A 230686-nucleotide genomic window follows, 5' to 3' on the forward strand; every position below is an offset into this window, starting at 1 on the left:
CTGGGACGGTCCTGCCGCTGTCTGTTTTACCAATGGTCGACAGATCGGTGCCAAACTTGATCGTAACGGTCTCCGACCTTTGCGGTATTTCAGAACAAAGGATGGACGAGTGATTCTCTCCTCCGAAGCGGGAGCTGTTCGTGAGGACGAAGATCAAATTTCTTATAAAGGTCGAGTCGCCCCTGGACAGATTCTTATTGTGGACACCGACAAACAAAAGATATTCAATGATCGAGAGATTAGAACAGAACTCGCTCAGATGGCTCCCTATGGCGACTGGCTCAAACGGAGCGCTGTGCGATTGAAAGAAATCACGACGTTCGATCATAAGCCAGGCAAGGCCACCAACAGACCTGCGAAACACGACACTGAGGACGAGAGCCAATTTGAAGTCGATGAATTCACCAGACTCCAAGCTGCCTTTGGCTACACCAGAGAGGAAATCGAATCCGTTATTTTGCCTATGACTCGAGATGGAAAGGAAGTTGTCTCCTCAATGGGAAATGACACTCCCCTTGCCATCCTCTCTGAGCAACCTCAATTGCTCTTTAATTATTTTCGCCAATCATTTGCGCAAGTCACAAATCCACCGATTGACCCTATTCGTGAAAATCAGGTGATGTCTCTCTTGTCATGGATAGGACCACTGCCTTCTCTTTTATCAGAAGGCGTTGCTACAAGAATCAGAGTCAAGTGTCCCAGTCCTCTCCTGAGTCAGGACGAACTCGAGAGCCTTCTGCGCTGGGAACATTCAGATTGGAAGGTCCATCGCCTTTCCCTACTTTATAAAGCACAAGATAAAGAAAGTTTAACTCATGCTCTCGATGACTTGATCCAAAAAGTGGATAAAATGGTTGCTGACGGCGTCACTTGTCTTGTTCTCAGTGACCGGGGACTTGATGCTCAGCATTTGCCAATTCCAAGTCTACTCGCAGTAAGTGCCGTCCACCAGCACCTGATTCGTCAAAAGGCGCGCTCGCAAATTGATCTTTTAATAGAGAGTGCAGAACCTCGAACCGTTCATCACGTAGCTTGCCTGCTAGGTTACGGGGCCAGTGGCATAGTTCCCTATTTAGTTTATGAAACTCTTCGCCGAGAGCTCCAGCTAGATTCAGATTCAAGAGATTGGCATCAAGCCTTGGGTCGATATCGCCATGCAATTGATACTGGACTCCTCAAGATATTTTCAAGAATGGGCATCTCGACAGCTCAGTCCTATAAAGGTGCTCAGATTTTTGAGATCCTCGGGATCAGTCGCCGTGTTGTAGACATCCATTTTTCAGGATCTCTTTCTCGGCTGGATGGATTAGGCTTGCGTGAAATTCAGGAAGAAAGCAAGCGTCGGCACGATCTTGCCTATGGCGCCCGTTTCAATTCTATTCCCGCTGGAAACGACATTCATTATAGACCCAAGGGAGAACAACACAGTTGGCGACCTGAAGTAATAGAAAATTTGCAAGTTGCTGTTCGCACTGATAGCAAAACAGCATTTAGGAAGTATTCAGAACTTCTGAATGAAGAATCTAAGCAACCTACCAATCTGAGAAATCTCCTCCGCCTGCGTTTTGTTCCAACACCTTTGTCCCTCAGTAAAGTCGAATCGGCTTCGAGCATCGTCAAGTGTTTCACTACGGGCGCGATGTCGCTTGGAGCGCTCAGTGAAGAAGTTCATCAAACGCTAGCCAAAACAATGAATCGGCTTGGAGCCAAGAGCAATTCTGGCGAAGGAGGCGAAGATCCCCTTCGCTATCAGTCTTCAGGTCAAACTGAGAATTTAAATTCGGCCATCAAGCAAGTTGCTTCTGGAAGATTTGGAGTCACGGCAGCTTATTTGCGGAGTGCCCAAGAGATACAAATCAAAATGGCCCAAGGAGCAAAACCGGGAGAAGGAGGCCAGCTTCCTGGCGACAAGGTCGATCGGACGATCGCTCGGCTGCGGCACGCCACGCCAGGAGTGCCTTTGATCTCTCCACCTCCCCACCACGATATTTATTCGATTGAAGATCTCAAGCAGCTCATCTTTGATTTGCGAAATTTGAATCCCAAAGCTGCAATATCAGTAAAACTCGTCTCTCAAGCTGGAGTCGGAACAGTCGCAGCCGGAGTTGCAAAAGCCTACGCCGATAAGATTCTCATTAGTGGTGATACCGGAGGAACGGGCGCAGCTCCACTCTCATCGATAAAGCATGTTGGAGCTCCCTGGGAGATGGGTTTGGCCGAGACCCACCAAACGCTGGTTCTCAACGGAATGAGGGACAAAGTTCGACTTGAATCAGATGGCCAAATGAGAACAGGCCGCGATATCGCGATCGCCTGCATCTTGGGTGCTGACGAGTTCGGCTTTTCAACAGCACCCCTCATTACTCAGGGTTGCTTGATGATGAGAAAATGTCATCTCAATACTTGCCCCGTCGGAATTGCCACTCAAGATCCGATTTTGCGCGAACGATTTAAGGGCTCCTCAGAGTATTTGATCCGATATTTCTTTTTTGTGGCCGAGGAAGTTCGGCAAATCATGGCTAAGATGGGATTTCGAAGTCTCAAAGAAATGCGCGGACGAGTCGATCGCCTCGATTGGGACCAAAATCATCAGAATTGGAAGATAAAAACTTTGGACCTCTCGGCTCTCTTGCATCGAAGTCAAACCGTCCATTCTTTTCCTAAACGGACCAATTCGCGTGTGGCGCATCCCGATAAGGTGTTGGATCGCGAACTCATTTCGCTGACTGAAAAATCTCTTGAACAAAATGAACCCATCTCCATTCGCATGAATATTAAAAATACCAATCTTTGTATAGGAACGCTACTTTCTGGCCATTTGGTTGAAAAGTACGGAGCTTCAGGCCTGAGCGCAGATAGCATTTGCCTTTTGCTGAAGGGCTCCGCCGGACAGAGTTTGGGGGCCTTCCTCATTCCAGGAGTTTCCATACAAATCGAAGGTGAAGCCAACGATTACGCGGGAAAGGGACTTTGTGGTGGAAAAATTGCCATCTTCCCACCAGCGAACAGCCCTCTCTTGCCGTCTGAATCCATCATAGTTGGCAATACATCACTCTACGGAGCCACATCTGGTGAGTTTTATGCTTATGGTCTTGCGGGAGAGCGTTTTGCCGTACGAAACAGTGGCGCCACCGCTGTCATTGAGGGAGTGGGAGATCATGGCTGTGAATACATGACGGGCGGAACTGTCGTCATTTTAGGTCCTGTGGGACGAAACTTTGCCGCAGGAGTGTCGGGTGGACAGATTTTTGTCTGGGATCAAAGTAAAACACTCTTGGACAATATAAATCCAGAAATGGTTACAGCTTTGCCGCTTCACAATGACAAACAAGAGCAGATTCTAAGGCAGATGATAGAAAAGCACTATTCCTTTACGAACAGCCGCCGAGCTCTTGAAATCTTAGAAAACTGGGAAATCAATCTGCCTCTCTTTTTTGCGGTCACTTGGCGCGGGGAAACTATGCCTCAAAAAAAATATTCGAGCACAACTCCAAAACTTGACATAAGCAAACAGCCGCCTGAGGTTCAACATGGGTGATATTCGCGGTTTTCTCAAGTATCCGAGAAGGGGCCATACCTATCGACCGGTGGAGGAGCGAAAAAAAGATTGGAAAGAGGTGGAAGTCAAACCTCCATCTGATGGCGTTCAAAAACAGGCAGGCCGATGCATGGACTGCGGTGTTCCGTTTTGCATGAGCCACCACGGTTGTCCTCTCGAAAACTTGATTCCTGAATGGAATAATAAATTTCACGCGGGAGACACATTTTCTGCGTGGCAGGCTCTGGAGGAGACAAATAATTTTCCGGAGATAACGGGACGCCTCTGCCCCGCTCCCTGCGAAACATCATGCGTTGCAGGGAAAGACGGTGAGCCTGTCGCGATTCGGGCCATCGAACAAACTCTTGCCGATTTGGCACTGGCAAAAAACTGGATCAAACCTCTACCACCCAAAAAGCGCCTTGCTCAAAGCATTGCCCTGATCGGATCAGGCCCTGCGGGCTTGACTGCCGGCCAACAACTCAACCGCCTCGGATATAAGGTCAGCATTTTTGAGAAATCCCCCAAACCAGGCGGACTTCTTCGCTATGGTATTCCCAATTTCAAATATGAAAAATCAGGACTGGACTTGAGAATCCATCAGTTGGAATCCGAGGGAATCAATTTTCGATGTGGAATTGAAATTGATAAGGATATTTCAATTGATCAACTCGCCTCTGAATTTGATGTCATTGGTCTGACTATGGGAGCAGAACAGCCACGAGATCTGGACTTACCAGGTCGGGCTCTCGGTGGAATTCATTTCGCAATGGAATTCTTAGTTCAGCAAAATATCCTCAACTCCGGAGATAAACTGTCCCCCGATAGAATGATTTCTGCATTGAATAAAAACGTGATCGTCATTGGCGGGGGAGATACCGGGTCAGATTGCGTTGGGACTGCAATACGTCAGGGAGCAAAGAGCGTTCTTCAACTAGAAGTGCAACCTCGCCCCCCACTTTTGCGGAGCAATGGAACCCCTTGGCCTCAGTGGCCGATGAAAATGAGAGTTTCACACGCTCACGAGGAAGGCGGAGAAAGACAGTGGTCAATTCTCACTCAGGAGTTTCTCGGCAATGACAAGGCTCAAGTCTCTGGACTGCGAATCATGGACGCGAAAACAGATGGAAGTGGCACGGAAATAAACGCTTTGAGTTCAGAACTCAAAGCTGACTTGGTTTTAATTGCGATCGGATTTAGCGGTCCTCGGCGACAAGGAATCCTAGATAAAATAGGCATTCAACTTGATGCCCAAAACCGCCCCATCACAAACAAAAACTATCAAACATCGATCCCCCACATTTTTGCGGCCGGTGATGTTCGCCGTGGACAATCGCTGATCGTTTGGGCTATCGCTGAAGGCAGGAAAATGGCTGAAGCCATTGATACCTACCTCCAAACGGACGCATCAAATCGCCTGACCTTGACCCGCTAAGGGCAATTTTGCCCTGAGCCTCTTTTTTCTTTGGTCCGAACAGGCCAATCCGGAGCTCCCAAGTAGGGCGGTTCGACGATTTGTTGCCGTTCACGATGGAAAAGGCGGTGAAATGCATTCCGTAAGAGAGAATGATCCTCTTCTCTATAAGCCTGTTGGCGATCGCGTGGGTAATTAGAGCTATCAGTTCTATAAATCCAATCCCCATGTTCCTTACCGGAATGAGCAGCTGAGGCCTGTTTGGTTTGAAAAAATACAAAAATACTGGCGCAGAATAAAAGAACAAAAATCCCGTTTCTCATTTTAAATCTCCTGATTAAATCTCCTGAATCTACATTTTTTTGATACCCCGCCGAGACTGTACCCGCTCTCATTGAATAATGAAAGAGTGCTGCTCTGATTTGTTCAGCCCCTGAAAGTCGCGCACAGAAAGGCCTACATTCGCGTTCCCGCTCGATCTTCCGACTCCAGAAGGCGATAACTAAAACCCAAGGCAAAGGTCAGATTGAGAGGATCCTTAAATAGGGGACTGCGATCATTCATGGAAAAGCCATAATAGTCCAATTTTGCACCAACAAAAAACCTTGCGTCCTCTGCCATTTCACGTGAAGCACCGAGAGTCAATGACGTCCCTAAATAGCCCCCTTGTGCTTGAAAAGAGGGACGTTCAGGATGTGAGTACTCGGCCGGAACCTCATAAAAGTAGTCCATCAACTGATCGCTTGCAAAAATCATTGAAAGGAGAATTGTTCCCTCCAAATCTTCATCAAAGATATTGCTATTGCGATATTCAAGCTCCGGTTGAAATAAATAACCTCGATCGTCAGCTCGCCTGAAGTCAGTTGAGAATACGTAGCGAACAGGAAGATTGAAATTGAGGCGATGCTTTCCTTGGTCTAGAATGTGTACTCTCAATCGGGGTCCTATCTCCCCAACCCAGTCAATGTCAGGCATTCCCCTTCTGGCTCGATTGTCTCCACTGTCCGCAGGAAATCCGGCCGATGCGCTCAGATCAAATTCAACTTTTTCGCGGTCCACGAGGCGCCCACGAATTCCACCCTCATCGTCTGCCCTTAAAACCTTGCCCCTATAAAAGCCATAGGGAACCACCAGGGCCCGCAATTTTCCCTGCTCCGCTGCTGGATAATCTGACATAAAAAAAGTGGCCCCGGCCAATCCAATTTCGTAGAGAGGCAGCTGGCTGTCGTGATCACGAATATCTGCACTGCTTCTGAAACAACAGACAAATACCCAAACCGTGACACAGATTCGTCTTGAAAAGATGCGAATCAAATCCAAAAAGATTTTACTCCCCGCTCTCGGGCAATGGCCGCCGCATCACCGTAGCCTGCATCTATATGACGAAATAGACCCATGGCCGGATCTGCGTTCAAAACTCGCTCCAAGCGCCGTGCAGCTGCAGCCGTCCCATCGGCGACAATCACCTGTCCCGCGTGAAGACTGTAGCCCATACCAACTCCACCACCCTGATGAAAACTCACCCAAGTTGCACCACAAGCCGTATTCACGAGCGCATTTAAGATCGGCCAATCACCAACCATGTCAGAACCGTCCTTCATGCCTTCAGTTTCACGATTGGGGCTCGCCACAGAACCGCAGTCCAGATGATCGCGCCCAATCACAATCGGAGCTCTCACTTTTCCCGTCGCGACAAGTTCGTTAAACCTAAGACCTGCCTGAGATCTTTCTCCGTATTCAAGCCAGCAAATGCGAGCCGGCAGCCCTTGGAAGGCAATCCGCTTTTCTGCCATATCAAGCCAGCGCAAGAGATTTTTCTTGTGAGGAAACAACTCTCGAAGCGCATCATCCGTGACTTGAATATCTTTGGGATCGCCGCTCAGAGCCACCCAACGAAAAGGTCCACTGCCACGACAAAACAAGGGGCGAATATACTCAGGAACAAAACCGGGAATATCGAACGCGTTTCTCACTCCCCCTTCAAGGGCCACCGCTCTGATATTGTTCCCATAGTCAAAGGTAATAGCTCCGCGCTTTTGCATCAAAAGCATACCTTCCACATGAGCGACAATAGAGGCTTTTGCTTTTTCCAAATACAGTTGAGGATGAGATTTTCGCAATTGAGCCGCTTCGGAAAGCGAGTGTCCCTCCGGAATGTATCCATTCAAAGGATCATGAGCAGACGTCTGATCGGTCAGGAGATCGGGCAAAAAGCCTCGCTCATTTAATTCCCTGATCACCGTCGCCATATTGCCCAATAGAGCCACACTTCTCGCAACTCCCTCTTTGCGATAGCGAGCAATACGCTCAAGTGCATCATCAAGCCCTTCGGCGACTTCATCGATGTACCGTGTATCCAGTCGCTTTTGAATGCGAGAGGGATCCACCTCAACTGCGAGCACATTGGCCCCCGCAAAAACTCCGGCCAGCGGCTGAGCGCCGCCCATTCCTCCAAGTCCTGCCGTCAGAATGGTTCGTCCTTTTAAATCACCAGAGAAATGCCTTCGACCTGCTTCAATAAATGTTTCGAAAGTTCCCTGCACGATCCCCTGAGACCCAATATAAATCCATGATCCGGCCGTCATCTGCCCATACATCATGAGACCTTTTCTTTCGAGCTCATCAAAAACTTCCCAATTTGCCCACTTAGGTACGAGATTGGAGTTTGCCAAAAGCACCCTTGGAGCATCCTCATGGGTCTTAATCGTGCCGATCGGCTTTCCAGATTGGATGATGAGAGTCTCATCAGATTCTAAGTCTTTCAAGGCCAACAAAATGCGATCGTAGGACGGCCAATCCCGGGCCGCCTTGCCCCGCCCTCCGTAGACAATCAATTCATCAGGAAACTCTGCCACCTCCGAATCAAGATTATTTTGAATCATTCGATAGGCAGCTTCTTGCAACCAACCCTTACAGTGCAACTGAGATCCATGAGGCGATCTGATGATACGTTTTACCATTCCAAGGCTCCCACGCTTGACTGAATACAATTGAGCAAACTCTCAGAGCGAATAAGTTTTTTAATTGCCTCGATGTCTCGATAAAAAGCCCGATCCATTTCGGCAAAGGGGACCTCCGATCGGATAAGATCGAGAGCTCCCAAAACGCATCCGGCTGGTTTTAAAGGCGCCAACAATTCCAAGCCCTGAGCTGCGCACAAAAATTCCATCGCCACAATATTTTCAGCATTGCGAATAATAGCCCCAAGTTTTCTAGCTGCGATTGTTCCCATACTCACATGGTCTTCTTTGTCGGCAGAGGTCGGAATGCTATCCACGCTCGCCGGGTGCGAAAGAATTTTATTTTCGCTCACTAAAGAGGCCGCCGACACCTGGACAATCATCAGCCCGCTATTCAAGCCTCCCTTTGGAGCCAAAAATGCGGGCAGCCCGCTCAATGCCGGATTCATCAGCTTTTCAATTCGACACTCTGAAATGCTGCACATCGCACTCATGGCAATTCCCAAAAAATCAAGAGCAAAGGCAACGGGTTCGCCATGAAAGTTCCCACAGGACAAAACCTTGTCTTCGTCAGCAAAAACCAAGGGATTATCCGTGCTCGAATTTGCCTCTATCTCAAGAGTGCGACAGGTGCTTCGCAAAACATCTTTTGCCGCTCCATGAACGGCCGGTATGCAACGAAGGGAATAAGCATCCTGAACTCGACTGCAATCGGCATGAGCCTCCGCAATCGAAGAGGTTGGACCTAAAATTTTAGTCAAATTGCGGGCCGTTTTTGCCTCTCCAGGATGAAGACGGGTCGCCGCAATCAGAGGATCAAAGGCCTTTCGAGAACCCTGAAGAGCCTCAAGTGACATGGCTCCTCCAAGATCAACCATCCAAGCCAAACGGCGTCCCTCATAGCAATTCAAGAGCCCCACTGCCGTCATCACCTGACATCCATTGATGAGAGACAATCCCTCTTTGGCTTCTAACTCGAGAGGTGCAACTCCCCTTTTCGAAAGGTATTCCTGCGCCGCAACCTTTTTTCTGCCATCCCAGACTTCGCCCTCACCCATGAGAGCTAAGGCCAAGTGAGAAAGTGGAGCTAAATCCCCACTCGCTCCAACTGATCCCTGCTGTGGAATCACTGGAATAACGTCGTGATTTAAAAATTCCAGAACCTTTTCAACAACCTCAACGCGAACGCCACTGTGACCTCGCGCCAAGGCATTCGCTCTGAGTAACATGATCGCACGCGACTCGGCCTTAGTGAAAGGTTCTCCCACCCCAACGCAGTGAGAGCGAATCAAATTTTTCTGCAACTGAATCGTATCTGACGTGGAAATCTGAACGCTGCTAAAGGCCCCAAATCCGGTGTTCACTCCATACATAACATCGCCCTGTGCGATGCGCTTATTGATATACCGACGTGAATTCAACATCCCGTGACGAGCCTTTTCTGCGAGAGTCACTTTTTCTATGGGCAGACTGTAGGCTATCTGCCAGACCTGATCGACAGTGATCTCCTCCCCATTAATTTCCATCAGTTTTTGCCCCCTTCAAAGAAGCGATCGCCTTTTTATAGTCATTTTTAAAGATATAGGAACCTGCCACCAAAACGTCAGCGTCCCGGCATGCGCGAGCTGTTTCGGCGTTGACTCCCCCATCAATCTCAATGAGCGCCTCCGAGCCTATTTTCTTCAGTTCTTTGCGAACTCTGTGTATTTTAGAAGTCTGATCATGCATAAAACTCTGACCGCCAAAGCCAGGGTTGACCGTCATAATCAAAATCAAATCCACTTTTGGCAACAGAGGTAAAATCTGATCAATCGAAGTCGCGGGACGCAAAGAAATTCCAGACTTACAATTTCGATCTCGAATCATATCCAAAACTTTTGCGGGATTTTGAGTGGCCTCAACATGAATCGTCAGGTAGTCAGCTCCCGCCGAAATAAATTCATCCACAAAGAGTTCCGGCCGCTCAATCATCAAATGAACATCAAAAGGAATTTTCGTCACGGGCCTCAAAGACTTCACGACGGGGGCTCCAATTGTGATATTCGGAACAAAGTGACCATCCATCACATCAATGTGGATCCAATCGGCTCCGCATTTTTCTACCTTCTGTATTTCATCTTTCAATATTGAAAAATCAGCAGAAAGCAAACTCGGCGCCACCAAAAATTCGTTCTTATAAGGATTCACCTAATTTTTCTCCAAGGGAAAAAGGATAGCCACGCAAATAATCCTTTGCAGTCATTTCAGCACGAGACTCTGGCTGTACCATCAAAATTTGCAAGGCCCCATCTCCGGAGGAGACGACAAATGAGTCAGCCTCAATTTCAATGACCTTTCCCGGAAGATCATTTTTTGATTTTGGGATCGCCCGGGATTTTATGAGTTTCAATTTCTTTCCTGAGCGAACAGTATGAGCGCCGGGACCAAGAGCCAATCCACGAATCTTATTGTGGATTTCAACGGCCGGAAGCCGCCAATCGATCTGAGTTTCGGATTTTTCAATCTTTTTTGCGTAGGTGACCAAAGATTCTTCTTGTTTTAAGGGAACCAAGTTGCCTCGCAAGTAATCCATCAGCTCGACATGAAGCAAATCAGCCGCAAGTGGCTTCATCTTCTCATGCAGATCAAAGGCATTCCAATCATCATCGATATCGATGACCCTTCGACCGACAACGTCACCTGCATCCAGCTTTTTCACCATAACCTGCAGACAAACTCCTGTCTTTTGATCTCCGGCCATCACTGCACGCTGAATAGGTGCGGCCCCCCGCCATCGTGGCAACAGACTCGTGTGAACATTCACGACGGAGCGCGGATAAAGATCCAAAAAAACTTGAGGCAAGATCTGTCCAAAGGCGACAACAACGGCCACTTCAGCTTTCCAGGACGAGATCGTTTCAAGGAACTCGTCTTCATTCACCCTTTCGGGCGTTAACACCGGTAGTTGATGGGAAAGAGCTAACTCCTTCACCGGAGAGGATTGAAGCTTCAGTTTGCGCCCAGATTGACGATCAGGTTGAGTCACCACACCCACGACCTTAAAGTGCTCATCTTTGATCATCGATCCTAAACAATAGGCTGCAATATCAGGGGTTCCTAAAAAAACGGTTCGAATGAGGCTCATCGGGAAACTACTTCTTCATCCTGCTCTTCGACTTTTTCCTGACGAGCTGGATAACCTGTCTTTTTTATCCGTGATTTGATACGAGCGGACTTGATCGGACTGAGGCGGTCGATAAACAGTTTTCCATCAAGGTGGTCAATCTCATGTTGAATACAGATAGCGAGGAGCCCATCCACTTCAATCTGAAATTTTTTGCCTTCCAAATTAAGCCCCTGAACGATAATCAGTTCCGCTCTCTGCACAGATTCGTAGTAAGTGGGAACACTCAAACAGCCCTCATCGTAAGTTGTTTTCCCCACCTTCTTTATAATTTCAGGATTAAAAATAACAAATGGCTGAGAAACGGCCTGCTCCAGAGGAGACATATCCTCTAGCTTGTAGCGCCCATTTTCTCTCGGCCGAGTATCAGCAACAAAAAGTCTCACAAGATGATTCACCTGGGGGGCAGCTAAGCCAATTCCTGAGGACGCATACATAGTTTCAAACATGTCCTCGACAAGCTGTTTGAGGCTGTGTGTCACGGTCTTTACCGCCACCGACTTTTTACGAAGCCTCGGATCAGGAAATCTCAATACTTCCAGTTTTGCCATATGTTATCCTCTAACTCATTGGCTCTGTTTTTCAAACCGAGGGGCAAATAACCCCCGACCATTCTACAGCAAGAGGTTCGCAAAGGAAAGACTACCTTTTCCTGCAATGGGCTTTTCGCTCAATTCAGAGCTGACAGACTCAATCCAACCGTTTGGGCAATGTTGCTGAAATCAGGAGCCTGATCGTAGGCTGCACTTAAAGTGATAAATCCCAATCGAACCTCAACCCCCATTGTATAATGAAGACGATTTTTAGAGAAATTTAGACGCGGTGGTTCTTGATACCCTCCTCCCCTCCAAACAAAGGCAATATCTTTGTTATTAATGACCTGATATTCGAAGCCTCCGTGAATCACGACTTTTTGATCACTTTCGACTTGATCTAAGGGATCGGTACTTGATCCTCCCACATAAAAAGCCTTTTTGACGGGATAATATATATCCACATCTCCCACCCACATCAGTCGGCCTGTCAGCTTAACAGATCCACCCAAGACCAATTTTGCTGGAATAACGACGTCATGAAACCATTCGGTAGAGGGCGCAATTTGGGCGTCAAGACTCTCATCAAGGTTGTAACGACGTTCCGGTGAATAGGTCACACCCAACCCAAGCTTCCTGTCTTTGTTGTAGCGAAAACCAAAAGTGAAGTAGAAAGACTTTGCCTGTGATTCCAAATCCAATGGCATGGCCTCATCTTTATAACCTAAAACCACTTTTTCCTGATGTCCTGTCATTCCAAAAGAAATGGACTGCCAAAACCGCCACGAAATTGCCAAATCCCGGCTTTCTATCTTGAGAAGCTTCGTCACTCCGTTCGCCACAAAATCCGAAGAAAAGTCCAAATTGTAAGGCTGAGAATATCCCCCCCCAATTCCAAAGGGACCCAATCGCAAGCCAAGAGAGGAAAATACAAAGTCATAAGGCAATCCATCAAGCTGAGTGTCCCCATCAAAATCCACCTCACGATTGACCACGCGATTGGTGGTTCCAGCAAGATCAAAAATCCATCAAGACATTGATAACCCAGCTGGATTGTTAAGCACGGCCCCCGCATCGTCACTCAATCCAACCGCAGCTCCTCCCATGGCCAAAACTCTTGTTGTCCCACCGGGAAATAAACCATAGGCCCCATAGGCAGCGTCCTCGGCGAGGGCCGTCTGGGAGCTTAACTGAATGGCTAGGTGTAGCAATAAAACAAGGAGTCCGATATAGAAGCAAAGCCTTGCCCACAATCCTGCCTGCGAGAAAACAAAAAAATGACCGGTTCTAATGGACATCACCCCCCGTAGTCTCAATAATTAAAGCTATGATGGTTCGACATTGGACTCTAGTGTTTTTTGTTATTTTCCTGATAGATTCTGAGGAGAGTGCGGCAAGCGTCGCGGTTGAACCCTATCTTGGATACAGTCGCTTTGAGTGGTCCTCCGGCGGGTACTCCGATTCAAAGATGGGCACTGTATTGGGCGGAAAGGGCGGCCTTCAGCTAAACAGCGGCACTTTCCTGGCTCTCGATTTTCACCTTGGTGGGCCCTATCTGCTCGATAGTTCAAACAGCGATAACGAATTCATGAATCGCATGTGGGGGGTAGGGGTGAGATTTGGAAAAAGCAAAACTCACCTCTGGCTTGGATATTACTCTCTCAATGAGCTCACCGACATCAATGCAAATCTCAAATACTTGGGCCGAGCAATAAAAGCCACTATCGGGATAGAGTTCCAATCAAAACTCAGCCTCAATTTTGAATATGTAAAACAGGAATTCAACCAAATTGAGGGTGGACAGATCTCTGCAGAAAATTTTAATCTGGACGTCACTCTCTTGATTCTTTCGATTAGCGCTCCTCTCGAACTGAAATAGAACACACAAAATGTCGCTCGACTTTTGTTGGGAGGAGTCACGAATTAGCTTCAACCTTAAATTAAACCTGGTTAGATTATCAGGATGGCCGCCTTTTGCAAAGCTCCACTTTTTTCGAAAAATCTTGAATACTTCAATCTTGCTATTCCATTTTTGTTCTATCCAGTGGTTATCCTCGATGTATTTTTTTTTCCCGGAGCGCTTGGTTTACCAACTGAGGCATACCAAATTACTCTTTGGGATTTTGTGCGCAACATTATTTTTCTGAACGGCATTCATGCTTTGTTTCCCTTCATCCTTCTCTTTCGAAGTAAAGAGATTAAAAACTGGATTCCTCTCCAGAAAGGGGGGAAGTTTGGCTTTTGGAGCAGATTAATTGGTGTTCAGTCTTTTTTCTTTTTTTTCTTTTTCAATATTCAAACTGTATCTCATTGGGCAACGAATAATTTAGCAATAGAAATCATCGTTTCCATTCTGACAATCGGATTATTTACTCATCATCCTCTTGCACAAATCAGGGGGATTTCCAGGCTCTATGACATCAGAAATGCACCAAAAGATCCTATAGGGATGATGAATCTTAAGAATTGCCAAAAAAGAGAGAAGTACTTATTTATCGTATCTACCTGGGCATTCGCAATACTTGCGATTTTGTTATTCTCAAATTTGCTTGGCCCAAACCGTCTTGTCTGGTTTAATTATGCCTTTCTATTTTTATTCCCTTTTTTCTTAGGATTAATCCTCAATTTTTTTAGTTTTCCGAGGCCGTGGAATTACTTTAAACTAATCTATCTTTTGAGATCCTTCGCTTTTCCGCTCACTTTCTTATCTCCGGCGGCCAGAATAGTGATCGGTACATCCCACGGAATTGAATCCTTTTGTGTGTATCGCCATATGAAAGATAGGTCTATAAACGGAAAACAATGGATGAATCTTCTATCTATTGGTCTTTTTTTCCTAGCGTCTTTGGCAATTCTTTTCAACTATCGCAACCTCTCATTCTTGAACTGGCTGCGCCTTGAATCTCATTTTGCATCACGAGCCATCACTGCGCTTGGCCTAAGTTTTATTTTCACCCACTATTACATTGAAGCGATCCTGTATCGCTTCAGAAAACCGGATTGCAGGGAGCACACCTTGCCGCTTTTTGCGAAACTGCCTTTAAAACCGGATGAGGGCGACCTTGACCAACGGGCTGGTTGGTTCATCAGATTCAACCGAAGTCCGCTCAAAATCTATCTGGCTTCGGCCGAACAGAAATAAGTGAGAGTTTTGACATTCCATCGCAAAATAAATCAGCATCTGAGGATCGGAGTCCCTCGCCCTTCCCTTTTTCTTCTGCTCATTTGCGGCTTTTTTAGCGATGTTGGCGGAATTTTTGGTCGAGCCCAAGCTGCTGGACCGCTGGAAGCCCTGTCGAAGGCTGCGTATAAAATATCGGGAGGAGAATCCTGCTCTCTTTTGATCGAGTCCAAAGCCCAGTTGGCCCTCTCCAAACTTGAACAGGAGTGCGAAACTCGCACTCCACCCATCGCAAGACTAAAATCAAGTCTCGCTGAGATCACCAACCACTCCGTTCAATCCTCAGAAGACCGATTTTTTGCAACACTTTCAAATCAACACTCTCTTGAGCTTTCTTGTGCGGCCGATTTCGCCAAACAAGTTGCAAACGGCGAAGAGATTTCGAATAAGAATATTCTCTCCTTTTTACAAGAACTGAGAAAGCACAAGCAGGCATTGACTCAGAGCACTTCTGAACTCGCCAGCAGTCCTTCTATAACCAACAAAACCTGTCCCCTCCAGCTCAAAGAGCTTGCCGATAATCATGACTCTTCACAAAAAATGATTTTTAATTCCAATACTGAAATTTGTCGGGATATCATTCGACATCGGTCTGCCTTCCAGGCAATTTCAAGCTCTGTACCATTATCAGGAACTCCCGCCATCCAAAGTCTCATCAATAAATACATCAGTCTTCCCCAGGGAGCCGATTTTGAAGCCTTGGAAAAATCCCTGGGTCAAGAAATTCAAAAGGCCTATCGCTCGACTGAGACCCTCCTTCGCAGTGAATCCACAAATCTATCAAATGCCGCGAAAAGCGGAGGCCAATCCATTGATCGCTCTTCACGCAAAGCTCTTCTCAGCGATCCGGCAGTGACAGAAAAAGTGATTAATAGCAGCTCTGACAGAGAAACAATGAAGGCCCTCGCTTGTCACGCCGATGCGAGCTATGGGAGCGGAGCTGAAGCACTTGATACCAGTGTGATGATCGGATCATTTGTGATGAGTGGCGTCGCAGCAGTGGCTGTTCGTGGAGCATCTATCGCCTCACGTATTGGGTCCGTCGCCCAATCTGCGAGAGCAGGTGGTTTGATGTCAATCAATTCGGCAAGAGCCCTTCAAGTAGCAGCATTGGCAATGGACTCCGAATTGGCCCTCACTCAAATAGATAGCGAGTGTTTGAGCAAGAACAGTCCTAAAATCACGGGCCTCCATTCAACGAATGAAAAAGGCCAATGCGTGAGTGCCCCAACAGTCGGACAATTGAAGGCAGACCATTGTATTTTAACCGCAACGCTTGCGGCCCTTTCTTTTGGATTGGCCGTTCTTCCAGATCTTGGAAAAATTGGGTCCAAAACCTTGGGTCATGCCCAGTCCTCCTCTCCTGTCGCGCGCTCAGAAATCTCTGAGCTGCTCAAGCGTGAGATCACCGAAAATGAAATGAAGGCGATAGAGAGAGCACATTTGGTAGGAGCTGGTGAGATTGGACAAAATGGAGGACCAGCTGGGGTCGGGAACTACACTTTTGGACAAAAGCGAAGCAAAGCCAAGATCCTGAAGGAAGCAGGCTTGAACGACGCCGAAATTCGCATCCTCATGGAGAAGGGGCGGGTTGGATTGAGTCCATCTGATGCTCGTCAGCTCTTTGCTCAAAGGTATCTGAATCCAGAAAGTACCACTCTACCGAGACAAAAAGAATTTCGAGAGGTCTGGGCAGATATCAATAAATTGGACATGGCCATTTATGAAAAAAGAGTTCTTTCGATTCCCATTGATGACAACATGGTCGCAGCTCGTTTGATCTCAGACAATCCAAACGGAACTCTGATCGTTGAGCTCGTCGATGGTCAACGTCGAACAGTCGGAAGTCGCGATATGCCAAAGGTTCGCTTTGCCAGCGACGAATCTGCCGCTCAATACAACAAAATACGGCTGGAGAGCATAAACAACCCGAAGGCGATTGCTGAGGAAAGAAATCTTCAATTGAGACGTGTGATGAGTCCGCGTACTGATCTGAGCAATGAGAGACTTCAGTTGCGAAGAGATTGGGTTTCAGGTGATCTCGGCAGGCCAGAAAACTCACTGAGGATTATTGACTTTGTTCCGGACGGAAAAAATCAAAAGGCCCCGGGAGTTTTAAGCAAGGTTTTTGATGACGGCCGAATTCAAGTGGTAACGCCAGATGGAAAATCACGAATCCTCAGCGAGTCGGAAATGGCATCACTCGAATATTCAAAGAGCAGACAGAGCCCCCTCTTCTCCCAGCCAAGACCTCAGCCAGGAAGCTCCGCACAAGATTCCGTACGCGGCCTGTTCCGGAACCAGCCCGGCGTTGCCATTAAGGCAGAAAATGGGACGTTGATTTCCTACAAAACTGCGATGGATTCCGCTGGAAGACAGATCAAATTTAATATTGTTCCCACGCCAGGCCTTCGCCAATCCGCTGCCGATTCGGGTCTGATCAAAGAATTTACTGAACCCGTTTCTGCCTCACAGCTGAAGCCAGGAAACTACACCTATCTTTATACTCGCGATGGGAAATTTGTTATGGGAGAAGTTGATGATAGTTTTGAAATAGGGGTCAAGCACATCGACCTGGCGAACGGCCGAGAGGGAGTCGTTGCTGGAGAACTTAGGGTCTTAGAAGATGGAAGCTATCGCTTCAACATCGAAAGCGGCACTTATACCCGCGAATTGATCAAAAAGCACAAAGTGCCCGAGGCGGACTTGAAACGAAGAGCACAAGAGACACTTGAATTTCACATGGGGCGACCGGGAGAGTACAGCCAGGGAACTTTTTTGTCAGGGCGTACTCCTGATATCAAGAGGATAACCGAGCTGTGTCGCAAAAGGGATTTTTTTGCATTCAATGAGGATGGCTGCTGTCGTGTCGCTAAAATTGGGTGTCATTAATGACTGAGCTCGATATCAAAACTCTACAAGTCTGCCATACAAATCAGGACGTCGATCTCGAAAAAAGCCAAAGGAGGCCCGATTTCTCGCTATCTCCTCGAGATCAAATGTGGCAAAGATCGACCCCGATTCCTTTGCCCCCAATTCAGACACCTTGCTGCCTCTCTGATCACAGATAAATGAATGACCGTAAAATTCCTGGCGAGGCTCAGCGCCAATTCGATTGGCCGCTACAACCGGAATCACATTGCTCACTGCATGCCCAATCATGGCTCGTTGCCAAGGATCCTTCGTATCAAGTGTAGATTCCTCTGGCTCCGTACCAATCGCCGTCGGGTAGAGCAAAACTTCTGCACCCATGAGAGTCATCGCTCGTGCGCATTCAGGAAACCACTGATCCCAGCAAATTCCCACTCCCACTCGTGCGTACTTTGTTGACCAAACCTTAAATCCCGTATTACCCGGTCGAAAATAAAATTTTTCTTCGTAGCCAGGGCCATCCGGTATATGGGACTTGCGATAGACTCCCAACAAACAGCCATCCGCATCGATCATCGCAAGACTATTGTAATAGCACTGATCTTCTCTTTCAAAAAATGAGACGGGAAGCACAACTCCCAACTCCCGAGCCACCTCTTGAAAATGTTTTATCGTGGGATGATCCTTTACGGGCCGAGCCATTTCAAAAAATTTATCCTTTTCAAAGGTACAAAAATAGATATTCTCGAACAACTCAGGCATCAAGATAATTTGGGCTCCCTGTTTTGCAGACTCCCTTACCATCCCATCCATGACTTCGATATTTCGTTTTAAGTCACTCGTAAATCCGCTTTGTAAGGCAGCGACACTTAGATTTCTTTTACTCACCTTCATCTCCTGGGTAACTTGATTGAGTCAATGACCGACCACTGACCGCCCGCCCCGCTGACACCAAGCCATTTAAATTGGTACCTGCTGGCTGATACAATGAAAGGCTCCTCCACCATTTAAGATCGCATTCGCCCCTAATCCAATCGTTTGTCGATCCGGAAAACAGGAACCGATCACTTTCACAGCTTCATCATCTTGGGGACTACCATAAATAGGCACTATCACCCGCGTATTCGAAATATAAAAATTCAGGTAACTTGCCGGCATGAGACCACCATCCTTATTGTAAACTGCTCCTGGAGAAGGAACTTCAACAATCTCAAAACGCCGTCCCTTCGCATCTCTCATCACTTGAAGATCTTGTTTGATCCGGCGGTAAACAGAGCTGTTCGGATCTTCCTTCGATGTCTCTTTTGTGTACAGCACAACTCCAGGTGCTGCAAAGCGAGCAAAGGTATCTATATGTCCGTCTGTGTGGTCATTCAGAAGACCCTCGTTCAACCATAGCACTTTTTCAACTCCCAAAGCCGATTTCAGTCCTAATTCAACGACTGCTTCGGTAAACCCCCGGTTCCGATTCGGATTGAGTAAACACTGCCGACTTGTCAAACAAGTGCCCTCACCATCTACTTCGACAGAACCCCCTTCTAAAATCCAAGGGAAATGAAATTTTCGAATTTTGGTCCCTAACTGTTCCGCCAAACGCCCCGCAACCTCAGCGTCATGAGGAAGAATATATTTTCCTCCCCAGCCATTGAAGGCAAATCTCACCGAAGCTCTCTCTCCTGATTTATTCATCAAAAAAATGGGAGCCGTATCCCGCAACCATATGTCACCAAATGGTATCCGAAAAAAGCGAGCTGGCAAGTCACCCAATGCTCTCTTTGCTTCAGCTTCCAAATGTTCGTCTGGAACCAAAATCCAGAGATTCTCGCCGTGAGCCACCCCAGTGACAGGATTATAGTCCACAATGGCCCGGCAAAAAGCGACAAATTCCTCTTGCGCCAGCAATAAATTCTCTTCCCAAAGCTCCCTGTGACTGGGCCATGCCAACCACACCGCTTCATGGGAATTCCACTCACCTGGCTGATAAAAACCTTCAATCTGAGGATTGGATTCAAGTTGAGAGGTGATAGACATGCATTTCTCCATTTTTTTGGATCTGGTTCGTCCAACTCAAGGCGCCCATATAGCCTTAAATCAAGATTTTACTCAATGATCCACAAAAAAATGAAGCTTCTCAAACTTAACGTTTTGACTTAAACATCAAAACTCCTGCCACCGCTATCATAAGAAGATTGGGGGCCCAAGCTGCAATTAAAGGTGGAACGGCACCATGTTGCCCAAGGGTCACAGAAGAACTGTAAAGCGCCCAATAAAAAAATGTGAGTCCGATACACAAAGAAACACTCATAAATCCCCCGCCTGAGCGCTGACGGCTCACACTGAAGGGGATGCCCATTAACGACATAACCAAAGCGGCAAATGGAAAGCTGGCCTTTGAATGAAAATCAACTTCATAGCGAAGTGTGTCCAATCCCGCCTCTTTGTTCTTTTTTATAAACTGGTGGAGAGAATTTAAACTCATGGTATCTGAGGAATGTTCGGAGGTCTGAAGATCCGCAACCTCCTCATTCATTTCAATGACCTTGCGATCGAAGGCTTTTGTTAGAGGAAAAGATGATTCCTCCGCGAATAGGGTGACCGTGCCATCTCGAAGTTCCCAGGTGGAGCCGGACATATGAAGCGACTTGGCCGCTATCAATTGAACGAGATTCCAATCCCCATCAAAATAATAAAGGCTCAAGCCCTGGGCCGATGCGGTCTCAGCGTTGAGAGTTTTTATATTAAATAGAACATTTTCAGAGCGATACCATATTTTATTTGTCTTAACGGTCGAATAAAGACCCGGCTTTTTTCTGATTTCAACGTAAAATACGTAATTTTTTTTCTGATTGAACTTTGGAAGTAATCTATCTCCAACCCAAAAATTGAAACCTCCAATAATAATGACCATCGCTAGAATGGGAAGGCTGATTCTCCACAGGCCCAGTCCCATAGAAAAAAAGGCGACCAATTCCTGCGTCCGATTTAATGAGGACAGGGTAAATACCGTGGCCAACAAACACGCAACCGGGGTCATTTGATAAATGATCGACGGAAGATAGTAGCTGTAATAGTGAACCAAAACAGAAGTTGGTACCTCGAATCTCACGAGTGAAGACAGAGAGTCAAAGGCCAAAAATAGGGTCGTAAAAACAATAATTCCCCCTGCAAAAAAAAAGAGGAATTTTTTCGCAATATACCTATCTGCCAGACTGAGCATTTCACTCCTCGTTCAAGAATTCCTCGCCTAATTTGCTACTCCGTGATTGAGACGAAGACACTAATTGTTGGTTGGCGATTTAGCATCGAGGTCCTTTGGGACGGATAACGCAACTCAGCTTACCATGCACCCCCTGGAGTTGACACAAAAACTTGACTCCTTTCAACATGAAGATATTAAAAATGAAATGTGAGACCTCTTGACTCAAATGACTAAAAAGACTTAACTCATTGCATGGCTTTGCGCGTCTTACTTGCTGATGAGAGCAGTACAATAAAAAAGGTTTTTCAACTTGCACTCCAGGATTATGCAGTTGAGGTTAAGTCAGTCAATCTGGGCATGGATGTCTTGGCCGTGGCCCAAAAATATAAGCCGGACGTCATTTTTGCAGACGTTCTTTTGCAAAAGCAGAGTGGCTATGATGTGTGCGAAGAAATTAAGCGCGATGCGCACCTCACTCAGACACCCGTGGTGCTCATGTGGAGCGGCTTTATGGAACTTGACCAGGACAAGTTCGAGGCCTCTGGGGCCAATGGTCGACTGGAAAAGCCCTTTGATGTAAAGACGCTTCGCCAGTTGGTGCAAACTTTGGTGCCAAAAACAAAGTCACAAGACATATCCCAGTATTTGCAGTTTCCGAAGCTTCCAGCCATGCTTGAAAATAGCATACCTCAATCGCCTCCCGCCCCTAAGACAACGTTGCCGCCAAAAGGGGCTCGTCCGACCCCCCACCTTTTTATTCCGCCATCGCCTCCCGATAGTCATTCTGAATCAAACTGGTCAATGGATGATTTTGCAACCGTACAAGAAGTAACGAAGTCGACTCTCGAACTCATTGACCCAGTTCATGAGCCAAGCCTCGTTGAAAATCCAAGCGAGGGTTTTGAACGTGTCAATCTGAGCGGCCCCTCACGCATGGCTTCAAAATCTGACGATAGTTCTGACGGAGATTTGCTGATAGATTCGCCAGAAGACCAAGAGTCTTCATGGGCCCAGGAAAACTTAAAGCGATTTAGGGTGTCTGTACCAGAGGATGAGGAATCTTCTGAAATGCCTCAAATTGAATTCACTCAATCCGATGATCAGTTTAATCCGACAGGTTCTGTCCCCAAATTATCGGTCTCTCAAGGGACCAAGGGATCGACAGAAGAGCACATAGAATTCGAGCTGGAACTAGAGCCTGTCGATTCTCCTAGCGACGAGGAGACCAGTCATTTCTCGCCGCCGGGAGGCGATCCAGATACTCGCCAAATCGAGCAAATCATCAAGTCTCAAATCGAAGAATTTATGCGCGAAAAGGCAAGCAAATTTTTAGAAGAAGTTGCCTGGAAAGTTGTACCTGAAGTCGCTGAAAGAGTGATTGAAAGAGAACTCAAAAAACTTTTGGAAGAGTTTGAACCTCAACAATATCGCTAAAGTGAAAATATTGTGACCGCAATCGAACTTATTCGTGCCTCTCTCAAAGAAGACATTCCCGCCGGGGACATCACGACGGATTCACTTGGAATCAAGGAAAAGCTGGGTCGAGCCCGTCTTGTTGCGAAGGAAGATCTCGTTTTGTCCGGTCGAGATTTTTTTGCGGCAACAATGAAGGAAATGAATTCCGAGCTGATGATTCATTGGCAATATGACGAAGGTGCTTTTGTTCTCTCCGGGCAAACTCTCGCAAGTATCACTGGAAACCTGTTACCTGTGCTCCAGGCTGAGCGCGTTGCTCTCAATTTCTTGGGACATTTCTCGGGAATTGCGACGTACACTCGATGCTTTGTAAAGGAAGTGGAGGGGACTCACTGCCAAATTCTGGACACCAGAAAAACTCTCCCTCTCTATCGAGCCTGGGAAAAGCAAGCAGTCCTACACGGCAGGGGCCACAATCACCGCATGAGTCTCAGCGAAGCCGTACTGATCAAAGAGAACCACATCAGAGTCGCCGGGGGTCTTCGCGAAGCTATTACAAGAACGAGGGAAAAGACATCGAAGCCCATTGAAATTGAATGCTGCACCCTAGATGAAGTGCTTGTAGCGGCCAGCATGGGCGTTCAAAGAATCCTGCTTGATAACATGAGCAATGATCTCATGAGGGTAGCCCTGGAGAAAATTCCCAAATCAATAGAAGTTGAGGCCAGTGGGAATATGAGCCTGGAAAGAGTCAAATCGGTAGCCGAGCTTGGGGTCGATTTTATTAGTGTTGGCGCAATCACGCATTCTGCCCCTTGCGCTGATTTTAGCTTGCAATTTGATTGGAAGAATTCCTGAGGAGAGCCCTTGGCAACGAGCAAGCCATTTGACATTTTTGAAACGAGCAAAGCATGGGCTGAAGGCCAAAAGCAGTTTTATTGCTGTTTTTTTGAACAACTTGAAAGCACAAATACCTTTGCGAAAGATCGGCTCCTGCCGCCAACCCAAGACCATGGCTTGTTCCTAGCCCGCCACCAGACAAAAGGTCGAGGAAGATCCCAGAATTCTTGGAAGGACACAGGAACAGGAAATTCCCTTCTTTCAAGCTGGGTATTTCGGCTCCCGCAGTCTCCCCAACACATCACCGGTCCCCTGTTTGGATTGGCCTTGTTTCGTTCTGCTCTCAAGATTTGGCCGAACTTAGAATTCAGTTTGAAGGCTCCAAATGATCTCTACCTCCGCGACAAAAAGATTGCGGGTTTACTATTGGAAACGCTCAACCACGAAAATGAGTTTTTTTTGATAGCTGGCCTTGGTTTTAACGTCTTTGATTGTCCATCCGAATGTCCCGAAGCGACTTACCTCGCTCACTCTTTTGACGGTGCCGATCGTCCGGATCCGAACAAATGGTTCGATTTTCTTGATTGCCTGCGGGCAAATTTTAACCTGGCCGCCCATAGCTCATTCAGGTCCCACCTTGTGCCAGACGAACAGAGTGACTTACAAATGGCTCTCAATCTTAATCCCAAATTAAAAAATCCAATTTCTGAAGTTCGTCGTGATGGAAATATGTTGAGTGGCGAAAACCTAATTAAGTGGACGGATTTATAGAAGATCTTTACAAACGGAGGACAAATGGCTTTAACCTACACTCCAGCTCCCCAACTCGGGCAGAGATGTCCTCGCTTTTCACTTAAGAGCCTTGATGGACGTTCCTTCAATAAGGATAGCTTCTCAGAAGCACAGGTTCTTGTGGTGATCTTTATATGTGGCCATTGTCCCTACGTTCAGGCGATCGAGCGACGACTCATTGACCTAGCCCGAGAGCTATTGCCTAAGGGAGTTCAATTCGTTGGCATTTGTTCAAATGATTGGCTGGATCACCCCGAAGATAATCCCGAAAACCTTCTTCAGCGCTGGAAGAATAAAAACTACTCTTTCCCTTATCTTATTGATCCTGATCAAAGAGCGGCAAAGGACTTTGGGGCCGTTTGTACTCCCGATATATTTGTTTATGACTCCGGTCGTAATCTGAGCTACAGGGGGCGATTTGATGATTCCTGGAAAGACCCAAACAAAGTCAAGAGACAAGAACTCAAGATAGCCATTGAAGATACACTTGCGAAGAGAAGCCTGTCCGGCGAACAAATTCCCTCTATGGGATGTTCGATAAAGTGGAAAACGTGAAAAGCGATAAAATATTAGGTGTCATTACAGGCATTCTTTTTCTGAGTGGGATATTAACAATCACATGGACGGTCTATGCAACTTGGTTGATTAAAAGACAATCTGTTTATCCTCCCAACTTGAAATGTATCTATACGACCAAGAACGATACAATGGGGACTTCCGAGCTCGGTCACATACTGACGAAAGGTCAAACATACAAAGTATTAATGGGATATTACAGATGCAATGAAGTCTCTCGGGGAGATCTCGTGCTTTATCAATTTTCAGATGAGATTCTTCCGGTGATAAGAATCGTGCGCGGAATTCCAAACGACCAAATCGAAACAAGAGAAGTTTCAACAGGCCTCTGGGAGATTCGAGTCAATTCAAACCCCATTCCCGGACCAGACGGCGGGGATTTTCAGCTCACGGAGCTCGCCTCACCTCCACTCTTAAATACATTGATGAAATCCCGCAATGGAATCCTCAAAAACGATGAGTATCTATTGATGACGCTCTTGCCTCCAGGCTCAGACGATAGCCTCCGGCTTGGTCCCGCGCCCAAGTCTCGCCTCCGAGGTAAAGTACTGGCAAGGCAGAGGATGATGTCCCAAAATAAATGAATATATTTCATAAGAACCCCCAACTGTAGGTAAGGCTTTCCGCGCCCATTGTTATCCTTGCTCACCTGTTTTATAAGGATTCGAATGAAGAAAGCTCACTGGCATTTTCACTTGGTACCTATTGTGTTTGTGGCTGCGCTCCTCGCCCCGGTCAGCACTTTTGCGTCTCCAAAGAAATTGCCATGGCAGTGCTATATTCATGGCAGTGTCGCAGGAGATAGCTCCGAGTTTTACCGCTATGCCCAAGACACATGGACTGGGATCGGGGTCATCGTCTGCGATACGAGCAAAGGCGATAGAAAAAGCTTCTTTAGCACCCGTTTGACCTTGCGGTCCCTCGTCACTGGAGATGGTCCTGATGCCTCCGACCGAATGACTTTGAAATCAGAGAAAATTCAGACTGAAGATATCAATTATTTTTCTGACGAATTTACGGTCAAGAATGCAGCAGATGGAACAAAAAGAAATGCAGGTGACCGAGATCTCGATAGTTGGCAGATGGCAGTGGGAAATTCAAAACTGGATTTTCTCATGTCAGTTGAAGAATCTACCGGACCCTCCGAATCACGAGCCTCAATGGAAAGCGGAATCATGACCTTCGATAAATTGCTCGAGATAAAGTAATGGTCGTTAATTCCAAAATTGTTTTGATTGAAATTTTTTCTTGAGCAGGAGAGAGCATGCTGAAATGGGTTTTCTTTTCTACGTTTGCAGCAATTCTTGGGATAGCAATCTATTTGTTTTTCTACCTCGGTGGATACAAAACAGTCACTATCAGCGAAATCAATTATCCTGAGTTGCGCGCTATTTACCGAATCCATCGAGGCGCCTACCATAAAGTTGGGCCGGTGATCGAAGAAGTCGAAAAGTGGGCCCAACGCAACAATGTCTTCTGTCACAAAACTTTCGGAGAATATCTCGATAACCCAAGTAAAGTGGAAGAAAGTCGATTGCGCTCAAACGTGGGATGTATCGTTGACCGAAAGATAGAACCTCTTCCGAAGGACTATTTCTACCGGGTCTTCAGTTCCCAGTTGGTAGTGAAAGCGGAATTCCAAGGAGCCCCTTCTATTGGCCCCTTCAAGGTTTACCCAGCCGTTTCAAACTATCTTTTGGATAAGAGGCTCAAATCATCTGCCCCCCCTATAGAAATCTACCAAAGCTTGCCTGACGGAAGTTTTCTGACCGAGTTCATTTTTGCCTTAGATACGCTACCCAACGAAAAGTAGGAGAATTTGATGTTTCGCTTTGCTTGCCCATGTTCGCACGCGGCTATCGGCCTTTTGATCTTTTCTATCATTGGGTGTTCAACTCACAAAACCAAAGAGGCCAGCGAGACTCCCAAGACCACTCAAGCAGACTTGGCCGAACCCAATCTCAGCCTCCAGGCAGCCATAAATCGCGCGCAGCGTGTAAGTCAGGTCAGCTACAAACTTGAATTCTCCCTGCCCGAGCGAGAAACCGAGTTTAGCGGGAACAGTCAAATTCAATTCCATTTTTTACCTGGAGCCGCCGAACCGCTGAGAATAGATTTTTACGATGGTAAAATCAAACAGCTGAGGGTCAACGACAGGCAAGTCAATCCTGATTACAACGGTCGAGAACTCTACATACCCTTGTCAACTTTGCGCGAAGGGGCGAATACCATAAGCATATCATTCACAAGATCTTACTCTCGGGATGGTCGTGGGTTGGCGAGATTCGAAGATCCTGAAGACAGAAGAGTCTACACCTATTCAAATCTCGAACCCTATGATGCCAATCGGGTTTTTCCATGTTTTGACCAACCCGATCTCAAGGCGACTTATGCCATGAGGGTCATTGCACCAAAGACATGGCAAGTTATCAGTTCAGTTCGTGAATCAAGCGTAAAGGAGGACTCACCCCATTCGAAACTCTGGATATTCCCCGAAAGTGCGCGTTTTTCAACCTATGTTTGGTCTTTGCATGCCGGCCCCTACAAAGTCTGGACATCTTCAGCTGGAAATATTCCCTTGCGTCTCTTTGCCAGACAAAGTTTGGCTAAATATGTGAAGACAGAGGAATGGTTCCCGATCACTCAAAGGGGACTTTCTTTTTTTAGCAAATATTTTAACTATCCCTATCCTTACGGCAAATATGACCAGTTGATCGTCCCCGAATTCAATGCAGGGGCCATGGAAAACGTCGGCGCCGTGACCTTCAACGAGAATTTTGTTCGGCGGGGACCTAAATCAGAGCGAGACAAGCTCGGATTGGCCGACACCATCCTCCATGAAATGGCACATATGTGGTTCGGCAACCTGGTGACCATGAAATGGTGGAATGATCTGTGGCTAAATGAAAGCTTTGCGACCTATATGTCTTTTCTCGCTCTTTCTAAGGCCACAGAATTTGAACATCTCGCCTGGCGCACATTTCACGGAACAAAGAGTTGGGCCTATTGGGAAGACCAGCTGGTAACCACTCATCCGATTGAAGCGCAAGTCCCGGACACTCGTCAGGCCTTTGCAAACTTTGACGGCATTACCTACGGTAAGGGTGCGAGTGTTATCAAACAGATCTCATTTTTTATCGGTCCAGAGAAATTTCAGATGGGCGTCCAGAAATATTTTAGAAGACATGCAAATGGAAATACCGAGTTAAAAGATTTTATGAATTCGCTGCGTGAAGCCTACGGGACAGACCTGAGTGCGTGGCAAAGGGAATGGCTACAAACGGCATCGCTCAATACCGTTAAATCCACTCTCGTGTGCGACAAGAACAAAGTGAAAATGCTGCACATTGAGCAGTCAGCTCCAAGCGAATATCCCTATCTCAGAAGTCACCGTTTCAAATTGGCCTTCTTTAACCCCAGATTGAATCCTAAATTGAACTCCGCCAAATCAGGTATTCAGGTTGATCAGAGTTTTTCAGTTTTACTGAAAGACAAGCAAATTGGGGTCCCCGAAGCAGTTGGTAAACCCTGTCCTCTCCTCGTCTATCCAAATCATGAAGATTATGGATACATGAAAATCAAACTGGACGAGCGCAGCCTTGCTGAGCTTCCAAAACATATTCATGAAATCACAAATCCCTTTGATCGTCAGCTTTTTTGGAGCGCCCTCTGGGACATGGTTCGCGACGCCCATCTTAATTTGTACAAGTTTGCTGACCTTGCCATTGGAAATCTAGACAAAGAAAAGGATCCCGATACCCTGAGAGACATCGTGAGATATCTTCTCGGACGAGGTTCAAATCAATCCTCGGTTCTCTATTATCTGCCAAATGCAAGCCTCAGCGAGAAAAAGCTGTACGATGCCTTTGCTCAAAAGATCGAAAGAGCGATTTTGCGCCAACTTTTGATCGCTCATCCTTCTTCTGAGATTCAGAAAGTTTGGTTGGATAGCTTTATTCGATCTGTTCAAACGGAATTTGGCCTCTCAAAGTTAAAGGCACTTCTTGCAGGAGATTTGAAGCTCACCGGGCTCCCTATTGACCAAGACAAGCGATGGGACATCATCGAAGTGATCGCCTCACACAATTACTCTGAGACACTTGATTTAATTGAAAAAGAATCCATCCGAGACCCTTCGTCTTCAGGAAAACAAAATAGGATGAATGCTCAGGCCGCAATTGCAAGCTGGGAGGCAAAACAGCCATGGCTCAATGAACTCACGAATAAAAGGAGTGAATACAGCTTTGATCAATTGCGAAACATCATTTCAAGTCTCTTCCCCCGCCACCAAGTCGCCCTCAGAGAGCTGTATGCAAAAGATTTTTATCAGAATCTGATTGTGATTTCAAAAGAACGGGATGGCTCCTTCGCAGAAGAATACGCTGCGCTAGCCCCAAGCGAATGCACGTCTCAGGAAACATCCAGAATCTCAGATTTTCTGAAAGCGCATGGTGCAGACCTTCATCCTTCCGTCGAGAAAACCTTGAAGATTGCGCGGCAGGAAGACGATCGCTGCCGCAAGATACGCTCTCTCTTAAAGGATGAAAAACCAAGTTTGAATTCGGACTCTTTGACCCATTCCCCTGTTAAGCCTGCATCAAATTGAGTGCAGATCCGGCCTTAAACCATTTGATCTGCTCTGAATTAAAGGAGTGCTTGAGTTCAATCGAGTCTTTTTTTCCGTCCTGGTGAACCACTTCAAGCTGAAGATTTTTCCCAGGGGCAAAACTGGTAAGCCCAGTGATCGCAAACCGGTCCTGCTCCTGTATTTTATCGTAATCAGCTGGATTTGAGAAAGTGAGAGCCAACATCCCTTGCTTTTTTAAATTCGTTTCGTGAATTCGTGCAAAGCTCTTTACAATGACCGCGAGCCCTCCCAAATGCCGAGGAGACATGGCTGCATGCTCACGGCTTGAACCCTCCCCGTAGTTCTCATCTCCAATGATAATCCAGTGACTTCCCTTTTCCTTATATGCTCGGGCTATTTTCGCGAACTCAAGATTTTCCTCTCCCGTAAAAACATTTTTCCCTTTTCCAATCGCACCACCAAAAGAATTGGTTGCTCCTAGCAGAAGATTGTCTGAAATATTATCGAGGTGACCTCGATATTTCAGCCAAGGCCCCGCTGGGCTGATATGATCAGTCGTGCATTTCCCCTTCGCTTTTGCAAGCAGGAGCAATCCTTCCAAATTCTTGCCACTCCAAGGGGCAAAAGGCTGCAGGAGTTGTAGCCTATCTGATTTTGGAGAGACCTTTACTTCAATTCCTTTGCCGCGCGGCTTTTGGTAACCCTCCGTATCGGCAACAAAGCCCTTGGACGGAAGTTCTGGTGCCTCAGGCGGGCTCAGTTTAATCTTCTTTCCCGAAGGAGTCTCCAATTCATCTGTTGCAGGATTAAAATCCAAACGACCCGCAAGTCCCATTGCCATAACGATCTCAGGACTTCCAATAAAGGATAGAGTCTCAGGATTTGAGTCATTACGAGCGCGAAAATTACGATTAAAGCTTGAAACGATCGTGTTGGGTGTACCCATTTTAACATCTTCTCGCTTCCACTGCCCGATACAAGGACCACAGGCATTGGCCAAGACAGTGGCTCCGGCGGATTCCAGAACTTCCATCTGTCCGTCTCGCTCAATCGTATTTTTTATCAAGGTTGAACCCGGAGTCACGAGGAAGGGCTGCTTCATTTTTACACCTGCGGCCAAGGCCTGGCGAGCAACAAAAGTAGCCCGTCCAATGTCCTCATACGAAGAGTTGGTACAGGAACCAATGAGTGCGGCCGAAAGACTTGTTGGCCAGCCATTCTTTTTTGCCTGTTCCTTTAACGTGCTCACGGGATGGGCCGCATCGGGTGAATGTGGACCCACAAGGTGAGGCTCCAGCTTCGACAAATCAATTTCAATTATTTCGTCATAATACTTTTCAAGATTCTTTGAAACCTCTGGATCTGCCGTCAAAATATCAGGATTCTGATCAGCGAGATCTGATAGCTCTTTTCGTCCAGTTATTTTTAAGTAGGCAGCCATACGTAAATCATAAGGAAAAACTGAACACGTCGCGCCCAACTCAGCTCCCATGTTAGCTATTGTTCCCTTTCCCGTGCAACTGATTGACTGACAACCCTCGCCAAAATACTCAATCACTTTGTTCGTCCCACCCTTCACGGTCAGAATGCCGAGAAGTTTGAGAATAACATCCTTGGCCGAAGTCCACCCTGAGAGCTTTCCCTTCAAGTGAACTCCAACAATCCCAGGATTTTTCACTTCCCAAGCCAAGCCTGCCATCACATCAGAGGCATCAGCTCCGCCAACTCCAACAGCCACCATGCCCAAGCCACCTGCGTTCGGAGTGTGAGAATCTGTTCCAACCATCATGCCGCCCGGGAAAGCATAGTTTTCGAGAACCACCTGATGGATAATTCCAGCTCCCGGCTTCCAAAATCCCAAGTTGTATCGAGAAGACACTGTCGCCAAGAAATCATAAACCTCTTCGTTCTCACCCATCGCGGTCTTCATATCTCGATCTAACCCGTACTGGGCACGGATGAGATGATCGCAATGAACTGTCGTTGGAACGGCCGCTTCATCTCTTCCTGCTAGCATGAATTGCAAAAGCGCCATCTGGGCTGTCGCATCCTGCATCGCCACTCGATCGGGATTCAGCAATAAAAAACTCTCACCTCTCGCAAGATCCTGCGACTCTGGGTCCTGCAAATGTCCAAAAATAATCTTCTCAGTTAGAGTAAGAGGCCGGCCCAATCGCTTGCGAACTACCGCCAGTTTTTTGCGTGTGGTCTCGTAAACCTTCTTTACCAATTCCGGAGTTGTTTCGATCATCGCCATAGGTGAATGTCTCCATGTTAAGTTTCAATCGAATATCTTCATACGTAAGAACCATTATACGTAAGATCCATTTTGAATCTTCTCAAGAATAATCTTTTCTGGCATCAACGGATCCTTCGGATTAACCGCAAACAGAGCTTGCTACTCACAACATTTCTTTTCCCTTGTCAGCCAGTTCAAGATTTTAACTAGTTTCTTGTTTCTCGGAGCTAAAAAGAAAGGATCATTTTGAAGCACGTCTCTGGCCTTCTTCAAAGATCTCGCTTCGCTCGCATCGTTCTCCTTCACATCATAGCAGTCCAGATCATATTTCTCTACGTCCTCAGGTAGAACTCCAAGAAACCTTACATCTGGAGCCGAAAAGTCAGAGTTTCGAATCAAGCTCGCCGCAGAACCTGCCTTTAATGTACGAAAAATATTTTGCAATGTGTAGGCGTCAAGATCTCCAAAAAAATAGATTGGTATCTTCAATTGATCTTGGATGGCTTTGACCCAGCCACGAACGCCATTGCTGGGAACACCTTGCGCACCCACAACAATACAGTTGTTTCGCTTTGTGAATCCGTTCGAAACCAAAGTATTGGCTGTGCCCTCAGATTCTATCACCAAACAAAAATCAATCTTGCCCTTCCCTTTCAATTTAAAAGTCTGTGGACGATTCTTCGGCTGGAAGGGAGTTGTTCCAAGACTGCCGAGCTCAATCACGGCCTTTCCTCCGTCGGAAAGGGTTTCGGTAACGACCAACTGCTTCGAATAGGTCTGGCCACCACGGTCATTGGCATAGCAGTTCATTTCTTCGCGGTAGACTTCAAGCATATCGCAAATGAAGTCAATAATTGCATCGCTCTCGATCTGATCAGCGAAGTCAAGAGGCTTTAAGAAGGCATCTGACTTCACGCTACCTTTAGCCATATAGTAAAGTTCGCGCTTAGTATTGACCGCTCCACTCTTAATATTGCCAAGGAGGATCTCAAGCAAAAATATCGTTCGCGCCATTTTTTGAACCGAGGACACATTGAGCTCGGTTTTTACTTTTTTGTCTCCCGGTGTGAGAAAGCCAACCTTGGGATTATAAAGCGAGTTATCAAGTGCACACTTGACAGCCTCCAACACTGGCCTCCGTGAATTCTCCAGTTCTTTTAGCATCTGATCACAGAGCACCTTTGCCTCTTTATTAATATCCCTATCAAACTCCCGTATCTGAATTCGAGTCCCAGCCATAATTACTCCGTCCTACTTTTTTTTCGCAGGTTCAGCCTTTATTTTAGTTGTCGCCACTTTTTTAGAGGTCGAAGATCTTGCCTTTGCGGCCTTCTTTGTCGTTCCCCTTTGTTTTGCCTTAAAGTCACCGACGTCTTCAGAAGAAGAATCCACCTCCATTTCTTCCTCAAAAAACTCTTCCCCTGTGTCTCCATCCTCACCAGTTTCGCCAGCCTCTTCGCCTAATCCCAAACGATGAGCCTGCTTCGCTTTGAGCACCGAAAGCTTTCTTTCTGCAACTGCCAATTCGCTCTCTGCCACATCCGCGTCTCGCCCAAGAAGTTTCTGAAGTCCTTCTTGAGCGTTCTTCTTTCGCTGCTGACTCGCTCCACTGATTCGCACCAATCCGTCCACAAGAATAGGTCCGAACTTTTCAATATGCAGAATCTTTCTCTCTAGATCGGCCGCTTTGTCTTCAGCTCGAATGTGGCGGGAAAGCTTTTGCCCCGCCTGCATCAATGTCCTTCGAATTTCCTCAACAAGTTCATCGCTTGCATCAATTGTCTCTTTGGAAGCGTTCTTAAATTTGATAAATGGTGAAGTCACGCTCACGGCAAAAACAAAGGATCCAAGCGGCAGAGAATTCTTTGCCTGCTGAAGGCCGTAGGCTCTCCAATTCACCGATTCGACCGCTTTAGTTATCGCGCAGGCTGCTTTGTCAAACTGCAGAGGCACTCGATTGGCAAATCTCAGGAGTTGAATCATAGAATCGTTGGCATCAGAGGGTTTATTCAGGAAACGGGCGATAGCGACTTCAACTACCGTCGGCTTAAAATCACATATTCTCGGTTTTCGGGTGACAACACTAAAAAAATCAACATCACCCAATCGATGAATACTTTTTGACAATCCCTCTTCTCCAACCGTCAACACGGATTTTGTCGAGGGGCTGACCAATTCAGTGTTCTGGACGACTTGAAAAACCTTTTTGAATTCATCTTCCTTGAAGGAACCAAGTCCGGAACTCAAAAGTCCTTTGGGCAAACCATTTTTTACGAAATCCTTGATCGTCGCGTCAGTCACCCGAGAAAAGCCCTTTCTCAGAAAATTATCCAATGAGATACGTCCGTAAAGATGAGCATGAGTAATGAACTCGCCTAACTTCATGGTGTGCGGATGAGGCAAAGTTGCCGCTGGTATGTGGGGCACTTCATCGGACACTCGAACCACATCAACCAAGTCGTTCTCCAACAACTTGTAGTGAAGAGTCATATGTGGGTTGACCAGTGTTGTCCCATCAAGGTAGGTGATCACTCCACCATCTCCATTGAGCTGAACACGCCCATCAATTCGAAACTCAACTCGAGTCCCATGCGGCCTATCCCAATCAATCGTCTCTTTGTTCTTCACAATCCCTTTGTTACCCTTTATATCAACGTCGATCTGGGCTTTGGTTGCCTTGCGCATCTTTGCCGTTTTGCTGATGACCTGTACTCCTGCCGCATTCGTCAGCTGAGCCCAAGTCGTTGCAGCGGATATTCCAATTCCCTGTTGGCCACGAGAACATTGTCCCCTGCCAAATTTTGAAGAAGCGAGATATTCTCCAAAAACCTTGGCAAGATCTTCAGATTCAATTCCAGGTCCATTGTCTTCGACAATGATTTCAATTAAATCAGATGTCTTTGAAGAGCCCTTATCGAGCCGATGAATAAAAACACTGAGTTCAGGGGGGATCCCCGCCTCTTCACAGGCGTCCAGGGCATTGTCGACAGCCTCTTTCAGGGTGGTTAAAACAGCTTTGGTTGGCGACGAAAAACCCACCTGCTGAAGATTTTTCGCAAAATATTCTGCGGTGCTACTTGTTGTGATCTTTGACACTGGCAATCTTCCTTTGGTTCGTAACAAGGAAAAAGTAACTTCTTCCCAGAACTACTTTAAGGGGAAAAGCCTGGTCATTTGCAAGGATAAAAAAACAATAGCCCCGCATTCATCGCGCAACGCAAAGCCAAAACCCTATTCCCCGGCGGGCTGTAACTCATTTTTTCGCACGAAATGCTCCCCGTGCAAATGATATTTTTTATCTTGATTGCACTGAAAGCAGGCGACGACAACATTTTTCTGGTGGTCATGCCTCCTCGCACAATGGGAACTTTATGATCCATGGTCAGCTGTCGCGGAACAAATGCCTGCTCACAGTAATAACAGCGGCCTCGGCCAATTTGCTGGCGCCACCATTGACTCTGGCGTAAATCGCGAGCCTTGGCACGTTCACGTTTTTGATGGGCCTCATCGGCCGGAGTGAAAAAAAAATCCACAGCCCCCATCTACCACATTAATTGACTCTTACCCAGAACTATTGCGCTACGTATAATGAGAGGGCCAAAAAAGTTAATTCCCCAAGGCTGTCCAGCTCACACCTTCTGCAAAATACTGATCTTTAGGGACAAATTCGGTGAAATTCTCAGGACCGCCTTGTCAAAAAGGATAGAAGAGGGTTAAATGCAGGCTTTCTTGGCACATTGACGCGTTGACGCATTAACAAATCGCGGCCGCAGGAGGACCAAAGCCATGACACTGGAGCAGATCGAGACACGTATTCGCCAGGCTTTCCCTGATGCCGACGTTGCCGTCTTTGACCTGACGGGCGGGGGTGACCACTGGGAGGTTCGCGTGGCTTCCTCTAGCTTTTCCGGCAAAACTCGAATCCGTCAGCACCAATCTATTATGGATCTCTTTGCACAGGAATTAAAATCAAATGAAGTTCACGCCCTTTCTATTAAAACTTTGATTAAAACCTAAACGGAGAACTAGAGATGAATGAACAGACGAAAGAAAGAATTGAAAGCCTGCTCAATCAAAATAAGGTCGTGCTTTTCATGAAAGGCACTCCCAACTTTCCCATGTGTGGCTTTTCAGCAAGAGCCATCAGTATCCTGCAGGATCTGAAGACAGAATTTGCAACCTGCGATATCCTCGAAGATGAGGAAATTCGCGCGGGAATAAAGGAATATGGCAACTGGCCAACCATTCCCCAACTCTATATCAACAAAGAGTTGGTTGGTGGCAGCGACATCATGATGGAAATGTTTCAATCAGGTGAGCTTCTCCAGTTGCTCTCTACTCCGCTATCTGAGCCAACCCCGCAAGTATAGTGTTAACCAAAGTCTCCAGACCCTCTCTTTCCTTGTCGGTGGGCTCGCGCTCACTGGTCAGGGCAGAGAACACGTAGGTCAAAGAACGCTGAGCGTTTAGCACCAAGTCAGATGCGAGACCGAAGAGGCCCTGCGCCTCCAACACGAAGAAACTCTCTGCCCGATCAGGAAAGACCCCCTTAATTTTAAGGGCTTTAACCAGAGCAGAGTCCACTGAAACAGGGGTCAGTTCAAGAGTCGCATCCACTGTTCCGTCGTCCCTGACACTATGAACGAGGCTCAAACTATAAAAGCCTTTGCCATTGATCATTTTTATGATGTCTTCAATGGACTCCGCATATTCAATAAATATGTCTTTTGGATTTGAAGTACGTATTGAAAGGCTCGCCTGACCAGCAACAAAACTTTGTTGAGTTTTTGGATCCTGATAAAGAGTCAGATCAATCAGAGATTCGCCGGGCCCAAGAGGAATCCCATCTACCTCTCCCCAACTCCAATTCAAACTGCCGCCAGTAACTAGCTCTTCTGTCCCATCCGGTGTTGGAACATTTTCCAGCTCTCCCCTTGTAATCCTGACATCGAAATGGCTTCTTCCATATTGATTCAACTCTCTGCGAATATAATTATTTGCCTTATCCAAGGCCGATGGGTCAACGGGCCGGGCCGCCGCAGATAAAAAGATACAAGAAACCGAAAGTAAAATTGCAAAATACGAAACCAACTGAATAAAAAATCGCTGAAACATTCACACCCCCCCCTGATGAGTGAGAATACTATGCTTCATGACAAAAGAAAAAATCAACTCTCGCGAATTGATTGAAGAAAAAAATAAATAGGGCAGAACCCCCAGGAAGCTGAGGCCAAAAAATAAAAACCCAAATAAGACCAAAAAGGCCCACCCAGAAAAGACCAGGTCAATAGCAAAACACCGAGAACGTATCGAAGAACCCGGTCCCAGTAGAGCATATTTCTCCGCAAACCCACCTCCCGGACTATGGGGCTTTCGATGCCCAACGGCCCAACGGCCCAACGGCCTTTCAGCTTTTCAGATCTAACATTGGCAATATTTCACGTCTATCTCATTTTTGTCCCTCATTTGCCTTTATTATTCCTTCATGCGGAGTAAATCTGTTTGAACTGGCCCGCATGATTGTTGTTCCAAACTCCAAGGGTGCCGGCTGAAGAGGATCTTAGGAATTCAGGATCTTCAAACATGCGTCCGGCAGCAGCGCTCCCTTTGTGAGCACTGCACCAAGCCGAACTCGATCCTGAAATCCTAAGATCCTCTTCAGCCAGGCTCCCGTGTCTTTTGGACACAACAGAATCACCGAAGGCTTGCGGGCCAAGCAAGGATTCCAACTTCGCAAAGGCGATCATGACACATGATCCTTAAGGCTTCTGGAGACTTTCATTGCACACCAGGTTTTGCGAATGAGGCGATTGATATTAGCTCTGAGCATGGAGTAGATGTGATTAAAATCCTCGGCGTCCGTCCGATTTTAAGGATCTTGATTTTAATGCAGCGGCTGGGCCACAAGCCTTCGGTGATTCTGTTGCGTCCGAAAACACAGGGAGCTGGCTGAAGCAATCTCAGGGGTTCAGGATCGAGTTCGGCTTGGTGCAGTGCTCACAACGTGAGCGCTGCTGCCGGACGCATGTTTGAAGATCCTGGACTCCTGAGATTGCTTCAGCCAGCTCCCTTGGAGTTTGGAACAACAATCACGTGGGCCAAAGTAAAATCTGTTGGCCGAATGCAAACCTCTCTTTACAATAACTCCTATGTCGCTGCACCTTGCCTTAAAAGACAAAAGATTCGCACCCCTATTTTGGACCCAATTTCTGGGAGCCCTCAACGATAATTTTCTCAAGAATTCTTTGGTCTTAATGATTACATTCAAGAACGTGCAAGTCTTCGGCTTGGGTGCGGGCGAGCTTGTTGCCCTCTCTGGAGGGATTTTTATTCTTCCATTTTTTCTCTTTTCCACTCATTCTGGCCAATTGGCGGATAAAATTGAGAAAACTCTTCTGATACGCGCCACTAAAATAGGGGAAATCATCATCGCAATTCTAGCCGCAATTGGTTTCTACTTTGAATTCTACACAGGCCTTCTCTTTATTCTCTTTCTCATGGGGGTTCATTCCACTTTTTTTGGGCCCGTGAAATACAGTATCATCCCAGATCTAGTTCCTCATACCCAGTTGACCGCAGCCAACGCCTACGTGGAGCTTGGCACTTTTGTCGCCATTCTTGCAGGAACCATTGGAGGTGGATTGGCAATCAACTTCGGTGGCTCATTGTGGCTTATCATCACAGGGCTCATTTTCGTTGCGGTTTTAGGACTATGGACGAGCACTAAGATACCTCCCGTTCAAATTGGACAGCCCGATCTCAAAATAAACCTGAACCCCTTCCCAACTATGCTCGCGTTTGGAAAAATTATTCGAGAACAGAAACTCATTTTCAATTCCATTCTCGGGATATCCTGGTTTTGGTTTTTTGGAGCCGCTGTTTTAAGTCTTCTGCCTGTTTATGGGAAAGATTTTCTCGGAGCCGGTCCCGCCGTCATCACCGCCTTTTTAGCAAGCTTCACGGTGGGAATTGGATTGGGCAGCATTATTTGTGAAAAGCTCTCCTCCCAGCGAGTCGAATTGAAACTCGTGCCAATTGGATCATTGGGTATTTCCGTATTTCTCGCTGATCTATTTTTTGTTTCGCCCTCTTGGATTCCTCGCTCGAGCGCCCCCTTGTCCCTTCTTCTCTTTTTCCAACATTTCGAAGCCTGGAGAATTTTTGGTGATTTTTTTCTCATGTCTGTTTTTAGCGGGCTTTTTATTGTCCCGCTCTATACTCTGATCCAACAACGAAGCCGACCCGAATCCCGGTCTCGAGTCATTGCTGGAAATAACATTCTCAATTCTGTATTTATGGTCACCTCAAGCCTACTGGTTATGTCCCTTCACCTAATTAACCTCAGCCATCCTCAGATATTCCTCGTCCTGGCATTTCTCAATCTCATTTTTTCGATTTACATTTTTTCGAATACTCCTGAATTCATAAAAAGTTGATTTCTTAGGGAGACCCGAAGGCGTCGCGTCGGAGCCTTTCCTTTGTCTGCAAACGACACGCTGCCCTGTCCTCGCGCAACATTTTCACTGAAACTGCCTCTTCCCGTTTAAGAGTTCGTCACTTTGTGAAAATTTTCTCGTTCTCCACAGAGCTGATTTTGCGCCTCTATTAAGGTCGCAGAGACCCCTCTCACTTAAGCCCAGTTTATCCGATGAATAAGAGAAGGAAGGACAAAGGCAAATATCCCGGATGAGGTCCATTTAGAAAAACATTTCACAGGCAAAAGGAGAAAAGCCTTGGGACGAATACTCGTGGTTGATGATGACAGAGACATCCTAAAGTTCACAACGGCCGTCCTCTCTTCTGCAGATCATGTGGTAGCAACGGCAGAAGAGGCCCTTGGTGCCATAGAACTCCTCAACACAGGTTACTTTGATTTACTTCTTGCTGATGCCAATTTACCTTATTGCTCCGGTTTTGATTTGGTGAGAACGCTGCGGAAAAATAAGCGTTTTGAACAACTCTCTATCGCTATGCTTTCCGGTAGAAGAGAAAAAAGGGATATTGAAAAAGGAATTCAGGCAGGGATTGACGACTACATCGTCAAGCCAATTGATGTACTCATTTTTAGTAAAAAGGTGGAAAACCTACTTAATAGCAGAGCGCCCGCCGAAATGCCAGAGCTGCATATTCCGGCAGATAGCGAGTTCAAGCAAACCTCGCTCATGATCGACGCCGACGTTGTCTCCATATCAGAATTGGGAGTCACTGTGTTGTCTTCACAGGAACCAACACTTCACTCGGTCCTTGAAATCAGCAGCTCCATATTTTTAGCGATCGGCATTCCTTCTCCTCGTGGACGCGTGGTCAGAATAGAACGTTTCAAGGATCTTCGCAGATGGCAGATCAAACTCAATTTTATAGGGGCCGACGTTGGAATGTTGCAAAAGATTCGGGCTTGGATTTTCACGAAAGGTTCCTACCGCGACAAAACCGCGGTTTAATGGGAGTAGCATTGATGAAAATTTTGTTGGCTGAAGATGACCCTAATATTTCACTTATTGCCAAGCTGGCCCTTGAACAGTTAGGCGGCCATCAGGTCCACGTCGCAACCGACGGAAAGATGGCACTGGAAATGGCCCTCAGCTATGATTTTGATCTTATACTTCTGGACGAAATGATGCCCAAAATGAACGGATTATCTGTTTGTAGAAAATATCGTGAATCCCAGGTGAACAAAGCCCCCGTCATTTTTCTGAGTGCCAAATCGCAAGAGTCCGATATTACCGAGTTCAGAAACGAAGCATTAGGGTATATTCCAAAACCCTTTGACCCCGCAAGCTTGTGCCAAGACATCATGTCCCTGCTCAATCAAAGTGGAAAGGTTATCCCATGAAATCTATTCGCTTTAGACTGCTATCACTTACTATTATTGCGACTTCGATAATAGTGTATTTTGGAAACCTTTGCCTTACCTCATTTTATGAATACAAAAAAGCGCAGGAAGGTCTTCAGCAGAGCTTCGACTTGCAAGATCGCGTCAAGCTTCTAGACGTATGGAAATATCAACGTTCGGTGGTCGAAGACCTTCAAGCCATTCGCAGTACGATAGAACCAGAACACCGAATGACGAGCCTGAGCAACGTGATACAATCTTATGCTGACAAAAATCCCTCGGCCTTAAATCGTCGAGTCGACCATTTTATTCAAAATGAGACAGAATATCGAAAACATCAATTACCTCTTACCACTTACTTTGAAAGACGGATCGAGTATTTCTTCGTCGTCGTTCTCTCGGTCATGCTCCTCACCTTGTTGATCATCTACGCCTATATTCGGGAAACTGTTTTCAGGGAAATCGACTCCCTCTCCCATAAAATGATCGACTTTCTAAATCAAAAATACACCTACCAGTTCGCTTTGCCCTCATCTAACGAAATGGGTGATTTGCAAGCGACATTCAACTCACTGGCTCAGAAAGTTCTTAGTCAAATGGATGAGTTAAAATCTCTGGATAGAGCCAAATCCGATTTCTTAAGCATTGCAAGCCATGAGCTGAGAACTCCACTGACCTCAATCAAGGGTTCACTCAGCCTTCTAAAAACTGGGGTCGTAGGGTCACTGAACGAAGCCTCCAGCAATTTGGTAAGAATTGCGGAAAGCGAGACTGATCGCCTCATTCGCTTGATCAATGACTTGCTCGATTTGGCAAAAATTGATGCTCACCGGCTGCCTCTGACAAAAAAGTGGTGCTCACTTCACGAAGTCATTAAACCCTCCCTAGACGGCATTCAGGGACTCGCCAAAACAGCGGGAGTTCGCCTCATGCACAACGAACTCCCTCTGGTCGAAGCCCTGATGGATCGCGATCGCATTCAGCAGGTTCTGACAAATTTGATTTCTAATGCAATTAAATACAGCTCAAAAAATAGCTTGGTTCAGATAAACGCCGAAATAGATGATTCCCAGCAGCTGGTCATATCTGTCCTTGATCAAGGAAAAGGTATCGCACCAGAAGATCAGGACCTCATCTTTCAAAAATTCCGACAGGCCACAAACTCAGAAAATCCGCTTGTTAAAGGAACCGGCTTAGGTCTAGCAATCGCAAAGGCCTTGGTCGAGGAACACCAAGGGATTATTGGCGTTCACTCAACTGCTAAAAAAGGAAGCACATTTTATTTTACACTTGGAGAATGGAGATTTATTCTGGATAAGGACGGGTCGACCGAAGAGCCTTTCTCAGATGGAGTGGCGGCATGACCAAATTTGATGATTTGATGAAGAATCTCCGTGTTGAATATCTGGAAAGTCTTCCCTCCAAACTCAATGAATTGGAGACTTCCCTTCGAAGCCGAAATTTAGAGTCTTTGCGAGAAGATTTTCACAAGCTCAAGGGAACAGGAAAGACCTACGGCTTCCCAGAGATCTCGGAGTTGGGCGAAATGATAGAGCGATTGCTTATTGAGCAACCTCAGAATTTTGATCAAATTGTGCCGGAGGCCATAGAAATACTAAAAGATATTCACAAAGAACGCCTGGCTTCACGCAGCTTTGACCTGCGAAGCGATGGGCGTTTTAACGAAATTCGAGCCTTATCCATTTAATTCAGTTTTGGATAGATAGTGATTGTGATATGACCTCCCGTCGGAGGTGAGAATTTATGTCCTTTTCTGATCTCAAGAATTTTTTAAGACCCGATCAAATAAGTCAAAGTCCAGAGGACCTTGAAATTTACGGCAAAGACTGGACAAAGCACCTCCTGACCAGTGCCCTGGGTGTTGTGTTCCCAACAAGCACAGAGCAAGTCCGCGATCTCGTTTTATGGGCGCGTGCAAACAAAACAGCTTTGGTTCCATCGGGCGGCAGAACCGGCATGAGTGGGGCTGCAGTCGCCACAAACAGCGAACTCATTGTCTCATTTGATAAAATGAATAAGATCCTCGAATTTAATGCCATCGATCTGACCGTTCAGTGTCAAGCCGGTGTCATCACAGAGCAGCTGCAAAATTTTGCTAAGGAAAAAGGCTACTATTATCCAGTTGATTTTGCCGCACGGGGCTCCAGTCATGTTGGAGGCAACATCGCAACAAATGCGGGTGGGATCAAAGTTCTTCGCTACGGATTAACTCGCAATTGGGTGGCCGGAATAAAAGTTGTGACAGGACAGGGCCAGATTCTCAATTTGAACAATAGCTTGGTAAAAAATGCGACGGGATATGATTTAAGGCAGCTCTTTATCGGCTCGGAAGGAACCTTGGGCTTTATCACCGAAGCCACATTTACAGTCACCCACTCGCCAAAGGATCTGACCGTTTTTTTGCTCGGAGTTGAAAATCTCAATAATGTCTTAAATATATTTCAAACCTTTCGCCGTGAACTCCCTCTAACGGCCTACGAAATGTTCACAGACAAGGCCCTCGCTTGTGTTCTGAAACAAGGCCATTTGAAAAACCCATTGAGCGCGGATTGTCCTTTTTATGTATTGATTGAATTTGAACACGAATCTGAGACGACAATGGACCAAGCCATGGGACTCTTCGAACTGTGTTTAGAAAAAAATTGGGTTGTGGATGGAGCTGTTTCTCAGACAGCCCAACAGGCAAAAGACTTTTGGAGATTGCGTGAAGATATATCTGAATCGACAGCTCCTCACCAGCCCTATAAGAACGATATTTCTGTTCGCGTTTCGGATGTGACGGCTTTTTTGACTGAACTCAATCAGCTCCTTACAACTGAGTATCCTGATTTCGAAGTCATTTGGTTTGGCCATATCGGAGACGGCAATCTTCATATCAATATTTTGAAGCCACCTTCCCTCACATCGACTGAATTTCTCAACAAATGCCACAAGGTAGATCAACACTTGTTTGAAATGATCGCCCGTTTTAAGGGAAGTATTTCGGCTGAACACGGGGTAGGTTTAACGAAAAAGCCGTACCTGGAGTACACGCGAAGCCCGGATGAAATTCAGATTATGAGGGAAATCAAAAAGGTTTTTGATCCGGACGGAATCATTAACCCTGGAAAAATATTTGATATTTGATATTTGATATTTGATCCCGCTTGAGAAAGACCTGTCTGTCAACGGAGAGATTCCTAAAAAAGAACGCGAGTTTTTATGGCAGTTGAAAGATGGCGAATCTCGTCAGCGACTCTTTCGGCCTCACCTTTTTCCATATCCATAATCAAATATCCAATATTTGGATCTGTCGACAAATATTGAGCAAGGATATTAGCCCCGTGTTCAGAGACAATATTATTAATATCGCGTAAGACTCCCGGAACATTTCGATGAACATTTATCAATCTTCGCACGCCTTTTGAAGGCGGAACTTCCAGATTTGGAAAATTCACTGCACCAAAAGTAGAACCAAGACGCAAAAATTTTATGAGACTATCGGCGACTTCTTCTCCAATGGCCTTTTGAGCCTCTTCAGTGCTTCCGCCCACATGGGGCGTCAGAATCACGTTGTTCATTCCCTGCAATGGGCTCAAAAATGGGGCCTTATTTGAAGAAGGCTCCTCAGGAAAAACATCAATGGCCGCCCCCGCAAGGTGACCGGACTTTAGAGCCTCCACCAAGTCTTCGATTTGAACAACAGTGCCACGACTCGCATTGAGAAGATAACTTCCCTTTTTCATTTTCGCTAACTCTTTGGCCGCTAGCATATTTTGAGTGTAAGAAGTTTCGGGAACATGAAGCGTGACAAAATCAGACTGCTTAAGGAGTGTTTCAAGGTTTTCGACCGACTGGGCGTTTCCAAGAGGAAGCTTCTTGATAATATCAAAAAAAATAACTTTGAGCCCCATGGACTCTGCCATGATACTCACCTGAGAGCCAATGTGTCCGTATCCTACAATTCCAAGAGTTTTTCCGCGAACCTCACGAGAGCCATCGGCCGACTTCAGCCACTGTCCCCGGTGAGAGCCTTGACTGCGATCACAAAGCTGGCGAGAGAGAGCAATCAGTTCACAAATGACGAGTTCTGCCACACTTCGAGTGTTACTGTATGGGGCATTAAATACCGGAAGTCCCTTTTGATTAGCGACATCCACAGCTACTTGGTTGGTTCCAATACAAAAACAACCAATCGCAAACAAAGCTCCATGATTTTCAAGGACCTTTGGATTCAATTCTGTTTTTGAGCGAATACCCAATGCTTGATAAGCACCGATCTTCGCACACAGCTCCTCTTCGCTCCAGGCTCCAGGCATTCGGTCAACTTTAAATCCTGCTTCTTCGAGCTTTTCTTGAGCAACGGGATGGATATTTTCAAGCAACAATACTTTGTATTGACTGATCGAAAGCCGAGGCATCATGACAATGTTCTCCAAACCGAAAAGTTTTGTTGATTCTATCTCTTCGCGCGGGGACATTCAATGTCGATTCCATAAAACCGTGAAAAATAGTGATTCTTAGAAGCAAAATCTGCCAAGAGGAGTTGTCTCAATGAGGACCACGATGTAGCTTAAGGGGCCCCATATTGCCAGCACAGTGTCACAGCACAAAACCAGGGAGATAAGGTGTCAGAACCGCTACGACTGTTGCTCATCGATGACGACCCCTTGGTGGGAGATGCTGTCCGCATTCTCTTGCCTCGCCACTGGGTTGCAACTTTTCATGATCGACCAGAAGAGATTCCCTTTGGTTTTTTTCATGCCGCTATTGTTGACATGCATTTAACTGGGTCCGTCGAGTCCTCTGAAGGTTGCTCTGTATTGGAAAAACTTCGCAACCGAGATCCACATTTGGCCTTGGTCGCAATGTCAGGAAATATCAACCGTCAGATCATGGAAAAATGCCTGCACCTTGGAGCCTCGCGATTTTTAGCGAAACCTCTTAATGCAAACGAGCTGCTCCATTGTTTGGATAAAATTGAGGCATCCCTTCGACTCAAAGAGAGGGCTCATCACCAGCCAAACTCCGCATTTCGCTGGCTAGGCGGATCAAGGCCATCGAAGCTCGTGTTGGAATCGATCGCCCACCTTAAAGGAGAGAGTGGACCAATACTTATTTCAGGTGCCACAGGGACAGGAAAGGAAGTTGTCGCGCGCCTTCTCCATGAACAGGAGGGGTCCGGTCGCCCATTTGTAACAGTTAACATGGCTTCTTTACCGGAACATCTTTTTGAATCCGAATTTTTTGGACATGTGAAGAATGCTTTCACTGGTGCCGATCATCAAAAAACAGGGCTCGCAGAAGCGGCCGAAGGAGGAGATCTCTTTCTTGATGAACTAGAGGCTCTTCCTCTGAGTCAACAAGCCAAGATGCTTCGATTTCTGGAAACGGGAGAAGTTCGGAAGGTTGGGTCTAACCAGGTCACTCGGGTAAACACGAGAGTTCTTTTGGCCACGAATGAATCCCTTGAAAAATTAGTCAAAGAAAAGAGATTTCGTGATGACCTGATGTGGAGAGTGAAGGGCAAATGCATTCAGCTTCCGACTTTATCTGAGCGGACCGGTGACATTCGGCCTCTCGCAGAACATTTCCTTGTGACTACGGGAAATAGAAAAAAGATCCTTAGCTCGGATGCCTTAGATGCCTTGATTCTCTACGAATGGCCCGGAAATGTACGTGAACTCAAACGTGTCTGCGAGCAACTGCTCCTTGTCTGCCCTCTCCCGATCATTCGCGGTGAGGATGTAAAAAATATTCTACCAAAGACAACGGCTTCTTTAAGTGCAGACCTTGGTTTGCCGATCGAATTGGGCGAACTCTCGCAAATGCTAAATCAATTCGAGAAAGCGGTTTTAGAAAAAGCCTTAACTGAATATTCTGATTTGGATGACCTCTGTAGAAAACTGGGCCTCTCGCGTTCTACGGTTTACAGAAAACTTAAGGATCATCAAGTGCAATGGAGAAATTTGTGAGCCACACAAGCCTTTTTGATCATAGACTTTATTTTGAAACTGGTCTTCTCATCATTGGACTTATTTCAATATTGGGAATCGTCTTGTTTTTTCTCAGAAAAAAATCAACTCATTTTCGAGCCGGCTGGGCGAGCGTTAAAAGTTGGTTCTTTTTGGCCCCTCTGATTCTCCTCGTTCTGGCCTTACCCTCTCCTTGGCCGTTGTTAGCTCTGACTCTCGTCTCTATTTCTAGCATCAAAGTTTTTTTTCAGATGTCGGGAATGTATCACCGGAGCTGGTTCGTTTGGATATCGTATATTTTCACTCTTTTATTGGGCCTCACAATCTATCTCGGAGCCGATGAGATTTTTAATATTCTCCCCATGATTTTTTTGGGAACGATTTGCTGGATACCTTTGTTGCGCAACAGTTACCAGCGTATGATTCAATACATTGCTTTGAGCCTCATGGCCTTCATTTTTTTTGGATGGTCCTTGATGCATTTGGGTCGACTGCTCATGCTCGGCTCAGGTCCATATATTGTTCTTTATCTTTACTTACTCACTGAAATTAGTGAAAACGTTTCACTCTCCTCAGGTCGATTTTTTGGAAAAATAAAGCCCTTTGCGACAATATCTCCTCGGTTGACACTAGAGGGAGTGCTTATTTCTTTGATGGTCACTCTGCTCGTCGCTTGGGGTATGCGTCATCTTCTTCCCGACCGAAGTGAACGATTCTGGATTGCAGCGGGACTCGCTGCGGCGGTTCTCGGTCGCTTTGGTGATCTTTTTCTCTCGGTGATTCGCCGCGACTTGGGCATTAGAGATACGGGTGTTTTCATTATTGGACGTGGAGATATACTCGCGAGGGTAGATAAACTGATTTTCGTCGGGCCAATTTACTATTACCTCTATATCTTTCTTCAAAGATTCCCTCATCCATGACCAAACGAAACTGGAATTGGAACTACGAAAATGAACAATGGACGCAACTGCCCAGTCACCTCAAGCATTTGCCTCTTTTCACCCGCCATTTTGACTTTACCAGTCTGATATTTAGGGCACTTTGGGGTTTTTTTCTAAAGGCTCTGGCCTTTCGTTTTTGGATCCGTCTCGAGGTAAAGGGAGATTTCCACAAGATTTACCAAGAACACCGGCGCCTCTTGGTGATTTCCAATCACGCGAGCCACCTTGATGCAGTATCGATCGCTGCGGCAGTACCATTCAAATACTGGCTTGATCTCTATATCTCGGCGGCCAAGGACTATTGGTTTGCAAATCCTGTTTTTACTTTTTTCTCCAAGCACTGCCTGGGAGCAATTCCGATCGATCGAAAGGATCGCAAAGGCGAGGCCCTCAAACTTTGCACAAATCTGTTGAACCGACTCGATCGAATTTGGCTGCTGCTCTTTCCCGAAGGCACGCGATCTCCTGATGGCTATATCCAAGATTTCAAACGTGGAGTCTCCGTCTTCTCTGAAAGAACAAAAACTCCCATTCTATTTCTCTACCTCGAAGGAAATGCCACCTTGATGCCAAAGGGAGCCGCCCTCCCTCGCCCCGGAAAACTCGTGGTCCACATTGGCCCCGTGCACCCTCCTGCGCCGATTCAGGAGATTGATGAAGACTACCGAAAGTGGGTGCTCGAAATCAACCCCAACGCTTACGGTCCAAACTCGAGTGCAGAGGAACCTCATTTTACAACCGAGGGCATTGCTAGCGGCACTCCTGATTCCGAAAAATGAGAACTCGAGAATTGAAACTCGTCAGAACTTGATCCCAGGCTCCGTTTGCGTATACTGTAAGACCTTGCACTTGTGGACGAGCCTCTCTTGCGAGGAGAAGTTATCTCTTACAACCTCTTAAACGAAAGATGATTTCAAATGGGCAGAAAGACAAACGACTTTGTTCTTCACATCGCCACGTCTAATGGAAGTGGAAGTCAGAGCTCCAACAATACTTTGGTGAGAACACTCTTTCGTATGGGCATTCCCGTAACAGGAAAAAACCTCTTCCCTTCGAACATTTCTGGACTTCCCACGTGGTTTACGATCCGCGCAAACCCGGAGGGTTTCACCGCCCGACGTGAAGAGAGTGACATCGTCATCGCTATGAATCCAAGCACAGCATTGGAGGACCAAAAAAGTGTCATGTCAGGTGGCCATTTTTTTCTCAATGATGAGATTCAGTTTCCTGAATCTCTGCGACGACAAGACATTAATTTTATCAGTATCCCTTTTAAAAAAATTGTTGAGCCAATCACTGATTCAGGAAAGCTCAAAAAACTTCTTGTCAACATGATCTATGTTGGTGTTCTCGCCGAGCTTCTTGAGCTTGATCCCCAGGTTCTACACAATGTCGTGAACACTCTTTTCTCGGACAAAGCTGAAGTTATCGAGCTCAATACCAAATCAATTTCTGCCGGAATAAATTGGGCCAAAGAAAATTTGCAAATAAATGAATTCCCGATCAAAGCCAGAATTGTTCCTGGAGGCAACGAGAATAAAATTTTAATAGATGGAAATTCTGCCTCAGCACTGGGATGGTTATTCGGAGGCTGCACAGTGGCAGCATGGTATCCCATCACGCCGTCCTCCTCCCTGGTTGAAACCTTTCAAAAATATGCGCACAAATACCGGACAAGTGAAAATGGAAATAGACGAGCCGCCATCATTCAAGCCGAAGATGAATTGGCCTCGATATCTATGGTTCTTGGTGCTGGATGGGCAGGCGCTCGTGCCGTCACTGCGACCTCAGGTCCTGGGCTTTCGTTGATGTCTGAAGCCGCAGGTCTTGCCTACTTTGCAGAAATTCCATCAGTTATTTGGAACGTACAGCGAGGGGGACCTTCTACAGGATTGCCAACACGCACCCAACAGGCCGACCTCTCGTCGGCTCAAAACCTTTCTCATGGAGACACCCAACACATCGTCCTTTTACCCGCTAATCCAAGTGAGTGTTTTGAATTTGGACAAACTGTGTTCGATCTGGCTGAGCGCTTGCAAACTCTTGTTATTGTCTTGAGTGATTTGGATTTGGGAATGAATCTCTGGGTGAGCGATGAATTCAACTATCCACAAAAACCTTATGATCGCGGCAAGGTTTTAAGCCAAGCGGATCTCGATCGCTTGGGGACCTTTGCTCGCTACAGAGATATTGACGGGGATGGAATCCCTCAACGCACCCTCCCTGGCACCCATCATCCGCTTGCTGCCTATTTTACCAGGGGAACTGGGCATGACGAAAAGTCAAACTATAGTGAAAATCCTCAGGTCTACGCGGCCATGCTTGACCGCCTGAAAGCAAAATTTGAGACGGCAAAGTCCCTTGTTCCAAATCCCGTCATAGACAAAGATCCCATAGCACAAGTGAGTCTTATTGCTTTTGGTTCGACTGATTTTGCCGTACCTGAAGTCAGACGTTTGCTCAAAGAAAGACAAACTCCAACGAATTATCTGAGGTTGCGTGCTCTCCCAATGAGTGAAGATGTCGAAAAGTTTTTGGCTGAAAGCAAACGAGTCTATATCATTGAACAAAATCGCGATGGTCAGTTGGCTCGCTTAATTCGGGAGCAGTGGCCTCAGCATCATCATAAGTTAAATTCCGTCCTTCAGTACGATGGAATGCCAATAACCCCTTTGAAGGTTTTCAATCAAATTGCTCAGTCGGAGAATCAATTATGAATTCGGTCAACTCCATTGGACTTTCAAGAACGGATTACTCTGGAAGCAAATCAACGCTCTGTACAGGCTGCGGGCATGACAGCGTCACCGGCCACATCATATCGGCCTTTTACAAGTCAGGAGTTGTTCCCTATCAAGTGGCGAAACTCTCTGGCATCGGCTGCTCGAGCAAAACACCTGCCTATTTTATGAATAAAGCTCATGGGTTTAATGCGATTCACGGCCGGATGGCTCCTGTCGCAACGGGAGTCAAGGTCGCAAATTCCAGCTTGGTCTGCATTGGGGTCTCAGGAGATGGAGACACCGCAAGCATCGGTGTTGGCGGTTTCGTTCATTTGCTGAGACGAAATCTCCCTCTCATTTACATTGTCGAAAACAACGGTGTTTTTGGCTTAACAAAAGGTCAGTTTTCGGCCACCGCCGACAAAGGAAGTCGGCATAAATCTGGAGAAAAAAATCCATTTTCGACGATCGACCTCTGTTCCATCGCAATCGATCTTGGTTGTTCCTTTGTGGCACGGTCGTTTTCTGGAGATGCAAAACAATTGGTCCCACTCATTGAAGCAGCCATCCATCATCGCGGAACGGCCCTCATTGATATCATTTCGCCTTGTATCACCTTTGCTAACCATGAAGGCTCTACAAAAAGTTATGGCTCCGTTCGAGAACACAATCACGTGTTGCAGGAGCTTGGTTTTATTCAAGCCTTCGAGCAAATCAATGTTGATTACAATGAAGGTGAAGTACAGATTGTGCAAATGCCTGATGGATCAAAACTCAGTTTGAAAAAGTTGAATTCCTCCGAGCACGATGTCAAGAATGCAGGTCAAGCAATTCAATTGCTCACTGAATCCCGAAATCGAGGAGAAATTCTCACCGGGATGTTTTATCTTGATGAAACTCATGAAAATTTGATTGAAACACTTCAGCTGGATGCCACAAAACCCCTGGCTTATATGAGCGAGGGGGAACTGAGGCCTCCGCCTGAGGCCCTCAAAGAAATCATGACCGAATATCGCTAGCAGATTGTTGAGATAAGACAGATCGACTGCTGCTTTTGAAATAATCTAAATAACTGCCAAGCAGAATCCTCAATGCCCTGCAAGTTTAGGTACACCAGAAAAATGTCGGGAAACCTGAGCCAAGAAATCACTACTGTAAAACTCACACTACTGGGTTGCGAGCCAGTTATCTACGAGATGGTTTGGCAACCAATCAGCTCGGTAGATTGCTGTTGGCCAATCGGCGCGGTAGTCTCGTTTTGAATTCTTTGAATTTGCCGAATTTGGGTCTTTGTTGATTGGTTTTGGATACTGCCATTTCCACAGTATTTTGCCCTTTGAATCGATTTCAATAATAGAACTATCTTTACATGCGTGTGAGATAACGGTATTGCCATTATCTCTCCTTTGTGCTGACCCAAGCCCTCTGCAACACATTTCTCCAGCAGGTGGTTCGGTGTAACTCCAAACTACTTTTCGAGAAATTGGGTCGATTTCCTCGACATAAGATGCGACGCCGGGTACATGTTTATCTTCGGTGCTATGACAAAGGCTAATCAGCTTTTCATCTGAAATATCCGGACTTGTTGCACTTCGATTTGAAAACATTAAAATGCGATTATTGGATATCCAACGGGCATTGTGCATCCCACATTTTGATCGAGATTGAAAAACCCATACAACCTTTTTGCTCTCCGTGTCGACAATCATTGCAAGTCCATTGTAATTCTCTGATATAAGAATGTTACCCGCCCGAAATTCTGGATGTTGCTTCATCAAATCATTCGGGGGAATAACCTGCACGGAATTCATGTGAAAAAGACCAAATGAGCCCTTCTCAATTGTTTCAACCTGATAATAGTTGGCCTCTTTCAGTGGACCATTTAGAAATGAAGCGATTTCTTCCAAATGATCATCGGGCCGCCAACGCAAGACTTCTTCTCCAGACGGAGATAGATTTACAAAAGCATCAATTTTAATGCGTCGTTTTCCCTTGTTTACGAACTCAAGGTTAATGTACCAAATCGATTGATCTATTGGAGAAACGGAGACGTCGTGAGACACGTAATTCGGCACTTGCCATATTCTACGGTTATTTCTAATCTTAGTAACGAAGCTGCTAGATTGACTGTCAAACATGCTCGTGATCAATTCTCCGTTTGAAAGAATATTGCAGTAAATTCCAGGAACCTTTCGCACAAAAGATCCGTTCCTTTTAATGAGGGAACAGCCGATTCCAAAGGATTGAACCAATATGTAACCATCATCTTCGTGAATTTGTTCTTGGTCCCATATCAAAACTCCGTTGTCTCGTGCGTTCTGTAGGATCCTTTGACTATTGAATCGACCATAAAAAAATTGAACACTGGCCAAGGCAGCAAGAAGAACAGGAATAAATACAAGCCTCTTCAGGAATCGTCGCTTATCCTTGCTAATCATTTTCAATCCAATCAATCGCCGATGTATGGCAAAACCAATGCTGATGGCTGGATTTTGATTTTAAGAACACAACTAAGTGTCCCATTTCTATTTCATTGAAAGTGCGAAGGGGGGGGGAATTCACAAAGTTCAAGAAATCCAACCCAAACGCGCTAATAGTAGGGCCTGGAAGGAAAGCCCTCCAGTAAAACCACGATAAGAGCAGGATTTGACATTATGCCACTTACCATTGGGGCTCATCCGATTGAAACTCCTATAGACTGTTTAGGACTTGTGGATTACAGGAGACTGAAGAAAAGCCTAACTTCTTCCACTCGAGTCATCAACGAAAACTTCAATGAATCTGCCCGAGAATTTCAAAAAAATCGTTGCACCCCACCTCAGAGAAATGCATTTTATTGCGGAGAGTTAGAAAATCTGATTATCAACCTGCTAGCTCTTTTTCTGTTTGATTTCAATGGATGGTGCTGAAGTATTACGAACGATTTCGTCAAAGTTCCATAACTCCTCATAGCTAAAGCTAAGACGAGTGCTCTTTGGAGGCTGACGATTGTGAAATCTATCAGCAATTTTTTCTCGCAAGAGCACGCGCATCTCATCGATTGATTTTGCCTCAACGCGAATCGATTCACCAATCGCCTCCGCAACGCAATTTCCTGTTTCTGTGCATCTCACTCGAACAAGTAAGTTCTTTACCAGAGGATGAGAGGCCCACCGATAAATGAAAAACCAATGCAAAGTCGCTCCGATAACGACAAACACGTGAAATATCTCATGCGGTCCCACTACGCCAGAAACAAGAATTGGCCATTTGATAAACTCAAGAATCGCTCCAACCGAATAAGCGACCCCACCCCAAATCAAATAGTGATAATTTTCCTTTCCAAAGCTCTGAACAAACCGCCAACCCGTCATCACTCCTATCCAACCAAGTCCCAAATAAAAAGTGAGACTCAACCAATCTGGGATTTCCTTAAAAAAAATAGTTTTAAGTACCAGTCCCGTAATGGCGATAGACCAGATGACAAGCAAAATTCCCCATCTCCAAAATCCTCGAAACAAAATAACATGAATCGGAGTGAAAGTTCCCGCAACCAAAACCCAAATGGCCGCATGATCAAGACGCTGCAAAACCATCCGCGGGTATCCTCCAGGATCGAGGAGGTGGTAGACTCCGCTCATCGAAAAAAGAAAAACCAAAGAGCAAGAATAAACCAGAAGGCTTGATTGCCTCCAGAAATTTCCTCTTCCACGTTTTAATAGGAAAAATGTACCGACCAGCGAAACGACGGCAGCTAACAAATGTGACCAGCAGCTAAAAGGTTCGCTGAATCCCGGAATAGGAATGATCGCCATATCCATACCCTCCTCCTTCTCCTTATCTTTACCCTTATCCTCAAAAAAACTATGTCCCTCTCAAAGAATTTTTAATATTTGCAGACTGAGATCATGTCATACAGTTATTCGTATCACAGTGACTCAGAAATTCTGACCTGGTTTCACTTTTGCATTTAAAATCACCACGCAAGTCACAAGTCACCGTGACGCTACTCGAATCCTCTACTCCTCGACTCGCCATACAGTGATGCTTAGCTGATATGTGAACGGCCACGTTCTTTGTATCGAGAACATAAGAAAGGCAGTCTGCTATCTGTTTTGTCAAACGCTCCTGAACTTGAGGACGCCGCGAAAAATATCTGGCAATCCGATTAATTTTAGAAAGCCCAATGACCCGGTCCTTCGGTATATATGCAATCGTTGCATACCCATCAATGGTCTGAAAGTGATGTTCGCAGGTTGATTTGATTTCGATTCTTTGACCGACAATCATCTGATCATAGGCCATTTCATTGTCAATAACGGTTATTTTTGGAAAATTTTCACTCCACAGGCCTGAAAAGAGTTCGTCCACATACATTCTAGCAACCCTCTGAGGGGTCTCTTTCAAACTGTCATTGGTCAGGTCCAAACCCAAGATGTCCATAATGTCGGCCATTTTTACTGCAATTTTCTCGATTTTCTCAGCCCGATTCAGGCCAGTAGACACCACGGGCGTGGGGGTGATCTGGGCCAGGATTTCATCAACTGAATAAGTCTTCTCTGGAGCCATAAAATTAAATACCTCACAAGTGAAAGAGAGGAGCGAAATGTAGCAAAGTTGGACAAGGGAAGGAAGGAAGAAGCAGCTTCATGAAATCGAAACGAGCGAAACAACAATCAGTTTAACGCATTATGTTATACCGCTTGAAATAGGAATCTATTGATTAATACTTCTCACAGATAGTAGAGATTCCCCAGGTGGCCTTTGAATATTTGAATTTAAAGAAACAGCTGAAGTAGAATAAGAGAACAACAAACTGCACCGAAAGGTTTTTTGAGGATGTCAGACAAATTGGGACACCGGCGCGCACAGAAGATCGTTTCCACAATCCTCTCTCCGATCGAAAGGTTTCTCCAGTTTGAATCAGCCAGTGGAATAATTCTGATTCTTGTGACGATATTGACCATGATCTGGGCCAATTCTCCTTGGGCAGATGCTTATTTCCATTTGATTGAAACGCCAATCTCGTTCCGAATTGCGAATTGGAGCTTGGAGTTGAGTCTCCATGCCTGGGTGAATGACGCCCTCATGGTCATTTTCTTTTTTGTCGTGGGACTTGAGATAAAAAGGGAATTGGTCATGGGTGAACTGGCTTCGCCACGAAAGGCGGCCCTGCCCTTGTTCGCAGCTCTTGGAGGTATGGTTTTCCCTGCGTTAATTTATAGCGCCTTCAATTTGAATGGGCCCGGTCACTCCGGATGGGGAATACCCATGGCCACGGACATAGCTTTTGCCGTGGGAGTCCTTCTTCTCATGGGAAAAAAGGTACCCTTTCCTCTCAAAGTATTTCTATTGGCACTCGCGATAGCTGACGACCTCGGCGCTGTTTCAGTCATTGGCTTTTTTTACACCTCAGATGTTTCCCAGGTTTTTCTGTTTTTTGTGGCGCTTGGAATACTAACTGTTGCTTTCATTAAATACTTAGGAGTTCGTCAGATTCCTATTTATACGATCTTAGGAGTTCTGATTTGGTTTGCCATTCTCAGAAGCGGAATTCATGCCACTATCGCAGGAGTTGTTCTGGGCCTTATGACTCCTGCAAAACCCTTCCTTCGCAAGAAGGAAGCTCCTGAGAAGATCAAGAAACTCGTTGATGACCTTGATAATTATCTAGAGGGAAAAGACAAGGAGGCAAACAAAAATTCTCCGGTTTTGGTTCCCGCGACAGAGTATCTCGACGAGAAGACCAAGGGCATGTTGGAAAAGCTTCACCACCTTTCAAATGAGGCGCGCTCCCCCCTGGATCGGTTGATTCACGTCCTCCATCCGATTGTGAGCTTTGCAATTATGCCTATTTTTGCCATTGTCAATACAGGGATCAGTTTGACAGGCTTTGATTTCTCTTTACTTATGCAAAATCACATTAGCCTTGGCATTATTTTCGGACTCATGTTGGGAAAACCAATCGGTGTTGTGCTTTTCTCCTGGTTTGCAGTTCGGATGAACTTGGCGCAATTACCTCGCGGTGTGACCTGGTATCACATAGCATGCGTGGGCTGTCTGGCAGGAATCGGATTTACCATGGCTTTGTTCATTAGCCATATTGCTTTAAAGACCCCAGATCTTGAAATTTACTCTAAGCTTGGCGTTCTTATCGGTTCATTCTTATCAGCTGTCTTGGGTATGTCTCTTCTTGGATTGGCCAAAGATAGTCAACCTAAGGATGTCAGTCCTGACTTCGGGAGGGGATAGGTAGTGATTTTTTCAAGTCCAAAGGTTTTGACAGACCGATGTTGTCCGTATATCGATAGGTGGTCGTTTCTAAGGGTCGCGTAGCTCAGTTGGATAGAGCAACTGCCTTCTAAGCAGTAGGTCGCATGTTCGAGTCATGCCGCGATCACCATTCTTGTTAATATTCGAACCAACGACTTCCAACTTAGAAAATGATTAATGAGACAACTCATTTCTAGACGAGATCATATTTCTAATGTTAAAAGTCTTTCAAAACTCCTTTCGTTTTTTCCCTTGGGGGCAAATAGTGAAATCCCCTTTCATTCTAGTCGTATTTATTTTTTTAACTTGTCTCAACTCGTCTGGAGACGAATCTTCCTACAAGAAAATTCGTGACACTCGTGGTTCCGAGTATTTACTCCGCGCCGTTGAACTGTTCCCCGAAATTCCAATGAACTCGATCGGCAATCAAATAGATTTTGTTGGTTTTCTTGAAAAGCGCGCAGATCTCATTCAAAAAACCAACTCCTTGATCACAGCCGAAGATCGATCGCGTAATCTGCAAACCATAAGAATTGAAACTGGTGAAGCTAAATTAAATCAACAAAAAGTGTTTGATCTAGAAGCAATCGGAGCGACCTCAGTTGATGAAATTAATTCTATAGAGACTCTGTTGCTGACCAACTTAAAATCTCTGTTGAATTTAAGCAATGGCGAAACCCTGCGCATCGCGCTGGCCAATCTTCTGAAAAATCATCCTGAAAAAAACTCGCTGCTTAAGTTACCTGACGAACAATTATTGACGGAGCTGGACCAAAAATCTCATTTTTCTGCACCCCTCTTCACAGAGCTATTGGCTCGAAAAAAACTTGAAAATGAAGTGGTCGCTCGACTTATTCAAATCCTTCGAGCAAAAAATCTAAAGTCTATTCCTGAAAAGCAGTTGCGACCGGCAATTCGAGACGTGCTGCAGTCTTTCCCTGAATATAAATATCAACACAGCCTAGCACTTAGAATGTTGACTACCTTGACCACCGAGGCACTGAGGACGGCTGCAGTGACGATTGAAAATACAGCTCTCTCGCGGCGAGAAGGACTGGTTCTTTTCGAGTTGCCTGCTGACCTCGCGTTGATCAAGGGTCTGCTTGCTCGCGACTGTAGCTCCAAGACTTGTATGGGCTACCCGATGAGCGCAAAGGAGAGAGTTTTTCTGGCCGTCGATCTAGCTTCCAAGGCACCACTTGGCATAGTTGTTGGAAGCATGGTCAACCGTCCTGAAAATCCAGACTTCTATCTTCACACCGTCAATGGACTCCGCTTGACCTCGTTTCATACCGACTTGATTTTAAAAGGCTTTTTCAAATCGCGACAGCACCTTGGATTTTCGAAACTCCTTCTTCCACCTCCAGACAAGATCGATGAAAACGTGAATTTTTCGGAGATTGCGAACGTTCTCAGGCACTATTCAACGGGACGGATGGATGAACCCATTGACTTCATTGATGCGACTTTGCGACACGTCATCGAGACGTTCTCAACCCATGCTTACGACTCGATGGCAGAGAACTCGATCGGTCGAAGTATTCAACCGACTGCTAACCCTACTCTTCATATTTCCGTTCAAGACGGCAGTCCGTATGCTGGTGAACCACAAGGCATTCAGCAGCTAGATTCAAAGAATTTTCGAACACTCCTTCTTGCTTTGACGGTGTCAGGTGCAGCGGAGCCAGCTCAAGAGCTTGCAAGGCTCATTGGGTTTGATTACTCCAGCTTGGCGCCAATTATCAGTGCACTCAACAATACTCAGGGAATTTCTGTTAGAGAATATCGCAAACAACGCGAACTCATTCTTGACCGAGAGAATCCAGCGGCCAGAAAGGTCCTACTCGATTTTCAACCCGGTGCTTTGCTCGCTCCAGATGCCTTTACCGTTGAAAATTTTGATTTGATTGCACCGATTTTAGTTGGAAGAGTCCATCAAATCTTTCATCTTGAAAACGACCCTGCGCTGCTTGATTCGCTAGAACGAATGGATACTACCTTCAAATTGAAGCTCGTAAAGTACATTGTGTCCTCCTTGGAAGAATTTGATTCCCCTTCGACCCAAGAGGAATTTCAGATTTTAGCGCAGAGAACGGGCCTTCTTCAGAAAGTGATTCCATTCGCCGAATGGATCGAGTTCATCGACAAACTGATAGCAGACGATATGAGTCTATCAAAGTGGCTGGCCTTCGCCTTTGGTTACGCTGATTCTGTGAGTCAGGATATCTTCAATGCAGTGGCCGATCGAATCAGCGGCAAGTCGGGATTTGCCGAATTGATCAAACTGGGCCAGAAACGCCTTGAAGAGGAAGCGCGTCTCGCGAGCACCTCAAACCAGAAGGAACTCGCCGAGATGGAAATGCAAGATTGGTCGAGCCAAATCCTGAGCCTCGCGCTCAATATGGCGATCGAAAAAAAGCTCACCCCAGGCGAAATGAACGAAATGGCGACGATGCTTCATCTGCCTGCCGCACAAGCTATTATTCCCTATTTTCCGTATTTGGTCCCCCACCTCGATATCCCGTCTCTTGAGTCGCATCTTAACTCTCCGCAAACAATAAGGACCGAAGCATCAAACGAGATTCTTTTGAATCTGGCTTTAATTTCGTTGTCTGCGAATAAGAATCCCACAATTGGATTCAAAGATGTCAAGGGGCGACTGTTCAGACTTTTTATTGCGACTCCTTCACTCTCCGCCCCACTCATGAATAGTGCGAGTGATCTGAGGAGTTCGGCGGATTTTCAAGCATGGATTGAGTTGCATTGGTCCAGAATGCAGTTACTCCCCCATTTTAACGAAAGAGTTGTGATGAATTCCCTTTCGATGGTACCTGACGATAAGTTTGTATCTTGGGTCCGTGAACTCTTAGAAATAAGGCCGCAACTCTTACCTGGTCCGACGGTCCAATCCTTAAGGTTAAATTTGCTTTTACTACAAACAAAGTCTGTTAATTCATTTGTGCGGCTATTGAAAGTCGCACTCAAGACTGGGCAACCAATTGTACGTTTGAGCGCCATCTCACATCTTTCAAGGATCAGTTCCTCTGTGGAAGACGCTCTCCGCGTTTTGGTTCTTCTCAAACCAGATCAAATGTATTTTAATTTGATTGCGAACCACATCCACTCTCTAAATGATTTTGAGACTCTTCTCTCATCGAAGTTTCAGGGGCACCCCTTGGACCAGCTTGCAATTTTCAACGTATTTCACTACTTCCTCGTCGAGCAGGATCCACAAGGTCCTGGGATATTTTCGGCAGAAAATTTTGCGGCACTCTTACGGAAATACGGGATAAGTGAAATGGCACCTTTTCTCTCTCTTCTCAAACACAAAACGGTAAGCACCTGCATGAACGAGCTTCTGTGAACCTCTCACCACTTTTCCCTTGTCGGGAATAAGTGGTAGCATCAAGCGGATGGCGTCTCACGATGCCACCTCAAATCTTGATGATTCCTGCTTCGCCGAGGCCATGGTTGTTGTGCGCCCTTTCGGCCGTACAACAGAGCCTTTCCTCTCCACAGGCTGATGAACGGGGTAGGACCCACCCTCGTTTTGAATATTTATTGCAGCATTGATGTCCCTATCGTGATGAGTCTGACATGACTCACATGTCCATTCCCTATCGGAAAGGGTGAGCTCGCTGTTCACGAACCCGCACTGATGGCACATCTTAGAACTTGGAAACCAAGTCGATATAAAATGCAAATGTTTGTCGTATTGGACAGCATACACCTTCATTATCTCAACAAGTCTTCCCCATGACTGAAACGCAATTGACTTTGCCAGTCTTCGGTTTTTCATCATGCCCTTCACATTGAGTGTCTCCATCGCTACCACTTGGTTCTTGCGGTAGATATTGAGAGCCAATTTGTGAAGATAGTCCTCCCTTTGGAACCTTATTCTTTCGTGCAACTTTGCAAGTCGAAATCTTGTTTTTTCGTAGTTATTGGATCGTTTTTCTGATTTCTGCATATCTCGCTGGCGCTGCATCTTCTTTTGAAGCCTGCGCTTTCTGCTCTCGAGCGTTTCCAATGTCCTTGGAACCTGGATCTTCTCGCCATCACTCAGAACAATATGCTTGATGTTCAGATCAACACCAACGATCCCATCATGGGTTGAAAGAATTTTCTCTTTCGTATTGAATTTTGTGACGATGCTGACGAAGTATCGTCCACTTGCAGTTTTAGAGATGGTGGCGGCACCGAACTTTGCACCGTCTGGAAATTCTCTATGCATTTTCATCGGTATCCAAGTCTTGTATTTTGGAATAAATACGCAATTTTGTCCCGACACTGATTTGATTTTTGGTTGTGGGAGTGAAACACTTTGCGCAGACAACTTCTTTTTGAGTCTTGGCTTTTTACCGCGTCCTGCAAACAGATTCTGATAGGCGACATCGAGATCGTGAGTTGCAACTTGCAAGGATTGACTTGGTACGTCACTCAGCCAGTCAATGGCTTCTTTCCAGATGAGGAGATGTTCTTGCATCTCTGTGCGAGAGAGTTTCTGTATCCCATCCGCGTACAGCTCCTCGTTTATTTTTAGAAATTCGTTGTACACAAAACGAACCGAGCCAAATATCTTCCCTAGATGCCGTTTCTGCACCGGTGAGGGAAAATTTCGAATTTGTAGCGTCTCGTGAGTGGATTCATTTCCTTGTCTGTTCTATTATTAGTGTTATGAAAAGTCAAATCAAAGAAAAAACGAAATTACGTGGACATTTTCACGCCGTTTACAGTCTCAACTATCACTTAGTGTTAGTAACCAAATATCGAAAAAGATGTCTCAGGCCAGAGCAATTAGATTTTCTAAAGCAAGAGTTTGGTAGACTTTTTTGTGAATGGGACTGCAGACTCCTCGAGTTTAGCGGCAAAGAAGACCACGTTCATCTTCTCTTTGAAGCACACCCGGCGATGAATCTTTCAAAGCTCATCAACAACCTAAAAACCGTAACGAGCAGACTTATTAGGAAGAAGTTTCCAGCACACCTGAAGAAATATTATTCGAAACCTGTTTTCTGGACTCGAGCCTATTGTCTCATTTCGACGGGCGGAGCTACACTTGAGGTCATAAAAAAATATGTAGAAAATCGGGGAAATGAAAAATCATCCTGATTTCAAGACCTCCTCCATCCATGGAGGAAAGTCGAGTTTCATTCATCTCCACCTAAATCAAAGATTTTAGATGGAGAATTCTGAAACGGGTTTGTTAAATTGAATACAGCTTGGGAGTCGCTTTACCAAAGTGCCAATACAGCCTGAAAAACTTTGACTTTACAAGGGCTTATCAGGCAATATCGCTTTGAGCCTGGCCCTATGCTCAGCTGGATAGAATAACTTTTTTGTGAACAATAGGTCGCACGTTAGAAAGGTAGACGACATGGGCTTGCTAAAAATGATTCCTAATCCAGCCATGAATCAATGGGCTCAAGAAAAAGCGGTGGAATTTTTAGACTCCATTCCTTCACAGGATTTAATTTTAGAGGCCTACCTTTGCGGGTCTGCGGTCGATGGCGTGTTTACTCCTGACTCGGACTTGGATTTCGTTGTTGTTACCAAAGACCAAGCCTCTATCAAACAACTTCAAAAAGAAGTCTACAGTCCTCGTTTCGCCGATATTGCGATCGATTGGATTTTTAAAACCAAAGAATCTTTCGATGAGAGAAAGAACTTTGGTGGGGTCTGCTTCGTTGCTTTTCATAGTGGGAGAAAACTGCGATGACCAAAAATTTAAAGAAGCAACTCTTCCCGAAGGAATACGCCAGGGAACTTCTGACGATTGCCAAAGGCGATTTGGAGTCTGCAGTTGGGCTTTCTCAAATCAAGACGGGCCGCCCTGAAAACATTGTTTTTATCGTTCAACAATCTATCGAAAAATCCCTCAAAGCCGTCCTGGTTCATCTTCAAATTCCATTTCCGCTTGTTCACGACTTGGGTATTCTTGTTGCTCTTTTACCTGATGAGAAAGCTCCGCCGGAAGGCTTTGCTCTTGCTGAATTAAATCCTTTTGCGTCCGTTCGCCGTTATGAAGAGGGACAACTTCCGCTCACGGCCGAGGAAATTAAGTCCTCTTTGGACGTCGCTCAGAAAGTCATTCAGTGGGCCATCGCTTCCATCAATTCTTAGTTCTTCTGAAGATACAAAACGCGATCGCGACGAAGACGCAAGCGGCAAGCGGCAAGCGGCATAAGTTTTTAATATTCAAACCAGTCTATGTTCAGACACACGGCCATTTCCGATGGTGACGGAGCTGATATTTTCATCACTGACTGAATAAAGTTTGGAAGCAGCTTGCGGATCTCCTCAGCCGCTTCTCTAGACAAAGACATTGGTGAAGTAAAAAAGACGTCCTCGTCGCGTCTAGCTTCCATGTGTTGAATGGCTTGGAAGCGCCAGTTTTGGTGATGCTTGTTCACAAAGGGCGAATCCTTGTCAACGTGGGTACTCGCCGGTCCGTATGTGATTTTACCATCCTGCTCTCGACACAAGCCATTTTCAATAAGAAAGCGAATCACGCGATTCACAACAGGAGGATCAAGACGAAAATATTCCGCGATTGCATCCACATTATCGAAGCCTGGAACAGCCGTAAGATTGCGAATCCCTGTGTAGAGCCAACTCGAATAATAAATAGCTCTCTGTTCATCATTAAGCTCTTTATGACGCGGCACTCTTTTGCCAATGCGCCGCGATTGTTCCTGGAGATGGGCTATTTTGCGCAAAAGTTTTTCGCGATACCGATGATTACCAGCTCGATCCAAGTCCACAAGCAGATGAAGATAGTCAGATTCAATTTCATTCAAACCAAGAAAATCACAGAGCTCAGAAGTCTGGTCTGGAGTCAGTGTCTTTTCGCCTTTAAGAACTTGGCTGATGAGACTCGAACTGACCCCAAGCGATTCTGCAATTCGGCCCTTAGTTCCGTAGGATCGAGAACCAAGGGATTTAATCCAAGCCATTAAGTATTTACGATAACTAGTAAATTCGAAAATCGACAGCATTCAACTATTTTACCATAAGTTAAAAAAATACTTAACTTTTTACTATATACATCTGTAATTCGACGCGTTAGTGACTTACCTTGAGGCCAACAAACTAACTGGTCCCAGGGACCAAAGGAGACGAAAATGAAACACGTATTTACAATCACTGCTCTTATGTTGGCTGCAAATCTCGCGAGTGCCATGACCGTTTGCAGTATCAACACGGGCTCATCCAAAGACTTGGAATTTGATCAAGTTTTGTTTAGTGAAGAGATCTCTTCGCCTAGATTTCTATTGGTGAAGAACGGTGCGCGCGCTGTAGAAGAAATTCAATTGAGCCAATTCGACACCGAGGAAAAGTGGAAGGCAATCGATGGAGCAACTTTTGTAACGTTTAGCATTGAGAAAAACGGAGCATATGGAATTACTGTCGGACGCGTCGACATTTCTAAATCGGAGAACATACTCACACTGGACGCAATCGCAGTTGGGTCGGTGGCCGATCAACAGTTTTTGGGTTTGACCCTCCCCCAAAAGAATCTTTCTCTGGTTTGTGCCTCGAGCAAGTAGAACTTTAAAACCCTAGACCATGATCAGATATCCGCCTTCACTGGGATTGTACGCCCCTTGGTTCTCTCTTTGTACCTCCAGTGAAGACGGAATACCTATTGCAGAAAGAGGTGATTGATATGAACAGCTCTATCCAGTCCATTCTAGTTACAATTATCGCGATGATCAGTGTCAATCTTCTGATCAGCTGTGCCCCTAAACGGGACAAGGGCGACCCCGCTCTTCCTGAAGGTCCTGGTCCTCGTTCACCAGTCGCACACGACGGACAGAATCCATCACCCCCAACTGCGAATGGGACTTCAGACAGCGGCGGCGGAACTGGTATTGACGGCAAGGTGTTCGAATCCTATATCGTCGATCCCACTCACCTGCCAGCTTATCAACAGCATCTTGCGCCTTTGCTGAAGAATATAAAAAGTGAGACAGCCAACGGCTTCCACTACGACCAATTTTTTAAGATGAAAACCTGGTACATCGCTCCGGTAGATCTCGACAAAGTGAACAAGGATGTCCTGGGCATTTCATTCATGAAATCCGACACTCAACAAATAGCTCGACAAACAATGAAAGAAGTCTGGATAGATAAGCGTATCTACGATCAGATGAATGCAAAGGATCAGTCGGACTTGCTACTCCACGAACTGATTATGAATATGTACCTCCTCAAGTTTATGACCGTGGCCGAACTGTGCAATAGCTCCAGAATCCTAAATGGCGACAAAGAAGAGGATGGATGCTGCAAGAAGAACAGAGCCCTTCTCGAAAAGATAATGCCGGACGAGAAAGCGCATCCCCTCACAGACCGAGACAATGAAAACATTCGGTTCGTCACCGGATGGCTCAAGCAGAATGCACAAAAAGAAATCAGTGAAAGAGATTTCTTCCGTGTTCTTATTTACAAGGGATTCGATAAACGATTTTTTACGCCTGAGAGTGAAAATTCAACCTCACTTGGAGACCTTAAAATTTCTAGAAGGGAATTTTATCAGGCAATCAGAGGGGCCAAGTTAACCGGCAATATGCCAGATGTTTGTTTTGCAGGGGTCAACGGCGCAAGCAAGAAATGCAAAGTGGAACTGGAAGAGAAACCAGTTTCTGTTCAAAGTATTCCAATTCCTGGACTTAATTTTCGCCTTAGCGTGGAAAACGAGATTTATGTCAACATAGATCTCGTCTTTAACGATGAGGTCACGCTTTCTGCATATCCTCAGCAAGACACTACTGAGGACAGCATTTTCTACACAATGCCTCTGGTCGATTGGCGAAACAAAATTCAAATTGGTGATCGCATCCACTCCGGATTTCTCATTTTTAAAAAGGAAAACTCAAATTCTCAGCCCGGCTTAATCTTGGAATCGGTGGTCTTACGACCTGGAATAGTTGTATCTATCGATAAAAAGCGTGATCCCATATGCGAGTTACGAGCACCGAAAGTGGTCAAGTTTTTTGATGATGAGATTTCGATTAGAAAAGAAAACTCCGTCCCCAGCTTCATCGAGCAGTTGTTTTTGACGACACCACCCTTTGCCGCATGTGGCGCTAACAATGTTGTGGAGTGATTTTCATTGAGGAATCTCGCTTGGGATGGCGGTTGGCCCAAGACTCTGTAGGTCGAGTTAGATAAGTGGCGATCGAGTACTAACAACCTTTTGGAGTTCTTACTTCTGACCTGAATTTAAATGTTTTACCATCAATTAAAAAAATAAACTCAATTGCATAAGGATTGGTTGGTTCCGAGTTACTTTCGATGCTAACGTATTTGCTTGAATGTTTAAGCATAGGTTTCTTTTGAGAAACTAAAAGCTTTGGATCAAGTTCAGAAATATTAAAATTATAGTAATCCTTAATTTTATGCCCTAACAAAATGGGTTTTGATTTTACGATTGTATCTTGAATAATATAATATCCGTCATCATCTTCAGGTTTGGTTCCATAGTCCCCCCAAGAGATGACTGCTGATAACGAATCAACGACAATGTTTTTCGAGAATTTAAAGCTTAAAGTTGTTAGATTACTGCAGTATTCAAATATTTCAGTTGGACCTTTCTTGACGTTGAATGTGACTGTTACAGGGTCAATGTATTCACAATTAACAGTAATTTCAGCCGGAAGATCTAATTTTTCTGATTGGTAATTCATATCGGCAGTTAAAAACTCATCAGTGCACCAGCCCGTGAAGGAATCAGACTTGATTCTGACCCAACGATACTCTTTGTCAACGACCACAGCTTTCTCTTTAGAGATCTCGACAATCTCAATTTTTTCACCGTTTTTCAAGACCCCCAAAATTTTCCCTTTTTTGAAAGAGGGAGTGTCGCGAATAACAATGTGATCCCCTGTCATTTTGGCTGGTGAACCAGCCTTCACTGCAATAACATCAGTCAGCTCCTTAGAAAAAGAGGGGAGAGACAATAGAGTCAAAACAAGACATGCAAGAAGTGAGATCCTTTTTTTTAACCATCCGAGTAATATACATCTAGAAAAATTTTTAGTCAGAACGAAGGTTTATGTCAAATCTCTAAATGATTTTGAGACTCTTTTGTCATCCCACCCCGCTTTCAGGGGCAGGCTTTGGATCAGCTCCAACTCTTCAACTTGTTTTATTTCTTCCTCACGACCCGAGAACCGCAGGGGCCCGGCTTATTTTCGGCGGAAAGTTTTTCCCCGCTCTTAAGCAAATATGGAATAAGTGAAATGGCAGCTATTTTTCCTACCATTTCAGACAAAAAGATAGAGTCGTGTGTCAATAATCTTCTTTGACCGCCGACTCTGGGAACAACAATTACCTAGGCATGGACCTCACCAAGCTTTATGCTCAGATAACTGTCCAACTATTAAGTTGCTCAAAAAGGGAATTATCTCAATGCCAAAAGATTTGTTGCCAAAAAAAACGTGGGCTTTTATTGGACCTTTCTTGAATGTTACAATGGTGATCGCCTGCCTGTTGATAAGCCGTCACGCCCAGGCTTGGGGCGAAAGGGGCCATCACCTCATTGGACACACGGCCGCACTTCTCATGGAGAGTTTTTCAGACAAAGAAGCCGTGGATCGCGGTCTTCCCGCTTTTTTCAAGGACCGCGCTCACCAATTTGGTCATCTCTCCAATCTTCCCGATATTTCTTGGAGAGAAACCACTCGGCAATCTCAAGGCGCCCTGCTCGCCAACGGCCCCACGCACTTCATTGACCTGGAACTTCTCGTTGGCTTGCCCACAAAGGATAACAAGGCCTCCTACCAAAAGCTCTTGCTCGGTTTGCCCTCTGATTACTCCGAAGTTCGCGAGAAATTCGAGGGAAAACCAAATCCCTTTTCGGCAAATACCGCCTCCCCTCAAGGCTTGCGAGTGTATTTTGACGTGGGCTCGGCGCCCTGGCGTGTTCGTGAGCTCTTTGAAAAAATGGTTGCGGCCTTTGCCTGCGCAAAAGGAAAAGAAACAGGAGTTTCATCCCAATTGATCGACGAGAGACCAAAATGGCATCTGCCAATCATTTCTCAAGAGAAGCCACCAAGCCTCGGTTTTAATTTTTACTCTTGCACCAAAGAACAGACTCGACTTGAGGCAATCTCGGCAGCTTTGGCAATTGGAGGAGTCATGGGGCATTTTGTGGGTGACCTCACACAGCCCTATCACACGACTGTTAACTACGATGGCTGGGCCACCGGAAACGGAAAGGCACACGAGTACTTTGAAAGTGCTGTTGTTAACAGTCTTGAGCTTTCGATTGAAAATGAAGTTTATAAAATGGCGAAATCCCCTTCTCTCAAACGCACCGTTGAAAAAGGTATAGAAGTCGATTGGAAGACCAAGGGGGCCGCCTCTGCCTTTGCCTTGGCCCTCGCGGCAAATTCCTGGAGTCGGCTTGACGAAGCCATTCAAATTGATAAAAAATATGCAATTGTTCCAGCCATCAAGACCAAGGATTCTTCCGCTTCTCAGCAGAGCGGATCTAAAAGTGAATTGCCCCCTTTGCGCCAGTCTGCCTCTTCTAAAAAGGTAATTAAGGCCTTTGCCCCATTGTTGGTTGAGCGCCTCGCAATCGGATCTCGGGCTTTGGCAAAAATTTGGTATCAGGCCTGGATCGAAGGCGGAAAACCCAACTTGGCTGATGTTCGTCCCACTACCATTCCCTATATTTTAGATGTACCCTTCTTGTGGCCGACCTATGATGAGGGGGCCTTGAAAAACCTTAGCACCAAGAAGGATGAGTGATCTATGGCTATGAAAATTATCATTCTATCGGCCCTGTTTTGTCTCTGCCGAGTGACGACCACATTGGCACAAGAGGTCCCCTATGCACTCCCGCAAAAAGCGAAAATTGATTCGAGACCCGATGAAATTTCGCCTGAAAAGGGAAATACTGATCCACTCAATAAGCAAACAAAACTCTTGGATTCAAAAAAAATAAAAATAGCTGACAATCAAGTCAATGAATTCGTTGGAGTGGTTCAGTTTGTCAAAGGCTCAGTGAGCTGGTCAGGGACAGAACGCAAAGATCCCATTCAATTTAAAACTCTCTTCCGCTGGAATGAAAGTGCTTTGGTGGAGCAAAATTCCTACGTAAAATTTATTTCAAGAGGTCGCTGTACGGCTGTCGCCTATGGCAAATCACAGATTCAATCTCCACTTCCTTCTGCCGACAGCTCCTGGAATTTTAACGGTGGGTCGGCCCGCTGGGTCTGCGGACCCGAACAATCTGATCATCTCCGTGTTGATGGGCACGCTTTGAGCCTTAGCGACGCTGAGATCTTCTATCATCGCCTCCAACTTTACGTCTTGAGAGGAAGAGTCTTGTCTGAATCAGGGGAACTCCCCCCTGGAGCAACCTACGTTTGGGAAAAGCAGGGCTGGAAAGTGAAATACTCGAGTGAAGATGCCTTCCGCAGTTGGAAACTCAATCAAGATTTAGAGGCCCCGAAAGAAAGTTACAAATTGACTCAACCCAAACCAAAAGTCAGCAGCCGATGGTCTTTAGGCCCACTAGGGGGAAACATCAAGTTCAACCACGCCAATTATCTCTTGGAGTTGGAGGACAATGAGACTCACGGGGCCCGATTGCAAGCCAATTTCAAGTTGGGCGAGAAGTCCTATTTGGTCGCTCTGAATTTCTATGAGTCGGATAAATCAGATAATGATGAGGGATCGAAATTTCATTCTGGCCCTCCATCGACATTTTATGTTTCCAATCGTCTTGAATCTTTCGTCCTTGATTTGGGATTGCGATCCGAGTTTGAGCGGCAATGGGCTTGGTTTTTTCGTGCTGGAATCGGACGTGACATTTTAGGGCTGGATAGTTACGGCCCCAGCTTTAGTATTCATCGTGATATTTCTTCTCTGAGCGGAAGACTCTCCTTGGGGCTCGATCGAATATTTTTTACGGAAGCGCTTGGCTGGGGCGGTTTGCTTGTTTCAGCTGAGATCTATTTCCATCAAGCCCTTAGGTATGAAGGGACAAAAAGACGTGAACAAGAGTACTTTTCAGGGCCAGAGCCAACAGAATTGGATAGGGCCAACGAGAAATTTGCCCACAACGCCTGGGGTATTTTAATTCACCTCGCACCGCTTCTTCAGTTTTAAAACTCTTCCTTAAGTCCATTGAGGTCAAAGGGGACCTCTTCGTTAGAAGGTTTCCAGTCATCTGGCGCGCCCAGGATTTTAACTGATTCAGGAGAAACAAACTCTTGATCGTTTTTAACCAAAAGAGAAGTTTGTTTGATTTCTGTGACCAAGGCAGGAGCGATAGAAACAACGACGAGGGGTTTCACCTCCAATTCCTTTTTTGTCTCTGAAGCACCCGTCTGGCTCTTTTCACGAACTTGTTCGACGACAACCTGTTGACCCGAATTGACCAGCACACTCTGACCCGTGTCAACCTGCTCAACTTGAACGGCACCATTTATGGTTGCCTGTTCAGTTAACTTTGTGTTGGGCTCAAAACTCAGATAGAAATCGGTTCCTCGGACCCCCGCAACGGCAGTGGAAGTCCTCATCCGAAATCGACTCTGTTTATTTTCTGGTTCACTCTTTTTATTATCGGATTTTGAATTTGCGTCTGAACCTGAACTTGAGCTTGAGCTTGATTCTGTACCTGCTGGGTTAAACAATGTTCTGATTTTACCGTAAGCCAGATGTACCAGAGTCGGGCTGCCTGAATTTTTCGCGTATTCCTCAATCGATATCCTGGTGTGTGGACCCAGTGTCAATAGGACATTGCCACTCAATCGAACTTTCGCACGAGCAGATTGCAAAGTGACGATGATATCTTGGCAGTCCACAACTTCCTTTCCATTGACCACAATCGCCTTGCGGACCCCGTCCGCTTTGCTTGCCTCTCCACCCTTCAGTCTGAGCAGTTCCACTCTGCCCTTCGTCAATTCAATTCGGCCACAGTCGAGAGCCACGGCGCGCAGGGAAACAAAAAAAATTGAACTCATCAAACAAACAGAAAAGAGAAAACAAAAACCACGCAAACCATTTAAAGAAAATAGAATCATTTTGTCCTCCTTCGCTCTCGGTTTACTAAAGAGTCATATATCCTAGCGCTGAAAAAACTCGCTCCGTCTCTCCTACCAAAGTGCCAACGTCCTCACAATGCCCGTCGGCTCCGATCTCGCGCGCAAAGTCAGAGGTCACTGGCGCACCTCCCACCATAACCCGAAAATCCAAGCCCCTGCGACGATTTTCTTCTACAAGTTGTTTCATTTGGACCATCGTTGTCGTCATCAATGCAGAGAGGGCAATAATTTGGGCCTTATTCTTCTCGGCCGCCGAAAAGATTTCATCCATGGCGACATTGCGACCTAGGTCGATCACTTGGTAACCAAAATTCTTCAACATGAGAATACAGATATTTTTTCCAATGTCATGAATGTCGCCCTTCACCGTCGCAAAGACGATCGTACCACGAGCTTCTCCACTCCCCCCGCTGGTTTTAAAAAAGGGCTCGAGAAGAGCCACCCCTAATTTCATTGCCTCAGCCGAAGCAACGAGGTGAGGAATAAATCTCTTTCGCTTGGCAAACAGATCTCCCAAGTACCTAATTCCAGGTGTCATGATCTCCAAAAATAGACTGAAAGATTCAAATGACCTCGTTTTTAGAAACTCCCTAATATCAATTTGTATTTTGTCTTTCTTCCCATCAACAATATCCCAAAAAATTTCCATTTCGAGCCCATCAAGATCCAATTGCTTAACAAAATCGTCTCCTTCTTCAGACTTCGTTTGAAGAGTCTGAACCCCTGTAGAGCCAGAGTCGGCTCCCTCGCTGATGGGCTCCGACCACTTATCTAAATAATTTTCGACTGCGGCCCCTCTGGGACCAAACAGTTCAGCCGCCGCAACTCTGGTGGCTATCTGATTTTCAAGTACGTTCATAATGGCACTGTTCAGCCCACGTTGCACCGCCATCATCAAATAGGATTGGTGAACAAATCTTCGGTTTGGCAATCCAAATGAGGAGTTGCTCAAGCCAAAAGTTGTCGCACAACCCAGTTCCTTCTGAATCAGCTCAATCGTTCTCAAACTTTCTCGAGCTCCTTCTCTCATTGCCGAAACTGTTAAGGCCAAAACATCAAAGACGACATCGTGCCGACTAAATCCAGCTTCTATCAGTCGATCCAAAATTTTTCGCGCATAGATCAGACGATCTTCTGCTTTTTCAGGAACCATCGTCTCAGTGATCAAGGCGAGCATCGCCCCGCCCGTGCGCTTTGCAATTGGAATCACTTCTTCAAGTTTCTCATCTTCAGCATTGATTGAATTGAGAAGAGGTCTTCCGTAGTAAACTTCTCCCCCCATTTTGAGAGCCAATGAAAAGCTTGAATCAATCACTAAGGGCACTTCGACCGAATTCTGCAATGTCGTGATGACCTCTCTCATCATTTGTGGCTCGTCAATCAAAGGGACTCCTACATTGACATCCAGGCACTGAGCTCCATTTTGAATTTGCAAATGGGCGTCGGCCAGTAGCGCTTCGATGTTTCCTTGCCGGATCATGTCGGCCACTTTTTTTCGTCCTGTGGGGTTGATTTTTTCGCCGATCATCACAAAGGGATGCTGAGGTCCGATTCCCACGGCTCGTGTTTTTGAGGCGATCAAAACACGTTGATCGTCAAGTGGTTGGCTCGCTCCAAAAACTCTGTCTCCCTGACTATCAACGTAGTGCCTGATAGCTTTAATATATCCTGGTGTTGTTCCACAACAGCCACCCAGTATTCGCGTCCCACGCTCATAAAACTGTGGAATGTATTCGGCCATTTGAACAGCATCCATCGGAAACACCGTCTCGCCATTTCTCAACTCTGGCATGCCCGCATTTGGTTGGATGGCGATTGGCAGTCGACTCCAGACCTTCATTTTCTCGACCACCTTCAGCATCGCCTGCGGACCTACCGAACAATTGGCACCAACCGCATCGCAATGATACCCCTCCGCTATTGCCACACATGCCTCAGGGCTGATTCCAGTATCCGAAAAAGTATCCGTGTTAAATGTCATCAAACCAATCAGCGGGACTTTTAAACTGAGATCGCGCACGGCTGCCAATGCCGCTTTGAAATCCATCGAATCAAACATCGTCTCAACAACAATCAAATCGACGCCCTCGTCGATCAAAACTCGAGCTTGTTCCCTAAAGATCTCAAAACCTCATCAAAAGATCGCGAGCCCGTCGGAAACACAGTATCCCCACAGGGACCCAAATCACCCGCCACGAAACATCGCTCACCTCCCGCTCGTCGAGCGATCTCCACGGCCCTTGCATTGATATCGACAAGTTTTGAGTGAGCACGATACTCGTCGAGACGCCAGCGCGAAGCCCCAAAGGTATTTGTGATAAGAATGTCTGCTCCAGACTCAGCGTATTCTCTTTGTACCGCTTCAATCACTTTTGGATTTTCTAAATTCCAAAGATCAGGGGCATGTCCGGGAGGGAGTCCTCTTTTCATGAGAAGAGCTCCCATCGACCCATCAAAAATCATCAATCGAGAATTCAAAGCTTTACGAAATTCTTGGTAGCGGCCTTTTTGTATCAAAACTCTCTCCCTTACTTCAGATAAATTCAAACGGATTCAAACACCATCAGTTCGGTCGTTACGGATGCAAATTCATGGATTCAATAAACATCGCTTGGAACTCATCTTTCAAAGCCAAATCGACCGGCATTTTGACCTTATCGATCCAGGCAGCAAACTCCTTTTTTTCCTGGTCAGAGGCAAGACCCCAAGCAATCGTTCCCTTTAAACTGGAATTTCCGATCGCTTCCATTTTCATATTTGGTAGGAGTCCCAGCTCAATGGCACAGTCTGTCGGCAGATGTTCTCCGAATGAGCCCGCCAAAATCAAACGCTCCGCTCTTTGACCGCCCTCTTTCATGATCAGCTCAACACCTGTCCGAATGGCTGATTTCGCTAACTGAAATTCTCGAATATCGTCTTGATTCAAACCCAAGTCTGGATTCAACGAAATTTTTTTTGCATCGAGGATCTCTCCCTCCGTGTTAAGCAAATTACCTTTGAGAGCCTGGGCAACGGCCTGAATCAAAGCCGACCCACAAATGCCGCGCGGGACGTCCCCATCTACCACATCGAAGGTCCAAGCTTTCTCTTTCGGATCATAAAGAGGATTGATGATTGCTCCCGACTCAGCCCTCATTCCAATACTTATATTCGATCCCTCAAAAGCAGGCCCCGCAGGCGTACTTGAGATCAAGAGTTTTTCTCCAGTCCAGAAAATAATTTCAGAGTTGGTCCCCACGTCCAAAAGGATCCAAGAGGGCTTACTCATTTCCCCTTTCTTCCATAACAAAAACAATCCCGCCCACAGATCCCCGCCCACAAAACTATTCAGAAGAGGAAGGCTCGTCCAATCACCTGTATCTGCCAGACTTGTCTTTGTCTCTTCAAACGAATGGGGCTGAAACGGAAAAACAGCCAAACTATCGATCGACCACTGATGCAAAAACGAAATCATGGCTGAATTGCCAGCAACAAGACCCCTATCAGAAAAACGATATGGTCCGGCCTCAGTCTTGATTGTTTCCAAAAGCTTTTTGATTTGGCGAACCAAGCGATAGTGAAGTGGCTCAACGCCCAGTCTCTGGGCGTATTCGAGCCGAGTCATGACGTCGGCTCCCATAATCACCTGGCTGTTCAAGCCCCGCGCCCGACACCATTCTCCATTCTTATCTATCGCGGCCATTTCTAAGCCCGTTGTTCCCGCATCAAAAGCGATCCACCAATCTGAAACAGGAGGCCGCAAAACTTCAAGGTGTTCGCCCACCTGATAAACCTGTGGAAATTCAATTTCCATTTGAGATTTCGGACGAATTTGGCAACTCAAGCGCCAACCATCTTGAAGAGCTGTTGCAGAAAAGGCTTTGCTATCTGCTCCAGACACAGGTGCCGTGCCTTTGACAACTTTCACTCGGCACTGACGACAAACCCCCTTGCCTATGCAACTCGAACGAATGGGCACTTCATGAGCGTACAATATATCGAGCAGTGTCGGTCCCGCGAGAGAGACCTTCATCTCCCAAGTTTGCCCACGAGAGAAGGCCTTAATGGGAAAGGGCATGAATTACCTCCAAGGCAAAACCCACACGATTAAAGGGAGCGCTCACCTGAAAACCCGCCACCAGATTCTTGGCTTCGCTCATTGTCTTCATGGCGATGTCCATGCCTCTCTTCATTGCTTCTCCCTTATCACCCTGAGCTTTTTCCATTTCACGAATCACCCAATCAGGTACAGACACTCCAGGCACCTCATTTTTTAAAAATTCAGCGTTGCGCAGACTCACCAAAGGCCAGATGCCCATAATTACGGGAATACTAGAACCTCCCAGGTGATCCATGAAAGTCAAATAGGATTCAAGATCATAAATGGGCTGAGTGATCGCATAATCAGCTCCAGCCTCAATTTTATATTTGTAACGATTGATTTCTAATTCCCGATGAGAAGCCGTTGGATTGAGCGCCACTCCAACACAGAACCGAGTTGCTGATCCCATACTCGCTCCCCCCAAATCAAGCCCGCTATTCATACGCGAGGCGATGTGGGTCAGTCCTATCGCATCAACATCATAGACTCCGGTCGCTCCCTTCATGTTTCCCAACTTCGGAGGATCCCCCGTTACCAACAGAAGGTTTCGCACTCCGGCCACATGACAGCCCAAGAGATCGCTCTGCAGGCCAATAATATTGCGATCGCGAGTGGTCAAATGAGGGATCGCCTCAATTCCAATTTCGCTTTGAATGTGCGCTGCCAGATGAAGAGAGCTTAAGCGAGCCACCGCACGCGCCCCATCTGGAATATTCACATATTTGACTCCACCTGCTTTGAGTTCGCGACAGTGTTCTAAAAAGGTCCTGGTATCTGCGCCTTTTGGCGGAATGATCTCAATCGAAAATACTTTCCGACCAGCCCTTAAATCTGCCCCTAATTCACTTCTCTCGCCAAGATCCATTGGCTTTGCCGGTTGATCCACCAGTGGAAGCGAAAAATCAAAAGTGGGATTTTCCTTTCGCACATAGTTTGTGGCCATGCGAACCGCGTTCGTCAGAGCCCGAATATGAAGTGAGTGCACCCCGCAGTGCCCCCCAACAATATTAGCTCCCTGCTGAATAAAGCGTTTTCCATATTTCGCCAGATAATCAGGATTACAAAGATAAATCCATTGATCATTCACATACTTCGGCATTCCCGCATTGGGTTTGAGGCTAATCAATCGCTTTGTGAGCGGCCTTGTTCGATCAAGGGCCGTCAACATTCCACTCGGCCCCACCTCTCCACAAAATCCCAAGGCTTCCAGGTCATACTCTTCTGCGAGGCGAACCAAATCTTCTGGAGTGCTTCCATAGGATGAACGCATGTCTTCATTTAAACTCAAATGCGCAAACACAGGCTTATCGGAAATTTTCTTGATTGCGACGATAGCGGCCTCAAGATTTCTCAGGTTATGAAATCCCTCAATTGTAAATCCATCTACCCCTGCCTCATCGAGAGTGCGTGCAACCTCTTCATACAAAGCCACTGCTTCGATATAGGCCGTGGGTCCCAGCGGTTCAATCATGACTGGCAAAGGCCCCATCAGTCCGATCACGTAGGCCTCATCACCGGCCACATCCTGGGCAATTTTCACCGCTGCATCAAGTATTTCCTTCTGCTGTCCTTGCAAGCCATATTCAGTGAGCTTTGGTTTTGTCGCATTAAAGGTATTTGTGGTCAGCAGCTCAGCTCCCGCCTTCTTAAAGTCAATCAAGACTTCCTTGACCGCCTGAGGGTCCGTCAAGCAAAGTTCTTCGAAACTCCGATTGATGTAATAGCCTCTCTCGTAGAGAGACGTCGCCATCGCCCCGTCAAAAACAATTGGCTTTCCTGTCTGAAGATACTCCAATAAAGAAATTCGTTTCAATTTTTTCGCCTCCCCTATTTTCTCATACTCCATTTTGCCTCAAATTCGACAATAATCGTCCTGGTATCTCACAATGTCATCCTCACCAAAGTAACTGCCCGTTTGAACTTCAACAAAAATCATTGGCATTGAGCCCACATTGCCAATACGGTGCTTTGATCCGGCTGGAATATAAATAGATTCTCCCGTTTGGACCCGATGAGTTTTCTCGTCTAGAATGACTTCGGCCTCTCCAGACACAACAATCCAATGTTCATTGCGTTTTGCGTGGGACTGATAAGAAATCTTTGCACCCGGATCAACTGTTATCCGTTTAGCTTTAAATTCTTTTTGGTCAGCCAATACCTCGAAACCGCCCCAAGGCCTAATTTCAAAAGGATGCTCCACTGCTTCCGGCAGGCCCGCCTTCTTGATTTGATCCAACAAATCTTTAACCTTTTGACTTTGCCCCTTCTTACAGACAAGCAAGGCGTCGGGAGTGTCGACGATAATTAAATTCTCGACCCCAATTAAGCCCACAACTTTCTCTTTGATTGAAAACACATAATTATTAACTGAGTCCTCAGTATAGATAGACGCTGATGATTCAGTTTTTGAGGCTCTCACTTCTTCATCCAAACGAGCCAGCTCATCCCAAGAGCCCACATCACTCCAACCCATCGAGCAAGGAATACAAACCTGCTCCCTCAGTTTCTCCATGATTCCGTAATCCAAGCTGATTGACTCAATCATCGCATAATTGTATTTGGCGTTGCTCCAGTCGGGTTTTATTCCTGAGATTTTTTTCCAAACCAGAGGAAGGTGCTCTTCAAAATGAGAAATCATCACCGAAGCTCTAAAAACAAACATCCCCGCATTCCAAAAATGTCGCCCCGATTTAAGAAATTCCTCGGCAGTCGCCTGATTTGGCTTTTCACGAAAACCCAGGACACCTCGGGCCTGCAAATCATTCTTCGTCTTAACGACTCTCTCTTCGATTTCAATGTATCCATATCCTGTTGAAGCCTCAGTAGGATAAATCCCCAGAGTGGCAACTTTTCCCTCTTTCGCGCAGTCAATAGCCAATTCCACGGCTGATTGAAAACCCTTGGTATCGATAATGAGATGATCCGCTGGAAAAACACCGACGATCTCGTCTTCTCTTCCCTGAGTTTTCAACCAATGACAAATCAAAGCCACAGCCGGAGCCGTGTTCTTTCCCATCGGTTCTGAAATAACACACTCGGCTCCCAAGCCCTCCTCGGCCAAAGTTCGAATGGAAAGCGAACGCATGGATTCAAGAGTCAGAATATAGGGGTTTCCAAAGGGTTTTAAGCGTTGAATCGAGTTCCTTAAAAAACTCTGATCATAAAAATCGCAAAACTGTTTTGGATAAGAGGCGCGAGAAACGGGCCATAAACGTGTTCCACTTCCACCAGACAAAATCACAGGAATCATATATTTTCAACCTCACACATGTTTAAATCGTTGTGAATTTAATCCCTCATTGCCATTGGTTTATCCTATGAAAATCAAGACCTTACAAGTGTTCTTCGCAGATGCCGCCAATTGACCGCCCTCTCGACCCAGACAGAGCAAGAGATGTGGCTTGATCTGATCAGAACTTTCCCTCTTGCTTTGATTGTCCTGCTGGGAATATGTTAAGAACCAATTCAATCCTTACCACCCAACGAAGGGATCGCATCATGTCCTTGCCGTTCATTGACCTCAAGGCCCAATACAATTCACTCAAAGATCAGATTGACGCTCGGATTCAGACAGTCCTCAATCATGGGCAGTACATTATGGGACCTGAAGTCGAAGAATGTGAAAAGTCTCTTCAAAACTTTCTTGGCTGCAAATATGCAATCACCTGCGCAAGCGGAACGGACGCAGCCCTGATGTCCATGATGGCCCTCAATATTGGTCCCGGCGATGAAGTGATCACAACGGCATTCTCATTCATTGCGACAATAGAAACCATTGTTCTTGCGGGTGCGACCCCTGTTATGGTCGATATCGATCCCAAGACTTTTAACATCGATGTTCGTCACATCGAATCGGCCATCACACCAAAAACGAAGGCAATTGTCCCCGTTTCACTTTATGGACAGCCTGCCGACATGGATGAAATCAACTCCATCGCAGCAAAACATCGACTTCATGTCATCGAAGATGCCGCCCAAAGTTTTGGGGCTCCTTATAAAAACAAGCGCAGCGGAAACCTCTCCGAAATCGGTATCACGAGTTTTTTTCCAGCCAAACCTCTCGGTTGTTATGGCGACGGCGGAGCCATTTTTACAAACAATAGCGAATGGGCCGAAAAGCTGAAACAGATTCGCAATCACGGCCAGTCACAGCGATATCATCATCCCCTGGTCGGAGTGAACGGACGCCTCGACACCCTGCAGTGCGCTATTCTTTTGCCAAAGATTGAACGCTACCCTTGGGAAATCGAACAGCGTCAACGGATCGCAAAGAATTATTCTGAGGCCTTTTCCCAGATGGAACTCGCCATTCCTTTTGTCCGTGCTGATCGAGAGAGTGTCTGGGCTCAGTACACCTTGCGAGTTCCCGAGCGCGAGCAATTTCAAAAACGCATGAATGAACTGGGAATTCCAACAGCTGTCCACTACCCCAGCACCATGGCGGACCAACCAGCCTATCAAAAGATTTCAAAGGTGCATGATATCAGTGAGGCCCGAAAGGCCTCTCAACAAGTGGTGAGCCTTCCGATCTACCCAGACATGTCACCTCAGATACAGGAAAAAATCATTGAATCTGTTCGTCAGAGCCTTTGAGACTGACTAAAAAATTCTTCAATAGGGCATGAGAAGATAGATAAATAAAATAAAGAAAATTGTGAGACTAGCTAAACTGTATTTCAAAACACTATTAAATATATCATTTTGAGCTCTGCTCTGAAGCTCCCGATCTAGCCGAGCATAAGCAGGATAGGAATTGTTCCAATAATCTATTCCTCGAGAAACCTGGCCGCCTGAGTGCGAGTCCCAAAAATCAACTCCTCCAACGGTGTTCTTCACTTTCTGCGTGAGGGGGGAGTCCGCCAAGTAAAGATAGAGAACTTTTCCACGAGGTCCAAAAGGTCCTTCAATCCAAAAATGAGACATTCTCTTTGCTTCTCGGTAGAGGCGATAGGACCGGCCCCTTTTTCTTCGTATAGCAACCACACTCAGACGAACACCACGACTCAATATGTCCTGAAACGAGTAGTACTTCCCCTTCATAAATGAAAACTGAGGTGAGCTCATACCAATATGAGAAAGCAAACTAAGGGCCATCTCCAACTCAATAAGCACTCGCGCAAACCCGCGACCAAGCCCATGGGGTGTCTAAAACTTCGTCAATTGAAAATCAATTTCTTCCGTATTTTCGGCGAAAGTCCATGAAGTCATCATAAAAGGAATTCGCATCGAGCGCACGATTGTAACGAGGGCGCGGGCCCCTTGGAACATACTCGCCCGCAAATCCAGCCTCATCTCCCTTAGCTCCTAAAACCAAAGCGGCATAATGAGGTTTGCCATTTTTCAAGAGTGCTAGGGCCGAGCCCGAAGCCCCAGGCATGATGTCCGCATTGTTCATTAACACATTGGAGTTGGGCTCAAACTCGCGAGGGGCAGAAACAAGCTCAAAAGGTTCACAGTTTTTGAATGCCCGTCCTCGAACTTTGTCGCCTTGAAAGGCAACAGTCATACCTGTCTTGGGCAGTTTACTGCGATCTAATTTTTCAAACGCCATGGGCTGAATCTGATGTTTCTGATCAATCGCAATTCCATCAACTTCCTGAGACACCGGCTTTTTCAGTTTGATAAATGCAACTTCGTCGAGATCACCTGGGATGTCCAGAAACTCAATCGCCTCAATATCGTAAGCACGTCCCTCATAGGGTTTGTTTGGATCCTTTCTTTGACTGGGAGGAACCCACACTTTAACAAAAAACTTGAATTTATTGACATAATCTTTTGTGAGGCGATTTGTTTTATCATCCCAAAATATATGACCAACCGAAATCACCATGTCTTGATCAAGGACCAAATGACCCGTCCCCATACATCCTTCAACCTCAACATATCGACCGTCTTTTCGAGTCCCGACGTGACAGTCACTTCCCCGATACGAAATCATACCAACACCGTAGAATTGAACATCAACTTCGTTCGGTTCCTCATCAGCCTCCGGATAACTGAGAGGGCAACGACTATCACGACCCATGAGGCTCGTTTGTATGATCTGGCCCAGACTCCAAACATCCTTGGCTAAGCCGGGGGCATTGCCGCAGATGACATTTCCTTGATCGTCTATAACAAAGGGATCAGAATTTGGTCCGCCCAAGGCCATTGGGATGAGAATCAATACAAAGCCCAATACCCAGAGCCGAAGAAAGACGAAAATAAGGGGTCGATTTTTTTTCGTAGGAGACGATTTTAAGCCCATTTTTATTCACCTTTTCATTTTAACCCCGTAATGACGGGGAATGATTGATTGGTGAGCTAAAATCGTGCCAAATTTAGGAGGCCTGACTCACTTATTCGCAACCATAAAAGCGCTTCTGTTTGCACATAATACGATAGCGATTACTTATTTTCTCAAAAATATTTTCGCTGGCTTTTCCAATCGCTGCCGCGCCAGACTCAGAACCAGAAGGTCCGCGCCCGCTTGAATCCCTCTCTCCACCAGGGAGATACCTTTTCAGATCAAATTTTGTAAACGGATTGGCACTTCGTTTGTCCGATTCGCTCGGAGGACCGTTGTACCCCGCTCGAGTTTCAGTGGCCACTGCTCCCTCTCCAGAACTGTAGCCCCCTCCTCCTCCGAGACCCTTCAATACATCAGTGTCGTAGCCGGGCCCCTGCCCCTGGCCCCCTCCTCCGCCTGCGAGGGGAGATCCGCCGCCACCTTGCCCACCCGAAAAACCGCCCCCATTGTTAGGAATTTGATTCGCTCTCGCGGCCTCCCCTGTGCCATCACCGAATTGAGGACCTTGCTGTTGAGCCGATAGGTCCGTCACATTCAGGTCGCTCCCATCCACACTTCTCACCCCAAAGTCTGGCCCCCGAAAACCGCCTGTCGTTCCAGATGAATTCGAGTTGCCCGTATTCAATCCCGCACAAAGCGGGTCAGAAGCTGCTGCCGGCCCTCGACAATTCACACAAATAGGATTTGAGGCGTTGACCGGATCATTGCAGTCTCCGTTAAATACAGGCTGCGGATCAATATTGGGGTATTCTTCCTGGGCCGAGGCAGCGTCTGAACAAAGATTAGCGAAACCACTCGCGGCTGCAGATTGGGCAGCTTGCCCTCCCATCTGAGCAACATTAGCATTAAAAGCTTGGCAAGACCCCATCACCGCACCCCCGAGGGCCATGGCCGAGCGATATTCACTGACGAGACTGGTGTTGCATCTTTGGCCGCTTCCGCCATTGGCCTTCCAGGTCTTTTCGAGTTGATCACAAGCACTTATGACTTTTCGATATTTGTTTGAAAGCTCCTCGCAATTGCTTTCGCAGGTGCTCTTATCCGAATAACATTTGGCTCCCAAAGCCGTGTTGGCTGCGGCTCCGCCAATGGCCAGAATCTTCATTAGCTCGCAACTTTTTTTAATTCCAGCCGTATCAGCTTTTCCGTCTGATCCGGTACTGGCTGTGCCTTGCATCGCGAACATACTCATGGCACCCATCGCTATTGAACCCACCGCAGTGATCGTTCCAGCGCTGGGACCGCTCAGGCCTGTCACACACTGTACGGGATCGTTGCAACAAATGCTCGCCTGCTTCTTTGCGAGACTGCAGTATTCTCTATCGGCCTCAATTTCGGATCGCTGAGGAAACCCCCAGGGGGCACCTGAGGCAGAGTCTCCAGAGGAGCTACTCGTCCCAGTTGAGGTCTGATTGCTTTGTTGCGCCTCTTGGGACTCGCCCCGGTCACCACTCTGGCCACTTGCAGGCGAAGCCTCCTCTGACTCACTCGCGTAGGTGCCCTCCTGACTTTGACCCTTGGGAGGCTTTCCAGTTTGGCTCCGAGTTCCCGAATTTCCACCACCGGTCTCACTCGCCCTCCTCGATGCATCATCACAGTCCATCTCACACGCGCCTCCGTCTTGGGGCACAGTCTTTTCGCGGCTCGTGCTGCCGCTCCCATTGCTACTGCCCGCAAGTAGATTTCGGTCGATAGGTTCTGGAAAAATAGCTCTCTCCCAATTGGGATTTCGTCCCTGAGCAAATTCGGAATAAACAAACTGTTTAGAAAAATTCAAATTTGCTTGAGTGAGTTTAAATACGGGACGAAATTTTCCATTACTTCCGATAAATCCACAGTGGCCGTTGTAAGGGACGAACTCCACGGGACAGGAAAGCGCGGCTCCCGATCTCTGCTGAAAGAGCAGAAGACACGCGAATATCAAAACAGCTTCAATTCCAAGCCGCGCAGTTCTCCTGAGAGGCATCGAAATACAATTTATCAAAAATTTTATCCTCACAACGACTTCTCGGCCTCTCAAGAAAAACGAGAGTGGCCACAAGTACTTATCGTCAAGAGGAGGGTATCACTTTAGGACAAATGACCAGGTTCTGACTCTTTCAAAATAAAACTGAATCTCAGGGCTGATCACTAACCAGATCATATTTCAGCTTACAGCTCACTGGCTTCGTCATTACGGATGTTCCTAGCTTCGAAAGAAAAAATGAGAGAGAACCCTTAAACTCTGCCTCATACGTAGACCCTGCCGTTTTAGAGACTCTCAATGTCTTAGGTTGGGCGTAAAGTTTCACCCATCGGGGGGCTGCCGCTCCGTCACCCTGTTTTGAAACAAAGAGAGTGTAAACGCCGCTTTTGAAATCCCTTATCACGACAAGATGAGCACTCTCTTTCATTGTACCAGCGACCTCATCGTATTCGCCATGCAGACGCTCAGCCATTTGATCCACGGTAATAACCAAATCGAATTCGTACCCAGGGCCTGCGCTGTTTTCCGCCAAATTGGAGACCGGTATAAAGCCCTCGAAGATCAGCCCGTCTTTTGAAGAACATGCCAGGTTGTCAGTTTTTCCACCTGCCAGCGCAATTGCGTAAATTCCAAGAAATAAAAAAAAGAACAAAAATGTGGATCTGATTAATGTCATAATCATAAAATTCATCATGTAAAGGGCATGAAGGAAGTTAAAACTCACTGAATAATCGCTCCCTTCAAATTTGTAAAGGCCTCATTTTTCGAGTTTTCACAACTCGCCAATATTCTCATTCTCAGATTCTGGAGCGCAGCGGAATCACTTGAGAGCTCTTACACAATTCATCCCCCGCAGTATCCGATGACTGCCTAAATCCCACAAATTCTTTATAAAACTCCTTTGCATCAATGGCATAATTAAATTGATATCTTCCATCAAAATTTACTTTGGGAGCATCTGCAAATTCCCCCCCAAGGATCGCCGCCAAATGTGGCTTCCCATTTTCATCAAGAAGGGCGATGGACGAACCCGATGATCGCGCCATAAAGTCACCATTGGTGATCAGAAGGCCGCGCCGCCTTTCAGATGAAAGAAAACTGGGGGAAATATCCGGAGTCTGATCAAAAAGTGAAAAGGGCTTGCAGTTCTTTTGGGCCACCCACTTTTTGTCCCTATGAAACCCGACAGTCATGGCAACATTAGGAAAACTCTCCCTGGCACGCCCGTCGAATGCCAGAGGCTCAATCCAATGTTGAGGGTCCACGGGAATGCCATCGACGACCTCTGAGACTCGCTCAGACAGCTGGAGAAATGCAAAATCATGGTGATGGCCGATAGTGGCAGTTTTCGCACCAAAACAAATCCTTTTGATTCCAAAAGATCGGAATTCATAGGGCCGATCAAGAGATTTTCTCCTTTGCTCGGGAACCCACACTCTTACGTAAAATTTATATTTTTTCCAATTACCATGATCGCTGGTTCCCCTTTTGCGAAAATTATGAGCGGCAGTGACCACCAGGTCTCTGCTGCCAACCAAATGGCCGGTCCCCTTATTATAATGATTATCGGTCGGTGCGGATGTGTTGGAACTCGGAGGATAAAAGGCACCAACCCCATAAAAGGCCTTTTCGACAGCTGTCGCCTGAGACCCATAAGAAAGTCGGCAACGATCATCAGACCCCATAATGGCCGTTTGAATAAATCGACCCTCTGAGTCCGATTCGTCCACTTCTCCCATTTCTCCCATTTCTCCGATTTCGTCCATTTCTCCGCCGAAGGCAGTGGAAAATCCGACTGCTATTAGGCCAAGAACCACAATTAACCAGACAGAATTTCTCGATTTCCGGCACCAATTCCAAATTGAATAGCAATCTTGATTCAATGATCTTCCCCTTCAATGCAATTCAGACAAAGACAAAGCCAAAGACAAAGACAAAGACAAGCTCGAACAAACTCAGACAAACTCAAACCAGAGTTTTGCTGGTTTGCTACATTTATGCCAACCCCTGCTGAAAGAATCTCTCTCCCCGCCTTCAGAACAACGGAAAAATTGTTGACGGAATTGCAATAATAACAAAAAGGTCTCGATCCCTCAGCGCCCATTTTTCTAGCAAAGTGATTGTTCTTTTTACAGATTTGAATTAGCCTGCTCGATCGGAGTCAATTGGATTTTTTTAATGAGTGAGACCAGGAGACGGGGTAGTATCTTGAGAAGTAACCAAAATCATTCGATGAAGTTTCAGAAACCGCCTCATTCAAAGGGACTTCCACCTGAATTGAACGGTCTGACAGTTAAATTGCTCAGTGAAATGTCCAGCAATGAGCTCAAGAAATTGATTGGAGAGGATCAGTTTCTTGCCTCTACCCAAATTATCGAAGGCCTATTTTCGGATTATGATACTCTTTTTGATGATCCTCTCTTCACAAATGACCTGAGAAAGTCCTGTTATTGCCTCGGAAAGCAAACGCCCTCCTCTCCTGACTATTTTTGGACCTTATTTGATCGAGCCAATGCCGAGATATCGAGCTTAGACATCTCAAAAACAGGGATCATTCAGTGTGAGAACATCGATTCGATCACGGCCTTGGTTTTTCTTTATTACGTGATCCTAAATAAGGGTTCCTTTGATGAAAAGTCCGACAGAATTGAAAGAATGAGGAGGGTTCTCAGGCAACTCTTCCTCCCTTCGCCAGATGTGAAGACTGATTTGAATGCAATTCTGAATACGGATTTGAATACGGATTTGAATAAAAAGATAAGCACAGGTGTCCCTGTGCAACTGAGCCGTGTGATTCTCCAGTCAAGTAAATGGCTTTCAGAGAAAAAAAACACGCTGTCTGGCCTTGGCTCATCACCCATCATTGACTCTTTTGACATGGCTTCTTTGGCAGTGACTCACCATGGTCATAATAAGCCGCGAATTGCTGCTTTCAAGAGTCAAAAACTCATGAAAGCCATTCTCTTCGAATTTTCTGATGGCAGTGTTTTCTCTCTGGCAAGCCTTTTTTACAGCCCCTACATTTGGCTCATGGAGAAAGAAGGACCTCTGCGAATTCTTTTGGAAAATCTGCCCGAGGCAGGTAAGTATGATTGGGGAGAGCACCTGGCTTCGTCCGCATGGCACGAACTTCCACATTTGGTTTGCGGATTGATAGGAATCTACTTGCCGATCCTGAAAAATCAATTGGATAACAAGGCACTGAAGGTTTCTCTCTGTCACTTCAATCCCAACTTTTATGACCCCTCTAGGTCCATCGAGATTGAGCAGATTGACTTTCGAGAAATCGATATCAAATGGAAGCTCACCTGTCGTTCTTCAGAATCGCAAAATCAAAATGAGATGATCCTCCTTGGCAGCCTCAATCCGAAGTTTCAAGAATACAGGGAGCTGTCGACAAGAGCAGGACTTGATGTGAACGCGAGGCGATTGTCCTTTTACAATTTAGGCCCGACCCTCAGTGCTGTTGATCTTTCATTGCACGACCACCATGTGTGGCTCCCAACCAAGTCGACTGATGAGTCCCTGAGATCTGGTGAATTGAGTATTCGTTTGGGTCAAGAATTTGACTATTTGGCTTTTAGCGAAAGTTTAAAAAGGCAAGACATCAGGCTTGAATTTGATTTTAGCGAAGTGTTTATCAGTAAGAAAGACAGAATCCAGGCCTATTTTGATGAGGAAGCGCCAAGCGCCGCAAGGGTCTGTTTTGTGTCGAAAGATGATGAGGGCGAGGATTTTCCTTTAACAGGTCGGTTTATGCCACTCGTGCAAATTTTGGCGGGCCTTCGAGACGGAATTTCTGGTTTTTTAGGTACAAGTTCGACGGATTTAGCCAGTCGCAATCGATTTACCCGATCAAGTGAGTTGAAATTATACAAGCATTCGGGATTTTTCCTTTTTCTTATTCTTGAGTATGCTCAATTTTTGGCTCATCGAACAGAAGATCCCGCCCCTGAAAACAAATCTAATGATAAGAAACTCTTTATCAAACAACTCACTGCAAAGCTGGAAGCCGTCGGTTTAAAAATATTGGGCATTGCAAACGCCAGCGAGACCGGAAGACTTCAACTGGCAGATTTGGCCGGTCAAAAGTTTATTCGAAAATTAAAATCAACAGTCTCTGAACTTGTTGACGAGAGCTCTTTTGTCGTCACTCGTGTGAGAAATGGAAAAGTTTTTATTGTCGATTACAGTCAGAGTTTATTTCAGTTTTTGGGTGTTTACGCAGATCAAATTTCCTCTCATTATCAAGGAAAGACTTTTGATCGCAGTAATTTCAAGGCTTTTAAGACCGAAGTCATATGGTGTAAGTCCGATCCCAAAATCCCCACTTCTGACGAAGCGGAGTGGTCCTCTTTTATGCAGGATGGTTCCATCTTAAGCGTCAACATTTTAAAAGAAGATGGACCCGTTGATCGACTTCCTTTCTTCGCAGCGAATCCACAGGCCTGCTTTATTTCAGGCGTTCTGGTTGAAACCTTGTCACCTGAAGATCTCCAGACAAAATTTGAAATGCTTGAAAACAAAAATAACATCGATTGGTTCGAATTGAATCCGCAGGTTTATTTTAAGGGAGAGGAAGTTCCCCGAGACAAAATGGTGAACTTTCTCCGCGATCCTGTGGTGGCCTATAAGGGTCGCTACTATTATATTCCCCGAAAACAAATACCGAGCCTCAAGTGGCTCAATTATTTCTGGAATAAACTCTCTAATCAATCAGAAACCATTGGCTTTTCAAGAGGAGAGGGCGGAAACGTAAAATTTCAGAAATCAGAGATTCTCAATATGTTGGCCTTAAAACGAGCGGGAGTTCCCATTGAGGGAGGACCTCGGTGGCAACAAATCTGCGCTGAGTACGATCGTTTAGGCACTCACTCCGAATCGGACAATTTGGGAACTCAAAATATCCTCAAGAAGAATCTTCTGACAGAGCTCAAGCCCTTCCAAAAAGATGGCGTCCAATGGATGCTCCAACTGTATAAGCTGGGGCTCGGCGGCATTTTGGCTGACGACATGGGACTCGGAAAAACAGTTCAGACTATCGCTTTCTTTTCACTTTTGCGCGAACAGGGTCAGCTTGGCCAAGCTCTGATCGTGGTGCCCACTTCTCTCGTGCACAATTGGCACGAAGAATTTGAGAGATTCTCTCCTAAAACCCGAGTCGAAATATTTGATTCGCGAAAAATCGACCAGTATCACAAAGAGTGGTCAGGTTCTGGTTCTGGATCGCGAACAGCGAAAAAGAAGTCAGTGCAAGAGCGAGTTGTTATCTGTACTTATGGTTTGTTGACCGATCAAATCGATTTTTTTAATAAGTTTAAATGGTCGATTGGAATTTTCGATGAGGCACAAAATCTAAAAAACATCAATGCAAAGAGAACAGCGGCTTCTCGGCAATTGATCGCCGAACACAAATTTTGCCTGACGGGAACGCCGATGGAAAATCACCTTGGCGAGTTTTTTAGTCTCATGGATTTGTGTGTCCCTGGAGCCCTGGGGTCCTACGCCGATTACAGCAAACGATACGGATCACTTAAAAAAGCAGAAATTAGCACAGAAGATATCGACTTTTTGAGAATGAAGATCAAACCTTTGGTCTTAAGAAGAACGAAGGAATTGGTGCTCAATGAGTTGCCCGAAAAGGTCGAAACTGTCATCCACATGGATTTCGATGCAAAACAGGAAAAGATCTATAAAGACATCGCCGTTTCATGGAACGACCGAATCAGAGAGCTCATCGACAGCGATGGGCTCCCAAAAAGTCAGCTCCAGATGCTGACGGCCCTGCTCCGCCTTCGCCAGGTTTGCTCTTTTCCTCAAACGGTGCCGAACGTGAAGTATCAGCAGGATCCTCCCAAATTAAAAGCTTTGATCGCCAACGTATCCGAGCTTATCGAAAACGGTCACAGCGTGGTTGTTTTTACGAATTTTGTGACAACACTGGAATTGATCAAGAAGCGCTTTGATATCGAAGGCCTACCGGCCTTGAGTTTTTCTGGAAAAGATGGAGCGAACAAAAGAAGAGAGATTCTCGCAAAATTTAACGAGTCCACCCAAGCCCAGATTTTAATGATGACGCTCAAGACGGGTGGAGTTGGCTTGAACTTGACCAAGGCAAACTATGTGTTTCATCTGGAGCCATGGTGGAATCCAGCGGCTGAAAATCAAGCCTCTGATCGTGTGCATCGAATTGGTCAGACGAGGTCGGTGCAGATTTACCGCTACATCATGAGAAACTCAGTGGAAGAAAAAATTCAGGAGCTAAAGAAAATTAAATCCAGTGCTTTTGCTGCGATGTTTTCAGAATCAGAGCGAGAGCTTTCAGAACAGAATACACTCTCAGGATCAAGTCTCTCTCGAGAGGACTTTGAGATGCTTTTGAGCTAGAGCTACTAGCATGGCAAGAATAAAAACAAAGTTGTGAGTGACTTCTCCATCTGAAAAATTATTTTGTGTCAGACCTCCGACATGAAGAGAGATTTGGGCTCCCAAGGCACCGAGAGCCAAAGCGCGAGCCCAGGATTGATCGAGTGGAAGTTTGCGCCACAAACGCAGGGCCAAGAGGATAAAATATCCTATAATAAACAAATAACAGCAGAGACCAAGAAAACCTGTGCCTGCGAGAAATTGCAGATATACGTTGTGGGCATGTCCTTTAAAGCCATCCGTAATACCCATCCTTTCATAGTACTCTCCGATCCGACGTTCATTTTCAGTGTAGCCAATGCCCAGGAGAGGATAGTCCTTAAAAATTTTCCAATTGGCTGCCCAGAGGGTGACGCGATCACGATTTTCAATGTTTTGAGTTCCAAAGATCGACACAACTCGCTCGCGCACCGGAGGAACAAAGGCCAAAGAAAGACCAAGAACGATAGCCACGGCCAAAGTACCGCGATAAAATGCCCGGCGCCTCCAGAACCAAAGCATGACCATGACAGACACCGTGCCGCTGATCCATACGCCTCTAATTAAACTCAAGAAAAGCCCAAGGCCAACCACAACGGCCACAAGTCTTAGCCAGTTTTTTTGCTTTCGAGGCAAATCTGCCACAAAAATCAAACTGAGGACCACGCAAAACCACATGACAAATAAATGGGCGTAGGTCATGGGATTATTGAAAAACCTGAGGCGCGAAAAATCTGAATTCCAGCCAGATGCAATGAATGCACTTCTCGACCTGGTCGAATCAAATCTATTCCGGTCAGGCTCTGCACAATGCCATAGAGGCTCACAATCAGAAGGACCGGGGTCAACACCTGTAGAAACAAAATGAACAGGGCATTTAATTTCTGGGAGTCTGTCGTGTTGGCAAGCAGGGATTTCCAGGCCAAAGAATATCCATAAAGCAAAATGATCCATCTGAAGTTGCCGATCACGTAGGTCGCGTCTGTCTCGGCGTTTCCGTTTACGTACACACCCAGTGCGGCTATCAACCATAGTCCCCAGAGCGCCCCATCAGGCCCTACAGAAATTCCCCGCAATCCTCCAAGAGACACAACCCGCGTCTTGAAGTCCCCTCTGCCTTTTAATTTTAACAATGTAGGTTTCACGCCAAAGTGAAAGAGAGCCACAAAGGCCGTCAACCAGCCAAACAGTTCCATTCCCGCGATCGATACGGGTAGAAAAAACGAGAGAATGAGCACCAAAATTTTCATGAAGACTCCTGCAAAGGTATCAAATAAAATACTGTTAGGCGTATATTATCAAAACATACTTTTCAGCGTATAAGTCAGTTTGCTTTGAAGTGGCCTCTTCTCTTCTCTTCTCAAACTGGGCTTATTACGTGACTTATTACCTGACTTATTACCGGTCTTGCTTCACCCCGGGATTATCAATGATTGCAGGCATCCTTTGAGTAGCTCCTGCTGCGAAAAATACCCACAATCCATCACAAGGCCCGTCACCAATTCGACGGGAGTCACGTCAAACGAGGGATTGTAGGCCGGAGAATCCATCGGCGCCCAAGTGACAGTTCCGAATGAGCCCATGGCACCACGAACTTCATTGGGGTTGCGCATCTCAATTTCGATTTCAGCACCCTTTTGAGATTTCAAATCCAGAGTTGTGAGTGGGGCCACTGGGTAAAATGGAACTTTATGGAAATGAGCCAATACCGCAACGGAATAAGTCCCAATTTTATTGGCAAAATCACCATTGAGGGCGATTCGATCAGATCCAACGAATATTTTATCGATTCGTCCCTTCTGCATGAGTGAGCCTGCCATATTGTCACAAATGAGAGTATAGGGAATGCCAAGTCTCTCCAACTCCCAGGCCGTGAGTCGGCCTCCTTGAAGTAAGGGCCTCGTCTCGTCAACAAAGACATGGATTTTTTTACCTTGTGCGAACGCAGATTTAATCGCAGCCAGCGCCGTTCCAGATCCAGCGGTCGCCAGACTTCCCGTATTACAATGCGTGAGAATATTGTCTCCATCTTGGATCAGCTCGGCACCGATAGCTCCCATCTTTTTGCAAAGCTCAACGTCTTCTTCGAGAATATCTTCGCCCGACTCCCCCCGAAGGACTCGGTCAATGGCATTCATCAAGTTGACCGCTGTCGGTCGCGACTTCCGGATGCGAGCGGCCATTTCATTGAACGCAGATGCAGGTTTCCCCTTCTGGCGCTCAAGTTCAAGAAAACATGCGGCCACAACACCGATGAGAGGCGCTCCCCTGACTCGGAGTGATTGAATGGCCTCGATCAAGCGATCAACATCTGAGATCTCTAACCACACTTCGTCTGCGGGCAAACGCGTTTGGTCGATGATATGAAGACGGTTATTCTTTAGCTTCAGCGAGAGAGATTCAAAATTTTTCATTGCTGCTATTCTTCCTATGAGTTACTCCGAACAAGCCTTGCTTGTTATGCTTATCTGTTATGCTTATATGCTTATCCTTTATGCATGCACTTTACCCTTGCCCTTTATTGAGAACTCCGAGGGAAGACATCTTCGCATGCAACCAAGCAAAAAATCTATTAAAGAATAATCCAGGAGCCGCTAAATTCCAGGGAACTTTTCCTTTTGCAAAGGGATTTTAGCTGGAAAACACCCAGCATAATTGCTGTAGACCCTCCCTGGGGTTATAAAAAGCCAGGTTTTTCCCTGTAAATTTAGCTCGGTGCGGCGTTCGATGCTGGCGTCAGGAATCCTAAACAAGCTTCTCCGTTTACAAGCTGAAGGGTCGCGCCGAAGATGCTACGGCCCGCAATTTCCCGAACCAAGACCTCAACGACGAAGGCGATGCCTTTAGGCACTTTATATGGTCCGGTCTGCTGACCAAGGAACTGGGCAGACAAAAAGCACAAGACTATCTCGATGCACATGAGGCCAACCCACTCCAATCAGATCGCGAAGGTCAAATTGAATTTGACATAGTTAGCGTTTCCATCGTCTCCGCAAGATTTTTGAGACCTCGCCGGGGCAAGGTTGCACTAAAAAATTGTAGTCAGGATTTGTAAAAAGCCTTGGTGTCGGCGTTTATAGTTGGTCGATTTACTTGGGTAATCGGAATGAACTCAGCGTCAGAATGACCCGTTTCTCGTCACCTTTAACGCCAGGTCCTCGATGGATGAGCGAGCCGCCCACGTTGAATTCCACGATCTCATCCATCGAGATGAAGTTCTTAATGAATTCGAGCGACCGCGAATCGATCGTACTCGGGCAAGTTTCACCTTTCAGGAACCCGATCGTTTTGCAGGTCGTTGGATAAACAAGGCGTGGATCAATGACGTACTTTTCGTCCGGTTCATTTTCTCCCTGAATGGAGACACTCTTCCATGGTTCCCGGATCACGTTTTCATCGGGCGTCCACTCAGTACCGTTCCCTAAAAACGTCTTGAACAGCGTTATGACGGAGCTGTCGCGGTGGTAGCGATTAGAAACAGAAGTTGGATTCTCAACAAAGTAATTACTTGTAACAGTGCGCAGGCTCACAAACGGCTGAGTCTCGCCAGTCACATCAAAAAACAGGCGTATGAGATCTCGAACATCATGGTGTAATAACTCAATCACATCGACTGGGAGTGGGCCAATATTCCCGATGGTCTCCGCAAGGGCACTCTCGATCACCGGTAAGTTCTGCCGTACTGACCAGAACTGGAAATCATCATGAATAAGGTCAGAGTTTCTTAACAGGTCTGCCTCAATAAGGTCGTGGGTGCGTTCGTAAAAAGCCAAGTTAATATGGGGCTTCGCCAGGGCTTCGCGAAACAAGATGCTGGATTCCTCCGCCATGGAGACGGCATGTAAAGGTAGATTCACACTCATCCTTTTGCTACGATATTAACGAGTTTGTCTGGTACGACGATCACCTTGATGATCGTCTGACCTGCGACAAGGTCTTGAACTACGTTTAGCGCCAGATCTTCAAGTTCGCATGCAGCAGTGCCCCGCCTCACTTGAAGTCGACGGCGGGGCTTTCCATTTACCGTGATCACAAGTTCGAAGTTATCGTCCTGAAGGAACTCCGAAATGACAGCCGGCCATGGCTGATAATCAATGTACCCTTCGTGAGCTGTTTTTGCCCAAAGTTCGGCCGTGATGTGCGGGCAAAACGGTGAGAGTATTCGGAGAAACATCTCTGCCTGAATGCGAGTCATCGAGGCTGGCTGCTCGTAGGCAGCATTCAAGAACTCCATCATTGCCGCGACTGAGGTGTTGAAATTCAAGTTGTCGAACGAGTCGTTGACTCGTTTCAGTGCACGATGCAGAGCTTGCTCGATCGCTAGCTGGCCAGAATCATCTTTCAATGAGCGGGGCGAAGCCGCAAGGAACTGGGCTTTGACCTTTCCCTCGTCATCGTGAAACAAACTCCATACACGCTTCAGAAATCTCTCGCACCCCGAAATGCCGTCGTCGGTCCAAGGCTTATCATCCGCCAGCGGACCCATGAACATCTCATAAATCCTAAGTACGTCGCAGCCATGGTTCGCGATGACGTCGTCTGGATTGACCACGTTCTTAAGCGACTTGGCCATCTTTGTCACGAAGCGCTCGAGCTTCACTTCGGTGCCGATACGACGCCATTCCTCACCGACCTGTTCCACCTCATCGGTAGGAACAAGGCGCCCTGTGGAGTCGCGGAACGCAAACGCCGTCACCATGCCCTGATTGAAAAGGCGCTTAAACGGCTCCGGTGTCGGCACGAGCTTTAAGTCGAAGAAGACCTTGTGCCAGAAACGGGCGTACAGAAGGTGCATGACGGCGTGGGCTGTGCCGCCGATGTACATGTCGACTTGCTTCCAGTAATTCACAGCATCCTTCGAAAACGGAGCTCCGCTATTGTGCGGGTCCATGAAGCGCAAATAATACCAACACGATCCTGCCCAGCCAGGCATGGTGTCCGTCGAGCGCTTTAGCGGAATGCCAGGGCGGCTTCGCAAGGTGTGGTTCACCCACTCGGGCACGCGGTTGAGCGGAGCAGAACCGTCGTCGCTCGGAGTGAAATTTGTCATTTCAGGAAGGAGAATCGGCAGTTCGCTCTCGTCGACAGGAACGATTGAGTCGTCGGGAGCAAAGGAAAGCGGGAAAGGTTCTCCCCAGTAGCGCTGACGCGAGAAAACCCAGTCTTTGAGCTTGTATGTGACCTTCTTTTGCCCCAAACAGCGAGCTTCCAATTCGGTCACGATACGCATGCGTGCTTCGGCGGAGCTTAGACCGGTGAAGTCTCCTGAGTTTACGAGAGTACCCTCACCGGTATAGCAGTCAGCGGTGTTCATGAGATTCTCGGGTTTAATCACCTCGATTTGACTCAGTCCCATTGCCTTGGCGAATCGGTAGTCGCGTTCGTCGTGAGCTGGAACCGACATCACTGCACCGGTGCCGTAATCGGCAATCACGTATTCTGATATGTAGATAGGAACCTTGCGAGTGGGCAGAAGGGGGTGCTCAACGTAACTGCCCAGAAACATCCCGGTGATCTCTTTTGTCTCGGCCTTGCGCTCAAGTTCTGACTTTGAAGCGACTGCCGTGACGTAGCTTTCGGTAGAAGTTTTTCGATCGGCAGTGGTGAGCTTCCGGACCCACGGATGTTCCGGCGCCAGGACGAGTGCGGTGACTCCGAATAAGGTGTCGGGGCGGGTCGAGAATACTCGAATATACTTATCGCCACCTGAAATCCGGAAGTCAATCTCAGCACCTTCCGACCGACCAATCCAGTCAGACTGCATCTTCTTCACGTGCTCGGGCCACTCAAGAAGGTCAATATCCTCGATGAGGCGGTCCGCATATTCCGTAATTTTGAGAACCCACTGCTTGAGCGGGCGTCGCACGCAAGGATGGTTTCCTCGCTCGGAGCGTCCGTTGATGACCTCTTCATTGGCGAGGACCGTCTTGAGATCCTCGCACCACCAAACTGCGACCTCTTTCTGATAGACCAAGCCCTTTTTATAGAGTTTCAAGTAGAGCCACTGCGTCCAGCGGTAGTATTCAGGAACGCTCGTGTCTATCTCACGGTTCCAGTCGTAGCTGAGTCCAAGAAGTTTCAGCTGGCGACGGAAGTTGTCAGCATTACGCTCCGTCGTGACCCGCGGATGTTGCCCTGTCTGAATGGCATACTGCTCCGCAGGCAAGCCGAACGCATCCCAGCCCATTGGATGAAGGACGTTAAAGCCTTCCATCCGCTTGCGACGAGCAATAATATCGGTGCCGATGTAGCCACTGGCGTGACCTACGTGCAGACCCGAACCGGACGGGTAAGGGAACATATCAAGGACATAATAACTCGGCTTTTTCGGGTCGAAAGACTCCTCACCCGGATTAGGAGTCCTATAGAGATTCTCGGCGTCCCAACGGTCTTGCCACTTCTTCTCAAATTCCTGCGGTTTGTATTGCTTCATTGTTTCCTCGTAAACTCCTATATACATTGCTCTTCTTACCCCGGTCACCCCTCGGCACAGGTTTGTATCACCTTGTCGCGGGACGGTTCGGATGCGATCTCGCGGTTGCTCTGATGAAAGGTGAACATCGCCCGGGCAACCAAGACCACATATAAGCCAGCCACGGAGAAGATCAACAGTAGAGACCAGCCGAAGCTGTGAATGATGGAGGGCATAATCAGAGCGAAGCTGATCCCTCCCGCACTTTCCATGGCGTTAATCATCGTGACGCCGTCACGGATGGCTGACTCATTTTTTCCAAGAAGATAGAGGGATGATCGCCCGATGGTAATAAGAAGGGAATAGATAACCCCAAATGAAAAGGCGAGGATAGCCGCGAGAATTACAGATGATCTATTGGTAGATGCAAGTGCCAAAATCGCAAAAATTGAGAGAAGAAGGAGGAGGAATCCCTTGTTCCCCACGCGGAAGCGGCCATGGACGGCTGAAATCAGAAATCCTGACGCAATGACTCCTGCACTCGAAACGGAGTCAATCAAGCCATAACCTTGCTGGCCAAATGCTGAATGTTTGAGAGCGATAGTCGAAGAAATGATGTTGAAAAGCTTCAGTGACATGACAGGTAGCGCTGCGAGCCCCGCCAACGCGAAGACACTGAGGCCGCCGAGCATTGGGATTGTTTCAGCGAGCGCGAGTTTCCCTTTTGCGTTCGCGCCGGCGAATGTTTCTTCGACCAGCGGGCGTTTCGACAGGTGAATCAAGACCGAAGCCGAAATGAGGAAAGTGGTCGCATCGAACACCATGAACTCGAAGTGCGATAATTTGTTTGAAAGCATTGTGAACGCGCTTGCGCCGCAAAGGTACCCAATTTGGGTCAGGCTGGAGCTCAGACTGTTGTAAGACTCGATTTTGGCGCGAGAAATGAGAGTCGGTAAGCTCGTGAAAAAAGCTGATGAGTAGCAGGTGGCCAATGTTGCTTGGACCACGAGAAAAACCACAATCAGAGGCCATGAAATGAACTCGAAGTGAAGTGATGTGGCAAAAAACAGCACCATTAGTGCACGCAGCACTTCTGCAATGATCATGATTCTCTGGGGGCGGTGCCGCGCCAGGATTTTGTTAATCGTTCCACGTAAGATGAGTGGAGGCAAAGCAAGGCTCACGAAAAATAATGAGAATGCTTCGGCATTGGAAACCAATCTAGAAAATACCGAGATGGTGACAAGGCTCGTGATGGCATTACCGCAGTAGCTTAAAGCTCCCGACGCGACAAGGAACTGATGCGATTTAAAGTTAAGTTTCATTGCAAGCGTCTCCGGTGTAGGTAGTCAAGAATTCGAAATTGAAGTTGGAGCCGATTTTCTCCATATACTCTCGTGCCTCGGCGCGACTGGAGGCCTCGAAGTGGATCATGCCGATTGGGGCCCCCACACAGCTTTCCCATAGTGCGGCAGCTTCGCCCGGCTTCAGAAACGAATGGTAAATCGATTTAATTCCCTTGAATTCGGGAACAGTGAACCCAGTGACGAATCGATTCGAATATCGTCGTGGGAGGTGCACTTTTACATAGCCTCTCCATCGTTCAGTATTTTGCTGAGTAAGATTATTAGGAAGAGATGTAAAATCGATATCTTCGCCTGTTGCTGTGCGGGCCATGAGGTCGGCAATATCGATCATAGCGATAGAAGAGAGACACTCGTCGGCCGGTGAACCGATGAGGCGTGCGTTCAGTTCAATGGGGACTGCTTTACCCGCGCATACCTTATACTCGAGATGACAAAAGCCGTTTTGATAGCCCGTCGCCTCGATAAAGGAAACAAGGGCACCTAGGTCGAGCTCACGTTCGATGACATGCGGAAAAACAAGGAATTCTTCATTCGGGAGATCTGGATCATCGACGCTGGTTTTATCAAAGCCGCCGAGATATCGAACTTCGCCGTCGACAACCAGAAATTCGGCACTACACTCAAATGGGAGACCCGCATCGGACACGATCAGCTCCTGAATCAAAGGGCTACGATCGGAAGCATACATCTCGGTCATCTCATAATCGACGCCCTCGACTTGGAAAGGAACTTTGGTCGACTCCAGCATCTCGATCCACTCGTGCGCGTCTGCTTTCGAACGGCAGAGCTTGACCCCAATCTGACCCTGCAATCCTGCGGGCTTCACGATGACCGGAAATAAATCAACCTCATCGATCGACCGAAAACGTTGAGGAACGGGGAGCTTCGCATTTTCCCAGATCGTATGCACCACGATCTTGTTCGAAAGGTCCTGCTCGGAGCCTTTCCACATGGGGCGAAGTCCGAGAGCGTGGGCGACGGTATTAGCGACGTTGATCGCGGCTTGATGATAGCAAATAACACCGTCGAAAGTCGGCAGTGTCTTCAGCGTTGCGATCAAGCTCTCGACAGGGAGAAAAGGATGGATGATTCGATCGTCACAATACTGAAAGCCCGAAGCACTTTCAATCGGAGTGACGCCGGTCACATGATAGCCAAGCTCTTTCCAGCGAAGCAAAAGATGATCGCGTTTTGTCGGTCTAGGATCGATTACCAAAAGGCGTTTCACTGCTTGTTCTCCGTTTTATTGGTGACTTTGACTTGCGACAAAAACCAGCCACCGAGTTTGAGCGCCTCCGATTCAAGCGCGTTCAGGTCATGGCCGCATAGGCATGCCACACCAATGCGAACGACCGAATTGTCGGCTCGCGAGCCAACCTTTGTTCCCGGAGGAAGTGAAATTTCCACTGGTCGACCACCGTTTCTTAATTGTATCTCGCTGACAAGGGGATAAGATAAAATCGTGCCGGCGTCGCTCGGTAAATAAACCCAACCATGGTAAAGATGATCACGCGAGTTCCTAGCTGGAGTCACTGGGAGACAAAGGCTTACCTCCGCAAATGTCTGAAATAGGTCCAAACCAAAAACATTTTCATGTTGAACACTGATACCTCCACCACCGACTCGCATCGCCGCTTCCGAGAATATCCAGCCCTGGTCGGAAAGAAATGCCTCAACATGAAAGACCCCGTTAAGATGGCCGAGAACGTGAAGAACTTGGGTTAGCCACTTGCGGGTCGTAGAATAAAGTCCTCTCTCGAATTCGGGGGACAATGAAAAACTGCCGCACAGAGCTCCATTTCTTATCTCGATTATATTTGCGAGATAGCGGCCGATGTCCAGGCTCTTGATCTCGCCGTCAAGGATATATCCGTCGAAGTGGTGCTCTCGTCCTTCGATCACGCGCTCAGCAAGAAATGAGCGTTTGCCTGGTGTAGCTCGAATAAAGGCAAGCGCCGAGGCCCAACCTTCAGAGTCATTAATTCGAAAGGTGGTATTGGTTCCCGCTCCTGCCACAGGCTTGAGAATAAAAGGAAAAACGGGAGGCGTTGCATGCAGAACGTCCTCAAGAATCACAAACTCGGCACAGGCGAGTCTAGCTTTGCGAATCAACGATTTTTGATGCGATTTATCCCTCATTCGCAGGATGAGGCCAGAGTCGAGACGGGGTAACCCGAGATGCTCAGCAAGAAACGACGTCGGTAAAAGCGTGTATTCGTCGAATCCAATGACAGCGTCGTAAGTCTCACCAGTATCGATCTCACGAGCAACGCGGTATACGAGAGTTTCGATCTGCATGAAGTTTTCGATTTGTAAAACTCTATCGGCGACGTCGACATCATCGAGGCCCTCATCGATCTGGCCAGCGGTGGCAAGGACATCGACTTGGCAGCCGAGCCTTTTCAACGCGCGAGTCCCTTTCGGACGCCATCCAATCTGAAGTACTCGTTTGGGGGTAATTGGACTCATACTGCTCCCTGGGGCATTCGAGATCCATACTTTTCAAGGTAGGTCTCTGCCATCGAAAGAGAGGTGTGGTAGTTTGTATCTCCGCTCATAGCATATTCTTGCAACCAGTGCTGGAGGTGATCAAGAGACAAGTTAAGTTTGCCTGAAAGAAACAAAGCGCTGCGGAGACTTTTTCTCAAGAGCGAAGATTGTCGGCCTGAGCCCGGCTCAACGCCAGCCGAGATCATTGCGAGGGATGACGCAAGCAAGTCTCGGAGCTTTTCGTCGTCAACACCTCCGTCTGCCAGAGGCTGATGGATAAGGGACGCAAGAACGGGTGAGCCGAGGCTAAACTTTCGCGCAAGAAAAGTCTCGACGCCGAATCCGAACTCGAAACCGAGAACTTGATCACCGGAGCAGATCTCCACAAGATTCCCAAAATCGAAGTGGCTTCCATCATTTTGCAAAATTGCAAACGTAATTCCCGACCCCGAGATACCTGGGATACCGTATGTCCAGCTATAGTATTTTTCAGTTCGGGAGTCGCATTCGAGTTCGATCGACCTAGAGCCCGCAGTCGTGACGAGCTGGTCAAAAAAGTCGTTACGTTGGCTATAGCGGATCATCAGCCTTTCTGCGCCAAGTGATTCAACTCGAATCAGGTAGTCGATCGCGGCGGAGAAAATTTCTCTGGCATGGCTCGCATCCACCAGAACCCACAACGTTGAAATCAAACTCAGGTATTGAAGCCTGATTTCGGAATCGTGAACAACTTGCAGATTTTGAGTTCGTAAGCAGGTCTGCTTGAGCACGACGCCTTTGTTTGGGAGAGTTGCCGTACCAAGAAGGAATGGTTTCAAAGGTACGATGGTCGCATTTGTGAAGAGGAGCGTCGAGTCATCCCGTGGGATAAGAGGTTCCTCGGGCCATTTTAATAGACCTCGCTCTTCAAAGAACTGAAGAAAGCGGAATTCAATGGCCTTTTGTTCCGAAAAAATCTTGCTCGTCATCATTTCTTGAAATCCATGTAAATCATCGACGGACGAGGGCCGTCAGAATGTTGATATTTTCCATCGTAAAGCTTGATTTCACCGACAGGTTGCCAAAACGTTACTTGAGCAATTTTCATTCCAGGATAAATTGTAATCGGCATCGTGGCAAAAAGTTGCAGAGTAGATTTACCAAAGGAACCAATATCAATCAAGTCAGCAGTAATGTGAACAAAAAGCCCTACTCTGGCGATTCCGGATTTGGCATGAATCAAGGGGACAAAATAGTTGCTACCTATCTTTTCCTCGGTCTCAGCAAGAACAAAATCTCTCTTGCCTAAACGTAAACCTTCAGAGGGGATTTCGAAAATATTGTACCTAGACATAACTTTTACGTCTATCATATTTTCATTGTACTTAAGATATTTCGATCCCAAACACAGGTCATAGGAATTAGTAGTGACATGACTTTTCTTGAAGGGCGTAATGCTAATTCTGCCTAAGTTCACTTGTCGCTCTATTTCAGGTCCGGTGAGAATCATTTTACCTCCGTTTTACGGCAAAATAAATTGGTATCTCCTATACCTGTGTTCAAACATAATTGTGACTCCATAGGCTCACAGAAATCTGCATAGTACCTGGAAAATTTTTTATGTTGTCCTTGATTAGTCCAAAAAGAGACTTGCCCGACTTTCATACCTGGGTAAATCTTCAATGACTGGCAGGTGTAAATCTCAAGTGTCCAGCAGTGGCAGCTACCAGTATGACCAAGATTGGCAGAAATCTGTAAAAACATACCGAGCCTGCCTAAAGAGCTCCGCCCGATGAGAGACATGGCAAACTCAGAGCTCCCAATTTTTTCTTTTGTTGCCGCCAAATACAACGTGAATGGCTTAAGAATGAATCCGTCTTGTGGAAGGTCAAATGTTTCAAATACTAAATCCCCTTCAACGTCATGGGATTCCTTTATTTGGTGACCAAGATGATAATTGTAACTGTTAGGATTGAGACATGATTCATCAAAAGGGTCTATAGAAATCCTTCCTGTTTTGGATTCTTTTAGAATTTCGCTACCAGTGAGAATCATAAGTCACCTTCTAAATGCTAAATATTTAGAAAAGTTCAATATATCGTGTCCCATATTCTTCTTGGTCGTATTCAAGCACTAAAACCGAAAAGCCTTGAAATGGTCTTAAGCGGTTTGTTACGTCACGGATTTGAAACAAGCGGTCGTATATTGCCGAAAAGACTTCCGGTCGATCATCATTGAACAACTTCATGGCTCTTGCGACTGTAGATCGACAATAGTGGATCAATTCGCTCTTAGTTTCTTGAACAAGTGAAGATCTCTGTTCATAAAGAACTCTAAATCCGCTATAGTGGCTCATTACGCTTTTATAGGATATTTGGGTGGGTGTGATACCAAGGACATCTCTTGCTTCAATTAATAGATCATCAGGGATAGGTTTCCGCGCAAAAAAAGGTGCTGCAAGGATGCAGCCATTGTGGTCAAAAAAACCGATCAACCGATCAATCATTTGTTTGGGATCCGGAAAAAATCCAAGTGCTCCGCCAACAACAATATGGGTTGGTCTTTTTAAAGGTGAAAATACCGTCGCATCGCCCTTTATAAATGACAAAGCGCCAGAGCTAATCTCACGTTGCGAGTTTCTGTTGGCCGCGTCTATCGCCGGACCACTGAGATCAACACCCTCCCCCGTACATTTTGCAATTTTTTGCAACTCTCTCAGCGAAAATCCGGTGGTACAGGCAATTTCCACTATATGGGATGAAGATGATATGGAAGAATAATTGGCCCACTGGTGAACCGTAGATAGGGAGCCTGGAGGTACATTTGTTTGGTTTATAAGTCCGACGAAATCCGGATATGGAGCGGACACAATTGCATCTAAAACCAGTCTGTCTTGCATTACGGTATCCGTTCATTGACCGTGAATGACTACTTCGAAATTTTGTGTGTAGTTCCATGGCATCCAGTTATCAGGGTTGGACCTGACCAGTTCAAAGTTTTTTTGAATGGACACCATATAGTCAAAAGCGTTGGCCTCACTGATGTCACAAGTTTTTATAACTGAGAGAAGAATGTCGCCCACGAAGGCCCCGTATTCACTTTTAAAGAAGAGGAAGTTTTTTCGGTTTAGAACGGGGTACGGAGCTGTTGCTCGAGGATATTGTTGTCGATGGGGCTCCTGGGTGGCGGAGAAATGCGGTGAGCCCCTTCCAATGCTTCTGCATGTATTTGACGCCGGCTCCTAGTTTTGAATTGGGCTCAAAGGAGTTTGTTGGGAAATACTTTGTCAATCCAGGTTTTGAGTTCCCCCATCGGCTGGGCACTTTTCTCTTGGTGGTATTGGAGGCGCTCTTCGGGGGATAAATTCACATCTTTACAGTGCCGTTCGTTTGCATAGACCTGAGAAATAAGGCCCAGCACAAATTCGCTTTCTCTTTTAAAGTCCTGCTCGATATCCTTAAATTGCCTCCGACCGTGGGTGAGACACAGGTATTTCAATATCTCCTGGGCTCGGTCTTTGATATTATTCATATTCAGAGCATCTGACATGATGGCAATGGGACCCTGACTTTGCCGCCGAGTCAGGAGCTCTTCCAAATTCTCTCCACTGTATTTCCTTCCGGTAAAATATAGAATGATTTTTCCCTCTGGAGTTTCAGAAAGAATGCCCGTGGTGTACATGCCGGTTCTGTTTTTGGTATTTGGCTCCTGAAGTTCATTCTCCTCATGAGGGAGAGAACTCTGGCCTTGGTGTCATCAATATAGAACAACGCTCCCTCCGAAGCCTTTCGGACCATGACCTTCCAAACCAGAATCATCTGGTTGGCCAGGTTTTCCGTCTGAGTCCAGAGTGTTGATCGAGCCACAGGAGCCTGAGCTTTTCTTGTAACTTTTCAAGACGGTAAAATGGCAGAGAGGACTTATAGTGAAGAATGGCTATCATGGCTTTGGCTTGTGCGTCGAATTTTTCCTCCCTTTTCCGATAAACTCAGCCTCAAATATTTTGCCACACAGGTTACAACGAAGTTTCTGGGTCTTGTGAACGCTCACTGAAAGTGGCGGATTGCCCGTCACGCGCACATAAATGCCTGGATTCCAGTTGTACACCCTCCCTTTTTGACAGTCCGGACAAGGGTCCTTTTCCTTTAGATTTACAATCTCATAATTTTGGACACTGGCCGATGGGTAATGATCGTGGCCATGGCGACCACTGCCTCCGGTGTTCCCATGAGCAGGCTTTTTCTCCTGAGGGTCTTTTTGTTGAACTTTCTCTGATTGCTTTCCAAATATCTTGCGCAATCTGGCGATGGTGGCACTTTTCAGTCCCACCAAACGATCTAATTCAATCAAGGCTCTGAGAGAATTGATTAATTCTTGACGAGTTTCTTCCGTTAAGTTTGAGCTCTCAATCTCGTCAATCAGCCGATGAAGCTTCTCATCTGTCATCTCAATGTGGATCTTCTTCTTGGCTTTCAACATCGGAAAAGTCTTCCGCTGATTTCACAAAATTGGAAGTACTTTTCCATTCTGTTTGTGGTGCGGCTAAATCGGGATTTCCATTCCAGATAAGAACTGCCAACTCTGAGGCTCGTAGCTCACCCGAGACTCCTCTCCCGTCCTCCACCACTTAAACGATCCACGACTGAGCCGCTTATGAAATATCCAAAACCCCTGGGAGTCATAAACCAATATCTTGAGAGATTTCCTCGATCTATTGGAGAAAAACAAAGAGCTCCACTCATGGGGTCCTTCTCCATCTGCTCCTTGCAAACTCCACAAAGGCCATCGATTCCCTTACGAAAATCCACAGCTCCGCAGTGGATATAAATCGGTGAGGACGGACTGATTTGAATCACCGATGAATTTCAATCGTCAAATCAGAAAGTCGTAAAACAACTCGAGGTGCCTCAACTGTTAGATCGGGGAAAACTTAATAAAGGGCCCAGAATTGTTTGGCACAAAATTCCTCCGCCGAAGCTTAGAGGCGGATCGTTCCTACTTGCTTTGGATTGAAAAAATCCGGGCGATAAACTGAGTTCTCGACGCAGGAGGCGGTCATCAAATAGCTCTCGCAGACCAAAAATCCGACTCCTCAGTTCATCAGGAAATTTCTCCTGAGGAGATTTCTTCCTGACTCGCCAGGCTTCGATATCTCTCCTTAATTCTTGCAGAAAATCTGAAGTCATTGGTTACCGCCTTTGAAAGTGTCAATCGGCGGATTTTACTTAAAAAAATATCAGATTCCATTCACGGTCAGTGAACGGATACAGTGCTTCACGGGCCAATTTAAACTATCACAGTTTTCGTAATTAAAAATAAAAATTCTCGATTTAAATCATGTTGATTTGAATCAATTGGAAAAATATTTTCAGGAGCGATAATATCAAAAACATTTCCGCCTAAAATAACTTCAAAATCAACAACAGGATCGTGCGTACCTAGGAGGTACTTAATATGCTTACTGATAGGAGGATGAGGTGGAAAATTATCCAATACATTAAATATCTCTGGATTACTTTTTCTGAGATCGTCAAGGTGGATATATCCATTGATTGCGTAAATGTTCCGAACAATAGAGAATATTTCGATATAAGACGAAAACACACATCCAAAGCTGTGTGCTACTACTAAATCTAGGTTTATACCCGTTGCCAAAATATCAACTAAACATTTTTTAAATTCCAAAAAATCAATTTTGTTTTTTTCGGAAAACGTTTCTATATAGAGGTCACCTGTATAAGAAGGAATGGAAACATCATATCCTTCTTGAAGAAGATAACTAATGCCAGCAGAATAAGCTCCCGTCAAATAGCTAAATGGCCCACCCTTTAGAAGGACAGTGTTTCTTTTATTTTCTGGCCTTGAAAATAGAATGCTATTTTTATACGGCTGAACCCGACAGTTCTCCGAAACAATGACAAATCCACTTAACTTTTCATCGATCACATTTCCACTAGAGAGTTCAATGGCCTTGACCTTCAATCCATGTTCTTCATCTTTCCAAATTCTTTGCCAATCAAAACCACACAGGATGTTCACAAGCCCATCGCAAGTAATTTCCAGTCGATTCAAATATCTTTTCAAGTTTATTTTATGGGAGGTAGTTTGAATGGTAAGGTCTCCCACATCTGGAACGATATCTTGCGCGGAGGTAATTAAATTTGTTATCACGTATGCCCGATTGATACACCAAACTTGAGTTTCCTCGATTTCAATATCTGGTGGTCTTTGAAGCGCCTGCTTAATTTTTTGTTCCATATTCAGGTAGCTAGGGACTGTATTGATCTTGCAATCAAATCCAATAAAATAGCCGTATTTTTTCCTGTTTTATCTATGGATGGATTGAATTCACAAAAATCAATGCCAAGAATTTTTATTTTCATTTTTTTCAAAACTTCAAAAGTATCATAAACATGGAAGTCATTGAGACCGTGTGCCACAGGAAAATTAACAGCATCAAAATAAATAGGATTTAAACAATCTAAATCCACACTTATGTAGCAAGGGATATTAGGTGATAGATACTTTTTTAAAAGCTCTTCATTGGGAATTCCTACTGTTGAAATCTTAGGTGACATTTTAACAAATGGCGAAAAGCCACGAATTCCAACTTGTAAAACCGTTACAACCTCTAACCAGGATAGAACATAACTTACAAAATTCGAATGGGTAGGCAGTTCCAGTTCAGAGATTTCCCCCAGGTCCCTATGTGCATCAAAATGAATAAACTGGAACTTTTTCACCTGTTTTTTTAAGGAACTTAGCGCATAATAGGTGACCAAATGGTCTCCGCCCAGGATAAGTGGGATTTTTCCCATTTCATATAGAAAACCCAAAACCTCTTCGAAATGGTTAAAGTATTTTTCTAAATGCATAGTTGGAGAAAATAATATATCTCCAACATCAGATAAGCTGTTTGAACGAAGAATCACCTTCGAATCAGCACAAGAATAGAGATCCTGTTCTGCTAATTTATGAAAGGATGAGTATTGTCTTAAGACTTGAGGAGCATGTTCGCAACCTCCACGACCATTAATTGTTCCAAGTTGAATTGGCGCCCCAACGCAGACAATTTGTCCATCCGGACCAAAGGATGATCCAAAAAGAGTATTACTGTTCTTTTGCATATTTCTTTACACCACGAATCCAGGAAAATCGATTTAGAATAACTATGATAGAAATACCCAACAAGAGGAACCCGACTCGAGACAGATTTAAGTCATATAAGACTGAAGTTGGAAACCACATCACATATACAGTTGGGATAAAGCTTAAAAAATATTTTATAAACCAACTTGGATAAGTTTCTTTAGGTCTCGAACCAAGTTCCAGACTGAGCTCTGAGAGTCTCCAAACTGCTGAGTTAAGAGGAAACCAGAATGAAATATGTACAGATATTCCCATGACAAGCGCGTAAGTGATAAAGCAAAGAATAACGGAACCTATAGCACCTAAAATCTGGGCCATTGAAAGTTGAAATAAAACTGTTTTGTTTGCAAGTATATAGATTGGAACAATCATAGCGCCCAAAGCTTCAAGTCCTATTGTCGAAAAGGAATTCAAGAATTGACTATCCATGGGCCGAATGAGACTGAGATCAATTTCTCGGTCATAAATTTTAGACGGCAGGTCATCATGGGAAGGCTCTAAGAATATATTGTACAGTGCCGCGCTAATATAAAAAAGTGAGGTTAACAAATAAAAATCCTGGCGGATCGCAGTCTCTCCGGCCGCGGCCCGATCACTCGTTAACAAACTAATAAACCAAAAGTTCCCAATCTGAATGATGCATAAGCCAACTAGCCAGCCGATCAGGTAGCTTCGAAAAGCAAGATGACGTTTGAAAGACAGGACAAGAATGAGGAATAGATAATCTAAGTATTTCATACTAATCACCGACAATCGCAATTCGATTTTTAGCATTTGAATACAGAACGTAATAACCAAAAGCTAAAACCAAATTCCAACAAATAGCCGAAAAAAGTATTGCAAATTTGACTTCGTATGAGAGCGAATTTGATAAAACAGCTGCTTGAAGCCCCCCAAGGAGTCCAAATGGATTAAATAAAGAAACCTTATATTCAAATAATTTGAGATAAGGAATTAGGCCGCCCCCAAATACAAAAGTCAGAGCTTTAGCCAAGTGCAGGAGAAAATGATTACTTTCAAAGTACAGTGCCAGAACGCCAATGCACATACCAAAAATACATGAAAAAACGAGTCCCAGACAAATAAGTAACAAAGGAAATACTCCGAAATAAATATCTGGCAGAGGGTAAATAAGAAATAAAAGAATGATTAAGGCTGGTATTATAACTGACAGCCGAGATATCAATGTTCCAAGCCAACTCCCGACCATTACTCTTAGAATGGAAACTGGTCGGTATAGATAGGATTTGATTTGCCCATTTTCAACTTGTTGTCCAAACTCTATTCCGTGGGTCCAAATTGATACAGTGGAAAATAGAAAATAAAAAAAATAATAGGGTGCCAAATTTAATTTTTCGGACTGGTTTGTATTCATCCACAATAGCATCGGGATTCCTGCCAATGACAAATCCAGAAGAACAGACGCTACCAGTTGACTTCGCGCCAATGTGACCAACTTAATTTTAATAAAAGCAAGCGCCAGAACTTTTCTAAAAAGCATCATATAGGTCCTCTACTGAGTGGCGGCTAAAAAAACAGTTTCTAATGAAGATGGTTCGATGCGAAGGCTAATTGGTTTTAACGAAGCTGCAAATTTCAGAACGTCCTGGATATTTTTTTCACCAATCGTCCCAGAAATAACGAGTCGGTCTTCATCAAAAGTGAGACCCGGTAACAATGAATAGTCAGGTGCCTTTTCAACTTGAATTGATACGTCAACCAAGTTGTTTGAATATTTTCTTCTTAACTGTTGAATGTCGCCGGAATAAATAAGTTCTCCATGATTCAAGACAAGAACCTTCGAACAAACACCCTCAATATCTTTCATGTTGTGGCTAGTGAGAAGAACCGATTTTTTGAATTCAACAGCGACCGTCTTAATGAATTCGCGAATTGTTTGTTGCGAAGCCAAATCTAATCCTACCGTTGGTTCATCGAGAAGTAGTACCTCAGGGTCATGAATCAATGCCATCATCAATTCACCTTTCATCCGCTGGCCCAATGACAAATTGCGAACTGGTCGATCTAGATAATTTTTTATATCTAGCATATGGCTGAGATTCGAAATGCGCTGAGAAGCAATTCGGGGAGGAATTTCGTAAATTATTCTTTGCAACGCTAAAGCATCATTAATTGTTAGTCGAGGAATGAGCTGACTCTTCTGGCCAAATACCACTCCAATTTTCATTAGAAATTCTTTTTCTCTGTCTTCAGGTCTATGTCCCGAAACGCTAACCTCGCCAGCGTGTGGAGAAAGTAAGCCAGCCAAGATTTTTTGAATTGTTGTTTTGCCCGCACCATTTGGCCCTAAAAGAGCTGTGACTTCACCTTCGCTTATATTGAAACTGACACTAGACAGTGCTGCAACCGAAATAAACCTTCTATTAAATATATCATGGAAAAGCGCCAGCCCCCTGTTCTTCGAGTAAAGGTTTTGTATTCATAGGAGACGTCCTTAACTAATATTCCCATATTAGACCCTGCTTAATAGGTAAGCTGAAGGCTTAACTAACCATCCATCTTCAACCATAAAAAAATTATCAGTGCCTGGTAAATAACTTTGAACAACACTAACACCTGTTCGACTCGACCGATATAAATGGCGCACAAAGAGTTCGTCAAACTCCGTCAATAAAATGGTCTGAATAATTTTAACTTGTTCACTTACAGAAATTTTCGGTTCATCCTCAAAGGTTTCCTCTTCATCTTTGAAAAGAAGATGAAATTTTCGAATATCTTCAAAGTGTGGTAGTTCGATGCTCAAATCACTCATTCGTAGCTCATCGGCAAGATAAACTTCGGAGTGCACAGTCGATTGAGAAAATACAACCAGTTGGAGAAGCTCTGCAATCGCCCGTTTTACAGCGTGTCTTGGGCTAAGTGAGGATCCCGAACCAACAAGAGGATACGCAAGACCTGGTATTGAGCAAATAGAAACAAAAGTTGGTATTCCAAACTCATTTTGCAATTTGAAAGACCTAATATTTGTGGCCTTCATTTTTTTAATTTGATCTACATAGTCTTGGAGAAACAATAGTGATTTAGGAGGAATCTCAATCGCGCGATGGTCAACTCCAGAAAGACAGCGAAAAAAGAATAGGCCTTTTGAAATGCGTTCTATTTGTTCTAGCATTGAATGAAGTAGTGCTTCTTCAAGATTTGCGCCGGACGAAGTACCATTTGAATTTCTGCTCCAAATTTCGTTCTCAATTATTAGCGCCTGGTAAAAACCACATCGCTCGGAAAAGAATGAATCAGCAGCATGGCCATCAAACAATATGTTAGGCACAAACATTTTCTTTTTCGATTTATTTCCAATAAAAAATCCTCCCCAAATTGGAGAGCGAATTTTATCCCTTAGTTGTTCAATGTGAGGATGAAGGATCACACAATCTGAAAGACTATTTAGGTCGATGGAACTTGAAGATGAAATCTCAGTTTGAGAATTAGATACTAAATGTTCAAATGCTTCATAATAACTCCCGATGACGTGTTCCGAAAAAGTTCCCTTCCCTCCGCCACTTTCTGAAATTTGTCCGTAGGTTAACTTGACAGAGGACGCGCCAGTTTCTTCAGAAAAAACTTCCCACTCTCTTGTTATGCTCAAGGACTCAAGTTCAGTGAGGATTGAATCCTTAGCTATTTCAAGATTTACCTGCCGCTCGAATGGGATCACAGCACAGGCGGCAGAGGATATTTCCATAGAAACTATTTTTGCGCAGCTTTGTACGCTAAGTACCTTGCCCTAATTAAATCTAAAGCGCTTTGATCAATTGGGCTCGCTCGCTCTGGACCCAATTTTCCGGTGGCTGTTTTCCCACGACCTAATACCCTCATTGAAAGTCTCTTTTGAATTTCCAGAGAGCTCATTAGCTTTGTTGCAATTTTTTTGTTCATCTTTTCCTCCAATTAAATAGATAAAAAACCAATTTCTTTGTTGTCTGGCATTTGGCCGCGGCAGCCCGTCTGTACTACGATAGCCGTCGCGCGTCAATAGGAAATTTCTTATTTTTTTCCTCTTTGGACAAAGCGAAAGATCACCAAGAAATATATAACTTTTGGCGGTTCATCCGGGATACCGAGAATCAACCGAATCCTGGCTCACGGTTTTAAGGGCCAACCCAACCGCCGCCCTAGCGAGTTTCAGGCTTGGAGGGAATTACTTCCGCACGTCAACTCGTCAGAACTGAATCTTTCTATATACAACCCACGGGAGGTTCCTAAGGACGAAACAAACGAGGCGCCAAAATCCTGGGTAATAATATATCCCGGTCGCCTTTTTTTCTAAAATCCTACCTACCCTATTGGCAACCCTTTGCGGGTCTGCTACTGGAAAAAGAAGACGTTTACCTAAGCTTTGTTGAGATTTTAAATACCCTAATTGAAATAAAAATGGTCGAATGTTTAGCCGGTCCTGAGAGTGCAGAAGACTCTCAAAAAAACTAGTAAGTGCCCGCTTCGCAGCTGAATAATAAATATTACTCCCTCTACCTTTGGTTTCAGCAATAGAGCCAAAGGCCACCAAATCGATCTCACGCATTCCCTTATTTAGTAGAACATGATTAATAAAGTGGAACGTCGAAAGCGCATTCACTTGAAATATCTCACTTCCGATTTCCGATTGCATGCCCCACAGATCCCTTTCATCAGAAATTCCAATGGGGAAATAATACCTATCTGCGGTCACAGGAAGGGTCAAAACCTCTGCGACGATCCTAAAGTCAATTTGGTGGATCTCGACAGATACGTTAAATCGCAGTTGAATATCGTGACTCATAGCTAACAAATCACGGCTATCCGTTGCCACCAAAAAAAGGTCATGCCCTTTCTCTGCTTCAAAGGCAGCTATCGACCGACCCAGGGCTCCGCTCGCTCCAACTATTAATGCCTTCATAATTGTAGCCTTTTTGAAAGAGAATTTTGAAAAATCCTAGCGGGGTCCCATTTAAGCAACCTCTCTTTAAAAAGATCATACTGCGGATAACACTCTCTAACAACCCTGAGGGGGAGTCTTGAATCCTTAGCGATATTAGGAACTGCCTTTGCGCGTACGACAATCTCGTCCCAATATTCCAAAAACCTCTGAGAGGTATTGGTTCGCGGAATATTTAAAGCAATCACAATTCCCGACCCTTGGAAGCGCAAAAGATCTGGTTTTCCCGAAAACAATTTACAAGAGGCCAAAGCCACTGATTGTTTGAATTTTCTTAATCCATTCCTTAAATCTGAAATTACCGATTCAAATTCGTCAAAGGGGACTAAAACTTGCGATTCATGAAACCCAGATTTCCCAAAAAGGCTGAAATAAAAGGTTTTTTTAGAGACAGGGAACATGAATGAATAAATTGATTCGCGCCTCCCCTGGCTCCTTGGCCTTTCCAAATACGAATAGGCCCTATTCATCATTGGAAGGCTAAATTTATTTAGCAACGAGCAAGGCAAATATTCACGGCCATCTGAACTCAATTCTCTAAATTCAATTTCGGGAATTTTTTCTAGGTCTACCGCCCTCTCGTCACAATCAAATTGTCCAACTTTTAAAAATCCCCTTCCCCAATATTTCGACGACTCCAAATCATGCCAAGAATAAAGCATGCCATATAGACTTGAATTTTTTAAAAGTAACTCAGGGAGATCCTTAAAACCCGGCACACCTATATTGTTTGAAATAATGATTTGGGATTTTACCTTTTGTAACTGGAGACCGACTGTAACTATGACACCAGTCAGCCCCCATCCACCACAAGTTAGGTGAAAAAGCTCCTCGTTTTCGTTTCTACTGCATTTAATGAATCCATGACGAGGATGGTACACCGTTAAAAAAACAACTTGCTCCTTAAAATTTCCGTCCGAAAATTGATTCTTCCCATGAACATCCGAAGCTACGCATCCTCCGATTCGAATTTGGGGGTGACCGGGCTGCGTCCCCAAATACCAATTACACTTGATAGATTCCTCTGCCAACTTACCGAGAGTCATCCCCGACTCCACTTCGACAACGCCCGCTGACTTGTCAAAACTAATAAATCGATCAAACACACCCATATCAACAACGACGGCCCCTCCCCCAAAGCTCAGAGGAGGATAGGACAATCCCGCACCCCTAACAGCAAAAGAATATTTTTGGGCAAAGACCCTTTCAACTCCTCTGTATCTATCGGGACAAAACAGTTTTGATTCTTCGGACGAAGACCCGTCAAAACTCCTGAGATTTACTGTTGCGAATGGTTCACTCACTTTGGACATTGCCGTACGCTATTTCTAAGAATTAGATTTGCATTGGGCCGGCCAAGGCCATTCTTATAAATACGCGCAATGTAAATTGCGTTAAACATTGTTCCCATAGCAATATACAACATCAAAAGAGTGTCAAAATGAGTGGCAATGACACTTGTCTGGAAAAATAGACTCATCAATGCAATAGTTACGACAATCGGAAATGAATAGGCCATGAATCTAAGCGGAAGAGTCGACGACGATAAAATTCCAGCAACGGCAAAAGTTGTCATACGAAAGAGGTTATAATGAGTGTCACCAGCAATGCGCTTATGCCTTTTGTATGGAATCCCTTTAAATACAAAGCCGACTCTCCCAATCGAAGCTCTTATAAATGGGAATGAACTTTGATCTTTAACAATGGCGTCTCTAACTTCAGAAGTCATTAGGCAGAATTCAGCCATATCTACAAAGAACTTTTCATCTGAAACAAATCTAGTGATGCGATAAAAAATCTTTCGTGCCAATTTCATCAGTGAACCTTCTTCGCGGTCCACCCGTTCTCCATAAACGATATCATATCCTTCCAACTGGACTTCTAAGAAATCAACTATCATCTCGGGAGGGTCTTCACAGTCAACATCGATAATCGCTAGGAGGTCCCCAATGGCATTCTTAAGTGCAAACTCAATCGACCTCTGATAGCCAACATTAGCCGACAAGCCAAAGTAAAAGACTCGATCATCTTTATCTCTTAAACCCTTTATCATCCTTAAAGTTGAGTCCGTAGATGAGTTATCAACGAACAATAAGTTACAATCGTATTTACCCGATAATTTATCAAAAACCTTTACCACCCGATCATAAAACAAAAGGACTGTCTTCTCTTCGTTGTGAACCGGACATATCAACGTAAATAATGGTTTCATATAAATCCTAGCTTATTGATCAAAAGTAAAAGGGTTGATTTTCAAGCCCTTAAAAACTCAACAATTAATTTCTACTGTTTGCAGATTCGGGCAAAGAGTGGTCTCCGTCCAAGAGAAAAGACATCTCTCACCATTCCCTCCCCTTAGCGCTCTTCCTGCTCCAAAATGGACTTGATGCTGCTCACATTCAACTCCTTCATCCTGATGAGTTTCTCCCCAATGTCCAATGGATAGAGAGTCTCACATACCGTATTGCCGCCAATTAAATAGTAGTTTTTTATACAGCGAACGCCTGCCTTCTTTTGATCTGAATTCATGCGATGGGCATTAAAATTCCAATTATCAAAAAAGGCCAGAAAAACGACACCGTAACTTAATCTCAGAATTAGCCGGCGATTGGCCTTGGGCCAATGAGTCCTCATCACTTCAATTAAAGCCAACCAAAAACAGGGCAATAATAGCATAGCAATTTCTGAGTATCGTGATGCCAATGCCTGCTCTAAACCCATATGAGCCCTGCCTACGGCTACGGCAGCTAAGGCCAGCAAAATAGATAAAGCAATAGCCTGCCATCTGGGCTCTGGGGTACGAAGATCCCGCCTCATTAACCTCATCAAATATAGAATAAAACCCCAAACAAGGGTTCCGACAACAATTGCGCCAACTGTCTGCACCAACCCAAGTTCTTCAAATCCAAATGCACGCCCAACCAAAGTGAAAAAGTATTTCCAGTAATCCATTTTCCAAGGCATTGTCAGAATGTTTTCTGGAAGTGCCCCCAAAATAGTGCGCCAGAATAAAAATAACAGTAAGAATATTGAAATCGAACTAAGCGAAAGAACCCATCGGTGCCTTAAGCTCTCTTCACGATCCTTTTGAAGATTCTGGTAAAAACTAAAGGTGAATACCACAAAGGCAATTGGCACTCCTAAGGACAAATTAAATATTGAGAGCCCAGGCAACAGTCCCGCCCCGATAGCTCTGACCCAGGAGTTCTTTACAAACGAATTCAATACGATGGAAGAGAGGCTAAAAATTAAAACCAAATGATAGTGTATTTCCCAAGGCCAGCCTAAGTTCTCATGCGCGTTTCTTGAGGCGAATAACAGAAGCGTGCCTAAAAGCAGTCCCTTGTATTCACTAAAGAGTTTGCGAAAAACCAAATAAACCAGCAAGACCAGAATCACATAAAAGATATAATTTAAATAGGCTAAGTGGATTAAATTCAAGTTATCGAATTTATAAGACAACCAAAAAATAATTTTGGTAAACGAATGGATGTGTTCATTATGGGGAGTTAAAATCCATTTCAAAGAAAAATTTGGGCTGAGAGCGCCAATTGAAAACAGCTCCCATTCATCCCAAAAAGGTACGTTTACTGAATACATTTGAATATATAAAAAATGAACGAAAAAAGCACCCGCCACAAAAAGTCCGGCCAGTAAATCCCAATTCCTCGAAAGCAAGTCTCTCAACTTCTTCACTACGATGACCTAAGGCAGAACAAAACGTTTTTGCCAAGAGACTTCCTAAAATCTCGATAATTCCTTTTCAAATCTACTCCTTGAACTTGAACCCTGTCCGTCTATAAAAGATCCAAAAAATTGTGGAATTTTTAACTGAATCCAACTGGTAGCGCAAATCTGATAGGGTTACAACTTTTATGTCCTTAGCCTTCGCCTCCAAAATCGAAGAGTTTTATGGGCAAAGTAGCCGCCTGGCGTCACTTTATCAAATCTCAACCGGATTTTCCGACACCCTGTTCAAGATATCCTGAGATGTTTTAGATAGTCGAGAACTGCCTTCTCTATCGTAAAAGAGGGCGTAAATCCAATCTCCTTCGCCAACTTAGAATTGTCTGCCACTAATGGTCCCTTGCAGTAAATATTAGGCTTTCCTGAAGCCCATTCGACATTTGGATCTCGGCCTAGACTCCTACAGGCCAGAGCAACAATGTCCTCCACAGAATGCCCTTTACCAGTACCAACATTTATTGGCCCAGTAATATCCGATAGAAGACTCGCACAAAGTGCCCCAGCCACGTCCTTAACATAAATAAAGTCCTTCAAGGTTGGATCCTTAGCATTTAGAGATATTGATCGGCGCTCGCTGTCCGCACTCAATATGCTCGGAATCAATTTTCCACTTGGCTCGCCTGGGCCAAATAAATAAAAAAGGCGAGCCCAAGCAAACGAGAGATTTGCTCGTTTAGCAAGGAAGCTCAAAATTTCACATGTTTCGACTTTCACTTTTCCATAAAATGAGCTGGGTCCGATAGGTGAAGTTTCAGAAAAAGGTCCCGCTAAAGACCAATCATATTCAGCGCAGGTTCCCACCCCTAAAAATCTTATGCCCCCAAATTTTTCGAACTGCTTAAACAGACGAATGGTCATCGACATAGAATCGAGATTTCGAATACTTTCCCAATAGTCACCATGATTTACAAACCAAGCAAGGTGGAGAAGATGAGTCGGGCGGGATTTCTCAAAAAGGCTCCCCAATTTATTCTCATCACTAAGGTCGACATCAAAATGCTGAAAGGTCGCAGAGGGGCCGCAGTTGACTTTCGCTGGAGCGCCTAGGCCCACTGAGACAACGGAAATATTCTGATCCAATAAAACTTGGCAACAGTATTTACCTATGAAGCCATTCGCACCGGTGATCATCATACGCGGTTCAGACATAATCAGGAAACTTCATGTCGTTATCAGATATAACCAAAATATCTTCGGGTAACTGGATAGAAAAGACCGAATCGTTCCAACGGACTCCGCCAGCAAATTCGGGATAGTAATACTCACTCATATGATAATATAATTCGGTATTGTCAGCCAAAGTGAGAAACCCATGAGCACAGCCTTTAGGGATATAGACAGAAGTTCGGTTAATTTGAGAAATCTCAATAATTTCCCACTTGCCATAAGAAGGGCTTTTCTCACGTAAATCTAAAATAATGTCTAATGCTGAGCCTTGATGACAGCTCACAATTTTAACTTCTTCTTTGGGAGATTTTTGAAAGTGCATCCCCCTAAATGTTCCTCGTTTTAAATTTTGAGAAATGCTTTCCTGAACAAAATTGGATTCTAATCCTCGTTCTTGAAACTCCTTCACACAAAAGACTCGGCCAAATGCTCCCCTTTTATCTGAGTTCATTTCCGGGGTCACCTTATAGGCACCATTGATTTCTAGAGATTCAAATTTCAACAGTTCTCCTCTGTACTTGGAATCGGCACGACAAAACGACAACCCCAATTTCTAACTTCTTTCATTTGATCCATGATTTCGTCTTTTATATTCCAAGGTAGAATAACAATGTAATCAGGCTTTTCCTCATAAATGGCCTCTACTGGCCTAACTTGAATTCTTGTTCCGGGTAAAAGCATACCTTGTTTGTGTGGACTAATGTCGACAGTAAAAGATATGAGCTCCGGTCCAACACCACAGTAATTCAGGAGCGTATTGCCTTTTGCTGGCGCACCATAAGCAACGACCTTTTTGCCATTCCTCTTCGCATTAACCAAAAATGATAAGAAATCGAGTTTGATCCTAACGATTTTCTCTTGGAAGGAGCCATACCCCTTAATAGAAGAAAGTCCCAATCTCTCCTCACTGTCTAGAAGCATGGCACAGCTTGGAGAAACTGAGTCAGAAGTGTTTGTATTCTTCTTGATGTACACTCTTAGCGAGCCACCATGGGTTGGCAATTCCTCGACGTCAAATATTTCTAACCCATTTTTTAGGAACAACTTTGTCAGGAAGGTTAACGATAAATAAGAGTAGTGTTCGTGATATATGGTATCAAATTGATTCTTTTCAATTAAATTCAGCAACCACGGGAACTCAACACTGGCAATTCCATTAGGTTTTAGAAGGATATTTATTCCGGCGGCAAAGTCATTTATGTCGGGAACGTGGGCGAGGACATTGTTCGCAACAATGACATCCGCCTGAATCTCTTGCTTCACCAATTCCTTGGCGGTATCTACTCCAAAAAACTTTACGAGACTAGGAACCCCCTTTTTTTCAGCCTCAGCGGCTACATTTTTCGAAGGCTCAATTCCCAATATGGGAATTTCGTAAGGAATAAAATGTCGCAGTAAATATCCATCGTTACTTGCCAATTCAATTACTTGGCTATTTTTATTGAGTTTGCGTGCTGGAATAATTTTCTCGACAAAGGCTTTAGCATGGGCAACCCAAGCTGTAGAAAATGAAGAGAAATATATATAACTATCATGAAAATGGTGATCGGCCGGAGCAAAGTCAAGAGTCTGCACAAGAAAACACTTGTCACAAACATAGGCAGCTAAAGGATAAAATACTTCAGGCTTATTCCTATCTTGTTCGCAAACAAAAGCATTAGATACCGGTGACAGACCGAGATCAGCAAATACGTGCTTCAATTCTTCCCCGCAAAAACGACAATTCGCCATTTAGGGTGTCCTTCCTCGTTGCTCAAACATATTGATCTGCTCCTCGAGCAATAAATCCATTTTTTTAGTGCCTTCATAAAAAGATTTATAAAAATCAATCGTCCACTCAAGTCCTTCACTCAGTGGTAACCTTGGCCTCCACCCCAATTGTGTTCTGGCCTTTGTACAGTCTAAGCGAAGCAAGGAGGCTTCTTTCATATTATCGTCTGAGGTTACAATATCGAAGTCTGCGCCCTGCCCCCATTGCTCCTTCAGCTTGTCAGCGATCCATGCAACATCTTTTGCGTCAGAGTCCGAGGGACCAAAATTCCACCCTTCGTCGTATCCAGTTGTTGTGAAATTTTTCTCCGCCAAATCTAAATATCCAACCAATGGCTCTAACACAAATTGCCAGGGACGCACTGATTTCGGCGATCGGATAATTGCAGTCTCTCTGAGACTAAAGGCACGAACGAGATCCGGGATTAAGCGATCATTTGCCCAATCTCCTCCACCATATACATTACCTGCTCTAGCTGAAGCCAAACGTACTTTGCCATTGTTAAAGAATGAACTACGATACGAAGCCGTTACCAATTCGGCACAACCTTTTGAGGCACTATAGGGATCCTTCCCTCCCATAGCTTCATTTTCTCGGTATCCCCAATTCCATTCCCTGTTATCGTAACACTTATCTGAGGTTACATTCACAACACTCACAACAGAGTCTGTCGCTCGAACGGCTTCAAAGAGATGAACCGCGCCTAGTACGTTTGACTCAAAGGTGGTGACAGGGTCCCTGTATGAATCTCTAACAAGGGCCTGAGCGGCTAAATGGAGAACAACATCCGGCTTAAATTTCGACATGGCAGCTTTAAGAGCTGAGCCATCGCGAATGTCATTGATGACTTGCGGGATGTCTTGGAGTTCTTTACTTTCGGAATAAATGCTTGGCTGACTTGGCGGAGGAAGGGCATAGCCAAACACCTTCGCTCCCCGCAATAGAAGAAGCTTTGTCAGCCAGGAGCCCTTAAAGCCAGTGTGACCAGTTAGAAATACTCTTTTCCCATTCCAAAACGACATCAACTACCACATTTTCCAAGGGGCTTCACCGCTGCTCCAGAGTTTTTCCAAATAGTGCTTCTCTCGGAGTGTATCCATCGGCTGCCAAAAACCTTTATGATAATAAGCCATCAACTGACCGTTTTGGGCGAGCCCCCGTAAAGGCTCCTGCTCCCAGACGGTGGTGTCATCTTCAATAAAATCGAAGACCTTTTTATTCAGCACGAAGAAACCACCGTTGATCCATCCACCGTCACCGTGGGGTTTTTCGGTAAAACCCACCACTCGATTTTCTTCGACTTCTAGCGACCCGAATCGTCCTGGGGGTTGGACCGAAGTGATCGTCGCCAGTTTTCCGTGTTTTTCATGAAATGACACGAGGTCGGAAATATTAATATTGGACAACCCATCGCCGTAGGTTAGGCAGAAGTTGTCGCTGTCGATATGACGAGCGATTTTTTTGACTCGACCACCAGTCATGGTGTTAAGGCCTGTATCAACTAATGTCACCCGCCAGGATTCGGCCTCATTAGAGTGCACCTCTAACTTGTTGTTTCGGAGATCAAAAGTAACATCGGAATTATGGAGGAAATAATTCGAAAAGTATTCCTTAACGCAATACCCTCTATAACCCAAACAGATCACAAACTCATTGAATCCAAAACTAGAGTAATGCTTCATGATGTGCCATAGGATCGGGTTACCGCCAATTTCGACCATTGGCTTCGGCTTAAGCGTCGTTTCCTCACTCAGCCTGGTTCCCAGTCCACCGGCCAATATTACAACCTTCAAACACTCCTCCGGCGACTATATGAAAAATGAGCGAACTATTTCAGAATCTCAATCGTTAATCAATTCAAAAGAAAACAGGAAGGACAAAGCATATTTAGGTCGGCCGACATACATTACACTCTGCGTCGCGGATCATCAGCAAGGAATGAAGCTTGGGAGTTGAATGCTAGAGATTTTTTGAGACTCAGGTCCTTGCTAGGGGCATCTCTTGGCCAGAACTAACTCAGTCTTGCCATTGGCTCCGCTAGGTGTAAAAGCATTGGCCTCAAGTCGCTGGAATGGGCTATTGGTCCACTGGTAACTGGGCCAATGATCCACAAGACACATCTCAATTTTTTCATCTCGTCTCTGAGAGTGCAAAATGTATCGGTCTGTGACCTCAGGTATTTCGATGATCTGGTAGTCACACGTACTTCCACAATTCCACAGCCCTCTGCCAAAACCAGGATAGCTCATATGCCAAAAAGGCATCTCAGGAATCGTCTCCCATATTTGGTTCTCTGAATTTAGCTTTGTCTTGGTAGCTAAATCGGGCATAAGAGCCACTTTATATCCTGGTAAATACCAATTTATGAATTGGGGAACATAATCAAGTAATACAGAACTATCGAGAGGATATTGGGACTGTCTCTTAATTTTCTGTATTGCCTTGAAAAGAGGTTGGTCCTCTTTTTTGAGTGACATGAAGTCATAGAATGACAATTGAACCCCCTGAAAAGGCTTGAAACGAGCAGAGAGCTCAGGAGTGATGAGACCAAGAAGACATATTGATAAGATCAAGGTAATGGCTTTTTTGGAAACCTTTGGCAAACCAAAGGGGATCATCCAAAACAAAAACAAGCTGGTGATCGGCAAGTAATAGCGAGATTGAGAGAACGGGTGGATAAAATCAAATATCCGGATGATGAGGGCGACGATTGAAAGCGAAATAACTAAAGAAAGAGCCCATTTCCATTTTCGATAGAATCCCAATATAGAAATGTAGAAAATAAGAGCATATATTGAATAACGAATGCCAGGAAAATCACGAAGACTACGAAACCTGGTATCTTTAAAGAACACCCAATGAGATTGAAGGTATGGCCGACACAATATGATAATCACCAAAAAAGAAATGACCCCACCAACGACCATTGGCATTCCGTAATTTTTAAATAGAGGATAAATCCTCCGCAGAAGTCTCTCAGAGTGGAAAGTAGATTTTTGATTTAAAACAAAAGACCCCAGAAGCGTGAGTCCGCCGATGAGACTTAATAGGGAGCCCCCAAGAGTATGAGCCTGTGGGAGAAGGAATGCCAAAAGGAATAATCCCAAACCAGATCTTTTATCCGGTGCAAAGGAGTTTGTCCTAATTTTACCAATGAGTATCAGGAAGACGACAAATAATAGGTCTAGGAGGGCATGGTATCGGCTCGTGCGCGCGTGGACCAGACGCACGCTCTGGAATCCGTAAAGTCCACCAGCAACAATCGAAACCGCTGGATTAAGGGAGACATAGCTGATCAGGGCGTGAGTGATAAGTGCAGAGGATATTGAATGTGCGAGAGCAAAGGGCGCTCGAACACCTATGTCAGCGTCAAAATCGAACCGACGACTGACCTCGAGTCCAATTGCCGCCCAGTAGAATTGTAACCACGGAGTATATCGGTGGAGTGCTGATTCTTCAATCTCCAGGCCTCCGGCATTTACAGATGGCCGCCCTTCCTCATCGATAACGGTTGGGAAACCAAACGCCAAAATTGAACGCGCCCGTTCTGCAGTTTCTAGTTCATCTTGCCATAAATGGCGAGATCCCAGGCCAGGAAAGCAAACAAGAAGGACTAAACCCAAAGTGATAAAAGGCGCAATTAACTTCAATGGAAAATTCAATTTAAACCACCTTGGAATACCCGCAAAAAAGCCGTTTTCTCGTTTTAAAGAAATTAAGGTACTTAAAATCTGCTCAGGATTATGGACTCATGGCATATCATTTTTTGGCTTTGGTGCCATCGTCTTTAATGGGTGGTCCTCCCAATAATCTGCAAGGTCGCATCATGAGTGGGTTTTCGAGGTCCCTCAAAAACCCAACAAACGCTTCGCATCATCACCTATGAATTGGGGACGGTTTGCTTGTTCCTGTCTGAGACTTGGTCCGCACGTAAATGCCCTAGTATTGCACAGGCCAGGGCCGCATACCAATGGAGTGACTGGATCAATCTATTGACGGTGAAATCACACTCATCAGCTCAAAACTGTTTCACAGGACGAAGATTGCTTGATAAACAGGTAGATTGCGGATTCTGTGGTGTTGAATAGGGGTCATTGGGATGTACAAAATAACATTAAGATTGATAGGGCTTGTGGCCTCTAAGCCTTATCTAACAAAGGCCTTCGTTTATTCAATATTTTTCGATGGACCGAGAGCCACAGCTCAACGAGTTGCGAATAAATTAAACGGCTTTCAACAGAACTTTAGAAGCTATAGATTTTCTCTTTCCAAACCATCAACGTATTTTCCTCCAGATTTTCTTACAGCCTACCTGGTCGCAGAAACTGTCATTGATAAGGCTCCTGTTATTGAAATTCACAAGTATCAAGTTTCTGCAGATGGCAACCATGTATATCAAGACTCGTTTAAAATCATGTCGGAGAGGGAGTCTCTGGGGGATATCCTAAATAAACATGCCCAAAAGGAGACGTCTGAATTCCTTTTGGTTGCTTCGCGAGTAGGAACATCTGCGGATTTGATTACTAAAATCGGAGATCAGGTTTTCCTGAATAAGACAAAGGCATCTGCTTTTTATTTTGATAGTGAAGTCAAAATGACTCAGGGGAATATCCTCCCTCACTTCCGAACTGGGTTTTCGATTGAGTATTTGCTATCCAATGACTTTGTTGGGAATGCGATCGCCTTTGATCGGCAGGCTCTATTGAGTGTCGGAGGGTTCTCTCCAAAACACAAAGGCTATGCCTTGCTCACGGACATTTTATTTAAATTTTGGATAAGCAAGAAGGAGATTTTTCACGTTCCTGAAATCCTTCAGCGAGAGCGCGTGGGGGATCAGCTTTTTGGTGGCTCGTCTAAAACCGACGCCATCGAGGTTCGTCAGCAGATTTTAAAGCAGATGAAAGTATTGGGAACTGTTCGTCCATCGTCAAGAGTTCCAGGTGTTTTTGAAATTAAACCTGAATTAAGCGCAAAACCTTTGGTCTCTATTATCATTCCATTTAAGGATGGAGGCGAGGTGCTAAAACGTTGCTTTGCGTCTGTTTTTTCTCAAACTAAATATCCAAGATTCGAAGTGGTCGCTGTTGACAACAATAGTTGTGAAAACCAAACCTTTGATCTTGTCAATCAACTAAAAGAAGACTCAAGATTTCACCTCCTAGAATATAAGCATGTGTTTAATTATTCAGCGATAAACAATTTTGCAGTGGAAAAATGTCATGGTGAATTCGTTATTTTACTCAATAGCGACACCGAAATCCTGTCACCTGATTGGATTGAGTCCCTACTTCACTATTCAATGCAGGAGGGAATTGGTGCCGTTGGAGGCCTTCTCCTATACCCGGACAGATCGATTGAGCATGCGGGAGTGATTATTGGGCTCGGAGGGGTTGCAGGTCATTCTCATCGGGGAATGCCCTCTCATTTAAATGGATATTTTTCTCGTCCTTACTGTGCGCAAGAAGTTTCAGCACTGACAGCGGCATGTTTGATGGTGAAAAAGACTATTTATCAAGAAATTGGCGGCTTAAATGAAAAGGATTTGGGGGTATTGTATAATGATGTAGATTTCTGTCTCCGTTTACGACGAGGCGGATATAGAAACATCTACAATCCAAGATGTGAAGCCATTCATTATGAGTCCAGAACCCGCGGACATGATTTTTCATTTTCCAAGATCAATAGGAGACATCGCGAAATTGATTTTATGCTAGACAGGTACAGTTCTCTTTTTCGCGATGGTGATCCTTTCTATAGTCCGCACCTTGGAGTTGAAGGTCAGGATTTTGAATTAAAGCGAGGATCAATTTACTGTGGCCGACCTTAAAAGAAAAATTAGCATCATTTGTGTGAACTATGAAAACAGAACTGAATCAGAGGGATTTTTAAGACAGTTCATCGGTTTTGATATGAGCTCCATTTCTGTTTTAATGGTGGACAATTCGGAGAGAGCCAAGCTTCCAGAATCAATTTGTAGCTTGGCCCAAAATGCACGACTGGTCTCTTCGGGAAAGAATTTGGGCTATTTTGGTGCATTCCAATTTGGCATTGATTTTTTATCTAAAGACGACTCCCTCGGTGATTTCGTTATTCTTTCAAATCCAGATATTCGGTATGAGGCTGATTTTTTCGAGAGGTTAATTGATCTGAAGGTGACAGGAGAAATTGTTTTAGCCCCTTCGGTTAAATCTGGGCTGAGTGGAAGGGACCAAAATCCATTTATGACAGTCCGCCCCTTAGCTTCGAGGATGTTATTTTATAACTATATCTTCCGATTTCATCCTTTGTTTGTTTTATATGAGATCTTCAGCGGTTTGAAGAAAAGTCTATTGCGGACAAAGGGCCATTCGATCACGAATACGGGACAGAGTAAACCAGTAGATATCTATGCACCTCACGGTTCGTTGATCGTATTCACTCGGTCAGCGATAGGTAAATTATCAAATTTTAAGGGTTCGCCCTTCTTATTTTGTGAGGAGATTTATTTGGCTGAGACGTCAAAAAAAATGGATATAAAGATAAAATACGAACCCACACTTCGGGCCGTCCATAAGGAGAGCACGACAATGAGGTTGATCCCATCAAAGAAGATTTCTTCATATAAGGCCAGATCAAACAAAGAAGTCTATGAGCGATTTTTTGCCAAAATGGATACGAGGGATTAGTTGGATCTCTTAAGTAGTAGGCTTTTAACCAAGAATGCGATTTTTAATGTTTTGGGACAGGGATTGCCCATGTTGGTGGGACTCTTTTGTATCCCTGTCCTGATAGAGCGACTTGGTCTTGAGAGATTTGGAGTTTTATCCCTTGTTTGGATGATTATCGGTTACTTTAATTTATTTGATCTAGGTTTAGGTAGGGCGACTATAAAACTAGTGGCTGAAAAGCTTGGTGAAAATAACTCTGAAAATGTCTCAGGAGTCATTTGGACGAGCGCCATAGTTATCTTTGTGGCGAGTTTAGTTGGGGCAATATTTGTCTTCCTCGTAACCCCTTGGATGCTTAGGGAGGTTTTCCATATAAAGGAGCATCTCCTCGATGATAGTCGACGAGCATTTTATTATTTAGCACTTGGGATTCCTATCGTCGCTATTAGTACGTGTTTTCGTGGTGGACTTGAGGCAAAGCAAAGGTTTGGCATTCTGAGTCTCATCCAAATTTTTCTTGGAATGTTTGCATTTGGTGTGCCGGCAATAGTGATTCAGTTTTCTGACTCAGTGGCATCTATTTCAATTGCTTTGGTTATTGGGCGAGTACTTGTATTTTTTTTACTACTCGCGGCATCTAGTCGGTGTTTTCCGGGGATTTTGAGGGAATTCCAGTTTGATAGGCAGTTGATTGGGCGGCTCATGAAATTCGGTGGCTGGATGACTGTGAGCAATACCATTAGTCCAATGATGGTTTATTTTGATCGATTCCTGATAGGAGCCCTTGTTCCGATCTCAAATTTGGCATTTTATACAACGCCTTACGAGATAGTCAGTCGTTTGCATGTTGTGCCCAGTTCAATAGTTCGTGTTCTTTTTCCCGCATTTTCGAATGTTCAACTGCGAGCTCCACAAAGACTCGTGTCGATATTTGATACTGGAAACAGAGTCATATTTTTAATTTTTTTTCCGTTGGTTTTGGTACTCGTTGCGTTTAGCCAGGAGTTGCTCACACTATGGCTTGGACCTGAGTTTTCGGCGAGCAGTCATCGGGTGCTCGAAATTATTGCGATCGGTTTTTTCATAAATGCGTTGGCACAAATTCCATTTTCTTTTATCCAAAGCTTGGAGAGAGCGGATCTTACGGCAAAACTTCATCTCGTTGAATTTCCTATCTACTTTGTTGCCGTATGGTACCTGACCTCAAATTTTGGGCTGGTCGGAGCTGCTTTAGCTTGGACTCTGCGGGTGACGCTGGATGCCTGGGCATTGGCATTAGTTTGTAAAAAGTTGGTTCCAAGCGTGTCTGCAAGTCTTAGGAAGATTGAATGGTCTGTCGTTTTTTCGGTATCATTGTATATTGTCATTCTAAATTCAGACAACCTCTGGACGAAGTTGTTTTCGGCGGCACTATTTATGGGGTTTTTTGTATTGTTTTCGTGGATTTACCTAGTCGAATTAAATGAACGAGTCTTGCTGTTAAATTTCAGACAACCTCATCGTAGGCTCAAGAATACAATTTCGGCAAAAGATGTGAACACGAAGGAATTCGAAAAGTCGACTGTGGCCGTGTACCATTCTCACTATCCCTCTGAGAGGCTTGTTCATTCAGTCAGGCGGATAGCCACTCAGGTCGAAAATGTCATAATTGTAGATTCTGCTTCGAGTGGGCTGTCGAGATCTATCTTAGAGAAAATTTCCAAGATGGAAAAGGTCCAGGTTATATTTAATAGCGAGTACTTAGGCGATGCTCTTGCTTTGAATCGGGGGATCAAAATCGCCTCTGAGCTTGGTGCCAAGTGGATATTGACTCTTGATCAGGATTCTTACCCTGAGGATTTTTTTGTAGATCAATTGATAGGCGAATTCATAGAGAATTCTGAGCAAGACCAAGTTTTTGCCATTTATCCAACACTCATTAATGAGGCAACGGGAACAGAAATTGATGCCAGAAACAATCAAGCTTTCGCGCCTGTGCTTAACAAACGAGGTCCGTTAGCTCGCCTCTTTCGGGTGAGAGATTTTTTTAATATCGGTGCTTTTGATGAAGGGTTATTTAGAGAGTATATTTGTCTTGAGCATCACTTTCGGGTGATTCGCTCAGGATTTAAAATTGTTGAATCTACCAAGGCAAGGCTGACAATTAATCCCAAGGCTTATCTTGAGGAGCAATTTCAAGTCTGTGAGATTGCTTCAATTGAGTTTGCTCGTGAAGGCCGATACTATGATTCGAGAAATAGATTTATTTTGTATTTTCGCTACGGCCTAATCGATCCGCGCTGGGTTTGGCTGGACTTTCAGCTCTTTTGCAAGGCAGTTTTGAATACTCTAGCAAAGGAAGAGAAAAAGTTGCAAAAGGTTTTGGATATTGCCTCTGGTGTGTCCCATTCTTTCTCGGGAAAAATGGGCCGAAATACATGAACTAGGGGTGGAATGGGTTATTTAGATTGATTGAACGAGGGAGAGCGTTTTGAAATCCATTGCTGCTATCGTGGTCACGTTTCATCCAAAAGCAGAGGTGATCGACGGATTGGTGGCCATTGCGTCTTCTGTAAAACACAGCTATGTCATCGATAATGGTTCATCATTACATAACGATTTTCTTCGAGAAGTCGAAAAGCGACCTAACACTACTTTAATCAGGCTCGGCCACAATTTGGGTATTGCCTCGGCACTTAATGTGGGTGTCAAACACGCTTTAGCGAGCGATGTGGACTGGGTTTTAACCCTTGATCAAGATACATTGCTCACTTCTGAAGTTATAGATAAAATGATGGAGGCTTATGAACTCTATCCAAATCAAGATCAAATTGGAATTTTAGCTCCAACTCATTTTGAAAAGAACACGGGACCTCAGAAAAAGCTTCGTAGCAAGGGCAAAGATGTTCTCATTCCTCGGGAGCACGTGATAAGTTCTGGCTGCCTTATTCCGCGTTCAACTTTTGACCGAGTCTCCGGATTTGATGAGGATCTTTTTATAGATATGGTAGATCATGATTTTTGCTTAAAGGTCAGAAAGTCGGGGCTCGAAGTTTTCATGATTGGGAACGCGCAAATGGCCCATTCATTGGGAGCCTCAAAGCGTCACAAATTTGGTCCCCTGTCTTTTTTCTCCCATAATTACCCAGTTGAGCGGCAGTATTATCGTGCGCGCAATCGCATCGTTCTCTATCGAAGGCATTTTGGCGCATGGGTTTGGCGAGATCAACAATTCGCGATCAAGGATCTTACGAAGGTCCTATTGGTTGAGACCAATAGATGGAAAAAAATCAAGGCGATACTACATGGCACGCGAGATGGACTGGTTGGCCGGATGGGGCCTTATCGTAGTTCGATCTAAAATCGGGGATTATTTTGGTATTGTGCAAAAGTCTGAACGTCTTCATCCCGGGCGCTAACGATTGGATGAGTGACTGGCCATTTGATATCGAAATCAGGATCTGACCATTTTATACCTTCCTCGCCTTTTCCGTTATAGACTGACGTGGTTTTATAATAGACATCTGCTGTCTCATGACCGACATTGCAAAATCCATGGGCAAACCCAGGGGGGATCCAGAGCAGAGTTTGGTCGTCCCCATTTAGCTCAATTCCCGCCCATTTGCCATAGGTCGAACTGTCTTTACGAATATCAACGGCAACATCCCAGATACGACCCCTAATGACTCCCACAAGTTTTCCTTGAGGCTTATCGAATTGATAGTGGAGGCCTCGTAAGACTCCAGGAGCTGAGCGCGATAGGTTGTCTTGGACAAATTCAATAGGTAAGCCAACGGCTGAAAAGTGACTGGCGTTAAATCTTTCCACAAAAAACCCCGATCGTCATCAAAGCGCCTCAGGGTCACTACTTTTAATCCAGGGATTTTATAGTCTTCAACTTGAACATTCATAGCAGGTGTAGCTTTCATCATTTGCACTTTTGATACTTGATTCGATTAGTAGCATTGTCTCCTGGATTTTGGCCAGCCAAGCCAGTTAACACGCGGCGCGCCACTTGTGTTTCCAGCTATTTTCATCCAGAATCACGCTGGCTTGGGACCAATAGGGCTTTTGGTTGCCCCGCTAATGTTCACTCCAAAAAAGCTCAACTAAATGGAAGTTAAGAAATGGAAATCGGCATCGTCATTCCGGCCTACAATGAAGGTGAGAATTTAGTCAAGTTAGTGAACTCAATCTTAGGCTCTCACCCTCAATCTCAAATAATTATTGTAGACGATTCTGCAGACGAAAAATGCGTGCAATTGATCAACGACCTGACTCGGAGTGAGGTTACGATTGTTCATCGAAAGACAAAGGGTGGCCGAGGGTCGGCCGTTCTCGAAGGTGTGCGGACACTTCTAAAAAATAAGTCTTTAGATTATATACTTGAAATCGATGCGGACTTCTCGCATCCGCCCGAGCAAATACCTGAAATTTTGGCCAAAGCTCAAAGTGATCATGCGGATATGGTGATTGCGAGTCGATATATGAAGGGAAGTTCAATTGTGAATTGGCCAGTGAAGCGGAAGATTTTTTCGGCCTTTTCCAACAAGGTGGCGCGAACCTTACTTAAAGTGCCAGTTTCTGATTATACGAATGGATATCGTTTGTACAGCAGACGAGCGGCCGATGAAATAGTAAAAACCTGTGGTACTGCCGGGAAGGGTTTCATTGCGCTGAGCGAGATTCTTATAAATCTCTATTATAGAAATTTTGTAGTGGTCGAGCTTCCAACCCGATTCGTTAACCGCACAAGGGGTGAGAGTTCACTTTCTTTAAGCGAAATTTTGGGAGCGATTCGGGGTTTAGTAAAAATTTATTTCATGATTCCAAAAATAAAAAAGGCAAATGCAAAGTGACCGATAAAGTCATTATCACTGGTGCAAGTGGCTTAATTGGCCAAGAGTTGGTCAAATATTTTCCGGATGCGATCCTCTTTCAGGGCGATATCTGTGATAAATCGGCTGTTGATCGATTTATTTATTCACAAGAGTCCGTTACGGGGGTCATACATTTGGCCGCCATCGTCCCTAAGCAAGTCGTCGATAACAACATGAAGCTTGCTTTTGATGTGAACGTTGGAGGGACTTTAAATATTTTAGAAGCTCTTCGCGCTCATAAGACTTTGGGGAAGGATATCCCATGGTTTTTTTATGCTTCCACGTCCCATGTCTACGCATCGTCTGATGCTCCACGAAACGAGGATGACAAGGTCAGTCCGTTCACTTTTTATGGTCTTACGAAGCTTCAGGGAGAAGACTGGTGTAGGGCATATTCAAGGGAATTTGGAATTCCCTTGTGCGTGGGAAGAATTTTTAGTTTTTCAGACGCCCGCCAGCCAGAGTATTATTTTATCCCCGCAATGTTTAAAAAAATTATCAGAACGCCAAAAAACGGAAGTTTGGAAATTTTCGGAGTACAAGGCAAAAGAGACTTCCTGAGAGTGCCTCAAATTTGCTCCACCATATCTTCTCTTTATCAAAAAAAATACTTAGGAGTTGTCAATATTGGGACAGGGATTGGCAGCTCATTATCTCAAATAGTCTCGAAAATCGTCCTCGCCATGGGTAGAGAGGATATTAAGGTTAATATTGCGAGCGATGCTCCCAATTTTTTGATAGCCGATACCGGCAGGTTGGAATCTGTAGGGATTAAATGTGAAAATGAAATAGAGATCCTGATTGAGGATATGGCGAGCCATTATAAAAAGAACCGTTAGAATAGTTGGAAATGGATCGAGGAAATCGCAAAAATTTATTTTTTCTGTAATTCAACGATACAAGACTTCAATGAGTCCTGCCACTTTGGCATCTCAACCCCAAAGGCTTTTTGCAACAAACCCATATTCATGCGGGAGTTTAAGGGTCTTGGGGCAGGGGCTGCGAATTCGGCGGTAGAAGTCGGTGAGACTTCGTTAACTTTGATCCCCACGCCAAGCTCTTTTGCGATAGAAAAAATATTCTGGGCAAAATCAAACCAAGAGGTCTCGCCTTGATTATGCAAATGATAAGTGCCAAAGGGGAATTCACTGTTGGCGATATTGAGACCCCCAACTCCTCCAATGCGCAAAACCAGTTGAGCGACGTCGAGCGCATAAGTCGGGCTGCCAATCTGGTCCGAAACAATTTTTAAAGATTCCCGCTCAGCGCCTAAGCGCAGCATAGTCTTTACAAAATTATTTCCTACAGAAGAGAAAACCCAAGAGATCCTAAAGATAAGATGCTCTTGTAAATGCTGCCTTATGAGTTGCTCACCCATGAGTTTCGATTGACCATAAACACCCAATGGGCCAGTTGGATCTTCTTCTAGATAGGGCCGATCGAGACGTCCGTCAAATACGTAGTCGGTCGAAAAATGAATCATCGCGGCTTGATGGGTTTTGCACCACCGAGCCAGTTCTCCCGGAGCTTTGCCATTGATTTTAATAACAAGTTCGGGCTCAGATTCTGCTTTATCTACGGCGGTGTATGCCGCACAATTGATAATGAGCCGAGGATTGATGAGATTAAGGCAGACTTCAATTTCATCCGTTTTTGCGAGATTGAGGTCCGCCGAGGTCAAAAAAATCACATTTTTAGTTTCGCCAAATTCTTCCCTAAAAGCGTGGCCCAATTGCCCTGAACTTCCCAAAACTAAAATTGGGCGCTCAAAAGTCATATATGTCCAAAGCGAAGGAGATTCTTAAGGTATTCGGTGTAGGTGCTATTTGGGTAGGTCTCGATCAGGTTGGCAAGCTCGGTTTTGGTGATAAAGCCTTGTAAAAAGGCAATCTCCTCGAGACAGGCAATTTTCAATCCCTGTCGCTTTTCAATGGTTTGCACAAATTGCGCGGAGGCCAATAGAGCATCATGGTTACCGGTATCAAGCCAAGCAATACCGCGACCCAGGCACTCCACATTTAACTGGCTTCTCTGCAGATATATGCGATTCACATCGGTGATTTCAAGTTCGCCGCGAGCGGATGGTTTCAGGGCCTTCGCGATATCGACAACTTGGTTGTCGTAAAAATACAGCCCTGTTACAGCCCAATTTGATTTAGGCTCTTGTGGCTTTTCTTCGATCGAAATGGCACGGCCCTTTTCATCAAATTCGACAACGCCATAGGCCTCTGGATTATTCACATGATAGGCAAAGACGGTGGCTCCTGAGTTTTTTGCGCACAGTCTGAGGGAGTCGATAAGCGCGTGTCCATAAAATAAGTTATCCCCTAAAATCAAAGAGACAGGATCGGACCCAATAAATTCTTGGCCTATAAGGAAGGCTTCGGCGATTCCTTTGGGCTCCTTCTGGATTTTATAGGAAAAATTAATTCCCAATTGTTCACCAGTACCCAAAAGGCTTTCGATCATAGGTAGGTCGCGGGGAGTACTAATAACCAAAATATCCCGGATACCGGCCTGCATAAGGATAGATATGGGGTAATAAATGGTGGGTTTATCATAAACAGGCAGAAGTTGCTTACTCACCGTTTGAGTTGAGGGGAAGAGACGAGTTCCGGCACCACCGGCTAGTACGATACCCTTCATTTTTTGCTCCCCTTTTCTAGTACTGATTGAATCCATTCCGGATTATCGAGATACCATTTTACGGTTTCTTTGAGCCCATCTTCAAATTTTGAGAATTTACGATTGAAGCCAAGTTCGCGTTGAGCCTTAGAATCATCAATAGCATAGCGCCAATCGTGACCCAAGCGGTCTTCGACAAAAGTGATAAGATCTCGATAGCTCTTGCCATTAGCTCGTGGCTTGAGCTCATCCATGATTTGGCAGATTCCCGTCACTACATCAATGTTGCGTCGCTCCGAATTCCCACCAAAACAATAGGTTTCACCAGGTGTTCCCTTGGTAAGAGCGAGCCAAATCCCCTGGCAATGATCCTCAACATGGATCCAGTCACGAATATTTTCACCTCTGCCATAAACCGGCAGAGGTTGCTCATTCAGAGCGCACAAAATCATGCGAGGAATCAGTTTTTCAGGAAATTGGCGAGGGCCGTAGTTGTTAGAACAGTTAGTGACGATCGTCGGTAAACCGTATGTTTTGTGCCAGGCTCTTACCAGATGGTCAGATGCCGCTTTTGTAGCTGAGTAGGGGGAACTTGGGTCATAGGATGTGGTTTCCGAAAATTTCCCAGTTTTGCCGAGTTCACCAAAGACTTCATCGGTTGATACGTGGAGCAATCGGAAATTTTTCTTGGCATCCAAAGAAAGCTCTTGGAAATAATGACGGGCCGCTTCCAATAACCTAAAGGTTCCTACCACGTTTGTCTGTACAAAAACCTCGGGGCCGTTGATCGAATTGTCGACATGGGATTCGGCTGCAAAATTGACGACGGTATTCACGCCATGCTCCTGAAGGAGCTTTAACGTGGTCGCATAATCCCCAATAGCGCTGGTAGAAAGCAAGAATTGAGGATTCTCAGACTCGGGGAATAAATTGGGCAGGTGCCCTGCGTACGTAAGCGAGTCGACAGCAATCAGGGTTTTGCCTTTGAAATGGGGCATCTTTACAAACGAAGAGCCGATAAAGCCCGCAGCACCAGTCACAAGTATCATGTTTGATTCCTAAAGTTTGCTTGATCATTCAAATCCATACATTAGATATGCAGATATTCCAAATTGATATTTCACCCAAATTGTCGGTTAAAGACCCAGGTTTTAAGTCAGGAAGCGGTCAACCTCTGTTTGCGTTTTGCGCGCAGCATAATTGTAAGGCCAAAGTTTGCTGAAAAAAACTGAATATTCAATTAGAAAGCACAAGTAATTGGTTGGCTTGGGAAAATTAATGGAAGATTCCTGGCAAAAGGATGAGGTGAATAAAAAGTGGCTGTCCTTGTAACCGGCGCGGCGGGATTTATAGGTTTTAATGTCGTAAGAGACCTTTTGCGAGCTGGAACCTCCGAGGTCATTGGAGTAGATTCTCTGAATGAATACTATGATCCAGAATTAAAAAAATATCGCTTAAACCAACTCAGCCATATCAGTGGTGAGAAATCCTTCAATTTTTACAAAGGCTCTATTTGCGATCGACCATTTTTGGAAGAGGTCTTCGCCAAGCACAAAATCGACAAGATCGTCAATTTAGCGGCTATGGCAGGTGTCCGCTATAGCCAGGAAGTCCCACAAGTCTATTTTGAGACCAATGTCTTAGGGACTCTCAATTTGCTTGAGTTGATGAGAAAACATTCAATATCTAAATTTATTTTAGCCTCAACATCCTCCCTGTATGCCGGGCATCCAACTCCCTTTTCTGAAGACCAACCCGTGAACAATCCAATATCTCCGTATGCGGCGTCTAAAAAGGGTGCAGAGATTTTATGCTATTCTTATCATCACCTCTATAAAATCGACGTGACTGTCTTGCGCTTCTTTACTGTATATGGGCCAGCGGGGCGCCCAGATATGAGCTATTTTAGGTTTATAAAGGCTATCGATTCCGGTGAGCAGTTAACTCTTTTTGGCGATGGCACTCAGTCTCGAGATTTCACCTATATCTCTGATATTTCCAAAGGAGTGCTATCAGCTATGCAGAGAATCCATGGCTTTGATGTGATAAATTTGGGAGGGGGTGGCGATCCAATCACGATCAATAAAATGATTGAACTTTTAGAAATTGACATTGGCAAAAAGGCGAAAATCAGTAGACTTCCCTCTCAATCTTCTGACATGGAAACCACACGAGCGAACAACATGAAAGCTAAAGAACTTCTCGGTTGGGAGCCAAGCGTAAACCTTGAGGTGGGCCTGAAAGAGTGTGTGAGCTGGTACATTGATAATAGAGATTTTGTATTGAAACTCGCGCATTGTAAGGGCAATTAAATTTTTATGGGAGATCCAAATGAAAGTGTCAATAATAGGTTCTGGATATGTTGGTTTGGTAACGGGGACATGCCTTGCCGACGTTGGGAATGATGTCATTTGCTTCGACTTGAATGCGGACAAAATCAATCTCTTAAAAGATGGTATCGTCCCAATATATGAACCAACACTAGAGGGAATGATTAAAAAGAATATCCATTCAGGGCGCTTAAGATTTACCTCGGATGTTAAAGAAAGTGTAAATCACGGCCATCTTCAGATAATTGCAGTTGGCACCCCACCAGATGAAGATGGTATGGCTGACCTATCCCACGTTATCACCGCGGCAGAAAATATCGCTATGCATATGGGGGAAAACAAAATTATCGTGAACAAATCAACTGTCCCGGTGGGTACTGCTAAGCAAGTCAAACAAGTTGTCACCAGCGTGCTCGCAAAGAGAAGCTTGAATCTCGACTTCGATGTAGTTTCAAATCCAGAATTTTTGAAAGAGGGATCGGCAATTCAAGATTTTCTTAAGCCAGACCGAGTGATCGTGGGATCTAACTCAGAGATTAGCAGACAGGTCATGAAAGATCTCTATGCTCCATTTCAAAAAAACCATGCTCGTATGCTATTCATGGATCCAGAATCTGCAGAACTTTCGAAATATGCAGCGAATGCCATGTTAGCATCGAGAATATCGTTTATGAATGAATTAGCACGCTTAGCAGAGGCTTTGGGTGCCGATATTGAGCAGGTAAGAATCGGTATCGGCTCCGATCCTAGGATTGGTTTCGATTTTCTCTACCCAGGTGTTGGCTACGGTGGGTCCTGTTTCCCAAAGGATGTCCAAGCTTTGATCAGTCTTGGGCAAGGGATGAAGTGCCGGCTTGGAGTCTTAGAAGCTGTGTCATTGGCGAATTCCGAACAGAGAAAATATTTTACATCAAAGATTGCGAATTACTTTAATAATGATTTCAAAGGCAAAAAAATAGCCGTTTGGGGGCTGGCTTTTAAGCCCAACACAGATGATCTGAGGGAGGCGCCAAGCATAAATATCTTGTCCTATTTGGCTGCAAAGGGAGCCTCGGTCAATCTATACGATCCAGTTGCAGCTGAGAATGCCAAAAAAGTATTCCCGCCTTCAAACACAACCGTTTACTTTGACTCATGTGAGGCAGCTCTTTGTGATGCTGAGGCACTTGTCGTATTTACAGAGTGGCAAGAATTCAAAGCAATTGACTGGGACAGGGTTGCTGGAGCAACAAAATTAAGTGCTATTTTTGACGGCAGGAATATCTATTCAAAAGAGCAGTTTAGTAAAACAGGAATTAAATATTTTGGCATAGGCAGGTAGCGAATTATGTGTGGATTTTTTGGTGTCATTAACTACAGCGGGAAAAAGGACCTGAAGGACCTTGAGATATTTCAAAATGTTGTAGATGGCGACCTGACTCAGGTTACTCGACCTATAGAGTGTTGGGCCAACCGCCATCCAACAAAACAAGAAAATGAAATTGATTTTGATCAAAAAATAGGATGAATTGCAAATGGCCTCTCCTCGTCAAACTTCAACTATGTGTGGGACAAGGTCGATATTCAGGAGAGAGTCACATGGTCGTCACGCGGCTTTTAGGGGGATTCGGGAATCAGCTATTTCAGTTTGCGACTGGATATGCACTTGCGAAACAAATCAATGAAAATCTGGTGATAGATGCGTCCGCTTTTTCGGATTATAAAACTTGGCCTTTTGCACTTGATAACTTTAATCTGCGCGTCAAGGTTTTAAGAAAACGGCTCCTAACCCTTCCTAAACTAGAAATGAGTTTGTTTTCTGATCCACCATTTCTTATAAGAGGGACTCCATTTGTCGAACGATCTCTAAGGTTTGACAAGACTCTAACTACACTTAAAAGTGGTGTAATTTTAGAGGGATATTGGCAATCAGAGAATTATTTTTCTGCCTATAAAGCCGAGTTAAGTAACATATTTATTGATCCCAAGGTCGCGTCAAGGGGAGCTGTAGACTTCGCGGAAAAATGCCAAGGCAGAAATTCATGTTCAGTCCATGTTCGTAGAGGTGATTTCGTTTCAAAAGGTGATGCGATCAGTATACATGATGTCTGCGGAGCTACTTACTTTGATAATGCAATGCAGCAAATCCGAGAACTTACTCCCGATATAGTGTTCTATATATTTTCTGATGACCAAGAGTGGGCTAAAGAAAGTTTTGCAAAATTCAAGGACGCAAGAGTCGTGGATATTTCGGAGGGCTTTTACGATGATTTTTATATGATGAATTTTTGCGAGCACTCTATTATTGCTAACTCTACTTACAGTTGGTGGGCGGCTTGGTTGAAAACTGAGGAGGGGATAATTGTGGCGCCATCTAGATGGCTAAATGATCCAGAGCTGAACAAAATTGAAATAGTGCCTGATCGATGGCTAAAAATTGATCCGTAATATCGTTTTTCTCAATTTGGTTAATTGTATGCATGAATTGGGAGCAAGAGGGCAGTTGATTGGATGGCGAGCCGGAAGTGTTCGATCAGTCATTATCTGTTTCAATAGGGGTATTAAAATGAAGCATGTTTCACCATTTAATCGGAGAATTGTGGCTGATGAAACCTTAAGTTTTATTGGCAGTTTCAAAAAAATTTACAATGGAATCGGTGAAAAACGTTGGGTAATTTGGTACCTTTTGAAGCGGGACTTATTTGCAAGTTATAAACGATCTTTTTTAGGAGCATCGTGGATATTAATCAGCCCACTAATGGGTATGATTTCGTGGTTACTGATGAATTATTCGGGGTTGTTAAATCCGAATATTGATAAAAGTTTGAACTATAATCTGTATCTGCTTATAGGAATTTTGTTCTGGTCATTTTTCACGGGAGCGTATGTGGCAAGTTCACAAACGATACAAGCTTCCAGCGGTTTTGCTTTGCAGATTAGCTTTCCAAAGGAATTAATGTATTTTAAACAGGCAGCACAACACTTAGCTAATTTTGCTCCATCCTTTGTGTTTTCAATGATCATAGCGATTTTTTTGGGAATTGAACCAAAAATTCAATGGCTTCTCCTGCCATTAGGCATGCTGCCATTGTGGTTTACAGCAGGGGCTATTGGATTGATTGCCTCTCCGGTGGCAGTGGTACTTCCGGATATTAAGTCTGTCATAGACACGGGAATGAACTTTCTGTTCTTCATTACTCCTGTCGCCTATGGAGTGCCCAAAGGGGTGGGTTTAGCTAAATTGTTTATGTATAATCCCTTAACATCGATGATTAACTTACCTCGTGATATTCTAATGGATCAAAATTTCAAATTCTCCTCTGAGCATGGACTAACGCTTGGAATTTCGTTTGTTGGATTCATTGTCGTATTTAGGATATTCTGTTTAGTAGAGCCTTTTACAACCGAAAAGTTGGGTTAAGATGAGGCATTTGTGGAGCAAGTAATTAGTGTAGAGAATATATCTAAGAAATTTAGTTATACTTTGAGGCGTGGTCTTTTTCTTGCTGCAAGAGATATGGCGAGAAAAGCAGTATCGCGAAAGCCAAAACGAAATGAGCTACGTCCTGGTGAATTTTGGGCATTTAAAGACATATCCTTTGAGCTATCTGCTGGAGGTGCTATTGGGATTGTGGGCGAGAATGGCGCCGGAAAATCTACCTTACTTAGAGTCCTCACTGGAATTTATCCGCCAGACACAGGACAGATACTTTCGAAGGGTCGGATTGGGGCTTTAATTTCGGTAGGAGCAGGCTTTCACCCCCATTTAACCGGTCGCGAAAATATTTATTTAAATGGAACATTGATCGGGATGAATCGAGATGATATCCGGAGAATGTTCGATGAGATCGTAGATTTTGCTGATATCGGGAAATTTATCGATTCTCCCGTATCAACCTATTCTTCGGGTATGGTCGTGCGGTTGGGATTTGCTATATCTATCCATTCCAATCCTGATGTCCTTATTGCGGATGAAGTGCTTGCTGTTGGGGATCTTGGATTTGCGTTAAAATGCCATAAAAGGATCGCTGACTATCAGGCGAAGGGTGGGGCCATTGTTTTAGTTAGTCATTCGATGCAACTAGTTCGTAATGTCTGCCGAAACGTTTTATGGCTTGATCAAGGAAAAGTGAAGCTTGAGGGTGAATCGAGAGATGTTTGCTCGAGTTTTGAAACCTATATGCTTAACAAGGCAGTTTCAGGGATAGAGAAATCAGGAACTAGAGTCATAAGCAATGATCCGACGTGTACGATTGCGGCAGTGAAAATCGACGGAAAAGCCTTGCCCGAAGTTGACTGGGACCAAACGAAACCCTTGGACATAATTATCAAAATTCGGTCTCAGCGAAGGATAATTGGACCCCTGATTAATTTTTCATTATTTACGGTTGATGGAGTAATTATTGTTACTTCTTATAGTCAAATTGATGGCAATTTGCCTGACTTGATTGTGGGAGAGAAAATCGTGGGGATCACTTTAGGGAAAATTGGATTGCAGCCTGGGAAGTATTTCTTAACTTTAGTACTTTCAGAGGGGAGTTATTCCAATGTTATTGAATGGCATGAAAGAGCATATGTCGTTAATGTACAGGGACAACGTCGGTACTCAGACGGAATACTAGCCGAAAAAGTTAGCTGGAATTCATCCCCGAATGACTGACGCCGGGCGAATCATGGCTCAAAATAGATCAAAATTGGATTTGATTTCGGATGGCCCTGCAGTCCCAGTGGTTTCAGTTTTGATGCCAGTTTACAACTGTGAAAAATATGTTTCAGAGGCCATTTTCAGCATTTTGAGTCAGACGATGGTCGACTTTGAGCTAGTCATTATTAATGATGGATCCTCAGACTGTTCTAAGGAAAAAATTTTAAGTTTTCGTGATCCTAGAATTCGATACTTTGAAAATACAGTCAATGTGGGTTTAGTAAAGACGCTAAATGATGGGATTGATCTTTGCCGGGGGCGATTTATTGCTCGAATGGATGCCGATGATATTTCGTCACTCGAGCGCTTGAATGCTCAAGTTGATTTCCTAGATAGAAATCCTTCCGTTTCTGTAGTGGGATCTAGTTACTCCGTAATTGGCCAGGACAGAACGGTCGTACATCCATTAACAAACGACGACATTACTTTAGGTTTTTTGACAATTGGATGCGTTATTGCACATCCTTCGGTGATGATTCGGTCAAATATTTTTCAGAATTTAGAATTGAGATATTCTGAGGATGATCTACACTGTGAAGACTTTGGTCTATGGACCAGGTTGATAGGGACGTACAGTTTTGCTAATTTGCCATCAGTACTAATTTCCTATCGGTCTCATCTGGGACAGGTGAGCAATATCTACAAAGAGGCACAAGATGCCCATCGAAGCAGAATTCAATTGGAATTATTTTGTAAGATTTCAAAATTGGGAAACCGAGGATTCTTGAATCATGTGATAGCAGATAGCTATGAGGGAAGGGCTACCAGTTTTCAGTTGTGCGCTCTGGTTTTTTGGATCTTAGGACGAGTTTTATTCAAAAAAACTGCAGATGCAGGCAGGCAAAGTAAATTAATTTATCCAGTGCTACGATTTCTCATTCAGAAAAACGTAGTTAATCAGAGAAGGAGTTTTCTTAAACTGATTTATCAAATAATCAGACTCGAGAAACGCATATTATTCTCAATCAGGAATTCATGCAAGATACCACCGAAGAGTGTGCTAGTTCGCCTTCAGGGAAATATATCCCAACAGGTTGATCAAGTAAAACTTTCGGTTGAATTATCTGATCAACTTAAGAGACCCATTTCGTTTTCGGCTAGGAATATCCGAGGTATGGATGAAAGGCTTTATCAGTACCTACTCAGTGTTGGATTTGAGAAAACTAGTGGTGTGGTTGAAAGATGGTGCAGTCTGAAATATGGATCATCTCTGAAATCACATTTTTGCAGCACCATGTTTAGCTATGTTTGTGAACGATTAACTGATCGTATTGATATCGCAGACTTTTGTCCGCGAAAGCGCATCACGTTGATTTCCGGGATATTTGATGGCCCGGTAGGCAATTTTGATCCATCGACATGGATCGACACAAGAGGTGGTGATCCTGAACATAGTTTGTTGGTGTTTTGTAACGATGAATTGAATCCTAGCTATCAGTTGCCTGCAAATATGGAGTTCGCGTCTAAAGGTGTAGATATTGTAATTTTTGGCAATAATGTTGTCGATATATTATCAGACATTAGAGGGTTAGGGATAGGTATACAAAGGGTTTATTCAGGAAGTATTGCACTTGCTGGATTGGTGAATAGGGATAGGTATTCGCGGATTTGGTGTTCTTCAGCTGAAGCATTCAACATTTTTGAGTTCATTAATAAATTCCATTTGGACAGTGTTGGGAAAGTGAATATAAATGGACTCTAAAAACCTGCCAGTTATAATAAATAATCGGAATCGTTTCAGTTATTTGGTGTTGCTCGTGGATTGGCTTAGAAAAATGGGATATAATAACATATTTGTCATTGATAATTGTTCAACCTATGGTCCTTTGTTGGAGTACTATAAAACTAAGCCCTTTGAGTTGATCAGATTGAAAAATAACTATGGGTATTTAGCCTTGTGGAATAGTGGAATTTTCAAGAAATTTCTAGGCGGCCACTATGTTTATAGTGATCCTGACGTTGTACCAGACCCAGATTGTCCTTCCGATTTGTTGTCACACATGGTTGATATCTTGGAAGACAATCCCATTCTTGAAAAAGTAGGCATTGGACTCCGATTGGATGATTTGCCGAACGACCATGAATATTTTAAACTTATCAAAAATCACGAAATAGATTTTTGGAAACGCAAATTTACCGCTGACACTTTTCTAGCGCCTGTAGATACCACTTTTGCTTTGTACAGGGAAAATCAAGCAGGGGGACACTTGCTGAATAGCGTCAGAACGAATTTTCCATATATTGCTCGCCATATGCCATGGTACACCAAACCAGGTAGTGAGTCCCTAGAGGATCGGTATTATCAGGAGCATTCCAGTGGTGTTACGCACTGGACGGATGTTTCCTTGAGTTATAAATGATAGTTGAGTAAATGTCCGTCAGATTGATCTGGTCTTGATTTAGTTCAATTTTCTAGATGGTACAATTTTGAAGTCATAAACTTAATTTAATAAAGGTAACGTTGCTATTATGGGCCCAAGAATATTGGTGACTGGTTCAACAGGTTTTTTGGGAAAACACCTTTCACGGCATTTACGATTTCCGGTTGTTGGATCTTCTCGAAGTGGATCAGAGTTGAATTTTGACATTAGTTCCTCGATATCGACAAATCACAGTCTCGCTGGTTTTTCACATCTATTGCACTTTGGTTCCGGTGTCTCGATTCGAACATCTAACGCTACTAGCCACTTGGGAGCAAGGACTGAATCTTTTAGGTTTTTAGAACTTTTTTGTGAGCTGAATCCGGGGTGTCACATCGTATTTCCCTCGTCTGGCGGAGCAATCTATAGCCAGGAAAAGATGGATGAATTTGGGAATAGGATTAGGTATTCAGAAAATGATGAAATTGGTGGGAGCAGTAATTATACAATCTCAAAAATCTGTCACGAAGCTTTCTTAAAATATCTCACAGACAAGTACGAGGTACGAGTGTCGGTTCTGAGGTTGTCGAATCCTTATGGAGAACTTTTGCCGATTCGGCGCAAACAAGGTTTAATAGGGGTGGCCGTTCAGGCTATTTTAGAGGGGCGGAAGTTAAATCTATTTTCAAGCCTTGACACAGTGAGGGACTATATTTCACTCATTGATGTTGTTGATGGAATTTCTTGTGTAGTGGCATCAGATCCGTCAACTGGATTCGAAATCTATAATTTATCAACGGGTATTGGACACTCAATTGAAGAAGTCCTGAAAATGATCGAAAAGGTATTTAATAAAAATATAGGCGTCGAATCAGTTGAAATGGTCAGTGACGAGAAGCCGTGGAGCGTCCTAAACCCGTCAAAATTCCAAAAAACATTTAGTTGGAGTCCTTCGATCGATTTGGAAGAAGGCCTTGTATTAATGAGGAAGTCATTGTGAACACTCCATTGGTCTCATGCGTACTACCTGTTTACAACGGTAGTAAATTCATAAGAGAGGCTATTGATTCCATTTTATCACAAACTCTACCAGATTTTGAGTTGATATTAGTCGATGACCTTTCAACTGATGACTCACTTGAGATATTGCACTCCTATTCCGCAATGGATTCTCGGATTAAAATTTTAGAAAACAAAACCAATCTTGGGTTGCCAGCGACCTTAAATAGAGGAGTTGAGTTTGCCAAAGGCAAGTACATCGCAAGAATGGACCAGGATGATATTGCCCTTGAACACCGGTTTGAGAGACAAGTTAGGTACCTATCTAATAATTCCCATGTTGCGATTGTTGGATCCAATTGGAAGTATTTTCCCAACTCAAATATTATAATTGAGGTCCCAACGAATCACAGTCGGATTAAGATTGCTACACTTTTGAATAATCCATTCGGGCACCCAACAGTAATGTTTGACAGGAATCGAGTCTTAGATACGGTTGGGAAATATTCGGTTTCGAGCTATCCAGTTGAAGATTATGAATTTTGGTGCAGATGCTTAGATAAGGTGCACTGTGCAAACCTACCAGAGGTTCTGCTTAACTATAGGATTCATAGTGTCCAATCATCGAGCATCCATTCGTCGAACCAAGTGACACTTTCGAGAAGCCTACAAATAGGTCAGCTTAAAAAGACCTTGGTCTCTGAACGAGATGCAGAGCTAGTTATCGATTGGATTCATAGGAGAGTTGGTTGGTCGACTAGTGTCGCGGGATCGCTATTTAAGTGTCTATTTAGTAACTTCAGGGTAAGGGCATTTAGTCCATACTACCTATTTAACCTCTTGGTCTTTAGGAAAATCTAATTATGGAAAACAACATCTAATATAAGGGTAGTTTGTGCGTAAGCTTAGAATTTTACATTGTGTCGAACACTATTTGCCATTTCGTTGCGGGATGCAGGAAGTGGTTTCAAAAATTTCTGAAGGTTTAGTTAAGTTGGGGCACGAAGTTCATGTCGCGACATCTTTTGATTCAAGAAGGGTTGAAAAAAAAATTAATGGAGTTACTGTTCATCAATTTAAAATTTCAGGCAACTCAGTTTCGGGACTGAAATGGGGTGAGGTAAATCACTATATTTACCTATTAACACAAAGTGATTTTGATATAGTTGTGGTATTTGCGATGCAACAGTGGGCGACGGATATTGCGTTGGCAGTAATAGATCAAATTAAGGCGCATAAAGTAATAGTACCGACCGGGTATTCTGCTCTATATGATCCACGTTTTCAACGGTACTATGAAGAATTGCCAGCCATTCTTAAAAAGTTCGACAAAGTAATTTATCATTCGAAGGAATATCGAGATTATTTTTTTGGCCTAACTTGTGGGATTGAAAATGGGATAATTATCCCTAATGGAGCCTCCCAGGAAGAGTTTTCGGCCAAATCCGATTTTAACTTGAGACAGTTTTTACGTGTATCTCCCGAAGCTAAAGTTCTGCTAACAGTCGGAAACCATACAGGAACCAAGGGGCATGCAGACTGTTTTTCCATATTTTCGGAAATTGTTGGAGAAGATATCGCCTTGGTTATATTGGGAGAGGGATATGGTGCTGACGGATGTATTGCAGCATGTACAAAAAAAGCAAGATTGTTTAACCTGTTTCCATGGATAAAATTTAGTGGTGGTAAAGCGGGGATTGTTCGCTCATTTATTGCCGGAGTGTTTAGTCCCCGTTCTTGGTTCTCTAAAAAAAGTATACATCTTTTAAGTTTGCCCAGGCCTCAAGTAATTGAGGCCTTTAAACAGTCTGACCTATTTGTATTTCTATCCCAGATTGAGTGCTACCCAATTGTGTTGATCGAGGCGATGGCGGCTGGGTTACCAATTCTGTGTTCCGAAGCGGGCGCAAGTTATGACATCGTAAATTCCAGTCAATCGGGCTGGGTCGTGCCATCGAGGGAGCATATCCCATTAGTCCGAAATGATATTAAGGTTGCAACGGAATTATTGGCCAAATGCCTTGAGAGGAAAGATTTGGCGGATGTCGGGGAACGCGGAAGATCCTATTGGGAAAAGAATCAAACGTGGGAAGTCATCGTGAATATGTATAATGATTTATATCTTGAAATTGGTAAATAGGGTGATGGCTAAATTTGATCTTGTGGGTTTCAATTCAGTAATCTTTCACGGCACTGGTTTGATTGGCCGACGGAAATATTTTAATGTTGAATCTAATCGCCTTTCTGAATCGAATTAAAAATTCGCAATATGTGATCCCAATATTGATAGGCTTGGTTTCCGTCAGCTGGGTCTTTTTTGTCGGAATGGCAGAAGATCGTCTTGATATGCCTCTTATCCAGTCGGGAGGTTGGCAAATCTTTAAGGGTAGAATTCCTTATTTAGACTTTGGTATATCAACTGGACCTGTTACATATATGCTACAAGCTATTGGTTTTAGGCTTAGCCCGACGATTATTGGTGGAATATTGCCTGCTGCGTTTTTGAATGGAATATCTGTATTTTTAATTAGCAGATATTCACAACAGAAAAAGTGGGGATTAATTTCAACGATTGGCCTTGCCGGTTTGTTTTCGATTTCGATCTTTTCTTATAATGGACGTCTTTGGTATAATGAGACAGCGGCTCTCTTTGGGCTTTTTCCCGTCATTTTGCTTGTACTGGTTCCAGAAAAATTTCAGGCATTGAATTACCGATATTATTTATTGAGTGGAGCCTGTTGTGCTGCAAGTTTTTTGACTAAACAAGATATGGGCGCGCTCAGTATAATTCTTGTTTTCACATTTTTAATGTTCCTCCCAGGCGTCTCCGTTCGCAAGCGGTTTTTTGGAATAGGCCTCTTGGCTAGCTCTCTGATCGTTTTCGCAATTTGGATTTTGTACCCAGTAATCAGGAAGGGACAATTTAGAGAATTTCTCTATTGGTTTAATTTTGGACAGGCCCCACACGCTTCAAGGCTAGGGCATATCAATTTCAATATTTTTTCATTTTTATTTGATAATTGGGCGATTCCGTTCAATTTTGGAGAGACAACTCAAGCCTATTTTCTGGTTCTCGTAGCGTTTTTTAGTGAAATAAGTTTCAGGGGGATCCCAAAATGCTACATGGATACTCTAGAGTTTGCGAAATCAAAAGCCACCGTAATGAGAGCGTACAAGTTAGCTATTGCTACTGGTGTACTTGTCGCGGCTAGTATAGTTACACAAGTATCGGGCGGTTATAAATTTTTACAACCACCTACGGCAGTAATTGGAGCAATTGCCTTTTCAATGCTGGGCGGGTCATCTATATCGAAGGCATTAAGGGTATTTTTTGTAGTTTGCATAGGTTTTCATTTCTATATCAGTAGCGCATTGTGGCAGCCGACTAAATGGGACCAGTTAGTTCCGAAGCCCTATGGTCCGCTAAAGGGAGAATTACTTCATCCGTCTGTATTTAAATTCTATTTATTGTATTGTGAGATTTTAAATTTCTTAGAGCGAGAAAAAAATGGCGAGAAAATAAATGCACTTATGAATCATGATATTTTATTTATGGATGAGCGCATTAAGTTTCACCCTGGGTGGATGCCATTATATGTTCATAAAGGAATTTCTCTGTTTCCCCGAGAGGTCGGAAAATTTCAACAATATATTTCATCATCTAATCTAGACCTAATCGTAACAATTGAGGAACCCCTATTTTATAAATGGGCCGGCCATGAGTACGCTGACCCGCTATTTAAGGAGATACATAGGAATTTTTCATTTGTAGCAGAGATTGCGATGACCTTACCAATTGGACGGCCTGAGAAAATGCAGGTCTTTATGAGGAACTCCTACTTTAAAAATTGGGTCCGATACCGTCGTTCTATTAAACTAGATGAGGAAAATGCATGGTCCAAATATTAGGATATTTTGTGCATATTGAGTCTGCCAGGCCAGCCAAATTACCAAATTGTTCTATTTGACTGGTGCTACTCCCTTGCAACTCGGGTGAAACAAGACATAATTTGAAATATTGCTTCAGATTGACCAATTCAGCTGTGGGAATGGGGGTGCCATCGAAGCAGTCTATCCAAAGCCAATCAACTTTGTTCCTAAATGGTATTGTGGAAGTTGCTTTCTCGAATTCAGATACTCTCAGTGCAAACCGCCCGAGCATCATTTTGTGAGTAAATTTAACTAACGTAGGAAAAGTTGTATCCAAAAAAAAGTAGTTGTCGATGCCATTTTTATCAAGCAATTTAATGATTTCAGTTTCAAGGCTGTCTTCTTTCGTATTGACTATCAATGGTCCTTGGATTTTTCTCTTTACATATACATCGAGCCATTCACTGAACCTATCGCCTTTTTTCCATGGATCATGGGAAAGGTGTAATTCTCCCGGATAACTAACATCTGACCTGACATCGATTTCAGCTCCAAATGCCGGATTCATTTTGTCTAATTGATCAACACTATTAACTCGATGTAAAATAAAATCCATTAAATCCCTGTTGGTTGGTTGAAGATACGATCCTCTAAGAGAGTGAGCATTATCAGTTGATTGACTCCGTCGAATCCAGGTTTCCATTCTGGATTTGCTCGAGATCTTGTAACCTGCCTGAGGCTTTCAAATATTTCATCTGCGATCAAAGCAATCGTTTCGACGGGTGGCTCACCGGCAATTGAAAAGCCAATTCGGTCAATATCCATTGTGTTTACATAACTGATATTGCACTCGCCTACTTTTACCAGGCTATCCAACAGTGGTCCGATAGGGGCATCATTCCACAGCGTGTGAATCACGGTTGGTTCGGATTGGTATTCGATGATCCAATCTGCAAATTGGCGTTGAGGGGCTATATGAAGATTGGAGTCGTTCTCCCGTTTCAAAATGGATTCTCGAATTGCATCAGGAGTATAGCCTCGCTCGATTTGGTCTCGTTGGGTTTTCCAATTGATTCGGACATCGATCGCGGGTGCCAAAAAAATTTTCAGATCTAGGGTAGCCCTGAGTCCTCTTAGGTAAAGACTATGAAGGCCCTGGATGATTACAGTTTTGGTTGGTGATATCAATTTGGGCAAATTAAATTGGCCCGTTTGATGGTCGTACTGCCGGTGAGTTACGGATCTTCCACGAAAAAGTTCACGGGCATGTTGGGCCATTGCGATCAAATGATTGGCTCGAGGATTTAAGTGACTATACTGCTCCCAAAATCTATTTCCTCGTTCCCAGCGATGATAGTCATCACCTTCTAGAATCACAGATTGGGATTTACTGAAAACATTCTGAAAGCACATGCTGATATGATTTTTTCCAGCTCCGGAATCGCCGGCGACCCCAATTTTTACTGGCTGGAGTCTGCGTATAAAAGGCATTTCAAACTTCAAAACAACTACTTCTAACGCCAATAGAAAACCTAAAACTGATGTTTGAAGAAGCGTCAGTAGCATGCCCTGAATTAAATGAATCTCTGTCCCTAAATCAAAATAAGGCAAGGCTACGAAGTAGAGTAAATAGAAAATATTAAACAAATAGTAAAGTGTTCTGGGGATGTTTTGATACAACACAAATGCAAGTGTCATAAAGGGGATCATCCAATAATACCACCCAGGCATCGGATTAGTCACAAGGATCAACATCCCAAAAAGGGCTCCAGAGCCGAAGATAAGTCCCAAATTTGAAATTCGACCAGAAATGCAGAGCCGGCCCAAGAGAGCTAAAACAAAGAGCATGCCAAGATACAAGGTTGGACCAGATTCGAATGGAATATTAACCGCAAACAATCTATGCGCCTCTGGAGAGTTCACGCTCGCGTAGAAAAATCTACTCGCAAATAGAAGAGGCAGAAAACCCAATGCGGATAACGAAATCCAGATTCCAAGCCAAAGACCAATTTTCCTGATAGCGGACTTTGAGAAGTTTCGATTCCATATGTAGGCCAATAGGATTGGAACTATGATGACCACATGAAATTTACAGAGAGTAGCTGCAGCAAAGAGGAGAGCAGATCCAACCGCTCTTCCTCGGATCATAAAAAAGAGAGACGCAATTACAAATGATGTTGAAGCAACGTCCAATTGCCCATGTATGTAGTTAATATAAAATAGCACTGGGCTTAGCCAGTAATATGAAATTATTCGCTTTAATTGTGATTCATTAACTCGGACTAAAAAATACAAAAGAAGGATATCTAAAATTAAAATTGGTCCTTTGATAAGAAGAGTCCCAAATATGCCAGAGCCGAGCGTAGTGGCGCCCAGTATTTGGTAGAAAAGAAGCTTTGGTAGAGCCAAAATAAAAAATAAAACACTTCCATAGGGAAAGAAATGGGCTGGGGAGAGTGCCCAAGGATTTGACCCAACATTTAAGACGGCTTTTTCCAAAAACGGAACGAAAAAATCATCTATAACGTGGGAACCCTGTACAAAAAGAAAAACGATCTTTATGGATAGACCGATCCAAAATAATTTTTTGTGAAAATATTTTTTTCATAATCGACCAGATGATTTAGCCAGTTGTCTCATGTATAAAATCATTTTTAGAATAGTACGATAACGACTTAGAAAACTACCTGCTCAATTTGAAATACCGAAGGCACGTGGCGGAAATGCAACCTCGATGGTCTCGATGGAAAAAGATTGTTTTGCCGCAATATATATTGCATATAGGTCAAATGCGAAATTTGAGGGAGGAGCATCCAGGTATTTCAGGATTTCTCTAGATACTATTTTGGGCTGAGCGTTTAGTTCATAGCATTTTAGCCCCAAGAGGATAAATGCAAAGTATTCAAATACTCGACTGACGATTCGTTCCTTCGTCGAGCGACCAATGCGTATCCCTTTAACCATTCGTCTAGAGGTATCTCCTTGGGAAAGGAGGTGGTATGCTCTAAATGCATCTTTTGGATCACATTGTAGATCCGCATGGGACCAACCAATCACCGGAGCTGTAGTTGATCTAAGGCCCGTAAACAGTCCAAATCCGTACCCTTGATTTTTGTCGACATTTACAACCCTGATCCAATTACCAAGTGGGCTGTTTGATATCTGATCCAAAACCTCCCGCGAATCGTCACTGCTCCCATTTTCGACGAGCACAAGTTTAAATCTGTGGGGGGTGAAGCCTGCGTCCTGTGCGGCGTCGACAGACCGCTTAGCTAATAGCTCGAGAGATTTACTTTCATTATAACAGGGTAGTACCAACTCAAATTCAATCAATCTACAACTCCCGGGTATGGCCCACGTATAGAAGCTCTGGACCCGCAAAACATCTCCTGCCAATAGAGGGCCTCGCTCAACGATTGTGGATCGCCCCAGCCAATGTAGCCATCCAATTCAAATATTCGAACAGAATGTCCCGCTTCTATCAAAAGATCGAAGACTGAATCAAGATAGAGTTCGTTGTTCACATCTACTTTGGCATTTTTTGCCAAATTAATACCTTTGATCAATAGCTCAGCGGACCGGAACCAGAATGTTCCAACCAACAAGTGATCATTTTTAGGTGAATTAGAAATTGGAGCTTTCACAGATACATTTTTGATAACGGGGTATTTTTCTTGGGATTTTTCGGGGACCACATAAGTATATGAGTTCGGGCTACGGAGAGCCCCTGGGTAGCCTCGGATTGTAAATATAACGGCATCTGCATCATGTTGTTTACTAAATTCCTCCCATCTCTCAGGATCCATGACAATTGCGTGATCACATGCCGTGACCATTACTTCCTTTTTGGGATTTAATAGTTCCGCGCCAAGTTCTGTAGATAAGGCTTGTCCAGAGGGAGTCGAGGATAAAGTCTTTAAACGCGCGTCAATAGATACATGAAGTTTAAGGCTTTCGGCAAATTCGGCAAGGCAAACAAACACCTCTAACTCGGCACGAGGTAGTGATTTTTGCGCACGGATAAACATTGGATTACCAAAGATAGGAATTAATGGTTTGGGCAAAGAAGAGATCCCATCGAACCGCGACCCTTTTCCGGCCATAGGCATAAGACTTTGCTCGACAGAGGTCGATTGAATTCTGAATTTATTGTAGTTTTTGAAACATCTATCCCAATACTCATAGTTTTGGATATCTTCCGGTGTACCCCACTGGAAAAAACCAAAAATTTCAAAAACGTTCACTTTAACATTAGCGTTTGCTTCCAAAAGTGCCTGTACTGTTAGACTAGTATAGTACTCTCCATTTAAGTGTAAATTTAAATTGATCTGAGCTAAAATGGCTTCTTTAAGAAGCTTTGCATTTTTAAAATAATATCCACCTGATGATGCAAATTCATTTTCACGATTGTCCGTAAAACTTTCCTTTTCACGAACTTCGACGACCTGACCCATTTCTAATTTACTATAAGCATATTTCATTTGACTTAGATAATGAGGATGAAATCCGCGATATGAAATCACACACGCATCGCAATCTGTATCCTTTACAAAAGCTTCAAAACGTGACGAGTCCCAGACCATCCCATAGTCGCAATAGGAAACTAATACGGGAGCGTCTTCGGGAATTTCATCCAAGGCAAGAGCAATTGCATGACTAGGGCCTAATTTGTGGGGTGCAATGACCGTTTGAGCTGCATTTGTACGCAATTTTCTTAGGACAATTGATAAGTCTGTGTCCAGATGGATTTTTGATAAAACAAATTGAGTAGGCCACCTATGTGGAAATGACTCAAGCACTTTTTCTATCATTGGCACGCCATTAATGGGGACTAATGGCTTAGGGAGTGCGTAGCCTGCTGATTGAAAACGGGCACCTTCTCCGGACATAGGGATAACTAGATGTATGAGTTTCATGACTATACTCGCTCCTTCCGGTAACGCTCGGTAGGTAACCCAACAATCTTGTCTTGCAAATTATTCGGGATTTCTGGAAAATCAGGGAAAATATTCAACAAAATTTGTAGAGCAAACCAAAGTTCGCCAAGATTATTTCCAACGATGGGTTCATTTGATAATTGTGTGTAATGACCGTCTTCTTCTGAAAGTGCTAATAATAGCTGGTCTTTGAAGACAGCAACATCAGGAAATAGGATTTTGAACTCTGTAGGGTTTAACGTCTTAGCAATTTCGTTCATCTCTCGAGTGTTTTTGATCTCGGAGAGCAGGTGGTGACCTCGTGAATGGATATACGCATCCTCCAATTGTTCCCAATCTAAAAGCTCCATTGGATCATCGATCGCCAAAATTACTCCATGATTTTTAAGAAAAATAATTTTCGACCCAACATGTCTTGCAACATCCATTGCAAGGCTAATTCCAGGTGTCGCGAAATCAATGAAAGAAAACTTAAGGTCGCATGTATCCGAAATCCATTTCTCTACGGCACCTGGAAAATTCGAATGTTCAAGGGATATCAGAAGTGATGTTAATGAGTGAAAGTGACAAATGAATTTCGAGGGTAGCATGGCATGAAATGCGGCTTCCATGCTCGGGCGCCCTTTCCCTGATATATGAATCATTGGGTCCCTAAGTAGGGATTCATAAAAAGGTTCTACCTCTGAGTCGGACAATTCCATGCATTTTTTTAAGCCTAACTCAAAGTTCTTACGATGAAGACAACACAGTCCACTATTTTCGGATACTTGATCAAGACGTGTGCCTGAAGCCTTAATCCACAGATGGCCTTCGCTTTTCGAAGAGACATTTCCGCCGGCACCTTGGGTCCAAATAGGAACTTTCGCGCCAATTGTCCGACTCAATTCAATCAGTTCGCGCAGATAAGGCATTTCCTTAATGGACCTATTCATTGAGCATCTCGATTAGCTGAGAGAGTTTTTGCATCCTAAATACGGTGCTGGGAAGTTTTGGATTTGAGTTTGTAAACTCGCTAGTGAATGTTGTTTTCATTCCTAATTTGGATGCAGGCTTTAAATCTACTAAAAAATCATCTCCAACCATCATGCATTCACTTGCCCGGACACCAAGCCTTTTAAGTGCAATTTTAAAAATCTTAAGATTGGGCTTTTCAGTTCCGACTTCCTCTGATGTCACTACGGTTCCAAAGTATTTAGCCTGCGGGTCAATCGCATTTAATTTAATTGTCTGAGTTCGCAGATTTTCATTAGTAATAACTGCAATTGAATAGCTCATGCGAATTTTATTAAATAGACGGTCTCTCTTTAGGATTCGCCATTGAGTAGCAAATGCAATGGAAAGAGATTTTTCGTATATGTCCGTTAGCTTCAGAAGCTTTTGGGGAGTGTAATTACCAGTCTCAATGAGGAGTTCTTTAAAATAGAGCAGTCTACTATGAGAAGAAGTATGCCCCTGAGGTAGGTTCTTCTTTACCGCATTTCGTGCGTTAATAAAACTCCCACCACGGGGAGAAAGGCCGATCGCTCCCAGCGCGTCACAATAGGCTCGATTCGCATCAATAATCGTATTGTCCAAATCAAAAATAATGGCTTTAAGTTTCATGTTTTCAGATAATCCAATTAAAATTTTTTTCTTTTTGGAATAGTAACTACACGAGGGCATCAAATATTTTTGTTTTATTCGGACATCGTGAGATTATTTTTTCTCCGTCGAAGCGTCTCCCCTGCAAATAAATACAACCCACGTTAATCCGTTACTATCTAAGGCTGGTTGCAAAATTGAATAAACAAAGTAGTCTCCATTTGTAGCTGAGCAAGAGCTAAAAAGAAAGGATAAAACGCAAAAAAGGAAGCACTAAGTGGGGATTTCGGCAGTTGCAAGCATTCTTTTGGAATAGAGATTCTCGTTTATAGATTAATAAAATCAGTATTTGAATGCCTAGTGATTTTTCCTGATCTGCGGTTACGTAAATTGCCTTTTTAATTCGCGTATATTTTTTCTCTCCCAGTTTTGTCGGCCGCCCTTGAATTTATCCAAAGCTTCCTTTTTGATAAAAGGAAATTGAAATGCTCCAATCAAGACGTCCCAATAAAAAACAGTTGGATTCAAAGGGGAGACAAACGGAAATCTGTTTTTATTGGGGCTGATGGCAACTAGTTCGGAGTACCTATAGAGAATTTGACAATTGAAGTTTTCAATCAATATATTTCCCAGATGAATTTCTTGGCGCCAAATCGTGTCGACCTTATCCAAATAAAACTTAAAATTCTCTCCCCAAAAATGTCCCCAAATTTTGGACTTTAAAATAGATTTTTTAACACAAAAAAAATAGCTTTGTATATGGTGTTTGATTTGAATTGAGTCGGTTAAACCCAAGACTTCATAAGGACCGTTTAGAAATTCGCGCAGAGTCCCAGTTAGCGGGTGCAACGGTCCGAGAATGCTATCGTTGACGAATAAGAGACTATCATAATTTACGTCCACGATATCAATTAATGTTTTCCAAGAACCAAAATCTAGTCCCACATTTTCCCGTTGAATTGCCAAAAAACACAAGTGGTCAATTCTTTCATTGAGAGCTGGTGCAATAACAGGGGAGGTTGTGCAAAATGCAATATCGAACCCGGAGTTTCTGATTTCTTCGAGTAATGAAATCGTGCAATCATTTATTTCGCCAAATTCATCATAATGGCAAAAGAGACAAATGTTTTGTTTTTCTTCATGATCTTTTCTAGGAGTTTTATGGTTTTGTTGGAGGTGGAGTGGGGCTATGGAACGTAGTGGAGGCTCTCCATTTTAAGATTTCTACCAATAGGGCGACTTTTCTAATCGGAATGACCACTATCTGAACTGCCCAATTTAAAACAATTCGGGTGAGTTTATATTTGGAAAGTAGATGTAATGTCCAAAGGATATATTCCTCATTGGATGGTTTCATCTTTGCCTTCAATTCAATGAGATGTTTCATAAATTTTGATTCTTATTCATATCTGTACACTATCGATTTTCCTTATAGGCGTAAAATAGTTTCTTTATCCTAATCTAGTATCTGATTGGCAATATTTAAAAATTTAGTATGGATTGCTTTTTTTGCCAGGCCCAACCGTCTCTGCACATATCTTGAGGAGTTCTCGTTGCTGACCAAGCAAGATCTCTTAACGCCCTTTTAGCGTTTGAATAGACAATTGGAGAGTCTCCAAGGCGTCTAGGGCCTATTTCAAATGGGATTGACACATTGTTCGTATTTTCGAAAATTTTTAAAAGTTCGAGAACACTGAGGGGTCTCCCGTACCCAAGTTATATGTGGCGGGCTGTCTAACAATGGACCTATTTGATAGTAACGCCAAAGATTGAGCGTGTCCGGCTGCGAGGTCGCATACATGTATGTAATCCCTCGTTCCGGTTCCATCGGGGGTAGGATAATCATTACCGAAAATGCAAAGCTTCTCGAGTTGGCCGCTCGCGACCTTCAATATGAACGGGAATAGATTGTTAGGAATACCTCTGGGGCATTCTCCAATTAATCCGCTAGGTGTGCCCCAATAGGGTTAAAATATCGAAGTATGACTACTTTCCATTCCTCATCCGATCTGCAAATATTTTCGAGCAGATCCTCGATAATGAGTTTTGATTGGCCATAAGGTGTCGTTGCTAATTTTGGTGAAGACTCATCAAATGGAGAGGCAAAATTGGTATCATAAATGGTAGCAGACGAGCTAAAGATTATTTTTTTTACGCCTACCTCAGCCATAATCTTTAATAGAGAAATAGTGCTTCTTACATTATTGTCAAAATAGTCCAATGGCGATTTTGATGATTCACTAACTGACTTCAATCCAGCACAATGAATTACGCAATCAATATTTTTATAGGTGTGAAATACTCGGCCCAAAAGTGTCTCCTCCCGCATATCGCCTACAATAGAGATAGGGGTAACACCAGTTATTTGCCAAATTCTGCTAATGATCTCTGGGCTGCTATTGCAGTAGTTGTCAATCAGGATGACTTGATGACCTCGTTCAATGAGGTCGACAGCAACATGAGAGCCAATGAAACCAGTTCCGCCGGTAATTAATACCATCATTCCACTCTCTTTTTTAGTCTTGTGTATTAGCTATCACTGGTGAAAACATTGTGTCTATCGAATTAAAATTTACGATGGAGTAGATTTCGCTGCAATGTTCCAAGTGAAAAGTAGGGAGTATCACTAGGAGGCTCTATTTTAGAGGTAATTGTGAGAAACAGGCTGTAGATTCAAATTCTGAAAGAGCGCACAATTCAACAGGCAGTATAGCTACCTAGGATAGTTTGAGACCAATAGATAGTAATGATCCTGAAAGACCTTCGAAAATATCATTCCGATCGTCTACAATTTTAGCGTGGACCAGCGGTTTTTTCTTGTTTCTCTTCTTAAGGCTGACTACATTTCTCATCGTTGGTTGGTACTTTCTGATTGTCTCGATAAGTGTTGTAACCTATTGAAAACAAAAATGTTTGGACCTGTCAGCTTCTAAACTTGAACTATTTCTGGGACTAGATCTAATGCGTCACGGGATATTCCAATGAAGGTCCAAAAGTGCCAAGCAGGTCAATCTGGGGATTGATAAATGTCCGGTTTGTCGTTCTACCGACCTCACCACCGAGTTAATGGCTCCAGATTTTTATCTGTCCAAGGGCATGTCTGAGCTGTTTCGGGTCGCATTCTGCAATTCCTGCCAACTTGGTTTTTCATATCCGAAGATGGATTACCAGGAATTGAGCAGGTACTATCCCAATGAATATATTCCCTATCAACCACGGCTGGGTTTGAAGGGGTGGTTACGAAAGGTTAAATTTGGCACTGATTATAAGATAATGCGACGTTCTTGCGAAGCTGTTAAGGATTGTTTTGAAGTCGGAGCTGGTAGCGGGAGAATTTCTATCGTATTTAAAAATGCTGGCTTGAGTGTTGCCGGATTGGAGCAGAGTATAGAGGGGTGTAGGGTTGCTGCTCAGATTTTTGAGATCGATTTAAAAAATAGCAACGCTGAGGGTTATTTATTTAGTCAGACATATGATTGCGTGATTGCTAGATATGTATTGGAGCATTTGAATGCTCCAATTGAAGTGCTATCTAATATTTATACCGATGGGCTTTCTGCAAAGGAATTCTGTTTTGAAGTTACCCCGTTACGATTCGTGGGAAAGAGAGGTTTGGTTAAATCATTGGCTTGGGATAGATTTGCCCCGGCATAGGATTCATTTTACGGCAGAGGGTATTTCAAAGATTTTGAATGGTATTGGGTTTAGGGAAGTAAAAGTCTACAATGACCGGGTGCCATTCGACTTTATTCGTAGTTTTCTCTATTCAAGAATTCCGCTATTTTATCCTGAAATGAAGAGGTCCCTTCGGTCGTCTTTGAAGGGATTATTCCTTTCGATTATATATTTCGCCATAGGCAAAGACCGTTCGGGACGCATGGTCGTTGTTGCTAGGAAATAATGAACCTCCCCGCCGCTCGCGGCGGGGTCTCATGGGCTCCCCAGGAGCCCGGCGGGGTCAACTCAGTGAGAACGGCCAGGAAGGCTTGTTATCATGTAGTCGCTTGTTATATAAAACAGGAATATTTATCTGAATACGACTTGATTTCTAAATTGTGATAACATCAAACTAACAAATTTCCTTCTCATTACTAGGGGTATTATGAAAGATTTGCGTTTGCGCTGCAATGGTCTGACTAAAAATATAATTTTTTGGGGCGGAACGGGGCAAAGTGTTGTCAACAGGGAAATTCTGCGCCTTTTCTCCAGTAATTTACTGGCTATCTTTGATGACACTCCTGAAATTAAATCTCCTTTTCAGATGTTGCTCTTTTCCATGGCAGCACGTTTGATGGGTGGATCGCTCAACAGGCTAAAAGGTCAGAAATCGGATTCGTAGTTTCAATCGGAAACCCTCATGGCAAGGCTCGCCTAAATATTGCTAAACGGCTGAAAAAATGTGGATTGCGCCCAGTTACCCTGGTGCACCCTACGTAAGCGAATTAACCGCCCCATTCTAGACCACAGTTTTTTTAACCAATAGACTAGCGAGTCGTTCATAGTCCTCAATGGTGTCGGCTGATGGCAACAGCCTGAGGATCTCAGCCAAAACCTCAAATGGATCCTTCTCGTTGAGCTTTGCGGTAATAACCAAACTATACAGAAGGGCCGATGACTCAGCTCCGGCGACGGTATCGCTAAACATCCCATCGTTTCTGCCGATCGCGAATTTCCTGATAACCCGCTCCACCCAGCCATTCTAATGGGTTGTCGATTGCACCCACTGGTAAATCTGATAGTCGTCAATATTTTACAGTCACGCATTGCTTCCACCCGCTCTATAAAAAGAGATTCAAGATTTTTGATCATAGGCAAAACTGGGGTGAGGACCGCGTCTTTTACATAGATGCTAAAGGGGTACGAAAGTCCGTTCCCGCGTGCTGGACAAGCGTTTTGGCCGCTGATCCATTTATTTTTCAATCCAAGGGCCGCTCCAAATTTCGAGTGGCGGATTTGCTGGAGCTTTCATCTCTTATGGGAAGCATGCCTAGTAAGAATAAATCGACGGCACAATCACGTTCTGTAAAAAAGAATCGTTGATGTGTTATCTAAATTACGCCGCATGTGTAATATTAAATTTGCCGTAGTCATTGGGCACTACTCTTCGACGTTAGATAATTGACTCATAAAATACCCACTAGATTCAGTTATATAGAAATTTACCATGTTGACATATTAACTGAAGCGGCATAATTTAAGATACATTATTTGGAGATCGCACTATGACGAAAAAGCCCAGTGGAAAAAAGCTCTATCTGAAAGAACAGGGAATGCTAAATGCTCATCCCGATCGAGTAAGGGATCAGCTATTTTTGGAAAATGATTTTTTTGATCCGCAGGACCTGCTGCAAGTCAAATACGAAATGATTCGGAAAGTTGAGCGTGCCGAAGCCTCCGTAACATCTTCGGCGCAAGACTTTGGATTTTCACGGCTGTCATTTTATCGATTAAGGGAAGACTTTAGAAGGGGTGGATTGGCCGCTTTGATTCCGGAGCGTCGTGGTCCGCGAGAGGCCCATAAGCTGACTGAAGAAATCATGGTTTGTTTAGAGACTGAAATCAGCAGGGACAAAACACTGAAGGCGCGTGCACTCAGCAAATTTATAGAAGAACGCTTTGGACTGAAAATTCATCCAAGAAGCGTTGAGCGCGCACTTGCAAGACGAAAAAAAAAGAAATGAATGTCCAGAGCAATCTCTCATGTTTTTCCGACTCGCAATTTATCGATCGTTACGAAGCATTAAGGACAGAGGCTTCAAAATATTTTTGCACGAGAGAAAATTGTGGATTAGGACTTTCTGCTTTTTTGCATCGAGGAATGCTGGCGTGGATGAAGACTTGGCAGATGTGTCAACCAACCACCGCCACTCGAGAACCCGACAACAATGATGTTGTCGACGTAGGTCCTGGAGTTAGGCAAGAGGTTGTAACGGTGCTGACGAATATGATCCTCAGTCACCAATAAGGGAGAAAATGACATGCAAAATCGTCAACATATAGTTTCTGCTGAGCAATTGACGAGGGACGCGTATCTATATATTCGTCAATCAAGTTTGAAACAGGTTATTGACAATCAAGAGAGCACCAAGCGCCAATACAATCTCCGCGACCGAGCCTTGGCGTTGGGTTGGACAAGAAAACAAATTATAACGATTGATTGTGATCAAGGCCAATCTGGTGCGGCAGCCGCGGACAGGGAGGGTTTTCAAAGATTGGTCGCGGACGTGGGCATGGGTCGCGCCGGAATAGTTATGGGTTTGGAGGTCAGTCGATTGGCCCGCAACTCAGCTGATTGGCATCGCCTTCTTGAAATATGTGGCTTGACCCAAACACTCATTCTGGATGAGGACGGTCTCTACGATCCGAGCCATTTCAATGATCGATTGCTGCTCGGACTCAAGGGCACAATGAGTGAAGCTGAACTTCATATACTGAGAGCCCGATTGAGGGGTGGCATTATTAACAAAGCAAAACGAGGTGAACTTAAACTTCCATTGCCGATCGGCTTTGATTATGATGACCAAAGCCAGGTGGTGCTTGATCCAAACAAACGTGTTCAGCAAGCAATCAAATTACTCTTCAAAACATTTGAACAAACAGGCTCAGCCTTTCTTACAGTAAAAATGTTTAGAAAAATGGGTCTTAAATTTCCAAAACGCCCTCGTACGGGCCCGAGCAAAAGCGTCACTATCTGGGCGGAGCTAACCCACGATCAAGTTTTGAGGACTTTGCACAACCCGAGGTACGCTGGGACCTTTTTCTACGGCCGCTCACAAGCATATCGAACAGCAAATGGAACTATTGGCATGCGATCAAAGCCAGCCGACCAATGGACAGTTTGCTTGCCTGACTCACATGCCGCATATATAAACCAAGATAAATTTGAAAAAAACCAAAAGATGCTGTTAGCAAACGCCCAAGCCCATGGCCATGATCGCAGAAAAAGTCCACCGAGGGAAGGGCCCGCACTACTCCAAGGCATGGCAGTCTGCGGGTTATGTGGTCGACGTATGACGCTACGATATCATGAGCGAAAGGGAAAACTTTTTCCGGACTATGTTTGCCAGAGCGATGGCATCGCCAGTGCGAAAAAAATCTGTCAAAGTATTCCAGGCGGCAGCGTTGACCAAAAAATCGGCGATCTATTGATTGAAACGATGACGCCTTCCAGCTTAGAAGTAGCGCTGGCGGTCCAAAAAGAATTGGAGTCCAACATCAATCAAATAAAAAGACTTCGGGAAAAAGGCGTGCAGCAGGCTCGTTACGAGGCAGAACTGGCCCAGCAGCGGTTTATGAACGTCGATCCACGGAATCGACTGGTGGCCGACTCACTGGAAGCGCAATGGAACTCAAAACTTCGCCTCCTGTCAGTGGCTGAAGAAGAATATGAAACCAATTGCAAAAAAGATAGTTTACTGATGGACGAGAAAAAACAGAAAGCCATTCTCGCGCTTGCAACAGACTTTCCCAGGCTCTGGCAAGATCCAAAAACTCCAGACAGAGAAAAGAAGAGGATGGCGCGGCTTCTGATTGAGGATGTTACACTCGTCAAAAAAGATAACGTCGTCATTCAAGTCAGATTTAGGGGAGGGGCGTCCAAGTCATATACCATTCCCCTGCTAGTCAATGGTTTTGAGGCAAAGCGCACTCCCGAGAAAGTCATTGCGGAAGTGAACAAGCTTCTCGACAAACATCATCCGCGTGAAATAGCAGATATGCTAAACAAGCGTGGTTGGCGCACTGGCGACAACAGACTTTTTACAACGGTGGCCATTCACCGAATCCAGACAGCGTATAAACTCACAGACCGACATCAAAGATTAATCGACCAAGGAATGCTCACGCGACCGCAAATAAAAAAATTGCTGGGCGTTGGCTGCATCATTCTGAAAAAATGGAAAGATCAAGGTATACTCAAAGTCCACAATTACGGAGACAACTACATGAGCATCATGTATGAAAATCCAGGAGATCAACTCGCCAAGTTAAAGGTGTTATACAAATGGGAAATGTTGCGGCGCTTGCCCCAATACAAAGACATAACTCTGCAGGAGGTGCAGTATGAAATGTAGTCGTTGTCCGCCTCCAGACGCCCATCCTTGAGGTAGCCCGTCAGGTACTCATACTCATTCAAAAAGTAGCGGAGGGCCCCTCCGATCTTGCTTTTTGCTGGAACCTTGGGCTGATGCCCTTCAGCCCACTCCTTCATCTCTTTCCAGATGGGCTCAGCTATTTCCAGCCTCAGACGGTACCGCTCATCAGGCGGCTTCTCGCCGATTTTTTCTTCCAGATCATACAGTTTTTTAAAGTAACCAAGTCCTGCCTCTCCAAGGCTTCGGCCGGACTTAGCCCCATCCACTGTGGCAGATTCAAACTTCCTGCGGGAGTGCATCCCACATCCTATGCGGATCACGCCCTCTTGTTTTTCCAACACATCATAGGCATTCAATCCGTCACATTGCAGATATCCTGTAATCCCGTCCAGAAGCTGCCTGGCCGCTTCCTGGCTCCGGGATATGCGGTAATCAAACAGAACAATCTTCTTGTCCCCGTAGGGCGCCTCCTCACCCACATCCATGATTTGTCTTCGGCCTTCCTGCCATTCTCTTTGAGAACCTGCACTTGCGTCTCATCCACGGCCACATAAAAAGAGGTTATCAGCCGGTCTGAAAGAACATTCCAGACAGGCACGAGAGCCTGCGCCACTTGCACCACCCAGCGGGCCATCGTGCTGCGGGGAAGATCAACTCCCTGACGCTCCATGATCTCCTCAATCCGATACAGCGGAAGTCCATCGCAATATTTGGAGGTGATAATGGCGGCAAGCAACTCGGGAGTGGCAATCCCCTTAGGGATCACGCAAGGCACAGGCGGAGCGGTCTTCACATAGTCCCCGCTATCCACTCCATACTTGGCCCGCTCATAGCGGAGGACACTGACTTTGGCTGGCTCATATTTGAGCTTCTCGGAAACCTCCCAGCCAATCACCTTGAGAGGGTCTCCCTCTTCAGTAAATCGCTCATTTTCTGGAAGCTCGATCTTCACCACTTCCCGCTCAAGATTCTCGGGGATTGGACGACGATGACCTCGCTTCCTTTTATGCGCAGGAACCGTGACCTCGACCTGCGTTTCATCCTCTTCGGATGTTCCTTTGGAGACTTCAAGTTCCACTTCGTTGTAGAGCACCCCCTGCTCCGGCGACACCCAACACTCCGACTTTCTACCAAACTGCGCTCGCTTGAGAGAACGGATCTGCTCATGCAACCAAGTGACCTCACTTTGCAGGAACTTGATCTTCTCTTCATCAAGACGAGCACGCGCTCTCAGGCCTTCATTCTCTGAGGACAACTGTTCTTGTTTTGAAAATAGCTCCTGCGCCTGCATGCGCGGGACTCTTCAACATTTTCTTCGAAAGATCAACAGACTCTTTCAAAATTTATTTCTGAAAATGGCTTCATTTTCCAAACATCATAACCTTCCAGAAGCCAGCTCAATTGCTCTGTGGATATGTGGACTACTTCCTGCAAAGATTTCCTCGGCCATGGGAACTTTTCCACATCCAATTGCTTTTGCCATAGACAGAACCCACTTCGATCAAAATACAGAATCTTGATCGTGTGCCGTCGTCGACCACAGAACACGAAAAGATTTTTCCCGTTCAACTTTCCCATCTGGGCACTCTCCACAATCTGACTCAATCCCGGAATCCCACGGCGCAAATCGACAGGATCTCGATGAAGAAAAACACCCTCAAATTGACTGGGAGATTTCACCTAGTACCTCCCTGCAGATAAAAGATCAGCTCAGCCACCCATTGTGCGTCAGGGAGCGAACGAACCGCTCTTGGTTTCTGAATTTTCACTGAAACAAAAGCAGAGCTCACCGGCTTTCGGCGTCCAACACTCCCTCTCTTGCTTCCCTTGGATAGTCGATACTTCCAATTCTTGAACGTGGTGTTGTTCAGTCCCTCTTGTCGACAGAACTCGGTCTCGGAGCCAGAGAAATTTTCTGCCTCCCTGATTTTAGTTTGCCAATATTGTTTGGTTTTTAATCTTTGATCAGAATTTTCCACTCAAGCCTCCTTGGTTGCTGAGCAATATATGTGGAAAGTTCAAATCACAAAAATAGGGTTTATGGAGCGCTTACGATCAAATGGCGAAATCATCTCTGAAAGAAATAATAAAACTCAGAAAAACTCTAATGAAGTGGCGCAAGGAAATTTTAAACTATTTTGTGACAGGATTGACTAATGGGAAAACCGAAGGCTACAACCGACTCGCAAAGCTTTATCAATACAGGGCTTTTGGATACAGAAGCTTTTTTAACTACAGGCTTCGATTGCTAAATGCATGAGAGGACTGAGACTTTGGACAAAGTCCACCATCGACCAAGTAGAACCTTACATTCCTATTTTTTTTGAATCTGGGGCTCAAAAATGGGGCGAGGACCCGAATTCAATCATATCATCCACTAAGGCGTCACTTTGTCCTATTGTAGGATCGATACTTGAGTCATTGCAATGAATACTTTCGAAATACATTTAGGTGCTCTCATGATGGTGACTACTCAAAAAATGGCGCTGCCAAGTCATCGAAACTATCTGTTTGTGATTTTAAAAAAGCTTAGAGCAGACCCTCGAAATTCATAATCAAAAATGGGGTGCTCGTAGGACCCCCCGTTAAGTTAAGAACTTAGTTGAGATCCATCCGGGGTCATCCAGGGATATTTATGCCGAGACGCATTGATGGACAGATACTATTCGATGTCATAGGCTAGAACCCATGCGTCCCATTCACTTCATTTCTTTTCTACTGCTACTTCCTGCTTTTGCTTCAGCAGAGGTGGATTTTAAGAAGACGTTCGCTGACAGAGATGCTTGTATCGTTATTTCAGATCTGGAAACGGGCAAGTTCCTTGCCGAACACAATCCCAGGCGATGTAAGGAGCGCTTCTCCCCCTGCTCATCATTTAAGGTACCAGCCGCTTTGATGGCTTTCGATAAAGGCATACTTAAAGATGAGAACCAGGTCGTTAAATGGGATGGCATTAAACGAGCTCGGCCAGAAGAAAATCAAGAGCAAACTCCTCTAACCTGGATGAGCAATTCTATAAAGTGGGTAACTGAGTGGGCCATCCCACAGGTCGGCGACAAAAATATTCAGCACTACCTGGATGTTTTCGGTTATGGGAATAAGGACTTTTCTGGTGGCTTAAAAGACGCATGGGTGACATCGAGCTTGAAAATTTCTGCCCATGAACAATTAGCTTTTATTTCAAAATTGTGGAAAGGCGAATTTCCTGTTTCACAAAAGGCAACGGACCTCACCAAGGAAATTATTTTCATCAAAAAAATTGGAATCTCAGAGTTTTACGGAAAAACCGGCACAGGCTGCTTAGTGGGTCACGGCTGCATGGAAAAACCAGATAAGATGCTTGGGAACTTCATCGGCATCTTAAAGTCTGGATCCAAAACTTATGCTATTGCTGCCAACGCATCGGATCTAAAAGATCAGGAGCGCCCCGCCGGGCCGAGACTGAGAAATACAACCATTGAAATTCTAAAAGACATGGGTTTAGCTAAGGACTAATTTATTAAAATACTTCTCACAACAGTGACAACACTTATCTTTTCTGTGCCCGCTTGGGCCAGAGAAATCGTGGCATTCCGTGGCCTAAATCAATCTGTTCGCAGCGATGTCGCTGTGAAGCCTACCGATTGTACTGCCGGACTCGTAAACTATGAAAGTCATAACGCCCTCGCAAAGCGAGGGGCTTGGCGGTTGTGAGCAGCCTAAAAGGCTGCCAGTTTAGTTGGTTACCGGCCAAGCCGGGATTTAAAACTCGCCGCTCTCGTCTTCACCCTTGCCGTCCAGTTGTTGTTGATTCTGGATGTAATTGCGAATCTGAGATTCTTCAAATCCCACGGTTGAAACGGCATATCCTCTGGCCCATAGTTTTTCACCATTGAAATTTTTCTTCCCTACCACCAAATTGCCGAGCCACGGCTATCGCACTCTTGCCTTTCATATAGCCAATGACCTCGGCAACAGCATACTTTGGGGGAATTTTGATCATCATGTGAACATGGTCCTGCACCATGCTCCCCTTCTCAATCTTGCTCTCCCGCTGCGATGCCAGCTCTCGGAAAACGGGACCTAGATATTTTCTGATTTTCCCGTACAGCTCCCTCTTGCGCCCCTTCGGAATAAAGACTACATGGTAAGTGCAGTCCCACTTCGAGTGACTTAAACTCTCGTAGTTCGACATATTGCCTCCTGTTGGACCGCCAAGCCCACGGGAGGCATACTTCAAAACCAAAAATCGTGAAAACTAAATCCGGGGGCCAAGCCTTGAGAGTCTCACTGGTCAAACCAGTGGCTTACCTGTCAGCGAGTCACCAGTATATTGAGAACACAATTCCATCGGTTGAAGCCGCCTATAAGTTAGGGGCTACTATAGGCCACATCAACCTAAGAAAGACAGCAGACAACAAGCTTGCTGTTTTTCATGAAGAAGACCTCAGCTGTCGTACTGATGGTTCTGGTAATTTAAGCCAGAGTACGATGGCTTATCTTAAGCAACTCGATGTCGGGTATGGATACACGCCTGACAAAGGCATCTCCTATCCTACAAGAGGTTTGGGAAAAGGCATGATGCCCACTTTTGAAGAGGTACTATCTGCTTTTCCTGATCGGCAGTTGGCAATCAATGTAAAATCTGAAGATGAAACGACAGCGAAATTGATCGAAGAAATTCTCGCAAAATATCCATCGCTGGACCGAAAAACCATTTTTTATATTGGTGGCGCGAACGAATCGATTCAAAAAGTATGTCAACGGCACTCAATTGGTCGCAACGAAAGAGCAGCACTTAAGATGTTTTGGCGCGATTGCAAATGGCTCACAAATTAAGGCGAACTGTGAAGGTCTGTTGCTCGCCATACCACTTGGCTATATCAAACCGAACCTTCAAGATCTTCCTTCAATCATTTCGTCTCTGCACTCGGTAAATGCAAAGATCTGGGTTTGGGATGTCAATTCTCCCGAAGACGCCAAACTCTTAAAAGGCTTGTCACTTGATGCTGTAGGAACCTATCGAATTGACAAGACTATCTCAGAGCTGAAATAACTGCACTACACGACCCATAACAGCCTTGGGCGGCAAAATCTTGAGCGTTGCCGTTGCTCCTTCTATTTCCAATCCTGAGAGCCTTATAAATTTCTGCATTGCTTTTAGATCCTTCCAGCCACAGATTTTCATCACGACTACAAGGGCAACACTATCTCGCAAGAGTTGGGTGGCGAAGCACGCACGCAATGTATGGAATTTAATGGAGGTCATTCCAATGCCCTCACAAAACTGGCGGAGAATTCTTGCCGCCTCTCCACGCTGCCAAACGATTACTCTAGGGTAAACATATTTTCGATCACCTGCACCAGGTCGTTTACTCTTGATCTAGGCAATAGAAAACCTAACTGAATGCCGTTGAGCGGAAGAATTCTAGTTTTTGCGCCTAGAGAATCTACCAAATCACCAAGATCTAGTGTAGGTCTTTTCGGGCACAGTGAAATATGCCAACGCCAGCTCGGGCGAAAGAGAGTGGACGGGATCCGGGGTCAAGACAAGCAAGGATAAGCATGGTCCCGCATGAGAATTGCCACGGATACTTGAGTTTGTAAACATTGACGACCAGAAATCTCAAGCTGAACGCCCCAACTTGTGGGATGAGCACACAACCATAGATCCGGGTGAGAGTTGTAAGTCTCTATATGAGCTGTAATAGCCGACTTGGATCACGAAAATTTTTGCGCAATACAAATACGGGTAAATCACAAATTTTCATTTACATTCCTATTTTTTTTTTGAATCTGGGGCTCTAAAAAATGGGGCGACCGACGGGGCTCGAACCCGCGACAACCGGAATCACAATCCGGGGCTCTGCCACTGAGCTACGGCCGCCACAAAATAACAGTGACTGTTTATAAAAAATTGAACCCTAAATATCAACTGAGTTAAATATAATACAATGCATTAAGCTTCAGCGCTGGCAATAAAGCCTGGATATGACTCACCTGAAACCCCTAGTAGTCGCAAGGTCCAACCCGCACACCCTTCGCTTGGCATTGCTCATGAAAATTTGCAGGAAGCCTTGTTTCATCAGCCCATTTTCCGTTGGCGTCACACCGCCTTCTCAGACAACTGACCTGAGCAAGATCCGTGCGGCAGTACTTTGCTCCCTTTGGATTGTTTTCGCAAGCCCAGTAGCATTGGTCAATTTCAGCTTGAGGCGATTGACATACAAAATTTGCAGCTCCTTTTGCCTTCAGGGCAACTGTCTTTCCTTTTGGCTTCTCTCCGACGGATGATTCCCCAATCCAATTGCTCAATTTCTTTGGCACTCATTTTATGAACCGGCGTCATGTATCCACGAGCGACAAATTCATTGATCTCTTTATCAGAAAAGACTTCCGCACTATTCGCCTCAACAACATAACTGGCATAGGTCCCATTGTTGATATCCAAAGATTGCGACTGGTCGGCATTGGCCAGAACAACAGATCCCGTCAAAGTTTCAACTTTAGTTATCTCTTTGTCCCCAATATCAAAACTGACCACAAAATCGGTTCCTCGCACTCCGGCAACAGCACTCTTTGTTCGAACCTTAAAGTAAGAACTCGTATCGCTCTTGTACTTCTGCTTAACTTTGCTCCTCACCTTGCCCTTGATCAAATCCAGCAAGGCTCGCCGATCTAGCTTGGAATCAGACTCCATACTCAGACATCAAAACTTCTGACTGGGGCTGAATATGAAGTTCATTCGCATCCTGAAATTCTATTCTGATCTCGGCCTGAGCCTCGGTCTTTACTGTGTCCTTCGTATGCACAGATATTCCGACACGAGCTGCGTGCTGCTTTCCAGAAGGCTCCACAAGCCAGGAATCGCCTTTGCTCCACATGACTTTTCCGATTTCACCACCGCGAGGCAAGGCTTCATTTGCCGCCGCTGAAGCCGGAGTTCGCTTTCCCTCAGGGACCTCCGAAGTCCCCTTCTTCTGAGAAATTTCGCAACCAGATGGGATTGGATCCTTCAATTGACAACTTGGTCTGGAACAACTGCGAACTCTGTTGCTGCCACACTTTTCGGAATAGAACGTAAGGCCAGTTTGGTTTTAGCATGAACTGCATTCAAGCCTCGGACAGTCGCAGGGATCTCCCGAGCCAGCAAAGATTGAACACAAACTCCAAAGACCAAGGCGAGCACTAATACCAAAAAGGACGATGGCAATAAACCCGAAATTCCAAAATGGGACAATTCGAGCTTGCCAAGGACACCGTCACGGCCTGTGAACACAAGCGTGCTCTCAAAGGCCTTCGCTATTATGCACTTAATCATGACTCAATTCTCCAACTTTCCAACTTAAGGTAGAAGATGTCAGCAACAAATGGGCGCCGCTCGCATCCCATATGAGTTTTCGACATCTCCTCTCTGCGACCTTAGTACCAGTTTGAGATTTTCAGAAATATAGATGTCAACTTGTCTCTGTTCAGCCCAAGCGCGGTAGGTTTTCGCCAAGTGAGACCTATATTTTTTCATATGGCTCCGGCATATGTCCCATGAAAAATAATTTTAGTTACACGTTCCCAGAAGGCAGAACCTCGCCGCTTGTCTAACACGGCAGTCAGAGTTATGGTTCCGCCCCTAGAGACAACGGAAAGGAATGAGACAATGAATTTGGACAGACCCTCCCTAAGACTTACTGTTTTTATCTTGAGTCTATGTTTTGCGACCAAAGCGAGCTCTCTATTCAGTCATGGAAACTGGAGATATCCTCTCTGAAGGCTCATTTAAGGCAAGCCTAGAGTCTCAATTTATCTCTGACGGAGATCGGGGTGTTAATTTGATTGGCCGAATTGATTCCTGGTTTAACCAGGACGCCAACCTAAGAGCCGTCGTGGGCTCCGGCACAACTGACTTCTATGCTGGCGGATTTTCAAATGGGTTCCTTATCCAGATACGGAGGGCCAGCCAGCAATCGGTCTCTCCTCGGGCATTATCTATGCAAGATACGACGGATTTGATTCCTCAAACAAAAATGAAGACATCGATGAAATATCTCTCCGCTTTCACCCTCTCATCAGTAAGAAGATAAAAACAGAAATTGGTGAAATGAACTCATATGCTTCCATTCCGATCGGTGTTTCATCCAGAGAGGGTGAAGGAAAATTCCCTGTCCAACTCACCGGCGGCGTTGAGTGGAAAACTGAACAATGGAAGAACATCACCTTTACAGGAGAAGTTGGTTTCAATGTACATGAAGCCTTCTCCTATTTGTCCCTCGGAGCCCGTGTCCAGTGGGACAATGAAAATGGTTTGTCACTGGATTAATATCTCAATTTGACGCGAAATCTGACACGAAATTTCTAGCGAAAAACCATCACAGGAGGCCCCACCCTTCCAAAAAGATATGCAGCAAAGAAAAGTCAGCTCAGTTAATTGACGTCCTTGTAATCTGCATCAATAACATCACCTGACTTGCTGTCACCCGAACCTCCGGATTCACTATCAGGAGCGCCGCCAGCACTCGCCTTGCCTTTTTGCTTTTCGTAAAGAAGACTGCTCAAAGTTTGACTTGAATTCGTCAGGCGATCAGTTGCTGACTTAAGATCGCCCACCGAAGCCCCTGTATTGTTCAGAACTCTTTTTGCTTCCTCGATTGCGTCCTCAATGGGTTTTCGATCTCCATCATTAAGGCTAGATTTATTATCAGCAACCAATTTCTCAGTTTGATAAATTAAATTATCCAAGTCGTTACGATGGATGATTGTCTCTTTCTTTCTTTTATCTTCATCAGCATGAAGTTCAGCGTCTTTCACCATACGCTGAATGTCATCCTCAGAAAGTCCTGACTTAGCGGTGATCTTAATCGCCTGTTCCTTGCCCGTCCCGACATCTTTAGCAGACACATTCAGGATACCGTTTGCATCGATGTCAAAAGTAACCTCGATCTGAGGCATGCCACGAGGGGATGGAGGAATTCCCACCAACTCAAAACGCCCCAGCGCCTTATTGTCACCCGCCAGCTCACGCTCGCCCTGCAACACATGAACATCAACGCTCGTCTGATTGTCAGCTGCTGTAGAAAAAGTCTGGCTCTTTCGAGTTGGAATTGTCGTGTTACGCTCAATTAACTTTGTCATCACTCCACCCAAGGTTTCAATACCCAGAGACAAAGGAGTCACGTCAAGGAGAAGTACATCTTTAACATCGCCCGCAAGTACACCACCCTGAACAGCGGCTCCAAGAGCCACCACTTCATCGGGATTTACCGAACGATTTGGCTCCTTTTTAAAAAAATCTTTTACAGCAGCTTGAACAGCTGGAATCCGAGTAGAACCACCAACTAAGACGACTTCATCGATATCGGAAATAGACATACCAGAATCAGCCAAAGCCTTTTTGCAAGGCTCCATAGTCCTCTTTACTAAATCCCCTGTTAACTGCTCAAACTTAGCCCGGGTCAATTTCATGTTCAGATGTTTCGGACCAGAGGCATCTGCAGTGATAAATGGAAGGTTGATTTCTGTTTCCTGGGCCGAACTCAACTCAACTTTGGCCTTTTCAGAGGCCTCTTTGAGGCGCTGAAGCGCCATCTTATCCGAGCGCAACTCGATTCCCTGATCCTTTTTGAACTCATCCATTATCCAAACAAGAATGCGTTCATCAAAGTTGTCACCACCCAGATGAGTGTCCCCGTTCGTCGCCTTAACCTCCACAACATTATCGCCAACCTCGAGAATGGAAATATCAAACGTACCTCCACCCAAATCAAAAACGACAATTTTCTGATCTTTTTTTCTTATCAAGCCCATAAGCGAGAGCCGCTGCAGTTGGCTCATTGATGATTCGCTTCACCTCAAGGCCGGCAATCCGACCAGCATCCTTCGTCGCCTGACGTTGAGCATCATTGAAGTAGGCTGGAACCGTGATCACCGCCTCGGTCACCTCATGGCCTAAATAATCCTCTGCAACTTTTTTTAGTTTACCCAAAATCAGCGCGGAGATTTCCTCCGGAGGGACGGCCTTACCGTTGATATCAAACGCAGAATCCGTACCTTTTTTGACGACCTTGTAAGGCACCAACCGACTCTCTTCGGAGACTTCCTCCAAACGTCGACCAATAAACCGTTTTGCCGAAAAAATCGTGTTTTCAGGATTTGTCACTGCTTGGCGCTTCGCAATTTGACCCACTAACTTTTGTCCATCTTTAGTAAAACCAACCACCGAAGGAGTCGTCCTCCCACCCTCTTCATTAACGAGAACCTTGGGCTCTCCGCCCTCCATGATAGCCACAACAGAGTTCGTCGTACCTAAATCAATCCCAATGATTTTTCCCATACTCACATACCCCTTATTCTAAAAATTTTACTCTTCACACCTTAACTTGGGTCGCCATTTTCAGCCGTCAAGATATAAGATTGAATTTAAAAACCAAACAGACCTTTGCCCTCAGACACTGACTCGCCTTTACTCCCAGCAATTTCACGCAGGAGCTGCTCTTCCTTCTTTCCCAATTTTTTTGGCATCTTCACTTCAATTTCCAAAATCAAATCACCACGACGTCCTCCCCGAAGCGAGGGGAATCCCTTGCCGCCGAGACGAATTCTGTCCCCGCTCGACGTCCCTCTAGGAATTTGCACCTTCTCCTGATCTACCACAGACTGGAAGTTAACCTCTGCACCCAAGAGAGCCTGGAGATAGCTAATCTCTAAACCCCCAATGAGATGTTCTTCCTGCCGTCGAAAAGACTCTTCTTCCGTCACATCAATTTCGACATACAAATCGCCACTGGGGCCTCCCAAAAAACCGCCTTCTCCTTCATTCGACAATCTCAACTGAGTCCCCTTATCAACACCTGCAGGAACATTGATCATCATTTCGCGTTTTTTTTCTATCCGGCCACGGCCATGGCATTGCACACAGGGGTCTTTAATCACCCGACCCTGCCCTTTGCAATCAGGACAAGTTGTGGCCATTGAAAAAAAACCCTGACGCCGAACGACCTGCCCAGACCCCCCACAAGTCAAACAATTCTCCGGTTCTGTTCCTGTTTTGGCTCCGCTCCCCCGGCAAGGCTCACAATCAACCCCCGAAAGAAATTCCACCTTATGCTGAGCCCCCAACATCACATCTCGGTAACTGATTTCCAAAAGATACCTGAGATCACGCCCTCTTCGAGGACGATTTCGCTGCTGAGTCGACCGCTGAGCTCCTCCACCAAAAAAGTCACCAAAAATATCACCAAAAGCACTAAAAACGTCGTTCACATCAGAAAAACCTGCCCCGCCACTTTGCGGACCGTCAACTCCTGCCCGACCAAATCGATCATAGCGAGAACGCTTATCAGGGTTTCCGAGAACCTCATAGGCCCGAGCGGCCTCCTTAAATTTCTCTTCGGCGACTTTATCTCCAGGATTTTTGTCAGGATGAAACTGCATCGCCATTTTTCGATAGGCTTTCTTAATTGTCGACTGATCTGCCTCGCGGCCCACTCCAAGCACCTGATAATAATCTCCGCTCATATCCCACCTATTTAAAAAGACTACGCGAGGCTCCGATCCGGGCCAGACACACCCGATCAACTTGGGATTTTCTCTAGCCACGTCAAGGCCAACACAACGAATATTCTCATATTTTAACTAAAAATCGGCAGGGGACTCCAGATGAAGGACAAAAGGATCAGGTTTGCCCTGAAAATCCAAACATTATCAGGGGGTGGTGGCCTGCCCTTTATTTCTTTAAATCCGCTGAATCAGATGGGGTTAGCGATGAAATGCCTCTCTCCTTGCGGAGGATGGCCTCAACTTCTGCCAGCCTCTGCTTTGCACGCAAAGGCACCTCGTCAGGGGGGAATTTTTGTATGTATTCCTCTACGACTGCCTTTCCTAGCTCAGCCAGGCCAGCCTGGGAGTAAACGTGGGTTGCCAAAAAATAGACCCATCCAGGAGCTCCCGAATCTCCGGCTTGCTTAAGAAGCCTGGCCCCTTTCTCTAAGTTTCCTGTCTCAAAAAGAGCATGATAGGCGGCCGTATAAGAGATCTGCCAAACTCGAGGAAAAGCAACAACCCCTTTGTCAAAAATGATCTCCGCTCCTTCCCGGTCATCAACAAGGATACTCAATCCTGTCGCCCCCATGGTGTACACGATTTCAAACTTTGGACTCAGATCAGTTATTTCATTTAGCATATGAAAAGCCCAGCCCTTCTTGCATTGGGCTGGCGACTTCGGAGTGCCAGTAGGGTCCGTTTGGACGGACGATTTGGGTTCATCAAACTGACTGACCTGAGCTGTCACAGCTGTCGCCCCACAAAATTCCATGTCCTGGATGCTTCTAATCCAGAGGCTGTCGGCGATGGAATCTCCATAGCCAAAAGTAAAATGTTCGATGTTCTCAGGAGGGAGAAGCATTGGATGGCGATCCTCGGATTGATTCGCCACTTGCATACCGAAATAATACGTCCCGTAAAAAGATCCGAAGACTGCAACTATATAGTACAAAACAGTTTTCATGTCCCTTTTTCCTCGAGTCCAAAACGAAGAAGAACCGAATCAAAACCTATGGACCCCGCACCCCAGTCATCATGATTCCACAACTGCGAATAAGTCACAATTCATTTTACTCAATTGCAATGAAAGTCCGCTCACACTCCGAACCGATCTAAATAAAAAACAAGGAAGCTCTGATGGCTTCCTCGTTTCGAACTAACTCTTCTAAGAAAAGACCTGGTGAATAACTGGTCTACAGATCCACGATAGAGTTGAGAAGAGTTTTATCTTCTGCCATCGACCAAGTGTCTCGAATGGCATCATCACCATCAATATCACCAGATGCAATCGCTGTGAAAACTGTTGTAGTGGGAGGAACGTCACCGGCGATAGCGACGAAGGCTAGACCGAATGGAGTTTCTGTGCAGTTTGTAGAAGCTGGGCAATACACGGAAGTATTGAACTGAACAGAAGCCGCACCCGCTGCAACGCCTGGACCTTGATAACCGATGATATTAACTACGCCACCACCAGAGAAACCAACTCGGAAGCGTAAGTTACCGTTGGGGTCGTATCCGATATTTCGGAAATCTCCAAGGTAAGTTCCCCACTCCATTTTGTAGGTTTTCTCAGCAGTATACAATCCCGAGAGAAGTGTTTTTGCTTCGGATTGTCTCGCTTTAGCTTGGAAACGCTGGAAGCTTGGAACTGCAACCGCAGCTAAAATACCAATGATTGCTACCACAATCATCAGCTCGATCAGAGAAAAGCCCTTTGCGTTATTAGTAATTCTTTTCATTATTCCTCCTTATTACGTTCTGGTTTATTTCACCATACAGTTTTAGTTTATTTACCCTCTTACTTCATACTTCCTAATTCAAAATTTAAAAGTTTCACTTCTTCTCATATTTTCATTTCTTCTCAATCTGTCACTCCCTATCGAACCTTTCAGAGAATTTCTTTACCTGAGTCTTGAATATTCTTAAGAGCAAACTCGATGCCGAAAATATGTTTTGTTTTGAATCATCATTTTTTGATTTGAAACAGATTGCTATCCCAATCATAATTCATTTTGAGAATATTCCCTCTGCCCACTTCCTCCGTAAAATCAATATACAGTCCCCAACCCCTTGCAACTCGGGAGTTTTTCAACTGAGTAAAAGTTTATGGCATCTGGCTGACAGGGGGAAGTGACAATATCCGTCAATTTCTTCGGTCAAGTGCCAGACCGATGTCCTGAAATGATGCAAAAACAAGAAGCAGCGCCACGTGCAGCCCGGCTCTAACTCCTCTTTACAAAAGCAGAATTGGACTCATAATAGAACAGGTGGTGCCTTGAGGTATTTTTTAGTATCCCGATTTTCGGAGATCCATTTGGGAGGAACGAAATGCGAATCTGGTCCAAGGTCTTAAGTGGCGTTCGGGCTTTAAGCCCAGCATTGGGGGGAGGCTTGCCTCCAGTTAGAATAGATGGGGGTCCTCTGTTTGCTTCGGAAAACGACACAGGATCTCAAACTGGCACACTGACCAAATCGAAATCTAAAACAAAGGAACCTTCCCTTTATAAGGTTGTTCTCCTCAACGATGACTTCACTCCTATGGACTTTGTGGTTCAGATCTTAAAAAAATTTTTTGGAAAATCTGAGGCTGAAGCTAACAATATCATGTTGCAAGTCCACAATCAGGGAGCTGGAGTTGCGGGGGTTTTTAGCCACGAAATCGCTGAAACAAAAGTTTATTTGGTCCATGAGTTCTCACGCCAGAGCCAACATCCCCTAAAATGCGTTATGGAGAAGACCTAAGAGGAGACTTCTATGATTGATCCAAAACTTGAAAGAGCTCTCAACTATGCGGTTGAGTCGGCTCGCGATGGCTTGTATGAATATGTGACATTAGAACATGTGTTGTTAGCTCTCATCGAAAAAGATGCGGACGCCATTGAGATTCTAGAAGCCTGTGGACTGAATCTAGTGGATCTCTCAAAAAACCTCAAATCCTTCATCATTAATCACTGTCCCAAATTGGAAAGTCCGCCTCATGCTAAAGAGGGAGAGTGGCGGCCTGAACTCACGATGGCCTTTCATCGCCTCCTGCAGCGGGCCGCTATCCAGGTACAGTCCTCAGGAAAGCGCGTAGTGACCAGCGCCAATCTCTTGGTGTCTTTGTTTAATGAGAAAGAGAGCCATGCCCTCTATTATTTGCAGGAGGAAGGACTCACTCATTATTCTTTGGTCAATTACATTTCTCATGGCCGAACATCTCTGCCTCCACCATCCCAAGACAACGATGACCAGAGAGCCATCGATGGCCTCCCTCCCTCTGAGGACAGCGGCCAAAAAAAATCCGCCCTCGAAGCCTTTTGCTCCAATCTCAATGAAAAGGCCAGAGCCGGAAAAACTGACCCACTCGTTGGACGTGAAGATGTCTTGGATCGGGTCATTCAGGTTCTTGCAAGAAGAACGAAGAACAATCCTCTGCTCATCGGAGAAGCTGGAGTTGGAAAGACCGCTATTGCTGATGGGCTCGCGCAAAGAATTGTTGAAAACAAGGTTCCCGATGTTCTAAGTGATTGCGTGATTTATTCCTTAGACTTGGGTTCACTTCTTGCTGGCACTAAATACCGGGGTGATTTTGAAGAGCGACTCAAGGCCGTTGTCGGCGAATTGAAAAAGCAAAATCATGCCATTTTGTTTATTGATGAAATTCATACAGTCATTGGGGCGGGAAGTACATCTGGCGGAACTATGGACGCCTCGAATTTGCTCAAACCAGCACTCACTGATGGCAGTCTCGCCTGTATTGGATCAACAACGTACAAAGAGTATAAAAATCATTTTGAGAAGGACCGGGCGCTCGCGCGCCGTTTTCAAAAAATAGAGGTCAAGGAACCAACGATCGAAGAAGCGATTAAAATTCTAGAGGGTTTACAAAGTCACTACGAAAAGTACCACAATGTTAAATTTGCTAAGGGTGCCATTCGAGTGGCAGTTGAGTTGTCGGCAAAATATATCCAGGGACGCCACTTGCCTGATAAGGCAATTGATATCATTGACGAAGTTGGTGCCTCCGCTCGAATACGTGCCTTAAATAGCGAAACAAGAGTTATTCGGGCCGCTGACATTGAAAGGGTCGTGAGTGCCATGACCCAAATCCCAGTTGAATCCGTTTCTCAAAACGACAAAGAACTCTTGCGCAGTTTAAGACCAAAATTGGAGTCGCTTATTTTCGGGCAAGATAGTGCCATTAAAAAGCTGGTCCTGGCCGTCAAAGTTGCACGTACGGGCCTGAGCAGAGAAGACAAACCAATTGGTTGCTACCTGTTTGCAGGGCCAACGGGAGTTGGCAAGACTGAGGTCGCCAAACAGCTCGCCCAGCACCTGGGAGTCCCATTTCTTCGCTTTGATATGAGCGAATACATGGAAAAGCACACAGTATCAAGATTGGTTGGGGCTCCTCCCGGGTATGTCGGCTATGAAGAAGGTGGACTGCTCACGGATGCTATCACTAAAAACCCCTACTCAGTTCTTTTGATGGATGAAATTGAAAAGGCTCATCCCGATTTGATTAACATTCTTTTACAAGTCATGGACAACGGTAAACTCACGGATTCAAACGGTCGCGTGTCCGATTGTCGTCATGTGACCCTCATTATGACCACCAATGCTGGGGCCTTCGAGGCAAGCAAAGGAGGTTTGGGGATTAACCCAGATCAGGGGAGCGCCCGCTCCATAGAAGCGATCAAAAGGCTCTTTCGTCCTGAATTCCTCAATCGTCTCGATGCAACAGTAGAATTTCGCAATCTTGATAAGCCAATCCTTCTCAAAGTTGTCCGGAAGTTTGTCAATGAACTCGCCGAGCAGCTCAAAAAAAGAAAAATCAAATTAGATGTTTCCGATTCCGCAATAGAGTGGCTATTTAATAAAGGCCATGATCCAGCATATGGAGCCCGACCCTTTGCTCGAATTGTTGATGAGCATCTGAAACGCCCCCTCGTTGACGATATTCTGTTTGGTTCCCTCGAAAAGGGAGGCTCTGTTGTGGCGACCGAAGAAAAGGGTGAGCTCCACTTGGAAAAAAAGGGCCGTTGAGGACTGAGAGATATGTGAACGGGCCCACTTGATTGTTGTTCCAAACTCCAAGGGCGCCTGGCTGAAGCAAATCTCAGGAGTCCAGGATCTTCAAACATGCGTCCGGCAGCAGCGCTCACGTTGTGAGCACTGCACCAAGCCGAACTCGATCCTGAACCCCTGAGATTTACTTCAGCCAGCTCCCTGTGTCTCTTCTTGGACACAACCGAATCACCGAGAGCTTGCGGGCCACTACCAAGGATTCCAACTTCGGGTCGAACATGACATATAATCTTTAAGGCTTCTGGAGGTTTTCGTTGTACACTAGGTTTTGCGGATGTGGCGATTGATATTGACCTCCCCTTGGTCGGCATTCGATTCATGCAAAAATCAATAATCTGTCGTCCATGACAAATGACAGTGGAAGCTTCGAGAAGAAGGATCTTGCTTTTAATGCAGCGGCTGGCCCGCAAGCCCTCGGTGATTCGGTTGTGTCCAAGAGACACAGGGAGCTGGCTGAAGTAAATCTCAGGGGTTCAGGATCGAGTTCGGCTTGGTGCAGTGCTCACAACGTGAGCGCTGCTGCCGGACGCATGTTTGAAGATCCTGGACTCCTGAGATTTGCTTCAGCCAGGCGCCCTTGGAGTTTGGAACAACAATCAAGAATCAAGTGTGGCCCGTTTAGCACGATCCGGATGTGACAATGACCCACACAATAAACATGTGCGTAAGATGGTGAACCATTTGGTCGAACCCCAGACAGTTCCAAAAAGATGGCTTGTCTCGGTCATTAAAGCGCCCGAGGTAACGAGGTCCCGATTTAATGCGGTCCATGAAAAAGTGAACGACAAAATCGACTACACTCAGCCACCACAATCGAGGACAGAGATAAAACACCAAAGACGCTGTCAAAACTGCATGAACCGTGCAATGAACGGTCAAGGGTACGATAAACTCCCAACCGGCTCGAGTCTTTTTGAGCATGTATTCAACTTGCAAAGGAAAATCAGCCAAAAAATGTTTCAGCTGGAAAAATACCAGCAGGAGAAAGCTGAGTTCGAGTTGAGTCCATTTTCCCGAGTCCATTTTTGCCTCTATCGACAATTACTCATCGGAAATCCTTATTTCCCGATTGAATAAAAGATCCCTTTAGGGACTGAAGGCCTGAAGCCGCGATTGACTTAGGTCCAGACTCAGGCCAGATTATATCCTTTATGACCAATAACACCGTCCCCACTCCCACTTCCCCTAAAATAAACACCAAGGAGAATCCTCTCGTCGCTATTTTTTTGACGATTGCCCTCCCGGTTGCTGTGCTCAACCAACTGACCAAAAGGTTCGGCGAGAGCGGTCCCCTCGTTGCTTTGGTTTTGGCCTTGGCCTTCCCAATTGGGTACGCAATTTGGGACTATTTGAATCGCCGCCACAAAAGCTGGATGGCTCTTCTGGGAGTAGTTAATCTCTTACTGACCGGAGGCCTCGCTCTGATAAAGCCCGAAGGAATCTGGTTTGCCGTAAAAGAGGCGGCGTTCCCTTTTGTGCTCGGGGTTGGAGTCCTATTTTCGGCCTTTACCGAAAAGCCTCTGATGAAAATAATGACTTATAATTTGCCTGTGCTTGATATCAAACTTATTGATGAGCGCCTTCGAGAGCTCGGAACAGAAAGCCACTTCATGGCACATCTGCGACGGTCGACTCAATATTTTGCTTTGTCTTTTTTTATCAGTAGTTTTTTAAATTTTATTCTGGCCTTTCGAATATTTGTCTCAATTGATCCAAAGCTATCGGATCTTGAACAAAGCACAATTCTCAATGACCAAATAGCTCGGATGACCTGGATGGGCTTCGTCGTTATCGCTTTGCCTCTCATGGGTTTTTCAATGCTGGTCATGTGGCATTTGATACGAGGGATAAAGCGCCTTACAGGCCTGACTTTCACGCAAATTTTGCCGAACGAACAGCCACCGCCTCACCCTTAGATTTCAAAAAAAATCTCTAACGCAAGTCCTCAATAGGATCAGAAAGGCCTACGTCCTCATTTTCTGGAACAAGATTGGCAGATTCGCGAATTTTTTCCAAACTCCTACGCCTTCTCACATAGGCTTGGCGCGCGACATCCTCCAGACGCTCTTTGTCCTTTTGCATCTTCAAATACTCGGGCTCAAAATCTTCCGGAGGAGACTTCTTTCCCTGGAGAATCTTATACTCGCGTCGAAACTCTTCATATTTTCCATCTTCTACCAATCGTTTTTGACGATACTCATCTGCTGAATCAAGCAAATCACTCAACTGCCGCTTTCTGTTTTCACGATGGATATAAAAGTCCTTGAAACGCTCGTTGAGATCTCGTACCTTTACATCGAACTCAGCCTTGTCTAATTCAGGCCGATTGTTCTGAGCGATCGCTGGCAGAACAAAGTTTGAAACCAAAAGAAACAGAGTTGTTATTCCTGATACGATTGTTATTGTCATACCCCTGATTTTGCCCGAATGTACCCGAAAAGGAAAATTTTCAAGGGTTTCCTCTCGACCTAAATCGAGAGTGGACCTATGTTATCATTTTCAAAGAAAGCAGGAGTCCATGGAGTACCTATTTGAAGTCGGCGTTTTCGCTGCAAAGATCGCTGTCATCGTCGCAGGCTTTCTCGTTGTCATTATTGGCATCGCCCTATTGGTTTCTCGAAAGCAACAAGAACAGAGGGAACATCTAGATATCTACAATTTGGGGGAGAAACTAACCGGTTACGCCAATCTTCTAAAGATGTCCATTTTTACTAAAAAGGAATGGAAGGAAGAACTCAAGCGACAAAAGGAGGATTTAAAATCAAAGTCAAAAAATGAAAAGACCGAGAAAAAAGCTCGTGTTTTCGTACTCGAGTTTGACGGAGATATGAAAGCTGATCAAGTGGATCGGCTACGCCAGGAAGTCTCTATTCTTATCTTGGCTATGAACCAAAATGACGAAGTCATTGTGAAGATTGAAAGCCCGGGGGGTATGGTTCACGGATACGGATTGGCTGCGGCACAGCTGATGAGATTCCGTCAGAAATCAATACCTTTGACTGTTTGTGTGGATAAAGTTGCTGCGAGCGGAGGCTACCTCATGGCTTGCACCGGAGATCGCATCCTGGCCGCCCCGTTTGCTATTGTCGGATCCATTGGCGTAGTGGCACAGGTGCCTAATTTTAATCGCTTTCTAAAAAAACACAATGTTGACTACGAAGAAATCACTGCCGGAGAATACAAGCGCACGATCAGCATGTTAGGGGAAATAACCGACAAGGGTCGACGCAAATTCACAGAGCAGATCGAAGACACGCATCTTCTCTTCAAAGAATTCGTTCACAAATGTCGCCCCCAGCTCAATCTTGCAACTGTAGCAACCGGCGAGCACTGGTTTGGCGAAAGAGCGCTCAGCCTTGGTTTAATAGATGAAATCAAAACGAGCGACGAACTTGTAATGGAAAAAATGAAGGAAAAGGATATTTTTTATTTGGAAATGAAGGAGAAAAAAACTCTTGGTGATAAGCTCTCCAAAGCTTTTGGGCAAACAGCCCGTCTGATTCGCGATCAACTCCTTAGGATTTTTAACTACAGTACCTGAAAAAAGCAGTAGGTCAGATAGATTGGTCTTGTTATTTTTTGCCATCAGTCCCACTCTGATTTTTCTGACCTTGATCTCCCGTGACGTCCAACTTCTTGTTCGCCGTGTCTTCTGGAACAATTCTGCGAGCCGTCTCCATCACTTTTTTTCCGAGGGATTTAAATTTTTCTACGCCCTGCTCAGATATCTCTTTCACCAACAGCTCGCTGGAGCGTATGAATTCTACTGTATCCGGCTTCTTCAGCTCCGGACGACGCTCGCTCAACAATTGCAACATGGCTGCACTTGGCCGAACTTGAACATAATCCAAGGAGCCCGCAACCTCCCAGCGCATTTTCTTAATCTTCGGAAAATCGACGACAATATCTCCAGTCAATCTGCGAGAGTCATCCCATTTTCCGTTTGAAGAAAGCACAATCTTGCCAGGTGCACTGGCCCTAACCTTCTCCCAACTTCCGCTGTTCCGAGAAAGCTGCATTTTTCCGCTCACATCCGAGAGCCCAACGCCGTCATCAAAGTTCAATTCATCCAGAAATAAAGGCCTAAAAGCCTGATAAAATCGTTCATCCGCTGGGAAACTGATTTTCTTTGCCCTGACCAGCGATGAAAATGAATTGTTAACAAAATCTGTTTTCATCTTTATGCCCTGAAGTCTCCAGCCACTACCTTTGATCTCAGCTATGCCTACATCACCTCTCCAAAATGATACATCCCCATTTTCAACACGAGCTTGACCAAAGGCCGATAGGCGGCTTATTTCACCACCCACCATTAAATTCTGAATCGATTTGTTGAATTCCAAACGATCAATGGCCATCTGAATTGCACCACTTCGAAAGTCACGATCCACATTAAATGTCAATTGCCCTTTGAAATCTCCACCCTCCAATTGCATGTCAAAAAGGTTTCCCGATATCCTCTCCTTTTTTAGAATCAGCTCCCCCTTTAAACTCTTGACAGGCTGCTTGCCCCGCACACCTCGATTTGAAAAGGACAGTTCAAGATCTCGGATCTCGCCAGAAAATTTCACCTCCTGAGAAGACTCGTAAATCAATTGACCGTCGAGAAGCCCAAAACGACTGAAAATCCCGCTGGGCCCAGTTCTTTGAAGAGCCTCAAGGGTTTTTTGAAGGTCAAGATCCTTCAGGTCTATCCGAAGTGGATCAAACATCGGAGTTCTCCAAGGGTACCAGGATCCCTCCAAAATATTGACAGAACCCATATCTCCTCTCATGAAGCAGGATTCTAATCGCAAAGGCTTGGTTTCTAAATCGAGAATTTCTCCTGAATAGGCCAAATGACAATTCAACCATAGGTACTTTGGCTGAATATCTTCACTGATGAAGCGACGATCCTTGAAAAAATTTAAAACAGGATTCAAAGGAATCTGCTTTTGATCAAGAGAGATCTGAGTCGTCAAAGAAAGCCAATCAACTTCAGCATTCCAGCGTAGGAGTCCCTCTTTATAGTTCCCCGAAATCTCAACCTGACTCAGGTCAGGGGCTAAAAAAATATGAAATGCCAGGGGCCGAGTTACAGGCCCTGCAGCATTACTGCTGACGGTTCCTGCATCAATGACGATTCCTCCCGATGCCTGTAAACCTTGGCGCTTACCCAGGTTCTTCCACGCAAAATGCGCGTTCTGAACAATCACCGTCCACTCACTACCTCTGCCATCAATAAACTCCAATCGCGGGACTGAAATAGAATCAAGAACGGATACAACTTGTTCTTCCCACTTCTGCAAACCCTGAGCGTATTTTTGAGCGACAACTTTGATAGAAACTGGATCCAAAGGGAAGTTCTTTGAAGATGAATCTACAAGTGAAAAAAACGACTTTTTCTTCGCCAGCTCTCCAACTGAAGACACCATCCTATCTCCAGGTTCGCTACCTTTCTCGGCTACTTGCCCTATTTCGCCCATTTGGTCTGCTTGGTTATTGCTCTGACTGCTTCTCTTGCCAGCCCCTTGGTCAAGAATATTTTGAGAGTCGAGTGGATCATATTCTTTTTGCGAGAAACAATTCCCTGGCAAATATTTAAGCTGGCTGTTTCCGAAATTCAGACTGGAAAAGTGCACTTTCTTGCTGATCAGAGCAGCGGGAGACAAAGGGATTCGAACATATTCAGATCTGAACTCTGACAAAGACTGACAGGCATCAGAGCTTTGTACTGAGACTTCATCAATAACAAGGCCTAACCAGGGCAACCAAGACCGTGAAAATTCGATCCGCGCCTTAGAAAACTCAATTCGAACAGGCAAGTCAGCACTATCCAGGGACTCTTCAATCCAATAGCGGATTTGCGCCGGACTCAATATTGTCTTCAGCAAAAATGCCACAACAAAAGCAAATGTTAAACCAACTGAGAAGAGAAGCCAACCACTACGAAATCCCACCAAGGGGAACTGCGACCCGCTATCTGAGCGAGAAAGGTGTCTTGCCAAATTTCACGCTCCAAGACTGAAAGGCTGATAAATGCACTGCCACATTTTCCAGAAAGCTGGGGATAAATCAAATATACCTGAAGTTGACCACTTCATACTCACGTTCCCCTTTTGGGCTCTTGAGTTCAATTAAGTCACCTGTTCGCTTCCCAATCATTGATCGCGAAAGCGGAGAAAATACGGAAATTTTACCTGCCTTTACGTCAGCCTCATCTTCACCGACAATTTGGTAGGTAACCTCTTCCTCAGATTCAAGGTCACGAAGCACAACAGTCGTCCCAAAGACAATGCGATCAGCTTTTATGGATGTTGGTTCAACCACTTCTGCCGCCACCAGCTTTCCTTGAATTTCCGAAATTCGTGCCTCAATAAAGGCCTGGCGCTCCTTGGCCGCGTCATAATCCGCATTTTCGCTCAAATCACCATTTCCACGAGCCTCTTCTATTGCCCGAATAACACTGGGTCTCTCGACCTGAAGAAGACGTTTAAGTTCCGTTTCAAGTTTATTCTTACCCGCAAAGGTCATGGGCTGTTTATCAGTCGCCATTTCCACTCCCGTCAAAAGGTGATCCAAAAGGGGGCCATTATATTTAATTCTGCGGGGCAAACAATAGCAAAAGAGAAGAAAATCTTAAGGGAATGTAAATAGTTTAGATATCCTAAGGATTATGAGAGATCCCCTCAATCTAAATTCGTGAGGATTCATTCTCAAAGGCCTTTTAGAACACTTGAGAGGGAATTTTTGAAATTTTTTACCATACTCTCATTGGATGGCGGAAATTTGCTGCGACAGGACTTTGATCAGGTTTATGACACTTCCGATCAATAAAACAAAATAAATAAATAGGATCACTGCAACGGTTTCTAACTGGCCAGAGGGCGGGCCTTTTCATAGACTGAGCATTCGGAGCGAAAAACTCTTTAGTCACATCGATCATAACTCCGAAGAGAATGAAGAAAATGGGTATCAGAGGGAGGCCTATATCTTAACCCCACGTCTAAATAATTTAAATGTCGATAGTCTGGTGAGAAAAATCCAATCAGTGAAGTCAGTCGTTCTCACCACCCACAAGCAATGTGACGGCGATGGACTAGGGGCCATGCTTGGTCTTTTTCATGCCCTCCGCAAAAGTGGGCACAAGGTTCGAGTTCTGGCGGTCGATAGAGTTCCAACTAAATATGCCTTTCTTGAGCCCGATCGCTACTTAGAGGTTTACTCAGAAAATCATCGCCCGCTCGAAAACACAGAACTCGCCCTCATCTTTGACACCAATGACCGTCGCTTGGTTGAGCCGCTGTACAAAGAATTAGAAGCCAAGTGCAAGGAAATTCTCTTCGTTGATCATCATCCTGTTCTGAATAAAGGCCCAGAACCAACGCCGGGCTCCTTTATCGATACTCGAGCCGCGAGTTCCGGAGAGATCTCTTACTTCATCGTAAAGGGCCTGGGTGTTCGCCTCGATGAAAAAATCGCACGTTGCCTCTATACAAGTATCGCCTTTGATACTCAATTGTTCCGCTACGTGAAAAGCTCACCCACTTCACATCTGATCTGTGCGGACCTTCTTGAATACGAACGCAATCCTGAAGAAATCCATCAATATCTTTTTTCCACACATTCAGTTGGAAAAGTTGCCTTCCTTTCAAAGATGTTGGCCAAAATTGAGTTCTTTGGAAACGCACGTTTGGCCGTCTTAAAACTCGCTAGTCAGGATCTCATTGATCATGATCTCGAAATGGACGACTCGCGCGACATCATAGACATGATCATGAATATCAACTCTCTCCAAGCGGCAGCACTGTTTCGCGAGGAAAGCTCCGGAGTCTACAAACTCAGTCTCCGAAGCAAAGGAAAAATTGAGATACTCGGTGTGGCCGAAGGCTTTCAAGGTGGCGGACATCTCTACGCTGCAGGAGCCCTTCTTATGGGTCAGTACGAAGATCTCAAAATCGAAGTGGTTGATCAGATTCTTCACCGTTTGGCTCTGCCAGACCCATCCAAGTCTAGATCTTAAGGAATGACTCATGAACCGAGGGTCAAAATCGCCCAGAGGGAGCCCTTTGCAAAGAGGCAAAGAACTCGGCCAGAGTAGAGGTCGCCAGAGTCCAATCGTTTGTCGTTGCAATAACGTGGATCAAGAAACGATTGAAAAAGCGATTTCCCGGGGCTGCCACGACCTAAATCACATTTATGACGCGACCACTGCCGGGGTGGGAGCTTGTGGGGGCTCTTGCCGACGATTCATTGCGGTGATGCTCCAAAGCTACTTGAAAAATGGTAGTTTTCCGAAAGAGGCTCGACCTCAAAATGCAAAAAAGCGACGGTAGAATGGTCTAAAGCCCCACTAAGGATAGAATTCACGCCGAGTTAAATCAGAGAATTGACCCATCAGGAATGCTTAAGGACAATCGAGAGAGTACCGTACAGCCACCATTTGAACAGCGGAGACAATCTTTAAGTTGACTCGCTTTTTATGGAGAATTTTTTTGTCTCGAGCACAGACAAGTTTTAAATCACTTACATTTCTCGTTTTTATTTTACTCTGTTCGGGAATACTCGACAGATGGGCTCAGGGACAACCTCAATCACAATTGCCGAATGATCTCAACCTCAAAGATGAGTCGACAGACCCTCAGGCGAGCAAAACCCCAGTTATGAATCAACAACCAGCTGCAGATTCAATAAACCCTCTCCCGACAAATCAGGGTCAGGACATCACAAAAGAACTCAATCTCATCCAAATCCAACAGGGAACAATTCAAAATGAAATCAAAAAGCTATCGGATCAACTTCAAAACATCAGCAAAGAAGCTAAGGACTCCAGTACCGAAATCAATTTGCCCAACAAACATGAGACATCTTTAAGTGTCTCTTCATCAAGAGATACTCCTCTTAGCTTTGGCCTCAGTGCCGAATTGATAAATTTTATTGATGACAGAGAGCTGGAATCACCTGTTGTGAACACCTCAAGGCTAAGTCCACTCATAGTTTATCGATTCAACCAAAATATCATTTTCAATTCACGCTTCAGCTTTGAAAATACGGGGAGCGAAGTTCATGCTGCAGGTTCCAGTCAAAAAGGACAAACTCGAGTCGAAGTCGCCTATCTCGATTTACTTTACACTCCACGAATTAATCTCCGAGTTGGTCAGCAATTCATTCCGCTTGGCTTGGTCAACCCACGACAGGATGGGCTCTCTTTTTACAGTGTCCACAGGCCTGAGATTGAGACTTACATTATCCCGTCCCCTTGGAGTGAGAATGGAATCACCCTCTGGGGCAACGAAGGAGAACTCCACTATCAACTGGCCGCCTACAATTCACTTTCCGGAAAATATTTTACAGAGGGGACCTTCATTCGTGGTGGACGACAAAATGGTCAGCTCGCAAAAGCTGAGAACTTGGCTGGCGTCGGAAGACTCGATCTTATCTCGTCCTGGGGAACTATCGGAATCTCCGCCTTTGTCGGCTCAACAAGCCAGGATCAGCCAACGATCAACGATGGAACTGTAAGCCTTTACGAAGGCCACTTGCAAATGTCCTGGCGGGCATTTACTTTTTCAGCTCTTGTTTCGGAAGGAAGGATACAGGATGCTGATTCTATTTCCATCATTGCTCCTGGGAACCCTTCTATTCCAGAAAAAGCCAATGGCTATTATATCTGCCTCGCAGCTGATCTTCTCCGCCTTTTGGGCTCTAGAAGAGGAACATCCTCATTGCCCCTTTTTGTGAACTATTCTCAGTATGACCTCAATGCCGAAGTACCTACCGGAACAACCGCTGACCCTGAACTGAACCGCAGCCTCACCACTGTTGGTTTAAACTATCGACCGCAAGAAAACATTGCTTTCAAACTCGACTATCAGTTTCGAAAAAACAAGCTCAGAGACGAAAATGATGTCTTTGCTATGGGCATCAGCCTGAATTTTTAGAAAATTACGGTATGCCCTCAAATTGGCTCAGTGCTTCGCCTTTTTACCCAATGGGACAGCGGCTTTCGCGCCATGATCATTTTTTCACCAAGCTCAAAATGACACCAAATTGGACAAGACGATTGAGCGAGCGCCCATTTTTTTCTTGAGAACGGGCCCGCTTTGACTGTGTCTAATCACTATATTGATCATGAATCGATCACAAGCGGTTCTGTACCGACAAATTGGTGTCAAAAAAACACCATTCTTGTTGGCACACAATTGGCAATGACGGGAGCTGTTCAAGTTGTATGACAAAAATTAAACCTGTTCGCTGTTGGGCAATTTAGCCCCATTGCTCGCATTGCAAACGCGTGACACTGGTGCCAAAGATCGGAAGGAAAATGCTATGATATTAATAAGATTTGTTCTCCATTGGTCCCTCATATTTGCTTTTGTGGAATTGAGTTCGTTTGCAGAGACGCCATCAGCACGAATTGATTCTGCGATTTTTTCTTCAAAACCGTTGGCATGTAAAGAGGGATTGCAATGGCAGGTAGAATATCAGACTTGTCCTCACCCCACTCATACGCCGATTTATATCAAAGGCAAAGGTGAGGTTTGCGGCGTGGAAAGCGAGATATTTAAAGAAAGTTCTGATTGTGGCAGGGCTGGCTATAAAGAGTGTAGACATCCTAATCATGGGGTTGAGCAATGGGTACCTTACGGTGACACCGAAACGGCCTATTATGGAAATCACCTTTCCCCCTGGTATTGGATAGCAAACGATGGCGATGGTGGTATCGAAGAATGCAGGACCTGGTGCAAAGAGACAAGTACCATCCGCTCAAGAGTTCTACGTGAGGGCATGAAAGTGGGCACAGATAAAAATTTTGCGACCAATTATGAATGCATTGCAATAAGCCAAAAAAAATCATTTAAACCAGGTAAGGATTCACGCGGCAGAACCATCGGTAGTGCCTATGATAATACTTATTTCACCTGTGAGATACATATGCATGCCTTCAAACCTCAGTATAAGCTGGCAACGAGTGAAGCATGTGGCCCTAAGTTCAATAGCTGCCTTGTTAAGGAAGGGGGGTGGTGTCGACACGAAGAATTTGGAGTTGAGGATTTTGAAAAAGTTGCCGGTCCAGAATGTGGAATTGAATCGGTATCCCTTTTTTCAGATATAGAAAAAAAATCGGTAACAGAAAAAATTGGAGGAATACGATTTAATGATGATGTTGAGACTTTTAGGAAAAGTCTATATGGAACGCCCTTATCAGAGATATTGAGTCCCTATTTTTCCGAGGAGGATGTAACCGTAAAGATTACAGAGCCGGGATCACATTGTCTCCTTTGCAACCAGCTCGAAAACCCGATGGAGCGGACGATTTGCCTCCTGAATAACTTAGCAAGTTTACACGACCTGATAAAATCCTCAAAGTCTAAATTGAAATCCCAGGGCATCCAATCGGCATTGGGACACATAAATGAGGAGCTAACATTCGCAATTCGCGAACTCGTTGGCGTTCCCGACAAATTCGCCAACTTCATTGGGGAGTGTGCTAAAACGCCAGCAAATTCTACGTGCAAACATTTCTTTGCACAAATGGCCCTCTCTGCGAGGAACGATAAAAAATTTAGTCTGCTTTCCAATATCGGTCTTAGGTTGCTAGGGAAAATCGGTTCTACTGGTAGTATTTCAGATGTGAACAATGATATATTTCTACTAAAAATAATTTTTGGAGAAAAGCTCTTTGATCTTCATACCATAGACTTTGATTTGATAGGCGAAATAAGGCTGCGACTAAAAAGTTTCGAACCGGACGTAAAGACGAGTGGAGATTCCAAATATATATACATTGCCTTTCTGATGAGCGACTTTTATGCACGAGCTGTCGAAAAGTATGTCAGTCAAAGATCCTATGAAGTACTCAATCTGAAATCGCTTTTAGCAAAATTGAAGACTGACCAGCTAAGCGTTAAAGATGTACTGAACAACGCACTTTCTGAGATCGACAAAATGGATTTTAAACCTCAAATACAGAGTTCAATCGTTGAGAGTCTAGTGCGTGCAAGAGAAGGTAAAGTTCAAGAAATGGATAGTATCCTCTCCGATACTGTTGCCCTTATCAAGGTCGATATAAAAGTAACTCTAAGTGAGGCCGAGAAACTGCTGGGTGGCCTTGCGGCGAAAAACAAGCTATTAGAGGGCACGCTAGCCTATCTCGACTTAATAAATGGCAGCTACAATCAGGCTCTATTAAAGTTCAAGGAATCCAGGATTTCATTCAGGCAAGACAGAGACCTGCCAATTGACGATCAGAATGAAATGTTCAATTGGATGTTTGCAAATTTTCTAGCGAAATTGGATATTCGGATAAGCGAATCTAGCAAACTTTTTGAAACACTAAGGACTGCAAAGGGACCAGTTTTTGATATGGCTACTTTAGCTCTTGATAGTGAATCGGCTATTTCTGCCCAATTATTAGAAGTGCTTTTTCAGGCCAACATAAACTTTAACGAAAGTCTGAATGCGGTTCGACTTCAAGTGCTCCGGCAAATAGACGGCAGTATGATTTCATCTCAAATTGAACTTAAGAATGAATTGGAGAAGCTTCGATGAAGAAGATCCTTCAACTATCAATTTTGACCATTTGTCTAATTGAATACAATATAACACTCGGATCAGCAGAATCAAGTCGTGTGGATTTCTGTAGTCAATTGGAGAGTTTATTGAATAACAATGAACCCAACTATCTTGACCTCGAGCGATTAAAGTCGGCCTGTAAAAAACAAATGTTAAGTAGTGATGACGCTAGACTTTTGAGTTTAGCTCAGAATCTGGATATTAAGAAATCAATTGAACTATCTCATCAGAAACAAATTGTCTCTCAAAAAAGACTGGTAGAGCGTTTGATGGCTATTGAGAGAAATTTGAAAACAGTAAGTAACCAAAACAGAGCCAGTGAGAAATCGGACGAGTTTTATCGAAATATGAATGCGGATTTAAGTCTTCTCGGTATTGAATTCAACGTCTTTGTTACCAAGGGCATTGAAGAGTACTTTGAAGGGAACCTTCTAGTTATATACACAGCGTTTATTGGGGGTAAAGTTAGTGAAACGCTCAATCCAAAGTCGATTTCCCTCATAAAGAGGATAACTGACAAAATCGAGAGCTATAGGAAGAAGACTCATCTTCAATTCGATAATGTAGGTAGGATGATGTCTTCCCGTGTTACAATGGCCATAAGTAGGCTACAACAGTTGCGCAGCCAAGCCGCCTACGAAACGTCAAAGGACGTTGATGTCGCTACACGACTTCAAATTTCTGAGGTAACAACAGAAGTGATGGCAATCAGTAAGTGGACCCAATTTATCATCGGGTCCAAGCTTGATAACATTCTGCTGCTGGCACAGTTAAATTATCACCAGGGATTTCTTTCCACTACAGAGGAATATCTGAACTTTTCTTCTTTGCTTATCCAGCGGTTTCTAAGTGCGCTGCCTGAACCATTTTCAAAAATGGTGAAAATTCGTTTTGCAGTTGAGTACCAAAATAAAATAGAAGCTATTCGAGAAAAAGCTCGGTCGCTTTCGTATGAGGACATTGATTCCAGACAAAAGGACACAATCATATCAAAGTGGAATTCTATTCAAAAAGTAAAATATACTTGCATAGAAAGATCACCTTCAATTTCACCAAAAATAGCTCAGATCGAAAGTGATTTCAAATTTTTCAACGCTGGAGACATGGGTGGGCAAAGGCTCTCAAAGGATCTAACAGGGCTTATGAGGGAATCTCTGGCGAGACGTTTGGATATAGCCTTGGCTCTTTGTCGGAGTGTGAGATCATGAATACTTTTTTCGCAACCATAGTTATGATTCTGCTCTCAATCCCTGCTTACGCTGAGTCAGTAGGTTTTTTGAAGATTGTCGTTCTTAAGGTAAGGTCGGACCATGACACAGATATTTCACTTCACTTGAATGGAAAAAAATTTACTCAATTTTCACATGCTACCGAAGGCCCTCAAATCAAAGCGATAGACAAGTCCTTTCTGTCCAATGCCGAGTCTACTCCTTTGGATTCTGATTATTCGACCCTAAAAAAGGGATGTCAATTTGACTTTTCCCTATTTTATTCCTTTGACCAGAATGATTGGATTTCCTTAGGTGTTTACCATGCCCCAAGTTCGGCCGTCCGGACGAGTCTTCCGATTGGGATTTGCAACGGTAAACTTTGTAGTTCGGATTCAAAAATTTCTAGCGCCTTGGAAGAAATAGAGCAACAACGGTGGCGGAGAGAGACGGCTCTAGAAAAAAATCGCCTTTTGATGGAGCGATTCGTTTTAGAATCTAATCTGACGGAAATTGAAAATCGGGTCTCGAATGCCAAAGACCCGGAGATTCCTGAAGAGCGATTTGAATCCCTTGAAGAGGTCGATGAGGTCAGGCGGTATTCAGAAGATGAGGCCTTACCGGCAAGTCCGGCGGGCCCATCATCTACTGAGATGATTGCAATGGCACTTCAGAATGGTACATTGGGAGCACTCATCAGCGAAATTGATTTCCAGGAAAAATTTGTGAATGATTGCTTAAGTATGGGGTCATACAGTCAGACCCTCTGCGTGAGGTATGGAAGTTTTGGTTGGGCTGGTGCAATCGCCGAAGCGAGTGCTCTCTCTTTGCAATTGGATATCGACCCTGAAGCTGTTCGAAAACGATTTGAGAGAATTAATTCGGAAGCGCCTGCTTCTGACTCACTCAGGGCGAGGAGTGAACAGCTAGCCGAGATCAGATTCGAAGTGCAACGTTTGTTGGAAGTCCAAAGATCTATGAGACATTGGAATGAGATTGGTTCGTTTGTACGGCCGGTTGTTGCGATTACTCCCTGGAATGATATTATCGACTTTTGCGAGTCATTTACAGGAAGAGAATTCTGCCTTAGTGACGGGAGAGAGCTTTCAAAAAATGAAAGATTGTTTGCTGTTGCTGGAATCATCATTGGCAGCCGAGTGACATGGGAGTGGTTAGCTAAGGGCAGTCTCGGAGATGTGATTGTTTCAGATGCTAAGAAAATTGTTGAGTCCGCAGCAAAGTTAGGGGTTGAAACAGGCGAAACAATAAAGGACTTTGAATCTTGGTTAATTATACCACTAGCTAATGAACGAGGCGCTGTTGGACGAAGTCTTGATAAGACGCTAGAGATTATCAAGGATCTTAGACCAGAAAAAGCAGCCATAGAGGGCGTTACTCTTTTTAAGAACGTGCCTAAGTCTTTAAGAACTAATGTGTGGGACATTATGGAAAACCTTCCCCAAGCAATAAAGAACAACCCAGGCGCAGAGGAATTTATTAAGAGCTTGAGGCCTCATCTGCTAACGGAAGACCTTAAAGGATGGACTTCTTTGGATTTGGTACCAAATAATCGGAATGCTTCTCCTCTGAGGTTTCTATATAAAGTTGAGACTGACGGAATTATAAAATGGATGATAAAGGACACTCACTAATATGAAAAGATATATATTAAACGGCAATGCCTTTAAGGACTTGAATGGGTTCATTCAAGAATTCAGTAAAATGGTAAATAATGAATCTGGCTATTTCGGAAAGGATTTGGATTCCTTTGATGATTGCCTTTTTGGCGGCTATGGGCTTGAAAATCCTTGTATAATTATTTGGGAGAACAGTTCTGAATCTAAGAAAATCCTTGATTACGAGGCTCTTTTGAATTGGTGCAAAGGGAAACTCGAAAAAAGGAACTATCTGGATGAAGATGGCTTTAATTATCTCGTTTCAAGTTGTGAAAATGCAAAAAATAATGTCGGTCCGACGTTGTTCGATCAAATAGTGGATAGAATTGAATCTGTTAAAAGTCGATCAAACTCTAAAGTCGATATTAGACTAGTATTGAAATAATGATGCTCGTAGGGCCCCATGACCTGGGTCCTTTCTTTCCCCAGAGCTTATCACATATTCTGGTCCGGTTTTGCCCGGCTAGGTCAGGATCACGAAATCCTCCGGCCAAACATCAAAAATAAAGAGCTAAAACTCGCAGATAAATTCCGAACCTTTGCCAACCTGACTCTTCACAGAGACAGAGCCTCCATGAGCGAGCATAATGTGTTTCACAAGAGCCAAGCCGATTCCCGTGCCACCCTTTTCTCGAGATCTACCCACATCGACTCGGTAAAACCTCTCAAAAAGACGTCCTAAATGTATTTCCGGAATTCCAGGACCTGTGTCCTTTACTTTCAGCGCCGTTCTACCCTCGGGCGTCTTTTCCCAAAGAACATCAATTTTCCCACCGTGCGGCACGTAGCGAATCGCATTTTGCAATAAATTGCGTAAGACCTGTTCTGCGCGGGTTGGATCGGCATCGAGAAAATCTATTCCAAACAGAGAGCTAATCGAATGGAACCGACCGTCTACCTGTTGCATCACGCTCTCAGTCAATTCACGAGTTGAAATCCTTTTTTTGACTATCCCAGCGCCCATTTCCATTTTTGAAAGCTCCAAAAGATCATCCAAGAGCGCAACAAGGCGGATGACATTATTTTCAATAATCTCCATAAACCGAATCGAATCCTCATGGCGCCCCGCCAGAATGTCTTCTTTCAAAGTCTGAATATACCCTTTGAGAGAGGTCACGGGTGTTCTCAATTCATGAGAGGCGTTGGCAACGAAATCTATCCTGATTTTTTCACTCGCACGAATGGAGGTTAAATCTTGAAACACAACGACAGCTCCATAAACTTCTAAATTGTGTTTTTTCATCAGTGGCTTAAACGACACGCGAAAAAAGGAACTCTCAGACGATCCAGGAAGTACGTATTCGATATTTTTCTGTTGCGATCCCTTCGTCAAAATTGTCTCTCTAATTCCATCCACCACTTCAGGCGATCGAATAATTTCTCCGATCCCAACTTGACGGCCATCCCATCGCTCCAATCGAAAAAGAAGGGCAAAACGATTATTATAGAATAGCGGTTCATTTTCGAGGTTGACCGCTAGGATAGCCTCATCAACGGCACTCATGATTGCGCGAAGCTCAGTCTTTTCTCGAGAAAGCCCTACAGTTTTTCGTCGAAACTCTCGACCCAGTTTGTTGATAGCACTTTCAAGTTCATACCACTCCCCTTCTTCTTCTTCTGCAAGTTCCTCAACAGTAAACTCCTCTGAACGAAAGGGAGCTTTTCTCAGTCGACGCGTTCTTTCGATTAAGTTCCCGAGCGGAGTCAGCAATCGCTTTGACATCAAAATTGTCACTCCAATATAGAGTGAAAAAGAAACAAGTATTGAATTGAGAAGAGCCCAAGTTTTTTCTGACCGAATTTCGAGATCATCAATGGTTCGAAAGCTTACATACTGTATGATAAAATATGACAAGAGGAGAAGAGACGTCCAAAAAATTTGGTAAAAAACAAACCATTTAAAAATGCGCAAAGGAAAATAAATTTTTCGACGGGTCATCAAGACTCCAAATACCCGATCCTATACCCAACGCCACGAACTGTCTCTATAAGTTCGCCGAAATCCCCAAGTTTTTTACGAAGTCCAAAAACATGAGTGTCGACGGTACGACCAACGACGGCCACACCCTCCCCTTGAATGAAACCTATCAATTGGTTTCTGGTCAAAACCTTCCCCTGGCTTTCAATCAACACTTCAAGCAAACGAAATTCTGATCTCGTTAGTTCCAACTCTAATCCAGAAAGAGTGGCTCGAAAAGTAGATTTATTTAACTCCAGAGGACCGAGACGAAACAGATGATTATCGGCATGCAGCGACTTCTCCTGCGATGCTTGGAGGTCTTTCAAAGCTCTCCGCTGAGACCAATCTGAACGTCTTAACAAAGAGCGAACTCGAGCAAGTAAAACATTCTTATCGAAAGGTTTGGTCAAGTAGTCGTCAGCTCCAGCATCAAGCCCAGAAACCAGGTCCTCTGGCGAGACTTTGGCTGTAAGGAATAAAATGGGAGTGGAAAAACCATTCTCAAAACTTCTCACCGCGCGGACGAAATCTCTCCCCGTCATTCCGGGAAGCATCCAATCCAAAATAACCGCAGAAACTGCTTTTTCCTTTAGAACAGAAAGTCCGGATTCGGCGGATTCGACTCCAATAGCCTCTATGCCCTGCCTTTTCAAATGAAGAAGAATCAGCTCGCGAATTTCAAGTTCATCTTCGACGACTAAAATAAATGGAGCCAAAATAGCGGCGGGCCCCATACTAAGTGGCTGATGGTCGGAGCGACGGGTTGTTTCCATGGCGTATATCATCTCCAGTTGCTAAAAAAATCACTGCTTCCGCAATATTGGTGGCATGGTCTCCAAGTCGTTCCAGATTTCGAGCAATGAGAATGAGGTCAAGACAGCTATCTATTTCATGAGGGTGCGACTTCATATACTCCTTAAGCTCTCGAAACATTTCATTCTTAGCTCGGTCAACCTGATCGTCTCGCTCAAGGACCTGACGACTAATCGATACATCTCTCCTCACAAAGGCATCCAGAGATTCCCGGACCATCTGTTTTACGACGCTTGCCATGGCTACAAGATCAGTTTTTGTTTCAACTGGGGGACGAGAAAGATAATCCTTCCCGTTGTGAGCGATATTGCATGCTTGATCGCCCATTCTCTCCAGATCTGAATTAATCTTAACAACAACCAGTATGAGTCTTAAATCGGCAGCTACTGGCGCCTGTCGAGCAAGCATCTGAAGGCATTGTTTATCTACTTGCTTGTGCGACTCATTGATCCGTTTCTCATACTCATGCACTCGATCAAACCGGCTCACCTCACGACCGCTGATTGCGGCACAGGCTTGCTCAATCGACTTCTCAACATAGCTGCCCATATTGAGTATCAATTCCTTGAGACTCTTTAATTCGGTCTCAAAATGTCTCTCCACTAACACCTCCCCAACTATCCGAATCGACCAGTGATATACTCTTCTGTCTTTTTCATCTTGGGCTTCGTAAAAATATCCGCCGTCGTCCCGTATTCTATCAAGTCACCCAATAAGAAAAAAGCCGTTTTATCTGATACTCGGCTTGCCTGCTGCATATTGTGTGTAACAATAAGAATCGTGACAGAGGCCTTTAATTTATGGAGCAAATCCTCTATTTTGGCAGTTGAGATCGGATCAAGGGCACTCGTGGGTTCATCCATCAAAATCACCGGGGGTTCGACAGCCAAGGCTCTGGCTATGCACAATCTCTGCTGCTGTCCACCCGACAAACTGGTACCCGGCTGACGCAGCTTATCTTTTACTTCTTCCCAAAGGGCTGCCTGCTGAAGAGACCGTTCCACTTGTTCATCAAGAACAGTGCGTTTGGAAATTCCCAAAAGTTTTAATCCTATGGAAACATTTTCGTAGACAGACATTCCAGGAAAGGGATTTGGCTTTTGAAACACCATCCCAACGTGGCGCCGAATAGCCACGGGATCGATTCCACGCCCATATATATCCTTTCCCCCGATGCGCACTGAGCCAGACACCCGAGCACCAGGCACTTCCTCATGGAGGCGATTTATACAGCGGATAAAAGTTGATTTTCCACAGCCGCTGGGCCCAATGAGAGCAACAACTTCACCCTGTCGAACAGAGAGACTAATGTTTTTTACGGCTTGAAAATCACCAAACCAAGCGTTGAGCTCCTCAACCTTTAGTATTTCATGTTGTAAGTTCACTTGAGCCTTTTCCCTTTGCCACGTCTCAGTGTTCATTCCCTACTCCACGTGGTCTCAATAAAATCCTCGTAAAAAGATTGATGACAACCACAAATAATACCAAAACCAGAGCCCCCGCCCATGCTTGCCTCTCCCAATCATAGAAGCCACTCTTTGCAAAAGTATAAATCTGCACAGGCATCGAGGCCGTCGCCTGACCTAAAGATCGAGAGTGAAACTGATTGCCAAAAGAGGTGAATAAAAGCGGCGCCGTCTCGCCGGCAACACGGGCCACAGCCAACATGACTCCCGTGATAATTCCCATTTTTGCTCCCGGAACAACTATTCTGAGAACCACTTTCCAGCGCGGGATTCCCAAGGCGAGGCCGGCCTCACGAATATGGCCAGGAACCAATTTTAACATTTCTTCGGTACTTCGAGCAACAACCGGAATCATAATCATCATGAGGGAAGCCCCCCCTGCGTAGGCCGAAAAACCGTATCGCATCACAATCAACCCATAGATAAAAATCCCTATCACGATGGACGGGACACTGGCCAAAAGATCCACCACAAAACGCAAAATTTTTGATGTCTTTCCACGACTGTACTCACTCAAATAGATCCCAACCGCCATGCCCCAAGGAATTCCGCCGATGCTACCTAAAAAGATAAGAGCTCCGCTGCCAAGAATGGAATTGGCCATTCCCCCTCCAGCCTCGCCTGGCCCTTTGGGTATCATGGTAAAAAAATCCCAATTGAGAGCGCCAAAACCCATTGAAACCACGTACACAGAAATAAACAGAAAAGGAAGGGCACCCAGCAGGGAAATCCCCGCCAGAGAACAAATGGCGAAGCGATTGAGCCACCTTCGCTTTTTTTCCCTCAAAGGATTTCTTTTAACTATCATTTCTGATCATCATTTCTTTCACCCTGACTTGTACTGCGAATGGACACGCCAAACAATCAAGCGAGCAAGGCCATTAATGAGGAGACTCACCAAAAAAAGAGTGAAGGCCACGGCAGAAAGGGCCGAAAGCTGAAGCAAGGAATCGGCTTCCGCGTACTGATTGGCAAGAATACTTGCCATTGTTTGCCCCGAGGAAAAAAAAGAGGCACTGATCAACGGATTATTTCCAATAACCATAGTGACAGCCATTGTTTCGCCAAGGGCTCGGCCAAGTCCTAGAATAGTCGCACCCAATATCCCGGTATGAGAAGATCTCAATACGGCAATTTTCAACATCTCCCAGCGCGTCGCTCCCAACCCCAAGGCCGCTTCCTTATTAGACCGCGGAATAGCCCTAAAGACCTCTCGACAAATAGCTGTAATCGTCGGCATGATCATGATGGCCAAAATTACTACCGCGGCCATCATTCCTACTCCCATGGGAGGTCCTGAAAATAGTGGAGTAAACCCCAGATAATCCGCTAAGGGGGGCTGAATATAATTTCGTAAAAAAGGAGCCAAGACAAAAAGACCCCAAAGTCCATACACAATGCTCGGTATGGCAGCTAACATCTCGATGAAAAATCCCAATGGACGACTGAGCCACTCGGGAGCAAGCTCGTTCAAAAAAAGAGCCACAGCAACGCTCACCGGGACTGCCAAGCCTATCGCTGCGAGGGAGGATACAACTGTACCGTAAATCAAAGCCAGAGCCCCAAACTCTCCGGTCACTGAATTCCAATCATTCGTAATAAAAAAACGCCAGCCAAACTGATGAAAAGCCGGTAAGGACATTTTCCAAATGAGAAAAATCATGGATAGCAAGAGGGCACCGAGAGCCCATGCTGAGGCTTTAAGTCCATAGTAGAAAACCCGATCACCCCAATTGACTTCGCGACGCCGAATACGGCGCGCGCTCGAAATACCGGGCATAATTCGTTCTAAAACAAAAGGGATCCACTTTGACACGACTTCCATTTACCCTTCCCTTTGATAAGACTCAATTTAATTTATGACCCTCTTTCTTATCTGAACCCCCCTCCAAGGCAATCGAATCTATCTTGCTCAGAACTCGTTTCACGAGTTGATTTGGAAGTGGCGCATAGTTAAGAGAGGCTGCCATGGTTTGCCCCTTGCCCATAGCCCACCTTAAAAATTCTACAATCTTCTTTCCCTTGTGACTTTCCATTTTCTGGTAAATCAAAAGGTAAGTGTACGCAGATATGGGATAAACATCTGAACCCGCCGCTTCAGTGATAGAAACCCGAAAATCCTCGGGTAGCACTTTGAGAGAAGCCTCTGCGGCCTTTGTGACGGATTTTACAGAGGGCAATACAAACTCACCCTTGGCGTTTTTAATAGCAAAAACTGGAAACTTGTTCTCAAACGCATAGTTCATTTCAACATAGCCTATTGAACCAGGATTTTGCTTTACAAGACTAGATACTCCTTCATTTCCCTTTCCTCCTAACCCCGCAGGCCACTTAACAGACTTTCCGGATCCGATGCGTTTCTTCCAATCAGGACTCACCTTTTCAAGATATTCGGTAAAAACTGCAGTTGTTCCGCTTCCATCCGAACGGTAGCAAACAATGATATATTGATTCTTTGGCATAGCCACTTTTGGATTCAATTTTAATATTTCCTCATCATCCCACTTTTTAATCTCACCCATGAAAATTTTTGCGAGAACCTCAGGAGTTAAATTCAAAGAATCCTTTACTCCTGGTAGATTAAATGTCACGGCCACCGCGCCAAGAGTTGCAGGAATATGCAAGATAGGTACTTTTGATTGAGCCAATTCATCATCTTTCATTGGCGCATCCGAAGCCCCAAAGTCCGTTGTACCAGCCAGGAACTGACGAATTCCCCCACCGCTCCCAATCGACTGGTAGTTAAATTCGACAGATTTATCTACTTCTCGGTAGCTCGAAAACCACTTCGCGTAAAGTGGATAGGGAAAGGTCGCGCCCGCTCCATTGATTAACACCGTTTCTGCTGCAAAGGAAGAGAGGGATAAAAAGCCAACGATTACGCCCGCACAAACAATTGAGAATTTTGATCTTATTGATATTACTGACATTATTGACATTCCTATTTTTGACATTTTTATCACGTAAACATCCTCTTCCTATCATTTATTGATAATCTATGTAATGGCTTCAGATACCCCTCCTCTGCCCACACTTCGGCTGATTGGGATCGCAATAGGTATAGCCCCTCCTCCATCTCCCAATTGTTAGGATTCAGTCAAGAATTCAAAGCTTTTTGTCTTGGAGCAACAATAAGAACTATTAGGGAAGTAAGTCCCGTGATAGGCAAGGCGTTTTTCCGAACTTAGCTTTTGATAATTACTGGAACAGGGAGTAAGGGATAACAAATGATTCTTTTAAGTGTAAACGTCAATAAACTGGCTACCTTACGCAACTCTCGAGGAGGAAAACTTCCAGATGTCGTACAAGTTGCTCGAGATTGTTTAAAATTCGGAGCCAATGGTATCACCGTCCACCCTCGCCCAGACGGTCGGCACATTCGCCGCCAAGATGTCTTTGATCTCAAAACGATGATCAACTTATTTAACGAGAGCGCAAACCCCGATGCTTATCGGGAATTCAATATTGAGGGATACCCATCTGAACATTTTATAAATCTGGTGGAAGAGATTCGTCCGGATCAGGTCACTTTGGTCCCCGACCCTCCAGAGGCACTGACTTCAAACGCCGGCTGGAAAATAGATAAACACCGGCAATTTCTCAAAGAAGTGTCTGAGAGGTTCAAAGCTATTGGGGTCAGAATTTCGCTCTTCGTAGATCCATATGACGTAGATGACAAATTTCTGAATGAATTGGTATTCATCGCGCCTGATCGGGTCGAATTGTACACGGAGATGTTTGCCTCCTCCTTTCAGACCGAAAACCAACCCAATGTTATCGAAATCTATCGGCTTGCCGGCCAAAAATTAGCTGATCTGAAGATCGGAATCAATGCAGGTCATGATCTGAATTTAAATAATATTGGTGTGCTCAGGCAAGAGTTGCCGTATCTTGCCGAAGTTTCTATTGGTCACGCTCTGTTTTGTGAGGCCATTTACCTTGGCCTTCAGGAGACCGTTTCTCAGTATCTTGAGACTCTACAGAGGTGATTTGTGGGATTAAAGGTCGAACTCGTTCCGGCATTTGCTGACAATTATATTTTTCTTCTTGTCGATACTGCCACTCAAACTGCGGCGGCCGTAGATCCCGGCGACGCGACTCCTCTCATCGAAAGTCTGAATAGAAGAAATCTGAAACTTGATCAGATCTTGCTAACGCACCATCACGCCGATCATGTGGGCGGAGTTCAGGGCCTCTCTCAGAAATATGATTGTGAAGTCATCGGATTTAAAGGAGATGAACACCGCTTGCCTGGTCTCACTCGAACAGTAGTAGAAGGCGATCAAATCGAAATTGGCAAGAGTCATTGTCAAGTAATGGCGATACCTGGTCACACTTTGGGACACATTGCTTATCTGTTTCCGAACGAAGAATTTCTCTTTTGCGGAGACACTCTTTTCTCTTTGGGATGCGGCCGTCTCTTTGAAGGAAGTCCCCAGCAAATGTGGGAGAGCTTGATGAAAATAATGAGTCTCCCCGATGAAACCTTGGTGTATTGTGCCCACGAATACACTTTGGCAAATGGACGCTTTGTTCTCCACCTAGACCCCAACAACAGCGAACTGAAGGATTTTCTCCAGGTGGCAGAAAAACTCCGTTCTCAAGACCTACCTACCTTACCCGTAAGATTGGGACAAGAAAAGAGGATCAACCCCTTTCTTCGACCCTTATGCACGGACATACTGCAATCTCTCGGCATTAGCATTGAGAAGAGTTCTTTGGATTCTTTCACAGCAATGAGAAATTTAAAGAATATTTTTTAACTATCAAATAAATTCGACCCAACTGACCCCAAGGGTTTGATCACTGAATTTCAAGAAAACTTGACGATTTTCATTGATCAAATATCCAATCCTTCCGTCAAGACTTTCCTCTCTTAAAGATCGAAACCAATGAACTGCAGATTCCAAGCGAAAAACATAGGGACCTGAATCAGTTCTGATAACTGATCTCAAACCTGAGGCAAGAAGTCCTGACAGTTGTCCTTTCTCTGTCCACACATCCAACCGAACCTCTGGAAGAAGGGAAATCTGAATATCATTCATTTGGAATGAGAGACCATAAGAGCCTGACACCGTGGCCGCCGTAGAATTGCTCAGACAGAGTTCGCAGGCGTTCGTCACTTTGGCTTCAAAGCCCCACGATCCTGGTCTCTCCGAGGAAGAGTAGTTTTCTAAATTTTGGATTTTGGCCACCAATAAGCTCCACTGACTCGGCCTGCTCTCAAACCAACGAATTTCTCCCCCAAGATACTCGATCGGTGAAATATCCTGATAAGAGGGATCAACCGACCAAGCGGGATGAACACCAGAGCGAAAGCTCAGACCTCCCATTCCTTCCTGATGAGCCATTCCTCCCTCTGCCTCCACCCAACTGGATTTGTGGCCTAAAAACGGGGGTGAAAGACGGTGCTCACTACGGATCTGTTCATTTGAACTTTGAAAAGAGGATTGACCTTTGGCCTCGGCCGCTCGCTGAAAGGTGGCCTCCATGATTTCCTTTTTGAGAGAAGGCAGCTCCGTCTTAGATTGGTAATTTTCATAAAGCCAGTAATCGATCAAAGCATCGAGAATCGTGGGATTTTGGATTTTTCCCAATTGAGAGAAATCCCGTTTTGCGCCCTCAAAAAGCCCCTGATCATCTGATGAAAGGAGAGCAAGCTTTATCTCCATCCTTCTTTTGATTGAAGAGCGAAACCTCAATCCCGGATTTGTGACCCTCTGGTCAATCAATGCTCGAACTGTTTCAGCAGGTAAAACAGCGCCTCCAAAGCGCTCGCTCGCGCGAATCTCAGGCTTTACGGCTTCTATTAACTTTAGTATTCGATAGGAACAATTCTTTCCAATAAAATAGTAATCGATCTCCGCATTGAAGATGTATTCCCAAATCAACTTGGAAAGGAGATCCATTTCTGAGGAGGAGAGACTCAGCCGGACCTCCCAAATATCTCGGCTTTCCGAATTATTATAGAGTCCCACTTTCATGTAATGAGGTTCAATATCATAAAATCCTGGATAGCCTCCCGTAAGCCCTTTCAGCACAAAAATCGCCTGACTGTCTCGAGGATCAGTATGAGCGCTGTAGCCGACTGAATAACTCAGAAGATCCAAACCGTCGCGGCCAGAATTCTCTCGATCAGAATTTGAAAGTCTTAGAAAGGTGTGGCCCAAGATAGAAGCAGGATTACCCGTATAGGAGCCCACATAAACAAGACTCGCGCTATTGACATTCAGTCTTTCCTGCCATGATTTTAGTTCTGGACAATCGACTTCTGGAAACTTGCGATTCAGAATCAATTCTAAAACCCGCTTACGAGCGGGAAAGACGCAAGCAGCTGGCAAGTTCAAGTTTCCATATCGCTTGTGCGTAGATTCATAAGCCTCAACAGCAGCTTCCATCTCTGCTCTCGGATCTCCTCTGCCATTTTCAGAAAAATAAAAAGAGAGAGTTTTGACATCACTCCCGTATCCTCCCATCGACCTCTCATACTGGTAAAGGCGAAGCCAGCGTGGGTCCACGCTGACTTTCTCGAGAGGGAGTGCTTCGACTCTTAAAACCAAAATGCACGATAGAAGTAGAATTCCTCGCCTAACCAATACCAAGCGAACACTGATTGGTCAGATCTCGGTCGGAAAAAATCGTATGATAAACTTCCTCCAAAACCTTTTCGGGGTGAACCTTTGAATCATAATAGATTTTTGAGAAGTTCAATCTCAATTGCTGGTTCAAGCGATCTTGAGCCTTAGCAGGACATCCCATGGTCTCGGCAAATGCTGAAAGATACTCTCCGTGGCCCTTTGCAATCTCACTCTTCAACTCAAAATGGTTCATCGTGGCAAAATGCAGGCTTTCTTGCTCTTTCAGGACCAGTTTGTGCTGTGTGCAGTTAGAGGTGCCAATCGTCATCCCGATTGTGTAGACAGGAAATAACATCCCGTTCGTTGTGGACCTCAAAGATGAGGAAACGAGAGAGTTGTCCTTTAAAACATACCATCCTGGTCCACAGCCCGAGCTTCCATCTGCAGCCCATGCTTCGTTTATCCCCAAACTGCCGATAACAAAAATCGCGAATAGCTTCGCCCATCTATTTTTCACCGTTTCTCCTCCTTGAGATATGAAGTGTTGCTCAGATTATGACCTGGATCGGCCTCCATTTCAAATGCGAAAGACAGGACAATGGTCTGGTTTACCTGAGTCCAGAAGTACCCTCTAAGCATTAGAATTTGCGGGTGTTTTTCCGAAAAGTAGAGAGGAGGTCCTATGTCTAAATATTTGAGTCGTCTTCTTCTCGCTTTTTGTATTTCGGCTTCCTTCTTCTTTGCAACTGAGGATTGGTACAAAAGGACTAAAAGCCGCAGAGTCGATCACACAGGGCAGGAAAGAATTGCTCAACTTCAGGATCTAAAAAATGAGGTGCAACGAAAGCCGATGTCCCGCGTGATCTGGGAAACGATCTCGAAGGACGAGGACCTCTATGCCGGGGAAGCCATTCGCACAGCAAGCAATGCCGATGCAAAAATTCTACTTATAAAAACGGGAACGCTCATCGAGCTTGAACCCGACTCCTTGGTTGTCCTCGAAGAAACTGATAAAGGACTCTCTCTCGATTTTCTAAAAGGCAATTTGTTCGTCAAAAGTACCGGATCACAATCAGGAAAGGAAAGCCTCACTCTAAAATCTGGTGGCAACGAAATCAATTTACAGAACGCCGATATCTCCCTTTCAAAGGGAAGCAATGATCAGGTTGACATTCAAGTCTTCGGGGGTAAAGCGCAAATCAAACAGGGTAATAAGACTCTCACTCTGGATGAAAGCCAATCCGGGTCGCTGAACCAGAGTGGACTTGATGTGGGAAAAAACCAAATTCAAATCACGTCGCCTCTTGCGGGAGACCATCTCTTTATTGATCCAAAAAAGAGAGAAAAAATTTCGCTCTCCTGGGAAAAGCTTTCGGCCGACTACAAGATTTACGTCGAACGAGGCTCTTCGCGACAGAATATGGTTCGAGACTTGAGCGAAAGCAGCCTAGGAAATTCTGGTTCAGTCCAAATTACTTCTAAATTGGGAAGGTATTTTTGGCGACTCGTAGGCGAACCAACAACGCCCGGCCGTCCCGTTTTGAAATCTGCAATCATACCCTTTTCTGTGGTTGCCAAACAACCACCTGTCCCACTTGAGCCTTTCCAGAAATCCCAGGTGGTTATCGAAAAGGCAAATCCCGTGGTGAAATTCAAATGGGCCAACCCTGCAAAGCTTGAACAACTCATCATTGAAATTGCCAAAGATCCTCTCCTTAGAGAACTAATAGTTAAGGAATCCATCGACAATAGAAACGGTGTTGGTGAATTCAAAATCCCAGCTGCAGGTGACTATTTTTGGAGAGTGACCGGATTTATGAACCTCAAAAACAAAATGATTCCGGCCGCAAGCGAGGTCCTCTCTTTTCATGTCAAAATTGGTGCCGAACTCATACCACCGGTCCTTCGTTCCCCCAGCGATAATCAGAGTCTTCCATTTAACCAAGTCATGGAGAAGGGAGTTTTTCTTTCTTGGGACCTCATCCCCGGAATTTCAAACTACGAAGTTGTCATTGAGAAAGAGGTAGGAAATACAAGAAAATTGGCCTCCACGGATGAGAAGAACGATGGAAAATCACAATCAGGTCCCCAATACGAAACTATACTCACACAAGAACTCAAATCGAGCCCGGCTCGTGCCAATGATTTGAAACCAGGAAGCTACCGTTGGACGGCTCGCTCCATTGCCGGCGAAGGAGCAAAATCAGCTCAAGCTCCTTATCACTATTTTTCAATAAATGATATGCCACAAATTGAATGGTCTCGTGGTCCCGGACCTGAGGAATATCACTACTACACGGCCAAGCCCTCTCTCATTCTGCAATGGCTGAAAGGAACAACTGGTTCTGTCACTAGCTGGCAATATCGTTTTTCAGACGCCGAAGAAAAACTCAATTTGTCTTCTTGGGTACCAACTCAAAATCCCGAGATCCGGCGATTCCTCGAACAGGATGGAACATTTTTTGTCGAGGTTGAGGCCATCAATAGTCGTGGCCAGAGCGTCGCGAGGAGTTCGAAAAAAACCGTGAAAGTAAGCCCAAAACCTCTTCTTCCAGGGCCGCAGTTTGCCTCGGAACTCCCCGATATATTGAAGGCCAGCCGCAAAGGTGATCTGAGTCTAAGATGGGACCCCGTTCAAGGAGCGCAAAAATACCAACTCAACCTGAAAAACGTGAACGGAAAAACCATCAAAAAGGAAATCGTTGAGTCCGCGGGTTCTGAACTCAATCGACTTCAACCTGGCCAATACGAAGTGTCCGTTCAAAGCCTGGACGAGCATGATCGTCCAGGTCCGCCTGGATTTTCCAAGAAAATCGAAGTCCCCCGAGTCAGTGACATTGCAGCACCAAAGATCAAAGGAATACAGGTCAAATAGAGAGAAAAGACGAGATGCGAAGGCCCGAACGGCAAATCTACACACAAAAAATTAGTTGGGAATTGATTCCCCTTTTGTTTTTTTGTTCGATTTCCCTGATTGCGTTCGCGACTCCAAACACTTATCTTCGAGAGGTTAACTTTGGTTGGGAACAAGTTGACGAAGCAACAAAATATGAAATTAGAATTTCTCGGTTGTCAGCTCTTCCGAGCAAAAGCGAAAAAAATAAAATCTTTGTAGTTAAAAATCCAGAATGGACCGGATCACTCCCGCCTGGGCGTTACACCATGGAGCTGCGCTCCTTTGACGACAGAAATGTTCCAGGAGATTGGAGCGATCCAACAGAATTTTTTGTAAGGTTTCCCGCGCCTCCAATGCTTTCTCCCGCAGATGCAAGCAAAATTGCTACGAACGAGGAAAAAGAACATATGACAAAGTTGGAATGGCAAATGATAGCTGGAGCTCCTGAATACACCGTTGCGATCGAATCACTTGATGGATCTTTCAAGAAAATAGAGACAAGCAAAACTAATTCAATCGTCCTTTCGCTCCCGGTGGCAAATACATTTAAGTGGACGGTCGAAGTCTCAGTAGAGGGTGGTGATAAACAAGATCTACCGGACAGGCCTTCAACGTTTTCACTATTTGGGAAGCGACTGGATCCTCCTCTGATCAGCAAGCCATTAAGCAAATATGTGACCGAGCTGACCTGGACGAAGCCAGCATTTTCAGAAGAATACGATTTGATTCTCTTCATCAAATCGCAGGGAGCTTGGAAGGAAATTCAAAAAATGAAATCCTATAAATCCCAAGTTTTGCTTTTTGACCTATCTCGACAAAGCGGAATCTATAAAATCAAAATTCAGGCCAAGGCTCCTCTCCGACCCAGCTCATCGATTGCTGAACTCACATTCGAAGTTCGCGGGAATATTAAAGATCCAAATTCCCTCGCAGAAGCCCGGCTCAAGGACTCGCTGATCAAGCCCACAAATCGATACTTTATTGCCAGCTACCTCATCACTCAGATTGCATATACAGGAACAAATCCCGAACTTAATTCAGGGGCAGCCTTCCGTTCAATTGGAGGAACAGGGCGACTCGGGATCGGTTACAACAGCCGGGAGACTTCCTGGGGCATATTTGGCATCCTTGATCTCAGCGGGTTTGATTTGGATGAAAGCAGGTACACTTTTGCGGCGGCTGAAGTTCACGGGACCTGGCAACACTATTTAGGAAATAATCAAATTCGCTACGCGACTGGAGTTTTTCTCAAGGAACTACCAGATCTGAGAGGAAATCAATCCAGCGGTTTTTTTGGCCTCGGAAAAACACGAAGCTATGGTCCTCACGTGGGAGCACATCTTTGGCGTCCCTTGTCCGATCGATTAGGTATTCAAATCCAAGGACGCCTTTATATTTCTATGCTAGGCAGTGGAGCAAATGATCAAAATATCGTGACCAGTCTGTCTTATCAGACGGGCATACTCGGAACCTACAAACTAGATCAACAAACGATGGGTTATGCGGGGTATGTCTATCGTGCAGACAAGGCCTTTTATGAGTCACGCGTCTTTGGACCTTCGTTTCCAGACAGTTTTGCTTCTTCTGGGGATCTAAATACAATTTCAATCGAAGGACATTACCTCAATCTCATGTTAGAATATTCATTTTAGACTCGCACAGCTTAAACTGGCCTGCTTGATTGTTGTTCCAAACTCCAAGGAAGCCTGGCTGAACTAAATCTCAGGATTTCAGGATCTTCAAACATGCGTCCGGCAGCAGCGCTCACGCTGTGAGCACTGCACCAAGCCGAACTCGATCCTGAAATCCTGAGATTTAGTTCAGCCAGCTCCCTGTGTCTTGGATCACTGCTGTCCGGTTTAAATTAGATAGGCAGCATCAGTTGTCTGTCAGGCGGGTGGCGGGTTTTACGTGGCATCGACCCTAAGAGTCGCTTTAGTGGCTCTTTTAAAAGGATCAATGTCCCAATCACCGCCATGGCATCGGGGATGCTGATTCTGGTCTTCAGCATGAAGCGCCAAATCTGAACCATCAAATACGCAATTAACGCGACCCAAATCTGCGCTTTCACAGCGTGGAAGCTATTTCAAGGAATTTTTTATTTTCGGTTTTGCTTTAGAGTTTTAAAGAAAAGTTCCACTTTCCACCTGGCTTTGTATAGGTCACAGATCGTCTGCGTCGCGAGATCGAAGCGGTTTGTTAGAAAGATAAGTTTTTTTCCCGTGTCCGGATCGCGGTAGCTGATCCGTCGTAGCTTTGTTTTTGACCGCATTTTCGCTTAGCGACGGGACCGTTGAAATAAATTTCTTGATCGCAATGGCCCTGTGTTGGCCGTGACTCGGATTTAGGACTTTAAATTTAATGCTGGTTTCAATCTGGTAACGAAAAGTCGTTCAATCGCGAACCACTCAATCGGAATAGCCTTTATCAAAGATAACGGTAGTGCCCTTTTAAATTTGAACTCTTTTCGAGCGACACGCAAATCCTGAATACGAGGGGTTCTAAAACGATGACCTCGGGTAAATCTCCGGCCAAATCGATTGCAGCATGAAGCTTAACGCCACCAACGGTGCGGGCTTGCTGTGACCATGGCATAAGTTTTAAACTTAAACTGATCGAGGACGAATCCAGAACGGAGATATGGCCATTAAATCGAAAACTATTTTTTGGAGCAAGCTGTTGCGCCTTCCTTAGTAAGTAACTGAAAGTATTTTCCAAAATCTCGAGAGGCCTACTTTTATTTGCATCGGCCAAGGTGCTTTTGCAAACGGCATTGAATCAAGTTTTTTATCTTTGAATCATTTTTGCAAAAACTCTCGATAGAGCGATCGAGTCGTGGCCAGTGAGCTGGCCAAAAAGCAATGCCCCAAACCAGGTCCAACAATCGAGTGATCTGACACCAGTCACCCTCGTGCTTGTTTACAAAGATCCGAACTGCGTGCGCGGGATTAATTTGACTACTTGTCCAAAAACAGATTTTGTGCCAAGGCCTGACTCCTCATTTGGAAAACGTTTGTGGTAATGACGTCTCTAAATGCCGGATAATCGGGCCTTTTTCAATTCAATCTACAATTTAAACCGGACAGCAGTGGTGTTGGACACAACAGAATCACCGAAGGCTTGCGGGCCAACCGCAGTATTAAGATTGGGATCTTTCGTTGTACACCAGGTTTTACGAATGAGGCGATTAATGATTCTCGTCAGAGCGAGGGGTATATTTTTTGCGTTAAATCGCGGCAATAAGCCCCTTGGCCGGCATTCGACTCGCGCAAAAATCAATAATCTGTCGGTCGGCGCGGTTCACGATCATCGATCAATGGGCGAGAAAAAACCTTTCGAACGACGGTAGTGCGACTGATTTTAGTGGTTGGCCCGCAAGCCTTCGGTGATTCTGTTGTGTCCAAAAAAAAGACAAAGGGAGCTGGCTGAACTAAATCTCAGGATTTCAGGATCGAGTTCGGCTTGGTGCAGTGCTCACAACGTGAGCGCTGCTGCCGGACGCATGTTTGAAGATCCTGAAATCCTGAGATTTAGTTCAGCCAGGCTTCCTTGGAGTTTGGAACAACAATCAACTAGGCAAGTTTACGCTGAGTGTGCCTTAGGAGGCGACTTTGACCTTGTCTACTTCGCCTGATTCGTAGTCTGAATAGGCCGTCTGGACTTTCACGGGCTGTCCCGCTTCATCATAATACCCGCGAACTTTATATAAAGTCAGAGGCTGACTCTTCCCTTTGACTTCCACTTTTCCAGCTTCTTCAGTGACAAATTCCTTCTTAACAAGCTCCGCAACCTCATCACTGAGAAGCAAGTCCGTTCCGAAAGCCTTGGTTGAAGCTTCAATTCTGGAAGCTTGATTGACCGTATCACCAATGACGGTATATTCCATTCTCTCATCACTTCCGATCGTCCCTGAAATTACAAATCCGCAGTGAAGTCCTATTCCCATTTTCAGAGGAACTTGGCTGCGGGCAATTCTCGCCTCATTGAGTTTTTCGAGTGCTTGTCGCATTTCGATACAAGCCTTGACCGCGTTCAGTGAGTCGCGATCAGATGAGGTAGGGGCCCCCCATACGGCCATGATGGCATCTCCGATAAACTTATCAACAACCCCATTGTTGCGATTGATAATGCCAACCATGATTTGAAAGTACTCATTTAGCATGGTCACCACTTCTTCTGGCGTATGGCCTTCACTAAATTTCGTAAAATCGCGGATATCGCTAAAAAAGACGGTCACGTTTTTCCGACTCCCCCCGAGCTGGAGGTCACCTTTCAACAGGTCATCGGCAACACTCGATCCATGAAACTTATTAAGCAGATTTCTGACTTTGTCCCGCTCTTGAAGACCCGACACCATGTGATCAAATGCGATGGCCAGCTGCCCGACTTCATCCCGAGAGCGAACTCCAGATTTCACATTAAAATTGCCAGCCGCGACAGCGCGAGTCATCACGACCAACTTTTCAAGAGGAGCCGTAAGAGTCAACGAAACCACAAAAATAAGAAAAAGTGAGATCGACAAAAACTTACCTGCGACATAGAAAGCTTCGCGTCTGACCGAATGGGCCGCCTCAAGGATAACTTCCTCGGAGGCCTGAGAAATGGCTGTGACGGCCACCGATGTTCGAGAATAGGCTCCGCTAAAAGCTTCACCAAGTGTATTCTTAAATCGCAATTGCCCCTGTCTGAGCTTAGACTGCAGAGCCTCTTTAACGATGGGCATTTGAATCATCGAAGCCCCAGAGAATACCATCTTTTCATCTGGATGAGCCAACAGAAAACCTTCACGATCAACCAAATAGAGGAGCCTCTCGCTTATTTTTCCAAAGACTTTCTGGAGTCGATCCAGGCGAACCTCAGCCACTGCAATATGGGTGATGCTACCATAATCATCTTGCACAAAAGGAAGCCCAATTGTGAGAAGAGGGGCTCCTCCTGACATCGTCGCATTTCGAATTTCTATTTCTCCCGCAAAGATCGCCCCGCGGCTAAAACGCTGGTTTTGTTCCTGATAGGCTCTCACTCTATCGATGTAATCAGAGGAGAGACGATACTGCTGAAGATAGGCCAGGTTGACGATTCTCTCCAATGGCTTAGGTTTATCTTTGTGCCAGATTTCAAGAGAGACAAGATCCCGATCTTGTCGAAAGGTCAGATTCAGGGCCTTTTCCTTCTCCTCTTGGGTTGGATACTCTTTCAAAAGCAAGGATGAAATCATTTTGATTTTATCAATATACGCAATAACAAGACTTTCAACCTCCGTCGCCCGAGCGCCTGCCTGTCCTCGGTTAGAATCCTCTTCGCGAGAAATCGTAATCCTCTCAAATAACTCGGCACTTTTAATAGATATGAAAGCCGCCACACTTAGAATGAGAATTGAAGTCAAAATGACCAATTTGAAGCTAATTGGAATTCGCAGATGATTAAAAAAATTCACACCTATTACATCGGAAGCCATTGGCTATGGCGCAACGAGAGAAGATTTTTCTGGACAAACGCCCTGTCGACCTATTGCCAGGAATCCAGAATTGTAGGAAATTTGGCAGAATAGCCAAAATTGCTATTTCTCATAGAATTTATTGGAATTCGAGGTTTTGAATGGAGAAAAGCCCCATCTGCTTGAGTTCTTCGCTGAATCGAGGAGTCACTCCATGGACCAAAGACGCAAAATACTTTTGATGGCAGGATTAGGGGCTTTTATCTTGTTCGGCATGTTCCTAAGCGTCGGCATGCGTAAAGGTCAAAACCTTGTGGCGGAAGCGCGCCTCAACTCAAAAGAAATTCATCGCTCTCCTGCTGAGTCCTCTCAGGGAACAGCAACCCCGCTCGTTCGCCTCCTTTCTGTAAATCCTCAGTCCCTTCAAGCGATGCTAAAGGCTGCTGGTAATCAGGCCACCTTGATTTACACGTTTTCGGTCCAGACACCTAACTTTAGAAGTGAATTGCGGCTTCTTCATAAAATGAAAGTCTTTTATGCCCCCTATCAGATCGGAATTGAATTCCTTAACCTGGATCGCGAAGGGGAGGACGAGGGAATTCAAACTGTTTTTGATGGTCTTGAATCGATTCCAGACTATCCCATCCTGAGGCCCGAGGGGGAGGCCCTCCTTTTTTTGAAGTCATTGGCTCCGGTGGCCTCGTCAACCACTCCTGCATTTTTTGTTTTTAATAAGCAATCTCAGATTGTTGATCATTGGGAGGGAACGACTCCCATCAAAGATATTGATCTTCGGTTTAGAAACGCTTTTGTCAAATAGGGTTCAATCGGTACCTATTTCATGTTCCATCAAAAGATAGACTCCCCTTGACCCCTTAAATGAAAGCTGTTGAACTATTGCGAGTTCTTCTTTCTGGGAAGAAAGGTGGGGGCATGTTTTATTCCCGGTCTCAGGTAAACAAATTATTTTCTTTTGATAAGGAAGCCGCACCTTCACCTGCAAGTCTCTCTGGTTTGGAAAAAAACAAAACCATACCAAAAGCGAAAAGGAACGATGTCGATGAGCGACGCGTTCGTGGCTGGTCCACTCAAGATGTTCCACTGATCGGTCAGCATCTCGGATTCCTAGGAAAATCTTCAACTCCCCTGGTTTACAGTTTCTTTGTTACGAAAGGTGGAGTTCTCAAATCGTCCTTAGCCCTGAATTTTGCGCGAATGGCGGCTTTGCATGGTATCAGAACTTGCGTCGTTGGACTTGATATGCAGTGTGATATCACAACATCCCTGGGTCATATGGAGGAGGTTGAAGCCAATGATTTAGAGGCCGCCCTCCGATGGATGGAGAGCACGCGTGGCCTTTACGATATTTTTGTTGGAAAGGCCGAAGTCCAAACTGTTATCTTGCCAACTGACATTCCGACACTTTTTTATATCCCAGAGACTCCTGAACTCGTGTCACTCGAGCAGAGCCTTCTGCATCGTCCTCGCCGAGAACAGTGGCTACAGGAAACCGTCATTCAACCTCTTAAACGCGAATTTGATTTGGTCGTTCTCGATTGTTCTCCGAATTGGAACCAATTAATTACAAACGCCCTTGTCGCCTCTGATGTCCTCATCTCTCCGCTCGAATGCAAGATCAATAATTTCAGAAATCTTAAGATGTTCCGGGTTTTTATTCGCCAAATTCAGAGAGACCTATTGCTCAATTTCCGACAGTTCTATGTTCCCACACGCTTGAATTTCTCTCGACGCCTCAGTCGCGATATTTTTGAATGGTATCTCAAGCATATCCCCGACTGTCTCAACTTTCCCATTCGGGAGCACAGCCAAGGAGAGGAAGCTACCGCCATGCACCTGTCTGTCCCTGAATACCAACCGGGATCTGCGGCCTCACTTGAAATGAATCAATTCATTAAGTCGATATGGCTTCCGAATCTATCTGCCGACAAGACGAACCACAATTTTACCAAGAGTACAAAGACAGTCCATCGAAGAACACCAGAATCGTCCCTGTAAAGACACTCAGTTAGGAGATAAAAAATGGCCCTTTCTCTGGAGGAGCTACAAAATAAAAGGTCGAAAAAGATAAAAATCTTAAATGAAACTCCCCGACCTGTAGCATTCAAGGCCGCCAAACGAAAGCAGACGTCAAAACCAGAGATCCAGTTCCCCTGGAATCCCCCCGGCGAATCCGATACGGCCCAGACGGTTGAGCCCCCAGCCAATACGAGCAGCCCCGCTCGGGGTCCCATCACGTATATTCAGGAGTTAATCAAAGTGAATCGAAGAAGAAGAGCCGCCGGAAAGGGATTCTGCCTGCTCTCCCCCCTCAAATTTTAACCTTCGGGCCCAGAATTTGAGATTTCTTGCCTCTAAGAGATTTTTTCCTGTTATTTTAGCTGGCATTAACCAAATGATGGCGTTATAAGACCAGATCTCGGAGGTTGATGAAATGGCAAAGAAAAAAGGGAAAGTTCGGATAATCACGTTGGAATGCACCGAGGCTCGGAAGGCTGGAATTCCTCCTTCTCGCTATACAACAAAGAAAAATACTCAAACCCACCCCGAACGGTTAGAGAAAAAGAAGTACAATCCCAATATGCGTAAGCATACGATTCACAAAGAGATCAAATAGCCTATTGTGGCCAAGTGATCCTGTGAAATTAAGACGCCTTCTTCTGGGCGAGTTCATCCAAGGAAAACTTGTATCCCACGCCATGCACTGAGCGCAGGCATCTTTTGTAATCACCCATCTTTCGCCGCAGAGATGCCACGTAGGTGTCTACGCTACGATCCAGAACGTTTGTGGATTTTCCCCAGACTCCATCGAGAATCTGTTCTCGACTGATGATATGGTCTTTATGAGAGGCAAGATAGTAGAACAGCTTAAACTCTAGGGGCGTTAGGTTAATCGATGCTTCTTGGCCTTCATGATTAATATCGAGGCGTTGCATATCCAAAAAGAAAGTAAAGGGCCCTTGTCGAAGGACTCTGGAATTCTCAGATTCAGCACGGGTCCATCTTATTTTCGCCTCGACCCTTGCTCGCAATTCGGAGGGATCGCAGGGTTTCACGATATAATCGTCAGCTCCGAGGCTAAATCCAAGAACCTTGTTAGACACCTCGCTCTTGGCCGAAAGAAACATCACGGGTGTCCGAGAATACTTCTCAATTTTTCGAATACGACTGCACAGGTCGAATCCATCTCCATCTCCCAACATAATGTCGAGAATAAAGAGGCTGTAACGGCTCTTTTCCAGCTTAGAGATTCCTTCGGCAAAACTTTTGGCCATTTCTAAATCACAATGACCATGCAAGGCCTTGCCAATCACCAAACGATGGGATTCTTCGTCTTCTACCAACAGCACTTTGGGCAATGACATACTACACCTCTCTCACTGGCTTCTTTCGGTGCCTCTGATTCTCAAGAGCCGACATATCATCTATATGATCGGAAGAATGTTTATGAAAATTTATTAACATTTCAGCAAATTTGCGTCTCGCTTTGAGGCGCCCTCATTGGAGCTTAAAATCAACAACCAGGGCCGCATGGTCAGAAAGCCGATTCCAGGGCGAGCCTGTCATGACCACGGCCTCGATTGGAGTCAAACCACGGTAATAGACTCTATCTAGGCACAACAATGGATGCAGGCTTGGAAAGCTGCGAGCATATCTGCCATGGAGGGTTTGGAATGCCTCACGAACACGGATCCGCTCCCCAATATGCCGACTCGCTCCTTGAGCCCAATCATTAAAATCACCCGCAACTAGAAGGGGACCTTCAGATACCGCTTCAGAAATACGCTGGATCAAGCGATCCAATTGCTGACGCCGACCTCTTGCCAAGAGATTGAGATGAAGGCACACCAAATGCAAATCCCCCAAATTCGGATGTACCACTGAAACATGCAAAAGCCCTCGCCTTTCTAAGGGATTGGTCGAGATATCCAAATTGGTCCATTGACGAACAGGAAAGCAACTCAAGATGGCATTGCCATGGCTTCCCTCCTGGTAAACCGCATTCTTACCGTAGGCATAGTGCTCCCATACGGAATCCGCCAAAAACTCCAACTGTGAATCAAATTCCTCCGAATCCTCCAGGTCATGAAGCCCCAATAAGCCCTGCCCTCGAATCTCCTGAAGAAAAACCAAATCCGCGCCGACTTCACGGATGAGACTCTTTATGTTCGAAAGCACTTGCTTTCGAGAATAGAAACAAACCCCTTTGTGAATGTTATAGCTGAGGACCCGCAAATTATTCTGATGAGCTTTCACTAAATCCACCTTTTGAAAATCAATATGAATCTTCCAATCAATCTCTGAACCCAAGGACGTCGACTCAGGTCAACCACAGAAACGAGATTTGATTGCTCACAATATTCTTCGAAATTTCTCGCCAATGAGTCAATATTGTCTGGACGAGAAAGTACCACGTCTGCTTCTAGATCATGATACTGACTCCGATAATTAAGATTTGTGCTTCCCAACTTTCCCCAATTGTCTATCACCATAAATTTTGCATGAACAAATCTGTCTCGATACTCATACAATTTCACACCCAGGGGGATCAGGGGGGCGAGCAAGATTTCACCCACCCAGCGAGTAAAAAATACGTCTGTAAATCCCGGAAAGCACAGACGCACGTCCACCCCACGCTGTGCCGCCTTAATCAAGGCACCCAGTAGCTTTGGAGAAGGCACCCAATAGGGGTTCGCTATCCAGACACGTGTCGTTGCGAGATTCACGCGCGCCACGAGCAAGCGCAGACGATTTCTTCTCAATAGCAAAGTGTGATTGAGCTCGACATAGGGATTCCGCCAAGATTTTGAAATACGTCTCGCTGCTCTTGGTTGTCGCACCGAATCCATTTTCCACGACGAAGAACGAGTCCAATTAAAAGAAAAAGCCGAGACAAGATCACGAACTCCCGGCCCTTCAACCAGAACTCCCGCGTCCTTCCAATTCAAACTGGCCTCGCTGACATTGATACCGCCAACAAAAGCCTTATCTCCATCGATCAGAAATACCTTCTTGTGATTTCTTCTGTTGATTGAGTTCAATAATTTGAGAATCCAAAAAAAATGGGGAAAGTTTCGCAGTCCCCATCGGCTCCAGGGACTCGCCAAAGGGTGATAAACTCGAGTTTCAATGCCTGCCTGCTCAGGAAGAGACTCTAGTGGACCATGGACCCAATGAGGAGAGCCAATTCCATCAACGAGGAGCCTCACGTGAACGCCCCTCTTCACCGCCTGCTCCAGCTCCGTGATCAGTCGCTTTCCGACCTCGTCGTTTGAAAAAATATAGACTTCAATTTCAATTGAAGTTTTTGCCTGACTGCAGGAACGAAGTATCTCGTAAAAATACTCTTGGCTTGAAAGAAAAAGTTTTTCATAGGTCCATTGCAATGGACCCAGTGGTGATTCGCCCTGCATAGCTCCCAATATACCCGATCGTCACGGGCTCAGGGAATCTTTCTCTCGCCCCTGGTTTTCCATGGCCGGCTCATCAATTCGCTTCCATACATAAACAAAGGGCTTACCACTCACCTCAAAATAAAGATAAAACTCGCCATTCCGGATTTCTGCCTGAGTTTCGGTTTCCTTTCCCTGCTTCATATCCGGATCAGATCCACAATCAATCGCATTTTTCGGATTAATCCAAGTCACCCGATCCTTTAGCCTGCAGCCATTAAAGGCATACTCTCCCTGTCGCTCGCAAAAACCCCTTTGTCCCCGACGATCCCAAAATACCCGGTCTTTCCCATCCGGAAAAAATTCAAAAACCAAATTGAGGTCCGGGTTAGGAATTGGTGATTCAACCCCCTGATAGATGTACTTTTCCCAGCGCCACTTTCCAACAATCGATTCTCCCTCACAAATCACCGACTCACTACGAGCAATCGCAGCAAAAAAAACCAATATGACAACAACAACCACTCTGAAGTTCTTCACATTCACCTTCTGGCGTCCCTATCCCGTCCTGCCCTACCCTGCTCTGGGCTATCATATCCAACCTCTTCTTATCAAAATGGCCTTGATTTGCCCAGTGCTCTTATCATCTAAAGAAATGTCCTCAACAGCTCCCTGCAAGGCAGCAGGAAAATCCTTCAATAAAGAACCAGCGCCCAAACGTCCCAAGCATTGCAAAGCCAGTTGACCCGTCAACTCTTTGCCGAGAAACTGACGAATCTCCCACAGAGTTCCGCTCACAATCGTAGAATCGTGATAGAGAGAGCCTTTCGCATCTGACTTATAATTTAACGAGTTGTCTAGAGTGCGACGAAATGGGGCTTTTAAATAGCTATACTCGGCCATGCGGGGGCTGTCCAAATACAGAGCCGCAAGGAAATCAGCAAATCCTTCATTGAGCGATCCACCTTCTTTATCATTAGGAAGTCCGGCCAGAACTTGCACGACCGAATGTCCGACCTCATGTATCACGATTGATGGATCCTGGGGAATCTTCTTGTAGATCACATTGTCCCCATCTCCCAGATAAATATTTCCGTTGTAGTAGAAAGCGGCGTTCGAAGGAACAACTCCTCCGACGTGAACTTTGACTTTGAGCTGAAAGGGTAAGGAGAGAAAGTACTGAGATCTCAGCCAAACCAAAGACTGCTCAATAAAGTAATAGGCCTGAACCTCATCAAACGCGCTCTCGTCTGGCTGAAAACGAAACTGATGATTTAAATTAAAAGCTCGACTCCCAGCTTCTGACTCAACTTTCAGTAGAGAACTTGTCAGAGTCCCATCACCAACCAAATTTGAAAGAATCACTTCGGCCAAGGGCGTTCGAAATGGAGACCCCGGAAAAACTTGAGCGCTCCCGGTAATCAAGTGATTTGTGAGAGAGCGGCGCATAATGATCCGACCCTTCTCAGATATCCTCGCCTGTACCACATCCGATTCATTGTGAAGGAGATAAGCCAGTTCAACAAAAGGTTCAAAGCCCATGAGAGTTGTTTTCAAAACAATCTGAGAGGGAAAGATTTTTTTTGCTTCGCGCAATTCCGGATATCTCTGCCAAGCCACACTCAGGATTCTCTCCTTTTGTGATTCCATCTGCTGAGCCTTCTTCGCGTCTCTCTCAGACAAGGGATGAGTAGAAACATCTCCCTCAATCAACTTTGGCGCTCCCGAATGATCGCGGAGCACTTTAATCCAACTTCCCTCAACTGGAAAGCCTCCGTTCATCGTGCGCCAATGTTCAATTTTATAGCCTGAAATCTCGACACTCTCAGATTGAGACTTATGTGGAGATGAGATAAGTGTAGCCAATTCAGGAGTCAGATTTTGTTGAGATGCGCGACTCCAGTGAAAGCGAGACAACTCATTCTGAACACTGCATCCAAGGACCGGCAAAGCCAGCAAGAGAGAGAGGAAAATAAACCTTACAAAAAGTTCCATCTTCGGCTCCATGAGTGCCAATGAAAAACACAAAAACTCCCGCCGATCCTTAAAGCCTGGAAGACTGTAAATCTAAAACCAATTAATCTAGAACTCGAGATCCAAATCATGTGGGGAGACTCTCAAATGCCTCCCCACACTTTCGGAACACCACAAATCCAAACTCCAGAAGAAAAGCGAAAGCTCTCTTTTCTGCCGTAGCTCTCCCCATTATTCGATGGTGAGAGTTTTCTCAAGATAGTTATCATTTCCATCTATAAATCTAATTCTGTGCTCCCCAACTCCGAGCTTGCCAAGTGTCACAGATTGCGTGAATGGCACCATCATCATCAAACACATGCCTTCGCTCACTCCGGCAACAGCCCGCACTTCGTGAATCTTAGTGGCCCAATCATGCCCAACATCTGCCCTTTTCCAACGATAGCAAGTGTTTGAAAATAGTCCTGCCAGGACAACATAGGCTTCTGACTCGGCGTCGAAACCGCTCGGTATAAAAGCATCGTTAACACCTACGACAACTTCTTTTTCCTTTCTTGGAGGCGTGGTTGCCCCAGCATCCAAAAATGGAATAGCCAATGTCAAAACCATAGCAACAACAAACAAAATGCGATTTTTCATATTTTTCCCCTTTAATAAATTGCGACCCTACAAAAGATAGTAAGCAATGATTGTTCCATTTTGAAACATCTATAAATCAACAATGAAAAAATATACGGGTAATTTTGTCCCAATGATACTGCTCCACATGAGACTAATACACTGACCATGCGAGTCAATATTCTGAATGGCAATCTTGAACGGCTTGAATTAAATTGAGTGCAAGATCAATTGGAGAGATTTGGAGAAATTCTGATGAGATTCTTTCTTGTTTTGATGAGTTTTGGAATATCTTTTCCCAGCTTTTCTCAAAGCGTGGATTTAGACGCTCAGAGCAAGGGCTTTGCTGGCCTCCGTCAAAGTGGAGAACTGGTTAGCCTTGAATTGGTGCCAAAGGGAAAGCAAATACGCCTTAAACTCGTCGGAAATGAAGCTGCAAGTGTTAAAATGGGCGAGGTTTCAGTGGAGGCGACTTACGGTTTTGGAAAAGTCAAAAAGCGGCTGACTGTCACCAAACAACAGGGAGAATTTTTAATCACGCGAGATAAGGTGGAGCCAGTCGATCTTAAAATACGTGTGATGACGCCTGATCAAGTAGAGGACTTTGACTTCCAGCTAAAATAAATCATCCGACAAAGCAATCATTGTTCACTGCAATTGAATCTCATCCACCCATGGCCTGAGATGGCTCGAGGGTGCCCTTAAAATTTCACCACTAAGCTTGAAATGTAGTTCATATCCGTTTTTTTCACTGTAGCGGGAGGATAGTTGTCGTGGGTAACGGTAGCCTCCAGCGCCAAAGCTAAGTTCTCTGTCCAATTCATCTTCAAGATTCCACTCGAGAGAAGCAGATAATCATTTAGCTTTTCCATTTTTGGCTGAAAATATAAAACAAAAATTGCCGTTACGTCCTTCAAGTCAGACGAGCTGAGTGAAAAATAAAAATTGCCACGAGCCGTATTTTCCTGTTCGGAACTCAATAGGCCCGTCTCGTAAACCTCATCATGGGAGTAATAGACTCCCGCTCCCAAGGCGTAGGTAATGCACTCTATTTCTGGCAATTCCCAACGCCAGCCCCCTCCAGCCAATCCGCGAAAACGAAGCCGATTGAATTGGTTTGTTTGAGACTGTATATAGCCCTCCCAAAAACGAAGAGGGGCCACCGGCCTAACGTGTCGCAAGTGCACAAGGCTCTCGCTTGTATCCTTGATTCCCTGGCTCTCACCATATCTATAGTTGACTAGGATAAACTGCTGAGACAAGCCAGAGTTCCAAACGGAGCTATGTCCGAGCCCACCGTATATCCTATCACTGTTTCCGGCTCCACCATTTAACTCGAACCTGGCCTCGCCTTTGTAACCAATATCTTCCACGCGAGGCCTCACTGCCTCAACATTGACGATATTCTGGGCTCTTGCGCCCGGACTTTCCAAAAACCAGCACAATATCGCAAGTAGAAAGAAAAGAAATTTCAAAGCTGTCATCGTCATCAGGGCTCCGGAGCCTATCAACTCAATTCCTCTCTGCCAACAAATAATCCACTGTCCAAAAGGACTCTGCGCGCCCAAAAAAGTTTGACTCACTATTCAACCAAAACATGACTCCCAATCACTTCCACCTTTTACACGCCTCTGTTCTCAGCTTGTGAAACAACGAGAGCTGTGAGAAGAGTTCGCCACTATGGCCACTGCCCCTAACTACATCACTCCTTCTGGACTCGAGACCCTCCGAAACGAGTACCGCGAACTCTTTCACAAGGAGCGTCCAAAGCTTGTAGAAACAATTGCTTGGGCTGCAGGCAATGGCGATCGGAGCGAAAATGCTGATTATATCTATGGCAAAAGACGTTTGAGAGAAATTGACCGCCGCTTGCGATTTCTTGGACAACGCATTGAGATGGCTCAAGTGGTTGATCCAAAATCTGTCTCCGCCGACAAAGTCCTCTTTGGTGCGACAGTCACTATCCTCAATGAGCAAAATGAATCCAGAACCTACCAGATTGTGGGGGAGGACGAAATTGATGTCTCTCGCGGAAAGATCTCCTGGAAGTCTCCATTGGCCAAGGCCCTTTTAAATAGAAAACAAGGTGAGGAAGCTCTCATTCATAAGCCAACGGGAGATTCAGTTGTTGAAATTATCCGAATCGAATACGTCTAGAAATAAGCCTTTCGGTTTGTATTTTTGTCGACTTGTAATTTTGAATATTTTTCAAAAAATTTAAATAACTCGCTTCCCTGTTGCCCTTTTTTGACTCATAGCGTAAAAGTTATATTCCAGATCGGATAAACCGCTCAATCAGTTGGCACGGAGAAATAATGATTGGAATAATGGGTAAATCAAAAAGTCCTTTGATTTCGATTCTAGCTTATTGCCTCATTTCAAGTTTTTGTTTCATGGGTTGTGCAAAAGAGAAGAAGAAGTCCATTGAGGGAAGTTCAAAAGTTCAGACTTACTTTGTTAAAGGCGATCCCAAGAATCTTATTTCCGGAAGCACTGGTGAACCCTCAACTCCTTTTGGGGGGGATCAGATTCGCGAGACAAACAACTACCTTTTAACATCAATTATCCAGTTCACGGAGAGGGAAGTTGCTCTTCCTCCCAACTCGAATCGGGACCTAGAAAAAGAAAATGCTCCCAGGGATAAGGAAAGTCCGAGCAAGGAAAGGAAAACCGAAGTTTCAAAGGACTTTAACATGATTGAAAAACTTAATGGGGTCTGGAGTTTTGAATCGCAGGATCCAGGCCAACTTAAGTTTTTACTAAGTTCTGATACCAACGGAAAGTTTAAGATATTTGCCCTGCAGTTAAGGGAAAAAACGCTGCCTGTTACCCCCATTCACTTTAGCTGTTCTCAGAATTGCCAAATAATGAGTTTTCTTGGCCGTTATGATGCTGAAGATTCCGGGTCCGCTCTTGTTGCTTTTTATTGGACAAAAAATGAACCAACTCCCCCAGTTCCCATTGGCACAAAGGTGTTTAATTACATTTTTGGAAAAGGGGTGAAAATTCCCTGGAACAACAAATCCCCTCTCCCCGTGAAGATTTGCGGAACCCAGACCAGGAAGATCGAAAAACCTATTCGCCAGGCCGTCGCAAACTGGTCTCAGCTACTCACTGACCGACTTGAAATCGAACTCGAAACGGTGGATACATACCCTCCATTTTCTGATCTGAATTTTCATTGTATTCAAATTGTTGACAATTATTTAATGGAACAGGATCCCGAAATTTCACAACATGCCATCACTATTGGCACTTCAAATCCTATTACCAACCAAATGCAGGATTCCGACATCATTATTTTTGCAAAGGAGCTAGAAAAATATGAGGATTTTTCTAATGATATCCCAGGTCTTGTTCGAACCGTCAGGCATGAATTTGGACATCTCTTAACGCTCGACCACCAATTCGAAACAGAAAGTATCATGTCCTACAATCCTGAAGACATCCAGTGTTCTTTCTATGATGCGATGGCCATCGCAAATCTCTATCCTCGCACGAAGCCGATGAAGCCGGTGAAGCCAAAAACAGAACTATCTCTGTCAAATAAAGGAGACTCTAACCAACAGCTGCAGGCCGTTGCATTTCCTTCTCCTGCTCCGACGGAAACAACAACATTGTAGTTCTTCATTACTGTATTTCTTTGTGTCGATTTGTAATCTTGAATATTTTTTCAAAACACAAAATGACTCGCTTCCCTGTTGCCGTCTTTTTACTCATAGCGTAAAAGTTGTATCCCAGATCGGATAAACCGCCCAACCAGTTGGCAAGGAGAAATAATGATTGGAGTAACAGGTATATCAAAAAGCCCTTTGAACTCAATTTTGGCTTATAGCCTCATTTCAAGCCTTTTCTTCATGGGTTGCGCAAAAGAGAATAAGAGATCCAATGTGGAAGGTCCGAAAGTTCAGACCTACTTTGTTAACGGCGATCCCATGAATTTTATTTCCGGAAGCACTGGCGAACCTTCAACTCCTTTTGAGGGGGATCAAATTCGGGAGGCAAACAACTACCTATTGAGATCAATTAACGAGTTTATGGAGAAGGAAGTTGCTGTTCTTCCCAATCCGAATCAGGACATAGAAGAGGAGAATGCCCCCAGCGATAACGACCCGAGCGAAGAAAAGAAACCCGAAGTTTCACAGGCCTATAACATGATTGAAAAACCTAATGGGGTCTGGAGTTTTGAATCGCAATATCCGAGTCAACCTAAATTTTTACTGAATTCTGATACCAATGGAAAGTTTAAGATATTTGAAGTGCAGGTAGGCGAAAAAAAGATCCCTGTTACCCCCATTCACTTTAGCTGTTCTCAGAATTGCCAAATGATGAGCTTTCTTGGCCGTTATGATGCTGGCGAATCAGGCTCCTCTCTTGTTGCTTTTTATTGGACAAAAAATGAACCAACTCCCCCAATTTCCATTGGCACGAAGGTATTTAATTACATTTTTGGAAAAGGAGTGAAAATTCCCTGGAGCAACAAATCCCCACTCCCCGTGAAGATTTGCGGAGCCGAGACCAGAAAGATCGAAAAACCTATTCGCCAGGCCATCGAAAGCTGGTCTCAGCTGCTCACCGACCGCCTTGAAATCGAGCTCGAGACGACGGATACATACCCTCCATTTTCTGACCTGAATTTTCATTGTATACAATTTGTCGACAACTATTTAACGGAACAAGATCCCGATATTATAAATACTGCCATCACTCTTTCAGAGAGAAATCCTATTACCAACCAAATGCAGGATTCAGACATCTTTATTTTTGCAAAGGAGCGAAGGAAAGTTGAACGCTCTTCTGATTATGATTTCAAAAGTCTTGTTGGAACTGTCAGGCATGAATTTGGACATCTCTTAACGCTCGATCACGAATTCGAACTAGATAGTATCATGTCCTACAATCGTGCAAGCAATCAAATTTCTCTCCATGATGCGATGGCCATCTCAAATCTCTATCCCCGCACGAAGCCGATGCAGCCGAGGGACAGAACCATCTCTGCCAAATAAAGGAGACTCTAACCAAGAGCAGCAGGCCGTTGCATCTCCTCCTGGGCCAACGAAGACAACAACATTGTAGTTCTTCATTATTCAGTGAACTATATTCAGTGAACTACATTCAGTGATTTAAGCGGCACTGAGGATCATTCAGACGAAATCTGCCTTGTCCGTCAAAACAGCTCGCTAGCTCCTGAACTCTCTGCGCATAGTTAAATTCAGGATGGGAGGATGTTCTCCCCGTTTTTTCAACTTCACAGGGATGATTTTCCTGACAGGGAGTTCTCGCTCTATCATCCACTCCCGTGTTGATCAAAGCTACAATTTTACCTGTCACCAAAGAAACAAGAGATGACCCGGAAGACCCACCCAACACACTGCACTTGTTCCGCATCGAAGCCTCAAATCTCCATTCCCCTTCGAGCAGATCAACAACCTCAAGAATCTGGCATTCACTCTTTCTCAAGTAACGGCTCAAAAGCCCACTTTGAGGGATTCCCACATTTGCCACCGTCTCCCCAAAAATTGGGGCATCAGAAGCAATCGGAAAACCCTTTAAGCCAACCGAACGCAGATCTATCCTCTTCCCTCTCAGTCTCATCAAGGCCAAGTCAGTCCACGTCATGGTGGCATATTCGATTCTCTCGACCAAATATTTAATTTTACGATTTCCTGCATCTTCATAAAAACGCGCCGTAAAACTCAATCCACGCGCGGGAGCTCGGTCAACCAAAAACTCTCCGGGCTGCGGAAATCCGTCCATCAGACAGTGTCCATTGGTAACAATATAAACCGGGGCATCATCCCCCCCACCCACATCAATGTGAGTCGCTGAACATCCACCTCCAAAAGATCCCTGACTGAGAAGTCCCATGCCTCCCCACTCTGGAGAACGGTCAAACGACAGCAATTCCCAGGCAACCCGACTGGAATTCGCCTGATCGTCAGAAAGCCGATTTCCGTCCTTGTCAAAAATGCTCTGTGGAGAGAGGGCGTTTGACTGAAGCGAAACAAAAACAAATGTTAATAACCCAATCAATTGGAATTGAATAAAGAAAAATCCCTTTTTCATAGTTGCCCCCGGTTTCATTTGGCAAAAAGTAATCCGAACATAAAATCCACTGTTAAATGCTTTCACAGTGTCAAAAAATAATCTACTCCTCTTTTGCCGAAACCAAGAAAGAAACCAAATGGGGAGCCTTGTCGGCCTTAAACTCGCTCGCAATATCTTCCAAGACTTGACGATTTTGAATTTGGGTGCGTCGACCTGTCTTTCTCACCACGCCCTTCGCCAGAAAATCAGTAAAGCAACGTCCAACTCCCTCCTGAGTCACTCCTGCCCATGCGGCCAATTCCTTGTTCGTCCAAGGACGTGAACCCAGTTTCCCATTAAAATAAAGGATCCCTGCTGCAACGCGAGCTCTAAGACTTTTGTTCGACATGACCTGCATATGACTCAGAAACTCTTGAATATAACGCGACTGCATCTCAAGAAAAGACTCCGATAATTGACTAGAAATATCCATCACCTCTCGCACTCGAACACTTGGAAAAAGACATAACCTCGTGGCCTCTCTGGAAATATAAACACACTGAGAATGCCGCGTCTCAAACAGACAATCAATCCCAATCAGATCTCCAGAAACCATGATAGCGGCAACAAAATATCGACTGCCACCATTGCTCACTTTGCGAGAAATGGATCCGTCCATAACGTATCCAACCTTCAAAATTTCCGCCTTATCAGATGAAACCACCTCACCGGGAGATAGTCTTAGAATTACTTGCTCACGATTCAGTTCATCCAAAGCTCTTGCCAGATCAGCTCGCCCGTCAATTGACCGACCCATTAGAAGCCCTTTAGACCCAATCCCCCTCCCGCTTTCGTCACTTCCCATTTTCAAATTTTATGACCTCCATTTATTCGAAAAATTTGTGATCGTCCCGATCATCTGTATCTCTCAATCTCTGTCGTAGCTTGGTCAATCATATGAATTCCTCACCCCCATAACAAAATATTTCTTCTGAGACCCAACCTTGAGTTAGTTATTTCGATCAAAAGCAATATTCTCAGTTAAGTAAAATTAATTTACTGATTCGAATCAATATTTTGACCAATTGTATTCAAATTGAGACACATCAATACGAGAGAGTGTTATGACACAGTCATAATACAGAAACTGAAGTGATATCTCCTCTGCCATCCCAGTTTTACATGTGTAGCCCATCGACAGCGTGAATAGGTTTACGATATCTATTGGACTTACAAAATCATCCGTTATTCCATGATGTTGAAAACTCCACGTCCCAAAATAAAGCGGATAAATGCCCAGTTGTTTTTCAGGTCAATTCCTTGGCGGAACATTTTCTCATCTAATTTCGATGACTTATGATTTCTTACTTGGACTGGAATTTGAATTCTCTTTCAAGTGAATGTAGTGAATATGAATCAAGACAAAGAAGGGGATAGGACACTGGCACAGAAAGACGTCAAACTCATGCATTTTGTTATTATTGTAGTTTCAACGGCTTTCTCTGCGGCTAGCTTTGTCTTTTCTCTCCCTCCAGAAGATCCGCTTAAGCCTGTGTTAAGCGCAACCGCAAAGAACCCCAGGCAACTGAGAACACGAACAACACTGAATAAATATAAGACAACCTCTCAGACTACAGCAGAAAACAACCCCCAGCCAAAGCGAAAATCTGTGTCTAAAAACCATAAGAGACGGAGTTTTCCCCCGGTTCTCGTTAAAAAAATCAAATCAAAGATTGTGGCGGGGAACTCGCCTAATTCCGTTTTGGTATACAACTCCTCACGTTCAAGACAAAACGGCCTATAGTTAGCGCAGATACAACATAAAATGAAATCAGTAGTCCTGCACTTAAGTCCCAATCACAATCAATTCCTGCTCAGACAGATCGTGTGGTGGTAGCCTATTTCGAATGCACATGAGGCCTCGCTGTAAAATCATTTCAAATCTATTCCGGGCCCCTCAGTTCCCAAATGAGAGGCGATTGCTATTGATACTCATCCCATTCCTCGCCTCTATCTCCTTCTCCATTTCTTGCAGCCAGGGAGGGTTCTTGCTAAAAGCCCAGGCCCAGAAAGTTCTCAACTCCACCTGCCAACTACGGGAGGGCTCCGTCCTCAATTGGGTATGGTGCGGGGACAACATAGTGGCCGGAAGCGCTGTGAGCCAAGTCTGCCTTGGAAACGCCTCTTTCACAGATCACACAGCAACCATTCTTCGCTTTTCAAGCCAGGAGAAAAATTCAGAAGAATGCTGGTACTCAACAAACGCTGCCCAGGAAGAGACTGCAACATCCGAATGCAACCAAATCTATGTGCGAAAGTACGAAAAAGACATAGCAACAAGAATAAAATCCACGGACATTGTGGAATGTTACCAGGAAGGCCTTATTCTTAGGGTTTCAGGCAGCCTTGGCGGCCCCCGAGAAGAATTTGTAGCCAAACGACCATCTACGAAATAGAATTCATCCTCATGAGTAAGTGCCCTCGATGACTATATTCGAAGACAGAATATTTTCGCGCTTGAGGTTAAAATGACTCCTTTCATCTGGAAGAGAATCTTGGACGAATTGGATTTTCGTTACAGCCGAAGCTCGGGCCCCGGCGGTCAGCACGTCAATAAAACTGAGTCAAAAGCTGAAGTCCGATGGAATCTCGCACAAACCCATGCCTTGACAGAAGATCAAAAGGCCAAAGCTCTCGCTGACCTTCAAACCCTCTTAAGAAAGGGCGAATACATCATTGTAACATCGGAAGAATACCGCAGCAGAGAACAAAACAAAGAAATTTGCATTTCGAAACTAAAGAAAATGATTGAGAAGGCCCTATTTATTCCAAAAAAGAGGATTAAAACAAAGCCGTCAAAAGCTGCAAAAACAAAACGTATTGAGTCGAAAAAACAACGTGGGGAAATCAAAAAGACGCGCAAACAGTACAGATTTTGACTGACTCGACCTAAATCTTCTCAAAATGTCATTCGCAACAGAAAACTTCCCATAATTGTCACCGCTTTTGAAATTCATTTAGCCTCGATTCGCTCTATTGCCATTAAACGGTCGCTTTAGGCTGGCATCGCCATTGCGATAGACAAGCGAGGAACTAAACCCAAAGAGAGGTGGTATCAAATGTTTACGTATATTTCAGAGGCTTTCACTCATGGCGGAATTTGGATGTATGCCATTTTGGGCGTGCACGTATTTTCCATTGCTATCATTGTCGAGAGAGCCTATTTCCTGTATCTGAGGAGATCCCCAGGACAAAAACAATTAGCTCGGCATTTTGAAGACGACATCAAAAAAGGTCAAATCGATCAAGCCTTAAGCAAGGCTCGAAACATCTCCCAGTCAAATGCATTGGGTTCAGTGGCCGTCGCCGGAATCCAATCGGCTATCAATCTGGGTGGGAAAGACGAAATTCATGCAAAGATGGAAGAAGTGCTTTCATCGGAAAATGCAAAACTCGAAAAGAGGACATCTTTACTGTCGATGATAGGAAACGTATCAACCCTCATCGGCCTACTGGGTACGATTACAGGGATGATTAAATCCTTTTCGGCTGTGAGTTTAGCCAATGGAGCCGAAAAAGCGACAATTCTCTCGACAGGCATTTCAGAAGCAATGAACTGCACAGCCTATGGACTTGTCGTCGCCATCCCAGCTCTTGTCATGTATTCAGTGCTTTCTAACAGAACCAATGAGCTACAAGAGGATTTGAATCAGGCTTCTACGAAAGTTCTCAACTGGCTTTGCTATAGCTTCGAAAATGTACCGCGCGCAAAACGGAAATCTATATAGTAAATAGTAATAATATTTATTTATAAGGACGTGACAAATGTTTTCCCGTAACAAGAAAAAAAATCATGCTTCCGCTGAAGTCAATCTTGTCCCGTTTATCGACCTGCTGTCCGTATGCATCAGCTTTTTACTCTTCACTGCTGTTTGGCTTCAAGCTGGGGTCATGTCCTCGAAGCAAGGTTTAGGTACTGAAGCTCAATCTCAAGATGAAAATCCAAAATCAATGTGGGTGGAACTAGAATCCAAGGATAGTATTCTGGTTTCGACCCACGGTCTTAAAGTTAATGATAAAAAGAAGCGCATCACTTTTGGCGATCTTGCTGATTATGCAGGATCCAAAAAAATGGAAAACCCGGAACTCCGAACAGCTATTGTATTTCCACAAACAGATTCTAGTTACGAAGACCTGATTCAAGCGATGAATTTCTTAAAGAAGGCCGAATTTGTCGACATCGGAATTGCTCCTTTATAACAGAGAGGTCCCTATATATGAGAAAAGCCAATTCGTTTAAGAAATCTAAGTCCCACTCTGGAGAACACAGCGGACACAATTTGACCTCATTGGTTGACTGTTTCGCCATCATTTTAGTGTACCTTCTATTGGCCACCTCATTTGGCGAAATCGATCTTGATATGCCAAACGGAATGGTCCTCCCAAAGGCCAGTCAAGCACAGGCCTTGACGAATTCGCTCGTTATTTTAGTTAACAAAAATCAGTCATACGAAATCGGCGGGAGAACGATCGCCCTGCAGCAATTGGGAGAAGAGTTAAAGAAGCTCTCGGACCTACAAACCGACAACCCAGACAAAAAGGCTATCGTCATTCAAGCTGACCGTCAATTGACCTGGGGTGAGCTCAA

209 protein-coding genes, 2 tRNA genes and 6 pseudogenes (2 of these 217 only partly in view) are annotated in these 230686 nt (G+C 44.9%); 96 read left to right on the top strand and 121 right to left on the bottom strand.

Annotation, left to right across the window (positions count from 1 at the left end; translation table 11 throughout):
• Positions 1–3538: the 3' portion of a glutamate synthase large subunit gene (gltB, locus tag IPL83_10320; protein MBK9039543.1), read on the top strand. The gene continues 1037 nt to the left of window position 1, outside the view; only the last 3538 of its 4575 coding nucleotides appear in the window; its start codon lies beyond the left edge, outside the window; its stop codon occupies positions 3536–3538.
• Positions 3531–4973 (top strand): glutamate synthase subunit beta, encoded by a 1443-nt coding sequence (locus IPL83_10325; protein ID MBK9039544.1) that lies wholly within the window; start codon positions 3531–3533, stop codon positions 4971–4973. The genes gltB and IPL83_10325 overlap by 8 nt, the downstream gene beginning before the upstream one ends.
• On the opposite strand, the gene IPL83_10330 is transcribed toward IPL83_10325, so the two are convergent.
• From IPL83_10330 to IPL83_10370, 9 genes are all read right to left on the bottom strand, one after another.
• On the bottom strand, positions 4970–5275 hold the full coding sequence (locus IPL83_10330; GenBank protein MBK9039545.1) for a hypothetical protein: 306 nt from the start codon (positions 5273–5275) through the stop codon (positions 4970–4972). The genes IPL83_10325 and IPL83_10330 overlap by 4 nt on opposite strands.
• A gap of 133 nt (positions 5276–5408) precedes the next feature.
• Positions 5409–6272: a MipA/OmpV family protein gene (locus tag IPL83_10335; protein MBK9039546.1), complete on the bottom strand. Its 864-nt coding sequence runs from the start codon at positions 6270–6272 to the stop codon at positions 5409–5411.
• Positions 6263–7912, bottom strand: coding sequence for a urocanate hydratase (gene hutU / locus IPL83_10340; GenBank protein MBK9039547.1), 1650 nt, complete (start codon positions 7910–7912; stop codon positions 6263–6265). Before hutU ends, IPL83_10335 begins: the two co-directional genes overlap by 10 nt.
• Positions 7906–9438, bottom strand: coding sequence for a histidine ammonia-lyase (hutH, locus tag IPL83_10345; protein ID MBK9039548.1), 1533 nt, complete (start codon positions 9436–9438; stop codon positions 7906–7908). Before hutH ends, hutU begins: the two co-directional genes overlap by 7 nt.
• Positions 9428–10075: a ribulose-phosphate 3-epimerase gene (locus IPL83_10350; GenBank protein ID MBK9039549.1), complete on the bottom strand. Its 648-nt coding sequence runs from the start codon at positions 10073–10075 to the stop codon at positions 9428–9430. The genes hutH and IPL83_10350 overlap by 11 nt, the downstream gene beginning before the upstream one ends.
• Positions 10076–10085: 10 nt before the next feature.
• Positions 10086–11036: a methionyl-tRNA formyltransferase gene (locus tag IPL83_10355; GenBank protein ID MBK9039550.1), complete on the bottom strand. Its 951-nt coding sequence runs from the start codon at positions 11034–11036 to the stop codon at positions 10086–10088.
• On the bottom strand, positions 11033–11626 hold the full coding sequence (gene def, locus IPL83_10360; protein ID MBK9039551.1) for a peptide deformylase: 594 nt from the start codon (positions 11624–11626) through the stop codon (positions 11033–11035). The genes IPL83_10355 and def overlap by 4 nt, the downstream gene beginning before the upstream one ends.
• Before the next feature lie 119 nt (positions 11627–11745).
• Positions 11746–12603, bottom strand: coding sequence for a hypothetical protein (locus IPL83_10365; protein ID MBK9039552.1), 858 nt, complete (start codon positions 12601–12603; stop codon positions 11746–11748).
• Positions 12604–12636: 33 nt separating this feature from the next.
• Positions 12637–12906: a hypothetical protein gene (locus tag IPL83_10370; protein MBK9039553.1), complete on the bottom strand. Its 270-nt coding sequence runs from the start codon at positions 12904–12906 to the stop codon at positions 12637–12639.
• Positions 12907–12935: 29 nt separating this feature from the next.
• On the opposite strand from IPL83_10370, the gene IPL83_10375 reads away from it, so the two are divergent.
• Both IPL83_10375 and IPL83_10380 read left to right on the top strand, forming a co-directional pair.
• The gene (locus IPL83_10375) at positions 12936–13487 is read left to right on the top strand and encodes a hypothetical protein (GenBank protein ID MBK9039554.1); all 552 of its coding nucleotides are present in this window, start codon (positions 12936–12938) and stop codon (positions 13485–13487) included.
• Positions 13488–14750: 1263 nt separating this feature from the next.
• The gene (locus tag IPL83_10380) at positions 14751–17681 is read left to right on the top strand and encodes a hypothetical protein (protein MBK9039555.1); all 2931 of its coding nucleotides are present in this window, start codon (positions 14751–14753) and stop codon (positions 17679–17681) included.
• A 15-nt stretch (positions 17682–17696) separates the two neighbouring features.
• Here the strand turns inward: IPL83_10380 and aguB are convergent, their stop codons facing one another.
• The 3 genes from aguB to lptG all read right to left on the bottom strand — a co-directional run bounded on the left by aguB (position 17697) and on the right by lptG (position 20877).
• The gene (aguB, locus tag IPL83_10385; protein ID MBK9039556.1) at positions 17697–18554 is read right to left on the bottom strand and encodes an N-carbamoylputrescine amidase; all 858 of its coding nucleotides are present in this window, start codon (positions 18552–18554) and stop codon (positions 17697–17699) included.
• A gap of 66 nt (positions 18555–18620) precedes the next feature.
• Positions 18621–19703 (bottom strand): agmatine deiminase family protein, encoded by a 1083-nt coding sequence (locus IPL83_10390; protein MBK9039557.1) that lies wholly within the window; start codon positions 19701–19703, stop codon positions 18621–18623.
• Positions 19704–19797: 94 nt separating this feature from the next.
• Positions 19798–20877 carry an LPS export ABC transporter permease LptG gene (gene lptG, locus IPL83_10395; protein MBK9039558.1) on the bottom strand — a complete coding sequence of 360 codons (1080 nt, stop codon included), beginning with the start codon at positions 20875–20877 and terminating at the stop codon, positions 19798–19800.
• Between the two features lie 234 nt (positions 20878–21111).
• On the opposite strand from lptG, the gene IPL83_10400 reads away from it, so the two are divergent.
• The 8 genes from IPL83_10400 to pepN all read left to right on the top strand — a co-directional run bounded on the left by IPL83_10400 (position 21112) and on the right by pepN (position 29089).
• Positions 21112–22293: a response regulator gene (locus IPL83_10400; protein ID MBK9039559.1), complete on the top strand. Its 1182-nt coding sequence runs from the start codon at positions 21112–21114 to the stop codon at positions 22291–22293.
• 12 nt (positions 22294–22305) lie between these two features.
• On the top strand, positions 22306–23133 hold the full coding sequence (gene nadC / locus IPL83_10405) for a carboxylating nicotinate-nucleotide diphosphorylase (protein MBK9039560.1): 828 nt from the start codon (positions 22306–22308) through the stop codon (positions 23131–23133).
• A gap of 9 nt (positions 23134–23142) precedes the next feature.
• Positions 23143–23886 carry a hypothetical protein gene (locus tag IPL83_10410; GenBank protein MBK9039561.1) on the top strand — a complete coding sequence of 248 codons (744 nt, stop codon included), beginning with the start codon at positions 23143–23145 and terminating at the stop codon, positions 23884–23886.
• 24 nt (positions 23887–23910) lie between these two features.
• Complete coding sequence (locus tag IPL83_10415) at positions 23911–24462, top strand: thioredoxin family protein (GenBank protein MBK9039562.1); 552 nt, start codon at positions 23911–23913, stop codon at positions 24460–24462.
• Entirely contained in the window at positions 24450–25067 is a 618-nt protein-coding gene (locus tag IPL83_10420) for a hypothetical protein (GenBank protein ID MBK9039563.1), read from the top strand. Before IPL83_10415 ends, IPL83_10420 begins: the two co-directional genes overlap by 13 nt.
• An 84-nt stretch (positions 25068–25151) precedes the next feature.
• Positions 25152–25691, top strand: a complete 540-nt coding sequence (locus IPL83_10425; protein ID MBK9039564.1) for a hypothetical protein — start codon at positions 25152–25154, stop codon at positions 25689–25691.
• Positions 25692–25747: 56 nt separating this feature from the next.
• The gene (locus IPL83_10430; GenBank protein MBK9039565.1) at positions 25748–26296 is read left to right on the top strand and encodes a GyrI-like domain-containing protein; all 549 of its coding nucleotides are present in this window, start codon (positions 25748–25750) and stop codon (positions 26294–26296) included.
• Positions 26297–26305: 9 nt separating this feature from the next.
• Positions 26306–29089: an aminopeptidase N gene (pepN, locus tag IPL83_10435; protein ID MBK9039566.1), complete on the top strand. Its 2784-nt coding sequence runs from the start codon at positions 26306–26308 to the stop codon at positions 29087–29089.
• Here pepN and IPL83_10440 read toward each other — a convergent pair.
• From IPL83_10440 to IPL83_10455, 4 genes and pseudogenes are all read right to left on the bottom strand, one after another.
• Entirely contained in the window at positions 29070–31328 is a 2259-nt protein-coding gene (locus tag IPL83_10440; protein ID MBK9039567.1) for an aconitate hydratase, read from the bottom strand. The genes pepN and IPL83_10440 overlap by 20 nt on opposite strands.
• 54 nt (positions 31329–31382) lie before the next feature.
• Positions 31383–32549, bottom strand: a pseudogene (locus IPL83_10445) (DNA topoisomerase VI).
• Between the two features lie 12 nt (positions 32550–32561).
• The gene (locus tag IPL83_10450; GenBank protein MBK9039568.1) at positions 32562–34406 is read right to left on the bottom strand and encodes a DNA topoisomerase VI subunit B; all 1845 of its coding nucleotides are present in this window, start codon (positions 34404–34406) and stop codon (positions 32562–32564) included.
• A 135-nt stretch (positions 34407–34541) separates the two neighbouring features.
• Positions 34542–34852, bottom strand: a pseudogene (locus tag IPL83_10455) (HNH endonuclease).
• A 244-nt stretch (positions 34853–35096) separates the two neighbouring features.
• Here IPL83_10455 and IPL83_10460 point away from each other — a divergent pair.
• Both IPL83_10460 and grxD read left to right on the top strand, forming a co-directional pair.
• A complete protein-coding gene (locus IPL83_10460; protein MBK9039569.1) occupies positions 35097–35327 on the top strand; it encodes a BolA family transcriptional regulator in 231 nt (76 codons plus the stop codon).
• A gap of 14 nt (positions 35328–35341) precedes the next feature.
• A complete protein-coding gene (grxD, locus tag IPL83_10465) occupies positions 35342–35680 on the top strand; it encodes a Grx4 family monothiol glutaredoxin (protein MBK9039570.1) in 339 nt (112 codons plus the stop codon).
• On the opposite strand, the gene IPL83_10470 is transcribed toward grxD, so the two are convergent.
• The 3 genes from IPL83_10470 to IPL83_10480 all read right to left on the bottom strand — a co-directional run bounded on the left by IPL83_10470 (position 35646) and on the right by IPL83_10480 (position 37057).
• Positions 35646–36425, bottom strand: coding sequence for a hypothetical protein (locus tag IPL83_10470; GenBank protein MBK9039571.1), 780 nt, complete (start codon positions 36423–36425; stop codon positions 35646–35648). The genes grxD and IPL83_10470 overlap by 35 nt on opposite strands.
• A gap of 53 nt (positions 36426–36478) precedes the next feature.
• A complete protein-coding gene (locus tag IPL83_10475) occupies positions 36479–36658 on the bottom strand; it encodes a DUF2892 domain-containing protein (GenBank protein ID MBK9039572.1) in 180 nt (59 codons plus the stop codon).
• A gap of 135 nt (positions 36659–36793) precedes the next feature.
• Entirely contained in the window at positions 36794–37057 is a 264-nt protein-coding gene (locus IPL83_10480; protein MBK9039573.1) for a hypothetical protein, read from the bottom strand.
• Positions 37058–37062: 5 nt separating this feature from the next.
• Here IPL83_10480 and IPL83_10485 point away from each other — a divergent pair, with 5 nt between their 5' ends.
• The 7 genes from IPL83_10485 to IPL83_10515 all read left to right on the top strand — a co-directional run bounded on the left by IPL83_10485 (position 37063) and on the right by IPL83_10515 (position 43290).
• Complete coding sequence (locus IPL83_10485) at positions 37063–37263, top strand: hypothetical protein (GenBank protein ID MBK9039574.1); 201 nt, start codon at positions 37063–37065, stop codon at positions 37261–37263.
• Positions 37264–37459: 196 nt separating this feature from the next.
• A complete protein-coding gene (locus tag IPL83_10490; GenBank protein MBK9039575.1) occupies positions 37460–38746 on the top strand; it encodes an MFS transporter in 1287 nt (428 codons plus the stop codon).
• A 297-nt stretch (positions 38747–39043) separates the two neighbouring features.
• A complete protein-coding gene (locus IPL83_10495; GenBank protein ID MBK9039576.1) occupies positions 39044–39751 on the top strand; it encodes a response regulator in 708 nt (235 codons plus the stop codon).
• Between the two features lie 14 nt (positions 39752–39765).
• Positions 39766–40143: a response regulator gene (locus tag IPL83_10500; GenBank protein MBK9039577.1), complete on the top strand. Its 378-nt coding sequence runs from the start codon at positions 39766–39768 to the stop codon at positions 40141–40143.
• Positions 40140–41507 (top strand): HAMP domain-containing histidine kinase, encoded by a 1368-nt coding sequence (locus tag IPL83_10505; GenBank protein ID MBK9039578.1) that lies wholly within the window; start codon positions 40140–40142, stop codon positions 41505–41507. The genes IPL83_10500 and IPL83_10505 overlap by 4 nt, the downstream gene beginning before the upstream one ends.
• On the top strand, positions 41504–41851 hold the full coding sequence (locus IPL83_10510; GenBank protein ID MBK9039579.1) for an Hpt domain-containing protein: 348 nt from the start codon (positions 41504–41506) through the stop codon (positions 41849–41851). Before IPL83_10505 ends, IPL83_10510 begins: the two co-directional genes overlap by 4 nt.
• 56 nt (positions 41852–41907) lie before the next feature.
• Positions 41908–43290, top strand: a complete 1383-nt coding sequence (locus IPL83_10515; protein ID MBK9039580.1) for an FAD-binding oxidoreductase — start codon at positions 41908–41910, stop codon at positions 43288–43290.
• A gap of 53 nt (positions 43291–43343) precedes the next feature.
• Here IPL83_10515 and serA read toward each other — a convergent pair whose 3' ends face one another.
• Positions 43344–44564, bottom strand: a complete 1221-nt coding sequence (gene serA / locus IPL83_10520; GenBank protein ID MBK9039581.1) for a phosphoglycerate dehydrogenase — start codon at positions 44562–44564, stop codon at positions 43344–43346.
• Between the two features lie 207 nt (positions 44565–44771).
• Between serA and IPL83_10525 the strand changes: the two genes are divergently transcribed.
• From IPL83_10525 to IPL83_10545, 5 genes are all read left to right on the top strand, one after another.
• On the top strand, positions 44772–46118 hold the full coding sequence (locus tag IPL83_10525; protein MBK9039582.1) for a sigma-54-dependent Fis family transcriptional regulator: 1347 nt from the start codon (positions 44772–44774) through the stop codon (positions 46116–46118).
• Positions 46115–47041, top strand: coding sequence for a phosphatidate cytidylyltransferase (locus IPL83_10530; protein MBK9039583.1), 927 nt, complete (start codon positions 46115–46117; stop codon positions 47039–47041). Before IPL83_10525 ends, IPL83_10530 begins: the two co-directional genes overlap by 4 nt.
• Positions 47038–47841, top strand: coding sequence for a 1-acyl-sn-glycerol-3-phosphate acyltransferase (locus tag IPL83_10535; protein ID MBK9039584.1), 804 nt, complete (start codon positions 47038–47040; stop codon positions 47839–47841). The genes IPL83_10530 and IPL83_10535 overlap by 4 nt, the downstream gene beginning before the upstream one ends.
• Before the next feature lie 138 nt (positions 47842–47979).
• Positions 47980–49779 (top strand): 2-oxoacid:acceptor oxidoreductase subunit alpha, encoded by a 1800-nt coding sequence (locus tag IPL83_10540; protein ID MBK9039585.1) that lies wholly within the window; start codon positions 47980–47982, stop codon positions 49777–49779.
• The gene (locus IPL83_10545; GenBank protein MBK9039586.1) at positions 49776–50801 is read left to right on the top strand and encodes a 2-oxoacid:ferredoxin oxidoreductase subunit beta; all 1026 of its coding nucleotides are present in this window, start codon (positions 49776–49778) and stop codon (positions 50799–50801) included. The genes IPL83_10540 and IPL83_10545 overlap by 4 nt, the downstream gene beginning before the upstream one ends.
• 147 nt (positions 50802–50948) lie before the next feature.
• Here IPL83_10545 and IPL83_10550 read toward each other — a convergent pair whose 3' ends face one another.
• The 3 genes from IPL83_10550 to folE all read right to left on the bottom strand — a co-directional run bounded on the left by IPL83_10550 (position 50949) and on the right by folE (position 54330).
• Complete coding sequence (locus IPL83_10550) at positions 50949–52220, bottom strand: hypothetical protein (protein MBK9039587.1); 1272 nt, start codon at positions 52218–52220, stop codon at positions 50949–50951.
• Positions 52221–52652: 432 nt separating this feature from the next.
• Positions 52653–53582 carry a hemolysin III family protein gene (locus IPL83_10555; GenBank protein ID MBK9039588.1) on the bottom strand — a complete coding sequence of 310 codons (930 nt, stop codon included), beginning with the start codon at positions 53580–53582 and terminating at the stop codon, positions 52653–52655.
• 85 nt (positions 53583–53667) lie between these two features.
• Positions 53668–54330, bottom strand: a complete 663-nt coding sequence (folE, locus tag IPL83_10560) for a GTP cyclohydrolase I FolE (GenBank protein MBK9039589.1) — start codon at positions 54328–54330, stop codon at positions 53668–53670.
• Between the two features lie 270 nt (positions 54331–54600).
• Here folE and nhaA point away from each other — a divergent pair, with 270 nt between their 5' ends.
• The 3 genes from nhaA to IPL83_10575 all read left to right on the top strand — a co-directional run bounded on the left by nhaA (position 54601) and on the right by IPL83_10575 (position 59398).
• Positions 54601–56013 carry a Na+/H+ antiporter NhaA gene (gene nhaA / locus IPL83_10565; protein MBK9039590.1) on the top strand — a complete coding sequence of 471 codons (1413 nt, stop codon included), beginning with the start codon at positions 54601–54603 and terminating at the stop codon, positions 56011–56013.
• Positions 56014–56087: 74 nt separating this feature from the next.
• Positions 56088–56164: transfer RNA gene (locus IPL83_10570), tRNA-Arg, on the top strand.
• 135 nt (positions 56165–56299) lie between these two features.
• Positions 56300–59398, top strand: a complete 3099-nt coding sequence (locus IPL83_10575) for a hypothetical protein (GenBank protein ID MBK9039591.1) — start codon at positions 56300–56302, stop codon at positions 59396–59398.
• 57 nt (positions 59399–59455) lie between these two features.
• On the opposite strand, the gene IPL83_10580 is transcribed toward IPL83_10575, so the two are convergent.
• Complete coding sequence (locus IPL83_10580) at positions 59456–60637, bottom strand: transposase (protein MBK9039592.1); 1182 nt, start codon at positions 60635–60637, stop codon at positions 59456–59458.
• Between the two features lie 74 nt (positions 60638–60711).
• Between IPL83_10580 and tnpA (IPL83_10585) the strand changes: the two genes are divergently transcribed.
• From tnpA (IPL83_10585) to IPL83_10595, 3 genes are all read left to right on the top strand, one after another.
• Positions 60712–61146 (top strand): IS200/IS605 family transposase, encoded by a 435-nt coding sequence (tnpA, locus tag IPL83_10585; protein ID MBK9039593.1) that lies wholly within the window; start codon positions 60712–60714, stop codon positions 61144–61146.
• Between the two features lie 229 nt (positions 61147–61375).
• Positions 61376–61753, top strand: coding sequence for a nucleotidyltransferase domain-containing protein (locus IPL83_10590; GenBank protein MBK9039594.1), 378 nt, complete (start codon positions 61376–61378; stop codon positions 61751–61753).
• The gene (locus tag IPL83_10595) at positions 61750–62157 is read left to right on the top strand and encodes a HEPN domain-containing protein (protein ID MBK9039595.1); all 408 of its coding nucleotides are present in this window, start codon (positions 61750–61752) and stop codon (positions 62155–62157) included. The genes IPL83_10590 and IPL83_10595 overlap by 4 nt, the downstream gene beginning before the upstream one ends.
• A 68-nt stretch (positions 62158–62225) precedes the next feature.
• Here IPL83_10595 and IPL83_10600 read toward each other — a convergent pair whose 3' ends face one another.
• The gene (locus IPL83_10600) at positions 62226–63032 is read right to left on the bottom strand and encodes a TIGR02147 family protein (GenBank protein MBK9039596.1); all 807 of its coding nucleotides are present in this window, start codon (positions 63030–63032) and stop codon (positions 62226–62228) included.
• Positions 63033–63158: 126 nt separating this feature from the next.
• Between IPL83_10600 and IPL83_10605 the strand changes: the two genes are divergently transcribed.
• Together IPL83_10605 and IPL83_10610 are read left to right on the top strand one after the other, a co-directional pair.
• Positions 63159–63584, top strand: a complete 426-nt coding sequence (locus tag IPL83_10605; protein MBK9039597.1) for a hypothetical protein — start codon at positions 63159–63161, stop codon at positions 63582–63584.
• 119 nt (positions 63585–63703) lie between these two features.
• Complete coding sequence (locus IPL83_10610) at positions 63704–65143, top strand: hypothetical protein (protein ID MBK9039598.1); 1440 nt, start codon at positions 63704–63706, stop codon at positions 65141–65143.
• 79 nt (positions 65144–65222) lie between these two features.
• Here the strand turns inward: IPL83_10610 and IPL83_10615 are convergent, their stop codons facing one another.
• Positions 65223–65951 (bottom strand): SH3 domain-containing protein, encoded by a 729-nt coding sequence (locus tag IPL83_10615; protein ID MBK9039599.1) that lies wholly within the window; start codon positions 65949–65951, stop codon positions 65223–65225.
• A gap of 496 nt (positions 65952–66447) precedes the next feature.
• Between IPL83_10615 and IPL83_10620 the strand changes: the two genes are divergently transcribed.
• On the top strand, positions 66448–67794 hold the full coding sequence (locus tag IPL83_10620) for a hypothetical protein (GenBank protein MBK9039600.1): 1347 nt from the start codon (positions 66448–66450) through the stop codon (positions 67792–67794).
• Positions 67795–67797: 3 nt separating this feature from the next.
• A complete protein-coding gene (locus tag IPL83_10625) occupies positions 67798–69159 on the top strand; it encodes a hypothetical protein (GenBank protein ID MBK9039601.1) in 1362 nt (453 codons plus the stop codon).
• Here the strand turns inward: IPL83_10625 and IPL83_10630 are convergent.
• Genes IPL83_10630 through IPL83_10655 form a run of 6 tightly spaced genes read right to left on the bottom strand, consistent with a single transcriptional unit; the run spans position 69156 to position 77428 of the window.
• Positions 69156–70076 carry a FecR domain-containing protein gene (locus IPL83_10630; GenBank protein MBK9039602.1) on the bottom strand — a complete coding sequence of 307 codons (921 nt, stop codon included), beginning with the start codon at positions 70074–70076 and terminating at the stop codon, positions 69156–69158. The genes IPL83_10625 and IPL83_10630 overlap by 4 nt on opposite strands.
• Positions 70077–70101: 25 nt before the next feature.
• A complete protein-coding gene (locus IPL83_10635; protein MBK9039603.1) occupies positions 70102–72195 on the bottom strand; it encodes a homocysteine S-methyltransferase family protein in 2094 nt (697 codons plus the stop codon).
• A complete protein-coding gene (locus IPL83_10640) occupies positions 72192–72614 on the bottom strand; it encodes a homocysteine S-methyltransferase family protein (GenBank protein MBK9039604.1) in 423 nt (140 codons plus the stop codon). The genes IPL83_10635 and IPL83_10640 overlap by 4 nt, the downstream gene beginning before the upstream one ends.
• 58 nt (positions 72615–72672) lie before the next feature.
• Positions 72673–74154, bottom strand: coding sequence for a DUF4445 domain-containing protein (locus IPL83_10645; protein ID MBK9039605.1), 1482 nt, complete (start codon positions 74152–74154; stop codon positions 72673–72675).
• On the bottom strand, positions 74138–75991 hold the full coding sequence (locus IPL83_10650; protein ID MBK9039606.1) for a bifunctional homocysteine S-methyltransferase/methylenetetrahydrofolate reductase: 1854 nt from the start codon (positions 75989–75991) through the stop codon (positions 74138–74140). The genes IPL83_10645 and IPL83_10650 overlap by 17 nt, the downstream gene beginning before the upstream one ends.
• A 39-nt stretch (positions 75992–76030) precedes the next feature.
• Positions 76031–77428, bottom strand: coding sequence for a mannose-1-phosphate guanylyltransferase/mannose-6-phosphate isomerase (locus tag IPL83_10655; GenBank protein ID MBK9039607.1), 1398 nt, complete (start codon positions 77426–77428; stop codon positions 76031–76033).
• 248 nt (positions 77429–77676) lie between these two features.
• On the opposite strand from IPL83_10655, the gene IPL83_10660 reads away from it, so the two are divergent.
• Positions 77677–78771, top strand: a complete 1095-nt coding sequence (locus IPL83_10660; GenBank protein ID MBK9039608.1) for a DegT/DnrJ/EryC1/StrS family aminotransferase — start codon at positions 77677–77679, stop codon at positions 78769–78771.
• Positions 78772–78789: 18 nt separating this feature from the next.
• Here the strand turns inward: IPL83_10660 and IPL83_10665 are convergent, their stop codons facing one another.
• The 5 genes from IPL83_10665 to IPL83_10685 all read right to left on the bottom strand — a co-directional run bounded on the left by IPL83_10665 (position 78790) and on the right by IPL83_10685 (position 84316).
• Positions 78790–79272, bottom strand: a complete 483-nt coding sequence (locus IPL83_10665; GenBank protein ID MBK9039609.1) for a hypothetical protein — start codon at positions 79270–79272, stop codon at positions 78790–78792.
• 73 nt (positions 79273–79345) lie between these two features.
• A complete protein-coding gene (locus IPL83_10670; GenBank protein ID MBK9039610.1) occupies positions 79346–80425 on the bottom strand; it encodes a hypothetical protein in 1080 nt (359 codons plus the stop codon).
• A gap of 91 nt (positions 80426–80516) precedes the next feature.
• Positions 80517–82451: a hypothetical protein gene (locus IPL83_10675; protein ID MBK9039611.1), complete on the bottom strand. Its 1935-nt coding sequence runs from the start codon at positions 82449–82451 to the stop codon at positions 80517–80519.
• 133 nt (positions 82452–82584) lie between these two features.
• On the bottom strand, positions 82585–83157 hold the full coding sequence (locus IPL83_10680; protein ID MBK9039612.1) for a hypothetical protein: 573 nt from the start codon (positions 83155–83157) through the stop codon (positions 82585–82587).
• Positions 83158–83230: 73 nt separating this feature from the next.
• Positions 83231–84316 carry a hypothetical protein gene (locus tag IPL83_10685; protein ID MBK9039613.1) on the bottom strand — a complete coding sequence of 362 codons (1086 nt, stop codon included), beginning with the start codon at positions 84314–84316 and terminating at the stop codon, positions 83231–83233.
• Positions 84317–84641: 325 nt separating this feature from the next.
• Here IPL83_10685 and IPL83_10690 point away from each other — a divergent pair, with 325 nt between their 5' ends.
• A complete protein-coding gene (locus IPL83_10690) occupies positions 84642–88820 on the top strand; it encodes a DEAD/DEAH box helicase (protein ID MBK9039614.1) in 4179 nt (1392 codons plus the stop codon).
• Here IPL83_10690 and IPL83_10695 read toward each other — a convergent pair.
• From IPL83_10695 to IPL83_10850, 32 genes are all read right to left on the bottom strand, one after another.
• Positions 88779–89504 carry an O-antigen ligase family protein gene (locus IPL83_10695; GenBank protein ID MBK9039615.1) on the bottom strand — a complete coding sequence of 242 codons (726 nt, stop codon included), beginning with the start codon at positions 89502–89504 and terminating at the stop codon, positions 88779–88781. The two genes, IPL83_10690 and IPL83_10695, sit on opposite strands and share 42 nt — an antisense overlap.
• 32 nt (positions 89505–89536) lie before the next feature.
• Positions 89537–90088 carry a hypothetical protein gene (locus tag IPL83_10700; GenBank protein ID MBK9039616.1) on the bottom strand — a complete coding sequence of 184 codons (552 nt, stop codon included), beginning with the start codon at positions 90086–90088 and terminating at the stop codon, positions 89537–89539.
• Between the two features lie 162 nt (positions 90089–90250).
• A complete protein-coding gene (mtnA, locus tag IPL83_10705) occupies positions 90251–91252 on the bottom strand; it encodes an S-methyl-5-thioribose-1-phosphate isomerase (protein ID MBK9039617.1) in 1002 nt (333 codons plus the stop codon).
• A gap of 675 nt (positions 91253–91927) precedes the next feature.
• Complete coding sequence (locus IPL83_10710) at positions 91928–92695, bottom strand: DUF1826 domain-containing protein (protein ID MBK9039618.1); 768 nt, start codon at positions 92693–92695, stop codon at positions 91928–91930.
• A 2-nt stretch (positions 92696–92697) separates the two neighbouring features.
• Positions 92698–95271 carry a leucine--tRNA ligase gene (locus tag IPL83_10715; protein MBK9039619.1) on the bottom strand — a complete coding sequence of 858 codons (2574 nt, stop codon included), beginning with the start codon at positions 95269–95271 and terminating at the stop codon, positions 92698–92700.
• 44 nt (positions 95272–95315) lie between these two features.
• Positions 95316–96575 carry a hypothetical protein gene (locus IPL83_10720; GenBank protein MBK9039620.1) on the bottom strand — a complete coding sequence of 420 codons (1260 nt, stop codon included), beginning with the start codon at positions 96573–96575 and terminating at the stop codon, positions 95316–95318.
• Positions 96565–97845 carry an ATP-grasp domain-containing protein gene (locus tag IPL83_10725; protein MBK9039621.1) on the bottom strand — a complete coding sequence of 427 codons (1281 nt, stop codon included), beginning with the start codon at positions 97843–97845 and terminating at the stop codon, positions 96565–96567. The genes IPL83_10720 and IPL83_10725 overlap by 11 nt, the downstream gene beginning before the upstream one ends.
• Entirely contained in the window at positions 97842–99086 is a 1245-nt protein-coding gene (locus tag IPL83_10730) for an ATP-grasp domain-containing protein (protein ID MBK9039622.1), read from the bottom strand. The genes IPL83_10725 and IPL83_10730 overlap by 4 nt, the downstream gene beginning before the upstream one ends.
• The gene (locus IPL83_10735) at positions 99083–100078 is read right to left on the bottom strand and encodes a hypothetical protein (GenBank protein MBK9039623.1); all 996 of its coding nucleotides are present in this window, start codon (positions 100076–100078) and stop codon (positions 99083–99085) included. The genes IPL83_10730 and IPL83_10735 overlap by 4 nt, the downstream gene beginning before the upstream one ends.
• Positions 100075–100596, bottom strand: a complete 522-nt coding sequence (gene dcd, locus IPL83_10740) for a dCTP deaminase (GenBank protein MBK9039624.1) — start codon at positions 100594–100596, stop codon at positions 100075–100077. Before dcd ends, IPL83_10735 begins: the two co-directional genes overlap by 4 nt.
• Entirely contained in the window at positions 100593–101141 is a 549-nt protein-coding gene (locus IPL83_10745; GenBank protein ID MBK9039625.1) for a deoxycytidine deaminase, read from the bottom strand. The genes dcd and IPL83_10745 overlap by 4 nt, the downstream gene beginning before the upstream one ends.
• A 25-nt stretch (positions 101142–101166) precedes the next feature.
• On the bottom strand, positions 101167–101985 hold the full coding sequence (locus tag IPL83_10750; GenBank protein ID MBK9039626.1) for a class I SAM-dependent methyltransferase: 819 nt from the start codon (positions 101983–101985) through the stop codon (positions 101167–101169).
• 359 nt (positions 101986–102344) lie between these two features.
• On the bottom strand, positions 102345–102767 hold the full coding sequence (locus IPL83_10755) for a transposase (protein ID MBK9039627.1): 423 nt from the start codon (positions 102765–102767) through the stop codon (positions 102345–102347).
• 258 nt (positions 102768–103025) lie between these two features.
• Positions 103026–103565, bottom strand: a complete 540-nt coding sequence (locus tag IPL83_10760) for a hypothetical protein (GenBank protein ID MBK9039628.1) — start codon at positions 103563–103565, stop codon at positions 103026–103028.
• Between the two features lie 63 nt (positions 103566–103628).
• A complete protein-coding gene (locus IPL83_10765; protein ID MBK9039629.1) occupies positions 103629–103865 on the bottom strand; it encodes an IS66 family insertion sequence element accessory protein TnpB in 237 nt (78 codons plus the stop codon).
• Positions 103866–104372: 507 nt separating this feature from the next.
• Positions 104373–105344: a hypothetical protein gene (locus IPL83_10770; GenBank protein MBK9039630.1), complete on the bottom strand. Its 972-nt coding sequence runs from the start codon at positions 105342–105344 to the stop codon at positions 104373–104375.
• Positions 105345–105346: 2 nt separating this feature from the next.
• On the bottom strand, positions 105347–106213 hold the full coding sequence (locus IPL83_10775) for an arginase family protein (protein ID MBK9039631.1): 867 nt from the start codon (positions 106211–106213) through the stop codon (positions 105347–105349).
• Positions 106197–106973: an ABC-2 family transporter protein gene (locus IPL83_10780; GenBank protein ID MBK9039632.1), complete on the bottom strand. Its 777-nt coding sequence runs from the start codon at positions 106971–106973 to the stop codon at positions 106197–106199. Before IPL83_10780 ends, IPL83_10775 begins: the two co-directional genes overlap by 17 nt.
• A gap of 1 nt (position 106974) precedes the next feature.
• Positions 106975–107739, bottom strand: a complete 765-nt coding sequence (locus IPL83_10785) for a hypothetical protein (GenBank protein ID MBK9039633.1) — start codon at positions 107737–107739, stop codon at positions 106975–106977.
• A gap of 9 nt (positions 107740–107748) precedes the next feature.
• The gene (locus tag IPL83_10790) at positions 107749–108675 is read right to left on the bottom strand and encodes an ATP-binding cassette domain-containing protein (protein MBK9039634.1); all 927 of its coding nucleotides are present in this window, start codon (positions 108673–108675) and stop codon (positions 107749–107751) included.
• 33 nt (positions 108676–108708) lie between these two features.
• Positions 108709–109938, bottom strand: a complete 1230-nt coding sequence (locus tag IPL83_10795; protein MBK9039635.1) for a YcaO-like family protein — start codon at positions 109936–109938, stop codon at positions 108709–108711.
• A 5-nt stretch (positions 109939–109943) separates the two neighbouring features.
• Positions 109944–110132, bottom strand: coding sequence for a hypothetical protein (locus IPL83_10800; protein MBK9039636.1), 189 nt, complete (start codon positions 110130–110132; stop codon positions 109944–109946).
• Between the two features lie 283 nt (positions 110133–110415).
• Positions 110416–111129 (bottom strand): SDR family NAD(P)-dependent oxidoreductase, encoded by a 714-nt coding sequence (locus tag IPL83_10805; protein ID MBK9039637.1) that lies wholly within the window; start codon positions 111127–111129, stop codon positions 110416–110418.
• A complete protein-coding gene (locus IPL83_10810) occupies positions 111126–112481 on the bottom strand; it encodes an FAD-binding oxidoreductase (protein ID MBK9039638.1) in 1356 nt (451 codons plus the stop codon). Before IPL83_10810 ends, IPL83_10805 begins: the two co-directional genes overlap by 4 nt.
• Positions 112469–113380, bottom strand: coding sequence for a glycosyltransferase family 2 protein (locus IPL83_10815; protein ID MBK9039639.1), 912 nt, complete (start codon positions 113378–113380; stop codon positions 112469–112471). The genes IPL83_10810 and IPL83_10815 overlap by 13 nt, the downstream gene beginning before the upstream one ends.
• A gap of 143 nt (positions 113381–113523) precedes the next feature.
• Complete coding sequence (locus IPL83_10820) at positions 113524–114864, bottom strand: hypothetical protein (GenBank protein ID MBK9039640.1); 1341 nt, start codon at positions 114862–114864, stop codon at positions 113524–113526.
• 279 nt (positions 114865–115143) lie between these two features.
• Positions 115144–116064 (bottom strand): NAD(P)-dependent oxidoreductase, encoded by a 921-nt coding sequence (locus IPL83_10825; protein MBK9039641.1) that lies wholly within the window; start codon positions 116062–116064, stop codon positions 115144–115146.
• Complete coding sequence (locus IPL83_10830) at positions 116057–116584, bottom strand: dTDP-4-dehydrorhamnose 3,5-epimerase family protein (protein MBK9039642.1); 528 nt, start codon at positions 116582–116584, stop codon at positions 116057–116059. Before IPL83_10830 ends, IPL83_10825 begins: the two co-directional genes overlap by 8 nt.
• On the bottom strand, positions 116581–117813 hold the full coding sequence (locus IPL83_10835; GenBank protein ID MBK9039643.1) for a class I SAM-dependent methyltransferase: 1233 nt from the start codon (positions 117811–117813) through the stop codon (positions 116581–116583). The genes IPL83_10830 and IPL83_10835 overlap by 4 nt, the downstream gene beginning before the upstream one ends.
• Positions 117814–118875 carry a CDP-glucose 4,6-dehydratase gene (gene rfbG / locus IPL83_10840; protein MBK9039644.1) on the bottom strand — a complete coding sequence of 354 codons (1062 nt, stop codon included), beginning with the start codon at positions 118873–118875 and terminating at the stop codon, positions 117814–117816.
• A gap of 3 nt (positions 118876–118878) precedes the next feature.
• Positions 118879–119646 carry a glucose-1-phosphate cytidylyltransferase gene (rfbF, locus tag IPL83_10845; protein MBK9039645.1) on the bottom strand — a complete coding sequence of 256 codons (768 nt, stop codon included), beginning with the start codon at positions 119644–119646 and terminating at the stop codon, positions 118879–118881.
• 195 nt (positions 119647–119841) lie between these two features.
• Positions 119842–121515 carry a hypothetical protein gene (locus IPL83_10850; protein ID MBK9039646.1) on the bottom strand — a complete coding sequence of 558 codons (1674 nt, stop codon included), beginning with the start codon at positions 121513–121515 and terminating at the stop codon, positions 119842–119844.
• Positions 121516–121952: 437 nt separating this feature from the next.
• Between IPL83_10850 and IPL83_10855 the strand changes: the two genes are divergently transcribed.
• The 4 genes from IPL83_10855 to IPL83_10870 are packed head-to-tail and all read left to right on the top strand — an operon-like array spanning position 121953 to position 127840.
• Complete coding sequence (locus IPL83_10855) at positions 121953–123680, top strand: glycosyltransferase (GenBank protein ID MBK9039647.1); 1728 nt, start codon at positions 121953–121955, stop codon at positions 123678–123680.
• Positions 123667–124518 (top strand): glycosyltransferase family 2 protein, encoded by an 852-nt coding sequence (locus IPL83_10860; protein ID MBK9039648.1) that lies wholly within the window; start codon positions 123667–123669, stop codon positions 124516–124518. The genes IPL83_10855 and IPL83_10860 overlap by 14 nt, the downstream gene beginning before the upstream one ends.
• Complete coding sequence (locus IPL83_10865) at positions 124519–126921, top strand: oligosaccharide flippase family protein (protein MBK9039649.1); 2403 nt, start codon at positions 124519–124521, stop codon at positions 126919–126921.
• 49 nt (positions 126922–126970) lie between these two features.
• Complete coding sequence (locus IPL83_10870) at positions 126971–127840, top strand: glycosyltransferase family 2 protein (GenBank protein MBK9039650.1); 870 nt, start codon at positions 126971–126973, stop codon at positions 127838–127840.
• Here the strand turns inward: IPL83_10870 and rfbC are convergent.
• Positions 127837–128390: pseudogene (gene rfbC, locus IPL83_10875) on the bottom strand (dTDP-4-dehydrorhamnose 3,5-epimerase). The gene IPL83_10870 and the pseudogene rfbC sit on opposite strands and share 4 nt — an antisense overlap.
• 216 nt (positions 128391–128606) lie before the next feature.
• Here rfbC and IPL83_10880 point away from each other — a divergent pair.
• Positions 128607–129338 carry a polyprenol monophosphomannose synthase gene (locus tag IPL83_10880; GenBank protein ID MBK9039651.1) on the top strand — a complete coding sequence of 244 codons (732 nt, stop codon included), beginning with the start codon at positions 128607–128609 and terminating at the stop codon, positions 129336–129338.
• Positions 129335–130198, top strand: a complete 864-nt coding sequence (locus IPL83_10885; GenBank protein ID MBK9039652.1) for an NAD(P)-dependent oxidoreductase — start codon at positions 129335–129337, stop codon at positions 130196–130198. Before IPL83_10880 ends, IPL83_10885 begins: the two co-directional genes overlap by 4 nt.
• 35 nt (positions 130199–130233) lie before the next feature.
• Here IPL83_10885 and rfbD read toward each other — a convergent pair whose 3' ends face one another.
• From rfbD to rfbB, 3 genes are read right to left on the bottom strand one after another with little or no spacing between them, the layout of a single operon-like run.
• A complete protein-coding gene (rfbD, locus tag IPL83_10890) occupies positions 130234–131091 on the bottom strand; it encodes a dTDP-4-dehydrorhamnose reductase (protein MBK9039653.1) in 858 nt (285 codons plus the stop codon).
• Positions 131092–131132: 41 nt separating this feature from the next.
• Positions 131133–132005, bottom strand: coding sequence for a glucose-1-phosphate thymidylyltransferase RfbA (gene rfbA / locus IPL83_10895; GenBank protein ID MBK9039654.1), 873 nt, complete (start codon positions 132003–132005; stop codon positions 131133–131135).
• Entirely contained in the window at positions 132002–133033 is a 1032-nt protein-coding gene (gene rfbB, locus IPL83_10900) for a dTDP-glucose 4,6-dehydratase (GenBank protein MBK9039655.1), read from the bottom strand. The genes rfbA and rfbB overlap by 4 nt, the downstream gene beginning before the upstream one ends.
• Positions 133034–133300: 267 nt before the next feature.
• Between rfbB and IPL83_10905 the strand changes: the two genes are divergently transcribed.
• The 12 genes from IPL83_10905 (at position 133301) to IPL83_10960 (ending at position 146266) form a co-directional block, all read left to right on the top strand.
• Positions 133301–134296, top strand: a complete 996-nt coding sequence (locus IPL83_10905) for a GDP-mannose 4,6-dehydratase (protein ID MBK9039656.1) — start codon at positions 133301–133303, stop codon at positions 134294–134296.
• Between the two features lie 19 nt (positions 134297–134315).
• Positions 134316–135635, top strand: coding sequence for a UDP-glucose/GDP-mannose dehydrogenase family protein (locus tag IPL83_10910; protein MBK9039657.1), 1320 nt, complete (start codon positions 134316–134318; stop codon positions 135633–135635).
• A gap of 6 nt (positions 135636–135641) precedes the next feature.
• Positions 135642–135821, top strand: a complete 180-nt coding sequence (locus IPL83_10915) for a hypothetical protein (protein ID MBK9039658.1) — start codon at positions 135642–135644, stop codon at positions 135819–135821.
• 71 nt (positions 135822–135892) lie between these two features.
• Positions 135893–136741, top strand: coding sequence for an alpha-1,2-fucosyltransferase (locus IPL83_10920; protein MBK9039659.1), 849 nt, complete (start codon positions 135893–135895; stop codon positions 136739–136741).
• A 118-nt stretch (positions 136742–136859) separates the two neighbouring features.
• Positions 136860–137714 (top strand): ABC transporter permease, encoded by an 855-nt coding sequence (locus tag IPL83_10925; protein ID MBK9039660.1) that lies wholly within the window; start codon positions 136860–136862, stop codon positions 137712–137714.
• A gap of 12 nt (positions 137715–137726) precedes the next feature.
• On the top strand, positions 137727–138953 hold the full coding sequence (locus IPL83_10930; GenBank protein ID MBK9039661.1) for an ABC transporter ATP-binding protein: 1227 nt from the start codon (positions 137727–137729) through the stop codon (positions 138951–138953).
• On the top strand, positions 138946–140700 hold the full coding sequence (locus IPL83_10935) for a glycosyltransferase (GenBank protein ID MBK9039662.1): 1755 nt from the start codon (positions 138946–138948) through the stop codon (positions 140698–140700). Before IPL83_10930 ends, IPL83_10935 begins: the two co-directional genes overlap by 8 nt.
• On the top strand, positions 140690–141358 hold the full coding sequence (locus tag IPL83_10940; GenBank protein ID MBK9039663.1) for a glycosyltransferase: 669 nt from the start codon (positions 140690–140692) through the stop codon (positions 141356–141358). Before IPL83_10935 ends, IPL83_10940 begins: the two co-directional genes overlap by 11 nt.
• 109 nt (positions 141359–141467) lie before the next feature.
• Entirely contained in the window at positions 141468–142358 is an 891-nt protein-coding gene (locus IPL83_10945) for an NAD-dependent epimerase/dehydratase family protein (GenBank protein ID MBK9039664.1), read from the top strand.
• Entirely contained in the window at positions 142355–143218 is an 864-nt protein-coding gene (locus tag IPL83_10950) for a glycosyltransferase (GenBank protein ID MBK9039665.1), read from the top strand. The genes IPL83_10945 and IPL83_10950 overlap by 4 nt, the downstream gene beginning before the upstream one ends.
• 100 nt (positions 143219–143318) lie before the next feature.
• Positions 143319–144497, top strand: coding sequence for a glycosyltransferase family 4 protein (locus IPL83_10955; GenBank protein MBK9039666.1), 1179 nt, complete (start codon positions 143319–143321; stop codon positions 144495–144497).
• 62 nt (positions 144498–144559) lie between these two features.
• Positions 144560–146266: a hypothetical protein gene (locus IPL83_10960; protein MBK9039667.1), complete on the top strand. Its 1707-nt coding sequence runs from the start codon at positions 144560–144562 to the stop codon at positions 146264–146266.
• Here the strand turns inward: IPL83_10960 and IPL83_10965 are convergent.
• The 8 genes and pseudogenes from IPL83_10965 to galE form a co-directional block, all read right to left on the bottom strand.
• The gene (locus IPL83_10965; protein ID MBK9039668.1) at positions 146229–146843 is read right to left on the bottom strand and encodes a hypothetical protein; all 615 of its coding nucleotides are present in this window, start codon (positions 146841–146843) and stop codon (positions 146229–146231) included. The genes IPL83_10960 and IPL83_10965 overlap by 38 nt on opposite strands.
• On the bottom strand, positions 146843–148726 hold the full coding sequence (locus IPL83_10970; protein ID MBK9039669.1) for a hypothetical protein: 1884 nt from the start codon (positions 148724–148726) through the stop codon (positions 146843–146845). Before IPL83_10970 ends, IPL83_10965 begins: the two co-directional genes overlap by 1 nt.
• 192 nt (positions 148727–148918) lie before the next feature.
• Positions 148919–149560, bottom strand: coding sequence for a glycosyltransferase family 2 protein (locus IPL83_10975; GenBank protein ID MBK9039670.1), 642 nt, complete (start codon positions 149558–149560; stop codon positions 148919–148921).
• Positions 149557–151143 (bottom strand): NTP transferase domain-containing protein, encoded by a 1587-nt coding sequence (locus IPL83_10980; GenBank protein ID MBK9039671.1) that lies wholly within the window; start codon positions 151141–151143, stop codon positions 149557–149559. The genes IPL83_10975 and IPL83_10980 overlap by 4 nt, the downstream gene beginning before the upstream one ends.
• 2 nt (positions 151144–151145) lie before the next feature.
• Entirely contained in the window at positions 151146–152096 is a 951-nt protein-coding gene (locus IPL83_10985; protein MBK9039672.1) for a class II aldolase/adducin family protein, read from the bottom strand.
• Positions 152089–152766 (bottom strand): HAD family hydrolase, encoded by a 678-nt coding sequence (locus IPL83_10990; GenBank protein ID MBK9039673.1) that lies wholly within the window; start codon positions 152764–152766, stop codon positions 152089–152091. The genes IPL83_10985 and IPL83_10990 overlap by 8 nt, the downstream gene beginning before the upstream one ends.
• A 360-nt stretch (positions 152767–153126) precedes the next feature.
• Positions 153127–153720, bottom strand: a complete 594-nt coding sequence (locus tag IPL83_10995) for a hypothetical protein (protein ID MBK9039674.1) — start codon at positions 153718–153720, stop codon at positions 153127–153129.
• A 507-nt stretch (positions 153721–154227) separates the two neighbouring features.
• Positions 154228–155248 (bottom strand): annotated as a pseudogene (gene galE / locus IPL83_11000) (UDP-glucose 4-epimerase GalE).
• 563 nt (positions 155249–155811) lie between these two features.
• Between galE and IPL83_11005 the strand changes: the two are divergent.
• Positions 155812–156399: a methyltransferase domain-containing protein gene (locus IPL83_11005; protein MBK9039675.1), complete on the top strand. Its 588-nt coding sequence runs from the start codon at positions 155812–155814 to the stop codon at positions 156397–156399.
• 448 nt (positions 156400–156847) lie between these two features.
• On the top strand, positions 156848–157084 hold the full coding sequence (locus IPL83_11010; GenBank protein ID MBK9039676.1) for a hypothetical protein: 237 nt from the start codon (positions 156848–156850) through the stop codon (positions 157082–157084).
• A gap of 117 nt (positions 157085–157201) precedes the next feature.
• Here the strand turns inward: IPL83_11010 and IPL83_11015 are convergent, their stop codons facing one another.
• A complete protein-coding gene (locus IPL83_11015) occupies positions 157202–157435 on the bottom strand; it encodes a transposase domain-containing protein (protein MBK9039677.1) in 234 nt (77 codons plus the stop codon).
• Positions 157436–157542: 107 nt separating this feature from the next.
• Here IPL83_11015 and IPL83_11020 point away from each other — a divergent pair, with 107 nt between their 5' ends.
• From IPL83_11020 to IPL83_11030, 3 genes are all read left to right on the top strand, one after another.
• Entirely contained in the window at positions 157543–157785 is a 243-nt protein-coding gene (locus IPL83_11020; protein MBK9039678.1) for a transposase, read from the top strand.
• A 182-nt stretch (positions 157786–157967) separates the two neighbouring features.
• Entirely contained in the window at positions 157968–158426 is a 459-nt protein-coding gene (locus IPL83_11025; GenBank protein ID MBK9039679.1) for a helix-turn-helix domain containing protein, read from the top strand.
• Between the two features lie 297 nt (positions 158427–158723).
• Positions 158724–160817 (top strand): recombinase family protein, encoded by a 2094-nt coding sequence (locus IPL83_11030; protein MBK9039680.1) that lies wholly within the window; start codon positions 158724–158726, stop codon positions 160815–160817.
• On the opposite strand, the gene IPL83_11035 is transcribed toward IPL83_11030, so the two are convergent.
• Genes IPL83_11035 through IPL83_11050 form a run of 4 tightly spaced genes read right to left on the bottom strand, consistent with a single transcriptional unit; the run spans position 160718 to position 162817 of the window.
• Positions 160718–161194 (bottom strand): transposase, encoded by a 477-nt coding sequence (locus IPL83_11035; protein ID MBK9039681.1) that lies wholly within the window; start codon positions 161192–161194, stop codon positions 160718–160720. The two genes, IPL83_11030 and IPL83_11035, sit on opposite strands and share 100 nt — an antisense overlap.
• A complete protein-coding gene (locus IPL83_11040; GenBank protein ID MBK9039682.1) occupies positions 161191–162129 on the bottom strand; it encodes a transposase in 939 nt (312 codons plus the stop codon). The genes IPL83_11035 and IPL83_11040 overlap by 4 nt, the downstream gene beginning before the upstream one ends.
• Positions 162130–162161: 32 nt before the next feature.
• Positions 162162–162518 (bottom strand): IS66 family insertion sequence element accessory protein TnpB, encoded by a 357-nt coding sequence (gene tnpB, locus IPL83_11045; protein MBK9039683.1) that lies wholly within the window; start codon positions 162516–162518, stop codon positions 162162–162164.
• Positions 162515–162817, bottom strand: coding sequence for a hypothetical protein (locus IPL83_11050; GenBank protein MBK9039684.1), 303 nt, complete (start codon positions 162815–162817; stop codon positions 162515–162517). The genes tnpB and IPL83_11050 overlap by 4 nt, the downstream gene beginning before the upstream one ends.
• Positions 162818–162897: 80 nt before the next feature.
• Here IPL83_11050 and IPL83_11055 point away from each other — a divergent pair, with 80 nt between their 5' ends.
• Both IPL83_11055 and IPL83_11060 read left to right on the top strand, forming a co-directional pair.
• Positions 162898–163098, top strand: coding sequence for a transposase (locus IPL83_11055; protein MBK9039685.1), 201 nt, complete (start codon positions 162898–162900; stop codon positions 163096–163098).
• A 428-nt stretch (positions 163099–163526) separates the two neighbouring features.
• A complete protein-coding gene (locus tag IPL83_11060) occupies positions 163527–164333 on the top strand; it encodes a class D beta-lactamase (GenBank protein ID MBK9039686.1) in 807 nt (268 codons plus the stop codon).
• A 246-nt stretch (positions 164334–164579) separates the two neighbouring features.
• On the opposite strand, the pseudogene tnpA (IPL83_11065) reads toward IPL83_11060, so the two are convergent.
• Positions 164580–165012 (bottom strand): annotated as a pseudogene (gene tnpA / locus IPL83_11065) (IS200/IS605 family transposase).
• 83 nt (positions 165013–165095) lie between these two features.
• On the opposite strand from tnpA (IPL83_11065), the gene IPL83_11070 reads away from it, so the two are divergent.
• Positions 165096–165656, top strand: a complete 561-nt coding sequence (locus IPL83_11070) for a hypothetical protein (GenBank protein ID MBK9039687.1) — start codon at positions 165096–165098, stop codon at positions 165654–165656.
• A gap of 202 nt (positions 165657–165858) precedes the next feature.
• Here the strand turns inward: IPL83_11070 and IPL83_11075 are convergent, their stop codons facing one another.
• The 5 genes from IPL83_11075 to IPL83_11095 all read right to left on the bottom strand — a co-directional run bounded on the left by IPL83_11075 (position 165859) and on the right by IPL83_11095 (position 168138).
• Positions 165859–166086 carry a site-specific integrase gene (locus IPL83_11075; protein ID MBK9039688.1) on the bottom strand — a complete coding sequence of 76 codons (228 nt, stop codon included), beginning with the start codon at positions 166084–166086 and terminating at the stop codon, positions 165859–165861.
• A 543-nt stretch (positions 166087–166629) separates the two neighbouring features.
• Positions 166630–166704 (bottom strand) — tRNA-His (locus tag IPL83_11080).
• Between the two features lie 318 nt (positions 166705–167022).
• Entirely contained in the window at positions 167023–167517 is a 495-nt protein-coding gene (locus tag IPL83_11085; protein MBK9039689.1) for a FecR domain-containing protein, read from the bottom strand.
• A complete protein-coding gene (locus IPL83_11090; protein ID MBK9039690.1) occupies positions 167507–167836 on the bottom strand; it encodes a hypothetical protein in 330 nt (109 codons plus the stop codon). The genes IPL83_11085 and IPL83_11090 overlap by 11 nt, the downstream gene beginning before the upstream one ends.
• Complete coding sequence (locus IPL83_11095; GenBank protein ID MBK9039691.1) at positions 167833–168138, bottom strand: hypothetical protein; 306 nt, start codon at positions 168136–168138, stop codon at positions 167833–167835. Before IPL83_11095 ends, IPL83_11090 begins: the two co-directional genes overlap by 4 nt.
• A gap of 388 nt (positions 168139–168526) precedes the next feature.
• On the opposite strand from IPL83_11095, the gene IPL83_11100 reads away from it, so the two are divergent.
• The gene (locus IPL83_11100) at positions 168527–168895 is read left to right on the top strand and encodes a hypothetical protein (protein MBK9039692.1); all 369 of its coding nucleotides are present in this window, start codon (positions 168527–168529) and stop codon (positions 168893–168895) included.
• Between the two features lie 17 nt (positions 168896–168912).
• Entirely contained in the window at positions 168913–169131 is a 219-nt protein-coding gene (locus IPL83_11105) for a hypothetical protein (GenBank protein ID MBK9039693.1), read from the top strand.
• A gap of 104 nt (positions 169132–169235) precedes the next feature.
• On the opposite strand, the pseudogene dnaK reads toward IPL83_11105, so the two are convergent.
• The 4 genes and pseudogenes from dnaK to IPL83_11125 all read right to left on the bottom strand — a co-directional run bounded on the left by dnaK (position 169236) and on the right by IPL83_11125 (position 174088).
• A pseudogene (gene dnaK / locus IPL83_11110) lies at positions 169236–171141 on the bottom strand (molecular chaperone DnaK).
• 86 nt (positions 171142–171227) lie between these two features.
• On the bottom strand, positions 171228–172325 hold the full coding sequence (dnaJ, locus tag IPL83_11115) for a molecular chaperone DnaJ (protein MBK9039694.1): 1098 nt from the start codon (positions 172323–172325) through the stop codon (positions 171228–171230).
• Positions 172326–172533: 208 nt separating this feature from the next.
• The gene (locus IPL83_11120) at positions 172534–173313 is read right to left on the bottom strand and encodes a hypothetical protein (GenBank protein MBK9039695.1); all 780 of its coding nucleotides are present in this window, start codon (positions 173311–173313) and stop codon (positions 172534–172536) included.
• 229 nt (positions 173314–173542) lie between these two features.
• Positions 173543–174088 carry a prepilin-type N-terminal cleavage/methylation domain-containing protein gene (locus IPL83_11125; protein MBK9039696.1) on the bottom strand — a complete coding sequence of 182 codons (546 nt, stop codon included), beginning with the start codon at positions 174086–174088 and terminating at the stop codon, positions 173543–173545.
• A gap of 589 nt (positions 174089–174677) precedes the next feature.
• On the opposite strand from IPL83_11125, the gene clpS reads away from it, so the two are divergent.
• From clpS to IPL83_11140, 3 genes are all read left to right on the top strand, one after another.
• Positions 174678–175091 (top strand): ATP-dependent Clp protease adapter ClpS, encoded by a 414-nt coding sequence (gene clpS, locus IPL83_11130; protein ID MBK9039697.1) that lies wholly within the window; start codon positions 174678–174680, stop codon positions 175089–175091.
• Positions 175092–175103: 12 nt separating this feature from the next.
• Positions 175104–177377: an ATP-dependent Clp protease ATP-binding subunit ClpA gene (clpA, locus tag IPL83_11135; GenBank protein ID MBK9039698.1), complete on the top strand. Its 2274-nt coding sequence runs from the start codon at positions 175104–175106 to the stop codon at positions 177375–177377.
• A 386-nt stretch (positions 177378–177763) separates the two neighbouring features.
• Complete coding sequence (locus IPL83_11140; GenBank protein ID MBK9039699.1) at positions 177764–178057, top strand: hypothetical protein; 294 nt, start codon at positions 177764–177766, stop codon at positions 178055–178057.
• On the opposite strand, the gene IPL83_11145 is transcribed toward IPL83_11140, so the two are convergent.
• Positions 178038–178442 carry a DUF3307 domain-containing protein gene (locus IPL83_11145; GenBank protein MBK9039700.1) on the bottom strand — a complete coding sequence of 135 codons (405 nt, stop codon included), beginning with the start codon at positions 178440–178442 and terminating at the stop codon, positions 178038–178040. The genes IPL83_11140 and IPL83_11145 overlap by 20 nt on opposite strands.
• A 128-nt stretch (positions 178443–178570) precedes the next feature.
• Between IPL83_11145 and IPL83_11150 the strand changes: the two genes are divergently transcribed.
• Positions 178571–179335 (top strand): hypothetical protein, encoded by a 765-nt coding sequence (locus IPL83_11150; protein MBK9039701.1) that lies wholly within the window; start codon positions 178571–178573, stop codon positions 179333–179335.
• Between the two features lie 16 nt (positions 179336–179351).
• Here the strand turns inward: IPL83_11150 and IPL83_11155 are convergent, their stop codons facing one another.
• On the bottom strand, positions 179352–179828 hold the full coding sequence (locus IPL83_11155; protein ID MBK9039702.1) for a hypothetical protein: 477 nt from the start codon (positions 179826–179828) through the stop codon (positions 179352–179354).
• 109 nt (positions 179829–179937) lie between these two features.
• Between IPL83_11155 and sohB the strand changes: the two genes are divergently transcribed.
• Positions 179938–180960 carry a protease SohB gene (gene sohB, locus IPL83_11160; GenBank protein ID MBK9039703.1) on the top strand — a complete coding sequence of 341 codons (1023 nt, stop codon included), beginning with the start codon at positions 179938–179940 and terminating at the stop codon, positions 180958–180960.
• 31 nt (positions 180961–180991) lie between these two features.
• Here the strand turns inward: sohB and IPL83_11165 are convergent, their stop codons facing one another.
• Together IPL83_11165 and greA are read right to left on the bottom strand one after the other, a co-directional pair.
• Positions 180992–183406 (bottom strand): hypothetical protein, encoded by a 2415-nt coding sequence (locus IPL83_11165; GenBank protein ID MBK9039704.1) that lies wholly within the window; start codon positions 183404–183406, stop codon positions 180992–180994.
• A 67-nt stretch (positions 183407–183473) separates the two neighbouring features.
• Positions 183474–183953, bottom strand: a complete 480-nt coding sequence (gene greA, locus IPL83_11170; protein MBK9039705.1) for a transcription elongation factor GreA — start codon at positions 183951–183953, stop codon at positions 183474–183476.
• A 496-nt stretch (positions 183954–184449) separates the two neighbouring features.
• On the opposite strand from greA, the gene IPL83_11175 reads away from it, so the two are divergent.
• The 7 genes from IPL83_11175 (at position 184450) to IPL83_11205 (ending at position 193243) form a co-directional block, all read left to right on the top strand.
• Positions 184450–185421 (top strand): DHH family phosphoesterase, encoded by a 972-nt coding sequence (locus IPL83_11175; protein MBK9039706.1) that lies wholly within the window; start codon positions 184450–184452, stop codon positions 185419–185421.
• A 10-nt stretch (positions 185422–185431) separates the two neighbouring features.
• A complete protein-coding gene (locus IPL83_11180) occupies positions 185432–185734 on the top strand; it encodes a (2Fe-2S)-binding protein (protein ID MBK9039707.1) in 303 nt (100 codons plus the stop codon).
• 159 nt (positions 185735–185893) lie between these two features.
• A complete protein-coding gene (locus IPL83_11185; protein ID MBK9039708.1) occupies positions 185894–187339 on the top strand; it encodes a hypothetical protein in 1446 nt (481 codons plus the stop codon).
• 388 nt (positions 187340–187727) lie between these two features.
• Positions 187728–189950 (top strand): hypothetical protein, encoded by a 2223-nt coding sequence (locus tag IPL83_11190; GenBank protein MBK9039709.1) that lies wholly within the window; start codon positions 187728–187730, stop codon positions 189948–189950.
• Positions 189951–190060: 110 nt separating this feature from the next.
• Entirely contained in the window at positions 190061–191182 is a 1122-nt protein-coding gene (locus tag IPL83_11195) for a hypothetical protein (GenBank protein MBK9039710.1), read from the top strand.
• Positions 191179–192834 carry a hypothetical protein gene (locus IPL83_11200; protein MBK9039711.1) on the top strand — a complete coding sequence of 552 codons (1656 nt, stop codon included), beginning with the start codon at positions 191179–191181 and terminating at the stop codon, positions 192832–192834. The genes IPL83_11195 and IPL83_11200 overlap by 4 nt, the downstream gene beginning before the upstream one ends.
• Before the next feature lies 1 nt (position 192835).
• Positions 192836–193243 (top strand): barstar family protein, encoded by a 408-nt coding sequence (locus IPL83_11205; protein MBK9039712.1) that lies wholly within the window; start codon positions 192836–192838, stop codon positions 193241–193243.
• Positions 193244–193369: 126 nt separating this feature from the next.
• Here the strand turns inward: IPL83_11205 and IPL83_11210 are convergent, their stop codons facing one another.
• Genes IPL83_11210 through pstS form a run of 7 tightly spaced genes read right to left on the bottom strand, consistent with a single transcriptional unit; the run spans position 193370 to position 200027 of the window.
• Positions 193370–194797: a hypothetical protein gene (locus IPL83_11210; protein ID MBK9039713.1), complete on the bottom strand. Its 1428-nt coding sequence runs from the start codon at positions 194795–194797 to the stop codon at positions 193370–193372.
• The gene (locus IPL83_11215) at positions 194797–195552 is read right to left on the bottom strand and encodes a response regulator transcription factor (GenBank protein MBK9039714.1); all 756 of its coding nucleotides are present in this window, start codon (positions 195550–195552) and stop codon (positions 194797–194799) included. Before IPL83_11215 ends, IPL83_11210 begins: the two co-directional genes overlap by 1 nt.
• A gap of 1 nt (position 195553) precedes the next feature.
• On the bottom strand, positions 195554–196234 hold the full coding sequence (gene phoU, locus IPL83_11220) for a phosphate signaling complex protein PhoU (protein MBK9039715.1): 681 nt from the start codon (positions 196232–196234) through the stop codon (positions 195554–195556).
• A gap of 14 nt (positions 196235–196248) precedes the next feature.
• Positions 196249–197052: a phosphate ABC transporter ATP-binding protein gene (gene pstB, locus IPL83_11225; protein ID MBK9039716.1), complete on the bottom strand. Its 804-nt coding sequence runs from the start codon at positions 197050–197052 to the stop codon at positions 196249–196251.
• Positions 197042–197905 carry a phosphate ABC transporter permease PstA gene (pstA, locus tag IPL83_11230; GenBank protein MBK9039717.1) on the bottom strand — a complete coding sequence of 288 codons (864 nt, stop codon included), beginning with the start codon at positions 197903–197905 and terminating at the stop codon, positions 197042–197044. Before pstA ends, pstB begins: the two co-directional genes overlap by 11 nt.
• A gap of 18 nt (positions 197906–197923) precedes the next feature.
• Positions 197924–198922, bottom strand: coding sequence for a phosphate ABC transporter permease subunit PstC (gene pstC, locus IPL83_11235; protein MBK9039718.1), 999 nt, complete (start codon positions 198920–198922; stop codon positions 197924–197926).
• 22 nt (positions 198923–198944) lie between these two features.
• Positions 198945–200027, bottom strand: coding sequence for a phosphate ABC transporter substrate-binding protein PstS (gene pstS / locus IPL83_11240; protein ID MBK9039719.1), 1083 nt, complete (start codon positions 200025–200027; stop codon positions 198945–198947).
• A gap of 297 nt (positions 200028–200324) precedes the next feature.
• Between pstS and IPL83_11245 the strand changes: the two genes are divergently transcribed.
• Positions 200325–201086 carry a pyridoxine 5'-phosphate synthase gene (locus IPL83_11245; protein ID MBK9039720.1) on the top strand — a complete coding sequence of 254 codons (762 nt, stop codon included), beginning with the start codon at positions 200325–200327 and terminating at the stop codon, positions 201084–201086.
• Positions 201087–201089: 3 nt separating this feature from the next.
• Positions 201090–201860, top strand: a complete 771-nt coding sequence (gloB, locus tag IPL83_11250; GenBank protein MBK9039721.1) for a hydroxyacylglutathione hydrolase — start codon at positions 201090–201092, stop codon at positions 201858–201860.
• Positions 201861–201863: 3 nt separating this feature from the next.
• On the opposite strand, the gene IPL83_11255 is transcribed toward gloB, so the two are convergent.
• Complete coding sequence (locus IPL83_11255; GenBank protein MBK9039722.1) at positions 201864–203615, bottom strand: DUF4105 domain-containing protein; 1752 nt, start codon at positions 203613–203615, stop codon at positions 201864–201866.
• Between the two features lie 70 nt (positions 203616–203685).
• Positions 203686–204192, bottom strand: a complete 507-nt coding sequence (locus IPL83_11260; protein MBK9039723.1) for a DUF3015 domain-containing protein — start codon at positions 204190–204192, stop codon at positions 203686–203688.
• Between the two features lie 165 nt (positions 204193–204357).
• Here IPL83_11260 and IPL83_11265 point away from each other — a divergent pair, with 165 nt between their 5' ends.
• Both IPL83_11265 and IPL83_11270 read left to right on the top strand, forming a co-directional pair.
• Positions 204358–206550: a hypothetical protein gene (locus IPL83_11265; GenBank protein MBK9039724.1), complete on the top strand. Its 2193-nt coding sequence runs from the start codon at positions 204358–204360 to the stop codon at positions 206548–206550.
• Between the two features lie 14 nt (positions 206551–206564).
• A complete protein-coding gene (locus IPL83_11270; GenBank protein MBK9039725.1) occupies positions 206565–208223 on the top strand; it encodes a hypothetical protein in 1659 nt (552 codons plus the stop codon).
• Between the two features lie 446 nt (positions 208224–208669).
• Here IPL83_11270 and IPL83_11275 read toward each other — a convergent pair whose 3' ends face one another.
• Both IPL83_11275 and IPL83_11280 read right to left on the bottom strand, forming a co-directional pair.
• Positions 208670–208843 carry a transposase gene (locus IPL83_11275; GenBank protein MBK9039726.1) on the bottom strand — a complete coding sequence of 58 codons (174 nt, stop codon included), beginning with the start codon at positions 208841–208843 and terminating at the stop codon, positions 208670–208672.
• Positions 208844–208998: 155 nt separating this feature from the next.
• A complete protein-coding gene (locus tag IPL83_11280; GenBank protein ID MBK9039727.1) occupies positions 208999–209289 on the bottom strand; it encodes a hypothetical protein in 291 nt (96 codons plus the stop codon).
• Positions 209290–209965: 676 nt separating this feature from the next.
• On the opposite strand from IPL83_11280, the gene IPL83_11285 reads away from it, so the two are divergent.
• Complete coding sequence (locus IPL83_11285) at positions 209966–210205, top strand: hypothetical protein (GenBank protein MBK9039728.1); 240 nt, start codon at positions 209966–209968, stop codon at positions 210203–210205.
• Here IPL83_11285 and IPL83_11290 read toward each other — a convergent pair.
• Positions 210170–211990 (bottom strand): HAMP domain-containing protein, encoded by a 1821-nt coding sequence (locus IPL83_11290; protein MBK9039729.1) that lies wholly within the window; start codon positions 211988–211990, stop codon positions 210170–210172. The genes IPL83_11285 and IPL83_11290 overlap by 36 nt on opposite strands.
• A 232-nt stretch (positions 211991–212222) precedes the next feature.
• Here IPL83_11290 and IPL83_11295 point away from each other — a divergent pair, with 232 nt between their 5' ends.
• The 4 genes from IPL83_11295 to rpmG all read left to right on the top strand — a co-directional run bounded on the left by IPL83_11295 (position 212223) and on the right by rpmG (position 214643).
• On the top strand, positions 212223–212828 hold the full coding sequence (locus IPL83_11295) for a hypothetical protein (protein ID MBK9039730.1): 606 nt from the start codon (positions 212223–212225) through the stop codon (positions 212826–212828).
• A gap of 59 nt (positions 212829–212887) precedes the next feature.
• On the top strand, positions 212888–214024 hold the full coding sequence (locus tag IPL83_11300; protein MBK9039731.1) for a ParA family protein: 1137 nt from the start codon (positions 212888–212890) through the stop codon (positions 214022–214024).
• A gap of 24 nt (positions 214025–214048) precedes the next feature.
• Complete coding sequence (locus IPL83_11305; protein MBK9039732.1) at positions 214049–214348, top strand: hypothetical protein; 300 nt, start codon at positions 214049–214051, stop codon at positions 214346–214348.
• A 112-nt stretch (positions 214349–214460) separates the two neighbouring features.
• Positions 214461–214643 carry a 50S ribosomal protein L33 gene (rpmG, locus tag IPL83_11310; protein MBK9039733.1) on the top strand — a complete coding sequence of 61 codons (183 nt, stop codon included), beginning with the start codon at positions 214461–214463 and terminating at the stop codon, positions 214641–214643.
• Between the two features lie 28 nt (positions 214644–214671).
• On the opposite strand, the gene IPL83_11315 is transcribed toward rpmG, so the two are convergent.
• From IPL83_11315 to IPL83_11340, 6 genes are all read right to left on the bottom strand, one after another.
• Positions 214672–215391 (bottom strand): response regulator transcription factor, encoded by a 720-nt coding sequence (locus IPL83_11315; GenBank protein MBK9039734.1) that lies wholly within the window; start codon positions 215389–215391, stop codon positions 214672–214674.
• 133 nt (positions 215392–215524) lie between these two features.
• Positions 215525–216283, bottom strand: a complete 759-nt coding sequence (locus tag IPL83_11320) for an endonuclease/exonuclease/phosphatase family protein (GenBank protein MBK9039735.1) — start codon at positions 216281–216283, stop codon at positions 215525–215527.
• Complete coding sequence (locus IPL83_11325; GenBank protein ID MBK9039736.1) at positions 216283–217440, bottom strand: phosphatidylserine/phosphatidylglycerophosphate/cardiolipin synthase family protein; 1158 nt, start codon at positions 217438–217440, stop codon at positions 216283–216285. Before IPL83_11325 ends, IPL83_11320 begins: the two co-directional genes overlap by 1 nt.
• Before the next feature lie 21 nt (positions 217441–217461).
• Positions 217462–217959: a hypothetical protein gene (locus IPL83_11330; GenBank protein MBK9039737.1), complete on the bottom strand. Its 498-nt coding sequence runs from the start codon at positions 217957–217959 to the stop codon at positions 217462–217464.
• Between the two features lie 51 nt (positions 217960–218010).
• Positions 218011–219414 carry a hypothetical protein gene (locus IPL83_11335; GenBank protein MBK9039738.1) on the bottom strand — a complete coding sequence of 468 codons (1404 nt, stop codon included), beginning with the start codon at positions 219412–219414 and terminating at the stop codon, positions 218011–218013.
• Between the two features lie 210 nt (positions 219415–219624).
• Positions 219625–220032, bottom strand: coding sequence for a hypothetical protein (locus IPL83_11340; protein MBK9039739.1), 408 nt, complete (start codon positions 220030–220032; stop codon positions 219625–219627).
• Positions 220033–220266: 234 nt separating this feature from the next.
• Between IPL83_11340 and IPL83_11345 the strand changes: the two genes are divergently transcribed.
• The gene (locus IPL83_11345; protein MBK9039740.1) at positions 220267–220635 is read left to right on the top strand and encodes a hypothetical protein; all 369 of its coding nucleotides are present in this window, start codon (positions 220267–220269) and stop codon (positions 220633–220635) included.
• 77 nt (positions 220636–220712) lie between these two features.
• Here IPL83_11345 and IPL83_11350 read toward each other — a convergent pair whose 3' ends face one another.
• Positions 220713–221594 carry a DUF481 domain-containing protein gene (locus tag IPL83_11350; protein MBK9039741.1) on the bottom strand — a complete coding sequence of 294 codons (882 nt, stop codon included), beginning with the start codon at positions 221592–221594 and terminating at the stop codon, positions 220713–220715.
• 97 nt (positions 221595–221691) lie between these two features.
• Here IPL83_11350 and greB point away from each other — a divergent pair, with 97 nt between their 5' ends.
• The 3 genes from greB (at position 221692) to IPL83_11365 (ending at position 225017) form a co-directional block, all read left to right on the top strand.
• The gene (gene greB, locus IPL83_11355; protein ID MBK9039742.1) at positions 221692–222168 is read left to right on the top strand and encodes a transcription elongation factor GreB; all 477 of its coding nucleotides are present in this window, start codon (positions 221692–221694) and stop codon (positions 222166–222168) included.
• A 158-nt stretch (positions 222169–222326) separates the two neighbouring features.
• A complete protein-coding gene (locus tag IPL83_11360; GenBank protein ID MBK9039743.1) occupies positions 222327–223634 on the top strand; it encodes a hypothetical protein in 1308 nt (435 codons plus the stop codon).
• A 156-nt stretch (positions 223635–223790) separates the two neighbouring features.
• Positions 223791–225017, top strand: coding sequence for a matrixin family metalloprotease (locus IPL83_11365; protein MBK9039744.1), 1227 nt, complete (start codon positions 223791–223793; stop codon positions 225015–225017).
• Positions 225018–225126: 109 nt separating this feature from the next.
• Here the strand turns inward: IPL83_11365 and IPL83_11370 are convergent, their stop codons facing one another.
• On the bottom strand, positions 225127–226077 hold the full coding sequence (locus tag IPL83_11370; protein ID MBK9039745.1) for a trypsin-like peptidase domain-containing protein: 951 nt from the start codon (positions 226075–226077) through the stop codon (positions 225127–225129).
• A gap of 82 nt (positions 226078–226159) precedes the next feature.
• Entirely contained in the window at positions 226160–226909 is a 750-nt protein-coding gene (locus IPL83_11375) for a Crp/Fnr family transcriptional regulator (protein MBK9039746.1), read from the bottom strand.
• A 1177-nt stretch (positions 226910–228086) separates the two neighbouring features.
• Here IPL83_11375 and IPL83_11380 point away from each other — a divergent pair.
• The 5 genes from IPL83_11380 to IPL83_11400 form a co-directional block, all read left to right on the top strand.
• Positions 228087–228494: a hypothetical protein gene (locus IPL83_11380; GenBank protein ID MBK9039747.1), complete on the top strand. Its 408-nt coding sequence runs from the start codon at positions 228087–228089 to the stop codon at positions 228492–228494.
• A gap of 72 nt (positions 228495–228566) precedes the next feature.
• Positions 228567–228977, top strand: a complete 411-nt coding sequence (gene arfB / locus IPL83_11385) for an aminoacyl-tRNA hydrolase (GenBank protein ID MBK9039748.1) — start codon at positions 228567–228569, stop codon at positions 228975–228977.
• Between the two features lie 180 nt (positions 228978–229157).
• Positions 229158–229826: a MotA/TolQ/ExbB proton channel family protein gene (locus IPL83_11390; protein ID MBK9039749.1), complete on the top strand. Its 669-nt coding sequence runs from the start codon at positions 229158–229160 to the stop codon at positions 229824–229826.
• Positions 229827–229863: 37 nt separating this feature from the next.
• A complete protein-coding gene (locus IPL83_11395; GenBank protein ID MBK9039750.1) occupies positions 229864–230298 on the top strand; it encodes a biopolymer transporter ExbD in 435 nt (144 codons plus the stop codon).
• A gap of 17 nt (positions 230299–230315) precedes the next feature.
• Positions 230316–230686 carry the 5' portion of a biopolymer transporter ExbD gene (locus IPL83_11400; protein MBK9039751.1) on the top strand. Its footprint extends 76 nt past the window's final position, so 371 of the gene's 447 nt are visible here — the first part of the coding sequence; it begins with the start codon at positions 230316–230318; the stop codon falls past the right edge of the window.

The sequence above is a fragment of the Bdellovibrionales bacterium genome, from assembly GCA_016716765.1.
Classification (GTDB): Bacteria; Bdellovibrionota; Bdellovibrionia; order Bdellovibrionales; family UBA1609; genus JADJVA01.

Bases quoted from the DNA above. Each gene is read 5' to 3' on its own strand.
- IPL83_10325 (MBK9039544.1), top strand. From the start codon at position 3,531: ATGGGTGATATTCGCGGTTTTCTCAAGTATCCGAGAAGGGGCCATACC.
- IPL83_10330 (MBK9039545.1), bottom strand. From the start codon at position 5,275: ATGAGAAACGGGATTTTTGTTCTTTTATTCTGCGCCAGTATTTTTGTA.
- hutU (MBK9039547.1), bottom strand. From the start codon at position 7,912: ATGGTAAAACGTATCATCAGATCGCCTCATGGATCTCAGTTGCACTGT.
- hutH (MBK9039548.1), bottom strand. From the start codon at position 9,438: ATGGAAATTAATGGGGAGGAGATCACTGTCGATCAGGTCTGGCAGATA.
- IPL83_10355 (MBK9039550.1), bottom strand. From the start codon at position 11,036: ATGAGCCTCATTCGAACCGTTTTTTTAGGAACCCCTGATATTGCAGCC.
- def (MBK9039551.1), bottom strand. From the start codon at position 11,626: ATGGCAAAACTGGAAGTATTGAGATTTCCTGATCCGAGGCTTCGTAAA.
- IPL83_10370 (MBK9039553.1), bottom strand. From the start codon at position 12,906: ATGTCCATTAGAACCGGTCATTTTTTTGTTTTCTCGCAGGCAGGATTG.
- IPL83_10375 (MBK9039554.1), top strand. From the start codon at position 12,936: ATGATGGTTCGACATTGGACTCTAGTGTTTTTTGTTATTTTCCTGATA.
- aguB (MBK9039556.1), bottom strand. From the start codon at position 18,554: ATGAAGGTGAGTAAAAGAAATCTAAGTGTCGCTGCCTTACAAAGCGGA.
- IPL83_10390 (MBK9039557.1), bottom strand. From the start codon at position 19,703: ATGGAGAAATGCATGTCTATCACCTCTCAACTTGAATCCAATCCTCAG.
- lptG (MBK9039558.1), bottom strand. From the start codon at position 20,877: ATGCTCAGTCTGGCAGATAGGTATATTGCGAAAAAATTCCTCTTTTTT.
- IPL83_10400 (MBK9039559.1), top strand. From the start codon at position 21,112: ATGGCTTTGCGCGTCTTACTTGCTGATGAGAGCAGTACAATAAAAAAG.
- IPL83_10415 (MBK9039562.1), top strand. From the start codon at position 23,911: ATGGCTTTAACCTACACTCCAGCTCCCCAACTCGGGCAGAGATGTCCT.
- IPL83_10425 (MBK9039564.1), top strand. From the start codon at position 25,152: ATGAAGAAAGCTCACTGGCATTTTCACTTGGTACCTATTGTGTTTGTG.
- IPL83_10430 (MBK9039565.1), top strand. From the start codon at position 25,748: ATGCTGAAATGGGTTTTCTTTTCTACGTTTGCAGCAATTCTTGGGATA.
- pepN (MBK9039566.1), top strand. From the start codon at position 26,306: ATGTTTCGCTTTGCTTGCCCATGTTCGCACGCGGCTATCGGCCTTTTG.
- IPL83_10440 (MBK9039567.1), bottom strand. From the start codon at position 31,328: ATGGCGATGATCGAAACAACTCCGGAATTGGTAAAGAAGGTTTACGAG.
- IPL83_10460 (MBK9039569.1), top strand. From the start codon at position 35,097: ATGACACTGGAGCAGATCGAGACACGTATTCGCCAGGCTTTCCCTGAT.
- grxD (MBK9039570.1), top strand. From the start codon at position 35,342: ATGAATGAACAGACGAAAGAAAGAATTGAAAGCCTGCTCAATCAAAAT.
- IPL83_10470 (MBK9039571.1), bottom strand. From the start codon at position 36,425: ATGTTTCAGCGATTTTTTATTCAGTTGGTTTCGTATTTTGCAATTTTA.
- IPL83_10480 (MBK9039573.1), bottom strand. From the start codon at position 37,057: ATGATCGCCTTTGCGAAGTTGGAATCCTTGCTTGGCCCGCAAGCCTTC.
- IPL83_10485 (MBK9039574.1), top strand. From the start codon at position 37,063: ATGATCCTTAAGGCTTCTGGAGACTTTCATTGCACACCAGGTTTTGCG.
- IPL83_10490 (MBK9039575.1), top strand. From the start codon at position 37,460: ATGTCGCTGCACCTTGCCTTAAAAGACAAAAGATTCGCACCCCTATTT.
- IPL83_10500 (MBK9039577.1), top strand. From the start codon at position 39,766: ATGAAAATTTTGTTGGCTGAAGATGACCCTAATATTTCACTTATTGCC.
- IPL83_10505 (MBK9039578.1), top strand. From the start codon at position 40,140: ATGAAATCTATTCGCTTTAGACTGCTATCACTTACTATTATTGCGACT.
- IPL83_10510 (MBK9039579.1), top strand. From the start codon at position 41,504: ATGACCAAATTTGATGATTTGATGAAGAATCTCCGTGTTGAATATCTG.
- IPL83_10515 (MBK9039580.1), top strand. From the start codon at position 41,908: ATGTCCTTTTCTGATCTCAAGAATTTTTTAAGACCCGATCAAATAAGT.
- serA (MBK9039581.1), bottom strand. From the start codon at position 44,564: ATGCCTCGGCTTTCGATCAGTCAATACAAAGTATTGTTGCTTGAAAAT.
- IPL83_10535 (MBK9039584.1), top strand. From the start codon at position 47,038: ATGACCAAACGAAACTGGAATTGGAACTACGAAAATGAACAATGGACG.
- IPL83_10540 (MBK9039585.1), top strand. From the start codon at position 47,980: ATGGGCAGAAAGACAAACGACTTTGTTCTTCACATCGCCACGTCTAAT.
- IPL83_10545 (MBK9039586.1), top strand. From the start codon at position 49,776: ATGAATTCGGTCAACTCCATTGGACTTTCAAGAACGGATTACTCTGGA.
- IPL83_10550 (MBK9039587.1), bottom strand. From the start codon at position 52,220: ATGATTAGCAAGGATAAGCGACGATTCCTGAAGAGGCTTGTATTTATT.
- IPL83_10555 (MBK9039588.1), bottom strand. From the start codon at position 53,582: ATGGATATGGCGATCATTCCTATTCCGGGATTCAGCGAACCTTTTAGC.
- folE (MBK9039589.1), bottom strand. From the start codon at position 54,330: ATGGCTCCAGAGAAGACTTATTCAGTTGATGAAATCCTGGCCCAGATC.
- nhaA (MBK9039590.1), top strand. From the start codon at position 54,601: ATGTCAGACAAATTGGGACACCGGCGCGCACAGAAGATCGTTTCCACA.
- tnpA (MBK9039593.1), top strand. From the start codon at position 60,712: ATGAAAAGTCAAATCAAAGAAAAAACGAAATTACGTGGACATTTTCAC.
- IPL83_10595 (MBK9039595.1), top strand. From the start codon at position 61,750: ATGACCAAAAATTTAAAGAAGCAACTCTTCCCGAAGGAATACGCCAGG.
- IPL83_10600 (MBK9039596.1), bottom strand. From the start codon at position 63,032: ATGCTGTCGATTTTCGAATTTACTAGTTATCGTAAATACTTAATGGCT.
- IPL83_10605 (MBK9039597.1), top strand. From the start codon at position 63,159: ATGAAACACGTATTTACAATCACTGCTCTTATGTTGGCTGCAAATCTC.
- IPL83_10610 (MBK9039598.1), top strand. From the start codon at position 63,704: ATGAACAGCTCTATCCAGTCCATTCTAGTTACAATTATCGCGATGATC.
- IPL83_10620 (MBK9039600.1), top strand. From the start codon at position 66,448: ATGCCAAAAGATTTGTTGCCAAAAAAAACGTGGGCTTTTATTGGACCT.
- IPL83_10625 (MBK9039601.1), top strand. From the start codon at position 67,798: ATGGCTATGAAAATTATCATTCTATCGGCCCTGTTTTGTCTCTGCCGA.
- IPL83_10630 (MBK9039602.1), bottom strand. From the start codon at position 70,076: ATGATTCTATTTTCTTTAAATGGTTTGCGTGGTTTTTGTTTTCTCTTT.
- IPL83_10645 (MBK9039605.1), bottom strand. From the start codon at position 74,154: ATGCCCTTTCCCATTAAGGCCTTCTCTCGTGGGCAAACTTGGGAGATG.
- IPL83_10655 (MBK9039607.1), bottom strand. From the start codon at position 77,428: ATGATTCCTGTGATTTTGTCTGGTGGAAGTGGAACACGTTTATGGCCC.
- IPL83_10660 (MBK9039608.1), top strand. From the start codon at position 77,677: ATGTCCTTGCCGTTCATTGACCTCAAGGCCCAATACAATTCACTCAAA.
- IPL83_10665 (MBK9039609.1), bottom strand. From the start codon at position 79,272: ATGGCCCTTAGTTTGCTTTCTCATATTGGTATGAGCTCACCTCAGTTT.
- IPL83_10670 (MBK9039610.1), bottom strand. From the start codon at position 80,425: ATGGGCTTAAAATCGTCTCCTACGAAAAAAAATCGACCCCTTATTTTC.
- IPL83_10700 (MBK9039616.1), bottom strand. From the start codon at position 90,088: ATGAAAATTTTGGTGCTCATTCTCTCGTTTTTTCTACCCGTATCGATC.
- mtnA (MBK9039617.1), bottom strand. From the start codon at position 91,252: ATGAAAAATTTTGAATCTCTCTCGCTGAAGCTAAAGAATAACCGTCTT.
- IPL83_10715 (MBK9039619.1), bottom strand. From the start codon at position 95,271: ATGAAGCAATACAAACCGCAGGAATTTGAGAAGAAGTGGCAAGACCGT.
- IPL83_10720 (MBK9039620.1), bottom strand. From the start codon at position 96,575: ATGAAACTTAACTTTAAATCGCATCAGTTCCTTGTCGCGTCGGGAGCT.
- IPL83_10730 (MBK9039622.1), bottom strand. From the start codon at position 99,086: ATGAGTCCAATTACCCCCAAACGAGTACTTCAGATTGGATGGCGTCCG.
- IPL83_10735 (MBK9039623.1), bottom strand. From the start codon at position 100,078: ATGATGACGAGCAAGATTTTTTCGGAACAAAAGGCCATTGAATTCCGC.
- dcd (MBK9039624.1), bottom strand. From the start codon at position 100,596: ATGATTCTCACCGGACCTGAAATAGAGCGACAAGTGAACTTAGGCAGA.
- IPL83_10745 (MBK9039625.1), bottom strand. From the start codon at position 101,141: ATGATTCTCACTGGTAGCGAAATTCTAAAAGAATCCAAAACAGGAAGG.
- IPL83_10750 (MBK9039626.1), bottom strand. From the start codon at position 101,985: ATGCAAGACAGACTGGTTTTAGATGCAATTGTGTCCGCTCCATATCCG.
- IPL83_10755 (MBK9039627.1), bottom strand. From the start codon at position 102,767: ATGTACACCACGGGCATTCTTTCTGAAACTCCAGAGGGAAAAATCATT.
- IPL83_10760 (MBK9039628.1), bottom strand. From the start codon at position 103,565: ATGTTGAAAGCCAAGAAGAAGATCCACATTGAGATGACAGATGAGAAG.
- IPL83_10770 (MBK9039630.1), bottom strand. From the start codon at position 105,344: ATGGAACAAAAAATTAAGCAGGCGCTTCAAAGACCACCAGATATTGAA.
- IPL83_10775 (MBK9039631.1), bottom strand. From the start codon at position 106,213: ATGCAAAAGAACAGTAATACTCTTTTTGGATCATCCTTTGGTCCGGAT.
- IPL83_10780 (MBK9039632.1), bottom strand. From the start codon at position 106,973: ATGAAATACTTAGATTATCTATTCCTCATTCTTGTCCTGTCTTTCAAA.
- IPL83_10785 (MBK9039633.1), bottom strand. From the start codon at position 107,739: ATGATGCTTTTTAGAAAAGTTCTGGCGCTTGCTTTTATTAAAATTAAG.
- IPL83_10795 (MBK9039635.1), bottom strand. From the start codon at position 109,938: ATGGAAATATCCTCTGCCGCCTGTGCTGTGATCCCATTCGAGCGGCAG.
- IPL83_10800 (MBK9039636.1), bottom strand. From the start codon at position 110,132: ATGAACAAAAAAATTGCAACAAAGCTAATGAGCTCTCTGGAAATTCAA.
- IPL83_10805 (MBK9039637.1), bottom strand. From the start codon at position 111,129: ATGAAGGCATTAATAGTTGGAGCGAGCGGAGCCCTGGGTCGGTCGATA.
- IPL83_10810 (MBK9039638.1), bottom strand. From the start codon at position 112,481: ATGTCCAAAGTGAGTGAACCATTCGCAACAGTAAATCTCAGGAGTTTT.
- IPL83_10815 (MBK9039639.1), bottom strand. From the start codon at position 113,380: ATGAAACCATTATTTACGTTGATATGTCCGGTTCACAACGAAGAGAAG.
- IPL83_10825 (MBK9039641.1), bottom strand. From the start codon at position 116,064: ATGTCTGAACCGCGTATGATGATCACCGGTGCGAATGGCTTCATAGGT.
- IPL83_10835 (MBK9039643.1), bottom strand. From the start codon at position 117,813: ATGGCGAATTGTCGTTTTTGCGGGGAAGAATTGAAGCACGTATTTGCT.
- rfbG (MBK9039644.1), bottom strand. From the start codon at position 118,875: ATGTCGTTTTGGAATGGGAAAAGAGTATTTCTAACTGGTCACACTGGC.
- IPL83_10855 (MBK9039647.1), top strand. From the start codon at position 121,953: ATGTACAAAATAACATTAAGATTGATAGGGCTTGTGGCCTCTAAGCCT.
- IPL83_10880 (MBK9039651.1), top strand. From the start codon at position 128,607: ATGGAAATCGGCATCGTCATTCCGGCCTACAATGAAGGTGAGAATTTA.
- rfbA (MBK9039654.1), bottom strand. From the start codon at position 132,005: ATGAAGGGTATCGTACTAGCCGGTGGTGCCGGAACTCGTCTCTTCCCC.
- rfbB (MBK9039655.1), bottom strand. From the start codon at position 133,033: ATGATACTTGTGACTGGTGCTGCGGGCTTTATCGGCTCTTCGTTTGTA.
- IPL83_10910 (MBK9039657.1), top strand. From the start codon at position 134,316: ATGAAAGTGTCAATAATAGGTTCTGGATATGTTGGTTTGGTAACGGGG.
- IPL83_10915 (MBK9039658.1), top strand. From the start codon at position 135,642: ATGTGTGGATTTTTTGGTGTCATTAACTACAGCGGGAAAAAGGACCTG.
- IPL83_10920 (MBK9039659.1), top strand. From the start codon at position 135,893: ATGGTCGTCACGCGGCTTTTAGGGGGATTCGGGAATCAGCTATTTCAG.
- IPL83_10925 (MBK9039660.1), top strand. From the start codon at position 136,860: ATGAAGCATGTTTCACCATTTAATCGGAGAATTGTGGCTGATGAAACC.
- IPL83_10935 (MBK9039662.1), top strand. From the start codon at position 138,946: ATGACTGACGCCGGGCGAATCATGGCTCAAAATAGATCAAAATTGGAT.
- IPL83_10940 (MBK9039663.1), top strand. From the start codon at position 140,690: ATGGACTCTAAAAACCTGCCAGTTATAATAAATAATCGGAATCGTTTC.
- IPL83_10945 (MBK9039664.1), top strand. From the start codon at position 141,468: ATGGGCCCAAGAATATTGGTGACTGGTTCAACAGGTTTTTTGGGAAAA.
- IPL83_10965 (MBK9039668.1), bottom strand. From the start codon at position 146,843: ATGGATTTTATTTTACATCGAGTTAATAGTGTTGATCAATTAGACAAA.
- IPL83_10980 (MBK9039671.1), bottom strand. From the start codon at position 151,143: ATGAAACTCATACATCTAGTTATCCCTATGTCCGGAGAAGGTGCCCGT.
- IPL83_10985 (MBK9039672.1), bottom strand. From the start codon at position 152,096: ATGAATAGGTCCATTAAGGAAATGCCTTATCTGCGCGAACTGATTGAA.
- IPL83_10990 (MBK9039673.1), bottom strand. From the start codon at position 152,766: ATGAAACTTAAAGCCATTATTTTTGATTTGGACAATACGATTATTGAT.
- IPL83_11005 (MBK9039675.1), top strand. From the start codon at position 155,812: ATGGCTCCAGATTTTTATCTGTCCAAGGGCATGTCTGAGCTGTTTCGG.
- IPL83_11010 (MBK9039676.1), top strand. From the start codon at position 156,848: ATGAAAGATTTGCGTTTGCGCTGCAATGGTCTGACTAAAAATATAATT.
- IPL83_11025 (MBK9039679.1), top strand. From the start codon at position 157,968: ATGACGAAAAAGCCCAGTGGAAAAAAGCTCTATCTGAAAGAACAGGGA.
- IPL83_11030 (MBK9039680.1), top strand. From the start codon at position 158,724: ATGCAAAATCGTCAACATATAGTTTCTGCTGAGCAATTGACGAGGGAC.
- IPL83_11040 (MBK9039682.1), bottom strand. From the start codon at position 162,129: ATGCAGGCGCAGGAGCTATTTTCAAAACAAGAACAGTTGTCCTCAGAG.
- IPL83_11055 (MBK9039685.1), top strand. From the start codon at position 162,898: ATGGCGAAATCATCTCTGAAAGAAATAATAAAACTCAGAAAAACTCTA.
- IPL83_11060 (MBK9039686.1), top strand. From the start codon at position 163,527: ATGCGTCCCATTCACTTCATTTCTTTTCTACTGCTACTTCCTGCTTTT.
- IPL83_11075 (MBK9039688.1), bottom strand. From the start codon at position 166,086: ATGACCTCCATTAAATTCCATACATTGCGTGCGTGCTTCGCCACCCAA.
- IPL83_11085 (MBK9039689.1), bottom strand. From the start codon at position 167,517: ATGGAGTCTGATTCCAAGCTAGATCGGCGAGCCTTGCTGGATTTGATC.
- IPL83_11095 (MBK9039691.1), bottom strand. From the start codon at position 168,138: ATGATTAAGTGCATAATAGCGAAGGCCTTTGAGAGCACGCTTGTGTTC.
- IPL83_11105 (MBK9039693.1), top strand. From the start codon at position 168,913: ATGAACTCATATGCTTCCATTCCGATCGGTGTTTCATCCAGAGAGGGT.
- dnaJ (MBK9039694.1), bottom strand. From the start codon at position 172,325: ATGAGCGGAGATTATTATCAGGTGCTTGGAGTGGGCCGCGAGGCAGAT.
- IPL83_11120 (MBK9039695.1), bottom strand. From the start codon at position 173,313: ATGAAAACTGTTTTGTACTATATAGTTGCAGTCTTCGGATCTTTTTAC.
- IPL83_11125 (MBK9039696.1), bottom strand. From the start codon at position 174,088: ATGAAAAGAATTACTAATAACGCAAAGGGCTTTTCTCTGATCGAGCTG.
- clpS (MBK9039697.1), top strand. From the start codon at position 174,678: ATGCGAATCTGGTCCAAGGTCTTAAGTGGCGTTCGGGCTTTAAGCCCA.
- clpA (MBK9039698.1), top strand. From the start codon at position 175,104: ATGATTGATCCAAAACTTGAAAGAGCTCTCAACTATGCGGTTGAGTCG.
- IPL83_11140 (MBK9039699.1), top strand. From the start codon at position 177,764: ATGACAAATGACAGTGGAAGCTTCGAGAAGAAGGATCTTGCTTTTAAT.
- IPL83_11145 (MBK9039700.1), bottom strand. From the start codon at position 178,442: ATGGACTCGGGAAAATGGACTCAACTCGAACTCAGCTTTCTCCTGCTG.
- IPL83_11150 (MBK9039701.1), top strand. From the start codon at position 178,571: ATGACCAATAACACCGTCCCCACTCCCACTTCCCCTAAAATAAACACC.
- IPL83_11155 (MBK9039702.1), bottom strand. From the start codon at position 179,828: ATGACAATAACAATCGTATCAGGAATAACAACTCTGTTTCTTTTGGTT.
- sohB (MBK9039703.1), top strand. From the start codon at position 179,938: ATGGAGTACCTATTTGAAGTCGGCGTTTTCGCTGCAAAGATCGCTGTC.
- greA (MBK9039705.1), bottom strand. From the start codon at position 183,953: ATGGCGACTGATAAACAGCCCATGACCTTTGCGGGTAAGAATAAACTT.
- IPL83_11180 (MBK9039707.1), top strand. From the start codon at position 185,432: ATGAACCGAGGGTCAAAATCGCCCAGAGGGAGCCCTTTGCAAAGAGGC.
- IPL83_11190 (MBK9039709.1), top strand. From the start codon at position 187,728: ATGATATTAATAAGATTTGTTCTCCATTGGTCCCTCATATTTGCTTTT.
- IPL83_11200 (MBK9039711.1), top strand. From the start codon at position 191,179: ATGAATACTTTTTTCGCAACCATAGTTATGATTCTGCTCTCAATCCCT.
- IPL83_11205 (MBK9039712.1), top strand. From the start codon at position 192,836: ATGAAAAGATATATATTAAACGGCAATGCCTTTAAGGACTTGAATGGG.
- IPL83_11210 (MBK9039713.1), bottom strand. From the start codon at position 194,797: ATGACCCGTCGAAAAATTTATTTTCCTTTGCGCATTTTTAAATGGTTT.
- IPL83_11215 (MBK9039714.1), bottom strand. From the start codon at position 195,552: ATGGGGCCCGCCGCTATTTTGGCTCCATTTATTTTAGTCGTCGAAGAT.
- pstB (MBK9039716.1), bottom strand. From the start codon at position 197,052: ATGAACACTGAGACGTGGCAAAGGGAAAAGGCTCAAGTGAACTTACAA.
- pstA (MBK9039717.1), bottom strand. From the start codon at position 197,905: ATGATAGTTAAAAGAAATCCTTTGAGGGAAAAAAAGCGAAGGTGGCTC.
- pstC (MBK9039718.1), bottom strand. From the start codon at position 198,922: ATGGAAGTCGTGTCAAAGTGGATCCCTTTTGTTTTAGAACGAATTATG.
- pstS (MBK9039719.1), bottom strand. From the start codon at position 200,027: ATGTCAGTAATATCAATAAGATCAAAATTCTCAATTGTTTGTGCGGGC.
- IPL83_11245 (MBK9039720.1), top strand. From the start codon at position 200,325: ATGATTCTTTTAAGTGTAAACGTCAATAAACTGGCTACCTTACGCAAC.
- IPL83_11265 (MBK9039724.1), top strand. From the start codon at position 204,358: ATGTCTAAATATTTGAGTCGTCTTCTTCTCGCTTTTTGTATTTCGGCT.
- IPL83_11270 (MBK9039725.1), top strand. From the start codon at position 206,565: ATGCGAAGGCCCGAACGGCAAATCTACACACAAAAAATTAGTTGGGAA.
- IPL83_11275 (MBK9039726.1), bottom strand. From the start codon at position 208,843: ATGCGGTCAAAAACAAAGCTACGACGGATCAGCTACCGCGATCCGGAC.
- IPL83_11295 (MBK9039730.1), top strand. From the start codon at position 212,223: ATGGACCAAAGACGCAAAATACTTTTGATGGCAGGATTAGGGGCTTTT.
- IPL83_11300 (MBK9039731.1), top strand. From the start codon at position 212,888: ATGAAAGCTGTTGAACTATTGCGAGTTCTTCTTTCTGGGAAGAAAGGT.
- IPL83_11305 (MBK9039732.1), top strand. From the start codon at position 214,049: ATGGCCCTTTCTCTGGAGGAGCTACAAAATAAAAGGTCGAAAAAGATA.
- rpmG (MBK9039733.1), top strand. From the start codon at position 214,461: ATGGCAAAGAAAAAAGGGAAAGTTCGGATAATCACGTTGGAATGCACC.
- IPL83_11315 (MBK9039734.1), bottom strand. From the start codon at position 215,391: ATGTCATTGCCCAAAGTGCTGTTGGTAGAAGACGAAGAATCCCATCGT.
- IPL83_11325 (MBK9039736.1), bottom strand. From the start codon at position 217,440: ATGCAGGGCGAATCACCACTGGGTCCATTGCAATGGACCTATGAAAAA.
- IPL83_11335 (MBK9039738.1), bottom strand. From the start codon at position 219,414: ATGGAACTTTTTGTAAGGTTTATTTTCCTCTCTCTCTTGCTGGCTTTG.
- IPL83_11340 (MBK9039739.1), bottom strand. From the start codon at position 220,032: ATGAAAAATCGCATTTTGTTTGTTGTTGCTATGGTTTTGACATTGGCT.
- IPL83_11345 (MBK9039740.1), top strand. From the start codon at position 220,267: ATGAGATTCTTTCTTGTTTTGATGAGTTTTGGAATATCTTTTCCCAGC.
- greB (MBK9039742.1), top strand. From the start codon at position 221,692: ATGGCCACTGCCCCTAACTACATCACTCCTTCTGGACTCGAGACCCTC.
- IPL83_11360 (MBK9039743.1), top strand. From the start codon at position 222,327: ATGATTGGAATAATGGGTAAATCAAAAAGTCCTTTGATTTCGATTCTA.
- IPL83_11365 (MBK9039744.1), top strand. From the start codon at position 223,791: ATGATTGGAGTAACAGGTATATCAAAAAGCCCTTTGAACTCAATTTTG.
- IPL83_11370 (MBK9039745.1), bottom strand. From the start codon at position 226,077: ATGAAAAAGGGATTTTTCTTTATTCAATTCCAATTGATTGGGTTATTA.
- arfB (MBK9039748.1), top strand. From the start codon at position 228,567: ATGACTCCTTTCATCTGGAAGAGAATCTTGGACGAATTGGATTTTCGT.
- IPL83_11390 (MBK9039749.1), top strand. From the start codon at position 229,158: ATGTTTACGTATATTTCAGAGGCTTTCACTCATGGCGGAATTTGGATG.
- IPL83_11395 (MBK9039750.1), top strand. From the start codon at position 229,864: ATGTTTTCCCGTAACAAGAAAAAAAATCATGCTTCCGCTGAAGTCAAT.